Below are 229,781 nucleotides of genomic sequence, written 5' to 3' on the forward strand. Positions count from 1 at the left end.
GGCGAGGCCGGCGCCGCCGATGACAGGAAAAACCCCTTCGGCCTCGTCTACCGGGGCGCGATCACCGCGAACGACCCCGGCAAGGTCAATATCCATCCGGTCACTTACAAGCTCGGTGGGCTGGACATCGTCGCCAATGTCTACACCCCGGCTGGCTACAGCGCCGACAAGACCTATCCTGCCATCGTCGTCGCCCATCCGAACGGTGGCGTGAAGGAGCAGGTCGCAGGGCTCTACGCCCAGCGGCTGGCGGGCGAGGGCTACATCGCGATCACGGCGGACGCGGCCTATCAGGGCGGCAGTAATGGTCAGCCTCGCAGCGTGGACAAGCCCCAGAACCGCGTCGAGGACATCCACGGCATGGCGGATTTCATCACCCGCTATCCGGGTGTCGATGCCGCGCGCGTCGGGCTGCTCGGCATCTGCGGCGGAGGCGGTTATTCGCTTTCGGCGGCAAAGGTCGACAAGCGGTTCAAGTCGATCGCCACGTTGAGCATGTTCAACTCCGGGCGCGTCCGCCGCAACGGCTTCGCGGATTCTCAAGTCAACACCATCCAGGACCGCCTGCGGCAGGTCTCCCAGGCCCGTGCGCAGGAGGCTGCAGGTGGTGAGATCCTCTATTCGGGTGACGCCAACCTGAGCGACGAGCAGATCGCCAAGCTCCCCTTCGAGATGTACCGGCAGGGTTACGAGTACTACTGGAAGACCCACGCTCACCCGAACTCGACGTTCAAGTACACGACCAGCAGCCTGTTAGACCTGATGCGCTGGGATGCGACCGACCAGATCGAGCTGATCGACCAGCCATTGCTGATGATCGCCGGCAGCAAGGCCGACAGCCTCTACATGACCAAGGAGGCCTTCCCGAAGGCGACCGGCGCCAAGGACAAGGAGAAGTTCGAGATCGAGGGCGCGACGCATATCGAGACCTACTGGGTGCCGAAATACGTCGATGCCGCCATGGCCAAGCTGACCCCGTTCTTCGCCCGGACGCTTCCGTCCGGCCGAACCTGAGCCATCTCCCAACCCGAACGAGGTCTGCCATGCGAACGATCCGCAACGCGTCGGTTGCTGCCCTGCTGCTCAGCGCAGCGCCATTCGAGGGCTCCACCCAAGCGCAAACCGCAAACCAGCCGGCGACGGCAAAGCCGCCGTCCCGCGCCCAGCAGCTCATGGGGGACATCGCCCCGAAAATGGCCGAGCTGACCGACAATGTGCTGTTCGGCGACATCTGGGAACGGCCGGGACTGGCCAAGCGCGACCGCAGTCTGATCACGGTCGCGGCCCTGATCGCGCTGAACCGGCCCGAGCAGCTCCGCTCGCACATGGCGCTGGCCCGCACGAACGGCGTCAAGGAAGAGGAGATCGTCGAGGCGATCACGCAGCTCGCCTTCTACGCCGGCTGGCCGAACGCGATCGCGGCCATCAACGTCGCCCGCGAAGTCTTCAAGCAGAAGTGAGCCATCGCATGCTCGCTCCCGCTCTGATCTTCGCGGCGATGGCGCTGCCCTTCGGCGCGGCGCTCGCCCAAACCGACCGGGCCGTCGTCGTTCAACGCTCCGGCGCGCAGAAGCCTGCCGCCGGCCCGGCCCAGAACTTCACGGGAAAGGTCGAGGTATCTGGCCGGTTCCAAGGTACGGCACCCGCCCGCATCGGCGGGGGCACGGTCACATTCGAGGCGGGCGCCCGCACCGCCTGGCACACGCACCCGCTCGGCCAGACGCTGATCGTCACCGAGGGTGTCGGCCGAGTGCAGCACTGGGGCGGTGAGATCCAGGAGATCCGGCCCGGCGACATCGTCTGGATTCCGCCGGGCGTGAAGCACTGGCATGGCGCCTCCCCGGCTTCCGTGATGACCCATATCGCCATCTCGGAATCCCTCGATGGCAAGACCGTCGACTGGATGGAGCATGTCTCCGACCAGCAATATGGCCGCTGAGGATCCCAGATGAAGCTTGCTACTCAAGCGGCCCTCACGGCCGTAGCGATGACCGTTGTTCTCAGCGTCGGCTGGCAGGTCCATGCCGAAGCCACGCGCGCGACGCTGCCCGACCTCGACAAGCTGGTCCACTACACGACCGTGCGCCGCGGCAACGTCACCGAACACATCATGACGACGCCGCAGGCGCTGGACGCCGTCAGGAACAAGCAACCGATCCCCAGCGGCACGCACTTCGTGCTGGTCGACTACCGGGACGGCAAGCTGTTCCGCTACTTCGTGATGGAGAAGGGCAAGGGTTGGGGCGCCGACTATGACGAGCGCCGCCGGACCGGTGACTGGCAGTATCAGTGGTTCTGGCCGGATGGAAAGATCAACACGGCCGAGAACACGGCACGCTGCGCGAGCTGCCACGGCAGCCAGGCGAGCAGCGACTATCTCTACACCGCCTACCGGATTCCCCGCTTCAACGGCACGGCGGTCGAGTAGGCCAGACGATGAGCCGGGTCTTCGCCCTTCGCCTCTGGCTGGACGGTTTCGCCGCCGTCCTGCTCGTATTCGGCCTCTCCTACTGGTGGCTGGGCAATGTCGCGCATGAGATCGCCGGGACGCTGATGTTCGTCCTGCTGATCGCGCATAACCTGTTCAATCGCCGCTGGTATGGAAACCTCCCGAGAACCCGGCGCGAACCCCGCAGCCTCTTCAACGTCCTCGTCACGGCCGGTCTCTTGTCAGCCATGCTGGTGCTGCTCGTGACCAGCGTCCTGATCTCGAACGCACTCGCATCCGTCCTGCCGCCTTGGGGTGGGTTCACCGTGCGGCAGATCCATACCGTCGCCGCCTACTGGGTCCTCGTGATCGTAGCGGTGCATCTCGGCCTGCGCTGGCCGATGCTGATGGGTCTCGCCAGGATTGGCTTCGGCATCCGCGGGGCGAGCGTCGTCAGGACCTGGATTCTGCGTGCGACCACTGGCGTGGTGGCCGCCTTCGGCGTGTGGAGCTGCCTGGTTCTGGGGCTCGGCATGAAGCTGACAATGCAGATGAGCCTGGACTGGTGGAACTTCGAAGAGTCAGTCGCAGGCTTCTTCATCCACATCGGCGCCGTAACCGGGCTCGCCATCTCGGGAACATACTACGCGATGAAACTGATTGAGGTTGCCCGCCGCGATCGTCGCCAAGGCCGCGTCGCTGCTCGGCCGATCCCGGAGAGCGTCTCGCCATGAGCGCGCGTCTGTCACGGCGTGAATGGCTCGCCGCGGCGGTGTTATGCTCCGCCCCGGGTCGTGGAACGGCAGGAACGCCGTCGAAGGGAACAACCTCCGTCACCTACGCTGCGCTGACGCCTGAAAGCACATTGGGCGAACTACTGAGCCATCCGGCCTTCAAAGGGTTCGGGCGACGCCTGTTGCCCTGGGATGATCGCGACGTCGACGAGCAAGCCCGGCTGTCCGATATCGGCGCCTTGCTGCCCTACCACACCAACATCGACCTCCCCTCGACCGTCGCTGCCCTGAACCGACTCGTTGCGGACGCGGCTGCGGGCCATCAGGTTTTCTACGAACTCTACGATGATGCAGAGCGGAAGGCGGAACCCGACAAGGCGCATGCCGGTCTTTTCTTCTTCCGCGGAACCCCCGGTGCACCATTCGCGATCGTCGCCCCGGGCGGCGGCTTCGCCTATGTCGGATCGGTCCATGAGGGCTTCCCCTACGCAGCCGAGATCAGTCGCGCCGGATTGAATGCCTTCGTCCTGAAATACCGGGCCGGGCGGGGTGGGCAGATCGCTACCCAGGACCTGGCCGCTGCGATCGGCTTTGTGTTCCGTAACGCCGGCAACCTGGCGGTCGACACGAAAGGCTATTCGCTGTGGGGCAGCTCTGCGGGCGCGCGGATGGCGGCCTTCATCGGCAGCCATGGTGCGGCCCGCTTCGGCGGGCCCGACTTGCCCCGGCCGGCGGTCGTCGTGACGGCGTATACGGCGCATTCCGACGTCGGCGAAAGCGAACCCCCGACATTCGCAGTCGTGGGCTCCCGGGATGGCATCGCGCCACCGGCATCGATGGAGCGAAGGGTCGATGCCTTGCGGCGCCTAGGCACGGAGGTGGACTATCGTGTGTATCCCGGCGTCGGCCACGGTTTCGGTCTGGGCATCGGAACCAGTGCAGAGGGCTGGATCAGGGAGGCTATCCAGTTCTGGCGGCGTCAACCACGGTAGCGCAGGACATCGATCAGCAGGGAGAGAGCCGACGAGGAATGCCGCCGGCTCGGATAGTAGAGGTGGTAGCCGGGAAACGGCGGGCACCAATCGTCGAGGACGCGTATGAGTTTTCCCGTGCGGATATGCGGGATCGCCTGGTCCTCGGGCAGATACGCAAGGCCCAGCCCGTCGAGGGCCGAACTCAGGCGAAGCGCGAGGCTATTGAATACGAGCTGGCCCTCGCCACGCACCTTGACCTCGCGCCCGTCCTTTTCGAGTCCCCAAGGAAACAGCCCACCATAGGTGGGAAGACGAGACGCGATGCAGTTGTGAGAGGTCAGATCTTGTGGTGTTCCCGGAACACCGTAGCGCTTGAAATAGGCTGGTGATCCGACCACCGCCATGCGCATCTCAGGCCCGATCCGGACGGCGATCATGTCCTTTGCTACCTGTTCGCCGAGCCGCACGCCCGCGTCATAGCCCGCCGCCACGATATCGACGAGGGCATAGTCGACGATGATCTCGACCTTGATATCGGGATGATCCGGCAGCAAGCGGCGTAGCGCTGGTTGCAAAGCCGCGATCGCGGCATGTTCGCCAGCGGTGATGCGGATCGTCCCTGCTGGCTTGCCCCGCAATTCGCCAAGCGCTGCGATCTCCGCCTCGATCTCGTCGAAACGCGGCGCGACGGCTTCGAGCAGCCTTAGACCAGCTTCGGTGGGAGCGACGCTTCTGGTCGTACGCGTCAGAAGTCTTAGCTTGAGGCGTTCCTCGAGGGCCTTGATGGTCTGGCTGAGTGCGGACTGCGATACTCCCAGCTTGGCACCAGCCTTGGTGAAACTGCGTTCCTTTGCGACCATGGCAAAAGCGGCGAGGTCGTTGAAGTCTGGCTGCGCCATTAATTAGACTGCCTTATGAGACCCGCCGAATTATAAATCCTTATCCTCGTAACCCACTCGCTGGCTACACCTCCCTGATAGCGAGATCGCGGCTTACCTGATCGGCTTCTTCGGCACCGGGATAGTCGGCGCCTATATCGCGGCACTGGGGTCTCGATGGGGGCTTGAGGAAACTCCCCTGCAAGCTCCTCAACGCCGTCGCCATACGCGGTGAAGTGGTCCTCGGCCATGCCTTTGCGTCCGAACGCGACCGGCACGAGGTCAGGCCATTGCGCCCGCTCCTCTGGCGTCTGCAACTGCCGCCAACCATCCCATCCACGCGCTCCAAGGCGTCCCGCACCAAGAGGTCCGCCAGCGTATCCGCCTCAAGCTCAGCAAGGACGCTGGCGTCAAGGATCAGGGCCATGGCGCTTAGAATCGGCTCCCCGCGCTTCGCTCGCTCCGCAACCTAAAAGTCAGCCGTGCATGGCGCCAACGCCTTCGGCGCCTGAACCTTGGCGTCTGCTGGCAGCTTGGTCTTCAGCGAGCGCTTCCAGTTCGTCTTGCCCTGCCAGGGCGGCGGCATAAACGGCCGCAATTCGGCGGCACGACACGCCGGAAGTAATAGGTGCCATGCCGATCTTTGAGGAGATACGTCATCAACGCCATGGAGAGTTTGCACCACTCGCTCGTACGAGGGCGGCTTCCAAGGCGCTGATTTTCCGGATTATTCTGACGGCATCCACGCTTAGAGTAGCGTGGCGCTCCCTAGGGGACTCGAACCCCTGTTTTCGCCGTGAGAGGGCGACGTCCTAGACCGCTAGACGAAGGGAGCAGCGCTGGCCGAGGGCTGCTCTTTAGTCGGGCTTCCGCCGGACCGCAACCCCCTTTTCTCAGCCGGACCACGAATTTGCCCCCCGCCGCACCCGAGGCGGAGGCGGGAGCCCATCCGCTGCCGCGGCGTGCGAGCGATCGGCTCGAACAGCTCCAAGCCTGAGCCGGAAGGCCGGCAGGGTCGACCAGCTCGGAAAAAGTTGAATCCGTCCCGCCGATATCCGGTTCAGCCGCGCGGCTGGTGGCCGCCTCAGGCCGCTTTCCCGGCCAGGAAGGGGTAGTCGGTATAGCCCTTCGCATCGCCGCCATAGAAGGTCGCGACATCCGGCTCGTTGAGCGGCGCATCGGCCTCCAGACGTTCGACAAGGTCGGGGTTGGCGATGAACAGCCGGCCGAAGGCCACCGCATCGGCGTCCCCGCTCTCGACGGCCTCGATCGCCAGGTCGCGATTGAAGCTGTTGTTGGCGATATAGGCACCCTTGAAGGCCTGCCGCAGCGCCTTGTAGTCGAACGGCAGATAGTCACGCGCATCGCGCGTCGCGCCCTCGACGACATGGATGAAGGCGATGCCGGTGTCGTTGAGCCGCGTCACCAGATGAGTGAACAGCGCCTGCGGATCGGAATCGCGCGCGTCGTTGGCCGGGCTCACCGGCGAGATGCGGATGCCGACGCGGCCCTTGCCGAAGACCTTGGCGACGGCCTCGACCACCTCGAGCGCGAAGCGCACGCGGTTCTCGATCGAGCCGCCATAGGAATCCGTGCGCTTGTTGGAATCGTCGCGCAGGAACTGGTCGATCAGGTAGCCATGGGCGCCGTGGATTTCGACGCCGTCGAAGCCCGCCGCCTTGGCGTTCTCGGCCGCCTTGACGAAATCGCCGATGATGGCGGGGATCTCGGACAGGGCGAGCTCGCGCGGCTGCGAGACTTCCGCAAAGCCGCTCTCGATATAGGTCTTGGTCTTGGCGAGCAGCGGCGAGGGCGCGACCGGCGCCTGCTGGCCGGGCTGCAGCGAGACATGGCTGACGCGGCCGACATGCCAGAGCTGGGCGATGATCTTGCCGCCCTTGGCGTGGACGGCGTCGGTGATCTGGCGCCAGCCCGCGATCTGCGCGTCGCTGTACATGCCCGGCGTCCAGACATAGCCCTGGCCCTGCTGCGAGACCTGCGTGCCCTCGGTCACGATCAGTCCGGCGCCGGCGCGCTGGCGGTAATATTCGACATTGAGATCGTTGGGCGCATCGGTGCCGCGCGAGGCACGGTTGCGCGTCAGCGGCGCCATGACGACGCGGTTCTTCAGCTCGATGTCCCCGATGCGGATCGGGGTGAACAGCTTGGGCGTGGCTTGGCTCATCGGAAGGTCCTTGGCTCGCGGCGGCTGCCGCGCAAATGCTCGCGTCGCGGTGGGCGGCAGGCTGCCGCCGGCCAATCGACAGGCTGAACTTAAGCGTGACAGAGTGTTCTGGAAGGGGTGCGAAAAATCGCCTCGCCCCGCCGGGATAAATCTTCTGCCGGGAGGCGCATCTGGAGATCGATGATCCAGCGATTTCGGGGCCTGACGCGCGGAAAACCCTGCCGCACCGCGCCCTGGCCGCAGGCCGGCATGCGCTGCGCGCAGGGCTTTCGGGCGCGCTCGCGATCGTCTATCCGCCGAGTTGCATCGCCTGCCAGGGCGCGGTCGGGCAGGCGCAGGCCCTCTGCCCGTCCTGCTGGAGTTCGATCGGCTTCATCGAGCGGCCCTATTGCGAGCGGCTCGGCACGCCGTTTGCGGTCGATCTCGGCCCCGGCCTGCTCTCCCCTGCGGCGATCACCGATCCGCCGGTCTATGCCCGGGCGCGCGCCGTCTGCCGCTTCGACGGGGTGGCCCGCGAGCTGGTCCACCGCCTGAAATACGGAGACAGAACCGAACTCGCACTGACGCTCGGCCGCATGATGGCGCAGGCCGGCCGCGAGCTGCTCGTCGATGCCGATCTTGTCGTGCCCGTGCCGCTGCACCGGACGCGTCTCTGGAGCCGGCGCTTCAACCAGGCGGCGGCGCTAGCCGGTGTCGTCGCCCGCCACGCCGGGTTGCCGGTGGCTCGGGCGGCGCTGGCCCGCGTCAAGCGGACGCGCCAGCAGGTCGGCCTCACACGTCCGCAGCGCGCCGAGAACCTGCAAGGGGCCTTTCGCGTGCCGGATACGATGCGCCCGCAGGTCGAGGGGCGGCGCATCCTGCTGGTCGACGACGTGCTGACGACCGGCTCGACCGCCAATGCCGCCGCCCGCGCCCTGCTGCGGGCGGGCGCCCGCGACGTTGATGTCCTGACCTTCGCACGGGTCGTGACGGATGGCCGGGAAGACACTACATGACGAAACAGAGACCTGATTGAACGAACCCGAGAGGCCTTCGCCCATGCCGCCGGTCACGATTTACACCACCTCCTGGTGCCCCTATTGCCGGGCCGCCAAGAGCTTGCTGACGCAGAAGAGCGTCGCCTTCACGGAGATCGACGTGGACGGCAGGCCGGAGCTCCGCCAGGAAATGACGGCGCGAGCCAATGGGCGCACCTCGGTGCCACAGATCTTCATCGGTGAGACGCATGTCGGCGGCTCCGACGACATCCACGCCCTCGATGCAGCCGGCAAGCTCGACAAGCTGCTGGCGGCCTGAGCGCCGGCCTGGCCTTGCCAAAGACGCACGCAGGCTTAAGTCCCTAGGCGACATGATCCGCTACAGCCTCATCTGCGACAACGCCCACGAATTCGAAAGCTGGTTCTCGACCTCCGCCAGCTTCGAGGAGCAGGCTGGGCGCGGCCTGGTGACCTGCCCGCTCTGCGGCAGCCCGAAGGTGGAGCGCGCGATCATGTCGCCCAATGTGGCGCGCACCGATCTCGGCGCCCGTCAATCGGAACCTGCGACGATGGAGCCGGCGCCGAGCACTCCTGCGCCGGTCCCGGCTTCTCCCGCTCCGATGGCTCTGATGGGCGAGAAGGAAGCCGCCTTCCGCGAGATGCTGGCCTCGCTGCACGCCCATGTCCGCGAGAACGCCGAGGATGTCGGAAAGGGCTTCGCCGACGAGGCCCTGAAGATCCACCATGGCGAGACGGAAGCGCGCCCCATCTACGGCGAGGCGACGACCGAGGACGCTCGCATGCTGCATGAGGAAGGCGTCGACTTCCTGCCGCTTCCGCGCCTGCCGAGCTCCGGAAACTGACGCCTTCCTGTCGGAACCGTAATATCTCCTCCGCAGTTCTTGATATCGGGCCGCGAAAAAACGCGATCACGGGCGCGGAATTTTTCTATATATTTCAATAATTTATCGACATGTCACCGAGCGGCAGCATCGGCTGGAGGCTCCTCAGCGGCCTTCCCCCCTTCCTTTGCGGATTAAACTTCTGTTAAGGATTCGGGAGTTCCTTCCGGTGATCCGGTTGCGCCTTTCGGCAACCAGAGCTTTCGAATCCAAGAGGTTGTCGCATGAAGCGGACCACGATCGCTGCGCTTGGTCTCCGTTCCGACGGAGCTTTCCGGTCCAGCGGACGCAGGTCCATTCCGCTTCTGATTGCGCTGGCCGCGCCCGTCCTGGGCGCCTGCAGCCTGTCTCCCGTCGAGACAGCCGCGGTCACCGCGCCGGCGACGAAGCATCCGGCAGCCGCCCGCAAGCATGCCGTCGCCCTGGCCAAGGCCGATCCGCGCGAGAAGGATTGCCTCGTCCGCGCGATGTATTTCGAATCGAATCGGTCCAGCGAATCCGGCCTGCTCGGTGTCGGCACAGTCGTGATGAACCGGGTCGAGTCGGCGCGCTATCCCGAGACGATCTGCGGCGTGGTCGGCGCGCCGCGCCAGTTCGCCGCCGGTGTCCTGAGCCGCCCGATGACAGATGGCGTCCTGCCGAAGGTCGAGGCCATCGCCGAGGATATCCTCAACGGCCGCCGCAGCGATGCGGTCGGCGCGGCCAAGCACTTCCACATGGCCGGCCTGCGCTTCGGCTATAAGAACATGCATTATGTGACCGTGGCCGGCGGCAACGCCTTCTACGTGAAGGGCGAGCGTCCGGAGCGCCGGCGCATCGAGGAGCCGACGATGCAGCTCGCATCTGCTTCCTCCACGCCGCTCGTCACGGCCTCCTCCTCGGCGACCGCCGCCGCTTCTTTCGCCTCGGCGCCGCTCGCCTTCGCTCCGGAGACCACCGCTCCGAAGCTCCCCACGATCGAGACGCCGGCCGCCATGCTCGTCAGGAACGCGCCGCTGCCCCCGGGCCGCCCGCTCGATCTGGATCCGCCGAAGGCACCGCTGCGCGCCTTCGTTGCGCCGCAAAAGGCCGACAACCGCGTGGCGACGCTGCTGCCTTCCGACATCCGGGGCAGCCTTCCCTCGCGATAGGCGCGCGGGACAGGCATAGCCCGGCGCGAACCGGCACCGACGCGGCAATCGCGTCCGCCTAACGTCGAAGGGGACATCGCCGAAGCTCTGGCGTTATCTTCGCCGCAGTGCAACATTCAGATTGCTCTGCAAGACGGGGAGACGCCATGACCGCGACGACACCCGGCGGCGATAAGGCGGCGCAGCGCGACAAGCCCTGGATCTTCCGCACCTATGCGGGCCATTCAGACGCGGCTGAATCCAACCGGCTCTACCGCACCAACCTCGCCAAGGGACAGACGGGCCTCTCCGTCGCCTTCGATCTGCCGACACAGACGGGCTACGACCCGGACCATGTGCTGGCGCGTGGCGAGGTCGGCAAGGTCGGCGTGCCGATCTCCCATCTCGGCGACATGCGCGCGCTGTTCGCCGAGATCCCGCTCGCGCAGATGAACACCTCGATGACGATTAACGCGACGGCGGCCTGGCTGCTTTCGCTCTACATCGCCGTTGCCGACGAGCAGGGCGCGGACCGCAGGCTCCTGCAGGGCACGACGCAGAACGACCTGGTCAAGGAGTATCTCTCGCGCGGCACCTATGTCTTCCCGCCGCGCCCCTCCATGCAGCTCACCACCGACATCGTCGTCTTCACGGCGAGCGAGCTGCCGAAATGGAACCCGACCAACGTCTGCTCCTACCACCTGCAGGAGGCCGGCGCCTCGCCGGTGCAGGAGCTCTCCTTCGCGCTGGCGACCGCCATCGCCCTGCTCGATTCGATCCGCTCCCGGCCAGAAGTCTCCGCGGAGGATTTCCCCGGCACAGTCGGGCGTATCTCCTTCTTCGTGAATGCCGGGATGCGCTTCGTCACCGAGCTCTGCAAGATGCGGGCGTTTGTCGAGCTCTGGGACGAGATCACATTGGGCAGGTATGGCGTCACCGAGGAGCAGCACCGCCGCTTCCGCTATGGCGTGCAGGTCAATTCGCTCGGGCTGACCGAGCCGCAGCCCGAGAACAACGTCTACCGCATCCTGATCGAGATGCTGGCAGTGACGCTCTCGAAGAAGGCCCGTGCACGGGCCGTGCAGCTCCCCGCCTGGAATGAGGCGCTCGGCCTGCCGCGGCCCTTCGACCAGCAATGGTCGCTGCGCATGCAGCAGGTTCTGGCCTATGAGACCGACCTGCTCGAATTCGGCGACATCTTCGACGGCTCGGCCGCCATCGACGCCAAGGTCCGCGAGCTCAAGGAAGCGGCGCTGGAGGAACTCGCCCGCATCGACGACATGGGCGGCGCGCTCGCCGCCGTCGAGAGCGGCTACATGAAGCAGGCGCTGGTCGAGAACGGCGCGCGCCGCATCGAGGCGATCGAGCGCGGCGAGCAGGTCGTCGTCGGCGTCAACAAATTCACCAACAGCGAGCCCTCCCCGCTCTCGGCCGGGGACGGCAACGTGGTCACCGTGCCGGATTCGGTCGAGACCGAGGCCATCGCCCGGCTCAAGGCCTGGCGCGAGGCGCGCGGCGGGAAGGCCGCCGAGGCAGCGCTCTCGGAGCTGGCGGCCAGCGCGCGAGAGGGCCGCAACGTCATGCCCGCCTCGATCGCCTGCGCCAAGGCCGGTGTCACCACGGGCGAGTGGGCGCAGACCCTGCGCGAGATCTTCGGCGAATACCGCGCCCCCACCGGCGTCGACACGACGAAGCTGGGCGACGCGGCCGGCCTCGCCACGGCGAAGGCCGCCGTCGAAAAGGCGACGGAGCGGCTCGGCCGCCCGCCCCGCTTCCTCGTCGGCAAGCCGGGGCTCGACGGCCACTCGAACGGCGCCGAGCAGATCGCGGTCAGGGCGCGGGACGCCGGCATGGCTGTCAGCTATGGCGGCATCCGCCAGACGCCGGAGGAGATCGTCAGCGACGCGAAGGAGCAGGCGGCCGACATCATCGGGCTCTCCATCCTGTCCGGCTCGCATCTGCCGCTGGTGCGGGACGTCACAGCCCGCCTGCGCGTCGCCGGCATGAACGTGCCCGTCGTGGTCGGCGGCATCATCCCGCCCGACGACGAGAACGCGCTCCGCAACATGGGCGTGGCGGCGGTCTACACGCCGAAGGATTTCGCGCTGGATGGCATCATCGCCGATGTCGCGGGGCTGGCTGCGAAGAAGGGATGACCACTGTCATCCCGTGCGCGCTGCCGCGTGTAGCGCCGCTGCGCAGACACGGGACCGTCTGCAGGAAAAGGCGCCTGCTCGTCATGCGATCCCGCATCTGCGCAGCAGCACTGCGTGCCGCAGCGCGTGCGGGATGACATGCCGGATCACACCATCCCCACGCTCTTCAGCTGCTGATACGCCTTCAGGATCTCCTGCAGCGTGCCTTCGCGCGAGCGGTCGCCGCCATTGGCGTCCGGGTGAAAGCGCTTCACGAGTTCCTTGTAGCGCGCCTTGATCGCGGCGGCGTCGGCCGTGTCGTCGAGGCCGAGCGTGTCCAGCGCCTTGCGCGCCACGACGCCGACGCGCGACTCCGGCTGCGCCGCCTGCTGCTTGTTGCGTGCGCCGAACAGGTTGAAGGCGTCGTGCAGATCCTCTCCGCTCTCGCCCTTCGCCGCGCGGCGCCCGCGCTGCGACGTCCGCCCGGCCTGGGAATTGACGCCGAGCTTCCAGGTCGGCCGATGGCCGATCTCCTCCTGCTTCGCGTAGGCGGCGAGCGCCTCGTCATCCATGCCGGCGAAATAGTTGTAGGTCGCGTTATAGGCCTTCACATGCTCCATGCAGAACAGGAAGAACTGCCCCTCGCGCCCGCGCCCCATGGGCGCGCGGAATTCGCCGGTGCGGGTGCAGCCGGCATGGTTGCAACGCGGCGCGTCGCCGTCCACGACCGCTTCCGCCTCGGAAGGGCCGATCCTGATGCGATCGAAAAGGCGCGAGTTGATGTTCATCGTCGAAGGGTTATGAGACGCAAAGGGTTCGGCCGGCAAGTGCGTGCACTGCAGCAGGCACTTGCCGAACCGGCAGGACAATCATCGCAATGGTGACGCGATCATGACCTCAATCGCTGAAAGAATCACGCGAAAGCTGACGGATGCCTTCGCGCCGCAGCAACTCGAGGTGATCGACGAATCGCACCAGCATCACGGGCATGGCGGCTGGCGCGAGGGCGGAGAGACTCATTTCAGGGTCCATATCGTGTCGGATGCCTTTGCCGGCAAGACCCGGCTGGAGCGCCACCGGCTGGTCAACGCCGCCCTGACGCAGGAACTGGCCGACCGCGTCCATGCGCTTGCTATAGCGGCGAAGGCGCCCGGCGAGGCCTGAACCCTTAGGGCTTCTTCGGCCGCGCCGGCGCCAGCGCATAGACGGCGGCCGAAATCAGCAGCGCCGCCGCAAAGGCCCAATGCAGCCGGGCGAAGGTCTCGGCCGGCTCGAGCCCGGCGGCACGCTGCGTCGCGATGAACCAGCCGGAGAGGGACTGCGCCGCCGCGGCCCCTGCGATGAAGAGGAAATTCGCGCAGGTCATGCCGCGCCCGATCAGGTGTTCGGGGAAGAACCGGCGCGCATGCGCCATCAGGATCGCATAGGTGAAGCCGGCCGCGCCGATCAGCGAGAACAGCGCGACCGCCAGGAACGGCGCGCCCTGCCCGGTGAGCGCCAGCAGCGCGAAGCTCGCGACTGTCGCCAGCGTGCCCCAGAACACGATCGACTTGGCGCGGCCTGTACGATTCTCGATCCAGCCATATACGAAGGCTCCGACGATCATCGCGACCGCCATGATCGTAGCGGCATGGCCGGCCCCGATCGCGTCATAGCCGTGGACCTGCATCATGAACGGCGCGATCCACAGGCCCCGCGCGGTCGCGATGATCCCATATCCACAGAGGATCAGCGGCGCGAGCAGCCAGAAGGGCCTCAGGGTCAGGATGCTGGCGAGGCCCTGCAGCAGCCCCTCCTCCGGCCCCGGATGGGCGGCGCGCGGTGGATCGCGCACCAACGCCACCGCCAGCACCGTCGCGGCGAGGAAGCAGACGGCCATCGCCATCATCGCGCCACGCCAGCCGTAATGCTGGGCGGCGATGGCGAGCGGGGCCGCGCCCGCGACGTTGCCGAGCGAGCCCAGCCCGATGAAGAGCGAGGTCAGGAAGCCGAAGCGCCCCGGCGCGGCGCACCGGGCAAAAAGGAACAGCGCGGACATGAAGACCGGCGAGCAGCCGAAGCCGATCAGCGCCATGCCGATGCCGGCCGAGATCGGCCCGCCGGCCTGCGCGAACAGGAAGGCTCCGACGGAGCCCACCACCATCGCGACCGCCACCGTGCGGCGCGGCCCGATCCGGTCGAGCGCCCAGCCGATCGGGAACTGCGCCAGCGCGAAGGCGATGAACCAGGCCGCGCCGAGCAGGCCGAAGGTGGCCGGACCGATGCCGAGATCGGCCATCACCGGCCCGGCGATCACGCTCAGGAAGGAGCGGTAGAAGATCGACAGGACATAGGCCGGCAGAAGCGCGATGAAGACGATCACGTCGGGAATTCCGCTGAATGACGAAGCGCCGAGAACGAAAGACGCGTCATTCTCGGGCTCAGCCCGAGAACCGCAGGACCAGGGGGCTATGATTCAGAGATGCCCGGGTCAAGCCCGGGCATGAAGGGTACGCGCCGCTGCTAAGGGATCACTTGATCCGTTCGAGCACCGAGACGTAGTTGGCGACCGCCGCCCCGCCCATGTTGAAGATGCCCCCGAGCCGCGGCTCCTTGAGCTGCATGCCTTCGGGCGCTTCGCCAGTGAGCTGCATGGCGCTGAGCACATGCATCGACACGCCGGTCGCGCCGATCGGATGGCCCTTGGACTTCAGGCCGCCGGAGACGTTGACCGGCAGCTTGCCGTCCTTCTGCGTCCAGCCTTCCTTGATGGCCCGGGCGCCATCGCCTTCCTTGGTCAGGCCCATCGCCTCGTATTCGATCAGCTCGGCGATGGTGAAGCAGTCATGCGTCTCGACGAAGGAGAGGTCGTCCAGCGACACGCCGGCATCCGCGAGCGCCTTCTGCCAAGCGAGCGCGCCCCCCTCGAACTTCAGGATGTCGCGCTTCGACATCGGCAGGAAGTCCTGGACATGGGACATGCCGCGGAAGCCGACGGCACGGCGCATGGTCAGCGCCGTCGCCTCGTCGGCCAGCACGAGCGCCGCCGCGCCGTCCGAGACCAGCGAGCAGTCGGTCCGCTTCAGCGGGCCGGCGACATAGGGGTTCTTCTCGCTCTCCTCGCGACAGAAGGCATAGCCGAGATCCTTGCGCATCTGCGCATAGGGGTTCTCGACGCCGTTCTTGTGGTTCTTGGCCGCGATCATCGCCAGCGCGTCGGACTGGTCGCCATGGCGCTGGAAATAGCCGGCAGCGATCTTGCCGAACACACCGGCGAAGCCGCCTTGGACATCGCTGTCCTCCGGCAGGTAGGAGGCCTTGAGCAGGTTCTTGCCGATCTCGGGGCCCGGCGTCTTGGTCATCTGCTCGACGCCGACGACGAGCACCACCTTGGCATCGCCGGCCCTGATCGCCCGGACACCCTGCTGCACGGCGGCCGAGCCGGTCGCGCAGGCGTTCTCGACCCGCGTCGCCGGCTTGAAGCGCAGCGCCGGATCGGCCTGGAGAACGAGGGAGGCGGTGAAGTCCTGCGCCGAGAAGCCGGCATTGAAATGCCCGAGCACGATCTCGTCGACCTGGTCGGCGGTGATGCCGGCATCGACCAGCGCGTCGATCGCCACCCGCACGATCAGGCTCTCGACGGTCTCGGCATCCTGCTTGCCAAACGGCGTATGGGCCCAGCCCACGATCGCAGCGCTCATGACGGATTCTCCCTATGATGTGCAGTTACACGTTATCTTGGCACCCTGAGCCGGCCGGGCAAGCCCGTATCCATGCATGATGGCCGTGCGTGGATCGGCGGGTGGGGCTTTTCGTATGGACTAGAGCATTTCTGACCGGCTTCAAACGTCCTTGCGGCCCTCGCTCCTATTGCAATGCCAGAGACAGCAGCAGCCCGACCCCGCCAACGATCATCGCCATGCCGAGCATCTCGCGGCGGCTCGTTCCTTCGGCGAAGAGCTTGCGGGAAGCGATCTGCGCCAGCGGCACCTCGATCAGCGCCAATGTGCGGACATTGGCCGCCGTCGTCAGCGAGAAGCCGATGAACCAGCATTGCGAAGCGGCGGCGCCCAGGAAGCCGGCCGACAGCGAGCGGCGCCAGCTCTTCAGGCTCAGCAGCAGCGCCGGCCTGTTCGCGATGAGCATATAGGCCACGAGGATCGCCGTCTGCATCGCGAGCCCCAGAACCAGGGTAGTGGAGGCGCGGATCAGGAAGGAGCCCTCCGGCAGCGCCTGGATGCCGCCGCGGAAACCGATGGCCGAGAGCGCGAAGAAGGCGCCGGAGACGATACCGAGCACTGCCGGGCGCAGGCCCGCGCGCGTGATCTTCTCCCCCGGCTTCCACGACACCACGATCACGCCGGCCGTGGCGATGGCGATCGCCAGGAATTTGAGCGGGGTCAGCGCATCGCCGAGCAGCACCGCGCCGAACAGCGCCACCTGCACCGGCTCCGTCTTCGTATAGGCGGTCGTCACGGCGAAGGAGCGCTCGCGCATCGCGGCCAGCATCAGCGCCGTCGCGACGATCTGGGCCAGCGCGCCGCAGAGCGTATAGACGAGCGAAGCTGCGCCGATGGCGGGCGGCAAGGTCTGGAGACCGAGACAGGCGAGAGCGAGGAACAGCACCGCGAAGGGCAGGCCGAAAAGGAAGCGCACCTGGGTGGCACCGACCACGCCGATGATGTCGGTGAGCGAGCGCTGCGCCAGATTGCGCGCAGTCTGCAGGAGCGACGCGCAGATCGTCGCCGGGATCCAGAGCAGGCCGAAAGCCACGGGGATAAAGCCTCGGAAGGAAGACACGGAAAGCAGGAACACCGTGCTTTTGGACCGGCGCAGGCTACTAGGCAAATCGCTCGGCTGGGGGTAGGTATGCATTCATGGGCGGTCCTATTGGGCCTGCCGTCTCGAAAATGCCGCACGAATGCCGCACGCGTCGCCTTGAAATCCCGCGCCGTCGTCACCCGTCAAGACAGGTTCCAGACCGCTCCATGATCGTTTCCCGCCTCGCCACAGCCCTCGCTTTCGGCGTTGTTCTCTCCGGCTCCGCTCTCGCCGGCACGAGCCTCGTCGTCGATGCCTCCAGCGGCGAGGTCATCTCCAGCGAAAACCCGACGCAGGCCTGGCGCCCGGCCTCGACGACGAAGATGATGACGATCTACGTCGCGCTGAAGGCCGTGCAGCAGGGCCGCCTCGGGCTCGAGACCGCGATCCCCGTCTCGAAGCTGGCTGCCAGCCAGCCGCGTGTGAAGGTCTATGCCCGCCCCGGGCAGGAGATCACGCTCGACAACGCTCTGCGCATCATGATGGTGAAATCGGCCAACGACATTTCCTATGTCGTGGCCGAGGGAGTCGGCGGCAATGTCGAGGCCTTCGTCGGCATGATGAATGCCGAGGCACAACGCCTCGGCATGCAGGACACCCGCTTCGTCAACCCGAATGGCTGGGACCATCCCGACCAGCAGACCAGCGCGCGGGACCTCGCCGTCCTCGCCATGGCCCTGATGCACGAATTTGGCCGCTATTCGGATTATTGGAACACCTCCGCCGTCCAGCTCGGCAAGCAGACCATTCACAACACCAATGGACTTGTGGGCCGCTATCCCGGCATCGGCGGGATGAAGACCGGCTTCACCTGCGCCTCCGGCTTCAACGTCGTCGCGACGGCGAATCGCGGCGGTCGCACTCTGATTGCCGTGGTTCTCGGCTCCGTCTCCGGGACCGAGCGCACCGTCAAGGCCGCGCAGCTCCTCGATGACGGCTTTGGCCGCTGGGGCGGCTTCGGCGGCGGCAACGTCGCCTCGATGGGCCCGAGCGGCACCCGCGCCCCCAATGTCTGCGACGATGTCCGTAATCGCGGCGGCGGAGCGCCCCTGGCCGACGACGCCGATGTTTCGGGGCCGATCGCATCGGCCGCTGCCGACGCAGGCAATGCCCCCGACGGCGGCCGTTTCCCCACCTTCACGACCCAGTCGGCCTCGCCGGTCGCCAGCCGCTCTGCGCGCGGGCGCGTCGTGCTCGGCCCCCGCGCCGAGACCATGCCTGTGCCCGTCGCCTTCGGGCGCACGGCCGGCTCGGCCTCCGCACCGATCGCCGCCAATGCGACGACGCGGCCGGACAGCCAGGTCGCGCGCGGCGGCGCTCCTCTGATCGACCCGGGCAAGCCCGTGACGGCCGGCCTGTTCGGCGCCGGAACGCAAGGCCTGTTCGGCGACCGGGCGGCCAACACAGGTGGCATCCCGCAGGGCACCACCGCCTTCGCTCCGTCGAATGGTTCGGGCCAGCAGCCCGCGCAGAACCTCGGTGGCGGCCCGCTGCCCCTGCAAGGCGCCGTCAAGCCGGGCGCGGCGAATGCGGCAAGCCTGCGGTCCACGACCAAGCCCCAGGCCGCAAAAGCCGTCCCCGCCAAGGCCAGACCGGCCAAAGCGAAACCTGCGGCCAAGCCCAAAGCGCCGGCACAGGCACGCAGCACCCCGCTGCCCACCCCCCGGCCGGCCGCCACCGCCAAGGCGAAGTCCGGCAACGACGCCTGAGAGCGGGATCGGGCGGTAAGCGCGTGAACGAACGCCACGGGTTGCTGCTGGCCCTCGCTTCGGCCGCCGCTTTCGGCACCAACATCGTCAGCGCCCAGATCGCCGCGCAGGTCGGGCTCAACGGCCCGCTGCTCGTCTTCTACCGTGTGCTGCTGATGCTCGCGCTGGTCGGCGGCGCTGCGCTCGTCTGGCGTAGCGCACTATGGCTCAGGCCGGGCGAATGGCCGCCGGTGCTGCGGTTCGGCATCGCGACGGCGCTGGTCGGCATCGCCTATCTCTCCTCGGTCGCCTTCATCCCGATCTCGGTCGCAGCCGTGGTGTTCTACACCTTTCCGGTCCTGATCGTGCTGTCCGAGCCGCTCGTCACCGGCACGCCGCTGCGGCCCGACAGGCTCGGCGTGGCGGTTCTCGCCTTCGCCGGCGTTGCGATGGTGGTGGGGCCCGATCTGCACGGGCTCGATCCGCGTGGTCTCGTCCTGGCGATCGTCGCGAGCCTCTGCGCCGTCGTGCAGTTCTTCGCGGCCGCGCATTGCGCCCGCATCCCGACCCTGCCGAAGCTGTTCTGGTCGCATGTCGTCATCCTGCCGGTGGCGCTCGCGATCATGCTGGCAACCGGCGGCTTCCAGTCCCCGCAAACCTTCCTGCTGGCGCCCATCGCGGTCGCCATCACCTATGGCGGCTATATCGTCGGCTTCCTGTTCCAGCTCCTGGCGCTGGCACGCATCGCGCCCGGCCCGGCCGGCCTCGCCTTCTGCGCCGAGCCCGTCTTCGCCGTGGCGCTGGCCGCCATCGTGCTCGGCGAGCGGCTGGGCACGCTGCAATATGCCGGCGGCGCACTTGTCATTGCCGCCCTCATCGCCAATGTAATACTAGAACAATCGAGGCGGCGCGCCGTGCCGGCCTAAGGCTCGCAGTATCATGACCGGCTCCTCCCCTGCCCGCCCCGCACCCGTCCCCCTGACACTGCTCACCGGCTTCCTCGGCGCCGGCAAGACTACCCTGCTCAACCGGCTGCTGAAGGACCCGGCGCTCGCCGAAACGGTGGTGCTCGTCAACGAGTTCGGCGATGTCGGGCTCGACCACCTGATGGTCGAGGGCGTCGAGGAGAACATGATCCTCCTCGAATCCGGCTGTCTCTGCTGCACCATCCGCGACGACCTCATCGTCACGCTCGAGGACCTGCTGCGCCGCCGCGACAATGGCCGCCTCAAAGCCTTCTCCCGCCTCGTCATCGAGACCACCGGCCTCGCCGACCCGGCCCCGATCCTCAACGTTCTGATCAACCACCCCTATCTCGCAATGCGCTTCCGGCTCGACGGTGTGGTCACGCTGGTCGATGCGGTCAACGGCATGGCGACGCTCGACGCCCATGAGGAAGCCCGCCGTCAGGTCGTCGCCGCCGACCGCCTCGTCCTGACCAAGACCGACCTCGCCACGCCCGAAGCTGCCAAGGCGCTGCGCGAGCGCATCGCCGCGCTGAACCCCGGCACCAAGATCCTCGCGCCCGACGCGACCGCCGACGAACTTGTCGGGGCCGGGCTCTACGATCTGGCGAAGCGGCCGGAAGCCCTGCGGCACTGGCTCGGCGAGACGAGCCCGCACAGCCATCACCATGACCACGGCCATGACCATGGCCACGATCACCATCATCACGACGGGCACGGCCATCATCACCATGGCCACGCTCACGGGCAGGATGCGCACGACGTCAATCGCCACGACGAGTCGATCCGGGCCTTCGCCCTGACGGCCGACCGCCCGGTGGCGCAGGCGACCTTTGACCTGTTCTGGACGATGCTACGCTCGATCCACGGCCCGCGGCTGCTGCGTCTCAAGGGCCTCGTCGATCTTGCCGAGGAGCCGGGCCGGCCGCTGCTCGTCCACGCCGTCCAGCAGATCCTGCACCCGCCCATCCTGCTCGATGGCTGGCCGGATGCGGACCGCCGCTCCCGCCTCGTCCTGATCGTCAAGGATGTCGAGGAGGCGACGGTGCAGCGGCTCTGGTCGGCCTTCCTCGGGCAGCAGCCTGCTCAGGCCGCAACCCAAGGGCGTCATGCTCGGGCCTGACCCGAGCATCTCAGGCTGAAAGAGGCGCCGTAGACTCCCGATCACGAGATTCTCGGGTCAAGCCCGAGAATGACGACAGGCTCATCCCTCCGCCCGCAGCAGGCGGCGGATGATCTTGCCGGTCGTGGTCATCGGGAGCTCATCGAGGAAAGCGATCTCGCGCGGATATTCATGGGCCGAGAGCCGCGCCTGCACGAAGCCTTGCAGCTCGGAGACAAGCGCGGGCGATCCCTGACAGCCCGGCTTCAGCACGACGAAGGCCTTGACGATCTCGGTGCGCAGCGCATCGGGCTTGCCGACCACGGCCGCCAGCGCCACGGCCGGATGCTTCAGCAGGCAATCCTCGATCTCGCCCGGCCCGATGCGATAGCCCGAGGAGGTGATGACGTCGTCGTCGCGGCCGATGAAGCGGACATAGCCGTCATCGTCCTGCACGCCCTCGTCCCCGGTCGTCATCCAGTCGCCGATGAACTTCGCCGCGGTCGCCGCCGGGTTGCGCCAATATTCCAGGAACATCACCGGGTCCGGCCGGCGTACCGCGATCTGCCCCTCCTCGCGCGGCTCGCAGACCGTGCCGTCGGGGCGGATGATCGCGACCTCATGGCCCGGCACCGCCTTGCCGATGGCACCCGGCCGGCTGACGCCGAGCGCGGCGCTCGAGGCGAGCACGAGGTTGCATTCGGTCTGGCCATAGGCCTCGTTGATCGTCAGCCCCAGCGCCTCCCGCCCCCAGGCCAGCGTCTCAGCGCCAAGCGCCTCGCCAGCCGCCGCGACGGTCCTGAGATCGAGGTCGTAGCGCCCGCGCGGACTACCGGCGCCGCGCAGCATCCTGAGCGCCGTCGGCGGCACGAAGGCGTTGCGGATACGCAGATCCTGCATCAGCCGATAGGCTTCGTCCGGCTCGAAGCGCGTCACCGGCCGCGCCACCACCGCCACGCCGAAATGCAGCGCCGGCAGCAGCATGTTGAGCAGCCCCCCGGCCCAGGCCCAGTCGGCCGGCGTCCAGGCGAGATCGCCCGGCTGCCGCATGAACTCATGCGGCATCTGCACGCCCGGCAGATGGCCGGGCAGGACGCGGTGGCCGTGCAGCGCGCCCTTCGGATTGCCCGTCGTGCCGGAGGTGTAGATCATCAGCGCCGGATCGTCCGGCCCGGTATCGACCAGCGTGAAATCCGGGCTGCCTGCCGCCAGCACGTCGTCCCAGCCCTCGGCGCTGCCGTCAGGGCCGTCGGTCGAGATCGCGAGAGCCAGTTCCGGCAGCGGCTCGGCGATCTGCCGCAGCTTGGCGAGCCCCGCCGCATTGGTGACGACGACCTTCGCGCCGGAATCGCCGAGCCGATAGGCCAGCGCATCGACGCCGAACAGCGCCGCCAGCGGCACCGCGATGGCACCGAGCTTATACGCAGCAAGATGCGCCGCCAGCACCGCCCGCCCTTGCGGCAGCAGGATCGCGACCCGGTCGCCGCGCTTCACGCCGCGGCGCCTGAGCGCATCGGCGAGGCGGTTCGAATGTTCCCGGAACCAGCCGAAGCTCACCGGCGTCACGCGCCAGTCGCTGGAGACCTCGATGATGGCGGGCCGGTCAGGCTCGACCGCCGCCCAGCGGTCGCAGACATCCACGGCGATGTTGTAACGGTCGGGAATGCGCCAGCGAAAGGCCTCGCGCAGGCCGTCGTAATCGGTAAGGGCTGGCAGTTCCAAGATCGGGGTCCGGTGGAGGGCGCCGCAACATAGGCAGGCCTCCACCGGCTGTCATCCGCACTGGGCGCCGGTTCTCCCAGCGTCAGGATGCGCTCAGAACATGCGTTCGTCGGCCGGCGGCAGGAAGGCGTCGGTGAAGGCGTCGCCGGCGCGGGCCTTGTCGCGCAGCGGGCCGGCGAGCCCGATCTGGTCGAGCGCCAGCGCCCAGCGTGCCGGATCGATGCCGCCGAAGCCATGCGCCTTCACGAACGGCGTCAGCATGTTCTGCTCGATGGTCATGCTCAGCCGCTCGCGCACGGTCTCCGGCTGCGCCGCATCGTTGCGCTTGGCGACAAGTTGCGCCGCGAAGGTCGGGTTCGTCACCGCATCCCGGACGCCGCGCAGCACTGCCCGCAGGAAGCCGCGCACGGCGTCGGGCCGCTCGGCGATCAGCTTCGGCGGCATGATCACCGCATTGCCGTAGAGCGCCAGCCCATGATCGGCCATCCACATCAGCACGATGTCCTCGACGGGAACACCACGCGCTTTGAGACTGACATAGGAGGAGGCGCCGGGGCCGAAGGCAGCGTCGATCTCGCCGGAAGCCAGCATCGGCTCGCGGACGGCCAGGCCGATCGTCTCGAAGCGGATCTTGCTCTCGTCGATCTTGTTGACGCTCCGGAAGATCGGCCATTGAGCGAAGCTGGCGTCGCCCGTCGGCGCGCCGAGCTTCTTGCCTTCCAGGCTCGCCGGCTCGTCCGTAATGCCGCGGCTCTTGCGGCCGACGAGGGCGAAGCTCGGCCGGTCATGCACGATCATCACCGCCTTGAGATCGGCGCCGGGGTTCTCGTCGCGGAAACGGATCAGCGTGTTGACGTCGCCGAAGCCGGCATCCTGCTGGCCTGCGGCGAGGCGCTGGATGATGCTGCGCGGGCCGGTCCCGGCCTCGATCGTGACGTCGAGCCCCTCGGCGCCGAAATAGCCCTTCTCCTGCGCGATCAGGAAGGGCGCGGAAGGCCCCTCGAAGCGCCCGTCCAGCGAGAAGCGGATCGCCGTGTTGCCCTGCGCCCGCGCGACGCCTGCCATCGCGCAGAACGCGGCTGCCCTTGCCGCAAGCCGCCCGAGCGCGCGCCTCGACGGGATCGTCGCGAAAAGGGGCGAAGCGAGGGGCATGGCTGTCCTCCGGAGCCGTTCTGGCCGCGATGCGCTTGGGTCGGAGCCCTAACGCATCGTCCGTGCCTCACAACATGATAATATGTCGAACGCTGCGCCAGCATGACGCTACGGCGTCGTCATCAAGGCGTTAAAGCGGCAGCGCTCCGTCCGTCTTTACTTCCTCCATCACCGCATAGGTGCGCGTCTCCCGCACCGCCGGCAACGCCAGCAGCACCTCGCCAAGGAAATGGCGATAGGCATGCATGTCCGCAACGCGCGTCTTGACCAGATAGTCGAAGCCTCCGGCAACCATATGGCATTCTAGCACCTCCGGCGCCCGCTTCACTGCCGCGGCGAAGCGCTCGAAGGCGTCGGGCGTGGTCTTGTCGAGATAGACCTCGACGAAGACCAGCAGGCTCAGGCCCAGCTTCACCGGATCGAGCGTCGCACGATAGCCGGTGATGTATCCATCCCGCGTGAGCCGCTTCAGCCGCTCGCCCGTCGCGGTCGGCGAAAGCCCGACCTTCTCGGCGAGTTCAACGCCCGCGATACGGCCATCGCCCTGCAGCAGGGAGAGGATGCGGCGGTCGGTCCGATCCAGCATGATAAATCTCTGCCTAAAGTCATTTCTACAGAGATTATTACTGCTTTGTGATGACAAATGCCAATTGATATGCGGCGTAGGAGGCGGCATCCTTCAGATCATCCCGCCAGTCGACCGGAGCCCTTCATGGCCGCCCCCGCCCTGCCGCCTTTCCGCGCCCCCTTCGCCGAGGACGACGGCGCCATTGCCGGCCGCCTGCTCGCGGCTGGCCGGCGCGACCCGGCTGCCAAGGCGCGGATCGATGCGCGCGCCACCGGGCTGATCGAGGCGATCCGCACCCGCAAGGTCGGCCTGGGCGGCATCGAGGAGCTGCTGCGCGAATATGCGCTCTCGACCAAGGAAGGCCTCGCTCTGATGGTGCTGGCCGAAGCGCTGCTGCGCGTCCCCGATGCGGCCACCTCCGACCGGCTGATCGAGGACAAGCTCGGCCAGGGCGACTTCGCCCATCATGAATCGAAGTCGGATGCCTTCCTCGTCTCGGCCTCGGCCTGGGCGCTCGGCATCACGGCGCGCGTCATCCAGCCGGGCGAGACGCCGACCGGCATCGTCAGCAGCCTCGCCAAGCGCCTCGGCGTGCCGACCGTCCGCACCGCGACGCGACAGGCGATGCGCGTCATGGGCAACCATTTCGTGCTCGGCCAGACGATTCAGGAAGCGCTGAAGCGTGCCGCCAGCGGCACCGGCAAGCTCTATCGCTACTCCTTCGACATGCTGGGCGAGGGCGCGCGCACGCAGGCGGATGCCGACCGCTATTTCAAATCCTACGCCGATGCGATCGACGCCATCGGCCGCTCCGCCGGCAACGACAAACTGCCGAACCGCCCCGGCATCTCGGTAAAGCTTTCGGCGCTGCATCCGCGCTATGAGGCGACCAGCCATGAGCGCGTCATCTCCGAGCTCGTGCCCAAGGTCATCACCCTCGCCCGTCAGGCCAAGGGCTACGATCTCAACTTCACCATCGACGCCGAGGAGGCCGACCGGCTCGAGCTCTCGCTCGACGTCATCGACGCCGTCTTCGCCGATGCTTCCCTCGACGGCTGGGACGGTTTCGGCCTCGCGATCCAGGCCTATCAGAAGCGCGCCTCGGCGGTGATCGACCATATCGGCCGGCTGGCCGAAATCCAGGGCCGGCGCATGATGGTGCGCCTCGTCAAGGGCGCCTATTGGGACACCGAATTGAAGCGCACCCAGGAGCGCGGCCTGCCCGACTATCCGGTCTTCACCCGCAAGGCGATGACGGACCTGAACTACGAGGCCTGCGCGGCGCAACTCCTGAAGCTGCGCCCGCGCATCATCCCGCAATTCGCCACGCACAACGCGCTCACCGTCGCGACCGTCGCCGAGATGGCCGGAAATGCCGAAGGTTTCGAGTTCCAGCGCCTGCACGGCATGGGCGAGGCGCTCTACGAGAAGCTGCTGCGCGAGAACGAAGGCTATGCCTGCCGCACCTATGCGCCAGTCGGCGGCCATCAGGACCTGCTCGCCTATCTCGTGCGCCGCCTGCTGGAGAACGGCGCCAACTCCTCCTTCGTCAGCGTCTCCGGTGACCCCGACATTCCCGTCGCGGAGCTGCTGGTGCCGCCGGCCGACATCATCGGCAATCCGGGCGCGGCGCGGCATCGTCGCATCCCGCTGCCGGCCGAGCTCTACGGCCCCTCGCGCCGCAACTCCGCCGGCACCGAGCTCGGCCATGAGGCGAGCCTGCAAGCCCTGCAGAAGCAGGTCGCGGCCGCAGGCTCCTTCCCGGAGGCCGCCCCGATCATCGACGGCAAGCCTCAGCCCGGCGCCGCGCGCGACGTCCGCTCCCCGATCGACAACAAGCCGATCGGCAAGGTCATCGAGGCCGACGCCGCCACGGCCGAGCGCGCGCTCCTTGCGGCCAAGGCTGGCTTCCCGGCCTGGAGCGCGACGCCGGCCCGCATCCGGGCCGCCGCTCTGCGCAAGGCCGCCGACCTGCTGGAGGCACGCTCCGGCCTGCTGATCGCGCTGCTGCAGGCCGAGGCCGGCAAGACCATCGACGACGCCATCTCCGAGGTGCGCGAGACCGTCGATTTCTGCCGCTACTACGCGGCTCAGGCCGAGGAGCATTTCGCCACGCCGATCGCCCTGCCCGGCCCGACCGGCGAGGACAACCGCCTGGTCCTGCGCGGCCGCGGCGCCTTTATCTGCATCGCGCCCTGGAACTTCCCGCTCGCGATCTTCACCGGCCAGGTCGCTGCCGCCCTCGTCGCCGGCAACAGCGTCGTCGCCAAGCCGGCGCCGCAGACCCCGCTGATCGCAGCCGTGGCCATCCGCATCCTGCACGAGGCCGGCGTTCCCGTGACCGCGCTGCATCTGGTCCCCGGCGGCACGGAGCCAGGCTCCGCCCTCGTCGCCCACGAGGATGTCGCCGGCGTCGCCTTCACCGGCTCGACCGCAACCGCGCGTGGCATCAACCGGGCGCTCGCCGCCAAGGACGGACCGATCGTGCCGCTGATCGCCGAGACGGGCGGGCTCAACGCCATGATCGTCGACGCGACGGCGCTGCCCGAGCAGGTCGCGGACGATGTCGTGATGTCGGCCTTCCGCTCGGCCGGCCAGCGCTGTTCGGCGCTGCGCCTGCTGGTGGTGCAGGACGACGTCGCGGACAAGATGATCGAGATGATCGAGGGCGCTACCAAGGAGCTGAAGCTTGGCGATCCGCGCCAGATCGACACACATATCGGCCCGGTGATCGACGCCGCCGCCAAGCAGCGCCTCGACACCCATGTCGCCGCCATGCGCCAGCAGGGCCGCGTCGCCTGGGCCGGCGCGGCGCCGGATCTCGGCGGCACCTTCTTCGCGCCGCATATCGTCCGGCTCGACCGGGTGAGCGACCTTACCGCCGAGCATTTCGGCCCGATCCTGCATGTCGTGCGCTGGAAGGCGGGTGAGCTCGACAAGGTCATCGCCGAGATTGACGCCACCGGCTACGGGCTGACGCTCGGCGTCCATTCGCGCATCGAGACGACGGTGGAGCGCGTCACCTCGCTGCTTTCGACCGGCAATATCTACGTCAACCGCAACATCATCGGCGCGGTGGTCGGCGTGCAGCCCTTCGGCGGCCACGGCCTCTCCGGCACCGGCCCCAAGGCCGGCGGCCCGCACTACCTGATGCGCTTCGCCACCGAACAGACCGTGACGGTCAACACTGCCGCAGCTGGCGGCAACGCCAGCCTGATCGCGATGGGGGAGTGAGCGGCGCGCCCACCGCCGTCACGCCCGGGCTTGACCCGGGCATCTCCTGACCGGAAGACACTGGTTTCCGAGATGGCCGGGTCGAGCCCGGCCATGACGATCCGGGCCGAGCGACGCGATGACCCTCCCCTACCGCCCCAATGTCGGCATCGCCCTGTTCAATGGCGCGGGCCTCGTCTTCTCCGGCCGTTCGCATAGCGCCGGACCCGAGATCGTCCTGCCCGGTTTCGACTGGCAGATGCCGCAGGGCGGCATCGATGCGGACGAGGACATCGTCGCCGCCGCGCGCCGGGAGTTGGAAGAAGAGACCGGCGTCACCGGCGCCGAGCTGCTCGCCGCCACGGAGCAATGGTGGAGCTACGACTTCCCGCCCTATGCCGGCCCGCCGCACCGGCTCACCGCCTTCCGCGGCCAGCGCCAGCGCTGGGTCGCCTTCCGCCTCACCGGCACGGAGAGCGAAATCGACATCGGCAAGCCGAATGGCGACGAGCCGCCCGAGTTCAGCGAATGGCGCTGGCGGCCTTTGGCCGAGATGCCGGGGGTTGTCGTGCCGTTCAAGCGGCCAGTCTACGAGAAGGTCGTCGAAGCCTTCGCTCGCTTCGCTCTTTGAGGGCTGCCGTCATTTTCGGGCGAAGCGCAGACCCGAATATCTCGCTCAGGAAAGGGCGCCTTCTCGTCCGCAGATGCTCGGGTCAAGCCCGGGCATGACGGCGACGACAACCCGACACAAAAAAGGGCCGCTTGCGCGGCCCCTTCGGATTCTTGGCTACGAAGCGCCTCAGGCGGCCTTACGCTGCTCGAACACGTGCTTGAATTCCTCGAGCTGCACCAGCATCTCGCGCAGGCGACGCTCCTCGACCTCGCTCGGCGCTGCAGCGAGACGGGTCTCGACCGAGAGAATCGCCGCGTCGAGGACATCGCTATTCACGTCCTCGATGAAATTGGCGCGCTCGGCCAGGATCGTGACGGAGGTCTGATTGACCTCGACGAGGCCGCCACCGACGAAGAATTCCTTGCCATTCTCGGCGCTGGTCTGGACCAGCACGACGCCCGGCTTCAGCGCCGCAACGATCGGAACATGGCCCGGGAGAACGGTCATCTCGCCCTCGACGGAGGGAACGATGACGCTGATGATCTCGCCCGAGAACAGGATACGCTCCGGCGAGACGAGTTCGAACTTGAAGGTGGCCATCGTATCATTCTCCCCGGCTCGTCATGACCGGGCTTGACCCGGCCATCTCGGAAACCAGTGCTTTCTGGTCACGAGATTCTCGGGCAAGCCCGAGAATGACGTGTTCGGTCAACCTTACGCGGCCTCGGCGGCCAGGCGCTGCGCCTTCTCGACGGCTTCCTCGATGGAGCCGACCATGTAGAAGGCCGCTTCCGGCAGGTGGTCGTACTTGCCCTCGACCAGGCCCTTGAAGCCCTTGATCGTGTCCTCGAGCGAGACGAGCTTGCCCGGCGAGCCGGTGAACACCTCGGCGACGTGGAACGGCTGCGACAGGAAGCGCTCGATCTTGCGGGCGCGTGCCACCGTCATCTTGTCGTCTTCCGAGAGCTCGTCCATGCCCAGGATCGCGATGATGTCCTGCAGCGCCTTGTAGCGCTGGAGCACCTGCTGCACCTGGCGGGCCACGGCGTAGTGCTCTTCGCCGACGATGTCGGCCGAGAGCATGCGCGAGGTCGAGTCGAGCGGGTCGACCGCCGGGTAGATGCCCTTTTCCGCGATCGAGCGCGAAAGCACGGTCGTGGCGTCGAGGTGGGCGAAGGAGGTCGCGGGCGCCGGGTCGGTCAGGTCGTCGGCCGGCACGTAGATCGCCTGCACCGAGGTGATCGAGCCCTTGTTGGTGGTGGTGATGCGCTCCTGCAGGTTGCCCATGTCGGTGGCGAGCGTCGGCTGATAGCCCACCGCCGAAGGAATGCGGCCGAGCAGAGCCGACACTTCCGAGCCCGCCTGCGTGAAGCGGAAGATGTTGTCGACGAAGAAGAGCACGTCCTGGCCCTTGTCGCGGAAATCTTCCGCGACGGTCAGGCCGGCCAGCGCGACGCGCATGCGGGCGCCCGGCGGCTCGTTCATCTGGCCGTAGACCAGCGCGCACTTGGAACCGGCGGTCGAACCGTTGTTCTCCTTCGGGTCCTTGTTCACGTTGGACTCGATCATCTCGTGATAGAGATCGTTGCCCTCGCGGGTGCGCTCGCCGACGCCGGCGAACACCGAGTAGCCGCCATGAGCCTTCGCGACGTTGTTGATCAGCTCCATGATCAGCACGGTCTTGCCGACGCCGGCGCCGCCGAACAGACCGATCTTGCCGCCCTTCGCGTAGGGAGCCAGCAGGTCGACGACCTTGATGCCGGTCACGAGGATCTGGGCCTCGGTCGCCTGCTCGGCATAGGACGGAGCCGGCTGGTGGATGCCGCGCCGGCTGGTGGTCAGGATCGGGCCGGCCTCGTCGACCGGCTCGCCGATGACGTTCATGATGCGGCCGAGGCACTCGTCGCCGACCGGAACCGCGATCGGGGCGCCGGTATCGGTCACGGACTGGCCGCGAACCAGACCCTCGGTCGAGTCCATCGCGATGGTACGGACCGTGTTCTCGCCGAGATGCTGGGCGACCTCGAGAACGAGGCGGTTGCCGAGATTGTCGGTCTCGAGCGCGTTCAGGATCTCCGGCAGGGCGCCATCGAACTGCACGTCGACGACGGCGCCGATGACCTGGGCAACGCGGCCGGTGCCGGTGTTGGCGGGCTTCTCGGCAGTCTTCGTCTTGGTGGTCTTGGTAGCGGCTTTGGCCATGGTGGAACCTCGGGACTAGCGCATTCGGATGTTTCGGCAGCCGGCGGCTCGCGCCACCGGCAGAATTAGGCGGTTAGAGCGCTTCCGCGCCGGAGATGATCTCGATCAGTTCCTTCGTGATCATCGCCTGGCGCGAGCGGTTGTAGAGCTGCGTCTGCTTCTTGATCATCTCGCCGGCGTTGCGCGTGGCGGAATCCATCGCGGACATGCGCGCGCCCTGTTCGGAGGCGGCGTTCTCGAGCAGCCCCCGCAGCACCTGGACAGTCAGGTTGCGCGGCAGCAGCGCCTCGAGGATCTCGCCCTCTTCCGGCTCGTAGTCGTAGACCGCGTCGGTCTGCTGCGTGCCTTCGGGAATCTCGGCCGGGATGATGCGCTGCGCCGTCGGGATCTGGGCGATCACCGAGCGGAACCTGGAGAAGAACAGCGTCGCGACGTCGAACTCGCCATTGTTGAAGCGCGCCAGCACGTTCTGCGCGATCGCCTCGGCATTGACGAAGCCGACCTGCTTGAACTCGCGCAGGTCGATGAACTCGATGATGTCGTTGGCAAACTGACGACGCAGGATGTCGTAGCCCTTCTTGCCGACGCAGATGATCTTGACCGTCTTGCCCTCGGCCTTGAGCGCCAGCGCCTTGTCGCGGGCGAGGCGCGAGATCGACGAGTTGAAGGCGCCGCACAGGCCGCGCTCGGCGGTCAGCACCAGCAGCAGATGCACCTTGTCGGAGCCCGTGCCTGCGATCAGCCGGGGCGCGCTCGAACCGGAGATGCCGGAAGCGAGGCTGGCCAGCACCGTCTCCATGCGCTCGGCGTAGGGGCGCGCGGCCTCGGCGGCCGTCTGCGCGCGGCGCAGCTTCGCAGCCGCGACCATCTGCATGGCCTTGGTGATCTTCTGCGTCGCCTTCACGGAGGCGATGCGGTTACGTAGGTCCTTCAATGAAGGCATATGGCGCTCTCACCCCGTCATGGTCGACCTTGTGTCGACCATCCACGTCTTGAACCTCTGTCTTAACCTGCCACGTCTACCGTGTTTCCGCGGAAGCGTGGATGGTCGGGGCAAGCCCGACCATGATGATCGACCGGATCAGGCGAAGGACTTCGCGAAGCCCTCGACGATCTCCTTGAGCTTGGCGGCGTTGGCATCCGAGAGGTCCTTCGAAGAGCCGACCTCTTCGAGGAATTTCGCATGCTTGCCGCGCACCAGAGCCAGCAGCCCGTCCTCGAAGGCGCGAACCTTGGAGACCGGCAGCGCATCGAGATAGCCGTTCACGCCGGCATAGATCACGACGACCTGCTCTTCCATCTTGAGCGGCGAGAACTGCGGCTGCTTCAGCAGCTCGGTCAGGCGGGCGCCGCGGTTGAGCAGGCGCTGCGTGACCGCGTCGAGGTCCGAGCCGAACTGGGCGAAGGCGGCCATCTCGCGATACTGGGCGAGCTCGCCCTTGATCTTGCCGGCGACCTTCTTCGTCGCCTTGGTCTGCGCCGAGGAGCCGACGCGCGACACCGAGAGGCCGACGTTCACCGCCGGGCGGATGCCCTGATAGAACAGGTCCGTCTCCAGGAAGATCTGGCCGTCGGTGATCGAGATCACGTTGGTCGGGATGTAGGCCGAGACGTCGTTCGCCTGCGTCTCGATGACCGGCAGCGCCGTCAGCGAGCCGAGGCCGGCGGCCTCGCCCATCTTCGCCGCGCGCTCGAGCAGGCGGGAGTGGAGATAGAACACGTCGCCCGGATAGGCCTCGCGGCCCGGCGGGCGGCGCAGCAGCAGCGACATCTGGCGGTAGGCGACGGCCTGCTTGGAGAGGTCGTCATAGATGATGACGGCGTGCATGCCGTTATCGCGGAAGAACTCGCCCATGGCGCAGCCGGCGAAGGGCGCCAGGAACTGCATCGGGGCGGCGTCCGAGGCGGTGGCCGCCACGACGATCGAGTACTCCATCGCGCCGCGCTCTTCGAGCACCTTCACGAACTGGGCGACGGTCGAGCGCTTCTGGCCGACGGCGACGTAGACGCAGTAGAGCTTCTGGCTCTCGGGAGCGCCTTCGCCGTTCAGCGACTTCTGGTTCAGGATGGTGTCGAGCGCCACGGCGGTCTTGCCGGTCTGGCGGTCGCCGATGATCAGCTCGCGCTGGCCGCGGCCGATCGGGATCAGCGCGTCGATGGCCTTGAGGCCGGTCGCCATCGGCTCGTGCACCGACTTGCGCGGGATGATGCCGGGCGCCTTGACGTCGACGCGGGCGCGGGTCTTGGACTTGATCGGGCCCTTGCCGTCGATCGGGTTGCCGAGCGCGTCGACGACGCGGCCGAGCAGCTCCTTACCGACCGGAACGTCGACGATAGCGCCGGTGCGCTTGACCGTCTGGCCTTCCTTGATCTCGCGGTCGGAACCGAAGATCACGACGCCGACATTGTCGCTCTCGAGGTTGAGCGCCATGCCGCGGACGCCGGATTCGAACTCGACCATCTCACCGGCCTGGACCTTGTCGAGGCCGTAGACGCGGGCGATGCCGTCGCCGACGGAGAGAACCTGACCGACTTCGGTGACGGAGGCTTCGGAGCCGAAATTCGAAATCTGAGCCTTCAGGATGGCGGAGATTTCAGCGGGGCGGATGTCCATCAGCCGACCTCTTTCATGGCAAGACGAATTGAATTGAGCTTGGTTTTCAGCGAGGCGTCGACCATGCGGGAGCCCATCTTGACGACGAGCCCGCCGATCAGCGCCGGATCGACCTTGATCGAAACGTCGACATCCTTGCCGGCGACGCTCTTCAGCGCCGCGCGGATTTCGTCGACGCGCTTTGCGGTGGGCTGCTCGGCCAGCGTCACCTCGGCGGAGACGATGCCCTTGGCCTCGGCGACGAGCTTCTTGTAGCCGACGATCATGCCGGGCAGAGCGAAGAGGCGGCGCTTGCTGGCGACGAGCCCGATGAAATTGGCGGCGATGCCGGAGATACCGGCCTTCGCGAGCACGGCCTTGATCGCGCCGACCTGCTCCTCGGCCGTGAAGGCCGGGCTGCCGACCAGGCGGGCGAGGTCCGGGCTTTCCTTGATGAGACCGTCGAAGGAGTCGAGCGCGGCGGCGACGGCATCGACGGCGCCGCTCTCCTCAGCCAGCTCGAACAGAGCGGTGGCATAGCGCTGAGCTACGCCCGACACCAATGTCCCCTGCGATCCGCCTTCAGCCACGCGTCACGTCTCTCGTTTCAAGGGTCCGCACCGGCGACCTTCTTCAGCAGAAGGTGGAGTGCAGGGTCCCGGCGTTGCGAGTGTCAAAGTCCGAAGTCGGAAAGACGACTTCACGACCGAAATGTGGCGGTGCACTAGCATGTGGTTCCGGGCCACGCAATCGCTAGTTCACCATCGCAAGGAGCGATTTCACCGCTCCTTTCAGCGCTTCAAAGGAAGCTTTGCGGATCGACATCGACCGCGACCCTCACCGATCCCTTGGGCCGGGGCGCCCGTTTCAGCCAGCCGCGCAGGTAATCCTGCAGGTTGATCTCGCGCCCCGTCCGGACAATCAGTCGCATGCGATGGCGCCCGCGCAGCACCGCAAGCGGCGCTTCTGCCGGCCCCAGCACCATGATTGCGTCTCCGGCCTCGGAGCAGCGCGCCAGAGCGCGGGCATGGCTTTCGGCCTCGGCCTGGCTGTTCGCCGAGACGATCAGCGCCGCGAGCCGGCCGAATGGCGGCAGCCCCGCCGCCTCCCGCGAGGCCTCCTCTGCGGCATAAAACCGCTCCGGGTCTCCGGAGATCAGCGCCTTGAGCACCGGATGCTCCGGGTCATGCGTCTGAAGCAGGGCGCGGCCGGGCTTTTCCCCTCGCCCTGCGCGGCCCGTGACCTGCCGCAGCACCTGGAAGGTGCGTTCGGCGGCGCGCGGATCGCCCGAGGTCAGGCCGAGATCGGCATCGATCACCCCGACCAGCGTCATGCCGGGAAAGTTGTGCCCCTTGGCGACGAGCTGCGTGCCGATGACGATGTCGAACTCGCCCTCGGCCACCGCCATGAGTTCCTGCTTCAGCCGCTCGGTCCCGCCGGGAAAATCGCTGGAGAGCACGATGCCGCGTGCCTGTGGAAAAAGCGTCGCGACCTCCTCGGCAAGCCGCTCGACGCCCGGTCCGCAGGCCATCAGGCTCTCTTGCTGGTGGCATTGCGGGCATTCATGCGGCCGGCGCTCGACATGGCCGCAATGATGGCAGACCAGCGCCCGGCGGAAGCGATGGTCCACCAGCCAGGCCGAGCAGTTCGGGCACTGGAAGCGGTGGCCGCAATCCCGGCACAGCGTCAGCGGCGCATAGCCGCGCCGGTTCAGGAAGAGCAGCGACTGCTCCTTCGCCTCCAGATTGGCCTCGACGGCCTTGATCAGCGCGCCGGAGAGCCAGCGCCCGCGCTCCGGCTTGTCGCGGCGCAAATCGACGAGGCCGAGCTTAGGCAACTCCCGCCCGCCGAAGCGCTCCGGCAGCTTGAGATGGGCGTAGCGGCCACGCTCGGCATTGACGCGCGTCTCCAGCGAAGGCGTCGCGGATGCCAGCACCACCGGCGCGTCCTCGATGCGCCCGCGCACCACCGCCATGTCGCGGGCATGGTAGGTGACGCCGTCATCCTGCTTGTAGGCAGCCTCGTGCTCCTCATCGACGACGATCAGGCCGAGGTCCTTATAGGGCAGGAACAGCGCCGAGCGCGCCCCGGCCACCACCCTCGCCTCGCCTGAGGCGATGGCGGCCTGCAGCCGCTCGCGCCGTCGCCCGCTCACCGCCGAATGCCACAGGCCGGGCCTCACCCCGAAGCGCGCCTCGAAGCGGTCGATGAACTGCGCCGTCAGCGCGATCTCCGGCATCAGGATCAGGCTCTGGCGGCCCCGCCGGATCGCCTCCGCCACCGCCTCGAAATAGACCTCCGTCTTGCCCGAGCCGGTGACGCCTTCGAGCAGCGAGACGCTGAACTTGCGCGCCGCCACGCTTTCGACAAGCGCTCGCGCGACCTCGGCCTGCCCTTCGGACAGCTCCGGCACGGCATGCGCGGGATCGGGCAACGCGGCGATGGCCTCGCGCGGCATGGCTTCCACGGTGAAGGTGCCGGCGTCGACGAGGGAATCGATCACTGCCGCGCTCACCGACGCCGTTTCCGCCAGCGCCGATTTCGCGATCAGCAGCCCGCCCTCTGCCGCCGCGATGGCCCGTGCGCGCGCCGGTGTCATCCGCGCCGGCGGTGCTCCCGCCAGCCTGACGCCGAGCTTGGGCCGCTCCGGCGTATCGTCCGGCGGGCGTTTCAGCGCGAGCGCCAGCACCGAGCCCTTCGGCGCCAGCGTATACCAGGCCACCCAATCGACGAGCTTCATCAGCGCCGGGTCGAGCGGCGGCATGTCGACCTTGGCCGTAACCGCCTTGAGGTTGCCGCCGCGCCCGCTGCCCGTCTCCCAGACGACGCCGACCGTCTCGCGCGGCCCGAGCGGCACCTGCACGACATCGCCGGGCGAAAGCGTCAGCCCCGCCGGCACGGCGTAGCTATAGGCCTGGTCGAGCCCGAGCGGGATCAGCACCTCGACCGTGCCGCCCGCAAGCATGTCCGCCGTCTCGTCCATCGTGCCTGTCTCTAGCACCGATTCGCGACCTGTTAAGGCGGGAGCGTCATGGTCGGGGCGACAACCCGCCGTCATGCTCGCCCTCGTGGCGAGCATCCACGTCTTGAACACCGCGATCGGCGGCGGAAGACGTAGATGGTCGGGACAAGCCCGACCATGACGGAGAGCGCCGCCATGACTGATGCCGCCATCACTGATCTCGACGCCTTCCGGCGCGACTGGCTTTCGCACCTTGCCAGCGAGCGGCGTCTCTCCGCGAAGACGCTGGAAGCCTATGGCCGCGACCTCGGCCAGTTCACCGCCTTCCTCACCGACCATCTCGGCGGCGCCCCCTCGCTGGCCGACATCGCGGGGCTGAAGCCCGTCGACCTGCGCGCCTTCCTGGGTCAGCGCAGGCGTGATGGCGTCGGCAATCGCACGCTGATGCGCCAGCTGGCGGCGCTTCGCTCCTTCGCCCGCTTCGGCGAGCGCGGCGGCAAGCTCACCGCCGCCGCCTTCGCCGCGACGCGTGGCCCCCGTCTCGGCAAGTCGCTGCCCCGCCCGCTCGAACCGCGTGCCGCCCGCGCCGTCGCCGATGCCGACACCCGCGCCGGCGAGGAGCGCGAGCAGTGGATTCTCGCCCGCGACGCCGCGGTTCTCTCCCTGCTCTACGGCAGCGGCCTGCGCATATCGGAGGCGCTCTCGCTGACCCGCGCCGAAGCGCCGACAAGCGCGGGCGACAGCCTCACCGTGACCGGAAAGGGCAACAAGGCCCGCATGGTGCCGGTGCTGCCGGCCGTGGTTCAGGCCATCGACGAATACCTCAAGCTCTGCCCCTGGCGGTTGCCGCCGGAAGGGCCGCTCTTCGTGGGAGCCAAGGGCGGCCCGCTTTCGCCCCGGATCATCCAGCTCGCGGTCGAGGGGCTGCGCGGCGCGCTCGGCCTGCCCTCCTCGGCCACGCCGCACTCGCTCCGCCATTCCTTCGCGACGCATCTGCTCGGCCGCGGCGGCGATCTTCGCGCCATCCAGGAACTGCTCGGCCACGCCTCGCTCTCGACGACGCAGATCTACACCCGCATCGATTCCACCCGCCTGATGGCCGCCTACGACGCCGCCCACCCCCGCGCGGGGCGCTAGCATCGGACCGAAAAGTGGAACCCACTTTTCGAGAACGATCCGATGCTCAAACGAAAGAAGATCGGTATTTTGCGCCCCTAAGGGCGTACGGCGATCTGCCCCCTTGCTGCCCCTACGGAAAGCCTTAAACAGCCGCGCGAACTGTCCCGCGAGGTGATTCGTGTCCGGCCACCAAGAGACGCCCGAGGGCGGCAACAAGCGCATCGCGCTCCTGATCGCGCTGCTCGCCCTAATGCTCGCCTTCTCCGAGATCGGAGGCGGCAATGCCGAGCAGGAGGCCGTCGCCAAGAACATCGAGGCCTCGAACCTCTGGGCCTTCTTCCAGGCCAAGACGATCCGCGGCACGACCGTTCGCACCGCCGTCGAGGCGATGGAGGTCGAGCTCGCGGGCGTGACCGACGAGGCCGCCCGCGACCGGATGAGCAAGCGCATCGAGAGCTGGAAGCAGACCGCTGCGCGCTATGATTCCGAGCCAGAGACCAATGAGGGCCGCAGGGAGCTCGCCGCCCGCGCCAAGGAGGCCGAGGCCCGGCGCGACATCGCCGCCGCCCGCGACGACAAGTTCGACATCGCCTCCGGCCTGCTGCAGATCGCGATCGTCATTTCCTCAGCCGCCATCATCACCGGAGTCGGGCTGCTGGCCTGGACCGGCGCCGGCCTCGGTCTGTTCGGCATCGCCCTGATGGTCCTCGCCCAGTTCGCGCCGACAGCGCTGTTCTAGGATCGGCGTCGCCAGCCGTCATTGCGAGCGGAGCGCTGACGCTCCTCGCAATGACGGCCACGTTTCTCAATAATGGATCGCGCCCTTGGCTCCGCCGCCGCAGGCGATGGCATCGCCGTTGATCGCGACGCTGCGCGGCGAGGCGAGGAAGGTGACGATGTCGGCGACCTCGGCAGCGTCGACGAGCCGACCGATGACGATGTTGGCGGCCATGCCGCGCTCGACCTCCTCCGGGCTCTTGCCGGTCGACGCTGCGCGCGCGGCCACCACCGCAGGCGTCTTCTCGGTTCGGATTAAGCCGGGGTGGACGACGGTGACGTTGATGCCCTTCGGCCCGAGTTCGTCGGCGAGGTTCTTGGTCAGCGCCGCGACGGCGACATTACGGATCGAGCCGATGGTCGAGCCCGTCGAGCGCGCGGCGAGCCCGCTGATATTGACGATCCGGCCCCAGCCGTTCGCCGCCATGTGGGGCGCAGCTTCCCGCGCCATGCGTAGATAGCCCATCACCTTCACGTTCACATCGTCGAAGAACAGCGCGTCGGTGATCTCGGCGAGCTTCGGCGGCGCCGACTGCCCGCCGGGCTTGGCCGCCGCATTGACCAGGATGTCGATCCCGCCGAGCGCCGCGACCGCGCCGGCCACGGCGGCCTTCACCGAGGCATCGTCGCCCGTGTCCACGGTGATTCCCACCACCTTGCGCCCGCTCTCCCTGGCCAGCGCCGCGGCCGCCTCCGCCAGCTCGGCCTCATTGCGCGCGGCGATGACGACATCGACGCCCTCGAGCGCGAGCTGCCGGGCGACCGCCCGCCCGATGCCCTTGCTGCCGCCGGTCACCAGCGCGCGCTTCCCCGTCAGCTTCAGATCCATGGCGTTTCCTCTGATTTTTATCGTGATTGCGGCAGCGACGGCCAGGTGACCGGCCCGCGCATCGCTTCCCAGGCGCGCGCCATCCGCAACACGCCGAGATCGTCGAAGCGCTTGCCGGTGATCTGCAGCCCGATCGGCAGCCCGCCCGTCGTCAGCCCGGCATGGACGGAAATCGACGGCTGGTCGGACATGTTCGCCGCGACCGTGAAGGAGATGTGCTCCAGCGGCTTGGCCGGATCGTTGGTCGGCGAGGCCCATTCGGCAGCGAAGCTCGCCACTGGCGAGACCGGGGAGAGGATGAAATCGTAAGGTTGGATCGCCTTCAGCGAGGCATCGCGCATCGCCAGCATCTGGCTCATCCCCCGATAGACCTGGCCGCCCGACAACCCCTCGCCGCCCCGCGCCCAGGCGAAGATATAAGGCAGCACCTTGGCCTGCCGTTCCGCCGGCAGGGCAGCGATGTCGCTCCAGGAACGGTGGCGCCAGAATGCGTCGAGCCCGTCCAGCATCGCCCGCGTGATATGGGGCGCGACCGGCTCGACGATGGCGCCCGCGTCGGCGAAGGCTTTCGCAGCCGCCTCGATCGCAGCCTTCGTCTCCGGTTCGACAGCGAGCCCGAAACCTGCATCGAGCTGGAGACCGAGACGCAGGCCCTTCACATCGCCATCGAGCGAGAGCCAGTCGATCTCCTGCGGCGGCAGGCTCATGCCGTCGCGCGCATCGGGCTTGGAAAGCTCGCGCATCATCAGCGCCGTATCCATGACGGTGCGCGTCATCGGCCCGGCGACGCGGCCGTAATAGCTCGGATCGATCGGCACGCGCCCGAAGCTGGGCTTCAAACCCACCAGCCCGCACCAGCCGGCCGGCAGGCGGATCGAGCCGCCGATATCGGTGCCGACATGCAGCGGCCCGTAGCCCGCCGCGGCAGCTGAGCCCGCGCCGGCAGAGGAGCCGCCCGGATTCTTGCTGAGATCCCAGGGGTTGCGCGCAAGCCTGTGGAAGCTGGAGAGGCCCGAGGACAGCATGCCGTAATCCGGCATGGTGGTCTTGCCGAGGATGACCGTGCCGGCCTCGCGCAGCCGCGCCGCCGGCGGGGCGTCGTTGGCAGCAGGCGACAGCTCGTTCGCGGCCGTGCCCATCGGCACCGGCACGCCCTTCGTCCGGATGTTCTCCTTGATCGTGCCCGGCACCCCGTCGAGCGGCAGCGCCTCGCCCTTCAGCCAGCGTGCCTCGGAGGCCTTGGCCTGCGCCAGCGCGCCGTCGGGGTCATAGGCATAGAGCGCATCGAGCTTCGGCTCCCAGGCGGCGATGCGCGCGATCACCGCCTCCGTCACCTCCACCGGGGATAATGAGCGCGCCTTGTAGGCGGCAAGCAGTTCGGCAGCACTCAGATCGGCAAGATCAGTCATCGCAATAGCCCCGGCGAAACACGAGCGAGAGAGTGGCGCGGGAGCCCGAGCGGGCGCAAGTCCGGAAGCCGCATTGCCGACAGCGTAGCCCTGCATCTGGCGCACTAGTATACCACCCGATTGACCCTCGCCGCGCGCGGTTCTAGAGCATGATGCAATCAGGTCGGCCCATCCGACCGGAGGCGTCATTGCGAGGAGCAACGCGACGAAGCAATCCAGGGAGACCGGGCTGAACCGTTCGACCAAGTCTCCCTGGATTGCTTCGCTCCGCTCGCAATGACGTTTGGCCTGATCGGAAAACGGTCCGGAACGTGACCGATGGAGATGCTCAATGCTGCTGCACGACGATCGCCTCTTCCCCGCCGATCCGGTGACGCGCGGCATTGCGCGACGGCTCTTCGCCACAGTGCGCGACCTGCCGATCATCTCGCCGCACGGCCACACCGACCCGCGCTGGTATGCCGAGGACAACGCCTTCCCCGATCCGGCGACGCTCTTCGTCAAGCCGGATCACTACATCTTCCGCATGCTCTATTCGCAGGGCGTGCAGCTGGAGCAGCTCGGCATCGCCCGCAAGGATGGCGGGCCGGTCGAGACCGACCCACGCAAGATCTGGCGCCTCTTCGCCGACAACTGGCATCTCTTCCGCGGCACCCCCACGCGGCTCTGGTTCGAGCACGCCGTCTCGACCGTGTTCGGCGTCACCGAGCGCCTGACGCCGGAGAATGCCGACAAGATCTATGACCGCATCGCCGCGAAGTTGGAGGAGCCTGAGCTGCGCCCCCGCGCACTGTTCGAGCGCTTCAAGATCGAGGCGATCTCGACGACGGAAGGCGCGCTCGACGACCTCAAATGGCACGACATGATCGCCAGCTCGGGCTGGGGCGGCAAGGTCGTCACCGCCTATCGACCCGACAGCGTCGTCGATCCGGAATTCGAGGGCTTCGCCGATAACCTGCAGCAGTTCGGCGAGCTGACCGGCGAGGATATCGGCAGCTGGACCGGCTATCTCGCCGCCCACCGCGCGCGGCGCACCTATTTCAAGAACCGCGGGGCGACCTCCTCCGACCACGGCCATGCGACGGCCCGCACCGCGAACCTCTCGGCCGCCGATTGCGAGAAGCTCTACGCCAAGATCCTCAAGGGCAAGGTCTCTGCCGCCGACGCCGATCTCTTCCGCGGCCAGATGCTGACCGAGATGGCGAAGATGAGCCTCGACGACGGGCTGGTGCTGCAGATCCATCCGGGCTCCTGGCGCAACCACAACCCGGCTCTGTTCCAGCACTTCGGCCGTGACATGGGCTGCGACATCCCGACCTCGACCGACTATGTCGGCGCGCTGAAGCCGCTGCTCGACGCCGTCGGCAACGAGCCGAACCTCACTGTCATCGCCTTCACCCTGGACGAGACGGTCTATTCGCGCGAGCTCGCCCCGCTGGCCGGTCATTACCCGGCGCTCCGGCTCGGGCCGGGCTGGTGGTTCCTCGACGCGCCGGAGGCGATGCTGCGCTTCCGCGAGCTGACGACCGAGACGGCCGGCTTCTACAACACGGTCGGTTTCAACGACGACACCCGCGCCTATCTCTCGATCCCGGCGCGCCACGACGTCGCCCGGCGCATCGACTGCACCTATCTCGCCAGGCTGGTCGCCGAGCATCGGCTGGAGGAGGACGAGGCGGCCGAGGTCGCCTACGATCTCGCCTACCGCCTCGCCAAGGAGGCGTACAAGCTGTGACCCGCCTCTCCCCCGCCAGCCTCGCCGGCCTGCCCGCGAGCATCCGCCGCCCGGCCTATGATCGCGCGGCCTTGAGCCCCGGCATCGTCCATCTCGGCTTGGGCGCCTTCGCCCGCGGCCATCTCGCCGAATATACCGAGGACGCGCTCGAGAAGCGCTTCGGTGCCTGGGGCATCGTCGGCGCGAGCCTGCAGCGCCCGGACCAGCGCGACCGGCTGCAGCCGCAGGGCGGGCTCTACACCCTGCTGAAGCTCGCTCCCACCGGCCCGGAGCTGCGCATCATCGGCTCGGTTCTGGACGTGCTCGTCGCGCCCGAAAGCCCGGCCGCGCTGGTCGCGCGGCTGGCCGCGCCCGAGACCCGCATCGTCTCGCTCACCGTCACCGAGAAGGGCTATTGCCACGATCCGGCGACCGGCCGCCTCAAGGCGGACCATCCCGACATCGTCCATGATCTCGCCAACCCGGCCGCGCCGCGCTCGGCTGTCGGCATGCTGGTCGCCGGCTTGAAGGCACGCCGCGATGCGGGCCTCGGCCCCTTCACGGCGCTCTGCTGCGACAACCTGCCCTCGAACGGCCGTGTCCTGCGCGGCCTCGTGCGCGATTTCGCTGCGCTCGTCGACGACAAGCTGGCGGCCTGGATCGAGGCCAACGGCGCCTTCCCGGCGACCATGGTCGACCGTATCGTGCCGGCGACGACCGATGCCGACATCGCCGAAGTGGCGCGGCTGATCGGCGTGGAGGACGCCGCCCCGGTCATCGGCGAGCCTTTCCGGCAATGGGCGATCGAGGATGTTTTTGCCGATGGCAGGCCGGATTGGCACGAAGTTGGGGCGCAGATGGTCTCCGAGGTCGGCCCCTTCGAATTCATGAAGCTCCGGATGCTGAACGGCGCCCATTCCTCGCTCGCCTATCTCGGCTATCTCGCCGGCCATGAGACGGTGGCCGAGGCGAGCGGAGACCCGGTCCTCGCCCGCTTCCTCGCAGGGCTCTGGGCCGAGATCATGCCCACCGTGCCGGCGCCGCAGGGCGTCGTGCTCGACGATTACGCCAAGGCGCTGCTCGTCCGCTTCCAGAACCCGGCGATCCGCCACCGCACCTGGCAGATCGCCATGGACGGCTCGCAGAAGCTGCCGCAGCGCCTGCTCGGCACGATCCGCGAGCGGCTGAAGGCCGGCGCCCCGATCGACCATCTCGCGCTCGGCGTCGCGGCCTGGATGCGATACGTCACCGGCACCGACGAGAAGGGCGGAGCCATCGACGTGCGCGATCCGCTCGCAGCCGAGCTGAAGCGCCGCACCGAATCCGCCGGGCGTAATGCTCCGGCTCTGGTCGCGAGCCTGACCGGCATCGAGGCGATCTTCGGCACCGATCTGCCGGGCGAGACCCGCTTCACTAAGGCTGTGCAGGCTCATCTCGCCGCGCTGTTCGACAAGGGCGCGAAGGCGACGGCGGCGAGCCTGGGCTGAAATCGGACACGTCATTCTCGGGCGAAGCACAGCTTCGACCCGAGAATCTCAGGACGAGAAGGCGCTGGTTTCCGAGATGCTCGGATCAAGCCCCAGCATGACGCCTGAATCGGCGCTTGATCCTTCGCCCGTTCCCGCGCCAAATCCCGCCATGCTCCGCGCGCTGATAGCCCCCCTCCTAGCAGTCCTGCTCGCCGCCACCGCCACGGCACAGGAGCAGACGCGCATCCAGGTGCCCGATCTCTGGGACCCGCGCATCCGTCTCGACCGGCCGGAGCCCGGGCCGCCGCGCGTCGTGCGCTTCCTGACCGACGATGATTATCCGCCCTTCCATTTCGCAGCACCGGACGGAACGCTGACCGGCTTCTCGGTCGAGCTCGCCCGCGCCGCCTGCGAAAAGCTGGGCTGGACCTGCACCATCCAGCCGCGCCGCTTCGACACGCTGCTGGACTCCCTCGCCGAAGGGCGCGGCGACGTGCTGGCCGCTGCGATGAACCTGACGCCGGCCCTGCGCGAGCGCTTTGCCCGCAGCCATCTCTATTTCCGCGCGCCCGCCCGCTTCGCCACCACCCGCGGCAATGCCCGGCCCGCACTCGACGGCGCAGCCCTCCAGGGCCGCCGCGTCGCAGTCGTCTCCGGCACGGCCCATCAGGCCTTCCTCGAAACCCTGATGCCCTTCGTCCAGCGCCGCGAGAGCGCCGACCTCAATGCGGCCGTGGCAGCGCTGCGCAGCGGCGAAGCCGAGTACATCTTCGCGGACGGGGTCGCGCTATCGTTAGCGCTGGCTGTCAGCGGCGGCGAATTCGCCTTCTCCGGCGGGCCTTATCTCGAAAGCCGCTATTTCGGCGAGGGCGTCGCATTCCTGCTGCGCAAGGACGACCCGGCCCTGAAGCGCGCCATCGACTACGCGCTGCAGAGCCTGTGGGACGACGGCACCTATGCCCGCCTCTATCTGCGGTTCTTCCCGATCAATCCGTATTGAAAGGACGCGCCCGTCATTGCGAGGAGCGGAGCGACGAAGCAATCCAGGGGCGGCAGACCCGAACCGCCCCGCCCGGTCAGCTGGATTGCTTCGCTGCGCTCGCAATGACGGCGTGGCGCCTTCAGGGCGCGTTGCTGGTCAGCGCCTGTTTCGCCACGGCCGCGAGCCAACCGGAGGTCGCGGGCAGGATCGCGTCGTTGAAATCGTAGCGGTCATTGTGCAGTTCGCCGCCATTCACCGCCGGCCCGTTGCCGACCCAGACATAGGCGCCCGGCCGATGCTGGAGGAAATTGCAGAAATCCTCCGAGGTGGTGTTCGCCGGCAGGTCGCGGCGCAGCGTCAGCCCGGCCGCCTTGGCCGCGCTCGCCGCCATCTCCTCCTCCAGCGGGGTGTTGATGGTCGCCAGGCCTCCCATCGTGAAATCGACATCGGCCTGCATCTCGAAAGTCGCGGCGATGTTCTGCGCGATGGCGCGGATGCGCTCCACCACACGCTCCTTCACCGGGACGGTGAAGACCCGGTAGGTGCCCTCGATCCAGACGCTGGTGGGGATCTGGTTGGAGGCGAGCCCGCCATGGATCTGGCCGATCGAGACGACCGCGCTGTCCATCGGGCCGATGTTGCGCGAGACGATGGTCTGCAGCGCGACGAGCAGATGCCCCATCGCCGTGATCGGATCATGCGTGAGTTCCGGCTTGGCGGCATGGCCGGCCGTGCCGTTGAGCGTGATCTTGAACTTGCCAGGCTCGGCCATCACCGGGCCGTGATGCACGGCGACGGTGCCCGCCTCCAGCCCCGGCCAGTTGTGCAGGCCGAAGACACGCTCCATCGGGAAGCGCTCGAACACGCCGTCCTCGATCATCGCCTTCGCCCCGCCATAGCCCTCCTCCGCCGGCTGGAACAGGAACTGCACCGTGCCGCTCCAGCTCTCGTCGCGGGCGAGCAGCGCCGCGGCGCCGAGCAGCGAGACGGTGTGCCCGTCATGGCCGCAGGCATGCATGACGTTGGTCGTGCCGGATTTGTAGGGCAGGTCATTCGCCTCCGCGATCGGTAGAGCGTCCATGTCGGCGCGAAGCCCCACCGAGCGGCCGGATGCGCCGCGCTGCAACGTCGCCACCACACCATGCCCGCCGACATTCGCCTCGAAGGGGATGCCGAGTTCCTTCAGCTTCTCCCGCACGAAGGCGCTGGTCTTGGCCTCCTGCAGCGACAGTTCCGGGTTGGCGTGGAGATGGCGGCGCCAGGCGGTGAGCTTGTCGTGAAGGTCGCGGTCCAAGGTGGTATCGCTTGCAATTGGCTATCCAAAAAGTAAGTCCGCTCCTATCATGCCCATGGCCTATAGAGAAACCATAAAGGTCTATTTTTTTGCGGCTGGGATTGGAGCGGCGCCGCCCAAGCTCTGAGACTGCGGCGGTGCCACGGGCGCGAAAGGGGCCTTCTCTTCCAAAAAAAGAGCCCTCGCCTGCTGGACACTAGCCTCAAACTGAGCGGTAGCCGGCCCGGGCGACAGACTATCAACGAGTTTTTTCGCGGCGTCCAAATGCTGAATCGCCGCTACCTTGTCGCCTATATTTGCCTCAGCGTAAGACCAGTTAATTTCAGTCCAAATATCAAAGCTCTTCCTGATAAAATCGTTATACATAGCATCGTTTTTTGGAAACAAATTCAGCGCCGTTTGATAATCAACCCTCCCAGATTGCGCGTCTCCAGTATTAAAGTAATTATTTGCGCGACCCCTTAAGGCAGTTATTTTGTCAGTTATATCAGATTTTGAGTTAATAGCTTTAGTATAAAAATCCCTGGATCCTTTTAGATTGAAAGCATTCTCGAGAGCGATAGCTATTGCATAATACTCTGTAGCCGAGACATGACTATCGGAAAGTTTACTAGCAATTTCTGAGGCCTGCCTTGACAACAGAGTGTTTTCTTGAGCAATAAATCCAGATATAACAGATATATTTTGTACATTATTAGAATGCTTAAGTTTTATTTCTATATCTTCTTTTGGAAGAGCCGCGAGTCTCTGCAGAAGAGACCGAAGCTCCAGTCGGTCCGCGTGAACTGATTGCTGTTTCGTTCTGAAATAGGATTCGGCAGTAGTTCCAAACGAAAAAAGAAGCGCTGTTATTGATATAATTGTTGGAATACTCTTATACCAAGGTTGTCTTGAGGCCATTACGGCGATCTGTAGGGCATCAACCTCTTGTTTCAATAAATCATATTCTCGTTTAATTGCGGAAACATCTTCGTTCGACATCGAACCCTCCTATCCCTGAAAAGGCGATCGACGGTATTCTGTATCAACGACCGATCGCGAGAACGGCCGCCTCTAAGAAGTCACTCGAATTAGAGTAGGCTTGAAGATCGCTCTAGAGGCAAGTCGACAAACCGTAGGGATTTGGTTCTGCCCCCCCGAGCCAGTCATCGACATGCATGACGGCTGGTCTCAGAAGCATTGACGCGGCCCTTTCTGATCTGCCAAAGCCGATGATCCGGCTTCTCGCCGAAAAGAGAGGATTCCCGACCACATGCCCGCCTTCGACGCCGCCCTCGTTGACGCCGCCCAGCGTTCGGCCGCCTGGCCGTTCGAGGAAGCGCGCAAACTCGTGGCTCGCATCGAGAAGTCGGGCAAGAAATCGGTGATCTTCGAAACCGGCTACGGCCCCTCGGGCCTGCCGCATATCGGCACCTTCGGCGAGGTCGCACGCACCTCCATGGTGCGCCACGCCTTCCGCGTGCTCACCGGCGACACCATCCCGACCCGGCTGATCGCCTTCTCGGACGACATGGACGGCCTGCGCAAGGTGCCGGACAACGTGCCGAACAAGGATCTGCTCGCCGCCAATCTCGGCAAGCCGCTGACCGAGGTGCCGGATCCGTTCGGCACGCACGACAGCTTCGGCCGCCACAACAACGCCCGCCTGCGCGCCTTCCTCGACGGCTTCGGCTTCGACTACGAGTTCAAGTCCTCGACGGACAGCTACCGTGCCGGCGAGTTCGACGCGACGCTGCTCAAGATGCTCGCCCGCTACGATGCGGTGATGAAGATCATGCTGCCCACGCTGCGCGAGGAGCGGGCGGCGACCTACTCGCCCTTCCTCCCGATCCACCCGAAGACGCGCGTCGTCATGCAGGTGCCGATCGACGAGGTCGATGTCGAGGCCGGCACCATCGCCTGGGCCGATCCGGAAACCAAAGAGCGCTTCGTCACCCCCGTCACCGGCGGCCATGTGAAGCTGCAATGGAAGCCGGACTGGGCGATGCGCTGGGTTGCGCTCGGCGTCGACTACGAGATGGCGGGCAAGGACCTGATCGACTCGGTCAAGGTCTCCTCGCAGATCGCCCGCGCCCTCGACGCCCCGCCGCCGGAGGGCTTCAACTACGAGCTCTTCCTCGACGAGCAGGGCCAGAAGATCTCGAAGTCCAAGGGCAACGGCCTGACCATCGAGGAATGGCTGACCTACGGCCCGCCGGAAAGCCTGGCGCTCTACATGTTCCAGCGCCCGCGCGAGGCCAAGAAGCTCCACTTCGACGTCATCCCGCGCGCCATCGACGAATATCTCCAGTTCCTCAACGGCTATGAGAAGCAGGATTGGAAGAACCGCCTCGGCAACCCGGTCTGGCATCTCCATGACGGCGAGCCGCCGGCCCCGGAGGTCGTCTCCACCGGCGAGGGCGAGAACGCGGTCAGGACGCAGGTCACCTTCGGCCTGCTGATGAACCTCGTCGCCGTGGCGAACTCCGAGGACAAGGCCGTGCTCTGGGGCTTCCTCCAGCGCTACGCCCCGGGCATCTCGTCGCAGACGCATCCGCGCCTCGACGCGCTGGTCGGCTACGCCATCGCCTATTTCCGCGACTTCGTGAAACCGGCAAAGAACTACCGCCCGGCCGACGAGGTCGAGCGCGAAGCTTTCACGAAGCTCGACGCCGCCATCGCCGCGCTGCCGGCAGATGCGACGCCCGAGATGGTGCAGGACACCGCGCTCGACGTCGCGCGCGCCATCCCGCGCTACCAGAACCTCGCCGCCAAGAACGCCACGCCGGAGCGGCCGGGCGTCTCCGGCGATTGGTGGAAAGCGATCTATCAGGTGATGTTCGGCGAGGATCAGGGGCCGCGCTTCGGCTCCTTCGCGGCCATCTACGGCCTGCCCAACACGCGCACCCTGATCGCCAAGGCGCTGGCCGGCGATCTCGTGAAAGAGCATGCCGCCTTCCTCGACGCGCGCAAAGCTGGCTGAAGCATTTTCAAGCGAAGTGGACCCCGGTTCGCGTGAAGAAAATGCGGTAAGAAAACCGACCAGCCGCACATCGCCTCCCGCTACCCCTAGGAGCCTGACATGACCATTCCCGACGATGCGCTGACAGCGCTGGCGGAGGCGGTCGGGCCGGGCAGCCTGCGAACGGGCGAGGCGATCCCCGCCCGCAACCGCAAGGACGCCTCCAAGGCGGCGGAAGGCCTGCCGGCCGCCCTCGTCACGCCGCGCTCGACAGATGAGGTCGCGGCGGTGCTGGCGATCTGCTCGCGCTTCTCGCTGCCCGTCGTCGTCCAGGGCGGCATGACCGGCCTCGCCGGCGGCGCCTCACCCCAGGCGGGCGAGGTCGCGCTGTCGCTGGAGCGGATGAGCGGCGTCGAGGAGATCGACCCGGTCTCCCGGACCATGACGGTGCTCGCCGGCACGCCCCTCTCCGTCGTGCAGGAGAAGGCGGCGGAGGCGGGCTTCCTCTACGGCGTCGATCTCGGCGCGCGCGGCAGCTGCACCATCGGCGGCAATGTCGCGACCAATGCCGGCGGCGTGCAGGTGCTGCGCTACGGCATGACCCGGCGCAACGTACTCGGCCTCGAGGTCGTCACCGCCGATGGGCGCATCGTCAGCCACCTGAAGAAGGTGGTGAAGAACAATGCCGGCTATGACTGGACGCAGCTCTTCATCGGCAGCGAGGGCACGCTCGGCGTCGTAACCCGCGTGCTGCTCGCCCTGCAGCCGGCAGTGACCGGCGTGCAGACCGCGCTCTGCGCGGCACAGGATGTCGGCAAGGCGCTCGCGGCGCTGAACCGCCTCGAAGCCCGCCTCGGCGGCAGCCTGCTCGCCTTCGAGGCGATGTGGCCGGAATACATGAAGGCCGCCGTCGATCATGGCGGCCTGCCCTGGCCTTTCCCCGCCGCGCGCCCCGAGCTTACGCTCGTCATCGAGGCCGCGATGGGCTCCGCAGCCGGTGAAGAGGCCTTTGCTGAAGCTCTCGCCGAACTGGCGGAAGAGGGCCTGCTGGACGATGCCCTGATCGCGCAGTCCGGCCGCGACCGCACCCGCTTCTGGGCCTATCGCGAGGCAAACTACGAGTTCTACCGCGACCTGCCGCCCGGCGTGCATTTCGACGTCAGCATTCCGCTGGGCTCGATGGAAAAGGCGGTCGCGCTGCTGCGCGAGCGCGTCGTGGCGCGAAGCCCCGAGGCGTTCGCCATCGTCTTCGGCCATCTCGCCGACAGCAACCTGCACATCTCGATCCATTCGGCGGTCATGGAACTCTCGGGCTTCGCCGACATCCTCTATGAGTTGGTCCGCGAGATGGAAGGCAGCGTCTCCGCCGAGCATGGCGTCGGCATCCTCAAGCGCCCCTATCTCGGCATGAGCCGCTCGCCCGAGGAAATCGCCCTGATGGGCTCGTTGAAGCGGACGCTCGACCCCGGCAACATCCTCAATCGCGGGCGAATCCTGCCCGCTTGAATAGCACCGCCGCCGGCGAACGCAGAAGGATCGACGCGATGATGCCTGCCGAAGCCGTCGAACACGCCATCCGCTCGCGCCGTGCCGTGCGCGGCTTCCTGCCCGATCCGGTCGATCCCGCGCTGATGCGCCACCTGATCGATCTCGCCGCGCAGTCCCCCTCCGGCACCAACATGCAGCCCTGGAAGCTCCGGGTGATCGGGCCGCAAACGCGGGCGCGGCTGGAGGCGGCGCTGCTGGCGGCCCTGGAAGCCGGCGAGCGGCCGGGCGTCGAGGAATACCGCTACTATCCCGAGCACTTCCGCGAACCCTACCTCGCCCGCCGCCGCAAGGTCGGCTGGGACCTCTATGGCCTGCTCGGCGTGGTGAAGGGCGACACCGAGGGCATGAAGCGCCAGACGGCCGCCAATCTGCGCTTCTTCGATGCGCCCGTCGCGCTGATGCTGACCATTGATCGCGATCTCGAGATCGGGTCCTGGCTCGATCTCGGCATGTTCATCCAGACTCTGCTGGTCGCGACGCAGGGCCACGGCCTCGATTCCTGCCCACAGGCGATTTTCGCACAGTTCCATACAATCGTTCGGCGCGAGCTCGTCATCCCCGAGAACGAGATCGTCGTCTGCGGCATCGCCATCGGCAAGGCTGATCCCGAAGCCCCGGCCAACCGCCTCGTGCCCGAACGCGAGCCGGTCGAGAGCTTCACCACCTGGCTGGATTGAGCGAAGCCCCAGAACGGCGGCGTGGTTCCTTCAGTGTCCCGGCCCGCCTTCCGATAATGGCTTGGCCGTATCTTTCCTGAAGAGCTTGAGCACAGGCCCTACCAGCCAGTGCATCGCTAGGACGACGATGCTGCCGACGATCAGCCCGAAGATCGCCGCCAGCGCAGCGCCCACCAGCCATTCGCCGACACCACCGACCGCTGCCGGAAGAGCCCGGCCGGCCGCGGCCGCGAGATCATGGACGCCATGTCCGAGACCGGCGAGGCCATAGCCTTCCAGCCCATGGATGATGATGCCGCCCCCGACCCAGAGCATCGCCGCGGTTCCGACCGTGCCCAGCAGGCTCAGGAAATGCGGCATGCCCACAACCAGCGCCCGGCCGAGCGGTTGCGTCAGCCGGGCGAGCGCCCGGTCGAACCCGTTCGCCCCTTCCGGATTCCGCCGCAGCAATCCCAGCAGGCTCGACGCCGGGCGCGGGTTGGCGGCGAGCGCCACGCCGAAATCGTCCGCCTTCACGATCAGTGCCACCACGCCATAGACCGCGGCGGTGATGCCGATGCCGACGACGGCAAGGACCGCCGCCTTCATCCAGAAGGACTGGTCGGAGACGCCAGCCAGCGTGATCGCCATGATCTCCGCCGAGAGAATGAAATCGGTCTTGATCGCGCCGGCGATCTTCTGCTGCTCGAGCGCGGCGGAATCGCCGACCGGCTCCCCTGCCTTGCCATCGCCATGCGAACCGTGCGGCAGCACCAGCTCCAGCACCTTCTCCGCCCCCTCGAAGCAGAGATAGGCGCCGCCGGCCATCAGCAATGGCGTGATCGCCCAGGGCGCGACGAGCGCGAGGATCAGCGCGCCCGGCAGCAGGAAGAGAAGCTTGTTGCGCAGCGAGCCCATCGCGATGCGCCAGATGATCGGCAGTTCGCGGGTGGCCGCGAAACCCACCGCATAGCGCGGCGTCACCGCCGCATCATCGATGACGACGCCGGCCGCCTTGGCGCCGGCCTTGCCGGCCTGCGCCGCCACATCGTCGAGCGAGGAGGTCGCGACCTTCGCCATGCCGGCGAGATCGTCGACCGACGAAGCCGCGACCTTGGCGATGCCCGCGACATCGTCGAGCAATGCGAACAGACCCGAAGCCAAACGCCCCTCCCGGATGAACTCACGCGGGAGAGACTAGCTTGGGCGGCATGACGATGGAAACACGGGTCGGATGCGCCGATCCGACGAGCTGCGTCATTCTCGGGCTTGACCCGAGAATCTCCTGCCGGAAGAGACTCAGACGCCTCCGTGTCCTGAGATGCTCGGGTCAAGCCCGAGCATGACGCGCAAGTGTCAGCAAGAAGGGCCCGCTCAGCCCTTCAAACTGCCAAAGCCCTTGCGCTCGGCCGCCAGCCGCTGCAGCAACGGCGCGGGCTCCAGCGCCTTGTCGCCGGTCTCGGCCGCCAGTGCCTCCAGGCGCTTTGCGATGACATCGAGCCCGACGCTGTCGGCCCAGAACATCGGCCCGCCGCGCCAGGCCGGCCAGTTGTAGCCGTTGATCCAGACGATATCGATGTCGCCCGGCCGCGCCGCGATGCCGGCTTCCAGGATGCGCGCGCCCTCGTTCACCATCGGGTCGAGCAGTCGCGCCAGGATCTCTTCGGACGTGAACGAGCGGCGCGTCACGCCCTTCTCGGCCGAGATGCGCGCGATCAGCGCCTCGACCTCGGGGTCGCGCTGTCCGGCGCGGGCACCCTGCGGATAGAGGTAATAGCCGCGCCCGGTCTTCTGGCCGAACCAGCCGGCCTCGCAGATCGCATCCGCCACGGAAGCCTTCAGGCCCCGCGCCTTGCGCGAGCGCCAGCCGATGTCGTTGCCGGCGAGATCGGCCATGGCGCAGGGGCCCATCTTGAAGCCGAAGCCGGTCAGCGCCGCGTCGATCTCGTGCGGCAGCGCGCCCGCCACCAGCAGGCGCTCGGTCGCGCGGGTGCGCTGCTCCAGCATGCGGTTGCCGACGAAGCCGAAGCCATTGCCGACCACGACCGGCACCTTGCCGAGCCGGCGCCCGAGCGCGACGGCGGTCACGACGACATCGTCCGCAACCTCCTTCGTCCGCACCACCTCCAGCAGCTTCATGACGTTGGCCGGGCTGAAGAAATGCATGCCGAGCACATCCTGCGGACGCCCCGTTGCCGCGGCGATGGTCGGGATGTCGAGATAGGAGGTGTTGCTCGCCAGGATCGCGCCGGGCTTGGCCACCTTGTCGAGCCCGGTGAAGATGCTCTGCTTCACGCCCATCTCCTCGAAGGCGGCCTCGATGACGATGTCGGCCTTGGCCGCCGCGGTGAGGCCGACCGCAGGCGTGATCCGCTTGAGGCGCTGCGCCCGCGCCTCCGGCGTCAGCGAGCCGCGCTGCACCGAGATGTCGTAGATCGCGGCGATGCGGTTCATGCCGTTGTCGAGCGGCGCCTGCGCGGTCTCGATCAGCGTCACCGGGATGCCGGCATTGGCGAAGCACATCGCGATGCCCCCGCCCATGGTGCCAGCGCCGATCACGGCGGCGCTCAGGATCTCGCGCGGCTTCACCTCGGGCCCGATGCCGGGGAGTTTCGCCACCTCGCGCTCGGCAAAGAAGACATGGCGCAGCGCCTTCGAGCGTTCATCCGCGACGAGTTCGAGGAAGAGCCGGCGCTCGACCGCGAGCCCTTCCGCGAAGGGCAGGCTGAAGACGCTGCGCACCGCCTCGACCAGCGCCGGGACATTGGGCGCGCCCTCGGCCTTCTTCAGCGCCTCGGCGGCAAGCGCCTCGAAGGCCTCGCGGTCCGCCTCCGTCAGCCGGTCGGCGGCAGTTCGCCCGGCCCCTGTGGCGGCAAGCGTTTCGGCAAGCTGCGAGGCGACCGCGACGACGTTCTCCGAGACGACCTCGTCCAGAAGCCCGTATTCGAGCGCCTGCCCAGCCGAGACGGGCTCGCCCGAGAGCATCATCGGGAACGCTTTCGCCGCGCCGATCAGCCGCGGCAGGCGCTGCGTGCCGCCGGCGCCGGGAATAAGGCCGAGCTTGATCTCGGGCAGGCCGAGCTTCGCCCCGGTCAGGGCCACGCGGCCGTGGCAGGCGAGCGCTACCTCCAGCCCACCGCCGAGCGCCACGCCCTGGATGGCCGCGACGACCGGCTTTGACGAGCCGGCAATGGCGTCGAGCAGGTCGGGCAGACTCGGCGCGACCGGCGGCTTGCCGAACTCGCTGATGTCGGCCCCGGCGATGAAGGCCTTGCCCTCGGCTGCGACCACCAGAGCCGTGACGCCGGCGTCCTTATTCGCCCGCTCGACTGCGTCCGCGAGCCCGGCGCGCACCTCCGCCCCGAGCGCATTCACCGGCGGGCCGTCGATGGTGGCGAGCGCGACACGCCCACGAACCTCGTATCGGACCTTCGTCATCGACGGCATCTCCAGCCTCTGAGTCGCGCCGTTGTTTAAAGCCTGCCGTCTCATGGTGGCAACGGCACGGCCACAGGCCGGGGGGCGCTGCCTCGCTTGACCCTGCGCGAGAGCCCATGCCATCCCGGCAGCAGCGGAGGAGCGAAACAATGAGCGAAAGCGTGCTGAGCCAGGTCGCCGCGGACGGCGTCGTGCAGATCACCATGAACCGGCCAGACCGCAAGAACGCGCTCGACCGCGCCAGCTACGCCGGCCTCATCGACGCCATCGCCGCGGCCGAGGCCGATGCCTCGATCCGCGCCATGCTGCTGACCGGTGCGGGCGGCTGCTTCACCAGCGGCAACGACATCAAGGATTTCGCCATGGCCGCCGCGGCCGGCGAGGGCCCGCGCGTCGCCATCGACTTCCTGAATGCGATCTCGACAGCGAAGAAGCCGATCGTCGCCGCCGTCGAGGGCTTCGCCGTCGGCATCGGCACGACGATGCTGCTGCATTGCGACCTCGCCTTCGCCGGCCGCTCGGCGACCTTCCGCCTGCCCTTCACCGCGCTCGGCCTCTCGCCGGAAGGCGGATCGAGCTATCTGCTGCCGGTCGTCGCCGGATCCAAGAAGGCGGCCGAACTGCTGATGCTGGGCGCGCCCTTCGATGCCGCCACGGCCGCCGAGGCCGGGCTCGTCAACGCCGTGGTCGAGGAAGGCACGGCGCTGGAGGCAGGGTTCGCCCGCGCCAAGGCGCTCGCCGCGCTGCCGCCTGAATCCCTGGCCCTGACCAAGATGCTGCTGAAGCGCGGCTCGGCCGCGGCAGTGGCCGAGACCATCGCGACCGAGGCCCGCCATTTCGGCGAAAGGCTGCGCTCGCCCGAGGCGATCGCAGCCTTTGCAGCCTTCCTGAAGAAGTGAATGAGTGGCGGCCCTCAGGCCGCCACCGCCCTGCGGTTCCGGACCCAGTCGCGCGTCCAGGAGAAGACGGGCCAGAGCAGCGCCGCGAAGGTCAGCGACGCCAGCACCGACGACACCGGCCGGTCGAAGAAGGGCAGCACCGAGCCGTCCGACTTGATCAGCGAGGTGACGAAGCTCTGCTCCACCATCGTGCCCATGACGATGCCGAGCACCATCGCCGCGACCGGATAGCCGTTCTTCTCCATCACGAAGCCGAACAGGCCGAAGAAGGCGACGCACCAGACCGCGAAGAGGTTGTTGCCCGCCGTGGCAAAGGCACCGACCGCACAGAAGATCATGATCACCGGCATCACTGCCGAGCGCGGCGCCCCGACGACGCGGCTCGCCAGCCGGATCATGACGATGCCCAAGGGGATCATGATGATATTGCCGAGGATGAAGATGATGTAGAGCGCATACATGCTCTCGGCCTGGGTGGTGAACAGCGTCGGCCCGGGGTTCAGCCCCTTCATGTAGAGCACGCCGATGGCGATCGCGGTGATCGTGTCACCGGGAATGCCGAAGAGTAGCGCCGGCACCCAGCCCGAAGCGAGCGAGGCGTTGTTGGAGGCGCCGGCCTCGATCAACCCTTCCGGATGGCCCGTGCCGAATTTCTCCGGCGTCTTCGAGAAGCGCTTGGCCATCGCATAGCTGACCCAGGCTGCCATGTCGGCGCCGGCACCCGGCAACACGCCGATGATGATGCCGACGATGTTTCCGCGCGTCTGCTGCTTGGGATATTCCTTGGTGAGCTTCCACTGGCCCTTGAGGATGCTCCCCAGCCGTCGGTTCTCGATCTTCGGCGGCGCGCGCTCGGTGAGCGCCCGCATCACCTCGGCCAGCGCGAAGACGCCGACCAGCGCCGGGATCGGCTCGATGCCGCCCAGCAGATCCGTCGAACCGAAGGTGAAGCGCGCCACGCCGCCCGGATTGTCGATGCCGACGCAGGTGATCAGCAAGCCGAGCAGCATCGCGGCAATCGCCTTGATCGGCGAGGAACGGGCCACCAGCGTCGAGCACATCAGACCCAGCATGGCGAGCCAGAAGTTCTCATAGGTCGAGAACGAGAGCGCCATCTCCGCGAGCAGCGGCGCGATCAGCATCAGCGAGAGCGTGCCGGCGATGCCGCCAAGCGCCGAGAACCACAGGCAGATGCCGAGCGCGGTCTCCGCCTGGCCCTTGCGGGTCATCGCATAGGCCTCGTCGGTATAGGCGGCCGAGGCCGGCGTGCCGGGGATGCGCAGCAGGCAGCCCGGAATGTCGCCGGAGAAGATCGCCATCGCCGAGGCGGTGATGATCGTCGCGATCGCCGCGATCGGCGACAGGTAGAAGGTGACCGGCACGAGCAGCGCCGTCGCCATGGTGGCCGAAAGACCGGGCAGCGCTCCGACCGTCAGCCCGTAAATGGCCGAGGCGAAGATCGCGATCATGACATCGAATTGGAAGACGAGGCCGAAGGCCTTGATGACGGTATCCATCGTCAGGTCCTTCTCACCAGGGGAACGGCAGGATGCCGCTGGGCAGCGGCACGCGCAGGAGCTTCAGGAAGATCATGTTGATCACGAACGGCGCGACGATCGCCAGCGGCACGGCAAGCTTCGGCTTCGCCCCGAAAGCGAAGCTCGCCACCAGAACCATGATCGCCGCGGTCGGCAGGAAGCCGAGCGTCTCGGAGGCGAGCGCATAGAAGACCAGCAGCGCCGGCGGCAGCAGCGCCAGCCAATTGTGCCAGGCCGGCAGCGGCTTCAGCTCTTCCGCCGTCGCATGGGCGACGACATCGGCCTCGGCAACCTCCTCGAAGTGGCGGCCGATCCCGAAGACGATCAGCCCGCCGCAGAGCACGAGCCCCGCGCCGACGACCATCGGAAAGGCTGAGGGACCGACTTGTTGTCCCGGAACGGGCGGCAGCTTCGAGCCGTAGAAGAATGCGGCGGCGCCCAACGCGGCAAGCGTGGAGCCTGTGATGCGATCTGATAGTAACAAGACGTCAAGCTCCTCGCGAAGAGCGCCACCCCAAAATCAAACGAAGACGCCGGGAGCGTCGGTCCGCTCCCGGCGCCGTTTTTTTTCTTGTCTCAGCCCTTGGCGAGGCCGGCCGCCTTCATGGCGGTTTCCATGGACTTGTCGCTCGCAGCCATGAAGGCGGCGAAGCCCGGTCCATCCGCGAACTTCATGCCGAAGCCGCGGGAGTTCATGAAGTCCTGATAATCCTTCGAATCGAAGGCCTTCTTGAGCGCCGCCGTCAGCTTGGCGGCGATCTCCGGCGGCAGGCCCTTCGGCGCGCCGATGCCGCGCCAGGCGCCGATCGAGTAGTTGATCCCGAGCGTCTCGTTCAGCGTCGGCACATCCTTGAACTGCGGGTTGCGCGCGTTGGCCATGATCGCCAGCGACTTGGCCTTGCCGGCGTCGATCATCGCCCGGCCCTCGGGCACCGAGCAGGTCACCATGTCGAGGCCGCCGGCCGCCAGATCCTGCATGGCCGGGGCCGCGCCGTTCGACGGCACCCAGGCGACATGATCGGGCTTGAGGCCCATGGCGACGAGCCAGCCGATGAGCGCGAGATGCCAAATGCCGCCCTGGCCGGTGCCCGACGCCTTGAGCTTGCCGGCAGGAGACGCCTTGATGGCGTCAGCCAGCGCCTTGATGTCCTTGTAGGGGCCTGTGGCCGAGACCTGCACGCCCGGCGGGTCCTCGTTCATCAGCGCGAGCGAGGTGTAGCTCGTCGATTTCAGGTCGGTCAGGCCCTGATGATGCATCATGGCGATCTCGACCGTCAGCATGCCGATGTTGTAGCCGTCCGCCGCCGCCGTCGCGATGGCCGAATGGCCGACCACGCCGGAGCCGCCGGTGCGGTTGACCACGTTGACCGGCTGGCCGAGGTCCTTTTCCAGAAGCTGCGCCACGATGCGCGCCGTGGCGTCCGTGCCGCCACCCGCCCCCCAGGGGCAGACCATGGTGATCGGGCGGCTCGGCCACGCCGCTTGAGCGATGGCCGGCGCCGCAATGAGCGTTGCTGCACCCGCGGCTGCGCCTTTGAGCACACCACGCCTGTCGATTGTGTTCATTCCCCAGTCTCCTCCGCTAAATCGATTTAGCTGCGGGCGCTTCTCGATCCGAAGACGGACGCCCTTGATGCGCGCTCATCTGAGCCGATTGCGCGCCGGGTGACAACTCTCATTTTGGAGGGGGTAAAAGCTATGCACGGTTGGCCGGCAGGGCACAGGACCCCGCCGGCTTCCGGTATTTGCGCGGTCAGCCCTTGGCGAGACCGCCGGCCTTCATGAAGGCGCCCATGGCCTTGTCGCTCTCGCCCATGAACTTGGAGGCGGCTTCGGCATCGGCATAGCGCATCGTCAAGCCGCGTGCGGCCATGAAGTCCTTGTACTCCTTGGAGTCGTAGATCTTCTTGAGCTCGGCCGAGAGCAGCTTGGCGACCTCCGGCGGCAGGTTCTTAGGACCGCCGATGCCGCGCCAGGAACCGATGCTGAAGTCGATGCCCAGTGCCTCCTTCAGGGTGGGAACGTCCTTGAAGAGCGGGTTGCGCTCGGGCGCCATGATGACGAGCGACTTCGCCTTGCCGGCATCGATCATCGCCTTGCCTTCCGGCACCGAGCAGGTCACCAGATCGAGGCCGCCGGCCGCGAGGTCCTGCATCGCCGGAGCTGCGCCGTTCGACGGCACCCAGGCGACGTGATCCGGCTTGAGGCCCATGCCCTGCAGCCAGCCGATCAGCGCCAGGTGCCAGATGCCGCCCTGGCCCGTGCCGGAGGCCTTGAACTTGCCGGCAGGCGCCGCCTTGATGGCGTCGGCCAGCGCCTTGATGTCCTTGTAGGGGGAGTTGACGTTGACCTGCACGCCCGGCGGGTCGTCGTTCATCAGCGCCAGCGTCGTGTAGTCCGCATAGGTGAGCTGGGTCAGCCCCTGATGATGCATCATCGCGATCTCGGAGGTGATGATGCCGAGATTGTATCCGTCCGGCGCAGCCATCGCGATCGCCGAATGGCCGACGACGCCCGAGCCGCCGGTGCGGTTCACCACGTTGACCGGCTGGCCGAGGCTTTTCTCGAGCTGAGCGGCGATGATGCGCACGACGGCGTCCGTACCGCCGCCCGCGCCCCAGGGGCAGATCATGGTGATCGGCCGGGTGGGATATTTAGCCTGCGCGATCGCCGGAGCGGCGATTAGCCCGGCGCCAGCCGCCGCGGCTCCGAGGCCAGCGCCGACGGCGCCCTTGAGCACACTGCGCCTGTCGATAGTCGTGGTCATAATCCAAGTCTCCTCGCTAAATCGATTAAATTATGGGCGCTTCTCAACCCGCAGGCGGGCACCCTTCGATGAAGGCGCGCATCTGAGCCGATCGCGCGCCGCCAGACAACCGCTCATTTTTGCGGGGGCTATAGACCGCAGACGAGGGGCAGGACCGCGCCCGAAACACGCTCCACCACCGCCCCGGTGGAGAGCTCCGCAGCGGCGGAGGTCGCGGGCATCGTCAGGCCCGCCCGGCCGAGCACGGCCTGGATCACGACCGCATCGGCCAGCATGTGGCTGCGCTGCGGCGCGACGCCGGCGACCAGCAGCTTGTCGGACGGGTTCGCGGTCACGATCCCGGCGAGACGCCCCTGCCGGTCGAAGGCCGGCGCGCCGGCCTGCCCGGGCTGGAGCGGCGCCCTCACCGCGGGCTTGCCCCCGGCCTGGACGCTCTGGCCGGGCAGCGCGACCGCCACTCGTTTGCCGGCTTCATCGCCGAAGGCGACCAGCACCAGCGCCTCCGCAGCCCCCGGCGCCTCGGCGCGCAGGCCTGGCGTGCTGACGGCGGCTTTCCCTTCCAGATCGAGCAGCACGAGGCCGCTCGCCTCATCCTTCGCCCTCAGCTTCGCCGGCCGCGTGCCGACGCGCAGGCTCCGGCAGCCATCGAGAGCGGCCGCGGCTCCGAGCGCCACGGTCTCCGATACGGCGAGCGCGACGCCGTAGCGCTCGTTGGCCCGCACGGCCGGCTGGATCAGCGCCGGCTGCCCGTCGAGCGGCACGCGCACGGTTGCGACCATTCTGGCCGGCGGCTGCATCGGCTCTGTCGGGAAGGGGTCGAAACTCCCCGCGATGGCAATGACGAGCTTGTCGACGGTCGGGGCCAGCGCCTTGTCATAGCCGATCGAGAAGCCGCGCAGCCCCTGCGGCCCGGCCGCAAGGCGCCGGTAGAAGCGGCCTGTCGGCGTCTCCCCCGTCACCACGAAGAAGTCCGGCCGCAGCAGCTTGTAGGTGATCTTGCGGGGGCTGTTCGGATTGACCGCGACGGCTTTCTCGAAGATCGCCTCCAGAGTCTCGCCCGGCGGCGTCGCCGAGGTATCGAGCGTGACCTTGTCGTCCGCGCTCTGCCAGCGGCTGCCCGACGAAGCCGCGCCCGCCTTCGGCAGGAACTTGGTCGGGACGCCGATACGCACCCCGGTCTTCTCGTCGGCGATCAGCCGGAAGCCCGCGGCATCGCGCGCCGCCTGGGCTGCCTTGGCGAGAGCCGCGCGCTCCGCCGGCGGGAGCACGCCATCGGCCGGGCCACGCCCGCCCTTGAACGCGTTGATCGCCCGGAAGGTCAGGGGGCCGAAGGAGCCGCTGACCGCGCCGCTGAAGCCGCCGGCCCAGATCAGGTCGCTCTGGATCGCCTTGCGCTCCTCGTCCGTCATCGCCTCGAAGCTCGCCTGCGCCGCCGCCATCTGCGGGTTGGGAGCCTGAGCCTGCGCAAGCGGCGCGCCGAGAACGGCCACGGCCAGGGCAACGAGGCCCGCCCGCAGCACACGCGCTTGAAGGTGACGGACGCGCAGCATCATCTCGTCCTCGAATAGGGCGGCCAACGGTCGCTAGACGGCCGGCATTGAGCGACAGATCGCGCCGCTCCGCAACCATGGGAGGCCAAGTTCTGACGCATGGTCAGACTCCGCCGCTACCTGCATTCGCATGACTTGAACCGTCACGACAGGGTGATAGCTTTCCGTCCCGCCGTCCGGGCATGAACCTGTGGCCGGCGCCTGAGAGGTAACGACGATGAACGTGCTGTCCCGCCTCGTGCTCGTCCTGGGTCTCAGCCTCTCCGCCCTGCCCGCCTTCGCTCAGAAGGCCTATGTCCGCAACGACCTGCTCGCCGATGGACAACGGCTCGAGGAGCGGCTGAAGCGCGAGGTATCGGCCGGCAGCCGCTCATCCGCAGATGCCGTCCGGGCCGGCGAGGCCGCGCTTGCCCGCGGCGACGCCCGCGCTGCCCTGCCACAGGCCAATGCGGCGATCGTCGCCGATTCCGCCAACGCCGCCGGCTGGCGCCTGATGGCGCGGGCCGCCAACGCCATCGAGCCGCGCGACTATCGCGAGCGCTGGGAACTGCGCGAGCGCGCCATCGCCGCCGCCTATCTCGCCTATAGCCGCGCCACCAACCGCAATGACGAAGCCGCCTCGCTCGGCGTGCTGGCCGGCACCTTCCAGCGCAACGAACTCTGGCGCCCGGCGCTGACCACCTATCGCCTGAGCCTCGACCTCGCCGCCAACGCCGCGCTGCAGAGCGCCTATGAGAGCCTGCGCGCCGAGCGCGGCTTCCGCCTGCTCTCCAACAAGGTCGATTCCGACGCCGCCACCCCGCGCGCCTGCTTCGAGTTCTCGGAGCCGCTGGCACGAGGCCGCGTCGACTTCGCGCCCTATGTCGCCATTTCAGGTGGCAGGGGTGATTTCGCGGTCAGCGCCGAGGATCGCCAGATCTGCGTCGACGGGCTCAAGGCCGGCGAGCGCTACGCCATCGTGATCCGCCAGGGCGTTCCCTCCGCCATCCCCGGCGAAGCGCTGCTGAAATCCGCCGATTACGAGATTTATGTCCGCGACCGCACGCCGTCGGTGCGCTTCACCGGCAAGAACTACGTGCTGCCGCGCACCGGCCAGCAGGGCATTCCGGTCGTATCGGTCAATTCGGGCAGGCTCGATCTGGAAGTGATGCGGATCGGCGACCGCAACCTGATCAACTCCGTCCACTCCGAGGATTTCCTCAGCCAGATCGGCTCCTGGTCCGCCCGCAAGATCGCCGATGACAAGGGCCAGTCGGTCTGGACCGGCACGATGGAGGTGAAGTCCGAGCTCAATCAGGACGTCGTCACCGCTTTCCCGGTGGCCGAAGCCGTCGGCGCCCTGAAGCCCGGCGTCTATGTGATGTTCGCCAAGCCTTCCGGCGCGCCGGCCACTGCCCTCTCGGACAGCGATGGCGATTATGACGACGGCTCGACCCGCGCGACGCAGTGGTTCGTCGTCTCCGATCTCGGCCTCACCTCCTTCACCGGCCCCGACGGCGTGCATGTGCTCGCCCGCTCGCTCGCCGATGCGCGGCCCGTCGCCAATGCGGAGCTTCGCCTGATCGCCCGCAACAACGAGGTGCTCGGCACCGCTCGGACCGATGCCAACGGCTATGCCCGCTTCGATGCCGGTCTGGCGAAGGGCCAGGGCGGCAATTCACCGGGCCTCGTCACCGCCTCGTTCGCCGAGGATTACGGCTTCCTCGACCTGAAGCAGACCGCCTTCGACCTCTCCGATCGCGGCGTGAAGGGCCGTGTCGCCCCCGCCGGGCTCGACGCCTATCTCTATGCCGAGCGCGGCGTCTATCGCTCGGGCGAGACGGTCTATCTCACGACCCTGCTGCGCGACGCCAAGGGCGCGGCCGTCTCCGGCCTGCCGCTGACCCTCGTCGTCAAGCGGCCGGACGGCGTCGAATATCGCCGCCGGCAGGTCGAGGACCAGGGCGCCGGTGGGCGCGCCCATTCGATCCCGCTGCTGTCGGGCGCCGCGACAGGCACCTGGCGCGTCCTCGCCTATGCCGACCCGAAGGGCTCCGCGATCGGCGAGACGTCCTTCCTCGTTGAGGACTATGTGCCCGAGCGGCTGGAGCTGACGCTCTCGCCCAAGGCCCCGATGCTGCAGGCCGGCGAGCCGGCCGAGCTCGACGTCTCGGCCCGCTATCTCTACGGCGCTCCGGGCTCCGCGCTCGAGGTCACCGGCTCGATGACGATCCGCGCTGCCGATGCCAGCGCCATCCCCGGCTTCAAGGATTATCAGGTCGGCCTCACCGACGAGGCGTTCGAGCCCGTCCAGCAGCAGTTCGAGGAGAGCGCCACCACCGACGCCGCCGGCAAGGCCAGCATCACCAACCCCATCCAGCAGCCCGACACCAACCGCCCGCTCGAAGTCGAGATGACCGTGCGCGTCGGCGAGCCCGGCGGGCGCGCCATCGCCCGCTCGCTGACACTGCCGATCGTGCCCAAGGGCGCCGCCATCGGCGTCAAGAAGCTGTTCAGGGAGGGCGACCTCGGCAACGGCCAGACCGCCACCTTCGAAGTCATCATGGCCAATGGCGACGGCAAGCGTCTCAGCCGGCCGGGCGTGAAATGGGTTCTCTCCAAGGTCCGCCGCAATTACCAGTGGTTCTTCCAGGACGGCCGCTGGAACTATGAAGGCGTCAAGACCACCCGCCGCGTCGCCGATGGCGAGATCGCGGTGGCCGAAGCCGCTGGCGCACGCATCGCCGCCCCGGTCGAATGGGGCAATTACCGGCTCGACGTCACCGCTGATGGCGGCGACGCGACCGAGACCTCCGTCTCCTTCAGCGTCGGCTATGAGAGCGACAAGACGGCCGACACGCCCGACGTGCTCGACGTCGCGCTCGACAAGCAATCCTACGCCGACGGCGAGACGGCGCAGATCCGCCTCTCGCCCCGCTTCGCCGGCAAGGGGACGCTCGCCGTCATCACCGACAAGGTGGCCGAGCTGCGCACCATCGACATCACGGATGGCGGCACCAGCGCCTCCATCCCGGTCAAGGCGGAATGGGGCGCCAGCGCCTATCTCGTCGTGCTGGCCCACAGGCCCATGGACACGGCGGCCAAGCGTCTGCCCGGCCGCGCCATCGGTCTGTCATGGTTCCAGATCGGCAAGGAGCAGCGCTCGCTCGCGCTCGATCTCGGCGCGCCGCAGCTCGTGCGTCCGCTGACGACGCTCTCGCTGCCGGTCAAGGTCACCGGGATGCGGCCGGGCGAGGATGCCTTCGTGACGCTCGCCGCTGTCGATATCGGCATCTTGAACCTGACCCGCTACGAGAGCCCGGACCCGAGCAGGTTCTTCTTCGGCCAGCGCCAGCTCGGCCATGACCTGCGCGATCTCTACGGCTACCTGATCGACGGCATGCAGGGCACGCGCGGCGCCATCCGCAGCGGCGGTGACGGTGCTCCCCAAATGGAGGGCGAGAAGCCGACGCAGGAACCGCTCGCCCGCTATTCCGGCGTCGTGAAGGTCGGGCCGGACGGCACCGCGAAGATCGATTTCGAGCTGCCGGCCTTCAACGGCTCGGTGCGCGTCATGGGCGTCGCCTGGTCCGCCGGGCGCACCGGCCAGGCCAGCGCGGACGTGATCGTGCGGGACCCCGTCGTCGCGCAGGCGACGCTGCCGCGCTTCCTCGCCATTGGCGACCAGTCGCGCTTCCATCTGCAGGTCGATAATGTCGAGGGGCCGGCCGGCGCCTATACCGTCGATCTCGACGTGAAGGGTCCGGTTCTGGTCGGAGCCGATGCGACACGCCGCACCGTCCAGCTCGCGGCGAACGCCAAGGCGCAGATGACGATCCCCGTCACCGCCGCCGGCCTCGGCCGCGCCGAATTCGACGTGCGCGTGACCGGGCCGACCGGCGTCGGCACGGTGCAGAACCTCGCCGTGCGCGTGCAGCCCTCGGCTGCGACCATCGCGCGCCGCATCGTGCGGGCGCTGCCCGGCAATGGCGGCGCGATCACCGTCTCCTCCGATCTGCTGGCCGATCTCGTTCCGGGCTCGGGGCAGGTCTCGGTCACCGTCTCGCCCTTCGCCTCGCTCGACGTGCCGGCGCTGCTCAAGGCGCTCGACCGCTACCCCTATGGCTGCACGGAGCAGACGGTCAGCCGCGCGTTGCCGCTGCTCGCGGTCAACCAGCTCGCCTCGCTGGAGCAGCTCGCGCTCGACGACAAGGCCGACGAGCGCGTGCAGAACGCGATCGAGCGCGTGCTCGCCCGCCAGGGCGGCAACGGCTCCTTCGGGCTCTGGGGCGTCGGCGGCGACGATCTCTGGCTCGACGCCTTCGTTGCCGACTTCCTGACCCGCGCCCGCGAGCGGCAGTTCGCGGTGCCGGGCGTCGCCTTCAACCTCGCGCTCGACCGCCTGCGCAACCAGGTCGTCAACACCAGCGAGATCAATAAGGAAGAAGCTGCCGGCATCGCCTACGCGCTCTATGTGCTCGCCCGCAACGGCCGGCCGGTGATGGGCGATCTGCGCTATCTCGCCGACAACAAGCTCGGTGATTTCGCGACCCCGCTCGCCCGCGCCCAGATCGGCGCGGCGCTCTCGGCGCTGGGCGACCGCGGCCGCGGCCGCGCCGCCTTCGGCAGCGCGCTGGGCCTGCTGCAGCAGAGCAGCGACGACGGCTTCTCGCGGCCCGATTACGGCTCGCGCCTGCGTGACAGCGCCGGCGTGCTCGCGCTCATCGCCGAGTCGAGCGGCGAGCGCGCCGACATCACCCGCGCCGCCTCGATCGTCGACGCCACCCGCAACACCGCCCGCTACGGCTACACCTCGACGCAGGAGCAGATGTGGATGGTGCTGGCGGCGCAGGCCATGGCCAAGGACGCCGAAGGCATGACGCTGACCGTCGATGGCGCCGCCCGCAAGGGCGCGCTCTACCGCACGCTCTCCGCCGAGGCGCTGGAGGCCAAGCCGCTGACCATCGCCAATCCGGGCTCCGCCAGCGCACAGGCCGTCATAACCGTAGCCGGCATCCCGACCGCGCCCGAACCTGCGCTGAACCAGGGCTTCGGGCTGGAGCGGGTCATCTACACGATGAAGGGCGAGCGCACCGACCCGGCGCGCCTGCGCCAGAACGAGCGCTATGTCGTGGCGCTGACCGTGACCGAGAACACGCCGCGCTATGGCCGGCTGCTGCTGGTCGACCCGGTCCCGGCCGGGCTTGAGATCGAGAACGCCAACCTGACCGAAGGCGCCTCCGTCGCCGGGCTCGACTGGCTGAAGCAGGAGGTTTCGCCGGTTCACACCGAGTCGCGCGACGATCGATATGTCGCGGCCTTCGAGCGCTTTGGCTCCAAGAACGACAAGCTCTCCTACACCGTCGCCTATATCGCGCGCGCCGTCTCGCCGGGCCGCTACGTCTCCCCCGCCGCCGTGATCGAAGACATGTACCGGCCGGACCGCTTCGGCCGGACGGGCTTCGGCGCGGTGGAGATCACCTCGGCGCGGTGATGAGCGAGAGCGAGCAAACAGGACCGTCATTCTCGGGCGAAGCCCAGCGCAGACCCGAGAATCTCGATCAGGAGATGCTCGGGTCGAGCCCGAGCATGACGCCGCGCCCCGGCCGCTTTCGCAAACTGAAGATCGCGGCCGGCGTTCTGGGCATCTCTGCGATTGCCGGGGTCACAGCCCTCACCCTCTACGCCCGCTCGCTCCCCCCGCTCGACCTCTCCGCCGCCACCGACCGTTCGACCGTGGTGCTCGACCGCGAGGGCAAGCTGCTGCGCCCCTTCCTCACCGCCGACGGGCGCTGGAAGCTTCCCGTCACCAGCGACGATGTCGACCCACGCTACCTCGCCATGCTCAAGGCCTATGAGGACAAGCGCTTCGACCGGCATGCCGGCATCGACCCGCTCGGCCTCGCCCGCGCCGCCAGCCAGATGCTCGCGAACGGCCGCGTCGTCTCCGGCGGCTCGACGCTGACCATGCAGGTCGCCCGCCTGCTCGAGCCCCGCGAGGAACGATCGCTTGCCGCCAAGCTCCGGCAGGCCGTCCGCGCCGTCGAGCTGGAATGGCGCTTCGACAAGAAACGCATCCTCGACCTTTACCTGACGCTCGCCCCCTTCGGCGGGAATCTCGAAGGCGTCCGCGCCGCGAGCTTCGCCTATTTCGGCAAGGAGCCGAAGCGGCTCTCGACCGCCGAGGCCGCGCTCCTCGTGGCGCTGCCCCAATCGCCGGAGACGCGCCGGCCGGACCGTTTCGCGGAGGCCGCCCGCAAGGCACGCGAGCGCGTGCTGGAGCGCGCAGGCCGGGCTGGGCTCGCCACGCCCGACGAGATCGCCTCGGCCCGGGCCGAGCCTGTCCCCGTCGCCCGCCGGCCATTCCCGAATCTGGGCCCCCATGTCGCCGAGCAAGCCGTGGCGGAGGCGCCGGCCCGGCGTAGCCACAGGCTGACGCTCGACGCGAGGCTTCAGGCCTCGCTCGAAGACCTCGCCCGCGAACGCAGCCTCGGCCTGCCGCCTCAGGTCTCGATCGCGATCATGGCCGTCGACAACGAGACGGGCGAAATCCGCGCCTCCGTCGGCGGCGTCGACTACTTCGCCGCCGAGCGGGCGGGCTCCCTGGATCTGACGCGGGCGCTGCGCTCGCCGGGCTCGGCACTGAAGCCCTTCATCTATGCGCTCGCCTTCGACAACGGCATCGCCCACCCCGAAACGATGCTGGAGGACCGCCCGGCCCGCTACGGCCTCTATGTGCCCGAGAATTTCGATATGACCTTCCAGGGCATGGTCAGCGCCCGCAAGGCCCTGCAGCTCTCCCTCAACGTCCCGGCGGTCGAGCTTTTGTCGGCGCTGGGGCCGCAGCGCTTCGTCTCGCGGCTGCGCGACGCCGGCATCGCTCTCGCCATGCCGAAGGAGGGCGGCGCGCCCGGTCTCGCCGTCGGCCTCGGCGGGCTCGGCATCACCTTGCAGGACCTGACGCGTGCCTATGTCGGGCTCGCGCGGGGGGGCGAGTTGGCCCCGCTCCATTTCCGACAGCAGGCGCCCGCGGAGCAGGCTGGGCAGGGCCAGCCTGCTCCGCGCCTCATCGATCCCGTCGCGGCCTGGTATGTCGCCGATACGCTGCTCGGCGCGCCGCCGCCGCTGAACGCCGTACCGGGGCGCATCGCCTACAAGACCGGCACGTCCTATGGCTATCGCGACGCCTGGGCCGTCGGCTTCGACCGCAAGCACACCATCGGCGTCTGGGTCGGCCGCGCCGACAACGGCGCCGTGCCAGGCCTCGTCGGCCGCACGACCGCGGCACCGATCCTGTTCGATGCCTTCGCCCGGCTCGGCATCGATCCGCGTGCCTTCCCGCAGCCGCCGGACGCCATCGCCGCCAGCACCAGCCACCTGCCGCCGCCGCTCCGGCACCTGCGACAGGATGTGCCCAAGACGATGGCGGCCATCGCGACGCCTGCTCTCCGGCTCGCCTTCCCACCCGATGGCGCCCGCATCGATCTCGCGGCGTCGAGCCTCGACGGGAAGGGACAGCTCAACCTCAAGGCCGCCGGCGGTTCACCACCCTATGTCTGGATGGTGGACGGAGCCCCCGTCACCGGGCCGGAGCGCCGGCGCGAGACTGCGTGGCAGCCGCCGGGCAAGGGCTTCATGCGGATTTCTGTGATCGACGGCACCGGCGCCAGCGAGAGCGTCTCGGTGCGGGTTCAATAGCGGCCGCACCAAAAACCCCGTCAGGCTTGCCTGCGGGGTTTTCGGGCCTGGGCGTATCCGAGGGGATGCGCGGAGTCTCGCGGCCTGGGCAGCCGCCGATATTGGGTTGGTGTGGAAGGTATCGAAAGGCGGCGCGCTCGCGCCGCTCGGCTCCGCGCACGGGTCTCTGTGATTCCGCTTCGTTCTCGCCCGGAGCAGGACCGCTTCGCCTGCTCCTGCCTCGATGAAGACGGCACCTCCGCACCCGGCGGACACCGCATGGTCCTCCAGACGCGAAACCCGCAATCCCATCCGGCCGCACGAAACCTCGCGACAGCCCCCTCGGTCGGATGGGACGGCACAGGATAGGCACGTGCTGAGAGGACGGGGATAAGTTTGGTGGGGGAACCGCGGAGGCCTTCCTTCTCCCGGATGGGAGAAGGTGGCGCGGAGCGCCGGATGAGGGCCTGCCTTATCCGCAACAGGCGCAACGGCTCCGTGGCACCTCAATGACGACCGGCAGTCCCTCACCCCTGCCCCTCTCCCACTCGGGAGAGGGGTTCCCGCGCCTTAATCTCTTCGCTACGAGCCCTTTTACTCCGCCGGAGCCGGATGAGCCCCGTGCGCCTCGCCATGGTGATCGCTTGTTCCGCGCGAGCCGTGGACTTTGCGGGCGAGATAGCTGTAGGCGACCGGCACCACATAGAGCGTCAGCAGCGTGCCGAAGGTCATGCCGCCGACGATGACCCAGCCGATCTGCGAGCGGCTCTCCGCGCCAGCGCCAGCCGCCAGGGCGAGAGGCACCGCGCCGAGCACCATCGCGCCCGTGGTCATCAGGATCGGGCGCAGGCGCAGCTCCGCCGCCTCGACGAGGGCGTCGATCATCTCCTTGCCCTCCTCGCGGAGCTGGTTGGTGAACTCCAGGATCAGGATGCCGTGCTTGGTGATCAGGCCGACCAGCGTGATCAGGCCGATCTGGCTGTACACGTTCATCGTCCCGCCCGTGTAGTAGAGCGCCGCGAGCGCGCCGGTGAGCGAGAGCGGCACCGAGACCATGATGACGACCGGATCGACGAAGCTTTCGAACTGTGCCGCCAGAACCAGATAGATGAAGCCCAGAGCCAGCAGGAAGACGATGAAGATGCTGGCGCCCGACTGCTTGAACTCGCGGCTCTGGCCGGAATAGTCGATCTGTACCGAGGAGGGCAGAACGCGCGCCGCGCTCTCCTCCAGCACCTTGAGCGCGTCGCCGAGCGAGTAACCCGGCGCAGGGATCGCGGTGATCGTGGCAGCGCGCAGCTGGTTGAAGCGCGTCAGTTCCTTGGGCGCCACGGTCTCGTCGATCTTGACCAGGCTGGAGAGCTGCACCACGGCACCGCCACGCCCCATCAGGTAGATCGACTGCAGCGCCTGCGGCGTGTTGCGCTCCGACCCCTCGACCTGCAGCATGACGTCGTACTGCTTGCTGTTCATGTTGAAGCGCGTCACCTGCCGGCCACCGAGCAGGGTCTCCATCGTGCGCCCGACGATATCGACGCCGACGCCGAGATCGGCTGCGCGCTGTCGGTCGATCGAGACCTTGATCTGCGGCTTGTCGAGGATCAGGTTGGTTTCGACATTGGTCAGGACCGGCGAATTGGCGACGTCGGCCATCAGCTGGTCGACATAGCCCTTGATCTCCGTATAGGGCTCCGACGAGCGCAGCACGAACTCGACCGGCTTGCTGTTCGCCTGGCCCTGCCCCAGCGAGGCGGGATTGGTGGCAAACAGGCGGATGCCCGGGATCTGCGACAGGCCCTTGTTGATCTCGGTGACGAGGTCCTGCTGCTTGCGTTGACGCTCTTCCCAGGGCTTCAGGCGGGCGAAACCGATCGCGCGCGTCACGTCAGGAAAGCCGACGATGACGAGGTAGGTTTCGACCTCCTGGATGTTCTTGAAATAGTTCTCGACCTGGCGGGCATACTCGGCCGTGAACGAGAGCGTGGCGCCTTCGGGAGCGACGCCGATGGCGTTGATGGTGCCGCGATCCTCGACGGGCGCCAGCTCCGAGCGCAGATGCGTGAAGAAGAAATAACCGCTGCCGGCGACGCCGACCGCGAGCAGCACGACGAGCGGACGCACCGACAGGGCCCCGCGCAGCGAGGCCTTGTAGCCGCGGGACAGCGCGTTGAAGCCGCCCTCCAGCAGGTTGTAGAGCCAGCTGTGCTTCTCGTGATGGCGCAGCAGCTTGGCGCACATCATCGGCGTCAGCGTCAGCGCGACGAAGCCCGAGACCAGCACCGCGCCGGCCAGCGTCAGGGCGAACTCGATGAAGAGCTTGCCCGTTCGGCCGGTCGAGAACGCCATCGGCGCATAGACCGCGACCAGGGTCAGCGTCATCGCCACGACCGCGAAGGCGATCTCGTTGATGCCACGGATTGCAGCCGGTGTCGGCTGCATGCCGTCCTCGATATGGCGGTGGACGTTCTCCAGCACCACGATGGCGTCGTCGACGACGAGGCCGATGGCGAGCACCATCGAAAGCAGCGTCAGCGTGTTCACGGTGAAGCCGAACGCATACATCAGCGCGAACGAGCCGATCAGCGAGACGGGAATCGTGACCAGCGGGATCAGCGTCGCCCGGACCGAGCGCAGGAAGATGAAGATGATCAGCACGACCAGCACGATCGCTTCGATGATCGTGTGGTAGACCGCCTTGATCGAGCGGTCGATGAAGACCGAGGTGTCGTAGGACTTGGCGATCGACATGCCCTGCGGCAGGTCCTCGATGATGCCGGGCAGCGCCTCCTCGATGCCTGCCGAGACGTCGAGCGGGTTTGCCGTCGCCTGCTTGACGATGCCGATCGTGACCGAGGGCGTGCCCTTGAACCAGGCGGCGTTGCGCTCCTCGCGGGCGCCGAGCTCGACCTTGGCGATGTCCTTGATCTTGACGGGGAAGCCGTTGGCGTCCTTGACGACGATCTCGCGGAACTCCGCCGGCGTGGTCATGCTGGTCTGCGAGAGCACCGTGAATTCGCGGTCGCTGCTCTCGATCCGGCCCGACGGAATCTCGATGTTTTGCGCCCGGACGGCCGCCTCGATCTGCTGGACGGTGATGTCATAGGCCGAGAGGCGGGCGCGATCGAGCCAGATGCGCATCGCATATTGCCGCTGGCCCAGGATGCGGACCTCTGCCACGCCGGTCACGTTCTGGACGCGGTCGGCGATGAAGCGGTCGGCGAAATCGGTGAGCTCGAGCGGCCCGTGCTGCGAGCTTGTCAGCGAGAGATAAAGGATCGGCTGCGAGTCGGCCTCGACCTTGGCGATGACCGGCTCGTCGATCTCGTCCGGCAGGCGGCTGCGCACGCGGCTGACGCGGTCGCGCACGTCGGAGGCGGCGACGTCCGGATTGATGCTGGGACGGAAGCGCACCTGGATGAAACTGCGCTCCTGGCGGCTGGCCGAAGACAGGATCTCGATGCCCTCGATCCCGGCGATCGAGTTCTCCAGGATCTGCGTGACCTGCGTCTCGATGATCTCGGCGGAGGCACCGCGATAGTCGGTGCGGACCGAGACGATCGGCTCGTCGATGTTGGGATATTCCCGGACCGTGAGGCGGCCATAGGACACGATGCCGATCAGCATCACGAGCAGGCTGAGAACCGTCGAGAGGACGGGCCGGCGGACGAAGAGTTCGAAGAGGCTCATGAGGACAGATCCTTAGAGCTTGCTCGTCTGAACAGGCCTGTCCTTGATCGCGATCGGGCTGCCGTCGCGCAGGCGCATCTGGCCGGCCGTGATGATCTGCATCTTGGGCGTCAGCCCGCTGACGACCTCGACCTTGCCGGGCAGGCGCTTGCCGAGCTCGACGGGGACGCGCTTGGCCTTCCCGCCATCCACGACATAGACCATCTTGCCGATGCCGTCCGGGACCACCGCCATCTCGGGGATGACGATGGCGTTCTCGCGCTGGTCGATCGTGATGAAAAGGCGTGCGAACAGGCCCGGCTTCAGGACCAGATCGGGATTGGGGATGCTGGCACGCAGGCGGATCGCCCGACCATTGACGTCGAGAACCGGGTCGATCGCGTAGGTCTTGCCGGTGAAGGACCGATCCGGAACCGCATCGACGCGCATGGAGACCGCCTGCCCCACCCTGAGGCGGCTCAGGAAGGTTTCGGGCACGCGGAAATCGATCTTGATCGGGTCGATATTGGTCAGGGTGATGAGCGGCTTGCCGACCGAAACATAGTCGCCAACGCCCACCGAGCGCAGACCGACGACGCCGTTGAACGGCGCCAGGATGTTCGACTGGGCAAGCTTGGCTTTGCCGAGCTCGACCCGCGCCTCGGCCGAGGCGAGCTTCGCACCGGATTCGTCCACGGCTACCTGCGTGCCGGTGCCGCGGGCGATCAGAGCGCGCATCCGCTCATGCGTGTCACGGGCAAGGCCGAGATCGGCCTGCGCTTGCTTGAGTTCAGCATCCAGGATGGCGGTGTCGAGCTTGACCAGGGCCTGGCCGGCCTTGACCGGCTCGCCCTCCTTGAAGCCGAGCGAGACGACGCGGCCGGCGATCTCCGGCGCAATCACCACGGCTTCGTCCGCCGCCAGCGTACCGAGCGCCTCGACCTCTTCCTTGACGGTCATCTGCTCGACATTCGCGACTTCGACCGGCACGGCAGCGCGCGGAGCAACCGCGCTGGCGCGAGCTTCCTGGCCGCCGGAATTCTTCAGGCGGTATGCGTAATATCCGCCGCCGCCAATGGCCGCGAGCAGGACGAGAATGACAAACCGCTTCATACGACTAGACGCTCCGATGCCGCAGGCTTAATCTTAGACTAGACGGTCCAGTTTGATAAGAGGCCGGAAAGGCGGAAACATCGTCGATACCCTCGTGGCACCCGGCGCTTCCGTTCACCGACCCGGTCAACCCGAAGGCAAGACGCGTGCCGAGATCGCCTGGCTCCACCGCTCCACGTTCCGCTGAGCATGCGCGCCCCGACAAGCATCACGCGATCACGCGCGCCGCCGCCGAAACCTTCCTCGCAGAGGGCTTCGAGCGCGCGAGCCTGGACCAGATCGCGCAACGAGCCGGCGTCTCCAAGCAGACGATCTACAGCCATTTCAACGATAAGGAAGACCTGTTCAAGGCCATTTGCGCAGACCTCACGGAAACGTTGGTGTTTCCCTTGCGGCAAAACGCGACATCGATGGATCTGCGCCACACCCTGATCCAACTCGGGGAGGACACGCTGGCCCTGATGCTGCGCCCCGAGGCGCTCGATCTCCACCGCCTCGTCGTCAGCGCAGCCCCTCGCTTCCCTGAGCTCGGCCGCGTCACCTGGGAGGGCGGCGCCAGGCGCATGCTCGACGACGTCGCGACCCTGCTGTTAGAACGCTCCCGCATCGGCGACGGGCTTCCTCGCCCGATCGACGTCGCCCAGGCGGAGCTTCTCGCCGAGCAATTCGTGGGCATGCTGCGCGGATTTCATCAGGCCCGCGGCCTGCTCGGCGTCGCCGCCGTCCCGGCCGCCAGACGCAAGGACTATGTCGCTGCCTGCGTCGAAATGGTACTGCGCGCCGCCTGAAGCCGTGGACAGCCCAGGGCCCGCGCGACGCCCTGTCATCTGCTGTCACGCCGCTGTCATCCGCGCCCGATAGCTCTCGCCCTCATGAACAAGCCTGACCTCTCCCGGCTCCTGGGCCGGGCGGTTCCATGCTTGTGCCCGCACCGTGCCAGAGAAAGCTCATGCTGCGCATCGAAGGCCTGACCAAGCGCTTCGGCGACAAGAACGCTGTCGACAGCGTGACGCTGACGGTCCCGAAAGGCGAGATGGTCGGCGTCATCGGCCGCTCCGGCGCCGGCAAGTCGACGCTGCTGCGCATGTTGAACCGTCTCGCGGAGCCCAGCTCCGGTCGCATTCTCAGCGAGGAGCAGGACGTCACGGCGTTCAAGGGAGCCGCGCTGCGCCGCTGGCGCCGCGATACGGCGATGATCTTCCAGCAGTTCAACCTCGTCGGCCGGCTCGACGTCCTCACCAACGTGCTGCTTGGCCGGCTCAATCACCGCTCGGCGGCCCTGACCCTGGTCAAGAGCTTCTCCGAGGACGACAAGATCCAGGCGATTGCGGCGCTGGAGCGCCTCGACATGGGCCACCTGCTTGCCCAGCGCGCCGAGACGCTGTCCGGCGGCCAGCAGCAGCGCGTCGCCATCGCCCGCGCGCTGGTGCAGGAACCCAGGATCATCCTCGCCGACGAGCCGATCGCCTCGCTCGATCCGCGCAACACGCAGGTCGTGATGGATGCACTGTTCCGCATCAACCGCGAGAGCGGCATCACCGTGATCTGCAACCTGCATGATCTCGACATCGCGGCGAAGTATTGCGACCGGCTGATCGGCATGTCGGGCGGCAAGGTCGTGTTCGACGACGTGCCCCAGGCGCTGACCCGCGAGGTCGCGGCCGAACTCTACGGCATCGAGGCCAAGGACGCCGGCGCCGAGGCGCTGGACGCGCTCGACGCCATCGCCGCCTCCGAAGCCAAGCGCGCCAGGCAGAAGACCACCTGACCAATCCGAGATCGCTGGCGCGGCCCCGTGATGGCCGTCGCTTCGAAAAGAGCATCCCGACAGCCAAAGGAGCAGACCAGATGCTGACCCGTCGCCATACCCTCAAGCTCGCCGCCGCCGGCCTCGCCGCCTCGGCGCTCCCGGCCTTCGCCCAGGACTGGAAGGCCAAGTATCCGGAGCTCGTCTTCGCGATCATCCCGGCCGAGAACGCCTCCGGCGTCACCGAGCGCTACACCCCCTTCGTGAACTACCTCTCGAAGGAGCTCGGCACCAAGGTGACCCTGCGCATCGCCAATGACTACGCGGCGATCATCGAGGGCCAGCGCGCCGGCAATATCCACATCGCCTCCTACGGCCCGTCCTCCTTCGCCCGCGCCCGCATGACCGGCGCCAAGGTCGACGCCTTCGCGATCGAGACCAACCTCGACGGCACCAAGGGCTATCACTCCGTCTTCTACGTGAAGAAGGATTCGCCCTTCCAGAAGGTCGAGGACCTGAAGGGCAAGAACCTCGGCCTCGTCGACCCGAACTCGACCTCCGGCAACAACGTGCCGCGCTTCGCGCTGAACGGCATGAAGATCGAGCCCGAGACCTTCTTCTCGAAGGTCGTCTACACCGGCAGCCACGAGAACGCGATCATCGCCCTGCAGCAGGGCACGGTCGACGTCGCCGCCAACTGGTGGAACGACGAGCAGGAGTCCAACCTGCAGCGCATGGTCCGCAAGAACATGGCCAAGGCCGAGGACTTCCGCATCATCTACAAGTCCGAGCAGATCGTGAACTCGCCGCTGGCTTATCTCACCGACCTGCCGGAAGAGCTGAAGGCGAAGATCCGCGACGCCGTCCTCAACATCACCACCAAGGACAAGGCCGCCTTCGACAAGATCTATGAAGGCAAGCAGGGCCCGCTCGTCGCCGTCGACAACAAGGCTTACGACCCGATCATCGAGCTGAACAAGTTCGTCGACGATCTGCGTAAGAAGAAGTCCTCGTAAAACCTCGCGACGTCATGCTCGGGCCTGACCCGAGCATCTCCCGAAAGAGCTTCCCGGGTCAGCGCTGCGGCGCGGCCCGGGAATGACGCCTTCCAACCGACGGACCGCGTCCATGACCCTCGCGATCGACCGCGCCAATCCCGCGATCCTGAAGCATGCCGACGACTACCGCGGCGCCATGGCCAGCAAGCGCCGGCAGACGCTGCTGGGAGCGTTCGTGCTCGCCGTCTGCGTCTGGCTCGCCGCGGTCGGCTCCGAGGTCGATCTCGCCAAATTCGCCGCCAATGCCTGGCGCTTCCCGAAATACATTCTCGAGACGATGCCAACGCTGCGTCTGGCGACGTTCGGATCCGATTTCGCCGAATGGTTCTGGGGCTGGAAGGGCTGGCTCAAGCTGCTCTGGCAGACCGTCCTGATCGCCTATGCCGGAACGATACTGGGCGTCATCGGCGGCTTCCTGCTCTGCTTCGTCGCTGCAGCCAACCTCGGCAAAGCCAGCTGGGCGCGCTTCGCCGCCCGCCGCTTCCTCGAATTCTGCCGCACGGTCCCCGAGATCGTCTTCGCGCTGATCTTCGTCATCGCCTTCGGGCTCGGCCCGCTGCCCGGCGTGCTCGCCATCGCCATCCACACCATGGGCGCGATGGGCAAGCTGTTCTCCGAGGTGGTCGAGAACATCGACATGAAACCGATCGACGGCCTCACCGCCACGGGCGCCAGCTGGTGGCAGGTCGTGCGCTTCGGCGTCGTGCCGCAGGTGCTTTCCAATTTCGCCAGCTACTCGCTCCTGCGCTTCGAGATCAATGTCCGCGGCGCATCGATCATGGGCTTCGTCGGCGCCGGCGGCATCGGCCAGGATCTGATCGAGGCGATCCGTAAATTCTACTTCACCGACGTCAGCGCCATCCTGCTGCTGATCATCGTCGCCGTCATGCTGATCGACTACGGCACCGAGCGCCTGCGCCATGCCCTGCTCAGCCTGGAGACCAAGTCGTGAGCCTCGCCCTCTCCGCCGGCGAACGCGCCGACATCGTCTCCCGCCACAAGACGGCGATCGAGGGCTCGCGCAAGGCGCGCCTGATCACCATCCTCGTGGTCGCCTTCATGGTCGGGCTGTTCCTCTACGCGGTGAGCACCTTCGAGGTCACGATCTGGCGCATCCTCTCCGGGTTCGGGAATCTCGGCACCTTCGTCGTGCTGATGCTGCCACCCGACCCCGGCTCACTGGCGCGTGCCATGATCTTCGTGAAGGCGTTGTTCGAGACCATCGCCATCGCCTTTCTGGGCACGATCCTGGCGGCGATCCTCGCTTTCCCGCTCGGCTTCATCGCCGCACGCAACGTCGTCGCCAACAAGATCGTGCATTTCCTCGCCCGGCGCTCGCTCGACACGGTTCGCGGCGTCGACGCGCTGATCTGGGCGCTGATCTGGGTGAATGTCGTGGGCCTCGGACCCTTCGCCGGCATGCTCGCGATCATGACCGCCGATCTCGGCGCCTTCGGCAAGCTCTTCTCCGAGGCGATCGAGGCTTCCGACAACAAGGCCAGCGAAGGCGTCGTCTCGACCGGCGGCGGCAAGCTGCACGCGATCCGCTTCGGCCTGATCCCGCAGGTGCTGCCCGTCATCGCCAGCCAGGTGCTCTACTTCATCGAGTCGAACACCCGTTCCTCGACCATCATCGGCATCGTCGGCGCCGGCGGCATCGGCCTCTATCTGGCGGAGACGATCCGCACGCTGGAGTGGCAGCAGACCTCCTTCCTGATCCTGCTGATCCTGGCCGCAGTTTCCGCCATCGACTTCCTGTCGGGCAAGCTGCGCTTCGCGATCATCGGCAAGCGGGCGGTCTGATCCGGAGTGGAATGACACAGCCCTCATCCTGAGGAGCCGCGCCAGCGGCGTCTCGAAGGATGGTCCCGGAGGCTCCGAGGCATCTGGAGCATCCTTCGAGACGCAAGCTGCGCTTGCTCCTCAGGATGAGGGCTGAGGAATGCTCTCGGCTGCCGGGTAGGCTCTCAATCCTTGAACGGCTCGACCACCATCTCCATCCGCTCGCCGGCGAAGACGCTGCTGACCAGATGGATCGGCGTCAGGTCCGGCAGCGCATCGACGGCGGTCGAGACCATCACCGCGGCCTCGGGCGCGATCTTCAGCAGCTCCGCCTCGCGCTCGTCCGCCAGCCGCGCGGCCAGCCGCGTCGAAAGCCGGATGTAATCCGTGATCCCATAGGCCTTGAAGGCGGCGGTGATCGAGGCGCCGGCCTCGCGGAAGACCCTGTCGAAATCCGGGAAGCGCTCGACCGATAGCCAATGCGTTCCGGTGCCCATCGGCACGCCGTCAGCCAGGCTCAGGCCCTCGACGCGCCAGAGCCGCGTGCCGGCTGGCACACCAAGCGCGTTGCAGGTATCCGCATCGCCCTCAATGGCCATCTCCGACAGCGCGCGGCTCGATGCCGTGATGCCGAGCTTGCCGAAATTCGCCCGCATGCTGACGCGCCGGCCGATCGGATAGGGCACGCGCGGCGCCGTGACTTGCGTCCCGCGTCCGCGCGAAACGGTCACGAGCCCCTGCTCCGCGAGATGCCGGAAGGCCTGCCGCACCGTATGGCGATGCACGCCATGGCGCTCGGCCAGCGCGACCGAGGCCGGTAGCGTGTCGCCGGGGCGGTATTCGCCGCGCGCGATCGCATCGGCCAGCGCATCGGCGATGCGCCGCCAGGCTGTGCCGCCATCGCGATCACCTGCCGCTTCCGCAGACAGCTCCGTCACATCCGTCATCAAAGTTTCATCCGAAATGTATAGACCTTTTCTAGCCATTGACCTATCATAGTCTAGACATTCCGGACTGACCAGCGAGCGCCGAGCCGATGAGCCAGAAAACCCCGAGACAGCGCTGGATGGCGACGTTGGCCCGCGCCTCCCGTGCCGAGATCGAAGCCCTGCTCGGCGCACCGCCCGAACATGAACTGCTCAAGGCACCCGAGACCGGAACCGTGATGCTGGAGGGCCGCGCCGGCGGCGCCGGGCAGCGCTTCAACCTCGGCGAAGCCACCGTGACGCGCTGCGTCGTGCGGCTTTCGGGCGGTCGAATGGGCTTCTCCTATGCGCTCGGCCGCGACGGCAGGAAGGCGCGCCTCGCCGCCCTGCTCGACGCAAGACTCCAGGACGAAGCCGAAGGCAGCGCGCTGCATCGCGGCGTCGCCGCACTTGCGCAGAGCCAGGCAGCGGCCCGCGAACTCGCCTCACGCAAGGCAGCCGCCACCAAGGTCGATTTCTTCACGATGGTCAGGGGCGCGTGATGTCGGTGCAGGACATGATTGCCCCCGGCTTCTCCGATCCGGTCTTCCAGTCGCAGGCCGCCTTCCGCGCCCTGCTCGCAGCGCTCTCCGAGCCCGGCACGCTGCAGCGCGTGACAGTCGCGATCGCCCCGCCCGAGGGCCTCGCGACCGCAACGGCAACCGCCCTGCTGACGCTCGCCGATTACGAGACGCCGGTCTGGCTGCCGGAGGCCCTGCGCAACGGCCCTGCCGGCGCCTGGTTGCGGTTCCATTGCGGCGCCGCGCTCGTCGACGAGCCGGCGAGCGCCGCCTTCGCCGTGATCGACGGCGCCGCCGGCACGCCCGCGCTCTCGGCCTTCAACCCGGGCAACGACCAGTTCCCGGACCGGTCCACGACCGTGTTCGTGCAATGCGCGGCACTGGAGGGCGGCGCCGAGACGACACTGTCCGGCCCCGGCATTCCCGGCACACGCAAGGTCGCACCGCAGGGTCTGCGCGCCGGCTTCTGGGCGGAGGTCCGGGAGAACGGCGCGCTCTACCCGCTCGGCGTCGATCTCGTGCTTTGCCATGGCGACGGCATGCTCGGCCTGCCCCGCACCACCCGGATCGAGGAGGCCCGCTGAATGTACGTCGCAGTCAAAGGCGGCGAGGCCGCCATCAACGCCACGCATGACCTCGTCGCCGAGGCGCGCCGGGGCGACACCGCGGTGCCGGAGATCAGCGTCGCCCAGATCCGCGAGCAGCAGGCGTTGGCCTGCGCCCGCGTGATGAACGAGGGCTCGCTCTACGACCGGGACCTCGCGGCGCTGGCGCTGAAGCAGTCGCAGGGGGACGTGATCGAGGCCGCTTTTCTGATGCGCGCCTATCGCACGACGCTGCCGCGCTTCGGCTCCTCCGAGCCGGTCGACACCGCCGCGATGGCTATCCGCCGCCGCGTCTCGGCCACCTACAAGGATTTGCCGGGCGGGCAGGTGCTCGGCCCGACCTATGACTACACGCATCGGCTGTTCGATTTCGCGCTGATGGATACGGATGCAGCCGTCAAGCCCGCGCATGACGGCCTGAAAGCCCCGCTCGACGCCACCATGCCCCGCGTGCCCGACATCCTCGGCGCCGAGGGACTGATGGAGGCGGAGCTTCCGCCCGAGGGCGATCCGCGCCCCTTCGACCTGACGCGCGACCCCGTCTCCTTCCCCGCCGGCCGCGACGTGCGGCTGCAGTCGATGGCGCGCGGCGACGAGGGCTTCCTGCTCGGCCTCGGCTATTCGGTCCAGCGCGGCTTCGGCGGATCGCACCCCTTCGTCGGCGAGGTCCGCGTCGGCGAGGTTTCGGTCGAGTTCGTGCCGGAAGAACTCGGTTTCGCCGTCGATCTCGGCGACGTCACCCTGACCGAATGCCAGATGGTCAACCAGTTCCAGGGCTCGAAGGAAGTCCCCCCGCAGTTCACCCGTGGCTACGGCCTCGTCTTCGGCCACGCCGAGCGTAAGGCGATGTCGATGTCGCTGGTCGACCGGGCGCTGAAGGCGCGCGAATTCGGCGAGGCCGCCAACTACCCGGCGCAGCAGGACGAGTTCGTGCTCTACCACGCCGACAACGTCGAGGCGGCCGGCTTCGTCGAGCATCTGAAGCTGCCGCACTATGTCGATTTCCAGGGTGAGCTCGAACTGATCCGGCGCATCCGAAAGGAGCGCGAGGAACGCCTCGCCCGTCAGAACGAAGAGCTACCGGAGGCTGCGGAATGACCATCCATAAGGCTCCGGCAGAGGATACAAAGCCGGCTTACAACTACGCCTATCTCGACGAGCAGACCAAGCGGATGATCCGCCGCGCGCTGCTCAAGGCCGTCGCGGTGCCGGGCTATCAGGTGCCCTTCGGCTCGCGCGAGATGCCGCTGGCGCGTGGCTGGGGCACGGGCGGAATCCAGGTCACCGCCGCGATCATCGGCCCGGCCGACACGCTGAAGGTGATCGACCAGGGCGCCGACGACACCACCAACGCCGTCTCGATCCGCAAATTCTTCGAGCGCACCGCTGACGCTCGCACCAGCGAGGTGACGGACGAAGCCACGATCATCCAGACCCGCCACCGCATCCCGGAGGCGCCGCTGAAGAGCGGGCAGATCATGGTCTATCAGGTGCCGACGCCCGAGCCCTTGCGCCGCCTGGAGCCCAGAGAGGCCGAGACGCGCAAGATGCACGCCTGGGCCGAATACGGGCTGATGCAGGTGAAGCTCTACGAGGACATCGCCCGCTATGGCGAGATCACCAAGACCTATGACTACCCGGTCATGGTCAACGGTCGCTACGTGATGGCGCCCTCGCCCATCCCGAAATTCGACAATCCGAAGATGCACATGTCTCCCGCGCTCCAGTTGTTCGGGGCCGGCCGCGAGAAGCGCATCTATGCGCTGCCGCCTTACACGAGCGTGCGCAGCCTCGATTTCGAGGATCATCCCTTCCGCATCCAGAGCTGGACCGAACCCTGCGGGCTGTGCGGCGCGGCCGACAGCTATCTCGACGAGGTCGTCATCGATGATCGCGGCGGGCGCATGTTCGTCTGCTCGGACAGCCATTACTGCGAAACCCGCCGGGCCGAGGGGCACCGCGGCACGATGCTGGGCGACGCAGCGCTGAGCGGCCTGGTCGAGGAGACGACGCCATGACCCTCCACGCCGCCTTCCCCGAGGCCGCGCTCGAGCCCGAGCCGCTTCTCACCGTCTCCGGCGTCAGCCGCTTCTATGGAGAGCGCATCGGCTGTGCCGATGTCTCCTTCGATCTCTGGCCTGGCGAGGTGCTCGGCATCGTCGGCGAATCCGGCTCCGGCAAGTCGACCCTGCTGCGCTGCCTCGCCGGCATCGACAAGCCGGACGAGGGCGAAGTGCTGTTCCGCGCCGGCCCCGAGCCGCTCGACATCTACTCGGTCTCCGAGCAGGAGCGCCGCCGCCTGATGCGCACCGCCTGGGGCATCGTCCACCAGAACCCGCGCGACGGCCTGCGCATGGATGTCACCGCCGGCGGCAATGTCGGCGAGCGGCTGATGGATCGCGGCGACCGGCATTACGGCAAGATCCGCGAGCGCGCGCTCGACTGGCTGCAGCGCGTCGAGATCGCCGGTGCCCGCATCGACGACCGGCCGCGCCAGTTCTCCGGCGGGATGCAGCAGCGCCTGCAGATCGCCCGCGTGCTGGTCTCCGAGCCGCGCCTCGTCTTCATGGACGAGCCCACCGGCGGCCTCGACGTCTCGGTGCAGGCCCGCCTGCTCGATCTGCTGCGCGTGCTGGTGCGCGATCTTGGCCTCGCCGCGATCATCGTCACCCACGACCTCGCCGTGGCGCGCCTCCTGACCGACCGGCTGATGGTGATGAAGGATGGCCACGTCGTCGAGCAGGGCCTGACCGACCAGGTTCTGGACGATCCGCACCACGCCTACACGCAGCTTCTCACCTCGGCGGTGCTGAGTGTGTGAGCAAAATCCAGTTCACGCGTCACACCCTCGTCACCGCGAATCGGCAAGGCACTGACCCCATGACCACGATGATTCAGGTCGAGAACGTCGCCAAGGCCTTCACCCTGCACAATCAGGGCGGGGCGCGTCTGCCCGTCTTCGACGACGTCAACTTCAGCGTCGAGGCCGGCGAAGCGCTGGTGCTGGCGGGCGCGTCCGGAGCAGGCAAGTCGAGCCTGCTGCGCATCCTCTACGGCAACTACAGGCCCACCAGCGGCGCGATCCGCATCACCCATGCCGGCCGCCCGGTCGACATCGTCCAGGCCGTCCCGCGCACCGTGCTCGATGTCCGCCGCCGCACGCTCGGCTTCGTCTCGCAGTTCCTGCGCGTGATCCCGCGCGTCTCGGCGCTCGACATCGTGCGCGATCCGCTGCTCGCCCGCGGCGCCTCCCCCGACGAGGCGAGCGCACGGGCCAGGGCGATGCTCGCCCGGCTCAACCTGCCCGAGCGGCTCTGGACCCTCGCCCCGGCGACCTTCTCCGGAGGCGAGCAGCAGCGCGTCAACATCGCCCGCTCCTTCGTCGACCCCTCCCCGATCATGCTGATCGACGAGCCCACCGCCTCGCTCGACGCCGCCAACCGCGACGTCGTCGTCGAGTTGATCGCAGAGGCGCGCGCCGCCGGCTCCGCCATCGTCGGCATTTTCCATGACGAGGCAGTTCGCGAACGCGTCGCGACGCGCTATCTCGACATCACCTCTTTCCGGAAAGCCGCCTGATGCAGACCGTTCTCACCAACGCCAAGCTGATCCTCGAGGACGAGGTCGTCACCGGCACCATCGCCTTCGACGAGACCGGCATCACGGCCGTCGACCAGGGCAGGTCGTCCCTGCCGGGCGCAATCGACGCGGGCGGCGACTATGTCGCGCCGGGCCTCGTCGAGATGCACACCGACAACATGGAAAAGCACTTCATGCCGCGCCCGAAGGTCTTCTGGCCGAACGGGCTCGCGGCTGCGCTGGTCCATGACGCGCAGATGGCCGCGGCCGGCGTCACCACCGTTTACGACGCCATCTGCGCCGGCACGCCCTTTTCCGCCAAGGACTACCGCAAGGACATCTTCGCCGACGTGATGAAGGCGCTCGCCGAGGGCCGGCGCGAGGGCGTCTTCCGCATCGATCACCGCATCCATATGCGCTGCGAGCTGACGAGCCCGGACCTGCTCGCGGACATCGAGCCCTATCAGGACGACGAGCTCGTACAGCTCGTCTCGCTGATGGACCACACGCCGGGCCAGCGCCAGTGGCGCAACATCGAGCACCTCAAGACCTACTCGCTCGGCAACGGCAAGACGATCGAGGAGTTCGAGGAGGATGTGGTGACGCGCCAGCAGGAAGGCGCCGCCAATGTCGCGAAGAACTGGGCGGCGGTCGTCGACGTCTTCCGCTCGCGCGGCATCCCGCTCGCCACACATGACGACACCACGCCGGAACATGTCGAGGAGGGTATCGCGTCGGGCGCCGTGATCTCCGAATTTCCGACCACGGTCGAGGCGGCAGCGGCGGCCAAGAGGGCCGGTCTCGCCACCGTCGCCGGCGCGCCGAACGTCGTGCGCGGCGGCTCGCATTCCGGCGGCGTCTCGGTCGCGGAGCTGGCCGAGAAGGGCCTGCTCGACGGGCTCTCCTCCGACTATGTGCCCGCAAGCCTGCTGCAGGCCGTGCTCAAGCTCCATGCCGGCCATGGCATCGCACTGCCCGAGGCGATGGGCATGGTGACCTGGAAGGTCGCCGACATCCTCGGCCTGAAGGATCGCGGCCATCTCAAGGCCGGCCTGCGCGCCGACCTCGTCCGCTTCAAGGCTCTGGGTGCGACGCCGGTCCTCGCCACCGTCTGGTCCGGGGGCGAGCGCGCATTTTGAACAAGCCGCGTTACGCCCTCTACTACGCACCGGCTGCGGACAGCGCGCTCTGGCGCTTCGGCAGCGCGACGCTGGGCTATGACGCCTTGACGGCGCAGGACATCCCCTTCGCCGTGCCGGCCGGCTGCGACGCGGCCGAATGGCCGGAGCTGACCGCCGAGCCACGCCGCTACGGCTTCCACGCCACGCTGAAGGCGCCCTTCGAGCTGGCGGACGGCCGCAATGAGGAAGGCTTGCGCGCCTTCGCCCGCAACTATGCGGCCGGGCTGGAGAGCGTGACCTTGGCGGGGCTCAGCGTCGCGGCGCTCGGCTCCTTCGTCGCGTTGATCCCCTCGCAGCCGAGCGAGGAGCTGCAGCGCTTCGCTTTCGCCCTCGTGCAGGCCTTCGAGCCCTTCCGCGCGCCGCTTTCCGAGGCGGACCTCGCGCGGCGCCTCAAGAGCCCTCTGACGCCGGCGCAGCACGCCTATCTCCTGGCCTTTGGCTACCCTTATGTCGGTGACGCCTTCCGCTTCCACATGACCCTGACCGGCTCTCTGCCGCAGGAGAAGGTCACGCCCGTCCGACAGGCTCTGGAAGCGGCCCAGGCCGCGATGATCCCGCCCGGTCCGGTCAAGCTCGATCGCTTCGCGCTGTTCCGGCAGGACAACCGCGACGCCCGCTTCCGCCTGGTCGATTTCTATCGGCTGGGCTAGGCGCGATGCCCGCCCAGCCCGCGCAGCACCGACAGCAGGTCGCCGGCCGCCTCTGCAACGCTCCGATCGTTCATGATCGTCACGATCTGCGCGCGATCCGCCGTCAGCGGCGCCTCGCGGGAGAGGCGGGCCGCGATGTCTGCCTCGCTCTCGCGCCCGCGTGCCGCGAGCCGACGCGCCAGCACGGCGGCGGGAGCGGTGATGTTGATCACGATGACGCGGTCCGCCAGCGGCTCGGCCGCGGCGATGGCGCCACGCGAGATGTTTACGATCGCGACCCCGCCCTCGGTAATGCAGGCGAGTTCCGCTGCCGGGATGCCGTAGCTCAGCCCGTGTGCGCGCCAGCTCAAGGCCAGCTCGCCCTTCGCCTCGGCCGCCTGGAAGGCCGCCTCGTCGCAGCTGTCATGATCTTCCGCCCCCGCCATCGCCGGCCGTGTGACCAGGCGGCGCGCGAAACGGAAAAGCGGATCGCTCGCGAGCGCCGCGCGCGCGGCGTCCATCAGCGTGTCCTTTCCGGCGCCGGAAGGGCCGACCACCAGGACGAGCGCCCCCGCATCGGGGCCGGGCACAGCAGGATCAGGAGAGGATAAGGACATGGCCGCGAAGAAACTTGGACTGGAGCCTGTGATCGACCCGACCGCCCAGGTCAGGCAGGCGACGCTCGGCCGCTACACCGAGATCGGAGCGCGCACCGTCTTCATCGAGTCGACGATGGGTGACTACTCCTATGTCGTGAACGACGCGAATGTCATTTACACGACGATCGGAAAATTCTGCTCGATCGCCGCGATGACGCGCATCAACCCGGGCAACCACCCGATGCATCGCGCGAGCCAGTCGCACTTCACCTATCGGGCCTCCGCCTATTTCGACGACGCCGAGGACGACGCGGCCTTCTTCGACTGGCGCCGGGCCCATGCGGTGACGATCGGCCACGACGTCTGGATCGGCCATGGCGCCATCGTGCTCGCGGGGCGCAACATCGGCACCGGGGCCGTGGTTGCGGGCGGCGCTGTCGTCACCAAGGATGTCGCGCCTTATACCATCGTCGCAGGCAACCCGGCCCGTCCCGTCCGGCAGCGCTTTCCGGACGACATCGCCGAACGCCTGCAAGCATTGGCGTGGTGGGATTGGGAACACGCCCGCCTGCGCGCGGCGCTCGACGATTTCCGCCATCTTCCGGTTGCGGACTTCCTCGCCCGATACGAGCAAGCGACCTGACGCGGCAAAAACACGCAACCGAAGATTGCATGCTCGCCATGCGCGAAATTCGGAACGATCGGCTTTCGCGGGCAAGAGAGCGTTAACCTTTATCAAAGCAAACTGCTTCGCATCGGAGAGCAGTTTCGCGGCGCGACAAAAAGACGAATTAAAAATCAACCGCCCGTTTCTGACGCTCTATACTTATCGGTCCATCCTGAGTTCAGGTATTCCGACAAGTATGAACATGCCTTCTGACCGATCTACATTTCCCGCAACAGCATAACGAATTTCAACGGATGGGCGAAGCGCTGATCGTCGGAATCTCCGGCGGCGGAATCGGCGTGCTGTCCCCAGCCGGGCCGGATTCTCGCAAAGGGGCTGCGAAACCTTCATGTCCGAGATGGATCATCTCAACCGGCGGCTTGCCTTCATGCAGCTCGGCCCGGACGCGCAGGCTCGTTTGCGCTCCTCCCGGGAAACCGTCAATGCGGCCCTGCCGGGTGCGATGGATGCCTTCTACGCGCAGCTTCGCAGCTTCCCCGAGACCAATCGCTTCTTCAGCGGCGAGCAGCACGTCGCGGCCGCCAAGCAGCGCCAGCTCCAGCACTGGGACGGCATCGCTTCTGCCAAGTTCGACGCCAACTACATCAACGCCGTCTCGCAGGTCGGCAAGGTCCATGCCCGGATCGGGCTGGAACCGCGCTGGTATATCGGCGGCTACGCCCTGATCCTTGAGAAGCTGATCGCAGGCGTGGTGCAGTCGCACTGGCCCAAGAGCGCGCTCGGAGCCCGCAAGCCCGGCGCCGAGGATTGCGCCGCCACCCTTGCCGCCGTGGGCAAGGCGACGATGCTCGACATGGACTACGCGATCACCGTCTACCTCGAAGCCTCCGAGGAGGCGCGGCTGAAGGCCGAGGCCGAGGCCAAGGCGGTCGAGCAGGCCAAGGCGGCCGAGCGCGACCTCGCCATCTCCTGCGTCAGCGAGAGCATGGCCGCACTCGCCGATGGCGACCTGACCTATCGCATGAGCGCCGACATCCCGGACGAATACGCGCAGATCCGCGATCACTTCAACGCCGCGATGGCGCGCCTCCAGGAGATGGTCGGCACCATCAAGGTGACCTCCACGATGATCTCCTCCTCCTCGCAGGAGATCAGCAGCGGCTCGCAGGACCTCTCGACGCGCACCGAGCAGCAGGCCTCGGCACTGGAGGAGAGCGCGGCGACGACCGAGCAGCTCGCGGCCTCCGTCAAGACCTCGTCCCAGGCCTCGCGCCGATCCGTGCAGCTCGCCGACGAGGCGACCAACGTCGCCCGCACCGGCGGCAACATCGTCCGCGACGCCGTCGACGCCATGGCGCGGATCGAGGGGGCCTCGAAGCGCATCTCGGAGATCACCGACGTAATTGACGGCATCGCCTTCCAGACCAACCTGCTCGCCCTGAACGCCGCCGTCGAGGCGGCGCGAGCCGGCGATGCCGGGCGCGGCTTCGCCGTTGTCGCGGCAGAGGTCCGGGCGCTCGCCCAGCGCTCGGCCGACGCCGCCAAGGACATCACCGGCCTGATCTCCTCCTCGGACGCCGAGGTGGCGGAGGGCGTCAAGCTCGTCCGCCAGGCCGGCCAGACGCTTGACCAGATCGTCGCGGCCTCAGCCGCGGTCTCGAGCACGGTCGAGGAGATCGCTTCCGCCACCACCGAGCAGGCCAGCGGCATCGACGAGATGAGCCAGACCGTCAGCCACATGGATGAGATCACCCAGCAGAACGCCGCGCTGGCCGAAGAGAGTGCCGCTTCGGCCAGAGTCCTTCTGGATCAGATCGGCCAGCTCACCAGCCTCGTCGCCGCTTTCCGCACGGAGAACGAAGGTCAGAGACGCCGCCGCGCTGCCTGAAGCGCGAGGCCAGCCGCACCGTCTGCAACCGCAGGCGGAGCAGGGCGATCCAGGGGCTCAACTCCCCCCAGCGCTCCTGGATCGCTTCCCTGCCTGTCAAGCCGCGGGCGCGATGAGTCGCCAGACGCTGCTGCGCTTGATCTCGGCATCCTCGAGCGCGCGCGTCACCGGCACTTCATAGGTCGCGATGGCTTCGAGCCCCGCCTTCGGCAGATAGCTGCGGCCGGGGTCTCCGATCAGCACCGTGGCGCCCCGCGCCGACAGGGCCGTCAGCCAGGCGATGACCCGCTCGGCCATGTCCCGCTCATAGCAGACATCGCCGGCGCAGATGACGTCCCAGCCTTCGTCGTGGCCGATCAGGTCGTCGCAGCGTGCCGCCACCGTGACGCCGTTGGCCGCCGCATTGATCCCGATCGCCGCCACGGCGAAGGCATCGATGTCGCAGGCCTGGACCTGCGCCGCGCCGGCCTTTGCGGCGGTGATGGCGACGAGGCCGGAGCCCGAGGCGAAATCCAGCACGCGACGGCCCGCGACGGTTCCGGGGCTGTCGAGGAGATGGCGCGCCAGCGCCTGCCCGCCGGCCCAGGCGAAGGCCCAGAACGGCGGCGGCAAACCGATGACGGCCAGCTCCTCCTCGGTCTTCTGCCAGAGCTCTGTCGCCTCCTCGGCGACATGCAACGAAATCTCGGGCGCGTGCGGCACAGGCAAGAGCCGCGTATGCGCCCGGATGAAAGCGTCCCGATCCAGCGCGGGCGCGGCGTCGCTCATGCGGCGATGTCCGTGGTCGGCGCCGCCAGCAGGCTGAGGTAGAGCGCCTTGACCGCGTTCATCACGTCCCGCTCGGTGTGGCCGTCGAGCAGGCGGTTGCGCGCGTTGGTCCCCATCCGCTCGGCCAGCGCGGGCGCCCGCGCGAAGACCAGCATGGCCCTGGCGAGAGCCACCGCATCGTCGACCGGGACGACCATGCCGTCCTTTCCTTCGCGCACGAAGCTGCGGCAACCCGGCACGTCGGTGGTCAGGATCGGCCGCCCGCAGGCAGCCGCTTCCAGGATGGTCCGCGGCAGCCCCTCGCCGCCGCGCGACGGCAGGATGCAAAGATGGTGCGCCTTCCAGACGCCGTCGATGTCCCGCGTCGGCCCCGCCCAGTTGATGCCCGGCCGGGCCGCCCATTGCTTCAGGGTCGCCTCGGGAATCGCCTTGGGATTGGACGGGTCCGGCGCACCATGGATGGTGAGCTCGACCCTGGCGCCATCGGCGCGCGCGAGGCGGACGGCCTCGACCGCAAGATCGACGCCCTTCGACCAGAGCATGCGGGCCACCAGCGCGACCTTGAGCGGCGGCGCCGGAGGCATCTGCGAGGGCAGCAGCATCAACGGGTCGACACCGGCCCCGCCGACCAGCGCGACCTTGCCTGCATCCTGCGGATCGAGCCCGAGCGTCACCGGATCGTCTGGATTCTCAAAGAGGAAACGGACCTTCGGTCCGTCGATCGCCTTGAGCCACGTCACGGCGGCGAAGCGCGCGGCCGCCGCGAGCCGGTCCTGCCTGGCGCCAAGGAAGCCCAGCCCCGTCAGCGCGTACACACGCCGCTCGACGCCCGCGAGCCTGCCCGCAAAGCCAGCGAGTGCGATGGGCTTCAATGCGATGCAATGCAGGATGTCCGGCTTCTCTCTCGCGATCAGGCGCTTCAGCGCCATGATCTGCCGGAAGAGCGCGCGCGGATCGAGGCTGCGCCGCTCGGCCTCCAGCGCGATCAGCCTCGCGCCGGTCGCCTCGATCGCGCGGCGGTGATGGCGCTCGCGCGCGATGACCGCAACGTCGAGGCCCAGCTCGCGCGCCGCCCGCGCCATCGGCAGGAAGTGCGAGGCGAAGAACCAGTCCTCGGTGGCAACGAAGAGCAATTTCGGGCGAGGCATGGCGCCATCAGGACGATCGGCCGGCGAAAATCAAGCCCGGCCTGGGACCGGCCCGTCATTCTCGGGCGAAGCGAAGCGCAGACCCGAGAATCTCTGGCAAGAAAGGGGACTGGTTTCCGAGACGCTTGGGTCGAGCCCGCGCATGACGGAGCAGCCTCAGGGGCGCGCCGTCGCGACCGGCAGGACACGCGCCAGAGCCGTCGTCGGCTCGATCCGCCCGGCGCCATAGGTCGGGTCCCGCCCCTTCGAGCCGAGATCGATCGCGCTTTCGACAAGAATGCGGCGGGCACTGTCCAGATCGAGCTCCGGCTGCTTTTCGACCAGAAGGGCGACCAGCCCCGAGACATGCGCCGCGGCGATCGAAGTCCCGGAGGTGAAGGCGTAGCGCCCGGCAGGCTCGGCCGACAAAACGTCGACGCCCGGAGCCGCGACGACGATATAGCTGCCGCGATTGGCATCGACGAAGACCCGGTCTTCCGCGTCGGTCGCCGTCACCGCGATGACGCTGGGGTCGGCACCGGGATAGAGCGGCGCCGAGCGGGGACCCGCATTGCCGGCGGCAGCGACCGCGATGACACCGCGCTCCTTCGCGCCGGCAAGCGCTCGCGACAGCAGGCGGTCCTGCGGCCCGGCGAAGCTCAGATTGACGATCTTGGCCCGCTGCTGGACCAGCCACTCCAGCGAGGTCAGGATCTGGAACGACTTGCCGTTGGCCGAATTCGCCTGCGGGCCGCCGAAGGCGCGCGCGACCAGAAGGCGAGCGGCAGGCGCGATGCCCTGCAGCTCGCCATGAGCGATGATGGCGGTCGCCATCGAGGTGCCGTGGGCATGCGGCGTCGCCTGTCCGTCGACGGCATCGAGATAGGCCTGCACCGAGCCGCTGATCTCGGGATGCTCCATGTCGACACCGGAATCGATCATCCCGACCCGGACGCCGCGCCCGAGCGCGAGCTTGCGCGCCTCGGCGAGCTTGAGCTTGTCGACCACATATTGCGGCGGCAGCACCCGGCGCACCATGCCGGTGCTGCGCGCGGCGGTGGTGGAATCGCCGAGCTTGAGGCTCGGCATCGGCGGCTGGTCGGTCGCGTCGGAGGAGGCGGTCGTCGGCCCGGTCGTGCTGTCGGGAGCGACGGAAGAGCCCTGCTGCAGGTTGAACAGGAAATTCGGCTGCGCCCCGGCGATGCTGGTGTCGTCCGCCATCTGGGTGAGCACGGCCCTGAGGTCTCGCCCGGCCTCGAGCTTGGCGCGGATGATCGTCACTCCGGCGAGCTCGAAGCGCTGGCGCGCGATCAGCGTCGCGCCGTAGCGGCGCAGAACCGCCTCCGCCTCGGCATTGGGCGCAAGCTCGAACAGCACCTCGTCCGGCACGAAGCGGTTCTCGTCCATGGCCGGGATGATGCTGCGCTGCTGGCGCGGCTGCTGCCAGATCGCCGGCGGAACGCTCATCGAGCGATTGGCGGACGGGCCGGCGGCGGGTTGCGCCTGCTCCACGGCCGGCGCCTGCGCCAGCAACTGTCCTTGCGCCTGCGCGAAACCCGGTATCGAGAAGAGCCCGAACGCCAGAAGGCCGGCGCCGGCCAGGCGCCGCGCCAGCGATGTCCCCAGCCCCAACCGGGACGACAGCATGACCTTCCCCTCCTGCGATGCCGACATCATGCCATGACGCCCCGATACCGCGCCAGTGATGAAGATCACGGAGCCGGCGCGACGAAGGAGATAATGGTGCTCTCGCTCTTCATCCGGGCCGCGATCGCATCGACCTGGGCGGCGGAGAGCGAAGCGTCGCCGACGCGCACCTTGAAGAAGCCGTTGGCGCGCGGCCCGTCGACGACAGAAGCGCCGAAGCGCTTGAAGAAGGAGGCGATGTCTCCGGCCCTCGCCTCGGGCGAGAAGCTCAGCAGAACATAACGCTCCGAGGCATGAGTGCCCGGCGCCGAGGCGGTCTGGAAGCTGGACCCGTCGCGCAGCGCCAGCCCCGTGATCGCAACGCCCTGCAGCGCGATCAGCGCAACCGCGGCGGCGCTGGCATAGGCGAGGCGGCGCGGCGGCTGCGAAGCCAGCAGCCCGCCCAACCAGGAGAGGAAGCCGCCGGCCACGCTGCCCTTGGCGCGGCTCAGCAGCGGCACCGGCTTGGGCGCGGCCTCGATGCCGGCCATCAGCTGTTCGAGCGCCCGGTGCGAGGGGGCTCCGAGGCTCTCGTTGAGCAGCACGGTCTCAGCCATGTCGTCGCGGATGATCTCGAGCCGGGCGGCGAGATCGGCGTCGCCGGCGAGAGCCGTCTCGACGCGCTGCTTGTCCGACGCCGAGATGCGGCCATTGGCGTAGAAGGGCAGCAGCTCTTCGAGCTCGCGGCGCTTCGGATCGCTTGCGATGCTGTCGGTCATCACGCCACTCCTCCGGCGGCCCTGCCGCGCTTCACCAAAGTCTTCGCCTCAAGGCCAGCCACGGTCGATGCCGGCAGCCTTGAGCATTTCGCCCAGCTTCTTGCGGGCGTGGAAAAGCCGTGTCTTGACGGTATTTTCCGGAATTCCGACGATCCGCGCGACCTCCTCGACGGATGTCTCGTGGTAGTAGACGAGGTCGATGACCTCGCGATGCTCCGCCGAAAGCCGTGCGAGGCAGGCGCGTATGGCGAGACCCTTGTCCTGCTTCTGCAGAACGACCTCGGGGCCATCGGACTCGTCCTCGATGCTGTCGGCGTAGTCCTCGTCCAGCTCGGCGTCGCGGCGCTTCCGCAGGAGCGACCACGCCTTGTTCCTGGCGATGGCGAGCAGCCAGGTCGCGACCGAGGCTCTTGCCTCGAAGCGATCGGCCTGTCGCCACAGATCCATGAACACGTCACTGATCACATCCTCGGCAAGCGTCTCGTCGCGGACGAGCCGCAGCACGAAACGGTAGACCCGCACCTGGTGCCGCGAAAACAGCACCTTCATCGCGAGCCGGTCGCCCGAGGCGATCCGTTTGACGAGTTCCTCGTCCGATTCCGTATGCATCGCCCCTCGAAGGCAAAGAGCATCCCGGCTCGCACAAGGTTGGTCGCTGCGAGACGGGAAAAGGTTCAATCGGGGCGCGACATTAGTCCGGCCAGCTCGATTTGCCGATAGGTAAGAGCAAATTCCCGCCATGCCAGGCGAGCAGCAAGGCGTCGCCGATCCGCGCGCAGCCGTAAGCTACTGCATCATATGGCGGATTTCGAAGCGCCTTCGGAATGAAACACGGTGCAGGACACGGCACCCGACGGCCCGCGCATACGAAAAGGGGCGCCCGAGGCGCCCCAATTCGAATCCAGCGATCTTTCACGCCCATTCCCTCGGCCGATTCCGGCCTGCGGGAAATGGCGTCAGCGGCGCTTGCCGGCAGTGCGCAGCTGCATGTACTGCACGGCTTCCAGCAGCACCTTGCGCGGGCGCTCGGCATCGCGCTTGGCCTGCTCCGCCTTGCGGGCGACCTCGCGGGCGATTTCTTCCTGGCGCTTCAGCTCGGCGATGCGCTCACGCTCGAGCGCTTCCAGGCGCTCGTTCTCGGCTCGGATCTTTGCCTTCTCGTTCTCTCGCTCGGCGCGGGCCTGAGCAATGGCTTCCCGCTCCGCGCGTCGCGCCGCCATGGCCGGATCGTCTGCCTTCGGTCTGGCCTGGAAGCGCTCGAGAAGCGCCTGCTTGGCTTTAGCGGAATTGGCCTGGCGGTCGGTGAAGCTACGGTCGTTCGGGTTCTTCAAGTGGTGATCTCTCGGGTTGTCACGGGCGATCTGTCGGCCCGCGTGGGCGCAATAAGCCAGATCGAGGAGGATTGGTATCGAAATCGACGCGCGGCAGCCCCGCTTCCAGCGCAAAACGCCGAGTTTCGAGGCGGTGGGCGACGAATTCATGACATGGTGATCCGGCACGGCTTTTTCAACGGTTCCCGCCGGATGCGCGGGCCACGCGCCGGCCCGGACGCAGGGCCGCTTTACAAGCGCCCGGTTTTCGCCAACAGGCAAAGGCCCTGCAACAGAACGCTCCAAGCCGTGCACACGCCCTCGCTTTCCGAATTCCGCCGCATCGTCGTCAAGGTCGGCTCCAGCCTGCTGGTCGACCGGGCTCGCGGCCGGCTGCGCCATGCCTGGCTCGCGGCGCTGGCAGAGGACCTCGCCGAGCTTCACCAACGCGGCGCCGATGTGCTCGTCGTCTCGTCCGGCGCGATCGCGCTCGGGCGCACCGTGCTCAACCTGCCATCGGGCCCGCTCAGGCTGGAGGAGAGCCAGGCGGCCGCCGCCGTCGGCCAGATCGCGCTCGCCCGCACCTGGGCGGAGGCGCTCGGAGCCCATGGCCTCACCGCCGGCCAGATCCTGCTGACGCTCGCCGACACCGAAGAGCGCCGGCGCTATCTTAACGCGCGCGCCACGCTCGGCCGCCTGCTCGACCTGCGCGCGATCCCCGTCATCAACGAGAACGACACCGTCGCCACCACCGAAATCCGCTACGGCGACAACGACCGGCTCGCCGCCCGCGTCGCCACCATGGCGGGCGCCGATCTGCTCGTGCTGTTCTCCGACATCGACGGACTCTATACCGCCCCGCCCGCGAAGGACCCGGCGGCCCGGCACATCCCGGTCGTGGAACGCATCACGCCGGAGATCGACGCCATGGCCGGCGGCGCCGCATCCGAGCTGTCGCGCGGCGGCATGCGCACCAAGATCGAGGCCGGCAAGATCGCGATCGCCGGCGGCACGCACATGCTGATCGCCGACGGGCGCGGCAAGAACCCGCTCGCCGCTGTCGCTTCCGGCGGGCGCTGCACTTGGTTCCTCACCGCCTCGACTCCGGCCACGGCCCGCAAGACCTGGATCGCCGGCACGCTGGAGCCGCGCGGCACGCTCCATGTCGATGCCGGCGCGGCCAGGGCGCTGCGCGGCGGCGCGAGCCTCTTGCCGGTGGGCGTCAGCCGCATCGAGGGCGAGTTCGCGCGCGGCGACGCCGTGCTGATCCGCGATCCGAAGGGCCAGCTGCTCGGCCGCGGCCTCGTCGCCTATGATGCGGGCGAAGCCGCGCTGGTGCTCGGCAAGGCCTCGCGCGACATCGAGGCGGTGCTCGGTTATCCCGGCCGCGCCGAGATGATCCACCGGGACGACATGGCGCTCGGGCTGGGCTAAGCTCGATCGTCTAGGGTTGGATTTGAACAAGAGATGACAGGCGACAGCGCATTGCGCATCATCGCGACGAGCGCATCCGAGCAGGATGTCGGGCTCGTCATGCAGGAGATCGGCCAGCGCGCGCGCTCCGCCGCGCGCAAGGTCGCGCTGAGCCCTGCCGACCAGCGCAACACCGCCCTGGTCGCGATGGCCAAAGCCTTGCGCAGCCACAGTGCCCGCATCCTCGCCGCCAATACTCAGGACCTCGCGGACGGCCTGAAGGCGGGCTTGAGCGCCGCCTTCATGGACCGCCTCGCCCTCGACGAGAAACGCCTCGCAGCCATGGCCGATGCCGTCGCGGACGTCGCGGCCCTGCCCGACCCGCTGGGGCGGGTGCTGGCGGAATGGACGCAGCCGAACGGCCTGCGCTTCGAGCGCGTCGCCACGCCGCTGGGCGTCATCGCGGTGATCTTCGAGAGCCGGCCCAACGTGACGGCTGATGCCGGGTCGCTCTGCCTGAAGAGCGGCAATGCCGCGATCCTGCGCGCGGGCTCGGATTCCTTCCGCACCTCCACCGAGATCGCCGCCGCCATGCGCGAGGGGTTGGAGGCGGCCGGCCTGCCGGGCGACGCCATCCAGCTCGTCCCGACGCGGGACCGCGCGGCGGTGGGCGAAATCCTCACCGGGCTCGGCGGCAATGTCGACGTGGTGGTGCCGCGCGGGGGCAAAAGCCTCGTCGCCCGCGTCCAGAGCGAGGCGCGCGTGCCGGTCTTCGCCCATCTCGACGGCAACTGCCATGTCTACGTCCATGGCAAGGCCAACCTTGCGATGGCCCGCGACATCCTTCTCAACGCCAAGCTGCGCCGCACCGGCGTCTGCGGCGCAGCAGAGACGCTGCTCGTCGACAAGGCCTGCGCCGTGACCCATCTCGCCCCGCTCGTCACGGCGCTTCTGGAGGCCGGCTGCGCCGTGCGCGGCGACCGCGCCACGCAAGCCGTCGATGCGCGCGTCACGCCCGCGAGCGAGGAAGACTGGTCGACCGAGTATCTCGACCGGATCATCGCCGTAAAGGTGGTGGCCGGCCTCGACGCGGCCATCGACCATATCGAGCGCTACGGCTCGCACCACACCGACGCCATCGTCACGGCGAGCAACGCCGCCGCCGCGCGCTTCCTGGCGGAAATCGACTCGGCCATCGTCGTCCACAACGCCTCGACCCAGTTCGCGGATGGCGGCGAGTTCGGCTTCGGCGCCGAGATCGGCATCGCGACGGGGCGGATGCATGCGCGCGGACCGGTCGGCGTCGAGCAGCTCTGCTCGTTCAAGTACCGCGTCCACGGCGCCGGCCAGACCCGGCCCTGACGGCGAAGCCCGGCGATGACGATGGACCATCTGCGGCTGCCGCCCCATGCGCCCGGTCTGCGCATCGGCCTGTTTGGCGGCAGCTTCAACCCCGCCCATGACGGCCACAGGCTCGCCAGTCTCACCGCGTTGCGCCGGCTGCAGCTCGACCGGGTCTGGTGGCTGGTGACGCCCGGCAACCCGCTGAAGGACAATGCGAGCCTGCCGCCGCTTCCCGCCCGCATCAGGCAGGCGCGAGAGGCCGCCGGCCATGCCCGCATCCATGTCACCGGCATCGAGGCGACGCTGCGCACCCGCTACACCGCCGACACGCTGCGCGCGCTGAAGCGCCGCTGTCCGGGCGTGAACTTCGTCTGGCTGATGGGCTCGGACAATCTCGCCAGCTTTCATCGCTGGAACGAGTGGCGGACCATCGCCCGGATGATGCCGGTCGCGATCATAGACCGGCCGGGTTCGACCCACAGCGCCATGGCGTCGCCCGCCGCCAACTGGCTCTCGCGCTGGCGCGTTCCCGAGAGCGCGGCCGCGAGCCTGCCGCTCAGCTCGCCGCCCGCCTGGGTCTTCCTGCACGGCAAGCGCTCGGCCCTGTCCTCGACATTGCTGCGCCGGCAAGCCGAAAATGGCGGATCTTGATTGAATTTTAGTCGCTCTCGGCTTATTTTGTCCGTGTCGCGCCTGGAGCGCATCGAGATCGAGAGGATACGTCACTGAACCGTCAAACCCTTGGCGAAGCCGAGCCGAAGCCGCTTCCCCAGGCCGCTATCGCGGATAATCCCTCCGCCGATAGCATCGCCATCGCCCAGCGTGTCCTGGAAGACATGAAGGCCGAGGACATCATGGTGATCGACCTCGTCGGCAAGACGTCGCTGGCTGACGCGATGATCATCGCCTCGGGCAACGTCAACCGCCACGTCGCCGCCATCAGCGATGCACTGGTCGAAGCCCTCAAGAGCGCCGGGAAGCCCACGCCGCAGGTGGAGGGAATGCCGGCTTGCGACTGGGTGCTGATCGACACCGGCGACATCATCGTCCACGTTTTCCGGCCCGAAGTGCGCCAGTTCTACAATCTCGAGAAGATGTGGGGCACGGACCGGCCGAACGAACGCCTCGTCAGCTGACGTCCCCGTTCGGTGCGTCTCGCGGTCATCGCCGTCGGCCGGCTCAAGGACGGGCCGGAGCGGGAGCTCTGCGAACGCTATCGTGAGCGCGGCTCGCAGCTTGGCCGCGGCATGGGCCTGAGCGGCCCGGAGATCGTCGAGATTCCCGAGAGCCGCGGCCGCCGCCCCGAGGAGCGCAAGCGCGAGGAGGCGCAAGCCATCCTCGCAAAGGCACAGCCCGGCCTGCTGATCGCACTCGACGAGCGCGGACGCCAGCTCGGCAGCGACGCTTTCGCCAGCCGCATTGCCGCCGCCCGCGACGCCGGCACGGGCCATGCGAGCCTCGTGATCGGCGGCGCCGACGGCCTCAGCGATGAGATCCGCGAGCGCGCCGAGCTGACGCTGGCCTTCGGAGCGCTGACGATCCCGCACCAGATCGTCCGCGCACTTGTGCTGGAACAGCTCTATCGGGCGATGACGATCATCGCAGGACACCCCTATCATCGCGCATGAGTTCCGCCGCGCCGCTGATTCGCTCCCGGCTGCGCCGCCTGAGCCTCGTTGCTCTGCTGGCGGCAGCTTTCTGCACGCCTGCCTCCGCCCAGACCGCGGCGCCCGACCCTGACGCCCTCGCCCGTGAGACGATGCAGAAGCTCGTCGAGAAGCAGGCGCGCGAGGCCGAGCTCAAGGCGATCGAGGAGCGCCTCGCGGGCAATGTGGATGCGCGCGCCGCGCTGGAAAAGGAGATCGCCGGCATCCGCGCCGACCGCGCCGGGCTCAACCGGGCGCTGCTCGATGCCACCACGAAGACGCAAGGGGCCGAGCAGAAGCTGGGCGAGCTGGAGAAGCGGCTTGCCCTGATGCAGTCCAGCGAGACGGCCATCCGCCGCTCGCTCGAAAGCCGTCGCGGCCTGATCGCCGAGGTGCTCGCGGCCTTGCAGCGCATAGGGCGGCGCCCGCCGCCGGCGGTGCTGGTGCGGCCGGAGGACATCCTGGAAGCCGTACGCGCCTCGATGCTGCTCGGCGCCGTCGTTCCCGACCTGCGCATGGAGATCGAGATTCTTGGCACCGACCTCGCCGAGCTGGTCCGGCTGCGCGACAATATCGCCGCCGATAAGGGCCGGATCGGCGAGGAGATGGAGCGGCTCGCCGGTGAGCGGCAGCGCCTCGCCTCACTGATCGAGGCACGGCGCGAGCGCGAGGCTACTGCGGCGAAGGATGTCGAGGCCCAGCGCGCGCTCGGCAACGAGCTCGCCGGCCAGGCCCGCTCGATGCGGGACTTCGTCGAGAAGATCGAGAAGGAGATCTCCGTCGCGAACCGGGCCGCGGACGCCGCGCGCCAGGCGATCGAACAGGAGACGCGCGACCAGCGCGAGCGCATGACGGCGCTCGCCTTCCGCGATCCGGCCCGCCTTGCCCCCAAGATCGCCTTCGCCGACGCCAAGGGCCTGCTCTCCCTGCCTGTGGCGGGATCACGATTGCGTGGCTTTGGCGATGCCGACGGCGCCGGCGGCTCGACGCGCGGAATTTCTCTGGAGACGCGGCCGGGCGCCCTAGTTTCGGCGCCTTCTGACGGTTGGGTGGTTTATGCGGGTCCCTTCCGTTCCTTCGGACAACTCTTGATCCTGAACGCGGGCAGTGGATACTACATCTTGCTGGCCGGCATGCAGCGGATCGACGTCGCGCTCAATCAGTTCGTCCTGGCCGGGGAACCGGTTGCGACGATGGGCGAAACATCGGAAGCTGCAGCGACGACGGTAGGAGTGGGAACCGGCCAGCCGGTCCTCTATATTGAGTTCAGGAAAGACGGCGTCTCGGTCGACCCGGCGCCGTGGTGGATGAAATCGCAAGGCGAAAAGGTTCGCGGATGATGCGCAAGGTTTCCCTCGTTCTCGCCGGCGCCATCATGGGCGCGGGCCTGACCGGACTGGCTACTCAGACCCGGCTGCTGAGCTCCACCAGCGCCGTGGCCGCCTCGGCGGAAGTCTACCGCAGCCTCAATCTTTTCGGGGATATCTTCGAGAAGATCCGCACCGACTATGTCGACAAGCCGGATGAGCAGAAGCTGATCGAGGCCGCGATCAACGGCATGGTCTCGTCGCTGGACCCGCATTCCAGCTATCTCGACTCGAAGTCCTTCCGCGACATGGACACCGACATGCGTGGCCAGTTCGGTGGCCTCGGCATCGAGGTGACGATGGAGGACGGCATCCTCAAGGTCGCCAAGCCGATCCGCGATACGCCCGCCTCAAAGGCCGGTATCCTGGCCAACGACATCATCCGCCAGATCGACGGCACCGAGGTGAAGGGTCTTTCGTTGACCCAGGCCGTCGAGAAGATGCGCGGGCTGATCAACACCCAGGTCACGCTCAAGATCGACCGTCCGGGCAAGACCGAGCCGCTCGAGTTCACCCTCACCCGCTCGACCATCGTCGTGCCGGCGGTCGAGGAGCGGGTCGAGAACGATATCGGCTACATCCGCATCGGCACCTTCTCCGAGCAGACCTATGACGGGCTGCGCAAGGCGATCGACAAGCTGACCAGCGACATCGGCGCCGACAAGCTCAAGGGCTTCGTCATCGACCTTCGCAACAACCGTGGCGGGCGCCTCGACCAGTCCGTGCTCGTCTCCGACGCCTTCCTCGATCGCGGCAAGATCGTCTCCACCCGCGGCCGCAACGCCGAGGAGACCCAGGTCTTCAACGCCAAGTCGGGCGACCTGACCAAGGGCAAGCCGGTCGTCGTGCTGATCAACGGCTCCTCCGCCTCGGCGGCCGAGATCGTCGCCGGCGCGCTGCAGGACCACAAGCGCGCGGTCGTGATGGGCACCCGCTCCTTCGGCAAGGGCTCCGTCCAGACCGTGATCCCGCTCGGCTCCAATGGCGGCCTGCGCCTGACCACGGCGCGCTACTACACGCCGTCGGGCAATTCGATCCAGGCCAAGGGCATCACGCCGGACATCGAGATCCAGCAGGACATCCCGCAGGAGATCAAGGACAAGCTCGGCGAGAACAAGGGCGAGGCCGCTCTCAAGGGCCATCTCAAGGCCGCGGGCGAGGGCGAGGAGCAGTCCGGCTCCGCTTCCTATGTCCCCAACGATCCGACCAAGGACACCCAGCTCATCGCGGCGATGAACCAGCTCCGCGGCGTCAAGAAGGACGCCGCCGCGCCGGCCGAAAAGCCGGCGACGCCGGAAGCCCCCAAGCCGTAACGCCGGCAACAGCCTCGTCATGCTCGGGCTTGGCCCGAGCATCTCATGACGGGGAGGTGACCGGTTTTATCGGAGATTCTCGGGCCGAGCCCGAGAATGACGCTCTTCCGTCTCGACGCGGCGCGCCATCGGCGACAAGACTAGCGGGTGCGGCCTCGACTGATTCGGGGTCCGCTTCGCAACCTTGAGGGCGGCCAACCGGCCGCAACGCCGCTGACGGAGCTTAACCGGGCACTCGGCCAGGACCGGGCCGCGCCTACCGGAAAGCCGTGGGGCCGTTGGCTCGGCACGGGCGCTTTCGCTTGCGTCGGCGCCGTCCTCCTCGGCCTGCTGCTCGTCGTCGCGCTCCGCCGCGACCCTGATGGCGGCCAGCCCATCGCCATCGCATCCATCGAGAAGCGCGCGCCGGCTTCCGCCACGGAGCCGACCGGCGCTTCGCCCACCCCCGCTCCGGCATCGGGGCCGGCAAGTGCCTCCCAGCTCGAGAACAATGCAGGCGTGACCGTCGTCCGCGCGGGCGAGGAAGCCCCCGGCGCCATCATCATCACCGTTCCGGAGGAAGGCGGCCCGATCAAGCTCGCGACCGCCCCCGACAGCCGGCTCACCGAGCGCACACGCTACGGCCTCCTGCCGAAGACGGGCCCCGAAGGCGCGACCCCGGCCAAGATCTACGCCCGCCCCCTCGGCCCGGAGCCTTCCGCGAAGCCCGTCGGCCGGGTCGCGATCCTCGTCGGCGGCCTCGGCATCAGCCAGAACGGCACGGCTGAGGCCATCGCCCGGCTGCCCGGCCAAATCTCCCTTGCCTTCGCCCCCTATGGCACGGAGCTCGAACGCGTCGTGCAACGGGCCCGCGGCGATGGCCACGAGGTCTTCCTGCAGCTGCCCATGGAGCCCTTCGACTATCCCGACAACGACCCGGGTCCGCACACCCTGCTCACCGGCCCCAAGGCACAGGATAATATCGACAAGCTGCACTGGTCTCTCGGCCGCTTCACCGGCTATGTCGGCATCGTCAATTTCCTGGGCGGGCGCCTCACCGCCGATCAGGATGCCCTCTCCCCGATCCTGCGCGAATTCGCCGGCCGCGGCCTGATGGTCGTTGATGACGGCTCCTCGCCGCGCAGCCTGCTGGCGAGCGCCGCCAGTCGCGCCCAGATCCCGGCCTTGAAGATCGACCGCGTGATCGATGGCGTCACCCGCGCCGATGCGATCGACAAGGAGCTGGCCGCCCTTGAGCTGATGGCGCGCGAACAGGGCATCGCTGTCGCCTCCGCCAGCGCCCTGCCGATCTCGATCGACCGGATCGCCCGCTGGGCGCAGACGCTGGAGGCCAGGAAGATCGCGCTCGTGCCGGTCAGCGCGGCCCGCGGCTTCCGCAACCCCGGCTCGACCGGCTCCCTCAGGACGACCGGAGCGCTACGATGACCGACGCCGCTCCCGAAGGTTATCGCCCCTGCGTCGGGCTCGCCCTGTTCAACCCACAAGGCCTCGTCTTCGTCGGCCAGCGTGCCGACAAGACGAAGCGCGAGCATGTCGCGCCGGGCCATGCCTGGCAGATGCCGCAGGGCGGCATCGACGAGGGCGAGACACCGCTGCAGGCCGCCCGCCGCGAACTCCAGGAAGAGACCAACGTCACCTCCGTCGAGCTGCTCGGCGAGGCGCCGGGCTGGCTGAGCTACGACCTGCCGGTCGACATCGGCAAGGAAGCCTGGAAGGGTCGCTGGCGCGGGCAGGCGCAGAAATGGTTCGCCTTCCGCTTCACCGGCGCCGAGGAGGAGATCAACATCCTGACCCCGGCCGGCGGCCACAAGGCCGAGTTCGACGCCTGGCGCTGGGCGCGGCTCGCCGAGACGCCGGACCTGATCATTCCCTTCAAGCAGGGCGTCTACAGGCAGGTCGTGCAGCACTTCGCACCGTTTGCCGCAGGCTGAGCCGGGCGGCACGGCAGCCCGGCGGCCGATCGCGCTCAGACAATGTAGACGACGACGCCGATCCAGTAGACCTGATAGGCGATGTTCGTGGCGACCAGCGCGAGCTGCACCGAACGCTGCGCGAACAGGCTGCCGATCAGGCACAGCGCGAGCCCGATCGGCACCTGCACAAGATAATCGCCGCTGAGCTGGGTCCAGTGCTCCTTGCCCTTGATCAGCGTATCGACGATGTCGAGCAGGAAAGTCGCCGCCAGCAGGCCGAAGAACCAGCGCCGGCGCTTGATGAAGAAATCCTCGTAGCCGGCATATTCGGAGATGCTGTCGGGAAACAGCAGCGCCGCCAGCAGGTAGAGCACCACGGCATAGCCGATCACGAAGACGAAGAAGCCGAAGCTCCAGAGCGTCAAACGCGACAGCCCGAATTCCCACCACCAGAACAGGACGAGCTCGAGCAGGATCGAGCCGACCCAGAGCATGTGCAGCAGCGACACGCGCTGGCGGCCGGGATGCTGGATGAAGCCGGCCACGCCAGCGAGGATGCGCGTGATGGCGAGGCCGACCACCATGCCCATGACGATGCGGACATGCGTGAAGATTTCATGCGGCGGAAGGTTATCCATGTCTCGTGACTAGTGCATCGCAGACATGGAGCGCCAGTTTCGGCAGAAGACACCAAAGGACATCGCGCTGCTCAGGCCTCGAGATGGGATAATGGCGTCCCGGAAGGGACTGTGAACAGCGTTTAAAATCAAAGGTTTAGAGAAAGGTTCGCCATTCGATGTTCGCCGCCCGTTCCCGTGGTTTGCCGTTGGTGATGGAAATTCGCACTCCCTGCGTTCAGCGAGGTGGCGGCAACAGGGACACGTCCCATGGTCGGGCCGTCCGTCACGACGTTTGAGAGCCGGCATCCGAAGAGGGGACGATGTTGCCGTCGTCATCCACTTCGAGGGGTTCAAAGTGAAAGCAGGCGTCGACAAACCGCAGCTTCTGCCAGACCTCATTGCAGCGCTGGGTCAGGCCGTCGAGGCGTTTGGCGCTATAGTCCGAATAGCGACCCTTGCCTTTCAGCTGATAATCCCCGTCAAAGGGGTTCTGATCGAAGTGCCCATGGGCCACGACGTTCCGCTCGCCGGCGAGCTTGCGCATCTCCTCGATGGGCGCCTCGCCCAACTGGCCGGAATGCTTCGCGAGCGTCAGCAGATCCAGAACCTGGAGCTTGCGCGCGAAATCCGTTCGGATGGTCATGGGCTCGATGAGGTCCACACGTTCGGACAGGTGCAGCACCGTTGAGATGAGCTGTGAGACCTCGTTGTCGATCCGATTGAACGCGACCAGGAACCGACCCAGCGCGGCCTCATAGTCGCTCTGGATCTGAGGATCTGCCCATGGGACGTCGTCGTCCCAGCCATCATCCTCGGGCTCATCGGGAACGTCGTGTTTCTGCTGCCCCATGATCAGATTCTCGCCGCGATGATCGCAAGCAGCGCGACGATCGCCGGCAGCCCCCAGGTCAGCAGCTGACGGACCTTGCCGTCTCCCGGCGGTGTGAGGGGAGCGGTTGCTTCGTCCGGAACGGCCACCATCTCGGTTCCCCAGGTGATGGAGGTCGTCTTCGCGATCGCATGACCTGCACCACCTCCTTTTGGGGGCAGCATCAAATGTGGCCTCGGGTCATGGAAGAACGGCGTCGGCTTGCTCCACATCCCACCGTCCACGTCCATGTTCAGCCGCTGCACGCGTCCAGCGTCGAACTCGGCGATCAGCATTGCCCAGACCTCCGGCGGCAGGCGTGCCTGCACTGCCCAAGGCGTATCATCAGGGAATTCGTCGTCCGCCGAGTAGCCGACGTAGGTGTGCCAATCCAGCCGCTCCTCGCCGGTAGGAGCCGACTGCACGACGACCGCAACGGCCTTCACCTTGTGGGACGATCCGACGATGCCGAGAGTGCCGTCCAGGATGCCCATCCCATGAATTCGCGTGTCGTCGAGCCGGCGGCCATCGAGCATTTGGACCGTGCGGGCCTTACGCAGGCCCGTTACAGTCATCCGCAGGCCTTGATGGTGGGCGACCTCTAGGCCCTGGTCCGCGCCGTTGATCAGAATCCTGCCATCCTTTACCTCGACGGCGGCGTCTTCGGTGCTCATGCGTCTCTCCCCAGCAGTACCAGGCTAGCGGCGCGGCCCTGGTGTTGCCAACTCGCATCTTGACTCGATGAGAGGCTATGTTCCTATTTTGTTCTTTCAATAGGAGCCCTTTCCGATGCACATGTCGCCCGCCGTCCTTGGACCGCCGATCTTCCTGCCGGTCTACCTGAAGGCGGTGCGAGCGGGCTTCCCAAGCCCTGCGGACGACTACCTGGACGCGCCCATCGACCTATCACGTACTCTGATCCAAAACGCCCCGGCGACCTTCGTCATGAAGGTTGCCGGCGACAGCGCAATCGACGTCGGGATCTTCGACGGTAGCTTGATTACGGTCGACCGCAGCCTGTTGCCGCGGGACGGCGACGCCGTCGTGGTCGACGTCAACGGCGAGCGCTCGATCAAGATTTTCAGGCTCGCCGGCGGTCGATCAAGTCTCGCGTTCGGCAACCGGCGATATCCGGACTATGACCCCGGGAGGGATGCCCAGATCGAGATCTTCGGCGTCGTCACCAACACGGTGCGGCGCTTCCGGCGATGACGCGCTCTTTTGCCCTGATCGACGGCAACAGCTTCTACTGCTCCTGCGAGCGGGTCTTCGATCCGAAGCTGAAGGGCAGGCCAGTCATCGTTCTGTCCAACAACGACGGCTGCGCGGTCGCCAGGACGGCCGAGGCGAAGGCCCTCGGGATCAAAATGGGAGCGCCGATGTTCTCGATCCGCGACCTCTGCAAGCGCGAGGGCGTGGTCGTCTTCTCGTCCAACTACACGCTGTACGGCGACATGAGCCACAGGATGAACACCGTCTACCAGCGCTTCGCCCCGGACATCGAGATCTACTCCATCGACGAGAGCTTCCTCGACTTCACCCCGGTCGCCCCCGAGCAGCGCGAGGAGCTCGGCCGGGACCTGCGGTCGACGGTATCAACCTGGACGGGCGTTCCCACCTGCGTCGGCATCGGCCCCACCAAGACGCTGGCGAAGCTCGCCAACAAGATCGCCAAGAGCACGCCTCAACTCCTTGGCGTCTGCGACCTGACCAGCGAGGAAGCCCGGCGCGAGTGGCTGCCGCTGGTCGATCTGGCGGACGTTTGGGGCATCGGCAGAGCCAGCCAGGCCAAGCTGCGCGCCTTCGGCTGCAAGACGGCAGCCGACGTCACCGCGCTGGATCCCAAGCTCGCTAGGACGACCCTGACAGTCGTCGGCGAGCGCATCATCCATGAGCTTCGAGGTCAGCCCTGCATCGACTTGGAGACCGTCGCGCCGACCCGGAAGGGCTGCGCTGTGACCAGGTCGTTCGCTGGCCGCGTCGACGACCCGGACATGATGCAGGAAGCCATCGCGGCGCATGCGACGCGGCTGGGCGAGAAGCTTCGCCACCACGGCCTGGCGACGGACCATGTCACGGTGTTCTTCCATACCTCGCCTTACGATCGCGGCCCTGCCCGCAGCGTCTCGACCACGGTGGATTTCCCCGAGGCGAGCAACGACACGCTCGTCCTCGTGCGCGCGGCCAAGTGGGGCGCCCGCCGGATCTGGAAGTCCGGCTACCGCTACGCGAAGGCCGGGCTGATGACGGTCGACATCGTGCCGCTGGAAGCCTCGCAGCGCGCCCTCATCGGCTCGCTCGACCGCGAGAGGAGCGGCCGCCTCATGGAGGCGCTGGACGCCTGCAACCGGAAACTGGGACGCGGCGTTGTCTTCCCCGCGGCGGCGGGCATCGCTCGGCAGAACAAGGCATGGATTACGAAGTTCGACATGCGGTCGCCACGTTACACCACGCGGATCGATGAGGTCCCCGTCGTAGGAAGGGCGTGATGCCAGGGTTCATCCACCATGTAGAAATGAAGGTCGACGCCGCGGCGGCGCCGGAGCGCTTGCGCCGGATCGACAGCTGGTGCGGCGACTGGCAAATCGGCTTTCGCGTGCTCGATCCGGCTCCCGGTTCGGAGAACATTCGCATTGCGTTTGAGGACCCCCGACTGGCTAGGGCCTTTGTCGGCCATTTCGGGGGCGTATTGGTTGACGGTCGTTCCGTCTCCAACGAGGCCGTAGTCGAGGACGTCTATGACCGCCTCGCTCGCTGGTAATGTGTTTGTAGAAGCCCACCGAGTGTCGGCGCTCCGCGATGCCCTTGAGGCATCCTCGTCTCGTATCTGGTCCAACGCATGTGCTAGCAGGGTGATTAGAGCGCCTCTCCGAAGTGTGGTCCGCGATCGGCGCCACGGACGGCGCTCGAGTGCTTTGGCCAGGGCGCGCTTCAGGGAGCGGCGCTGTTTCCCCGTTGGCGCGGGTGACGGACAGATCTTTTCATGTTGCCAGCGTATCAGTGATCGCACCGCACATGACGAGAGCGAGGTCATGCCGGATTGGCGGTGAACAGGTGAATTCGACACGGGAATAAGCGCCGCTGTGGCGGTTTCCAGCCACGCCGGGACGCTTCCAAGCAGGACGACGGCCCCGAGGGAGGCCGCACGCAGTGATGGCGATACCATGACCACCTCTGCAGGCCGATCATGCGTGGTTTTGTCCCCCTGGATCACTGGTGGCACTGGGTAGACCGACGATGTCGTGGCCGTTGAGCGCCGCTTCACGAACTTGCAGGACCCAGCAGACGCCGGGGGTGCAGCACCGAGGGTCTGTGTTGGTGTGGTCGCGACCACCTGGGCCTTATTTGTCGCCGCCGCCGGTGGAGCCGGCGTGGTCATCCTGGACAGGCGATCGCGACGCCTCCGGGGCCCATACGCCGGTCCCAGAACCAGCTGGGGCCTTCCTCGCTTGCCACCCGACTTCCGTGGCCTCCGGGACGTCTTAGGCGGTGTCCGGCTTGACTTAGCATGATACGTAGTCGTCCCTTGGATTCCGCTTGCCGATTTACCTGCGCTGTTCGCTTGCTGAGTCAGTGACTTAGCGGCAATTTTGTAGCAGGGGTTGCTACCGCTCCGGCGCATCTGCTTGATCCCGCAACCACGGGACATCCCGAGCGCGCGGAGCGCAGCGCGCGTCCATTCCGGGTTCTCCCTGAACCGGTCGAACTCGACCGTGTAGTTGACACTGCGACGAAGGTCTTTGAGCGAATTGCCCTGAGGGCTGGCGTCGCAGGACGATCGGCCACTCCGTCCCGAGCCCTTCCACCCGGAGGCGTGTATGTGCTTCCAGGCACGCTCGAAGTCGCCAACCTGGTCATCTTTGACCACGACAGTCAGGTCCCAATGGAGGTAGCTGGCTTGATCGACATGGAGGCATGCCGTCCAAGAGACGCAGACGCCCTTGATCTCGTTCTCGAGGGCGCGGATCAGCCTCTGTAGCTTCCGAGCGTGGCCAACATGGCAGGGGAACACGGTGTGGCTGACCGTGAGGACCAGGCGAAAAACGCTGCAGGCCTTGAGGCGTGGGCCGGATACGTCGACGTGCTTTAGAAGCCTGTCGTAGGCCACGTCGGCAACGCGGCACAGACAATAGCGGTAAAACTCCAGATCGTCTGAAAACGTTTGCGTAGGCGTCGCGCGCGAGGGTCTTGCGTTGAAACCTCTCCGGTCGATCCCGACGTTGGACCACGCCGTCGCCACAGCGGCCGCGCGATGGACCGCCCGGCAGTGGCTTGGCAGTGGCGTATAAGGAATCTTCCTAGAGATCATCGCACGGGTATGAGGAGCCAGCGGGGCATCCCGCGCTGGAACGCAAGACGCTCAATAAGGCTCTCAACCTCGGCTGGTCGGATAAGGCAGCCCCTGCTGCTACGCGCGGCTCTGACGCGCTCCGACGTACGCCATATAACCCAGGCGTCGTGATTCGCGGAGTCCTACTGCGGCGATTGAACGCCAAGGAAGAGGGGCGTGATGTGAGGCCTGCTTGGGGGCATTCGCCTCCCTCGCGCCCCTCTGTGCATGGCCGTCGCACTTTGTTGTAGAGCGGCGCAAAGCCGACAAGAGCTCCGTGTGCTGTTGCCTTGGCGAATGACCGGTTGAGGCGCCATCGCCGATGCCGTCAGTGGTATCCTACTTGCACACCTGACCCGCGATGAGCTCCATCCTAGCAGGGAGGCGCGAGGGAGGAGACGGGTGGAAGTCGCCTGGGATACCGAATTGACGGTCGTTCCCCGACAGCACAGACTGCAAAGAAAACAATACGATCGGGGAGGCCATAGTGTCCGTCGGTCAGCACCGACCACGAAGTCGAGTACTGTGGCCGCCCACGCGTAGGGCGGTGCTCGGGGCGTTGACAGGTGCCCTGGCGGTCTCCAGCCCGCCTATGGTGCGCGCTGCGCAGCCGTTCCGCTTCGGACTGACGCCCGTCTTCCTGAGCTCCGATCTGGAGCTGCTCGAGGCGCTCCAGAGGTACCTGAGCGCTGCGATGGGGGCTGACGTGCAACTCGTCCTCAAGCGGACCTACCAAGAGATCACCTCTCAGCTCGTCTCGGGGCTTCTCGATGCGGCCTGGATCTGCGGCTTTCCCTTCATCGCCTACCGCCGCGAGCTCGAACTCGTCGCCGTGCCGATCTGGCGGGGACGGATGACCTACCAGAGCTACCTCATCGTCTCAGCGGGGCGGGAAGCGTCGGCCATCGACGATCTGCGTGGCGACATCCACGCTTTCTCCGATCCGGATTCGAACTCGGGATACCTCGTCACCCGGGCGCTGTTGGCGGAGAGGGGAATCAAGGCGCCGGACTTCTTCAAACGCACATTCTTCACCTATGGCCATCGCAACGTCGTGCGAGCCGTCGCAGCGGGCCTCGCCCAGTCCGGTAGCGTCGACGGTTACGTCTGGGAGGTCATGACCGAGACGGAGGCCGAGCTCACGCGCCAGACCGTCCCGGCGTGGCGGTCGGACTGGATGGGGTTCCCGCCGATCGCGACCGCGGCCAACAACGCCGCGACCGAAGGGATCGCGAAGCTTCGCAAGGCCCTGTTCGCGATGCCGGGCGATCCTGTCGGTCGCGACGTCCTTGGCCTGCTCCGCCTGGATGGCTTCGCGAAGGGCGAGCCCTCGCTTTTCGACAGTATCGCCCGGCGGGTCGATCTCGTGAGGGCCTTGGGATGACGCTGTCGTCATTCGATCCGCGGCAATGGCCGCTTGCTTTCAAGGCTCCCCTCCTCGTGGCGGCCTTCATGCTCGTCGTCAGCGGCGTCATGACGAACGCGGTTCTTTCCCGCCTGCGCGAAACGCAGGAACGCCACGTGGCCGCGATGTCGACGATCTATCTGAACGGCCTCGCCGCCGCGCTAGTCCCTCATGTCTTGAGGGACGACATCTGGGAGGTCTTCGACACCATCGACCGTGGCGCCAGCCTCGAAGGCGGCTTCGGCCGCGCGACGATCGTCGTCGTAGACACGAATGGGCAGACCATCGCCGCCAGCGATCCGAAGCAGACTCCTGTACTCAGCCGGCAGGCCGACAGGGAGAAGGCCTTCCAGGGCGAGAGCGCGTTGATCGTGGATGCCGCGAGCGCGAGGGCCTACTCTCGTCGAGACCTTGTCTACCAGGATCGGCGCATCGGCGCGATCTATGTCGACTACGACGTCCGCCACCTACTGCGGGAGCGCGAGGACGTCCTGCGAACGCTGGTCTGGACGAATGCGGCGATTGCCGTCCTTCTGGCTGCCGTCGGCTACTGGATCATCCGGCGGATGCTCGGGCCCTTGCGTACGCTCTCTCGCCATCTCGACCTTGGTGTCGCAGGCGCAGTCCAGCCTATTCGCGCAGTCGAGGTTCAGGGGGCGACTTACGAATTCCGTCGTCTCTTTCGGCGGTTCAACATCATGGCAGACGCCGTCAACGACCGAGAGGCGATCGCGAAGGAGCTGGCGAACGAGGAGCGCCTGGCGAGCCTCGGACGTCTGGCGTCCGGCATGGCCCACGAGATCAATAACCCCCTCGGGGGGCTCTTCAACGCCATCGACACGATCAAGCGGCACGGCGAAAAGCCTGCCGTGCGCAACGCCTCGCTCGACCTGATCGAGAGGGGCCTGAGGGGCATCCGCGATGTCGTCCGCGCCACGCTCGCCACCTACCGCGCCGACCGCGACCCGCGAAACCTCGGCGCTGCCGACCTGGACGACCTGAAGCTGCTGCTCGGGCCGGAGATGGCGCGTCGCGCGTTGATCCTCGACTGGAGCAACGCGATCGAGCGGGAGCTGCCCGTGCCCGCCTCGGGTGTGCGCCAGATCGCCCTGAACCTTCTCCTGAATGCCTTACAAGCCTCGCCAACGGGCGCGCGGGTCCATTTCGGGGCCTCGGTATCCGGCGACCAGCTTGACTTGTCCGTACACGATCAAGGGCCTGGCCTTAGCCAGGACGCCCGGGCGGTGCTCGACGGTGTCGGCAAGCCCGTTTCCTCGGGTGACGGCAGTGGCCTGGGGCTCTGGATGACACGGCGCCTCGTGCACGATCTCGGCGGCCGCATCGCCGTCGAGACGTCTCCCATCGGTGGCGCCCTCGTGCGCGTTATCATTCCGCTAGTGGCTGTGGAGGAGATGCGCGATGTCGCTTGAACGCCGGGCCATTGGGGTCATCGAAGACGATCCCATCATGGGAGAGTCGCTGGTCCAGCGCCTGACGCTCGAAGGCGCCCAGGTCAGCTGGTGGCGCACGAAGTCCGACGCCGTGACGGGACTTGCTCGCAGCCGGCACCATGCCGTGGTCTGCGACCTGAAGCTGCCGGACGGGTCCGGCGAGGACATTTTCGCCGAAGCCGTCAAGTCCGAAGGCGCGCCGCCTTTCCTGTTCATGACCGCCTATGGCGAGATCGACCAGGCCGTACGCCTGATGCGCTGCGGAGCGGGCGACTACGTCACGAAGCCATTCGACATGGCAGCCTTCCTCGAGCGCCTGGAGGCGCTCGCCGACCCGCTCGAGGGCGATGATCACGGCATTCTAGGCGTCTCGGCTGCCATACGCGCGGTAGAACGAACCCTGGTCCGTCTGGCCAAGGTCAGCGCACCGGTCCTGCTGACCGGCGAGACGGGAAGCGGCAAGGAAGTCTGCGCCCGCCTCCTCCACGCCTCGCGTGGACGCGATGCCGGTCCCTTCATGGCAGTCAACTGTGCGGCCATCCCTGCCGAGCTCATGGAAAGCGAACTCTTCGGCCACGAGAAGGGCGCCTTCACCGGAGCGCAAGGACGCCACTTGGGGTACGCCGAGCGCGCCGGCACGGGCACACTCTTCCTCGACGAGATTGGCGATCTCGCCCCTCGGCTGCAGGCCAAGCTCCTCCGTCTCCTGGAGGACCGGACGTTCACCCGCGTCGGCGGCGAGCAACCCCAGGCCTTCAAGGCCCGCATCGTCTGCGCGACAAATGCTGACCTCCCCGCGAAGGTGAGGGCGGGCACCTTCCGAGAGGATCTCCTCTACCGCATCAACGTCGTGAATGTGCCATTGCCGCCGCTTCGCGACCGTGGCGAGGACATCGTCTGGCTCATTGACCGGTTCGTCTTGGAGCGTGAGGAACAAGCTGGGGACCGCATCCACGGCCTCAGCGCTTTAGCGCTTGAGGCCGCGCTCGCGCATAGCTGGCCGGGGAATGTGCGTGAACTGAGAAACCGCGTGGAGCGGGGGATCGCTCTCGGCGACGGGCCTCTGTTGATGCCCGGCGATCTCTTCCCCGACATGGCGCCGACATTGCCGTCAGGAATGCGCGAGGGACTGGATGGCGTACGCGACGAGGCAGAGCGCCGGCACATCATCCGGGTGCTGGCGGAGAACGGCGGAGCCATGCAGGCGACGGCCAAGGCCCTGGGAATCTCCCGTACGACATTGTGGGAGAAGATGAAGCGCCACGGGATTCCGACACCCTCGGCATGACCGGAAAGCCGGACGTTCGCGCTCGCAGCATGTTCGGAATCCCGAACATCCGAGAGACGCGCGAAAAGCCCATGTAATTGAAATTAAAACATTTCTAAAGCAGAGCTCGATCGGCACGCGATCTGCAGTCCTCCAGCGCCGGCTCAGAAGAAGCAGGTCTGGAGGGTTCCCAATGAAGAAGTGCGATCTGATGGTCGACATCGGCCGACGCCGGTTCCTGTCGGGAGCCGGCATCGCCGCAGCAGGTGCCGCGGCGACCACGATGGTCCCGGGAACGGCTCAGGCCAAGCCTGCATCCGCCCGCGTCGATTATCCGGTCAACCGCCTTGGGACCGTTTCGGAGCTGAAGGTCAACGAACCCAAGGACGTCTCCTATCCCGACGCAGACGCGCCTGGTGTCCTCATCAAGCTCGGCAAGCGCGTCCCCGGGGGCGTCGGCCCCGATGGCGACATCGTGGGCTTCGCGACGCTCTGCCCCCACAAGGGCTACCCGCTCGCCTTCAACGCGACCGACAAGACCCTGAACTGCCCTGGCCACTACTCACGCTTCGACTGTGAAGCCGGTGGGCAGCAGATCTGGGGCCAGGCGACGCAGAACCTCCCGCAATACGCGCTTCGCGTCGAAGCCAACGGCGACATCGTGGCGGAGGGGCTCGACGAGCTCCTCTACGGCCGCCTGTCCAACGTGCTCTGAGGGGAGGATCGACCATGACCTACAAGCGCCAGATCGACCGCCTCCCAATCGTCCCAGCGGACGCCAAGGAGCACAACGTCACCTGCCACTTCTGCATCGTCGGCTGCGGCTACAAGGCCTACACCTGGGACATCAACAAGCAGGGCGGTACTGACCCGAGCCAGAACAAGTTCAAGGCCGACCTGTCAAAGCAGGAGGGCGCCAACAGCGACGCCTGGTACTCGCCCTCGATGTACAACATCGTTAAACAGGGCGGTAAGGACGTCCACCTCGTGATCATGCCGGACAAGGGCTGCTCCGTGAATTCCGGCCTGGGCTCGGTTCGCGGCGCCCGGATGGCCGAGACCTCCTTCTCCGAGGCACGCTCGACTCAGGCACAGCGCCTGACCGACCCCATGGTCTGGCGCTATGGCGCGATGTCGCCGACCTCATGGGATGACGCTCTCGACCTCGTCGCCCGCGTCACCTGCCAGGTCGTCAGGGACCAGGGCGAGGACGGTCTCTTCGTGTCAGCCTTCGACCATGGCGGAGCCGGCGGTGGCTACGAGAACACCTGGGGCACCGGGAAGCTCTACTTCGGCGCCATGAAGGTGAAAAACATCCGGATCCACAACCGGCCAGCCTACAACTCCGAGGTCCACGCCACCCGAGACATGGGCGTCGGCGAGCTCAACAACTGCTACGAGGACGCCCAGCTCGCGGACACGATCGTGATGGTCGGCGCCAACTCGCTGGAGACCCAGACAAACTACTTCCTCAATCACTGGGTGCCCAATCTGCGCGGCACCTCCATCGACAAGAAGAAGGCCGAACTTCCGAACGAGCCCCACGCTGCCGGCCGGATCATCATCGTCGACCCGCGCCGCACCGTCACGGTCAATGCCTGCGAGACCGAGGCGGGCAAGGACAACGTGATGCACCTCGCCATCAACTCGGGCACGGACCTCGCCCTCTTCAACGCCTGGATGACCTATATCGCGGAGAAGGGGTGGACGGACAAAGCGCTGATCGCGGCTTCCACGAACGGCTTCGACAAGATGGTCGCCGCCAACAAGACCACGCTCCAACAGGCGGCAACCCTGACCGGGCTGACGGTCGACCAGATCCGACAGTCCGCCGAATGGATCGCGATGCCGAAGGAGGGGAATGCCCGCCGCCGTACCATGTTCGCCTATGAGAAGGGCCTGATCTGGGGCAACGACAACTACCGCACCAACGGCGCTCTCGTGAACGTCGCGCTCGCCACCGGCAACATCGGCCGGCCGGGCGGGGGCTGCGTGCGCCTCGGTGGCCATCAGGAAGGCTACTCGCGGCCCTCCGACGCGCATGTAGGTCGTCCGGCCGCCTATGTCGACAAGCTCCTGCTCGAGGGCAAGGGCGGCGTCCACCACGTCTGGGCCTGCGACCACTACAAGACCACCCTCAACGCCCATCAGTTCAAGCGCAACTACAAGAAGCGCACCGACATGGTGAAGGAAGCCATGGACTCGGTGCCCTTCGGCGACCGCGCCGCGCTCGTCACGGCGATCGTCGACGCCATCAAGAAGGGCGGGTTGTTCTCGGTCGACGTCGACATCGTGCCGACCCAGATCGGGCAGGCCGCCCATGTCTGGTTGCCCGCCGCCACTTCGGGTGAAATGAACCTGACCTCGATGAACGGGGAGCGGCGCATGCGCCTCGTCGAGCGTTACATGGACCCGCCCGGCCGCGCGATGCCGGACTGCCTGATCGCGGCTCGCATCGCCAACAACATGGAACGCGTCTACCGCGAGATGGGGATGGCGCAGGTCGCCGACAACTTTGAAGGCTTCGACTGGAAGACCGAGGAAGACGCCTTCATGGACGGGTACGCCAAGCACGAGAAGGGTGGGGAGCACGTCACCTATGCGAGGCTGAAGGCGATGGGCACCAACGGCTTCCAGGAGCCTGCCACAGGCTTCGCCGACGGCAAGATCGTCGGCACCAAGCGCCTCTTTGCCGATGGCAAGTTCGGCGGCAAGGACGGCAAGGCGACCTTCATGGAGACGCAGTGGCGTGGGCTCCAGGCCGCCGGGAAGCAGGCCGAGAAGGACAAGTTCGCGTTCCTGATCAATAATGGGCGCGCCAACCTCGTCTGGCAGAGTGCCTATCTCGACCAGCAGGACGACTTTGTCATGGCCCGCCAACCCTACCCCTTCATCGAACTGAACCCCGCCGACATGACGGAGCTCGGCTTGAAGGACGGCGATCTGGTCGAGGTCTTCAACGACAATGGCTCGACGCAGGCGATGGCCTATCCCACCCCCTCGGCGAAGCGGAAGCAGGCCTTCATGCTCTTCGCGTTTCCGACCGGCGTCCAAGGGAACGTCGTCTCGGCCGGCGTCAACGAGTTCGTCATCCCGAACTACAAGCAGACCTGGGGCAACATCCGGAAGATCGCCAACGCCCCGGAGGGAACCAGGCACTTGTCCTTCAAGAGCCAAGAGTACGCGGTCTGATCGACGCGCCTATATGGCCGCTCCTTCGCGAGCGGCCATATCCCTTATGCTCCAGTGCTCCAGCCCTCGCCTGTCGGGTCCCATTCATGACGATCGCGATCACCCCACAGGCCCTCGGCGCTCTGCGGGAGCCTCGGAAAGACCTCCTGTCGGTTCCGGAAGCCTGCGCTTGCGCGGCGCGATACGCCGCGCGCTTGCGAGAAACAGAGACGGTGCCGATCTTCGGTTCCATGGGACGCACCCTCGCGGCGGCCGTCGCGGCCAGGGTGGCCATGCCACCCTTCACTCAGTCCGCCATGGACGGGTACGCCCTCGCCGCCGGCGATGGCCTACCCCCCGGTTCGCGCATCGATGTCATCGACCGGATCGCCGCAGGCTCGGTCGGGAAGAGGGTCTTAGAGGGCAAGGCATCTCGCCTCTTCACGGGCGCTCCGCTGCCCGACGGGGCCGACGCCGTCGTCATGCAAGAACACGTGGAGCGCGAGGGAAACGTCATCATACTTGGCCGGCCGATCAGAGCGGGCGACAACGTGCGATATCGCGGCGAGGACATCGAGCCGCTCGAGCCGCTCCTCGGCGCGGGTGAACGGCTCGACGCCCGTCACGTAGCGCTGCTGGCGGCGCAGGGGATCGACCGCATCGACGTGCGCATCCGTGCGCGCATCGCGGTGATCTCCACAGGCGATGAACTGCGACAACCCGGCACCGGCCTGGAGGCCGCCGCGATCTACGATTCCAACAGGCCGATGTTGCTCGCCCTCATTGCGCAGGCTGGCCTGATCGCGATCGACGGCGGCTGGGTGCCGGACGATGCGGGCCGCCTTTCCGCCCGCATGCGCGAACTCGCCGAGTGTGCGGACCTCGTCATTACCAGCGGCGGCGCATCGGTGGGCGAAGAGGATCATGCCCTGACCGCCCTCCAGAGGGCAGGAGGGCAAGGAGAAGCGCTGAGAATCGCGCTGAAGCCAGGGAAACCGGCCGTCGTCGGCTCGATCGGTGCAGCGGCCTATCTGGGTCTTCCAGGAAACCCGGTGTCGAGCTTGGTCTCCTGGCTCATCCTTGGCCACGCCATGGTGAGCACGCTCGAGGGCCGGCCTCCGCGGCGTCGCCTCGGCTGCCCGATAACCAGTCGCTCTCGCTTCGACAGGCGTCCCGGGCGCGCCGAGTTCGTGCCGGCCCGCCTGTTGGAAGATGGGGGCGTCGAGATTCTCGGGCGAGGAGGGTCGGCTCGCTTGAGACCGCTCGTCCAAGCCGATGGCCTGGCCGAGATCGCTGCCGAGAACGCTGGCGTCCTGCCAGGAGACACGGTGCTTTTTCACCCCTTCCGCGACGGCTTCGTCGTCTGATCCAGAACCCCATCAGGAGCATCGAGGACATGAAATCCGTCTGGCCTATGCTTGCCTTCGTCGCCCTATCGGCAACCGGCGCCATTGCGCAGGACATCGCGGCCGGCGAGAAATCCTGGAACAAGTGCCGAGCGTGCCATCAGGTCGGCGAGACCGCCAGGAACGGCGTCGGGCCGCAGCTCAACGGTTTGTTCGGACGGCACTCCGGCGCGGTGGAGGGGTACAGCTACTCGGTGGCCAACAAGAACTCCGGCATCACCTGGGATGAGGCCGTCTTCGGGGAATACATCAAGGATCCCAAGGCCAAGATCCCGGGTACCAAAATGGTCTTCGCGGGGATCAAGAACGAGCAGGAGATCAAAGACCTGATCGCGTTCTTAAAGCGGTTTTCGAAGGATGGAAAACCAACCGAATAAGCGGCGCCTGGCACCAATCGGTTCAAAGGGGCGAATTAGCAATCCTTCCTTCAATCGCATTCTGCCGTTCGCAACGGCGTATCCAGCAACGATCGAACCTGCGCCGTCCAAGCTCAGGCAGAGAAGGCAGAGCCGAGATTGCGATAGTCAACTACTCGATCCACTAGGTGCGTCATTCTCGCGGTAAATTGCATCGGCACTAGAGAGTCCGTAACGAGCGCCGAATGGATCTTCATCGTGTGCACAGGCATGCCTGTGACCCGGCTGAGACCAGCGGGGGCGGCGCGCACGTAGTCTATGCGGTCCAGGTGCTTCTGGATCGGAGTGCGCTTGCCACCACGTTCGCCGCGGCTTGTATAGTCCGCCAGCCGCTCGCCAATCTCAGCCACCGTCCGATCAAGCTGGAGGCGCTTACACTCGACAAGCCAAACCTCTCCCGTTTCGCGCCGCCAGGCCAGCACATCAACGTCCCCAAGTTCCTTGCCGCCGCCCAGCTCGCTTAGTTGAACGTCGGGCCGTGTCTCGAAGCCGTTGTCGCGAAGTGCCGCGGCCACGTCATGATTGAACGCATGTCCGCGTTCGTCGACGACGGTACCAATCCACTTATGCATCGCGCGGCTGTCGAACATTTCCGATGGAAGCCGACCGTCTCCCGCATCGAAGATGCGGCGCACACCTCGCGCCAGCAGGCCGGGCGTCACGAGGACCGCCGGATTGGCCGCGTTGTCGAGCTGAAGCAGCGGTCGCCGGATCAGCGAGAGCTTGCGGTCCATGCGCCAGGGCTGCCAGTCACGCGCCCGGGCGCCTTCGGGCCGTGGCTCATCCCACTTCGCCCGCGGCTTCAAAGTCAAGGCGTCGAACGCCTTCTCGGCGTCGACCGGGCCGTCGCGGTCGCTGCCGGAAAGCCGCTCGAGCACCTCGCTTCGCGACATCCACAACACGGGCGATCCCGCTTCCATCGCCGCCTGCGCCATCTCGAAGCTGAGCCCGACGAGATCCTCGAGGCCCATGCCGTACTCTGCCAGCACGGCCGCGTGAAAGGTTTTAGAAATCAGCGGTTCGGGAGCGTTTTCACCATGGCCCAGGCGCTTAAAGGCGTCACCGTAATTGCCAGCCTCGTCGCGAAACGCGCGCTCCTGATGTGCATTGATGTACGGAAGATGAAGTCCGTGCAGGAAGCCTTGATCGAAGAGAAACGACAGGTTTTGGGTGATCCGCAATGGCGCGGCGGCGAGGCCATAGTGATAGGCGTCACACTGCCCGGCGCAATCCAGCATTACGACGAGATCAGCTAAGAGGGCGTCGAGGTCGGCTGCGGAGCAAGGCAGCCCTCCCTCGACAGGCGACGTGCAGAGGGCCATTTCGGCAACAGCTCGGCTCGCGCTACCGGCGCCCGCCCTCTTGCTCTCGCGCTCGTTGTTGGCGCGGACCACGTCGGCTTGGTCCCCATGTAACGCCAGCAGCGCGGCAGCGGTCTGCCGCCATTCCGCACGTTCCTTGTCGATCGCCTCGTGATTCAGGATCGCGTGCTCCATGACGCTACGCCGGTCAAGCGCCTGCAACCGTGCGCGAACCCGTTCCCATAGCCTCAGAACCGATGTTTGGAGGAGTGCACCTACTTCTCCGTCTGGGATGACGCCGGGCAGGGATCGGCCGACGTCGCCGGCCAGGCCGAGACGCGCCCAAGCGAGGTCCTCTTCGGTCACGAGTCTCGGCGCCGGCAAGCGCAATGTAGCCTGCAGCATCTCCAAGGGGCCCGTCGCCGGTATTGCGTGGACGAAGCGCGCTGCGTCGGAGCCGGTGATCTCTTCGGCGAGCGCATCCGCCCACGCCTGGTCCTTGGGAGTTCCATCCCGTTGAGCGGCCCCGAGCGCCATCGCCGCGATAAGGTAGCGTTCCGCGACGTTGGTCGCATCGCTGTAGGCGCGCATAGCCGCGGCGTCGGTGCGGATGACAATAACGTCGTCGTTCAGATGGACCGAGGGGCGTCCCTGGGGAGTGTCCGCCAATGCCTGCTGGTCGTTCCAGTTGGCTATGTCGGGAAACTCCAAGCGGATTGACATCGGCCCATCGGAAAGGCTCGGCAAGACGCGTTCGAGGCGCGGCGCGAGCCGGAGCAGCCAGCCCAGCGCCGCGTCCCATATCCGAAAGATAAAGGAATGCGCCCTGCCGACGCCACGCGGCCCGCCAACCTCTATCCACCACGGGCGCGCCTCGGTTTCAGTGCAACCCAGCAGGACACCATTCACGATGTCCAGATGCGATACATAAAGCGGTGCGGCCCGTAGTTCTTCGAAGAAGACGTCAGTCGCGCGGCGCTGGACCTCGACCCAGCGGGTGCGATCGGGACTCTGGACAAGATGTTCGTCGAGGGCGCGGCGGACGCGAGTGCGCAACGGCGCTACGTAGTCGGTAGCGAGAGCGACCATGCCAGGCCGGCCCATCTCGGCCGGAACAAGGTTGAAGTCGGTCTGCTCAAGGTAGCCGTAGAGGTTGAGAAAACCATTGAAGTTGGCTAGCTGGTAGTCTCGCTCATTCAGTCGATCCTCCTGATCAAGGATCTTCCAGATGCGCAAGGCCGTGAAATCGTGATCCCGCGAGAGCCGCAGCATGTCGCCGATTGGCATGTGCGCGCGCCGCCAGCCAGACGGCGGCTCTCCAAAGTCGGCGACGAAGCCGCGGCCCAACCCGCCGTGCCCCAGGACGGTCAGTCCTCTCCGGAAATCTTTGCGTGCGGCGAGGTCGCGCTCAAGTGCGTCGACAGGCCCCTGCAGTCGCTCGGTCAAGGTGGCGATGCTTTGAAGTCCGTCACTGAGCACTGAGGACATGTCATCGGCCATAAAGAGGCCGATGACATATGCGCCGTCATCGAAGACACCCACGACCGCAGTAACGCCTGGAGCGAGCGGGCGCGGCTCCTTTTCGAGATCCACGCCGGAATTGCGCAACGCCAGCATAAAATCCTGAAGCTGAACGGCCTCCAGAGCCTTTCCGAGTTCAGCCAGATCTCCCGCCGCCTCGGCGGCTTCTAAGATGTGCCGACGCGCGGCGGCGCTAATTGCTGTAGGCAGCGCCACGATGAGCCGGTGGCCTTGGCGCACGAGCGGGCGACGCTCGAGGGCAGTGTGACCGAGTGTCTCCTCGATCAGCCCCTCTGCGATTTCGGGCTGGAACTCAAAGGGGCGCAGGTCACGTGCTATGAGCCTCTGCGTGAGGAGTTCCGATATTGTGAACTCCACAGCGGCTCGCCCGGCCTCAACCGTCCGGCCAGCGACCGCGACGGGGCGATGAGGTAGAACCTCGCCCGTGGCGTACCGCTCCACCCGGGCCTTCTCGGCGACTGCTTCCGACAACCCTTGCAGCGCGATGACCTCTTCGAGTGTTCGCTCTACCCAATCGCGTTCGCGCAACCGCAGCAGGGCGGCAACGGCGTCGGTGAGGTAGTGGGCCGAATCCTGCCAAGCACCTTCGAAGACGCGGATGTTCCCGCGGAAGGAGGGGGCATGGGTGAGGAAGACGTCCTCGACCGGGTCCTCATTTTGGCCGATCGCGTCCTTCGCGAGGATCTCATTCAGCCATTCTCGTACCTGAGCAAGTGAGGGTTTTTGGCGACCATGGGAATGGATCGCGGCCAAGTGGATCAGGGCCTCGATACGGAGCGTAGCTGAATGGTTCTCGGGGCGAGTAAGGAGGCCGGAAGCGATCTCCAGCACGCCAATGAAGTCGAATTTCTGAAGCCGAGCGCAGAGGCGATTTTGACGCCGGCAGAGCGAACGTAGGTTCATATTCTCGTTGGCTTGGAGCCCCGCCATCAGGGCGCCGAGAGGTCCCATCATCAACCTGGGATCGGAAGGGAAGTCGAACGGCACCGTGGCTTTTCGGATGTGGGTTGCAGATTGACCGTGTGCGACGCCCACGCCCTTGAAAGACCATGGCGCCATAGTCCCCCTTAGGCAACCTGTGCGGGCATGCGAGGCGCGGACTGTCTCCAGGCTTCGGGACGGCTGCTTCCGGAACCGCCATCTGCAAACACGCATTTAAGCCCGAATTGGATCGCCAGCCCCGAGCCGGCAAGAATCAGGTGCGACCCCTCTGCGCTACGTACGAACCGATGTTGCGCTTCGTTGTCCTGGCAGGGCCGTTGTCGCCATGAAGCACGCAATTAGCATCAGACCGGACCCTATAAGGCACCCATGTAACCCAGCCGCCTGATAGAGCAGCCCCGAGAGCAGCGTGCCAGTGAAGCGGCCGAGCGCATTGGCGGCGTAGTAGAAGCCGACGTCCTCGGCCGACTTTTCCGAGCCGGCATAGGCGAGGATCAGGTAGGAGTGGACGGAGGAGTTCACCGCGAAGGCGAACCCGAACAGGCTCAGGCCCGCGACAAGGATGAGGTCGGGCCGCAGACCGGCCCCACTCGCGAGCAGCGCGGCGATGGCAAAGGGGATGAACGCCAGCCCAAGCGACCAGATTCGCGCCGCCGGGACCTCACTTGATAGCCCGTCGTTGCTGCGGCGGATGAAGGCTGGCGCCGCTGCCTGAACCAGCCCATAGCCGATGGTCCAGAGCGCCAGGAACGTGCCGACCATCGTGAAGGTCCAGCCCGAGGCGTAGAGGAAGACGGGGACGCCGACGACGAACCAGACGTCCCGCGCCCCGAACAGGGCGACGCGCGCGATGGCCAGCAGGTTGACAGCGCGGTTCTTGGCGAAGAGTTCGCGGGCGCTCGTGCTGGCCCTGGCCTTGCCCATCATCGCTGGCAGCGCGGTGACGACCCCGAGCAGGACGAGCGCAAGCATCGCGGCCATCCCCCACAATGCACCCCTGAATCCGAGAGCCTCCAGCAGCACCCCGCCGAGGAAGAAGCCGATGCCCTTCATCGCGTTCTTCGAGCCGGTGAACCAGGCGACCCAGCGGAACAGCCGGCCTTCAGCGTCTTCGGCCTTCGCGGCCGCCTCCGCGACCTTGATCGCCGATTTCGAGGCTGTCTTCGTCAGGTCCTTGGCGACGCCGCAGATGCCTTGCGCCATGACGACCCAGGCGACCGAAGCTGCCGCCGTCCAGTCGGGAGACAGGCCCGAGAGCAGGAGGAAGCCGAGGATCTGCGTGGAGAGCCCCACCACCAGCATCCGCGTGATGCCATATCGCGCCGCGAGCCAGCCGCCGATCAGGTTGGCGGCGATGCCGGCAGCCTCGTAGAGCAGGAACAGGAAGGCGAGCGTGAAGGGCGAATAGCCGAGACGGAAGAAGTGCAGCAGCACGAGCATGCGCAACGCGCCGTCGGTCAGGGTGAAGCCCCAATAGGCCGCGGTGACGATGGCGTAGTTGCGCGAGCCTTCGGTCACAGGATCAAATCCCGGCCAGCTCAAGATGGCAGGCGAGGTCGACCATGCGGCAGGCATAGCCCATCTCGTTGTCGTACCAGGCGTAGACCTTCAGCATCGTCCCGTCGGTCACCAGCGTCGATAGACCGTCGACGATCGCGGAACGCGTGTCGCGCTGGTAGTCGATCGAGACCAGCGGCCGGGCCTCGAAGCCCAGAATGCCGGCGAGCGGCCCCTTGGCCGCGACCTCGAACAGCGCGTTGACCTCTGCAGCGGTCGTCGGTCGCTCCAGCTCGAAGACGCAGTCGGTCAGCGAGGCGTTGAGCACCGGCGCGCGCACGGCGTGGCCGTCGAGCTTGCCCTTCAACTCCGGGTAGATCAGCGCGATCGCGGTGGCGCTGCCTGTGGTCGTCGGCTGCAGCGACAGCATCGCCGAACGCGCTCGCCGCAGATCCTTGTGAGGAGCGTCAACGACCACATTGGTGTTGGTCGGATCATGGATCGTGGTGATCTGGCCGTGCCGAATCCGCAGGTTCTCGTGCACGACCTTCACCACCGGGGCCAGGCAGTTGGTCGTGCAGGAGGCGGCAGTCACGATTGGATGCGAGGCCGGGTCGTAAAGGTGCTCGTTGATGCCCACGACCACGTTGAGCACCGACGCGTCCTTCACCGGCGCGGCCACGATGACGCGCTTGGCGCCGCGCTTCAGATGGCCCTCGATCATCGCTGGCGTGAGGAACTTGCCGGTGCATTCCAGGACGATATCGACGCCGAGATCCCCCCATGGAATGTCGCCTGGCGCCGCCTCCGCGGAGAAGCCCATCCGTCGATCGCCGATCCGGATCGCGTCGTCGCCTTCAGGTCCGATATCGGCACGCCAGCGCCCCTGCATGCTGTCGAATTCGAGCAGGTGGGCGGTAGCCGTCGCCCCGCCCTTGATCTCGTTGAGATGCACGACATCGAGCCGGTTGCCGGAGCGCGGATCATCGCCCTGCCGATCGGCCGCGCCGAGCGCCGCCCTCAGCGCCAGGCGGCCGATCCGCCCCATGCCGTTGATTCCGACCCGCATGATCCCTGCTCCGTCCGATGATCCCGAACGCTCCTTCACCCGGATGACGGCAATATGTCAATATGTCGGTTGACTCCGACATATTGCTCATGCAGCAATTATGTCGACATCAACCGACATAACGAGATACGATCATGGAAACGGCTCCCCTCAAGGTGCTCTTCGTCTGCAAGGGCAACCACGCGCGCTCGATCATGGCGGAATCCATCATGCGCCGGCTCGCTGGCGACAAGTTCACGGTCTTCAGTGCCGGCTCGCAGCCACGGCCTGAAATCAGCCCCTTCGTCGTTCGACTGCTTCAGTCGTTGAACCACGACATGACGGGGCTGCAGCCGAAGAGCTGGAACGAATTCGCAGGGCCGGATTCGCCGGAGCTGGACTTCGTTTTCACGCTGTCGGAGACCGCCGCCAACGCGGTGCCGCCAGCCTGGCCCGGCAACCCGATGACGGCGCTATGGACACTACCCGATCCCGCCGCCTTTGAGGGCGAGGACGTCCAGAAGGCGCTCGCCTTCGCGGATGCCTACCGCATGCTGAACAATCGCATCTCGATCTTCTCGAGCTTGCCGTTGGCGACGCTGCAAGGCATGGCCCTACAGCACCGGCTCGACGCGATCGGGAAGGACATGGGGCGCAGTGATCTCGGGCCAAAGGAAGACGCGGCGTGACGCAAAAGCCGGAAGCATCGAAGCTGGAATCCTCCGACGCGGTCGCCTTGCTTGGTGCCCTCGCGCAGCCGACGAGGCTGGAGATCTTTCGACTTCTGATGCGCTATCGGCCCCACGGCCTCGCAGCCGGCGATATCGGCCGGCTGCTTGCCGTCGCGCACAACACGCTGTCATCGCATCTCAGCGCGCTGGAGCAGGTCGGGCTTCTGGCGTCGCGGCGCGAGGGGCGCCACATCATCTTCGCCGCCCAGTCCCCTCGTGCTGACGCCCTGCTGGCCTTCCTGTCCGACGCCTGCTGCACCGAGGGCGTTGCACCCTGCACGAGCGAAACGACCGCGATTCCGGCGCGCCGCGAATACGTCGACAGCGATCGTCCTCTGCGGGTGCTCGTCGTCTGCACCGGCAATTCGGCACGCTCGATCATGGCCGAGGCCGTCCTCAACAAGGAAGGCCTCGGGAGGATCCAAGCCTTCTCGGCTGGGAGCCGCCCGCAGGAGGCGCCGCATCCGCTCGCGCTCGGTCTTCTCGACGATCTCGGCTATGACGTCTCTGGCATGCGCTCGAAGTCGTGGGACGAGTTTCTGGGCCCAGATGCGCCAGAGCTCGATCTCGTCATCACGGTTTGCGACGACGCGGCCGAAGCCTCGTGTCCAGCCTTTCCCGGTGTGCCCATGCGAGTCCACTGGGGGCTTGACGATCCGGCAGGGGCGACTGGACCGGCAGCGGCCAAGCGTGCCGCATTCCTTCAGAGCTACCGCGACCTGACGGCGCGGGTTACTGCCTTCGTCAACCTCCCCTTCGAGCAAATGTCGCTAGCCGAGCTGCAGCCCGTGCTGGCGGCGATCGGCCGAATGGACGGCGCGACGGAGAAGTCGCTCGCTCAGGCAGCCTGACCCTTCCCGAACGCCAGGGCACCCTTCTGCTTGACGACAGTGGCGCTGACGCTTCTCTAAAAAACGCAGCCCAACACTTGCATCCTACAAGGATAGTTGCAATATTGATTTCATGAACGATGAACAGGCTGTCGCCTCCCTCTCCGCTCTTGCGCATGTCGACCGGCTGGCCGCCTTCCGAATGCTGGTGAAAGCAGGGCCTGACGGGATGCCGTCAGGCGAGCTAGCGGAGCGTCTTGAGATCCCGCCGACGCGGATGAGCTTCCACCTGTCGACGCTGGAGCGATCGGGCCTCGTCGCATCGCGGCGTGATGGACGGCGCATCATCTACGCCGCGAGCTACGATGACATGCGGGGGCTCCTTGGTTTCATCACCGAGGACTGCTGCGGCGGCAATGTTGCCATCTGTGGTGACCTCATGACGCTGGCCGACACATCATGCGTTTCGAAGACGTGCTGATGCGCCTCCTGCGCGCGCCCTGACGCCTACGGGACAAATACCGACCGCGGTCTAACCATCTCCGATGTGCCTTGAGCGCGTCCCGATCCATTGGCGTGGGTGCGACCAACCTGTCGCGCGCATCCGCCGTCAACACTGGGAAGGTCCACGATGACCGTCACGATCTACCACAACCCCGCCTGTGGCACGTCACGCAACGCGTTGGCGATGATCCGCCAATCTGGCGAAGAGCCGGTTGTCGTCGAGTATCTCAAGACGCCGCCGAAGCGGGAGACGCTCGTTGACCTCATCGCCGCGATGAAGCTCACACCCCGCGATGTCCTGCGCCAGAAGGGGACGCCCTATGCCGACCTTGGCCTCGACGACACGAACCTCTCGGACGAGGCGCTTCTGGATGCGATGATGGCGCATCCCATCCTGATCAACCGCCCGATTGTCATCACGGACAAGGGCGTCAGGCTATGCCGCCCATCCGAAGCGGTGCTCGATTTGCTCGACCGTCCGGTGGCGAGCTTCACCAAGGAAGACGGCGAGGTCGTGGGCGACCTAGGAGCAAGGTCATGAAGGCGACGGCTACAAGCTTGATCGATCTTCCGAACGTCGCAATCGACCAGTTGGAGGCGATCGACGTACCGGCCCTTGCCGAGGGTGCCGCGCCGCGGCATCCACCGCGCATCCTCGTGCTGTATGGGTCGATCCGGGAGCGATCTTACTCGCGACTCGCGGCGGAGGAGGCTGGTCGCCTGCTGCGCTGGTTCGGCTGCGAGGTGAGGACCTTCGATCCACACGGCCTGCCGCTGCCTGACGGCGCCGAGCCCGATCATCTTAAGGTGAAGGAGTTGCGTGACCTCGCCGACTGGGCCGAGGGCATGGTCTGGGTCAGCCCCGAGCGCCATGGCGCCATGACCGCAATCATGAAGGCGCAGATCGACTGGATACCGCTCAGCCTCGGCGCCAAGCGCCCGACGCAGGGCAAGACGCTGGCACTGATCCAGGTCAGCGGCGGGTCGCAGAGCTTCAACGCGGTGAACCAGATGCGCATCCTCGGCCGCTGGATGCGAATGATCACGATCCCGAACCAATCCTCGGTTCCGAAGGCGTTCCTCGAGTTCGACGAGGCCGGCCGCATGAAGCCTTCGCCCCTATATGACCGCATCGTCGATGTCTGCGAGGAGCTGGTGAAGTTCACCCATCTGACGCGGGGGCGCTCATCCTACCTCACCGACCGCTACTCCGAGCGGGTCGAAAGCGCGGAGGAACTCATGAAGCGGGTCAACCAGAGCGCGATCTGACGCACACGATCGGCACCTGCCCGGTGAACCTCCTCACCGCGTCGGCTTCGCACGCATTTTCAATCGGACATCTTCATGCTCGCTCTCGCCATCTTCATGGCCACGCTCGTCCTCGTCATCTGGCAGCCGAAGGGGCTCGGCATCGGCTGGTCGGCCCTAGGCGGGGCTGCGGTCGCGATGCTCGCCGGCGTCGTTGGCTGGGCCGACCTCGGAACGGTCTGGGGAATCGTGTGGGACGCCACCTTCACGTTCGTCGGCCTGATCATCATCTCGCTCATTCTCGACGAGGCCGGATTCTTCGCGTGGGCGGCGCTACATGTCGCGCGCTGGGGCGGCGGTGACGGGCGCCGGCTCTTCCCGCTCGTCATACTGCTCGGCGCCGTCATCGCAGCCTTCTTCGCCAATGACGGAGCGGCACTGCTGCTGACGCCGATCGTGCTGGCGATCTTGATTCGGCTGAACTTCCCGCCGGCAGGCGCGATGGCCTTCATTGTCGCGTGCGGCTTCGTCGCCGACACGACCTCGCTGCCGCTGGTGATCTCCAACCTCGTCAACATCGTCACGGCGAACTATTTCCAGATCTCGTTCGACCGCTATGCGGCTGTGATGGTGCCGGTCAATCTGGTCTCGCTGGCGGCCACGCTCCTCGTGCTGTGGCTCTACTTCAGTCGAGACGTCCCGGCGTCGTATGCGGTCGGCGATCTGGAAAAGCCCAGCTTCGCGATCAAGGACAAGGCCGTCTTCCGTGCTGCCTTCCCGCTCCTTGGCGTGCTGCTGGTGGCGTATTTCGCGACCGCGCCGCTCGGCATCCCAATCGCCTTCGTGACAGGAGCCGCTGCCCTCGTTCTCATCGCCATCGCTGGCCGCTGGACCGCCGGCGGACAGGGCGCCATCGTCTCGGTGCCGAAGGTCCTGCGTGAGGCTCCGTGGCAGATCGTTCTGTTCTCGATCGGCATGTACCTCGTCGTCTATGGCCTCGGGAACGCAGGCCTGACCGACGTAGCGGCTGGTGTGCTGGTCTGGCTTGCCGACAAGGGGACCTTCGTCGCGACGGTCGGGACCGGGTTCGTCGTCGCCCTTCTGGCTTCAGTGATGAACAACATGCCTGCCACCCTCGTCGGCGCGCTTGCCATCGACAGAGCTGACGTCGCTCCGCTCACTCGAGAACTGATGGTCTACGCCAACGTGATCGGGAACGACCTCGGACCGAAATTTACGCCGATCGGTTCGCTCGCGACGTTGCTCTGGCTGCACGTTCTCGCCGGCAAGGGCCAGACCATAACCTGGGGCCAGTACATGAAGGTCGGGCTCGTCATCACGCCGCCCGTGCTGCTCGTGACGCTCGTCGCGCTCTGGCTCTGGCTGCCAGTGATCTCATAGCGCCCCGGCAGCGTCGCGTCCGCTCAGTGGTTCAGGGACTGGGCTCGGTTCTGCCCGAGTTGACAAGCAGTAGCGCGATCAGGGCCGCGATCCCAAGCCCGCTAGTCAGCCAGATCGCGTTAACCCCGTAACGGTCCAGCGCGAAGCCGAAAATCAACGGAGCGGCCGCTTGAAGTGCCCGTCCCGGGCCACCGATGAGGCCCTGGGTCAGGCCGTAGCCCACCGGTCCGAACAAGGCGAGCGGCAGCGTACCTTTGGCGATGGTCAGCACGCCGTTTCCGGCCCCGTGCAGGAAGGCGAAGGCGTAGGCTCCCGGTGCGCCCAGCCAGAGCAGGACGCCCGCACCGATCGGGTGGGTCAGGGTCGCGAGCCGTGTTGAGACCAACGGGTGGAAACGCCGGAGCAGAGTGAACTCCAGAATGCGGGCGGCGACCTGGGCGGGGCCGATGAGCGCGCCGGCGCCTACCGCGACGGCCGTCGTCGCTCCCGCCGCTTCGAGCAGCCTGGGAAGATGCGCCGCCATCGCCGTGCTGGTGAACCAGGTCACTGCGAAGACGAAGGCGAGAAGCACCATCGTGAGCCGTGCGCGGGAGGGCACGGCTCCGCCTCCATCCGCCTTCGTTGCCGAGGCCGACGGCACGGCCAGGTTCCCCGCCGGCAGCCAGGCGTTGAGGGGCAAGGCCAGAAGGAGATGCAGGCCCGCCCATCCGAAACAGGCGATGCGCCAGCCGTAGCGGGCCTCCATCAAGGCCGAGAGCGGCCAGCCGACGGTGCTGGCGAAGCCGGCGATCAGCGTGATTCCGGTGATCGGGGAGCGCGCCTCCCGTCCATAGATGCAGGCCAAGGTCGCGAAGGCGGCCTCGTAGAGGCCGATGCCCATGCCGAGCCCGACGATGAGCCAACCAAGCCAGATCAGGAGCGGCCCCTGCGCCAAGCCCATGCAGGCCAATCCGGTGGCGAAGATCAGGTTGGAGGCGATCAGGATGCCTCGGCCGCCGTGACGGTCGATCATCATGCCGGCCCAGGGGCCGACAATCGCCGAGACGACCATCGCCGCCGAGAACGCGGCGAAGATCATGACAGGGCTGATGCCGAGGTCGGCCGCCATCGGCGTCGCCAGCACGGCGGGCAGGTAGTAGGTCGAAGCCCAGGACACGGTCTGCGCCGTGCCGAGGGCCATCACGATCGCGGTCGTCGGCCGGCCAGGCAAGCTCATGCGCAGCAGCGCGCCTGTGCAGGTTCCCGTGCTTCGGCTTTGGTGTCGCAGCCGCAGCCCGACGCCCCGGCGTCCTTGGCCTTGGCGTCGTCGGCGCAGCAGGCATCCGTAGCGGCGGGAGCCGGGCCGCCGCAGCAGCTCGATGCCGCCGCCTTCGCACCGCCTGGCGTCGCGCTGCAGACGCCAGTCTCGGGCAGGACAAGCTCGACGCGCCTTGCCGCTTCATGATCTCCGGCGATTTCCGCGACAATTGAGCGAACCTGTTCGTGGCCGGTCGCGAGCAGGAAGGTCGGGGCTCGCCCATAGGACTTCATCCCGGCGATATAGAAGCCGGGCTCGGGATGGGCGAGTTCGGCCGCGCCATGCGGGCGCACGGTGCCGCAGGAATGCTCGTTAGGGTCGATCAGCGGGGCCAGCGCCGGGGTGCATTCGAGTGCCGGATCGAGCTGGATGCGCAGCTCGCGCAGCAGGTCGAGCTCAGGCCGGAAGCCAGTGGCGACGACGAGCTCATCCACCGCGATGGAGCGGCCGTCATCCGCGATGAAGCGCAGGCCTGTCTCGCGCGTCTCGATCCGATCGAGCCTGAACTGGGTCTCGACGGTGATCCGCCCATCTTGGACGAGGCGCGCGATCCTCATCCCAAGTTCGCCCCGCGCCGACAACTGGTCGGCAGCTCCCCCGCCGAACGCCTTGGCGACAGCCGCTCCGCGATACAGCCATGTGATCGTCGTGCTGGGTGCTTCGTCCTGCAGTTCGGTCAGAGCGGTGAGCGTGCCGATCGCGGAGTGCCCGCCACCCAGGACGGCGACGTGGCGGCCGGCATAGCGCATGCGGGCCTGGCCAAGGACATCCGGCATGCCGTAGCTGAGCCACTCGGCCGCTTCCGGCTCGCCGATGGCCGGCAGCCCGCCCGCGCCAGCCGGGTTGGGAGAGAACCAGGTCCCTGAGGTGTCGATGACGGCATCGGTCAAGACCGTCCGGTCACCAGCGCCGTTGCGGTACCGCACCGCAAACGGCGCCTGTTCGCGGCCGGCCGACTTCACCTTGTCGAAGCCCAGGCGCGAAACAGCTACTACACTCGCGTTCAGGTTGAGGGCGTCACGCAGGGGCGTCCGCTCGGAGAGCGGAACGAGATACTGCTCGATGAGGTCGCCGCCTGTCGGATAGGCGTCCGGCGATGGACGATTCCAGCCCGTGGCCATGAGCAGACGCTCTGCCGCAGAATCGATGTTGAAGGCCCAAGGCGAGAACATCGGCACATGCGACCATTGCTTCACGGCATGAGCGACCGTGGGGCCTCGTTCTAGAATGACGGGGATCATTCTCCGTTCGACTGCATGGGCCGCGGCCGCGAGGCCAACAGGGCCGGCTCCAATGATCGCGATCGTCCTTGTCATGCTTCCCTCCCGTAAATCCGGAATTATCGAAATATAGGACAAAATTAGGCCGCATCCGAGGTCTGGGTCTGGCATCCCTCGTCGGCGCAGCACTCGTCGACGAGGAAGCCGACGAGCGCATGCATGACGTCGTAATTCGCCCGGCAGATCAGCGTGCGGCTCTGCCGCTCCTGCGTGACCAAGCCCGCATGGATCAGCGCCTTCAGGTGAAATGAAAGGGTCGAGGCGGCAATCTGGAGGCGCTGCTGGCACTCGCCGACCGAAAGGCCGCCATGCCCGGCCTTGACTAGGGCGCGATAGAGCGAGAGCCGGGTGGAATTGCCCAGAGCCTCGAGTCTGGTGGCGGCATCGTTTGTATCCATGAAATCATATCGGGCCACGTGAGTGCAACTTGCAATCGATATTTCCGGGATTATCGAATTGACTCACTCTCCCCACATACTGCGGCTTTAGTGCGGCGAAGCGTATGCTCAGGCTGTGGTCATCCGGGTCTGCAGGTTGTCTTAGCGCCCCGCCGAGTTCTGGTCGGTTGCGGCTTGGTGTTTGGACAACCAGGTGTCGAAGGTGGGGTCGCCACTAAATACCTTGCGCATCAGGGCCAACGACGCGAGAGCGGCCTTGGTGGGCGAAAGTCCCCTGATCGACATGAGCTGGCTTGCATGGCCAAATAGCATCTCGTCGTAGTCGCGAGCAGATTCATCCAGATCCAGGTCCATTATCGGCCTCCATTATCAAGGTACTGCAGAATCCGGTTGATTTCGCCGGAAGACATTTCCGTTGCCCTCAGAGCGAGGCGGCGGACGTTCGGATCTGGGTTCCGCATCACCCGCCAGAGAACATGGAGATCCCCACGAGGGGCGGTTACGAGCGCGGACAACAGAGCTCTCACATCCTCGTCGCCGCCCTTCCCGACCACGGCCAAGACGGTCGCCTTCGCGTTCGTGGCCGCGGTCTCTGCACGAACAGCGCGGGCGTTTGCCTCTGTGATCGACGAAGCGGCGAGTTCGGCGGCCCGCTTCTCCGCTCTGGCCAGAAAGCTCCGCGAGCGTTCATCATCCAGGGCGTCCGCCTTGGCGATCGCCCTCGTGTCTGCAGCGCGGATGATCGAGCCCACGACGGCAATTCCAACACCGGTCGCTCCAATCGCAGAAAGGATGCTCAGAACGAGAAATCCACGAAGGAGACTGCGCCGCAGATGCGGAACGACAACTTCCTGGGCCGCCACGCTCGTCATCCCGCGGAGGTCGGAAAGCACGGAGCTGAGACGATGGTGCATCCGGTCCACGGCGTCGAAGAGCGGTGCGGCGGGGTCGCCATCTTCGATTTTGGCCTGCTTGCGCTCCCGATCGGTTGGGCGCGCCATCACCAAATCCTAAAGTCCGGAAAGGGCTGATAGAATTCTTCGACCTGGCGAAGAATGTTCGTTCCACCCTGCTTGTCGAACATTCCGCGGGTCAGCATCTCATCAGGACGAAGGTTTAAGTCGTCCATACGGATCAGCGAGTGGCCCAGGAGGGGAAGAAGCGCCTCCTGCGCCCCTTCCTCTAAGAGCTGCTGATAGAGGTCTGTCGCCCTTGCATTTTCAGCGTAGCGCTCGCCACCGAGGTTGAGGACAAGCAGCTTCTTGATGCCTTCCGTGTTGGCATAAATTCGGTTCACAGCGGACACGCCATCCTTCTTTTTGACTGGACAGATAATCCGAATGTCGTTCGCCACGGGACCTCCGCGGTCGGCGAGCCAGTAAAGCAGGCCATCCTCCAGGTTCGCTCCGAAGTCGATGATGGCGTTGCCATCATGACTGAAGACCCGTTCCTCGAGGAACTCCGGGACGATCAGCGGGTCGCGGGATTCGCGATCGACCATGTTTTCAACCGGCATCAGCTGCTTATCGAAGTAGCGTTCCATGCTCTGATTCGCGCGGTCCATGTCGTAGACCTGTACGTCGATTCCGCGAGCGATCGCTGCACTCGCGGTCAACATGGCTAGGGTGGTCTTCCCCCCCCCGCCGCCGCCCATGAAGATGAGCTTTTTGGCTCGACCGTAAGGGGGGACAGGACTCTGATTGCGCTTGGTCATCTCAGCCTCACTTAGCGAACTGTAGAACTGGGCTTGAGGCGGCCCGCCGCAACTCGGACGCGAGATGCTGATCCGGTGCTCGAGTTCCCTGCTACGCCGTGCCTGTGCGCGGCGTCATCGACGTGAGGCTGCGTGTTCTCCGCATTGCGACGGATCGTCCACTTCAAAGTGCCATTCCGCTTGCGATATTGGCTCGCGTAGTTCGAGGCGACCTCCGGTTCGATGCGCAGCCCCGCGCTTTCGAGTTCAGCGAGGATCGACGCCCAGGGCACCTTGCGGTCCAGAGCGAGTTCGATGTCTGGCATGGCCTCGAAGAAGCGCTGCTTGATGGAAGGCGAACTCGCCTTCGCTGGCAGTGCAGCAAGCTTGTCGCGAATGGTGTTGGTCATGGGCTCAATCCTCTCCGCTAAATGAAAGCAAATTTTATCGGTGAGGTCACGATAGTTAAGTCGCCTAAGTCGCCTAACTCGTCGTTATCGTCAAAGTCGTTATATTAGCTGAGTATTGAAGATATATAATCGCAGACTTAATGTGATTTAATCTCATATAGTATATGAATATTCGCGGTTAAGTTCGCAGCTAAACTTAAGTTCATTCCAAAGTTATGAGATATAGCTACAGTATGCCAGTGACGACATGTTTACGGCGCGAGCGCCTGACATGTCTGCTGGCCAAGGGGCGCCGCCCCCGTGGACCCCGCCCGCTAACGCGGGTTGTCCTCGCTACGCAAGGAAGGCCTGTCGATGACAGACCGAGAGAAGCAGAAAAAAGACGTGAGAAGCCGCCCGTTCGTCTTTCGCATCGCGAACGAGGAAGCGGACAAGCTGGTGGCTGTCGCCGCCGCGCTGGGGCTGACCCCCGGCCAGATGGCTCGTGGCATCATTGAGCGCGAAATCGGGCTCGTCGCTCGGATCGCTCGTGTCAAGCGCCGGGTCGCCAATGCCGAGCTGCTGCGCCAAGCGCTGGGCGAAATGGGCCGGATCGGCAACAACATCAACCAGGTTGCCGCACACCTGAACGCCAAAAATCCAGCGCCTTGGCGGCGAGACGAGCTGGAGAGAATGCAACTCGAACTGCAGGCTGCCTTAGCAGAAGTGATGGCCGCCCTCGGACGAGGTCGGCCATGATTGCTCGCTCCCGCTACGTAAAGGACGATCCGGGTCGAGTAGGGCATCTACTCAGCACCTCGAACAACAGGCGCGTCGTCGAGCACCGCGATCTCGATCGTGGCTGCCCCGGTGACCTCGGCCAATTCCTTGCACTCTCCTCGGCGCTTACGGCGGCCCATCCACGGGCGAAGATCACTCTCGCACACTTTAAGATCTCGCCTTCGCTCCTGCTGACCCGGAGGCAGCTTCTGCGCGTCATTGCACGGATCAAGCGGGAAAATGGCATCTCGCGCGGCCATCCAATGAGGCTCATCGAACATGATAAAGGCGACAGACCGCCGCATTTCCATCTGCTCTTCAGCGCGGTCGATCCGGAGACGGGGCGTGTCCTGAGCTCGAAGGACAACTACGCGCGCGACGAACTCGTCAGTCGTCGCCTTGAGATCGACTTCGGCGAAAAAATCATTCCTGGGCCGCGTGTAAAGCGCAACGCCGCGGACCTCAGAGCGCGCGGCCAGATCAGGGAGGCCGCGATCCTCGACCGCTACGATCCTGTTCGAAGAGTGGGAAAGTCCAACGAGGCCGACCGGCAGCAGGCTGCGCGAACAAAGCTCCCTGTCGCGGATTTCCGGCAAAGACTCGTCGCGGCGGTCGAAAAGGGCGTCCGTTCAGAATCGCTTTCTCGCGCCCTTGTCGGTCAAGGCTTCTCCGTCGCGATTGGAAACCGGAACGAGACGCTGATGGCGGTCCACGACGAGACAGGCATGGCTCTGCCGTTCCTCGGGTCGATTGCCATCGCGTCGGACGGACGACTGAAACTTGACCCAGTGGCGATCGACGAACTACGTCGTGATGCGCCTCCCCTCGCCCAGGCCCGCCGCGAAGGCGCCGCCAGGACGCTGAAGCGGGCCAATCGCGATCTCGGCCGCGAGATTGATCGCGGCCGTTTTGAGGCTGCAGTCGACGGAGACATCGACAACGTCTTTTCCCGGATGCAGCGGGTGCAGAAGAAGGCCGACGCCGACAACCAAAGTACCGAAAGGCTTCGATCCCAGGCCGCGCTGCGGCGGGCGACGTTGGCTGCGCGCCGCGAGGCCACCCGCGTGCGGCAGATCAGGATCAACCGCGCCTTTCGGACTGCACGCATCGTGCAGTCCCGCCGAGCGCGCAGAACCGCCTTCGTTTTAGCCGCCGGCGGGATGCTGCTCACCGGGGCAGGGCTATCGATTGCGCTCGGCGTCGGAGTAGTCGCCACGGCGGCCCTGGCGGGCTATGGCGGAGCCCTACGTATCGAGGCGAAGGCACTCATCGCCGCAGGGCGCCTGCCCGTTGCCGTGACCCGTGATCAGGTCCGTCAATCGATCGACGCAGCAACGGTCTTGGGAGCGGGCAAGGCGCTGACGGAAAATCCGCCGTCCGCGCCTCATGATCAGCCCAAGTCCGGGGACTTCGACTTCGCCTCAATCCGAAAATCGCAACGGGTCCTCGCCGCCTTGGCGATGGATGCCCTCTTGGGCAAATCCGTCGCAATTGCGTCGGATGCCCTTGAACGAGCGCTCGGAGCCGACGCCATGACCGGACTGGCTGCACTGGTGAAGGATGGCAGTGCCCGGCAGCGCCGAATCGTTCAGTCGTGGAACGGCAGCCGCTCGTCGGATGCCTTCGCAGCGGAAACGGCTTTGCGTCGCGCCGGCGAGAGAGAGGCAGCCAAGATCATGGCCGGGATCGGCCGCCACCGTGTGGTTGCGGAGCGCAGCCAGTCGACCGGACGGGGATGACCGTCGGATCGGCCTCGCGAGGCCGGGCCATCACTCCCTGAGCCAAGCGATGACCTCGTCGCGATCGTAGCGGGGGCGACATCCCTGCAGCATGATGGCCGGGACCCCGGTTCGGCGGCGGCGCTGGGAACTCAGCGCGGCTTCTGAAATACAGAGGATCTCGGCGAGTTCTTTCGCCTGCATTCTCTGTCGCGGAAATCGACGAAGGGACTCGATTTGATTTTCGATTAAGGACATGGCTATGCGACCGCTTGGAGCGAGGACGCTTCATGGCTTCGTGAAGCTTCGGAGCCCTCAAACGCGGGATTGGCTATGTGCCCCGCGAGTCGCCCGTGCGCATGGCTTGAGACACTTCAGCCGCTACGCCGGAGCCGCCCCGCTACGATCTCGCCAGTCGGCAGCCGAGGTTGCAGGCTGTCACTCTGCAAATCCGCAGCTAATCGCACGGTTCCATGATCGACAAGCTAAGTCGTGGAATTCAAATGTCAATTGGCGCTTCACCACAGTCCTCATTCACAGTACTTAACCTTTCTCGCCAATTGGAGAGCCGATGTTGCTCGTGGTTCCTCGTCTCGATTGCGTCCTGAGATCGCGATGCCGAGTGCGCGTTGAACCGGTCGCGTCAGTGTGAGGCCGACTCTTCCCCTCCGCGCAGCTTCATGCAGTATGGTCGTCAGGCGTAGGGGCTCTCATGAACGACTTGAGCACGCCGCCGCCGGGGGGCGCGGTGATCCATCGGTTGCTGGTGCGCCGGTTCCGAGGGCTTAAGAGCCTTGTGTGGCTCCCGAAGCCCGGCTTGAACGTTATCCTGGGCGCCGGCGACAGCGGCAAGACCACGATCCTCGACGCGATTGCCCTTCTCCTCAATCCGACCAACACAACCCTGTTGTCGGACGCCGATTATTGGGGAGGGCGGGAGCTCTCGTCGGAGTTCCTGATCGGCGCTGTCGTCAGCCTGCCCCCCAACTGCGGCGTAGACAGCCAGCGCGCAATGGTCTGGCCTTGGGCGTGGGATGGGGAAGATGCGCGCGCGCCGAAGGTCAGCGAGGACGGTGCCGACCCGGGGCTTCAAGGCCCGGCCGTCTATAAGATCTGCGTATCGGGCAATGTCGATCTCGACCTGACTTACGAGTTGCGCTGCCCCAACGGCGACATCGAACGATTTTCTCCGAACCTGCGCCGGGAGATCGGACTGGTGCGGCTGAGCGGCGACGACCGTAGCGATCGCGACCTTCGGCTGGTTCAGGGTTCGGCGCTTGATCGGCTACTATCAGATCCTGGGCTGCGGGCGCGGCTCGGGGGCCATTTTTCGGGTGCCGATCTCAGCGAGAGGCTATCCGACGACGGGCGCCAGGCGCTCGACGACCTCGATACGCGATTCAAGGGGCGGGCTCTGCCCAATGATCTCAGCTTGGGGCTCAACGGTGCGCAGGGGCAGTCGATCAGCGCTTTCGTTGGTCTAACGGCAGCGGCAGGAGCAGGGCGGCTTCCCTTATCGAGCTGGGGCGCTGGCACGCGCCGACTAGCCTCCCTAGCCATCGCCCAGGCTTACCGCACCGGTTGCCCGATCACCCTAGTCGACGAGGCCGAGCGCGGTTTGGAGCCCTACCGCCAGCGCAAGCTTGTCGCCGACCTGGCGACGAGCTCCTCGCAGGTTTTCATGACCACCCACAGCGCCGCAGCCCTGTCGGCCGCGGAGGGAGCATCACTCTGGCACTTGGTAGCCGGCCGGATCACGGCCCTCGAGACCCCTAAGGTAACGCGCCACCAACGGGATGATCCTGAGACCTTCCTATCCCGGCTTGCTATCGTCGGTGAAGGCGCCACCGAGGTAGGCTTCCTCAGGGCGATCCTCTCTCGCGAGCTTGCAGTGGACCTGCTCGACCACGGCGTTCGACTATGCGACGGACGCGGCAATAGCTTCGCCTTGGACTTACTAACGGAAATGTCGAGCGCGGGTTTCAATGTCGCCGGTCTGGTCGACGACGAGGGGGAAAAGACCGGCCTCTGGTTGGCCCTTAAGAGCGTTATGGGCGATCGGCTGCTGCAGTGGGTCGGCGGGTGCACGGAGTCGGCGGTAATAGGCGCGCTAAGCGACGACCAGCTGGAGGCTCTCATCACCGATCCCGAAGGTGTCCACACTCAGGCGCGGCTGAACACCTTGATCGAGCGCATCACTCATGAGAACGCCTCGACGGCGTTTGAACGGCGCGACTTTACGACAGTTCGAGAAGCGGCAGGTGATCAACTTCGCAGGCTTGTTATCGAGGCCGCCTCGGCTAGTCCGAAAGACACGTCCGGGGAGAAAGCCAAGACATGGAAGCGACATGGCAAGGTCTGGTTCAAAACACTGGCCGGCGGCGAAGAGCTGGGCCAGAAAGCTCTCCGGCTCGGGGCGATGCCGCGCCTTGAAGCTCGCCTGCGACCGTTGATCAAAGCGATCGAGGCGGCCTGCGGGCCAGCGGCGCCAACCGACCAGGCCCCGTTCGAAGAACGAGCATGACCGATGCTTCTGTCGCCGCCGCTCTGAGGTCGCCCCACCCACTGGTGGTGGTTGAGGCACCCGGCGGTTGTGGCAAGACTTTCCAGGGCGCTGCCTACGCGCGCGAAGTGTGTGCCGCGATCTCGCCCGGACGCCTACTCATCCTGGCCCATACCCACGCTGCTTGCGATGTCTTCACCGAACGGACCGCCGGTTTCGCCGCTCGGGCAGACGTTCGCACAATCGACAGCCTCGCCAACGACATCGCGACTGCGTATCCGCCGCCTGCCGGCGCGGCCAATCTCGACTTCGCCGCCACGGCCCGGCAAGCCGCGCTGGTTCTACGCCAGGCCCCCTTCGTCGCCGCCGCACTGGCCCGCCGATATCCGGTGGTGATCTGTGATGAGCACCAGGACGCCAGTGCAGACCAACACGCCTTGGTGATGGCCCTGCACGATGCTGGATCGAAGCTGCGGATCTTCGGGGATCCCATGCAACTCATCTATGCGTCCGGACAGAACGGGGACCTGGCAAGGGCATTGGAGCGCTGGTCCGGTTTGGTCAACGCCGCCGATCGCGTCGAGGCGCTCGACACACCACACCGCTGGCGCGATGGCCACGAGGCCCTCGGCCAGTGGGTGCTTGCAGCGCGTCAGGACCTTCAAGCTGGGCGGCCTGTGGACCTGACACGGGATCGGCCACCCGCAGTACGGGTCGTTACGGCCGACAACGTCTCCCCGATCAATCTTGGCTTTCAACTAGACGCACCTTCACGCCGGCTCGTCGCCCCGATAATGCGCAGATCCGGGGCGCTTCTCGTGCTTTCGCCACACCGCCGAACCGGTCAAGCGGTGCGCGCAGCATTCGGTCGGACCATTCCGATATGGGAAGGCCATACCCGCTCGGCGCTGGAGGAATTGGTTGCCGCAATCGAGGTCGCCGACGGACCAACCTCGCTTGGCGAGGCGATGATCGGGTTTTGCCAGGCCATTTGCACGGGGTTCAGCGACAGCGCCTTTGCGGACATATTGCGCGCCGAAATCCGCGGCGGTGCCGCCGTCAAGGCTCGTGGCAAGCCGGGCTTGATCCAGGACCTTGCGCGCCAAATTGTCGACCAGCCCGATCATCGGGGCGTGGGCCGGGCCATTTGCGCCCTCGTCACCTTGATCAAGGCCGAGCCCGCTTTCCAGCGTGTGCATATCGACTACCCGCATGAGTTCTGGGAGGCCTCCCGGCTCTCCGAGTACGCGGATCTCGTGGCCGGCCGCGCGCATCTGGCTCTGCGACGTCGTCATATCCGGCGAGGGCCGCCTCCAAGGGCCATCAGCACTGTGCACAAGGCCAAGGGCCTGGAATTCGAGAACGTCCTGATCCTGCCTTGCGATGCCAAGACCTTTCGGGAGAAGGACCGGCGGCTGCTCTATGTCGCTCTGAGCAGGGCCACGCGCGCTCTGACCCTAGTGGTCTCGCACACGTCGCCGAGCCCTTTGATCATGGCCTGACACAATTCAGGATCGGGCGGTGCCCCCTCTTCTGATTCAGCTCTGGGCAATGCGTACCTCGGCTTCAGCTATTCGGTGAAGCAACCCGGCGCGGAGCAACCCACAGAGAGCTAGCTGTTCGAGTGCCGCCGAGCCGGTCCGATGCGCTCCACACAACTTGGCGGCGTGAACCCGGCTTGGATAAGGTGGACCGTACAAATCCACGCGATCGTCACCCCGAGCCTTCATGCACCCCAAAAGACGAGCAGCCATCATCGACACCTTGGCCAAAGGTGTTGAGCACGTTGGCTCAGACTTCGAGCGGTTCTGCGGAATCGTGATGGGCGCCCTCTCCGGCGTGCAAATGACCCATGCGGGGGTGAACTTGCGCGGTTACGCCGTAGCTGGGGTAGTCGACAGCGTGAGCAACGACGGCAAGCAGGCCGTCGAGTATTCGGACCGGACCGGCTATTTCAAGGGGGCTATGACGAAGGCCGAGGCCGACCTGAGGAAAGTTGTCGCCGACCAGCCGTGCGCGACGGAGATCTATCTCGTTACGGGTGATCGCTCGCGTCCCCAGAAGGCCGCCAGCTTCCGGACGCGCGTGCTCGCGTGGCCGGAGATGACCGACAAGGTGTTGCATATTTGGGGCAGCGAGGAGATCGCCACCCAGATCGTCGAGCACTTGTTGCTCGACGATCGCATCATCGGGCGCCTGTCGCCCTACTTGGCGGATCTACAGCGCATCGCCGACGAGGAGGCTGCGACGGCGCTCGTGCCCGCGCTCCCGTCGGACAGGCTACCGCGAACTGATGTCGATGCCGCGATCGCCCGGCGGCTCACGACGGCGACTGTCCTGGTAGTCGCGGGAATGGCTGGTGTGGGAAAATCGCTTGCGGCGGCCGCGTACGCGACCGATCACCGCGACGCCTACGACTTGGTGATCTGGCTCGATGGCGATGAGGTCAAGCGCGTCGAGAGCCTCCGCGCCCTTCCCCTGGTGCGCGCTGGAGAGCCGCGCAACATCGCGGGCCTTCTTGAGACCCGCGCCTGCCTAATGGTCATCGACGACGCCGGGTTGGATTTGTCTACAGAGGCGCTGAGCAAGCTCTGTGGTCCGGGGTCGCACGTCATTTTGACCCGCCGCATGGTGACGCCCGACGCCTATCAGCCGCCTCTTCTCAGCCAGACAGAGGCGAGATCAATCCTGGCTTCGGCCGGTACACCGTGTCCGGACGAAGTCTTTCAGACCATTTGGGCGAGCGTCAACGGTCATCCGCTCTGCCTGAGCCTCCTGAGGTCGGCCGCTGCCCAGCCGAACACGACCTGGGCCGATCTGGCCGAGGACTGTCGGGTGATCGGCAAAGTCCTTGATGACAGAGGCGAGCGTCTGGCCGATCGCCTGCTCGAACGCTTGAAGGGCCAGCTGCAAGCGGAGCTCTCGGTGTTCGCATGGGCAGGGCTGGCCGCTGTCGATAAGGCCTTCCTTACCCATGAGGTCAAGCCGGTCGGCGTCCGTAACCTCCATGCGGCGGGCTTGACGAGCGTCGACCGCGCGGGCCTGGTGCGTCTCCACGATGTCGTATTTGCCGCACTTAAGAGCCTCGAATGGTGCGATGGGGAGCGAAGAGCACATCTCGATAGGGTGCTTGAGGAGTATTTGACGACTGTCGCCGACGAACCCGGCCTCCGCTTGTGGGCTGTCGCCCGCAGCCTCCTTCCTAAGCTAGAAGCCATGGTCGAATTGGGCTCCGACCGGGGCGCATGCGTGTACGCGCTGTTGACGGTCTGGGAGCCCGGCGAAGTCCGCCGCGATTTGGTCGGAGATCCGATGGCCTTGGCCAAGCGTCTCGGCGAAGGGCGGCGTGGTCCCTTGTCGATCATCACCGTCATCGAGGCTGTGGAGCAGCTGTTCCTGCTCGATAAGCACGATGGCGAGGCCGTTGCCAGACAACGGCTGGAAGCGCGAATGCCGGTGTTCCACACCTTGGCTGACCTGCCAGAGCTCAGCGCGCGCGAGCGTGCCCAGATCCAACACCATGAGGGCAAAGCTCTCAATCGGCTGAACCGGCCGACAGAGGCGGCCGAACGGTTCGAGGCAGTCCTTGCCGGTCCCTTTCCAATGGACGCGGCGCGGCTTCAACTCGTCACCATCTATCGATCAAAACCCGAGAAGTCCGACGAGACGATCGCACTGGTCGACACCGTATTCGCACGCTGGGAAGCGGGAGAGGACGTGGCCTATTCCGTCATACTCGGTCTGATCGAGCGCCTGCCGGCTGGTGAGGGACGCTGGCGAAATGACGTCATCGCCCGCCACGCCGATGCGATCAAGAAGACGATTGTCGAGGCATCTAACGTCGGCGTGGGACATGGGCCGCGTGCCTTCGCCCCGCTGGGCCGCTTCATATCCACAGAGATGCCCGTGCTCTTCGAGGAGATCTTCCGGCACATTCCTACACCGGTCCTCCACAGTGTCGGCGCAGACGGCGATCGGTTCGCATGGGCAGAGATCTATGCCGAGGCCGCGAGGGTTCCGGGTCTCGATGCAAAGCGCCTTCGGGCTACGGCCTTGGACTTCTATGAGGCCATCGCCAAGCCGGCGGGCTTCCACATCCAACGTAAGGCTGAGTTGCTGATCGACATGGGTTTGGCGAGTGCGGGCGAGGTCCTGCTTGGCCCCCTCATCGTAAAGGGACCGTCGGAGTGGGTCGATCGGCTGCTCGCCCGATCGCGTCTCGCCCAAGGCGATGCTGCCGGTGCCCTCGACAGGATCGACAGCGCTATTGATCGCCTTAAGGCAAAGCACTTCCACAGCGAGTTCTTGGAATTGCGCCACGACATTCGTGCGGCACTCGGCGATCCCGCTGCGGGCGACGATCTTTTGATGGCGTTTTCCATGAGCCAGAAAGCGGCCGAGACAAAGAGGCTAGCGGAGCGGCTGCGCGAGGCTGGGGTGGAAGTCTGAGCAATCGCGGACTGAAGGAAGGGGAAAAGGCAGAGTAGAGCCGAATGGTGTCGGGCGGATGCCGATGACCGGCACGGGAACTTGTAATTGGACATCCGTGGAGACAGCGGCGAGCCAGAGGCAGGTCTTGGCACTCGAGACGGAACCTACATAGGGTTACCCCCGAGAAGAGATCCCTGGAGCGGGCCCTCGGGCTCCAGCTCCTTGGTACAAAAAAATGACGAATGAGACTTCTTCCGGCGAGCCCGAACAGACTCTCGGCGACGGCGAGCTTCGCTTCTATGCTCGCTCTTACATGGCCCAGAAGACGGCTGACGAGAATTTCCTCAGGTGGGAGAGCTGCCACACTGCCGCGATCCTGCTCGATCGCGAGCCGGATCGCCCCTATCCCGACTACGGCCTCAACGGCCGGCAGCTGGCCGAGGGCGCGCGCATCGCCGCCCGCCGGATGGCGCTGTTGCTGGCGGAGGCGCCGACTGGACTGCGCGAGGTCCTCGCGCGAAAGATTCACACCTTCGAGGCGATGGCGCCGCTTCAGGATGAAGGCACCCGTTCCAACGCGATCTTCATGATCGAGGGCGCGATGAAGAGAGACGCCGAGCAACTCGGCATCGTGCTGCTGCCGCTGTCGAATCGCCCCGGCAGGGCCCAGTGAGGCCGTGATGAGCAACTACCTCTTTTACGACCTTGAGACGAGCGGCTTGCAAACCTGCTTCGACGTGCCATTGCAAGCGGCCTTCTTGCAAGCTGGCCCCGATCTCTCAATCGAGCGCGAGCTGACGCTGCGCTGCCGCCTGCCGGCCCACATCGTGCCGTCGCCGGACGCGCTCAGGATCACCGGCGTCACGCCGGCGATGCTGGAGGAGCAGCCGCTGTCCCATCTCGAGATGATGGCGCAGATCGCCCGGATCGTCGCCGATTCCAAGCCCAGCCTGATCCTCGGCTTCAACAACCTCCGCTTCGACGATGAGTGCCTGCGGCAGTCATGGTACCAGTCTCTGCTGCCGCCGTACGCCGCCTCGATGACCGGCGACGGCAGGGGCGATGTGCTTTCCATGCTTCGGGCCGTCGCCCTGGTCGAGCCTCAGGCCATCACCATCCCGCGGGACGACGCCGGCAAGCCGGTGATGAGGCTCGGCGACGTCTGCCGCGCCAATCGGATCGGGTTGAGCGAAGCCGACGCGCATGATGCGCTCGCCGACGTTCGCGCAACCCGCGAGCTGTTCATGCTCCTGCGCGAGCGCGCTCCGTCAACGATGGCGACGATGCTCCTGCACGCAAAAAAGTCCGGGCCAATCGGACTGATGGAAGCGGGCGAGCCAGTGATCCTGGGCGGGACCTCCCGCCTTACTCTGGTGCTGCCAATGATCGCGTCGCCAACCAACCCGGCGGCGCGGGTCTGCCTCGATCTCAGCCAGGATCCGGCCGGGTTTATCGACCTTCCTGCGATTGATCTGCTGGCTCGGATCCGGTCGAGCCAGTCGCCGGTGCGGCAAGTCAGGACGAACGCCATGCCGATCCTGTTCTCCTGGGAACAGGCCGCGCATGCGCTGATCGAGCCGGAGCCGGACGCGGTGTACCGCGATCGGGCGCGGGCGCTGTGGGCGCACCCGACCTTCACCCGGCAGCTCGTCCTCGCGCTCGAGGGACAGTATATGGATCGGGAGTCGTCGCCGTATCCGGATCAGCAGCTGTACGCTGGCGGCTTCGTCTCCGACGCCGATGCCGTGGCCTGCCGGCGCTGGCACGAGATCGAGTGGAAGTACCGGGAGAATCATGCTGCTTGGCACATCCGCGACCCGAGGCTGCGCAGCCTGGCCGTCCGCCAGATCTTCCTAAATGCGCCCGAGGCGCTCTCGCCGGAAGCCCAGCGCCGCGGCCGGAACTGGCTGCGCCATCGCTTGATGACCGAGGACGACGTGCCGTGGCTGACGCTGCCACGCGCCCTGGCGCGATGTGATGAGCTCGCGGCCACGACGGACGAGCCCGACGCGAGAGCGGCTCTCGATCAGATCCGGGCCTGGCTGATTCAGCGCCGCGATTCGCTGGGGCCAGGGGTGGAAACGGATGGCCGAGCGCCCGCCGCGGCTTAGGCGAAGTCGCTTTCGAAGACCCTGACGACGACACAAGGGCGCGACCGCGAGGCGGCGCCCTTTTTCACATCACCGGCCGGGAATGGAACTGCAGGAGCAGGACCCCAACGAACCCGAGCCGGACTCTACATGACCTCGAACACCCGTTCCCCGCGCCGCAGGCGCTCATCGCCGCCGGCGCCTCGCCCCGAGCCCGCCGGCCTCCATCTGTTCGACTACTTCGATGTCGACCGCCGCCTCCACGGCGATCAGGTCTCTTCCTCGAACGATGAGGACGGCAACGCCCATGGCCGGCAGCGCGCGCTCTGGCAGCGGCTCTATGACGACGAGCGCGGCTCGTGGCGCAGCCTGCTCGTGCCGGATGCCGAGATGATCGCCCGCATCGCCGCGCTCGACTTGATCTGCCCACAGTTCGCGGCGGTCACCGCCTGGATCCTGCGGGCCGCGACGCTGGCGATCGCAAGCGGCCAGCCATTGCGCCTCGACCCCTGCGTCCTGCTCGGCGCGCCCGGCGTTGGCAAGAGCTTCTACGCCCACCGCCTGGCGCAGGCGTTTGGCGTCGCGACGCTGACGATCCCGATGAACACCGTCACCGATCGGGGCACCTGGTTTTCGGGATTGGCGCCGGTCTGGCGCGCCAGTGCCCCCGGAAAGATCGCCCAGCTTCTGCTCGACTGCAGTTGCGCCAGCCCGGTCATCTTCATCGACGAGCTTGAGAAGTCGAGTCCGATCAACCCGTCGGAAACGCCCGTCAATGTGCTGCATAGCCTCTTGGAGAAGGAGAATGCCGCGCGCTTCACCGACGAGTTCCTCGAGGTTCCGATCCGCGCCGACCACATCATCTGGATCGCCACCGCCAATGATCTGGCGCCGCTGCCGGCTTCGATTGTCGATCGGTTGATCGCCTTCGAGATCGCGCTGAAGCCGGGGCAAATGTTGGCGATTCAGCGCTCTTTGTTCGATGAGGCGAATGACGCCACCGGCGGCCTGTTTGCAACGCCGACCGATGCCCTGCTCGAACAGCTGATGGCGCAGACGCCGCGAGCAATGTCACGGCTGTGGCCGATCGCCTTCGGCTTCGCCTGCGTTGATGGTCGCCGGCACGTGACGCGGACCGATTTGGCCCAAGCCGAGGACATCCTGCGGCTCGGTCGCGAGGCGAAGGGCCAGATCGGCTTTCTGTCAGGCATCGTGCCGCCAGCGCCGCCGCCTGCGGGTGCGGAACCGCGAAAGACGAGATCCAGGGACTGAAAGGGGAAGCGAGGACGGGGACTCTAGAACCCCAGAGAACCTCCGACGCCTGTGCAAGAGAAAGGAATCAACATGACGAACTCCAACCCGCGCGAGCCCGCGCCCCCCGCGAGCCTGCGCGGCCTGCTGCTCGACCCGACAGTGCGTGCCGTCATCGACGAGCTCGCGGCCCTCCGCCTGCACCAGCCCGGCATCGCCGACTATGCGCACTTCGCCCGCAACCCGCCCTCGGTCGTCGCTATGGTCGACCGGGCCCGCCACCATGCCGCGGAGGTCGCGCGCCTGATCGCGCTCGTCCAGAACACCGACCGCGCTGCCGTCCACCTACAGCTTTCCGGTCTCTATGCGCTGGCTCTCCTCAACGCGACTGCGACGGCTGCCGTCGCGCTGATGCCCGCGCGCACCGGCGCCGATCGCCATGCCCGACGCCAGCATGGCGCCGCCTTCCTGGCGGCGCTGGACAATCCCGAGGAGAACGAGCTGCGCCACGCCGGTGCAATTGCCTTTGGCCGCAACGGGGTCGATGCGGCCGTCATCGCCCAGGACGCCATCGCCTTCGCAGGTCGGGGACGTGGCGCGCCGCCCCAGCCCAGCCGGGCGACGCTGCATGTCATCGAGGAGCAAGCGACGCTGCACCACTGGCTCAAGCAGACGGTCGACCTGACCACACTTCTCGACGAAGCCAGGCGCCATGCCAAGATGGCGAGCCGCTTGGCGATGTCCCTCGACCAGGACGAGCTCAGCTCGCGCGACCGCGATGCGATCGCGGCGGCATTTGAGGGTGCCCTCCTGCAGCATGCCATCGTGCTGGCACAGATCGCCCTGTCCCAGGCGGAGGTCGACACCGACCTCGTGCTCGACGCCGCCCACACCACGGTGACGAACCGCCCGCAGTTGCAGGCGGGGCTGCTGATCGCGATCGCAATGGGCCAGAACCTGCGCACGATGATCGCCGCCAACCCGGTCTGAAAGTGCCCGGCCATGTCCTTCCAGACAGGGCGGCGCTCCCACGCCTCTCCCTGCGAAGAATGAGCTCAGGTACCCGGGGGAGGACCGTGGTGGAGGCGTGGCATCCGGACGGGGAGCGCGTCCCCCGGCGCTCTGACGGAAAAATGCCACAAAAGCCCGTGGGAGAGCGGTGGCGTCGGATCGGCGCCCAGCGACGACGAAGAAAGACAGGCGCCCGGCGGGGCGCCTGTCTCGATTCCGGGAACGGAGTGGGGATGAAGCCACATGGCTTTAACCCCCACTGAGAGACAATTACGATGACTGACAAGAACCTGGACCACGCCGGTCCCAACCAGGGCGGCGCTGTCGACCGCCCGGAGATCCGCACCGACCTCGATCCGATCGCGATCGTCACCGAGCTCGTCAGCGACGATCCCTCCGTTGCCGAGCTCGTCGCCTTCCGCTCTGCGATCCCCGACTTGAAGTTCGCGGCCAGGCAAGCCAAGCGCCTGGCCGACGAGGCCATGCGGGTCCGGTTCGCTGCCGGCTTCAACGACGTTCCCGGCATCGCGGTCGGCCTGACTTTGATCGGCCTCAGCTTCACTGCGCTCGTCGCGATCTGGCCCTCGGACAATCTCGATTGCGTCGAGGCCAAGCTCGCGCTGGCTGAGTCCATCGGACCCTACGGCGACGATCAGGACGGCAGCCACGTTCCCGCCCTCGAGCCGGCGACAGCGACCCGCATCCGCGTCAAGCGCGCGGCCTTCAATGTCGGTGAGCTGATGGTCCCCGCCCGGCCGGCCGTCCCCTCCGCGCAGGACCGTGGTCTCGCCGACTGGCCGCTGCGGCACTACGATCTCAGCACCGTCCTCCCGCCTCAAGGCGGCCCGCCCGTGTTCGTGGATCCCAACGCTCAGCGCTGGGCCGAGATTCTGTCGCAGGCGCCTGATCTCGAACGGCTAGCCTCGCGCGTCGAGCGCTTGATCAAGACGGCCGATCGGCTGTTCGCGCTGTCGCGAACGCCGGGCGAGACTGCCACGGAGCTGCGTCGAGCGGCGGAAGGCGCCCAGCTCATGGCCTATCTGGCGGCGGCCCAGATCGCAATCTGGCCCGTCGTCAAGGGATCCGAGGGGGTGAAGGCCAAGAAGCGGGTCGTCAAAGCGATCGATGACCGGGCCTGCCGCGGCGATCCGCTCCACATGCAGGCGGCCGTCAGGATGATCTTCGAGGACGGTAGCTGGCTCGGCAAGCTCGTCAACTCGGACCGCATGGCCATCGGCATCCCGACCTGGATCGAGATCGTCTGAACATCGTTCGGTGTCGCAAAAGCGCTTTCGAACGGCGTTCGGCTATCGCTGAACGTCGTTCGGGACAGCGTACAGCGCTTTGCGAGCGACAAACTCAAAGTGAACATCGTTCGCCGTCCATCCAAGGAGAGCGAACGACGTTCGACGTGAGGTGAACATCGTTCGGCGCAGATGACGTGGCGGGTTGAACGACGTTCGAAAAAACGTGCAGGCGGTGCCTCCAAGGCGCCGCCTGCACGCATGTCAGGAAGGAGGGATGTGGGAGCCTTGGGCAAGAACCCCCAGGGACCAGAAACCGAAAGACCCTCTCATGACGACCGACATCATCACCGACGGCACCACGCCGATCGCCTTCCCCGTTCTCCCGAAGCTCAAGCCCGGCACCCAGCTGTTGCCGGATGGAAGCGCCGGGGCCGTCACCCACTGGTGGTCCGTGCGCTGGCCCCGGATCGGTGGCGAAGCGCTCCTCCCGCTCCCGCTCGACGCCTTCACCTCCGACGCTTTCAAGCGGACTTACGCTCCCGGCACGCTGGCCTACATCTACTGCGCGGGCTGCGGAGAAGATCATCGCCAACCGACCGTGAAGACGGGCCTGCTAGGCGTCGCCCGGAGGCTCTTCGCCGCGATCCACAAAGTCTCCGTCACGACCCAGGTCAAGCTGACCGACCGGCTCCGGGAACTGAACAAGGATCACTATGGCTGTGTCACCGTCAGCGCCGACGGCTATCCCTGTTCCGATCGAGGCTTCGACAACTGGATGTTCCAGCACATCCTGCCCGTGGGAGCGCCCCTCGAAGGTTCGCCGGTCAAGGTCGCCAACAAGTGCCTTCCGGTTCGACTGCCCCGCGGGCTCTCGAAGGACGAATTCGAGGAGCGCCTTCACATGTACATGGAGGACGCCTCGCTGAACGCCTGGCTCAAGACCCCCGAAGCGCAGGCGCACTGCAAGCAGATTGACCGAACGCCCGAGGAGTTCACGCGCGGCACGGCCTATGGCTTCGGCGACAGTGCCCGCTGGAGCGAGGCCAAGGAGTTCTACTTCATGCGGCCGAAATCCGATGATGCCGATCGGCTAATCCGGATCGCCGAGGTAATCATCCACGACTGGGTCATGAACCCGGCGTCCCGGGACAAGCTCATCAGCTACAAGTCGCTAGGCCAGGGCTATGTGCGAGAGCTTCCATGATCCTGTCGCCGGCCGCCAACGTCAGAACCGACCTAAAAGCTGGATCTCATTAACCAAAGCTACCGAGCGAGCCGATGAAGACCTTGGCTGTCTTTGAGGAAAACGGCGGTTCTGGTAGGCTCTGCCTGTCCCGCAAGCCGATTCGGCCAGATGGGGCGGCAGGTTCTGGCACCTTCAACACAACGGGCCAGAAGCGTCGTCCTTCCGAAAGAGGCCAGCAAAACGAGTGGCAGCCGCGGGATGTGGCCACTTTGCTCTCAGAACAGCGAGAGCAAATAAAAAGGTTCTGGTTCGGGTCGCTTGTTCGATCCGGGCGCGTGGGATTGTGCACGGACTGGGGTCGACATTATCGTATCCTGACAGGGGCGCGGGAACTTCGCTACCTGTCAAATCGCCGGGCGCATCCTCTGTGCCGTGTCCGGGATCGTCCGAGTGGATGGCACGGGTGGTCACTCGCGGAAACGCGAGCCGATATCCGTGAGTCTGTTCGATGAAAAAGTACTCCGCTTCCCCTAGAGAGCACGATTCAAGCGCTCCTCTTCCTCCGCGCCGCGTCGATTCAATCGCCTGGATTCCGCGAGGGCTGCGCCGTGAAGAGGCCGCCTACTACATCGGCGTAGGCACCACGAAGTTCGACCAGTTGGTAGCGGACCGTAGGATGCCCAAGGGGAGGCGCTTGGATGGTCGCGTGGTTTGGGATCGAATTGAACTCGACATGGCGTTCTCTGATTTAGCAAGCGCCGATGAGAATGCGATCGACGGCGCCTTTCGAAAGAGCGCGAGCTTCCGCTAGCGTCTGGACATGACCCAAACCTATCCCAATGCAGGTCGATACAAAGATCGCCACGGCCGTGAACGCTGGCGCTTTCGACGTTCAGGTAAGACAATCCCGCTACCGGGTCTGCCAGGCGATCCAGAATTCGAGGAAGCCTATCAGGCCGCCGTTGAAGGCCGCACGCCGCGCAAGGCTGAGGTGGTCAGGCATCCCCTCGCAGCGCTGCCGCGATCGATGCGGGCTGCATGGCGCGTCGTTACCACCAAGACGACCGAGTGGAAGCAACTCGACGCAGTCACCCAGCAGAAGCAGTCGGCGATCGCCGAAGCCTTCCTCGAGTCCCCGATCGCCGAGGGCGTCAAGACGCTTTGGGGCGAGGCGCCGATGGCCGATCTGCGGCGCCGACACCTTAAGGGCCTGCTGGCCGATCGCAGCGACAGGCCACACGCCGCGCGGCATCTGCTCGTCACCATCCGCAAGATGATCCTGGTCGCGCTCGACGAGGAATGGATCGAGACCGATCCGAGCTATCGGCTCAACTATAGGCCGAAGCTCAAAGGCTGGCGCGCCTGGACCGACGACGAGCGCAAGCAGTTCGAGACCAAGTGGCCGATCGGCACGACGCCGCGCCTCGTCTATACGCTTGCGCTCTGGCTCGGGAACCGCCGAAGCGACGTCGCGGCCCTACCCGTCACGGCGATCCGAGGCGACACGATCGCCCTGACTCAAATTAAGACTAGGCGGGAGATGCGGCTGCCGATCTCGCCGATGCTGCGTGAGGCCCTCGACGCGACCGACCTGAAAGGTCCGACGATCCTGCTCACTGCCTATGGCGAGCCGTTCTCTGCGAAGTCGCTCACAGGCCGCATGGCGGACTGGACCAAGTCGGCAGGCCTGCCCAAGGGCTGCACCCTGCATGGCCTGCGCAAGACGCTCGGCGGCATGCTCGCCGATGGCGGCGCCACGACCCGCGAGATCATGGACACGCTCGGTCACACTGACATTAAGCACGCCGAGCTTTACACGAAGTCGGCGAACCAGGAGCGCCTTGCCCGTGCAGGGCTGCAGAAGGTCACGGACCTTCACGAAGAGCATAAAAAGCGGGGCGGCTAACCGATTGGCGAACCACCTTGGCGAACCGCCTGGTAACCCATTGATATAGGCTATTTTTGGCGTCCCGGAAGGGATTCGAACCCCTGACCTACGGTTTAGGAAACCGTTGCTCTATCCTGCTGAGCTACCGGGACGCACGAGACTCCGTGTAGCATAATCACGATGCGGGTGAAGTCCCTTCTTGTCGCTGTCACGATCGAGGCGCTGGCGGTCGTTCCGGCAGTCTTCGCGGCCGGGTGCCCTGCGCCGGAGGGCGAGGTCGCAACCGTCCGGCTGGCCGGCACCGATACCGCAGGCGACCCGCTTCTGAGCGACGGCCGCAGCCTGCGCCTCATCGGCCTCGCGCCGCGACAGGACGCTGCCGAGGCCGCGCGCTTCAGCGCCGGCCTGACCCTGTATCGCGACCGCACGCTCGAACTCGCCATCGCCGGCGAGCGCGACCGCTGGGGGCGGTGGCCGGCCCGGCTCTATATCCCGGCCGAGGCGCCCGGCGGCCCGCGCCAGGATCTCGCGCTCCTGCTGCAGCATGGCGGCGCGGCCCTGCCTCTGGCGGAGCCGGCGCCCGCCGCCTGCGCGGGCAAGGCCGCTCCCATCCGGCAGGCTGCGACATCGAAGCCGCTTCAACCCGCCTCGACCGCCATCGACGGCCATGATCTCGCCGCTGTAAAGGCGCAGGAAGGGCGATACGTCAGGCTGGAAGGCCGAATCGCCTCGGTGGGCGAACGTTCCCAGCGGACCTATCTGAACTTCTCGCGCCGCCCCGGGGAGGCTGCTTCGATCGTGGTGACGCGCAGCCTCTGGCGAGAATTGAAGGAAAGCGGCTGGACCGTAGCCGGCCTGGGCGGTAAACGCCTGCGCGCCTATGGTGTTCTCTCCGGACGCGACGGCCTCCTGCTGGAGGCGACGTCCCGGGCAGCGCTGGAACTGATCGACTGAGGATATGCTGGAATTCTGCCGAGCATCGCGTTCATGGCGACTGGCGGCGGTCGCGCTGCCGGCCCTGCTGCTCGCAGGCTGCTTCGGCGATCAGAACGCGCTGCTGCCGTCGACCACGGGCAGCACCAGCGACGAGATCGCCCCGCGCCTCAGCCCGGCCCAGCGCGCCTCCGACCAGGAGCACCAGCGGCTGCTGGCGGCGTTTGGTGGCGAATACCGCGCGCCGCGCGCCCGCGCCGCGATCGAGGAGGTCGTCCAGAAGCTTGCCAGGGCCGGCGAGGGCCAGATCGGCCAATACGAGATCACCATCCTGAATTCCCCGGTCGTCAACGCCTTCGCGCTGCCAAACGGCCGGCTGTACGTCACGCGCGGGCTGCTCGTCCTGGCCAACGATACGGCCGAGATCGCTTCGGTGCTCGCGCATGAGATCGCCCATGTCACCGCGCGCCATGCCGTCGAGCGCGCCGAGAAGGAAGCGGAATCGGCGCTGGTCAGCGAGGTCGTCTCGCAGGTGCTGAAGGATCCCTCGCGCGGCGCGGCCGTGCAGGCGGGCTCGAAGCTCTCGCTCGCCAAATTCTCGCGCCAGCAGGAGCTCACCGCCGACCAGATCAGCGTGCGCAACATCTCGCGGGCCGGCTACGACCCGTATGGCGCCAGCCGTTTCCTCGCCACGCTCGGCCGCAACACCGCCTATCGCGCGGGCGGCCAGAGCCAGAGCGCCGACGACAAGCGGCTCGACATCCTCTCCAGCCACCCGCAGACGCCCGAGCGCATCGCCGCCGTCACCGCCGCCGCCCGCCAGATCGGCGCGCCCGGCATCGGAGAGCGCGATTCCGGGCGCTGGCTCGCCGCCATCGAGGGGCTCGCCTATGGCGACGATCCGCGCGACGGCGTCGTGCGCGGCCGGCGCTACCTCAACAGCACGCTGCGCATCGCCTTCGCGGCGCCGGAGGGCTTCAGCCTCGAAGCCGCACAGGACATGGTCATCGGCGTCAGCGCCAGCGGCGCCCAGGCGCTGCGCTTCGACTCGGTGACGCTGAAGAGCGGCCAGACGCTGGAATCCTATGTCGCCGCCGGCTGGATCGAGGGCGTCGAGACCAACGGCATCGAACAGATCCAGATCGGCGGCCAGCCCGCCGTCATCGCCCATGGCAAGGGCACGGACTGGATGTTCCGCCTCGCGGCCGTACAGGTGGGGGAGCGCGTCTACCGCTTCATCCTGGCCGCACGCGGCGCGAGCGACCCCGAGCGGGCGATGCGCAGCCTGATCGACAGCTTCCGCACGCTCAGCCCGGCGGAGGCTCAGGCTGTGAAGCCCATGCAGATCCGGATCGTGCCGGCCGAGGCGGGCGACACCGTCGCCAGCATGGCCGAGCGCATGCCGGGACAGGATCGGCCGGCCGAGCTCTTCCGCCTGCTCAATGGCCTTGACCGGGACGCGCCCCTCGACCCGAGCCGGCGCTACAAGATCGTCGCGGAATAAAGCATAGACGGGCCGGTCTTTCGGTATTTCGTTTCGATTGAATTTACGGGTTTATGTTTCAATTGCCCCGGTTGCTGCCGACTTCATGATTCGGCATGGCGAACGCTATCTGCCGTGGGGGCTGAGAACATGAAGACGTTTGTTTCATTTGCGGCAGCAGCCGGCTTCCTCTACGGATCGGCTGCCTTGGCTGCTGATCTGCCCTCGCGTCAATACGTTGCGCCGGTTGCGGTTCCACCCGCCTTCACCTGGACCGGCTTCTATGTCGGCGCGAATGCGGGCTATGTCTGGAGCGAGAACCGTTCCCGCTACAGCTATGCTTTGACCAATCCTGCCGATTTTGCCGATTTCAACGCCCTCGCCCTCGTCCCGCAGAGCCTCGGCCGCAACGGCAATGGCTTCGTCGGCGGCGGCCAGATCGGCTACAATTATCAGATCGACCGCTTCGTGCTCGGCGCCGAGGCCGACATTCAGTATCTCGACGGGCGCCAGCAATCCTCCTGGTCGAGGACGCTGAGCGACGCCGTCGGCACCGCCACCGTCACCACCACCGCCCGCTCCAGCATCGACTGGCTCGGCACGGTCCGCGCCCGGGCCGGCTACGCCTTCGATCGCACCCTGGTCTATGCGACGGGCGGCCTCGCCTATGGCCGGACAAAGGACGCCTCCAGCATCATTCCCACCGGCTCGGACGATGACGGCCCGTTCCAGGGTCTCTGGACGGGCAGGAAGGCCGGCACCCGCGCCGGCTGGACGCTTGGCGGCGGCGTCGAATACGCCATCACCGACAACCTGACGCTCAAGGGCGAGTATCTCTATTACGATCTCGGCAGGACGAAATATGTCCTCTCCGGCTTCTCGACCGACCCCGATGACGAGTTCCTCGGAGCAACGGTGCGCCGGAAAACAAGTGGCAGCATCGTCCGCGCCGGCCTGAACTGGAAGTTCTCGACCTTCTGAAGCCCTCGCTGGTCTAACGCCACGCGGCCCCAACAGGATTGTGGTCGCACCGGCACGGCGTGCTTTCACAAGACTGCGAGACGCAGCCCTCCCTCTCCCACTTCGTCTTTTCCCGTCGTTATGATCGGGAAAGGCAACGTCAGGGAGATGAGAATGGCGCTCGACCGCAGGATCGTCGAACTCTACGACGAATACACGCACAAGCCGCTCGACCGGCGCGTCTTCATGAACCGGCTGCTGGCCGTCGCCGGCTCCGCCGCAGCGGCCGAAGCGGCGCTCGCCCTGCTGGAGCCGAACTACGCGCACGCCCAGCAGATCGCGCCCGACGACGCCCGCATCGCCGCCACGCGCCTCGACGCCACGGTCGATGGCGTCGCGCTGAAGGGCTATCTCGTCACGCCCAAGGCAGAAGCCCGGCGCGGCGGCGTCCTCGTCATCCATGAGAACCGCGGGCTCAACCCGCATATCGAGGACATCACCCGGCGCGTCGTGCTCGAGGGCTTCACCGCGCTCGGCCTCGATTTCCTGACGCCGCTCGGCGGCACGCCGACCGATGCGGACGCCGCCCGCGCGCTCTTCCCGCAGCTTTCGCCGGAGAACGTCGTGGCGCAGGGCCGCGCCGCGTTCAAATACCTGGCAGCACGCCCTGATGCGAACGGCAAGCTCGGCGCGGTCGGCTTCTGCTGGGGCGGCGGCGCGGTCAACGATCTCGCCGTCTCTGCGCCGGAGCTCAATGCCGGCGTCATCTTCTATGGCCGCCCGCCCGATCTCGCCAAGGTGCCGCAGATCAAGGCGCGGCTCCTGATCCAGCAGGCCTCTCGCGACACGCGCCTCGTCGGCATGCTGCCGGACCACGAGAAGGCACTGAAGGCTGCCGGCATCCGCTACGAGGCGATCGTCTATCCGGATGTCGACCACGCCTTCATGAACGACACCAGCGCCGAGCGCTACAACGCCGCCGCGGCTAAGCAGGCCTGGGCCCGCAGCATCGCCTTCCTCAAGGCGGAGACGGGCACCGCCTGAGCGGGTGTAGCCGTCGTTCCCGGCGCTTTCCGTGCCAATTGCGGCAGCCAGAGCGTTCGACAACCGCCCAACAAAAAACCCGGCGGTTGCCCGCCGGGTTCTTCAAATCCTTTCGGAGGAAACCGCTCAGGCGGCCTCTTCCTGGATGTCGTCGTTGTCGCCTTCCAGCTCGGCATCGGCAGCCTCGGCTTCGGCCTTGCTGGCGCGACGCGGCGACTTGGCAAGCTGCGCCTCGATCTTCTTGAGCGCCTCGGTCTCGGTGACGTCGTCGACAACCGCGATCTCGCGCGTCATGCGGTCGAGGGCAGCCTCATAGAGCTGGCGCTCGGAGTAGGACTGCTCGGGCTGAGCCTCGGAGCGATAGAGATCGCGCACGACCTCAGCGATGGCGACCAGATCGCCCGAATTGATCTTCGCCTCGTATTCCTGCGCGCGGCGCGACCACATGGTGCGCTTGACGCGCGCGCGGCCGGTGAGCGTGGTCAGCGCCTTGGCGACGGCCTCGGCATCGGCGAGCTTGCGCAGGCCGACGCTGGCGGCCTTGGCGGTGGGGACGCGCAGCGTCATCTTGTCCTTCTGGAAGCTGACCACGAAGAGCTCGAGCTTGAAGCCGGCAACTTCCTGTTCCTCGATCGCCGTGATCTGACCGACGCCATGGGACGGGTAGACGACGTATTCGCCCGTCTTGAAACCCAAGCGCACAACAGCTTTCTTCACAGTGGACATGCCGTTACGACTCCTGACCGGCCCGCTCGACGCGAGCACGCGATGATCTGTCCCCGTCCGGTTGGCCGGGGACCTTCCGCCTGACGCGACGCAAAATGGGCACCGCTTCACGCTCCCTCAGTCGACTGTTTCTTTCGCCCCATGGATGAACGCTATGAAGGCCGGCGGGAACCGGTCTTTCTCACGTTCTGGCGTTGGGGGTGCCCCGTATTGCAGGACCTCGCAGGGGCGTGCGGAACGAATTCGACTAGGGCTGGCTTGTAACACAAAAAACACGCCGAATCAAAGGTAAACGCGCAGCGGCGTCCCCCCGCACGGGCATGGCCAAGTCGTGGTTAATGCATCAGGCCGAAAAAATAAGCCGACTTTCGGGGCCGCCGATGCAATGTCGAAGATGCGCTGCGAGAGATGACCAAAGGTCATTTTTCCGTGGGCAGGATCAGTCTCCCTCGCCGGGATTCGGAGACAGCATCTCGAGCTTGCCCGGCACGCCGTCGAACGCCTTGGCGTCCGCGGGAGGCTCCTTCTTCTGCGTAATGTTGGGCCAGCTCGCCGCGAATTTCCCGTTGAGCTGCAGCCAGCTTTCGAGGCCGGGCTCGGTGTCGGGCTTGATCGCCTCGGCCGGGCATTCCGGCTCGCACACGCCGCAATCGATGCACTCGTCCGGATGGATGACGAGGAAGTTCTCGCCTTCATAGAAGCAGTCGACCGGGCAGACCTCGACGCAGTCCATATACTTGCACTTGATGCAGTTCTCGGTGACCACATAGGTCATGGGCCGGCCCTTCCAACACTTCTAAACAACCCCATAAACCCCTGCCGGGCGGCGGTTTCAAGGTTGTTCTCTCATTGTCCGGCAGAACGATCCTTCGTCCGGTCACATACCGGAGAACGATCTGCGCCGCGGGCAGCGCATGGCCCGCCGACGATCGCGGGCGGATTTAATCGCCGTCCCCGCTCTCCGCAAGCGGCGCATCGTCGCTGCCGCCGGCCAGGCGCTCATAGAGCAGCCGCGCCGTCTCGAACGGCCCCCGCCGCTCGGCGAAGGCGCGCACCCGCACCACCATCGTCGCGTGCGGCAGCGCCAGCGTCAGCACGTCGCCGAGCTTCACGCCCTGCGCGGCGTTGACGACCCGCCGCCCCTCGATGCGGACATGGCCGTCCTCCACCAGGCGCACAGCGGCCGGGCGGGTCCGCGCGAAGCGCGCGAACCAGAGCCATTTGTCGAGGCGTTGACGATGCTCCTGCAAGCGGTCCGCGCCTCCCAGGCCGGGTCAGTTCTTGCTGCCCTCGAGCTGCGCCTTGAGCGCCGCGAGCTTGGCGAAGGGCGAATCCGGGTCCGGCTCGCGATTGGCCGGGCGCGGACGCGGCGCCTGCTGGAAGCGCTCCCGCTCGCCACCACCCCGATCCTCCCGCCGAGGACCGCCCGGGCGACCCTCACGCTTGAAATCGGGGTTGAACTCCCGCCGGGGACCGCGCCCACCCTCGGGACGTCCCTGCCGGGGCTGCTCGTCGCGCCGCGGGCGCTCCTGCTGTGGGCGCTCCTGGCGCGGGGCGGCTTCGCCCTCGGCCCGCGCCGCAGCCGGCTGCTGCTGGCCGGGACGGCCGCTGTCGCGGCGCTGCCCACCCGGCCTGCCGTCCCGCTGCGGACGCTCGCCGCGGCCCTGCTCGCCATCGCGCCGGCCCCGCTGGCCATGCTCCGGCCGGCGTCCACCCTGATGGCGATGCGGGCGCCAGATCTCGATCTGCTCCGGCTCGGCCGGCGCATCCGTAGCCTCCGCCGCTTCCGCAGCGACCGGCTCCCCAGCCTCGACCGCGGCCTCAGCCGTGACCGGCAGGGCCGACATCGCATCGGCCGGAACCGGCTCCGGTTGGGTTTCGGCTTCCGTCAGGACCGGCACATCGGCAGTCTCCTCCGCCGGCGCCTCCTCAGTCGCGACCGCGGTCTCGGTCAGCACCTCGACGGGATCGGCATCCGCTGCCGCCTCGGCCGGAGCCGCATCCTCGGCGCTCGCCTGCTCGGGAGCCATGTCGGGCTGCGCCTCGACGACGACAGCCGGCTCGGTCGAGGCCGGCGGAGCCGCCAGGGCCACCGTGATGGCCGGGCCAGAGCGCTTGGTCGAGACATAGCCGAGCGAGCGCAGGATCGAGGCGAAATCCTCGCCGGCGCAGCCGACGAGCGAAGTCATCGCGCCGGTGACGACGAAGCCGTCCTGATCGGCTGTGCCAGCCGGCGGCTGACCTGGCGTGACGCCGGGGCGATAAGCGATCGCCGGGCGGATGAGATCGGCGAGGCGCTCCAGGATGTCGACGCGCACCGCGCGCTCACCGCAGACGCGATAGCCGGCCGCGCGATAGAGCCCCTTCGGCACGGCCTTGTCGACCGGGAAGGAGGTGCGGCCGGACGCTGCCAGATGCGCGATATCGTCGAGCCCGGCCGTCTCCGGCCCGCCATGCTTCAGCGCCCAGAGCTGTGCGGCGAGCGCCCGCGGCGCCGGCTTGAGCAGCGCCGGCAGGTAGAGGTGGAACGCGCCGAAGCGGATGCCGAGCTGGCGCAGCGCAGCGCGCCCGTCCTGCTCCAGCGCCTTCATCTCCTCGCCGACCTTGGAACGCTCCAGCACACCAAGCGCCTCGGCCGCCTGATAGGCGATGCCGCGCGCGATGCCCGTGACGTTCTCGGCCGCCTCCAGGATCTGGAGAGCGCCGAGCAGGCGGGTGATGTGATTCTTCAGCCAGAGCGCGAGCCGGGCCTCGACCTGCTCGCGCGCAGCGCCGGTGAGGTGCTCTTCCACGAGAAGCCGCAGCCGCGGCTCCAGCACCTTCTCGCCGGCGACGAGCCGGGCGACCGGCTCGCCGGTCCAGCGCAGCAGCCCGTCATGAGCGAGGATGAAAGCATCGTCCCCCGCCAGCACGACGCGCGCCGCCCGCGATTCGATCTCGGCGCCGAGCGCCTTCATCGCCGCCAGGTTCAAGGCCTTGACCTCGGCCCCGCCTGCCTTCGGGTCCGCCGTGAAGCGGAAGCCCTGCAGCATCCCCACATGCTGGCCCTCGACGAGCACGTCGCCCGTCGCGGTGACCTCAGCCTCCAACATCGCATTCTCCCGCAAGCGGCGCATCAGTACGCTGGTGCGCCGATCGACAAATCGGCTGGCGAGACGCTCGTGCAGAGCATCCGACAGCTTGTCCTCTACAAGACGCGCCATGCCCTGCCAATGCTCAGGATCGGGCAACCAGTCGGGTCTGTTCGCGACGAAGGTCCATGTCCGGACCTGCGCGATGCGCGCCGAGAGCGTGTCGATCTCGCCATCGGTGCGGTCTAGCGAGGCGAGTTGGGCCGAATACCAGTCGATATCGAGCCGGCCATGGCGCATCAGACGCAGGTAAAGCGTGGTCGCCAGGTCCGAATGCTGCATCGGCGAGATCTTGCGATAATCCGGCAGCGCGCAGACCTCCCAGAGCCGCTCGACCCCCGCGCGCCCCTGCGCCAGCCTCGCGACATCCGGATCTCGCGAGAGGATTTCGAGCGTCGACATGTCCTCGGCGATCAGCGCCCGCGTCAGCCCCTGCTCGGAGGGCTGGATATTGAGCGTATCGAGGAGCCCCGCAACCGAGCGCAGGTCGAGATCGGAATTGCGCCACTGCATCTGCCGAATCGGCTCGAAGCGATGATTCTCGATCGCCTCAACCAGCTCGACGCCGAACGGCGCGCTGCGGCCGGTCGTGCCGAAGGTGCCGTCACGCAGGTGCCGCCCGGCGCGGCCGGCGATCTGGCCGAACTCGGCCGGGTGCAGCTGCCGGTAATGATGCCCGTCGAATTTTCGCTCGGCGGCGAAGGCGATGTGGTTGACGTCGAGATTGAGCCCCATGCCGATGGCATCGGTCGCGACCAGATAGTCGACATCGCCGGATTGGTAGATCTCGACCTGGGCGTTGCGCGTGCGTGGCGAAAGCGCGCCGAGCACCACCGCCGCCCCGCCCTTCTGCCGGCGGATCAGCTCGGCGATGGCGTAAACCTCCTCGACCGAGAATGCGACGATGGCAGAGCGCGGCGGCAGCCGCGTGATCTTGCGGTCACCGGCGAACACCAGTTCGGAAAGGCGCGGGCGCGAGACGACGTTCACGCCCGGTATCAGCTGCTCGATCAGCGGGCGCATCGTGGCGGCCCCGATCAGCATGGTCTCGGCCCGGCCGCGCCGGTTCAGCAGCCGATCGGTGAAGACATGGCCGCGGTCGAGATCGGCAGCGAGCTGGATTTCGTCGATGGCGACGAAATCGACCGCGAGGTCGCGCGGCATCGCCTCGACGGTGCAGACCCAGAAGCGCGGCCGGTCGGGCTTGATCTTCTCCTCGCCGGTCACGAGGGCGACGGCCTCGGGGCCGACCTTTTCGACCACCCGCTGGTAGACTTCGCGCGCCAGCAGCCTGAGCGGCAGGCCGATCATCCCCGTGGGATGGGCGACCATGCGCTCGATGGCGAGATGGGTCTTGCCGGTGTTGGTCGGGCCCAGCACCGCCGTGACGCCATGGGCGCGGGCGGCGGGCGGCAGCGAACGAAAAGGAAGCAAGGCGACGGAGCCGATCGTTTCGTCCGGCCCTCGCGGGCCGGATCATGAACTGGAATCAGGAACGAGTCTGGAACGAAGCGAGGCCGAATCGCTGACTCGGGCAGAATCGGGGTTTGTTCCCCTTTTGGGGACTCACCCCCGTCAAGCGCAGTAGCGGCATCGCGCGACCCTCTCGCGACATCCTCTCAGGGGCAGCGCGAAGGCTGCCTAGCACGGCCCCTATTTAAGCCTTTCGGCGCGGGAAACGAGAGGCAATCCGCCTCCTGCTCCAAAACCCCGCATCAATGATGGGCATGGTTGCACTGGCCATGGTCGGCCAACGCCTCGATGATCGCGCAATCGCAGGCCGCGACGCCGCCGTGGCAGGTCGTGGCGATGCGCTCCAGCTCCTTTTCCAGCGAGCGCAGCCGCGCGATCTTGTCCCGCACCTCCTCCAGATGCGCCACCGAGATCGCATGGGCCTCGTCGCAGGCGATGCCGGACGTGTCCGAGAGCCTGAGCAGCGTGCGGATATTGTCGACAGCGAAGCCGAGATCGCGCGCATGCTTGATGAAGGCGAGGCGCTCGGCGTGGCGGCGACTGTAGCGGCGTTGGTTACCCTCGGAGCGCTCCGGCGGCGGCAGCAGCCCGACCTGCTCGTAGTAGCGGATCGTCTCGACCTTGACGCCGGTGCGCTCAGCGAGCGCCCCGATCGGCATCACGCGTTCGAGCCCGTTCATGGCAGCCTCCGAAAGCTGTAGTGTCTAGAGCTTTAGATAAGCAGGCACATTGGAGCCGCAAGAGTCCCGGCGCTCGTCAGTCTCGGACGAAGCGAAGCGCAGACCCGAGAATCTTCGGCAGAAAAAAGCTCGGGAGCGTCCGTGTCACGAGATGCTCGGGTCAAGCCCGAGCATGACGCTGAAACTACGCCACGCCCATCGCCAGCAGGTCATGCACATGGACGATGCCGACCGGCTTCTCCTGCGCGTCGACCACGATCAGCGCGGTGATCCGCAGCCGGTTGACCAGCTCGAGCGCCTCGACAGCGAGCGTGTCGAGCCCGATGCGGCGGGGATTGGCGGTCATGATGTCGCGCGCCCTCAGCGAATCGCCGCCGCCCATCGTCGCCTTGCGGCGCAGATCGCCATCGGTGACGACGCCGGCGAGCTTGCCCTCGCCATCCATGACGATGGCGCAGCCGAAGCCTTTGGCCGAGATCATCGCGATGATGTCGGGCAGAGCCGTGTCGAGCCCGATCAGCGGCAACTCCCCACCACGATGCATGATGCTGTCGACGGTCTTGAGCTGGGCGCCGAGCTTGCCGCCCGGGTGATAGACGAAAAAGTCCTGACGAGAGAAGCCCCGCGCCTCCAGCAGCGCCACCGCCAGCGCATCGCCGAGCGCGATCTGCATCGTCGTCGAGGTGGTGGGCGCGAGCCCGTTCGGGCAGGCCTCGGTCGCCTTGGGCAGGATCAGCGCGACATCGGCCTCCTTGCCGAGCGTGCTCTCGGGGTTGGAGGTGAAGGCGATGAGCCCGACGCGGAAGCGCCGCGTATAGCCGACGATCGCCGCGAGTTCCGCCGTCTCGCCCGACCAGGATAGCGCGATCACCACATCTTCGGGCTGCACCATGCCGAGATCGCCATGGCTGGCCTCGGCGGGATGGACGAAGTGGGCGGGCGTCCCGGTCGAGGCCAGCGTCGCCGCGAGCTTGCGCCCGACATGGCCGGACTTGCCCATCCCTGAGACGACGACCCGCCCCGTCGCGGCGCGGATCATTGCCACCGCCTCGGCGAAGGGCCCGCCCAGCCCGTTGGCGAGCGCCGCATGGAGCGTGTCGAGCCCATCGCGCTCGGTGGCGACGGTGCGGAGGGCGGAGGCGCGGATATCGGCTGTCATGGCGTCGCGCTCTAGCACGGCCACCGCCGGCATTTCTACCGCGGCGGATGCCGCGGCCTCGCGTTGACGGCTCCTTAACCCCGTTCGTTCTAACTCCGTTAACCATGCGCGCCTTGCGGCGCGTGCTGTTGCTTTCGCCTTGGAGCCCCGCGAACCCCGTGTCCGGTCGCGCGAAAATCCTGCTTCTGTCCGGCGCTGCGCTGTCCGGACTAGCGTTCGCCTGCACGGCAGCGAGCGCCCAGCAGACGCGCGGGCTCAGGACGGGCACCCCGAGCTACATCGCCCAGCAGCCGGCCCCACCCGAGCGCTCCACCGTATCCGCCGAGCCGATGCCGCAAGCCATCCGCGATCCGGCCGCCCTGGTCCAGGGCCAGGGCTCGGCGGTCTCGAACCGCCAGCCGCCACGCGCCAGTGCGCCGGTGCAAGGCTCGGCCGTGCGCGGCGTCACGCAGCGCCAGTTCCGCGCCCCGCAACCGGCGGTCGCGACATTGCCGCCTCCAGCCCCTCCCCCGCCGCCGCCACCGCGCAGGCGGCAGCCGGAGGAGGATCCCTATGCCGCGCTCGGCGTGAGGGTCGGTTCGGTCATCCTCAGGCCATCCGTCACCAATTCGATCGGCTACGACACCAACCCGCAGCGCAGCACGGGTGCGGAAGCCAAAGGCTCCGCCTTCGGCCGCTACGAGGGCGAGCTGGGGGTCCAGTCCGACTGGCGCATCCATGAGCTCAAGGGCCAGCTTCGCGGCGCCTATCTGGACTACTTCCGCAACCCCGAGGCTTCGAGACCCGAGGGCGAGGGCAATCTCGACCTGCGCCTGGATATGACGCGCGACACGCGCGTCCTGCTGGAATCGCGCATCCGGCTCGACACGCAGCGCCCCGGCTCGCCGGACCTGTCCGCCAACGTCGTCGGCCGCCCGCTGACCTGGCAATATGGCGGCTCGGCCGGGGTGAGCCATGATTTCAACCGGCTCCAGCTGACCCTGCGCGGCTCCGTCGACCGCTACGACTACGAGGACGCCAAGCTGTCGAGCGGCGCCATCCTCTCGCAGAAGGACCGCAACATGACGCAGTACGGTCTGCGGCTGCGTGCGGGCTACGAGGTCTCGCCGGGCTTCAGACCCTTCATCCAGGGCGAGATCGACCAACGCGCATTCGACGAGAAGGTGGATTCGAGCGGCTACGAGCGCTCGTCTAGCGGCGTTTCGGCCAGGATCGGCTCAAGCTTCGAGATCAGCCGCCAGCTCACCGGCGAGGTCTCGGGCGGCTATCAGGACCGCAAATACGAAGATCCGCGCCTCAAGAACCTGCGCGGCTTCGTCGGCGACGCGGCCGTCATCTGGGCGCCCACTCCGCTGACCACGGTGACGCTGCGCGGCACGGCAGAATTGGGCGACACCACCATCGCCGGCTCCTCCGGCACGACCAACCGCCGCCTGAGCCTCGAGATCGCCCATGCGCTGCGCCGCAACCTCACCGTCACCGGCTTCACCGGCTTCGGCCGCACCGATTACGAGGGGCAGAACATCCGCGAGGACTACATGAATGTCGGCGCGCGGGTCGAATACAAGCTGACCCGCACCTTCGCCATCCGCGCGAGCTTCACTCATGAGCGGCTGAACTCGACGTCGCAGGGTGCGGACTACACGGCGAATGTCTCGCTGGTGGGCCTGAGGGTGCAGTTCTAGGGACTAACCTCGACGCAGAACCCCTCTCCTGTAAGGAGAGGGGCAGGGGTGAGGTGCAGGCCCCTGGACCAGCAAGGCGTGGCATCGCCACAAAGCAGCGACCATCTCACGGAAAAGCGGTGAGCGGCCTACCCCTCACCCTGCCCTCTCCCTCCGGGAGAAGGTTCCCCGCGCTACTCCATCCCTTCGAGCTCGATGATCATCCCCTCGATCATCTTCAGCCCGATCTGCCAGAAGCCCGGGTCCTTCGCATCGAGGCCAAAGGGCGCCAGCAATTCGCCATAGGGCTTGCTGCCGCCTGCGGCGAGGAGCGCGAAGTAGCGATCCTGGAAACCATCCGCAGCGCTCTGGTAGACGCCGTAGAGCGAGTTCACCAGGCAGTCCCCGAAGGCATAGGCGTAGACGTAGAAGGGCGAATGGATGAAGTGCGGGATATAGCACCAATAGGGCTCGTAGCCGGCCGAGAGCCGGATCGCCGGCCCGAGGCTTTCCGCCTGCACCCCCATCCAGAGCTCGCAAAGCGCCTCCGGCGTCAGCTCGCCCTGCCGGCGCGCCTCATGGACCCTGCGCTCGAAGGTGTAGAAGGCGATCTGGCGCACGACCGTGTTGATCATGTCCTCGACCTTGGCGGCCAGCATCGACTTGCGCTGCTTCGGATCGGACGTGCCGTCGAGCAGGCGGCGGAAGGTCAGCATCTCGCCGAAGACGCTCGCCGTCTCGGCCAGCGTCAGCGGCGTGGGCGCCATCAGCGCCCCGTTCGGCGCCGCCAGCACCTGATGCACGCCATGGCCGAGCTCATGCGCCAACGTCATCACGTCGCGCGGCTTGCCCTGGTAGTTCAGCAGCACATAGGGGTGCGCGGACGGCACGGTCGGGTGCGCAAAGGCGCCGGGAGCCTTGCCGGGACGCGGCGGGGCGTCGATCCAGCGCTCGTCGAAGAAGCGCTGCGCGATCGCCGCCATCTTCGGCGAGAAGGCGCCATAGGCGGAGAGCACCGTCTCGCGTGCCTCGGTCCAGGGGATGGTGCGCTGCTCGACCTGCGGCAGCGGCGCGTTGCGATCCCAGAAATCCAGCGCCTCGCGGCCGAACCACTTCGCCTTCAGGCGATAATAGCGGTGCGACAGGCGCGGATAGGCCTCGCGCACCGCGGAAACGAGCGCATCCACCACTTCACGTTCGACTCGATTCGCCAGATGCCGCGAATCCGCGACATCCTCGAAGCTGCGCCAGCGGTCGGAGATTTCCTTGTCCTTGGCCAGCGTGTTGGTGATCAGCGCGAAGGTGCGCAGCTCCTTGCGGAACACCGTGCTGAGCGCCTCCGCCGCCGCACGGCGCACCTCGCCATCGCTGTCCTGCAGCTTGTTGAGCGTCAGCTCCAGCGTCAGCTCCTCGCCGTTGAACGGGAAGCGCAGCGAGGCGATGGTCTCGTCGAAGAGCCTGTTCCAGGCGGCCGCGCCCGTCATCGACTTCTCGTGGAAGAGCGCCTCGATCCGGTCCTCGAGCTGGTGCGGCTTGTCCTTGGCGAGATCGTCGAGCCAGGGCTTCCAGTGCGAGAGCGGCCCCTCGCCCGCGACCTTCGCCATCACATCTGGTTCGATGCGGTTGAGCTCCAGCTCGAAGAACAGCAGCTCCGTGATCGCGGCGTTGAGCTTGTCCTGCGTGTCGCCGTAGAACTTGGCGCGCTGCGGATCGGTGGTGTCGCCGGAATAGACCAACCCTGCATAGGCGCCGATCCGCCCAAGCAGATCGCTCAGCGCCTCGTAGCTCTTCACCGCCTCGGCCAGCAGAACACTGCCCTCGGGGCTGCCGGCGATTTCCGCGAGCTTGCCGCGGTAGCGACCGGCCAGCGCCTGCGCCTCCGTCAGCCCCCGTGCCAGATCGCCCTTGAACTCCGCTGAATCGGTGCCCGGGTAGAGATGGCTCAGATCCCATTCCGGCAGCTTGCCGAGCGTCTGCTCGGCCTTTCCGGCTGCGTTCGCGGCGGCGCCGGAACGCCGGATCGTCTCGTGGAAATTCATTCGCTCGACACCTCGCCAGGACCGGGTTGATCCAACCCGCTCGCATCCGACACCCACAGGCTCTCCATAGGCCGGCACATGACCGGGGAGCAACGTCGCCCGCGCCGCCGCTCCTTAAACCAAGCTTAACCCTTCTGGCCGACCATGCCCCAGAACGGAACAGATGATTCCGCCGGCAGCGCGCCTTTCTCGATATTGCGCTATCTTCGAGGTGTCATGACAGCCACCGTCCTCGTCGTCGACGACGATCCCGTCCAGCGTCGCCTGCTCGATGCGATGCTGAAGCGCTTCGGCTACGACGTGACCGTCACCGAGGACGGCAGGGCTGCGCTCGACCTGCTGGGCTCCCCCGAGGGTGAGCAGATCGACGCCATCGTCCTCGATCTCAACATGCCGGGCCTCGACGGCATGGGCGTGCTGGCCGCGCTGCGCGAGCGCGGCAGCGAGACCCCGGTCATCGTCCAGACGGCCAACGGCTCGATCGAGACCGTCGTCTCGGCCATGCGTGCCGGCGCGTCCGATTTCGTGGTCAAGCCCGTCGGGGCCGAGCGCCTGCAGGTCTCGCTCAAGAACGCGCTCAAGCTCGGTGCGCTCGAGCACGAGCTGCGCCACATCAAGCATCGCGCCTCGAACACGCTGGGCTTCCGCGACCTGGCGACCAAGAGCCCGGACATGGCCCGCGTCGTGCGCCTCGCCGAGCGCGCCGCGAAATCGAACATCCCGATCCTGATCGAAGGCGAATCCGGCGTCGGCAAGGAAGTGCTGGCCCGCGCCATCCAGGGCTCCAGCGACCGCAAGGGCAAGCCCTTCATCACCGTCAATTGCGGCGCGATCCCGCACAACCTCGTCGAATCCATCCTCTTCGGCCATGAGAAGGGCGCCTTCACCGGCGCGACCGAGCGCCATCTCGGCAAGTTCGTCGAGGCCAATGGCGGTACGCTCTTCCTCGACGAGGTCGGCGAATTGCCGCTCGACGCGCAGGTCAAGCTGCTGCGCGCCATCCAGGAGAGCGAAGTCGATCCCGTCGGCGGCAAGAAGTCGGTCCGTGTCGACATCCGCGTCATCTCGGCCACCAACAAGAGCCTGCTCGATCAGGTGAAGCGCGGCGAGTTCCGCGAGGACCTCTACTATCGCCTCAACGTGTTCCCGATCACGCTGCCGCCCCTGCGCCAGCGCCGGGAGGACATCGGCGACCTCGCCCGCGGCTTCCTCGCCCGCTTCGCCGCCGAGGAGGGGCGCAAGCTCGGCGGCATCTCGGCCGAGGCGATCTCCCTGATCTCGGGCTATGACTGGCCGGGCAATGTCCGCCAGCTCGAGAACGCGGTCTTCCGTGCCGTCGTGCTGGCCGACGGGCCGGAGCTCGGCGTCACCGAATTCCCGCAGATCGCCGCGCAGATGGAAGGCTACGAGGTCCGTATCCCGCCGGCGCCCGCTCCGTTCGCCCGTCCGGATGGAGAAGCGGAACCGGCGCCGCGCATCATCCACATGCCGGTGCGGGACCCCAACGCGCTCGATCTCCTCGCCGGCTCAGACATGCGCAAGCTCGACGAGCTGGAGCGCGAGATCATCACCTTCGCACTGCAGCACTATCGCGGTCACATGTCCGAGGTCTCGCGCAAGCTCGGCATCGGCCGCTCCACGCTCTACCGGAAGCTCAAGGATTACGGGCTGATCGAGAGCGAACCGCACTCCGACGAAACCGACGCGGCGTGAACCGCGACCAATGAACCGAATGCAGCGGCCTGTTGCGCCGCCGCATCTTGTCTCAACCACCCGATTCACGCAGGAATTACGTGATTCGGCAGCTATCGGGATTGCGACTATGCGTCGTCGCCACTGGGCGAACCTGACCACGGCATCTGCCCTGGCCATCATTCTGGGAAGCGCCACGCTCCACGCCGAAACGCCCGTCCGGATCGATCCGACGCTTGGCATCCCGCTGCCGGAGCTGCCCGAGCTCAACCTCGCCGGCGAGGAGCCTGAGATCGTCACCGGCACGCTCGGCATCGGCGCAAAGCCGCAGGACCCCGTCAAGCAGGACGCCACCGCCCCGCTGGAGACACCTGACGAGCCGGTCACACTTGCCATTCCGGCCATCGAGATGCCGCCTGCCGATCCGGCGCTCGTCCCGGCTGCGAAGAGCGCCGAGACCGCACCGCCAGCCGCCGATTCCGGCCCGCTCAAGGCCGTCGAGCCGCTGGTGCCGGCGCCCGAGATGCCGAAGCTGGTCATCACCGTGCCGCCCGGCTTCGAGTTCGCTGCGGCCGTCGCGGCGCAGATGCAGGACGGGCTCGCGCTGCGCCGCCTCAGCGAGCGCGAGCGCAACGAGATCGCCGCCGCCTATCAGGCCCATGAGAACCGGCCCTTGTGGATCGACGGCAAGGGCTGGACCGAGGCCGGCAAGCGCATCGTCGCGCAGCTCGGCCGCGCCGGCGAAGATGGCTTGAGCCCGAACGACTATCCCCTGCCCGCCTTCGAGGCGAGCGACAAGGACAAGCTCGCCGAGGCCGATATCCGCCTCTCGGCGCTCGCCGTGCTCTATGCCCGCGACGCGCGCGGCGGCCGTCTGGAGCCGCGCCGCCTGTCGAAGCTGATCACACCGACGCTCTACCTGCCCTCCGCGACTGAGGTGCTCTCGGAACTCGCGGGCTCCGCCGATGCCGGCGCTGTTCTCGCAGCCTACAACCCGCCCCATGAGGGCTATCGGCGCCTCAAGGCGAAGCTCGCGGAGCTGCGTGAGCATCTCGACGACACCCCGCTGGTCCGCATTCCCGCCGGCCCGCCGCTCAAGCTCGGCATGCGCGACGAGCGCGTCGCGCTGGTGCGCGCCCGCCTTGGTCTCGGCGTCAGCGAGGAGCCTGTCTTCGACCGCTCGACCGCGCTCGCGCTCGCCGATTTCCAGAAGAAGGCCGGGCTGCCCGCCAACGGCATTCTGAGCGCGAGGACGCTTGCCGCGCTCGGCAAGCCGGCGAGCGCCCAGGGCGAGGACGACATCGTCGCCCAGATGGAGCGCTGGCGCTGGCTGCCGCCCGATCTCGGCGTCGACCACATCATGGTCAATGTGCCGGAGATGCGCGTGCGCGTCCTGCGCCACGACAAGGTCGTGCACGAGACCCGCGCCATCATCGGCAAGCCGGAGACGGCGACCCCCATCTTCTCGCACAAGATGGACCACGTCATCGTCAACCCGTCCTGGTACGTGCCGCCCTCGATCCTGAGGAAGGAATTCATCCCGGGCCTCGCCGCCGATCCGGACTATGCCGTCAAGCGCGGTTACGTCGTGACACGCACCAAGGGCGGCGGCATCTCGGTGCGCCAGCCCCCGGGCGAGCGCAACGCACTCGGCTGGATCAAGTTCATGTTCCCGAACGAGCATGCGGTCTATCTGCACGACACCCCGAACCGGCGCCTTTTCGCGGCCGAGAAGCGCGCCTTCAGCCATGGCTGCGTGCGCGTCGACGACCCCTTCGCGCTGGCCGACCAGGTGCTCGGCCCGGAATGGACGCGCGAGCGGCTGAAGAATCTGATCGGAAAGGGCGAGCGCCGGATCAATCTGCCCCAGCCGCTGCCGATCCACCTCGTCTACAACACCATCGTCGTCGGCGCCGACGGGAGGGTCACCCGCTTCGACGACATCTACGGCTTCCACCGCCTGGTGCGGCAGGCGCTGGCAGAACGCAGCTGAGGAGCGGGGCGGCGTAGCGGGCACCTTTTCGCCACGATCCGCCTTTAGCCACTTTGCTGACAAGTTTAACGATGCGTCGGAAATATCTGGTGCGGCGATTGCCGGCTCGCTTACGGGCCGTTAACTCTTCTCGGCAACTGTTCGTTCACGTTCCCGCGCCATTGCGGCGGGTCTCCGAAACGGGTCAGGCATATTGGGCAGGACAAAAGCCACGCAAGCGGGACAGGTGCAGTCTGGCTCGAAGCCGTCTGTACGACGCGTCCTGACCGTTGGACTTGCCCTGGCGGCCACCTTCTTCGGCATCCGCGGCACGCAGGACGCCGCCGCCAATGGCGACACCCGCACCATCACCATCCGGCACATGCACACCAAGGAAGAGACGACCGTCACCTTCAAGCGTGACGGCCGTTACGATTCCGCTGCGCTGGACAAGCTGAACTGGGCACTGCGCGACTGGCGCAACGATGATCCGATCCGCATGGACCCGCGCCTCTTCGACGTGGTCTGGGAGGTCCAGCGCTATCTCGGCTCGGACCAGCCCTTCCATGTCGTGTCCGCCTATCGCTCGCCCGGGACGAACGCGATGCTGCGTCGCCGGTCGCGCGCGGTCGCCAAGCACAGCCAGCACATGCTCGGCAAGGCGATGGACTTCTACCTGCCCGACGTGCCGACCAGCCGCATCCGCGAGATCGGCATGCGCCTCCAGCGCGGCGGCGTCGGCTTCTACCCCAACGCTCACAATCCATTCGTGCATCTCGACGTCGGCTCCGTGCGCTCCTGGCCGCGCATGACGCGCGACCAGCTCGTGCGGCTTTTCCCCGACGAGAAGACCGTGCATCTGCCGGCCGATGGCCAGCCGCTTGCCGGCTACGAGCTCGCCAAGGCGGAGATTCTGTCCGGCGGCGGCGCCGTCGCCGGCTATGCCACGGCCGATCTCGACGAGGGCGCGGTGATCGCCACCGGCCGCAAGAGCCTCTGGGCCTCGCTCTTCGGCGGTGACGACGAGGAAGCCGACGCCAGGCCGAGCGCCCGGCGCGGCGCGCCCAGGCAACAACCGACCGTCATGGCCTATGCCGGCGGTGGCTTTGGCAACGATGGCAACTCTCCTGACGGGGGCCGCTTCGCCGTGGCGATGGCTCCATCCCCGGCCACCAACGCCCTCGCCCGCGAGCGCTCCGAGCGGCTCGCGCCACGGCAGGCGCCCGAGCCCACGGCCCCGCAACCCGCAGCCGTGGCTGCCGCCCCCGCGCCGCAGCAGTCCGCTCCGGAAACCCGGCCGCAGATCATGGACGCGCCGATTCCGCTGGCGCGCCCACGCGGCCTCGCCCTGCCCGCGGAGGACGGCACGACGGTGCAGCTCGCCGCGTTGCCGGGCACAGCCGGCGCGCTCGCCTTCGCCCAGGCCCCGGCCGGCGCCGGGCAGCAGCTCGTGCTCGCCTCCCTGCCACCGCGCCGCCCCGGCGAAATGGCGACCGCCTCCATTGCCGTGGCCGGCAGCCCGGTCAATGCGCCGCTGCCGCCGATCCGGCCTACCGCCATGGCGGACGCTGCCATCGCCTCGCTGCGCGGCACGGATACCCTCGCAGGCTCGGCGCCCACCCTGGAAGGGCGGCTCGTCACGGCCGCGCTGCCGCCGGTGCGCCCGCGCGAGGAAGGTGTCAGCTTTGCCGTTGCCAGCCACCGCTCGGTGCCCGTGACGCCCGAGCCGGAGGAGGAAGCGGTGCCGATGGATCGGTCGGGCCTGAACTCGCTCTTCGCCGCTGTGACACGCCCGAGCGTCGCCTCCGGCCGCCCGGTCCATGTCGCGACGGCGAGGACGCGCAGCACCGCCCATGCGGCCATTTCGATCACCGCGCCCGGCCCTGCAGCAGCGCTCGGCTTCAGCCATGCCGACCCCGTCGACGCCAAGCCCGGCGCCTTCACCGGCCCGGCCGTGCGCCCGCTGCCGACGAACTTCGTCCAGAACTGAGCTATTCCCGGTCGATCGGCCAGGCCTTGAAGACGTCGAGCGCCTCACAGGCCTCGGCTTGCGTCTTCAAAGCCGGCCAGCGTTCCGCCGGCACGTATTCAGGGATCACGAAACGGCAGAAGCCCCAGGCGATGGCGGCCGCGATATCGCTCGGCAACAACTCCGGGCCGGCCGAGATCTCGCCCGCCTTCGCCGCCTTATCGAGCAGGTCAAGCGCCGTGTGGAGCTGGGCGGAAATCCGCTCCATCCAGGGTGCGTAACGCTGCGCCTGCGGCCGCTTGCGCTCATACTCGATGGAAACCGCCTTGTCGGCGGCGACGATGCCGATGCCAGTCAGCGAAAGGTCGCGCTGGCGCGCCGCGCCGTCCAGCGGGCGCAGCGAGCGGCCGGCGACATCCTCGAAATGCTGGATGATCAGCAGCGACTCGCTGATCGCGACACCTTCGTCCGTGACGAGCGTTGGCGCCTTGATCAGCGGGTTGATCGCCCGGAATTCGTCCATGTGCCGGAAGACCGAGACCGAACGATGCTCGAAGGGCACTTCCAGCAGGGTTCCGGTGATCGCCGCGCGGCGCACATAGGGACTGTCGAGCATTCCGACGAGCAGCATCGTTCTCTCCTGTCTGGACCGAAAGGACACTGCCGAAAGCCCGGCCCGAAACCACGCGAATTCGCGTGATGCGCCGGATCACGCAGGTTGATGGGCGAACTCCTCGCCGGCTTCGGCGTCCTCGCCCGGTAGATCCTTCGGGGAAGCCCTTCCATGGCCGGCCATCTGGCAAGGGTCCCAGTAAGGAATGCCGCCGAAGCGGGCGACGAGCAGGTCGATCAGCACCCGGACCTTGCCGGGTACATAGGCCCCCGGCGGCCGCACCACATGGAGCGCATGCGTCGGGAGCGGATAATCCAGCAGGATCGGCTCGACCGCGCCGGAGCCGATCGCATCCGAGGCGATGAAGGTCGGCAGCAGCGCGAGCCCGAGGCCCGACGCAGCCCATGTCAGCAGCGTGTCGCCGCTGTCGGAGCGCAGCCGCCCCTGCGGACGCACGGAGACCGAGCGCTTCCCGGCGCGGAAGACCCAGTCCTGCTCCTGCGTGCCGGTGTAGAGCAGGCAGTCATGGCCCGCGATCTCGGCTGGCGTCTGCGGCCGCCCGCGGCGGGCGAGATAGTCCGGGGACCCGACCACGACGGCATGAACCGCCGCGATCCGCCGCGCGATCAGGCTCGAATCCTTCAGCGAGCCGATGCGGATGGCGGCATCGAAATGCTCACCGATCAGGTCGACATAGCGGTCGCTGGCCTGCGCATCGATCTCCAGCCGTGGATAAAGCTGTGCCAGCTCGCCGAGCACCGGCGCGACATGGCGATAGCCGAAGGTCAGTGGCATCGCAAGCCGCAGCCTGCCGGCCACCCCGCCCGCCTGCTGCGCCACGGCCTCGCGCGCCTCCTCCAGCTCCGCCAGGATGCGCTCGCTGCGCGCCTTGAATTCAAGCCCGGCCTCGGTCGCGCTCACACCACGCGTCGTGCGGCTCAGCAGGCGCGTGCCGAGCTCCGCCTCCAGGCGACTGATACGACGGCTGACGATCGACTTGGCGAGGCCGAGGCTCTGCGCCGCCCGGCCGAAGCCTCCGGCCTCGACCACGGCGATGAAGCTGCGGATGTCATCGAGCTCGGACATGGGCGTTCCTCAGGCAGCAACAGTCTGATGCTCATTATGGGTGTTCTGGTGCGGCAAGTGAACCGCTACCTCTCGTCCATCAAATATGAAGTCCCGCTTTCGCAGGAAGAGCTGAGGCCGGTCCAAAACGACCCCGCCCCTTCAACCCGACAGCGCGACAGGGTTTCGAACACGAGGAAGCCATGCTCGACAAACTTAAGAAGCGCCGCACGCAATACGCCCTCGGCAAGAATCTGCCGATCTCCGAAAAGCAGGTGGATGGCCTGATCCGCGAGGCGGTCCGCCTGTCGCCCTCCAGCTTCAACTCGCAGAGCTCTCGCGCCGTCATCCTTTTCGGCAAGGAGAGCGACAAGTTCTGGAATATCACCCGGGAAGCGCTTCGTGCGGTCGTCCCGGCCGCCGATTTCGAACCGACGAGCAAGAAGATCGACAGCTTCGCAAGCGGCGCCGGCACCGTGCTGTTTTACGAGGATCAGGAGCCGGTTCAGGCGCTTCAGACCAATTTCCCGCTCTATGCGCACAACTTCCCGATCTGGTCCGAACATTCGACCGGCATGGCGCAGTTGGCGGTGTGGGCAGCGCTGGCCGATGTCGGCATCGGCGCAAGTCTTCAGCACTACCATCCGCTCGTCGATGGGGAAGCCGCCAAGGCCTGGAACATTCCCGCGTCCTGGAAGCTCACGGCTCAGATGCCCTTCGGCTCCAATGAAGCCGGCTTTGCAGAGAAGAGCTTCATCGACGACGCGTCCCGGTTCCGCACCCACCATTGACCAGGGCTCGGGACCAGGCGCCGCCGGGCGGGCCGAGTTCAAGCTCGCCGCCTGGGCATCCGCCCGATCCGAAAAGAAAAGCCCCGCATCGGCGAACCGATGCGGGGCATTTCGTATCTGGACCACTCGCCGCTGAGACTGCTTGGCACCTCGCTGCGGCGAGGCGAATGGCGGTGTTTTCGAGAACCGGAGCGGAACGTACATCAGTACGTGAGCACCGGAAGCGCAGAAAACGCCGTCAGTCGACCGCCGCAGTAGAGGTGCGAAGCGGTCTCAGGCCGTCTCGCCGACCGCCTGCAGATAGAGGTCGAGGATGGCCTCTTCCTCCTTGCGCTCGTCGAGGTCGCGCTTGCGCAGCGCCACGACCTTGCGCAGCACCTTGACGTCGTAGCCGGTGCCCTTGGCCTCGGCATAGACCTCTTTGATATCGTCGGCGATCGTCTTCTTCTCTTCCTCGAGCCGCTCGATGCGCTCGACGATGCTCTTGAGCTGGTCGCCCTGAACCGGATCGTCCATCTGTCGTCCTTCTCGGATACTGAAAATTCGGCCGGCAGTTCGCGCAGATCGAGGCCGGGCGTCAAGCCGCAACCGCACGCCCGACCCGCGCCCTCAACAGCCCCGTTGCCGCAGCGCATGGTTCCGTCTTGAGTCGGCAGGCTCTACAAGAATGCGGCGATTTGCGGCGGAGACGAGACGGCGTGCAGCATTCCACCACAGAAGCGACCATGCTCGCCACCGCGCGAGCGATCTTCGACGCCGCCGTAGCCCGCGCCCATCCCGCCGGCTGCCTGCCTGAGCATCTGCCGCCCGCGCCCGAGACCGGCCGCCTGATCCTGCTCGCCGCAGGCAAGGCCGCAGGCAGCATGACCGCGTTGGCCGAAGCGCATTACCTCGATGCCGGGTTCCCGCCGGAGCGCCTTCTCGGCCATGCCGTCGCCCGCCACGGCTACACGGCGCCCACCCGTCACATCCCCATGGTCGCGGCGGGGCATCCGGTGCCCGACCAAGGCAGCATCGACAGCGCCGAACGGGCACTCGCACTGGCAGCCTCCGCGACCGCCCAGGATCTCGTGCTCGTCCTTCTATCGGGCGGCGGCTCGGCCAACTGGGTGGCGCCGGCCGGCGGTCTTGCGCTGGCCGAGAAGCAGGCCGTCAACAAGGCGCTGCTGCGCTCCGGTGCGCCGATCGGCGAGATGAACATCGTCCGCAAGCGGCTTTCGCGCATCAAGGGTGGCAGGCTCGCCCTCGCCGCCGCCCCAGCGAGGCTGCTGACGCTGGCGATCTCGGATGTCCCCGGCGACGAGCCGACCGCCATCGCCTCGGGCCCGACCGTCGCCGACCCGTCCACCACGGAGCAGGCCCGGGCCATCGTCGCCCGCTATGGCCTCGACCTGCCGCCCGCCGCCCGCGCCCTGCTCGACGATCCCGGAAACGAGACGCCGAAACCCGGCCACCCTGCCTTTGCCAGGAGCGAATTCCGCATCATCGCCCGCCCGGCCGATGCGATGGCCGCCGCGCGCGCCGCCGCAGAGGCCGCTGGCTACGCCGTCCACGACCTCGGCCCCGATCTTGAAGGCGAGGCGCGCGAGGTCGCGGCCGCCCATGCCGATCTCGCGCGGCGGCTGAAGCGCGAGGGCAGGCGCGCCGCCGTCCTCTCCGGAGGAGAGCTGACCGTCACCCTGCGCGGCTCGGGCCGCGGCGGCCCCAATCAGGAATACGCCCTGGCGCTGGCGATCGCGCTTGCCGGCGAGCCGGGCATCGTCGCGCTCGCCGGCGATACCGACGGCACCGATGGCGGCGGCGGCGAGGCGACCGACCCGGCCGGCGCCTTGGTCGATCCCCAGACTTTGGCGCGGGCCGCTGCGATCGGCCTTGATCCCGCCCGATCCCTCGCCGACAACGATTCCACCGGCTTCTTCGAAGCGCTCGGCGATTTGCTGCAGCCGGGGCCGACCCTGACCAATGTCAACGATTGCCGCGTCATCCTGATTGAGCCGTGAGAATGCCGGGACATCCCCGAACGGGCCTTCTGGCCATATGCGCCGCCACCGCCCTCCTCTGGAGCGCGTTGCCGGCCAAGGCCGATCTGCGCATGTGCAACACCACCTCGAGCCGGATCGGCGTCGCCATCGGCTACCGCAACGCCCAGGGCTGGACGACCGAGGGCTGGTGGAACATCAGCCCGCGCGGCTGCGAGACCCTGCTGCGCGGGACGCTTGCCGCGCGCTTCTACTACGTCCACGCCATCGACTACGACAAGGGTGGCGAATGGACCGGAAAATCCGTCATGTGTGTCCGCAACAAGGAATTCACCATTCGCGGGATAGAAGACTGTTTGGCGCGCGGTTACGACCGGGCCGGCTTCTTCGAGGTCGACACCGGCGAGCAGAAGAGCTGGACCATCCAGCTCACCGACTCGGGCAACACCGCGCCGCCGCGGCCCTGACCGGATGAACCGGGCGGAGCAGCCGGCCTGGAACGGGATGTGAGAACATGAAGCGCGAACGCCGGATCAAGATCATCGCCACGCTCGGCCCCGCCTCCGCGACCGAGGAGATGTGCGGCAAGCTCTTCGAGGCCGGCGTCGACGTCTTCCGCATCAATATGAGCCACACCCAGCGCGAGACGCTGTCGGAAAAGGTGGCGATGCTGCGAGGCCTGGAGACGAAGTTCCGCCGCCCCGTCGGCATCCTCGCCGACCTGCAGGGCCCGAAGCTGCGCGTCGGCCAGTTCGGCGGCGACGGCGCGGTGGTGCTGGAGAACGGCGCCCGCTTCACACTTGACGCCGACCCGGCGCCCGGCACCGCCAAGCGCGTCCACCTGCCCCATCCCGAGATCCTGAGCGCGCTGGAGCCCGGCCACCACCTGATCCTCGACGACGGCAAGCTGCGCCTCGTCGTCGAGAAGGCCACGCCCAAGCAGGCGATCACCAAGGTCCTCGTCGGCGGCAAGCTCTCCTCGCGCAAGGGCGTGAGCCTGCCCGACACCACCATCGCCGTCTCGGCCATGACCGATAAGGACCGCGCCGACGCAGAGGTCGCGGCCGAGGTCGGGGTCGACTGGATCGCGCTTTCCTTCGTGCAGCGCCCCGAGGACATGGCGGACCTGCGCAAGATCGTGCGCGGCCGGGCCCTGGCGATGGCCAAGATCGAGAAGCCGCAGGCCGTGGCGCGCCTGGAGGAGATCATCGACGCCTCTGACGCCATCATGGTCGCCCGCGGCGATCTCGGCGTCGAGATGCCGATCGAGAAGGTGCCCGGCACCCAGAAGCGCATGACCCGGATGGCAAGGCGCAAAGGCAAACCCGTCGTCGTCGCCACCCAGATGCTGGAGAGCATGATCACGAGCCCGGTGCCGACCCGCGCCGAGGTCTCGGACGTCGCCACCGCCGTCTTTGAAGGCGCCGACGCGGTGATGCTCTCGGCCGAGAGCGCCGCCGGCCAGTTCCCGATCGAAGCGGTCTCGATGATGAACCGCATCGCCGAGGAGGTGGAGAGCGAGTCTGTCTACCGCTCGATCCTGGAGGCGCAGCGCGCCGAGCCAGAGCCCACCGGCGCCGATGCCATCGCCAAGGCCGCCCACGAGATCGCCGAAGCGCTGCATCTCAAGGCGATCTGCGCCTGGACTTCATCGGGCTCCACGGCCTTCCGCATCGCCCGCGAGCGTCCAAACGGCACCGTGATCGCGCTGACCCCGAACCGCTCGACAGCGCGCCGGCTGACCCTGGTCTGGGGCGTTCACGCCATCGTCACCAAGGACGCCAGCGACGCCGACGACATGGCCTTCCGTGCCTGCAAGTTCGCGGTGCGCGAGAATTACGCCAAGCTCGGCGACCGTGTCATCGTCGTGGCGGGCGTGCCCTTCGGGACGCCGGGCGCGACCAACATGGTCCGCATCGCCTTCGTCGCGCAGGAGCATGTCGAGAAGGCGTAGGCAGCCGAACCGTCAGCCCGGGCTTGACCCGGGCATCTCGGAAACCAGCGCCTTCTTGTCCTGCGATTCTCGGGTCTGCGCTCCGCTGCGCCCGAGAATGACGCTTGTCACGCGTCGCGGCCGTCGACCTCGGTCGCCAGCGAATCGACAGCCTTCTTCACCGCGTCGAACTGCGGATAGACTTCGAGCGCCTTGCGGAAGGCGATCATGGCGGACTTGTCGTTGCCCTGCTGACGCAGGATCATCCCGAGCCCCATCATCGCGCCGTAATGCCGCGGCTCGCGCTTCAGTGCCTCACCGATATCGAGCATCGAGCGAATGGGATCGCCGGCGATATAGAGCGCGTTGGCGCGCTGGTTCCAGGCTTCGGCCCAGTCCGGCTGCAGGCTGATGATGCGGTCGAGCAGCTCGACCGCGAGCTCGGTCTGCTTGCCTTTCAGCGCCTCCTGGGCTCGGGTCATCAGCAAATCCGCCGTGTCGGAGCCCGAGCGCGCCCAGCGCCGCTGGATCAGCCGCGCAACGCCCTCCGCTTCCTCCTGCGACTTGGCATCATGCAGGCGCTGGAACAGCCGCTCGAGCGTCGCCGCCGGCCCGCGCTGCACACCGGTCGGGGCTGACGGATTGTCCATCGTATCCGAGGGAGGAACCGCACCGGGCCGGGGCGGCTCCGGGGTCTGAGCGAACGCCACCCCGGCGCTGCCGACAGCAGCCAGCATCAGGGCGAGAGCGGCAGGCGCGATGCGATGACGGATCATGCCCGCAACTTTAGCCCGCCGGGCCTCAAGGTCAAATCACGCAGAGGCGAGCGCACAACGCAAAAAAGCGGGCACGCCATTCGGCGCCCCGCTTCCTCATCAGTCCCGGCAGAAACGCCGCGCGGCTTCGCAGCCGCGCGAGCAGATCAGCCCTGACGCGCCTTGAAGCGCTTCTGGACCTTGTTGATGATGTAGATGCGGCCCTTGCGGCGCACCAGCTGGTTGTCGCGATGGCGCGCACGCAGCGACTTCAGCGAATTGCGGATCTTCATCGTCTCAACTCCATCGGCCCATCTTGCGGATGCGCCGGTCAAAAACCTTCAGCCTGCGACGCGAGCCCGAAAGCCCTCACCGCCCATGACAATGGTGCGACTGATGCGATGGCGGCTGTATACGGATTTTTGCGCGGATCGCAAGTGCGATCGCCGCTGCTACCACATAAAAGCCGCGCTGCGCTGCTCGGGAACCTCGCGCCCCCGGCACGCGTTCTGGCCTGGCTCACAAGGAACAGCATCATGAAGTTCACGACAATGGCTCTCGTCGCTGCCGCGGCGCTCACTCTGGCCGCCTGCGGCAACACCGTCGAGCAACGCATCGGCGGCGCGGCGGTGGGAGCCGGCACGGGCGCAGTCGTAGCCGGCCCGGTCGGCGCGGTCGTCGGCGGCGCGGCCGGCGCGGTCACGGGCCCCTCGGTGACGCGTGCGGTCCGCCGCGCCAGCCGCTGACCCGTCGCGGCACTGTCATCAAACTCTCATCCGGCGGGCCAATCCTCGCCGGATGTCCGATTCGCTCAACAGGCTCCAGGCTGCCGTGCTGGCGGCGCGCATGCGGGACCCTTCCGCCTCGCGCACCGCCAGGCTCCTTGCCGAAGGCCTGCCCAAGATGGCGAAGAAGGTGGCCGAGGAAGCGGTCGAGCTCGGCATCGAGGCCCTGCAGGGCCACCGCGACGCCACGGTCCTCGAAAGCGCCGATCTGATCTACAATCTCGTGGTGCTCTGGACGGAGATGGGCATCGAGCCGGACGAGGTCTGGCGCGAACTCGATCGCCGCGAACAGCTTTACGGAATCGCGGAGAAGTTGCGGAAGAGCCGCACGCCTCCGCGCGCCGGACAGGCGCGCCGCCGGCAGCCGGCGGTGACCGCGCTGCCCCGCTGACCGCCTGCGCAGCCTCGGCGCCAACTTGACCCGACACTCCACCGATTTCTGGCGCCCGACGGATTTTTGCCGGCTGACGTGATTTTGAGGGGTTGCCAAGTGAAAGCGGAGCGGCTATTCCCCGCCTCCATCAGGCCGGGCGCGCAGCGTCATGACGCCTTGATATGCGCCCGTAGCTCAGCTGGATAGAGCATCAGACTACGAATCTGAGGGTCAGAGGTTCGAATCCTTTCGGGCGCGCCATTTCCTCGCAGACGAGATCGAGAACCGCGGACGGAACGACCTGAAGGTCGTCCGCGGCGATTCTCGCCTTGACGTTCCAGGCCGCTCGCCGGGGCGTTCACGGGCCAGCCAGGTATCCGTCTTACTGCCGGCGCAGCCCTCGTCTGCGCATATTGGACTAGCCAAGATCGCTCGAATCGCCGCGTGCTGCACGAGCCATCGCGTGGGACCCCAGGGTTTTTCGGAATGCATTTCGCTCATCGGGCAGCCGGGCAGGACTGTCCGGTCTTTCCGTCAGCAGCCTCGGAGCCGGATTTCGTCAGCCGGGATGCCAGCGCGACCGCATCCCGCCTGACCGAGCTCCTCGGGCGCCCCCTGCATGTCTCGCCGCTCGACACCGGAGGCTTCGAAGCCCGGTTGACCGGCCGCAGCCTCGTCGACGCCCAGATCGTCTGGGTCGATTTCCCGAATGGGCTGAAGATCTCGCGCGCACAGCCCAAGGACAATTTGACGGTGCTGTTCCTCGAGCAGGGAAGCTGTTCCTTCTCGTTCGATTCTCGGACTCTCGTCTGCCCGCAGGGCGGAGCCGTGGCGCTCAATACGGCGGTCTACGAGCGTGTCGTTTACACGGCGGGCGCGCGCGGGCTTCTCCTGACCCTGCCCATGGCGACGGTCGCCGGGCTGATCGGATCGCTCTTCGATCGTCCTGCAACGCGGAAGCTGGAGATCGCGGCCGCCTTCGATGCGTCCTCACCGATCGGCGCGACGCTCATGGGTCTGATAACCATCGCCGCGGCCGGATTGCGCGAGGGCGCGCCATTCCGGTCATCGGTGCATGCTGCGCGCCTCCTGCGCGACTCCGTCGTCATGACCCTGCTGGAAAATCTTCCGCACAACTATTCCGGCTGGTTCGGACGCCAGGCGGAGTCCCTGCCCTGGCAGATCAGGCAGGCCGTGGACTACATCGCCGCCAATATCGACGGCGAACTCACCGTCCAGCAGGTCGCGGAAGCGGTGGGCAGCAGCGTGCGCTCGCTCCAGCAAGGCTTCCAGCGCCATCGCAAGACCTCGCCGCATGCCCATCTCAAGGCCGTTCGTCTCGCCCGCGTCAGGGCCGAATTGCTGGACAATACATCGCGCCGCTCCGTCGAGGACATCGCGCGGCATTGGGGCTTCATCAACCGTGGGCATTTCGCGGTCGAATATCGCCGCAGCTTTGGCGAGTTGCCGTCCGAAACCCGCCGGTCTCGCTGACGAACGGCGCTCTGCCGCACTGCACGGCGGCCCTCCCCTTATGGTTAATCGACTGTAAACGGCATCGGAGAATCCGGGCGCTCGGGCGCAGCCGCGACTCCAACAGCGCGAGTCAGTAAAGAAACATAAAAATCGAATTTATTGCAGCTTAATCAACTATAAAGGCTATCATCGTTAAATTAAAACCAAAGCAGATCACCTGACTGAGGTTATTACATGGCGAACGACGTTACCCACTCTGTCGCCACCTCGGCATCGATCGCGCTTCCTACCGATTGTACGATCCGCGGGATCGCGGAGATCGTCACCAGCAGCCGCAATACCCTCGCGAGCGGCCAAGGCCTCACCTTCGACTGCAGCGCAGTCGAGACCGCGGACATCACCTTCGTCCAGTTCGCCGTCAGCGCCAGCCGCAGCGCGGCGGCATCGGGCCTGCCCATCGCCTTCGAATCCGTTCCAGAACCCGTGCTTGCGGCCTTCGCGCGGGCTGGCGTCACCGTGCCGGACGCATTGCCCGGCACGACTTTCAGGAGCTGACCAGCCATGGCGACGATTCTCACCGTCGACGATTCCCCGAGCATCCGCCAGATGATCAAGCTGGTGCTCGGCCCTGCGGGACATGCCGTGGTCGAGGCCGGCGACGGCTCCGAGGGGCTCTCCAAGGCCAAGGCCCAGAATTTCGACCTCGTCATCACCGACCTCAACATGCCGGTGATGAACGGCATGCAGATGATCAAGGCGCTGCGCGCGCTGCCGAGCTTCGTCGGCATCCCGATCGTCTTCCTGACCACCGAATCCGACGACGCCGTCAAGCAGGAGGCCAAGGCCGCCGGCGCAACGGGCTGGATCACCAAGCCCTTCAAGCCTGAGCAGCTTCTTGCCGTCGTAGCCAAGCTGGTGCGCGCGTGATGGAACTCGATCCGACCGAAATCTTCCGGCAGGAAGCCGCCGAGCTTCTCGACAGCCTCGAGACGGTGCTGCTCGACCTCGGCCAGACCCCGCAGGACCGGGACCTCATCGATGCTGCCTTCCGCGCCCTGCACACGATCAAGGGCTCCGGAGCGATGTTCGGCTTCGACCGGGTCGCCGCCTTCACCCATGACTTCGAGACCGCCTTCGACCTGATCCGCAAGGGACGGATCGATGCCAACCGCGACATCGTCACGGTCTCACTCTCGGCCAAGGACTATATCCGCACGCTGATCGAAGACCCCGATTCGACGGATCCGATCATCGGCGAGGCGATCGTCGAGGAGCTGCACCGCCTGATCGGCGTCAGCGACGGCGCTGTCGGCAAGGCGACGGCCATCGAAGCCGCGCCGGAAACCGCCGCGGCCGCTTCCGGCTGGCGCATCGAGATCGCCTTCGAGCCGGGCATCCTGCGCAACGGCACCAACCCGCTGGCCCTGCTCGACGATCTGCGCGCGCTCGGCACCTGCCGGGTCGAGGCGGTGCTCGACGACGTGCCCGAGCTCGACGCGCTCGATCCTGCATCCTGCCTGATCACCTGGACGGTCGCGCTGGAAGCGCCCTGCACCGTCGACGAGATCGAGGACGTCTTCATGTTCGTCCGCGACGAGATGAAGCTCGTCATCGCCCCGCTGGGCGCGGACGAGCCGGTCGCGGAGCTGATCCCGGAGCCGGTCGCCGAACAATCCGCCCCGCCCGCCCGGGTCGTCACGGCCCCGACGGAAGCGGCGGCCCCGGCCGAGAAGCCGGTTGCGGAGAAGGTCGAAATCGCCCGCCGCTCTGACGACAAGACCTCGTCCGTGCGCGTCCAGGCCGAGCGCCTTGATGAGCTGATGGACCGCGTCGGCGAGCTCGTCATCGCCCAGGCGCGGCTTTCGCAGATCGCCAATTCCAGCCACGACCTCGCCATCAAGGCCATCGCCGAGGAGATCGAGCGCCTCGCTTCGGGCCTGCGGGACACCACCATGGGCGTGCGCATGGTGCCGATGGGCTCGCTCTTCAGCCGCTTCCGCCGCCTCGTACACGACCTTTCGCGCGATCTCGGCAAGCCGGTCGACTTCGTCACCGTCGGCGAGGACACCGAGATGGACAAGACCATGATCGAGCGCCTCGCCGATCCGTTGGTCCACCTGATCCGCAACGCCATCGACCACGGCATCGAGAGCGCCGACCGGCGCGGCCAGACCGCCAAGTCGGCGACGGGCCGCATCGAGCTGGCCGCCCGCTATGTCGGCGCGCAGGTGCTGGTCACGGTCCAGGACGACGGCGCCGGCCTCGACACCGCCCGCATCCGCGCCAAGGCCGAGGAGAACGGCCTGATCCAGCCCGGCGCGAATCTGAGCGAGCACGAGATCCACCAATTCCTGTTCCACCCCGGCTTCTCGACGGCGAAGACGATTTCGGCGCTGTCGGGACGCGGCGTCGGCATGGACGTGGTCAAGCGCACCATCGAGGCGATGCGCGGCACGATCGATCTCACCACGATTCCGGGACATGGCTCCTCGGTGACGCTGCGCCTGCCGCTGACGCTCGCCATCATCGACGGTTTGCTGATCCGCGTCGGCGAGGGCCGCTACATCATCCCGCTCTCCGCCGTCGAGGAGTGCATCGAGCTGACCGCCGCCGACGAGGCCCGCGCCAAGGGCCGCAGCTTCCTGAACGTCCGCGGTGAGCTGGTGCCCTTCCTGCGCCTGCGCGAGTTGTTCGACGCAGATGGCGAGGCCGACCCGCACCAGAAGGTCATCGTGACGTCGATCGGCGACACCCGCGTCGGCCTCGTCGTCGACCAGATCATCGGCAGCCACCAGACGGTGATCAAGTCGCTGTCCAAGCTCCATTCCGACGTCACCATGTTCTCCGGCGCGACCATCCTCGGCGATGGCTCCGCGGCGCTCATCATGGACGTCGCCCAGCTCGTGACGCTCGGCCAGACCCGCGCCGAAAGCGACAGAGCGCCGGAGGCCGCGTGATGAACCAGACTCAGATGCAAGCGACCCCCGCCGCCGCGGGGCTGCCCGCGACCGAAACGCGGCTGCAGGTGCTGATGGTCGGGCTCGGCAACGAGATCTTCGCGATCGAGACCGACATGGTCCGCGAGATCATCGACCCCGTACCGGTGACGCGTGTCGCCGGAGCCCGGGCTTTCCTGCCCGCGCTGATCAATGTCCGCGGCAACGTCGTCCCGCTCGCAGACCTGCGTATCCGCTTCGGCATGCAGAAGACGCGGCAGACCGAGGACACCCGCATCGTCGTGGTCGAGGTCGAGATCGACGGCGATCCCGTCACGCTCGGGCTGCTGGCCGACAAGGTCTACGAGGTGACCGAGGTTTCGTCCCGGCACATCCAGCAGACGCCCCGGCTCGGCAGCCATTGGCGGCCGGAATTCATCCGCTTCATCACCAAATGGAACGAGGAATTCGTCATCGTTCCCGACATGGCTCGCATTCTCGACTGATACGTATATCGCTGGGGGGGTTCTGACATGAGGTTCACGATCAAGGCCAAGTTGGCCTCGACTTTCGGTGTGGTCATCGCCCTCTCGATGATGGCAGGCGGCATCGCCTACTACGAGCTCGAACAGATGGCCGAGGCCGAGCAGTCGATCATCGACCAGGGCAAGCGCATCAGCAAGGTCGCGGCGCTGCAGCACGAGCTGCAGGGCCAGATCCGCGCCGAAAAGACGCTGCTCCTCTCCAGCACCGACAAGGAGATCGAGACCGCCGCCGCCGAGGTGGCGACGATGCGCCAGCACGTCACCAAGCTGGCAAGCGAGATCCAGGGCGCCGCGAGCGCGCAGGGCCGGGTCCTGATCGACGAGGCCATCGCCCGCGCCAGGACGCTCAACGAGCTTCAGGACGAGACCATCCGCAACGCCAAGCTCAACTCCGGCGATCACGCGATGGCCGTCTGGCGCGGGGAAGGCAGCGCAATCATCGCAGCCCAGTCAGCAGCATTCGATGCGGTGCTGAGCGAACTCGACAAGACCCCTTCGCTCGAGCGCATGGCGGCCGCTCGCCTCGTGCTGACCGCGCGCTTCGAAGCCGCCCGCACGCTGCGCATGATCGTGGAGACCTTCAGCGCCGATTCGATGACCGAGCTCGACGAGCGCCGCCGTACCGCGACCGCTGAAATCGCGGCCGGAAAGCATGCGCTGGATGCGGCCGTGTCGTCGCTCAAATCCCTCGGCGTGCCCGCGCAGGGCCTGGAAGCCGCGACCGAGAAGCTGTTCACGCTGAGCAGCCGCGTCCTCGACATCGCCAAGGAGGGCGGCAGCGTCAGGGCAATCGAGATCAGCAGGGGCGAGGGCCAGAAGGCGCTGGCCGCCACGATCGCCGCTTTCGACGCCTACGCCGCACTGGCCGAGAAGCAGATGAGCGAGATCGGCGCCAAAGCCATGGAGGCCGCTGCCTTCGCCAAGATCCTCCTGCTCTCGATCGTCGTCGCCTCGCTGCTGATCGCGGTGGTCGCGGCGGTCTGGATCGCGCTGAGCATCAGCCGCGGCTTGGCTTCCGCCGTCGATCTCGCCGATGCGCTCGCTGGCGGCGACCTGACCCGCACGGTCACCGCCCGCACCAATGACGAGGTGGGCGACCTGCTCAACGCGCTGAACGGCACCGTCGAGAAGCTACGCCAGGTCGTCACCGACGCGCTTCAGGCAGCTGAGAACGTGTCGTCTGGTTCGCAGGAGCTTTCGGCGAGCGCCGAGCAGCTCTCGCAGGGCTCGACCGAGCAGGCCGCGTCCACCGAGGAGGCCTCCTCCTCGATGGAAGAGATGGCGGCGAACGTGAAGCAGAACGCCGAGAACGCGGCAACGACCGAAAGAATGGCAGGTCAGTCGGCCAAGGACGCCGAGGCCTCGGGCGCGGCCGTCGGCAAGGCGGTCGATGCGATGCAGACCATCGCCGCCAAGATCACCATCGTCCAGGAGATCGCTCGCCAGACCGACCTGCTCGCGCTGAACGCCGCGGTCGAGGCCGCGCGTGCCGGTGAGCACGGCAAGGGCTTCGCCGTCGTCGCCTCGGAGGTGCGCAAGCTCGCCGAGCGCAGCCAGGCGGCCGCCGCCGAGATCGGCACGCTGTCGACCGACACCGTCAAGGTCGCCCAGGAGGCCGGCAACATGCTCGCCAAGCTGGTTCCCGACATCAAGAAGACCGCCGAGCTGGTCGAGGAGATCACCGCCGCCTGCCGCGAGCAGGATGTCGGCTCCAGCCAGATCAACCAGGCGATCCAGCAGCTCGACAAGGTCACGCAGCAGAACGCGGCCGCTTCCGAAGAGGTCTCCGCCACCTCCGAGGAACTCGCCGCCCAGGCCGAGCAGCTCCAGACCACCATCTCCTTCTTCAGGATCGACGATGCCCCTGCCGGCGTCGACCAGGCTGTCGCCCAGCTGAAGACCAAGGCTGCACAGATGAAGAAGGCCGCGACGCCCAGGAAAGCGAGCCCTGCGCCGAAGTCCACACGCGCCGCGACCTCGAAGGGCGGCTTCACCTTCGATCTCGCCGAAGCCGGCGACGAGAAGGATGCGGAATTCCGCCGCGCCTCCTGATGAAGACGGTCGGTGCTTCGCGGCAACCGCGAGGCACCGGGACGATCTCAGCTACGCCTATGCCTACGCCTAAGCCTGCCGACGCCTCCGTCCCCGGCCCCTCAGTTCCAAGAGACGTATCATGCGTTTGACCATCAAGACCAAGCTAGCAGGCGCCTTCGGCGTCGTGATCGTCCTGTCGACGATCGCAGGCGCTCTGTCCTACCAGCAGCTCTCGAACATGACCGAGACGCAGAACGACCTGGTCCGCTGGACGAACCGTCTCGACCTGATCGGCGACATCCGCACCTTCTACAACCGCTCCATCCGCTCCGAGAAGAACGCGGTGATGGCGTCGAGCGACAAGGACATCGCCAACTATGCCGATGTCGCGGTCAATTCGCGCGCGGAGGCCCTGAAGATTCGCGACCGCCTGCAGGCCAACGCCGATGAGGGTGGCAAGCGCCGCTGGGAAGCGATGGCCCCGAAGCTGAACCAGTTCGCCACGACGCAGGAGCAGACCCTGCGCTTCGCGAAGCTGAACTCGAGCAACCGCGCCTTCGAGCTATGGACGACCGAGACCAATAAGCTCATCTCGGTCATCACCCCGACCACGAACGAGATGCTCGCCGATTTCGTCAAGCCCGACGCCTCCCCGGCGGTGCTGAAGGCCGCCTACGACTTCCAGAACACCCGCCTCGAATGGGTGCGTCTGACCCGTACCGCGACGCAGCTCATGGGCGCCACGACCATTTCCGATATCGAGCAGCTCACCAAGGCCACGCTCGACCAGGCGCAGACCGTGCGCGCCGCGCTCTCCCGCGCGCTGGTTCCGATCGCCCAGGCCGGCACGGCCACCGAAAAGACGGCGGCAGCCTTCACGGCCGGCATCGATTCCGTGGTGAAGGTGGCGCAGGTCGCCGCCGAGGCCGGCAACGTCCGCGCCGCCACGCTCTCCATGGGCGAAGGCGCCACCGCCACGACCGAGATGATGGCGCTGCTCGACGAGTACACCGACTACATCAAGGGGGCTGCCGCAGAAGCCGCCAAGCTCGCGGCCGAAAACGCCGCCTTCGCCCGCAACATGCTGATCGCCATCGTGCTCAGCACGCTCGTCATCGCCATCGCCGCCGCCTTCTGGATCGCGCTCAACATCAGCCGCGGTGTCGCCAGCGCCGTCGGGCTCGCCAATGCGGTCGCCCTCGGTGACCTGAGCCAGACCGTCAAGGCCAAGAACGACGACGAAGTCGGCGATCTCATCGCCTCCCTGAACACCATGACCATGAACCTCAACGCCACGGCCGCCATCGCCGTCGCCGTCTCCAACGGCGACCTCACGGTCGAGCCGAAGCGCCTGTCCGACAAGGACACGCTCGGCATCGCGCTCGAGACCATGGTCGAGAAGCTGCGCACCGTCGTCGCCCAGGCGCTGCAGGCTGCGGACAACGTGTCGTCGGGCTCGCAGGAGCTTTCGGCGAGCGCCGAGCAGCTCTCGCAGGGCTCGACCGAGCAGGCCGCGTCCACCGAGGAGGCCTCCTCCTCGATGGAGGAGATGGCGGCGAACGTGAAGCAGAACGCCGAGAACGCCAGCCAGACCGAGAAGATCGCGGGCCAGTCGGCCAAGGACGCCGAGGCCTCGGGCGCGGCCGTCGGCAAGGCCGTCGACGCGATGCAGACCATCGCCGAGAAGATCACCATCGTCCAGGAGATCGCCCGCCAGACCGACCTGCTCGCGCTGAACGCCGCGGTCGAGGCCGCGCGTGCCGGCGAGCACGGCAAGGGCTTCGCCGTCGTCGCCTCGGAGGTGCGCAAGCTCGCCGAGCGCAGCCAGGCGGCCGCCGCCGAGATCGGCACGCTGTCGACCGACACCGTCAAGGTCGCCCAGGAGGCCGGCAACATGCTCGCCAAGCTGGTTCCGGACATCAAGAAGACCGCCGAGCTGGTCGAGGAGATCACCGCCGCCTGCCGCGAGCAGGATGTCGGCTCAAGCCAGATCAACCAGGCGATCCAGCAGCTCGACAAGGTCACGCAGCAGAACGCGGCCGCTTCCGAGGAGGTCTCCGCCACCTCCGAGGAACTCGCCGCCCAGGCCGAGCAGCTCCAGGCGACCATCTCCTTCTTCAGGCTCGACACCCACGCGTCTGCCGCTCCCGTCGCCTCCACGCAGGTCGACAAGGCCGTGCGTCAGCTCAAGGCCAAGGCCAAGGCCATGGGCTCCGCGGACCGGCCGAAGGCCGCTGCCCAGCCCGCCAGGAAGGTCGGCAATGGCGGCTTCGCCTTCGATCTCGATGGCGGCGAGGACCAGCGCGACGCTGAGTTCCTCCGCGGCTGAACGGATCGACAGCGCGAGCCGGACTCCGGCTCGCGCGCCCCGCATTTTCCGCACTCTCCATGAGGCCATCATGGCTGACACCGCCCAGTATCTGACGCTCGGCATCGACGAGGAGATCTTCGGCATCGACATCCGCAATGTCCGGGAGATCCTCGACATGCGGCCGATCTCGAAGCTGCCGCATGCCCCCGACTTCCTGCTCGGCATGATCGATGTCCGCGGCGCCGGCTTCCCCATCGTCGACCTGCGCACCAAGCTCGGCCTGCCGCGCATCGAGCAGACCGACGCCACCCGCATCATCATTCTCGACGTGCCGGTGAAGGGGCGGACCCTCGGCGTCGGTTTCGTCGCCGATCGCGTCTTCGAGGTCACCGGCCTCGACCACGACGAGACGTCGGACGCGCCCGATGTCGGCGGCCGCTGGAAGTCGAACTACATCGCCGGCATCGGCCGCAAGGGCGAGGCCTTCATCGTGGTCTTCGATCTCGAGCGGCTGATGGCGAACGATGATCTCCTGGCGCTGCCGGGAGCCTCCGGTGCACAGGCCGCCTGAACCGATGTCGTCACAGTCGGAAACGCACGACCACCTGAGCGACAAGCATTTCGCCGCCATTGCCGGGGTCATCGAGGGTTGCGTCGGCATCAAACTGCCGCTGACCAAGCGCACTATGGTCGAAGGCCGGCTGCGCAAGCGCGTTCGCGCGCTGCGTCTGCGCGACCTGACGGCCTATTGCAACATGCTCTTCAAGGAGGACGGCCTCGAAGCCGAGCTCGTCCACCTGATCGACTGCGTCACCACCAACAAGACCGACTTCTTCCGCGAGCCGAGCCATTTCGAGTTCCTGCGCGACGTCGCCGTGCCGGAGCTCGCCCAGATCCAGGGCGCGAAGCAGCTTTCGCTCAAGGTCTGGAGTTCCGCCTGCTCGACAGGGGCGGAAGCCTATACCATCGCCATGGTGCTGCAGGATCTCGTCAACAGCGGGCAGAAGCTGCGCTTCTCGATCCTCGGCACCGACATCTCGACCGAGGTGCTGCGCGATGCCCGCGCCGCGATTTATCCGCGCGACTTCGTCGCTCCCGTGCCGGCCTCGATGCAGCAGCGCTACCTGATGCGCTCCCGCAACCCGCGCGAGGATGTCGTCCGCGTCGCGCCGGAGCTGCGCCGCATGGTGCATTTCGAGCGTCTCAACCTGATGGACGAAAGCTACCCGTTCGATCGCGACGTCGACGTCATCTTCTGCCGCAACGTGCTGATCTATTTCGACCGGCCGACACAGCAGGCCGTCATCGACCGTCTGCTCTCGCATCTGCGGCCGGGCGGCTATCTGATGCTGGGGCATTCGGAATCGATGGCCGGCAGCGGCGTGACCGGCCTGACCTCGATCGCCCCCACCATCTACCAGGCCACACCGGTTCCGAGACGGAGGGCTGCCGCATGACCCGCAAGCCGATCCGCGTCCTGATCGTCGACGATTCCGCCTCGGTCCGCCAGGTGCTGAGCTCGATCCTCGGCGACGATCCGGGCATTGAGGTCATGGGCACGGCAGCCGATGCCTTCGCCGCCGCCCGCCGCCTGCAGAACGAACTGCCCGACGTCATGATCCTCGACATCGAGATGCCGGGCATGGACGGGCTGACGTTCCTGCGCAAGATCATGGCGCAGCGGCCGATTCCCGTGATCATCTGCTCCACGCTGACGGAAGCGGGCTCGCGCGCCCTGTTCGACGCGCTGGAGGCCGGCGCTGTCGATGTCCTGCCGAAGCCGCGCATCGACACGCGCAATGCCCTGATCGAGACCGCCGACCGGCTGCGCCACGCCGTCCGTGCGGCCGCCCAGGCCAAGCTGCGGCCGCGCGAGCCGCGGATGCAGGTCGAGAAGAAGCTGACGGCGGACGTCATCATGCCGCCGCCGGTTCTGCGCCGCGTGCGCACCGACACGGAACGCATCGTCTGCATCGGCATCTCGACGGGCGGCACCGAGACCCTGCGCGACATTCTGGAGCGGCTCCCGGCCAACTGCCCCGGCATGGCCGTCGTCCAGCACATGCCGGAGAAGTTCACCCTGGCCTTCGCCAAGCGGCTGAACAGCATCTGCGCCATGGAGATCAAGGAAGCCGAGGATGGCGACGAGGTCACCACCGGCCGCGTCCTGATCGCCCCCGGCAACCGCCACATGCTGCTCCAGCGCGCTGGCACGCAGTATCGCGTGGCGATCAAGGACGGCCCGCCGGTCTCGCGCCATCGCCCCTCCGTCGACGTGCTGTTCCGCTCCGCCGCGCAATATGCCGGCGCCAATGCGCTGGGCATCATCATGACAGGCATGGGCGACGACGGTGCCCGCGGCCTGCTGGAGATGCGCAAGGCCGGCGCCAGCACCATCGCGCAGGATGAGGATAGCTGCGTCGTCTTCGGCATGCCCAAGGAAGCGATCGACTGCGGCGCCGCCCAGAAGATCGTCAGCCTGGCGCGGATGCCGCAGGAAATCCTCGCCTGGCCCCATTCCCCCGAGACAGCCCGCAGCGCGTGAAAGGCTGGATGATGAGCACGTCCGACGAGATGTTGGAGCGGCTGGATGGATCGCTGACCGAGAGCGCCCGGCAGATCGACCGAACCTTTGCGGAGGTCGGCGACCGACTGGGCCGCGGACTCGCGATCTTCGATTCGCTCAACCAGAGCCTGACCGCGCTCTCCGGCGAGCTCGCCGGCGGCGACATGGAGGAGACTCGCGGCGCCCTGCTCGGCCTGGCCGGCGATCTGCGCGCGCTGAGCGAGGGATTGCCGCGCGAGACGCGCACGCTGCAGGACATCGCCTCACACAGCGAGATCGCCTCGCATGCGCTCGAACGCCTGCTCGAGCATATGCGGCTGATCGCCGTCCTCGCCCGCAGCGCCCGCATCGAGGCCGTGGCGGTCCAGTCCAGCCAGCGCGACTTCGGCGATTTCACCAACGAGATCGTCGCCTTGACCGACAAGGCCAAGCGCATGGTCGAGGACTGCGCTCGCGACCACCAGCATCTGAGCGACCTGCTGCGGTCGGCACTCGGCCGCCAGAGCAGCTTCGAAGCCCAGTATACCGGCGTGCTGCAGGCGCTCGCCGACAAGCTCGAAGGCTCGCTGGACCATCTGGCGCAGCGCAGCCACCGCAGCGCCGCCCTGACCAAGGACGCCGCCGCCCATTCCGGCAAGATCTCCATGGCCGTCGGCAGCGCGATCATCGCCCTGCAATCGGGGGACGGCATCAGGCAGCGGCTCGAGCATTCGCTCGCGGCGCTGCGCCTGGCAGGCGACCCGCGCGACGCAGACAATGGGCTGTCCGAGGAGGATAAGGCCGCGCTCACCGCCGTGCTGAAGCATCTCCAGGCGGCGCAGCTTCGCGAGACGGCCTCCGTCCTGAAGACCGACATCAGGCCGATCGACGCCACCCTTCGCGTACTGGCCGACGACACCGCCAAGATGCTCGATCTCGGCCGGGCGCTCTATGGCGGCGAGGACAGGTCCTCCTCCTCCTTCCTCGGCGACCTGGAGACCGAGCTCACCGAGGCGACCGAACTGATCCACAAATGTGACGCGGCCCGTGGCGTGGTGGAGCAGGTCACGACGGCGCTCGCCGGGCTGCTCGACCAGTTCGAGCGGGCGGTCGACGCCCTCGCCGACATCGTCCGCGACATCGTGCTGATCGGCATGAACGCCGGCCTGCGCGCCGCCCGCGTCGGCTCGGCCGGACGCGGCCTCGTCGTCATCGCACAGGAGCTTAAGGCGGCCGCCGACGCGATCGCCCGCGACGCCGACAAGCTGACTCCCGCCTTCACGGCGATGCAGCAATCCTCGGCCACGCTGAAGCAGCGCGACGGGCGCGGCTCGGCCGAGCTGACGGCGTTCTCGCAGACCATGCGCCAATCGCTGGAGCAGATGGGCGAGAGCGGCATGCGGCTCGGCAGGACGCTGGACCAGCTCGCCAGCGACGGCGCCGAGTTCGGCTCGATCATCGACGCGGCGCAGCTGATGTTCTCCAACGCCGCCACGACCGGCGAGGTCATCGCGGGTGCTGCCGAGATGCTGGACCGGGCGGAGCCGGCGCGCCCGCTATTGGCCAGGGCCGATGGCGGAAAGGTCGCGGCGCTGCTGCAGGGCCGGATCTGGCCGAGCTACACCATGGCAGCCGAGCGCACGATCCACACCGCCGTGCTGAGCGATTGCGGGATCGCGGCTGAGGCCCCCGCGCCGGCCGCCGTTGCCGTCGTCGAGGCGGACGCACTGGACGACATCCTGTTCTGAGCAGGCAGGCGGCGGGTCGAACCTCCGCCTGTTCCAGGCAAAGGCGGCTCATCCCGGCCGCAGCGAAGCGAAGAGCCGGGATCCATGCCTGAACGGGGGCCGCAGGAACTCCGGTCTTCTTCGCCCGTATCCGGCCCCCGCTGCCGCGCTCCTGGCGCGCCTGCGGCTGCCAAAGGCCCGCGTGAGCTGATATGATCGGTCTGTGACACCGCGCACAGCGTTCGGGATCGATCATGGCTTCCACACGGCCGGACATGATCGGGATTTTCGCATACATCTGGAAACGGAGCAGGCGCGAGCAGATCGCCATCCTCGCGATCGTCTGCCTGTCTTTCCCCTTCTATTACGCGTCCCTCGAGCTTCCCAAATACATCATCTCCGATGCGCTGCAGGGCCGCGCCTTCCCGGACGGGCAGGAGACCGCCCGGCTTTTCCGCGTCGCGCTGAACCTTCCGGAAGCGCTCGGCGGGCCGCGGATTCTCTTCGATGGCGTGTGGCTCGGTCGGCTCCCCTACCTCTTCGCCCTGTCGGGGCTCTTCCTGCTGCTCGTTCTCGTCAACGGCCTGTTCAAATACCTGGTCAACATGCGCAAGGGCGCGCTCGGCGAGCGGCTGCTGCAGCGCCTGCGCTTCGACCTGTTCTCGGCGCTTCTCGCCTCCGGCCCCGAGACGCTCCAGAGGATCAAGCCCTCCGAAGCCGCCACCGTCATCAAGGACGAGGTCGAGCCCATCGGCGGCTTCGTCGGGGATGCCTTCGTCCAGCCCGTCTTCCTGGGTGGGCAGGCGCTGACCGCGCTCACATTCATCCTGGTGCAGAATGTCGCGCTCGGCATGATCGCGCTCGGCATGATCCTGCTCCAGGCCGTGGTGATCCCGCGGCTGCGGCGCGAGCAAATTCGCCTCGGGCGGCAGCGCCAGATCGCTTCCCGCGCCTTGGCCGGCAAGATCGGCGAGATCGTCGAGAGCGTCGGCGAGATCGCCAATCACGGCACCTCCGCCGTCGAGAAGAGCCAGGTGGCGGAGCGGCTGGAGCAGCTCTTCGGCATCCGCTACCGCCTCTACCGACGCAAATTCGCGATCAAGGCGCTCAACAACCTGCTGGCGCAGTTCACGCCCTTCCTGTTCTACGCGGCCGGAGGCTATCTCGCCCTCACCGGCCGGCTCGACATCGGCCAGCTCGTCGCAGTCATCGCCGCCTATCGCGACCTGCCCCCGCCGATCAAGGAGCTGATCGACTGGGACCAGCAGCGCCTCGATGTCGAGGTCAAGTTCCAGCAGGTGGTCGAGCATTTCGGGCTGGAGGGTGCCCCCGCCGACGGCGCTGCTTCCGGCGATGACGACAAGCCCATCTGCGATGCGGCGGGCATCGTCGGCCAGACGCTCACGGTGGTGAACGCGGCCGGCGACCGCGTGCTCGACCGGGTCAGCCTCTCCCTGCCTCTGCAGCGGCACACGGCGCTTTCCGGCGGGCCGAGCGAAGGCGCAAGCGTCCTCGCCAGGCTGCTGGGCGGCAGGCTCAGCCCCAGCGAAGGGACGCTGACAGTCGGCGGGCTGCCGCTCGCCGCGCTCGCGCCCGGGATGCGCGGGCGCCTGATCGCCTATGCCGGGCCGGAGCCGGTCATCCTCGACGGCAGCCTACGCGACAACATCCTCTACAGCCTGCGCCGGCCGGATGCGGCGAGCCCATCCGGCTGGAGGATCGACTACGCCCGGGCGCAGGTCACGGACGAGGCCGGGCTCGACCGCAGGCTCATCGAGATGCTGAAGATCGTGGGGCTTGCCGATGCCGTCTTCCGCTTCGGCCTGACCGGAAGGCCACCCGGTGACACCGGAGCGCCCCTCGCGCTGATGACGCAGATTTCCGAACTGCGCGTCCGCATCCGCAAGAGGTTGGCCGCCCGCGGCGGCGAAGCCGCGCTCGAGCCTTACGATCCGGACCGCTACGCCAGCAACGCCACGATCGGCGAGAACATCCTCTTCGGCGTGCCGAGCGATCCTGCCCTGGTCGGCGCGCGGCTCGCCGGCCATTGGCCCACACGGCGCATCCTGTCCGAATTCGACCTCAACGAAGCGCTGACCGGTCTCGGGCGGCGCATGGCCGCGACCATGCTCGAGATCTTCCGCGACCTCGCGCCGGGCCACGCGCTGTTCGAGCGCTTCTCCTTCGTCGCCGCCGAGGAGTTCGGGGATTATCGCGAAGCGCTCGGCCGGCTCGATGCCGGCACGGGCAACGAGGACGATCGCACACGGCTGATCGGGCTCGCGCTGCTCTATGTCGAGCCGCGCCATCGCCTCGGCCTGCTGGATGCGGCGCTGGAGGCGCGCCTTCTGGAGGCGCGAGGCGCCTTTCGCCAATGGGCGGCGTCGAGCGTCGCGCAACCCGTCGCTTTCTACGACCCGCAGCTTTATTGCCCGGCGGCTCCGCTGCGGGACAACCTCCTCTTCGGGCTGGTCGCGCACGACGCCACGGACGAGGCCATCCGCGACACGCTCGCCGAAGCCGATCTCGACCGCGATATCTACCACTGGGGCCTCGAACAGCCGGCCGGCCATGCGGGGCGCCGGCTCTTTCCGGCCGTGAAGGCTCAGCTCGCCCTCGCCCGCTGCCTTATCAAGCAGCCCCGCATGCTGATCCTCGACAATGCGCTCGGCGCCTTCGGCCGCGCCGAGGCGCGCCAGATCCTCGACCGCATTCGTGCGTTCATGGCAGGCAGGACGTTGATCGTCGCGGGAAGCGACGTCGGCCCCGACGGCTACGACCTCCATATCGCCTTCGACGGAGCGAAGCTGGCTGCGGTACAGGATGCGTCGAGCATGGCGCTGGTCCGGGACGACACCGCCCGCGAGGAGGCGGCGCCGGATCGTGAGGAGCTGCGCGCCTTGCGGGCGGTCCCCATCTTCGGCGACCTCGACACAGCTCATCTCAAGCTCATCGCCTTCACCAGCGAGCGCGTCGCCTTCGCCGCGGGCGATGCGCTGTTCCGACAGGGCGACGAGCCGGATGCCGCTTATGTGCTGCTGTCGGGAACCGCCGACGTCACCGTCGAGACCGACGGGGAGCCGGCGCTGCGCATGTCAGGCGTCGGCCGCAACGCCATCGTCGGCGAGATGGGGATCGTCACGGGCGATCCCCGCTCGGCGACCATCGTCGCAACCTCGCCCATCGTGGCGCTGAAGCTGCGCAAGGAGATTTTCCTGGCGCTGCTCGCCGAAGTCCCGCCCCTGGCGCTCTCGGTCATGCGGCTGATGGCCAGGCGCCTGCAGGGCAATCTGGCGATGATCAGCCAGCGCGACCGCGACGAAACCGGCGGGCTGCAATAGAGCATTTTCGAGCGAAGTAGGCCCCGGTTTGCGTGAAGAAAATGCGGTAAACGAGCTGACTTCTTCTCAAACCTCGATGGTGTCGCCGGGCCGAAGATCGGTGACGAGGTTCGGGATGTCGTTTGCCAGGCTCCGCAAGGTCACCGCATCGCAGGAATGGGCGAGCACGCGGCCGGCCCCGCTGGCGGCGGCGATGGCGGCGTTCTCCGGCAGTGTCGGGTGGGTGGGGAAGCGCAGCCAATCGGCCTTGCCCGCTGCGTGCAGGGCGTGGGCCGGGCTGCCCTTGGGAACATGGCCGGTGAGCAGGACCGGATGACCCTCGCGCCCGGCCTGGGCGAGCGTGGCTTTCGAGGGGCCGGCAAGGCCCATGCCGTCGTCGCAGATCAGAGCGGCCGGCGGCAGCTTCTGCCTCTCCTCCCAGAGCGTCGCGTCGGCGAGGCGCGCCGACAGCATCCCGGCCATGCCGGGCTTCAGCCAGTCGCGAGCTGCGATCTGCCTGGCGAGAGCCTCCCGCATCGAGGGATGGATCGCGACGGGTCCGTCGATCAAGCCAAGCAGCTCGATCGAGCGGCCTGAGAGCGGAGCGGGCAGCACCGCGCCCTGTGGATGCCGGCCGAGCCAGTCCATGATGGCGGCGCTGCGCGCGGCGGCCGGAACCTCGTCCGCACCATAGGAAGCGTCGACCAGCAGCAGGTCGCAAGGCGGCATCGGGTCCATTGCGAAGGCGGTGCTTTCCGGCACGACGTCCCCGCAATAGCCGAGGCTGCGGCCGCCCGCCGTGAGATGACACCAGACCCCGCCCACGACATGGCCGCTGCGCCCGGTGCGGATGGCGAGCGGGCCGACGGCGAAATCCCGGCCGGGCACGATAATCTCGACGGGGGCCGCCTGCGCCAGCGCGCGCTCCGGTGGCGTCGCATAGGCCGCGAGCGTCGCATCGGCGTCGGCCGCGGTCTCCGCCGTCATCAGGATGCGGCCGGCAAAGCCGTTGGCGAAGCACCAGCCGAGCGCCGCGACATGGTCCTCATGGGCGTGGGTCACGATGATCGCATCGACCAGCGCAAGTTCCGCCGGCGTGATCGCGGGATAGTAGCAGGGCCCTAGCGGCGCGCTGGTATCGACGCCGACATCGAGCAGAAGCCGCGTCCCTTCTTCCGAGACCGCGAGGCAGGTGCGGCCCTTCTCGCCGACGCCGCCATGGATGGTCAGTTTCATGCGACCCGTCTCATGCCGGCGGCAGTCATCGTCCGAGCTCTTCCGTTACCTGACTGGCGAAGAGAACATGGCTCGCCTTCTGTCAAGCGCACGGGCAGGCAGGTCGGTTGCTCCGGGAGTAAGGAGCCGGCGATCTCAGGGGGCCTCGATCCGCGCCAGCCGCCGGATATCGTCGAGATCGTGGATGCGCAGGCGGCCGCGGCCGAGCGTCAGGATGCCGTCGCGCTTCCACAATTGGAGCTGGCGGTTCACCGTCTCGCGCGTGACCCCGGTGAGCGAAGCGAGCTCCTCCTGGGAGGCATGTACCTCCGTGCCGTAATCGGTCGCGAGCGTCAGGATGCGCCGCGCAAGCCGCGTCTCGGCCGGTAGGAACGTCGTCTCCTCCATGCGCTCGATGACGTCCCGCAGCCGCGCGCAGAGCAGCTCGATCACCTGAAGCGCGATCGAAGGTTCGCGGGCGAGCAGGCCGAGGAAAGCGCGCCGCGGGAGGAACAGCAGGTCGACGCCCTCCATCGCCACGGCGTCGGCGGTCCGCGAGCGGCCGTCGAGCAGCGCGATCTCGCCGAAGACGTCCCCGGCGCCCAGCACGTTCATCGTCATCGCCTGCCCGAGATCGTCGGTCGTCCCGATGCGGATCAGCCCCCGCCGGATGGCGTAGAGCCCGTCGCTCGGATCCCCCTTGAAGAACAGGGGCTCGCGCGGCGACAGGTGCCGCTCCCGGCAGATGCCGGCGATCATCGTCAGCGTCTCCGGGGCGAGACCCGCGAAAAACGGGTTCGCGGACAAAAGGCGGGCAGTGTGGCGCAGGCCTTCATTCATTCGCGACCTCGGCTTCAGGGTCTTGGGCAGCCTTCGTCTTCGCAAGTCTTCGCGGCAAGTCTTCGCGGCGCGGCCGCGAGCGAGTGACCCAACGCACAGAACACAACTGCGGAAGGGCAGAGAAAGCGATCCTCCGAACCGCAGGGCTTCCTCTCCGTCAGAAGGGAAGCCGATCAGAACAGGGAAGCCTTACCGTGGGCAACACTCTGGATCATCGTCGCATCGCTTCGAACCTAGCAGTTACGGCATCGCTGCGCGAGACGGGCGCGCGCCCCTTCGTCGGCCGCGCGTCGCATGCAATGGGGGGCCTGCGCGGCTGGTTGACCCAGCGCTTCCGGAGCCGGCGGGCGGGCTTCCGCTCCGCCTGCCCCGACGACCACACGCTCAACGACATCGGGCTGACGCGCATCGACATGCGCGACTGGGGTCCCTGAGCGCGAGAGCGGCGCCAGCAGCGCGCCCCTCGGATTTCAACCGGCTTCGGGCCGTCAGGATTCGAGGGGCGAGATGCAAAATCCTGAAAACTGGAGCAAACTATGAAGACCTTCGTGATCGAACGCGACATCCCCGGCGCCAGCCAGCTCACCGCCGCGGATCTGAAAGGCATCGCGACGAAATCCTGCGATGTCGTCGCGGGGCTGCGCGTGCCCTACAACTGGGTCGCCAGCTATGTCGCCGGCGACAAGATCTACTGCATCCACGAGGCGAACAGCGCCGAGGACATCTACCGCCATGCCCGCGAGGGCGGCTTCCCTGCCAATCGGGTGACGGAAGTCTCCGCCATCATCGGCCCGCAGACCGCCGCGACCTGACGGAACGCGCAAACGCCGCCGCCGGGATGCCATCCGTCCCGGCGGCGAAGGCGAAATGCGCGTCTCCGAACGACGCCCACCATGGACATTCGCTGGCGATCGTATTTTGATCGCGCCAAGACGTTGCCGGAGCGCCGCGACCATGGCACCGGGAAGCGAATGTTGCGGCGCCGGAACGGCGCCCATGGAGGAGCGATGACGCGCAAGATCTATGACGGCCCCGCAGCGGCGCTGGAGGGCCTGCTTTTCGACGGCATGACGATCATGTCCGGCGGCTTCGGCCTCTCGGGCAATCCCGAAAGCCTGATCCCCCAGATCCGCGACTCGGGCGTGAAGGACCTGACGGTCATCTCCAACAATGCCGGGGCCGACGGCTTTGGCCTGTGGATGCTGCTGCAGACGCGGCAGGTGAAGAAGATGATCGCGTCCTATGTCGGCGAGAACAAGCTGTTCGAGCAGCAGTATCTCGCCGGCGAGCTGGAGCTCGAACTCAACCCGCAGGGCACGCTGGCCGAGCGCATCCGCGCCGGCGGCGCCGGCATCCCGGCCTTCTACACCAAGACCGGCGTCGGCACCGTGGTCGCCGAGGGCAAGCCGGTCGAGGAGTTCGAGGGGCAGCTCTATGTCCGTGAGACCTGGCTCCGGGCCGATCTCGCCATCGTCAAGGCCTGGAAGGCCGACACCGCAGGCAACCTCGTCTATCGGCGCACGGCGCGCAACTTCAACCCGAACATGGCGACGGCCGGCAAGGTGACCGTCGCCGAGGTCGAGGAGATCGTGCCGGTCGGATCCTTCGATCCGGACATGATCCACACGCCCGGCATCTATGTCGATCGGATCATCAAGAGCACGATCAACGAGAAGCGCATCGAGAAGCTGACCGAGCGCAAGAGGGAGGCAGCCTGATGGCCTGGACTCGCGAAGAGGTCGCCGCGCGCGCGGCCAAGGAGCTGCAGGACGGCTTCTACGTCAATCTCGGCATCGGCATCCCGACGCTGGTGGCGAACTACATTCCCGACGGCGTCGACGTGACGCTGCAATCCGAGAACGGCCTGCTCGGCATCGGCCCCTTCCCCTATGAGGGCGAGGCCGATCCCGACCTGATCAATGCCGGCAAGCAGACCATCACGATCCTGCCGAGCTCGAGCGTCTTCTCATCGGCCGACTCCTTCGCGATGATCCGCGGCGGCCATATCGACCTGACCATCCTCGGCGCGATGGAGGTTTCGGCCAATGGCGACATCGCCAACTGGACGATCCCCGGCAAGATGGTGAAGGGCATGGGCGGCGCCATGGACCTCGTCGCCGGCGTCAAGAAGGTCATCGTCGTGATGGATCACGCCAACAAGGCGGGCGAATCCAAGGTGCTGGAGCGCTGCGCCCTGCCGCTCACCGGCGCGGGCGTCGTCGACCTGATCATCACCGATCTCTGCGTCTTCGACTGCGACAAGGTGAAGCGCGGGCTCACCCTGATCGAGCTCGCCCCCGGCGTCGATCTCGCGGAGGTCAAGGCCAAGACGGCCGCCGCCTTCGCCGTCGCGCCGAGCCTCGCCAAGGCCGCGTGAGCCAGCTCCTTCGTAGCCGGCCAGCAACGACCGATGCGATGCTGGCCGTCTTCGCGGACGAGGCCACGCTGCGGCACGCGCTCGCCTTCGAAGCCGGGCTCGCTCGCGCTCAAGCCGCGGAGGGCCTGATCGGAGCGCCGGAAGCAGAGATGATCGCGGCGCTTTGCGCCACGATCGGCATCGACCCGGCCGAGCTCGCAGATGAAGCCGCGCTCGCCGGCACGCTGGCGATCCCGCTGGTGGCGCGGCTGCGCGCCGCCCTGCCGGACGCGCCCGCGAAAGCTCTCCACAAGGGCGCGACCAGCCAGGACGTCGCCGACACGGTGCTCGCCTGCCAGATTCGAGCCGCCTTGCGCCTGCTCGACGCAGATCTCGAGCGCATCGCGACGGCGCTCGCCACACTCGCGCGACGCTATGCCACCACCCCTGCGACCGGGCGCACCCTGCTGCAGGACGCGCTGCCGATCGGCTTCGGCCTGCGTATCGCGCAATGGCATGCCGGCATCGCCGAGTCCGCGGCGCGGCTCGGCCGCGAAGTCGAAACCAGCGCGACGCTGCAATTCGGCGGCGCAGCCGGAACCCGCAGCGGACTGAACGGCAAGGCAACCGCCATCGCCTCCCGCCTCGCGGCCCTGCTCGGCCTCCCCGATGCCGCGCCCTGGCAGGGGCGTCGCGGCGGCATCGCCGGCATCGCGACGGCGCTCGCCATCCTGATCGGCTCGCTCGGCAAGATGGCGCGGGATGTCTCCCTGCTCGCCCAGAACGGCGTCGGTGAGGCCCGCGAACCCGCCATTCCCGGCCGAGGCGGCTCCTCCGCCATGGCTCATAAGCGCAACCCCACCGGCTGCCAGATCACCCTTTCGGCGGCTTTGCGCGCGCCCGGCCTCGTCGCCGGCATCCTCGCGGGGCTGCCTGCCGAGCAGGAGCGCGGCCTGGGTGGCTGGCAGGCCGAAGGCCCGGCGCTCGCCGATCTCTTCCTGCTCGCCGCCGGTGCGGCCGAGGCAATGGCGACGGTGGCGGAAGGGCTGGACATCGACGAGGCCGCGATAGCGCGCAACCTCGCGGCAGCCGACATCGGCACGGATATCGGCGAGAGCGCGGCCCTGGTCGCCGATCTTCTCGTCTTGAACGATTGAGGACAAGCCATGCCTTTTGCAGCAAGCAGTGGCGCCCGCATCTACTGGAAGCTGGACGGCGCCGAGGACAAGCCCGCCCTCGTCCTGCTGAATTCGATCGGCACGGACATGTCGCTCTGGGATGCGGCGATGCCCGGCCTCCTCGCCTCCTTCCGCACGCTACGCATCGACACGCGCGGCCACGGCGCCTCCGACGCGCCCGAGAGCGAATACACCCTGCCGATGCTCGCCGATGACGTCACCGCCGTCATGGACGCGGCCGGGATCGAGCGCGCGGCGATAGCCGGCGTCTCGCTCGGCGGCATGATCGCCATGGAGCTGGCGCTCGCGCGGCCGGAGCGTGTTTCGGCGATAGCCCTGATCTGCACCTCCGCGACCATGGACAAGACCGTCTGGCGCGACCGCATCGTGCAGGTCCTCTCCGGCGGCACCGCTTCCATTGCCGATGCCGCCCTGCAGCGTTTCCTGTCCCCGGCCTTCGCCGCCGGCCAGCCGGCCGTCGCAGCGAGCCTCAAGCGCAACCTGGTCGCACAATCGGCGCAGGGCTATGCGGGAGCCGGCGCCGCCATCCGCGACATGGACGTGATCGGCCGGCTTCCCGGCATCGCCTGCCCGGTGCTGGTCGTCACCGGCGAGCGCGACGTCTCGACGCCCCTTGCCGGCCATGGCGAGAAGCTGCTGGCCGCCATTCCCGGCGCGAGCCATGCCCATCTCGACAGCTCCCATCTTCCTCCCATCGAGGCTCCCGCCGCACTGGTCGGCGCGCTGCGCGGCTTCCTGTCGCCCGACCCGGACGCCAGCGATGCCGCGGAAGCCCTGTTCGAGGCCGGTCTGAAGAACCGCCGCCGCGTCCTGGGGGACGCCTGGGTCGATCGCTCTCTCGCCAACCGGACTCCGTTCAACGCCGAGTTCCAGGCGATGATCACGCGCATCGCCTGGCAGGAGATCTGGAGCCGGCCGGGCCTTGACGACCGGACGCGCCGCCTGCTGGTGCTCGCCATCACCGCGAGCCTCGGCCGCTGGGAGGAATTCCGCCTGCATGTCCGCGCCGGCTTGAGCCGCGGGGGCTTCACGCAGGACGACCTCAAGGAAGTGCTGATGCAGACGGCGATCTATGCCGGCGTACCGGCCGGCAATACCGCCTTCGCCGAGGCCGCGGCCGTTATGAAGGAGATCGAGGCCGCAGGCTGAGCGATCTCACGCCTTCGCCCGGTAGTCCGAGGGCGAGACGCCGGCCCGCTTCGCGAAGAAGCGCGAGAAATAGGCCGGATCCGTGAAGCCCAGCCGGAACGAGATCTGCGAGATCGACATCGCCGTATAGACCAGGTCTCGCCGCGCCTCGATCATCAGTCGATCCTGGATGACATGCGCGGCCGAGCGGCCGAGCAGCTCCCGGCAACTGCGCGACAGATGCGGCACGGAGACCCCGAGCGCCCGCGCATGCTCCGAGAGCGCCTCATGGCTCTGGAAGCGCGCCTCGACCCGCTCGATGAAACGTCGCACCAGCCCGGCGCGCGCATCCCGCAGCGGTTCGCTGCCCGCCCGAACCCCGCGCATCGCCCGCGCAAACCATGACGTGATGAGGTCGGCATAGGCACCGAGCGGAAATTCCCGCCCCGGCAGGTTCGCCGAGAATTCGCGCATCGCCAGATGCATCGTCGCCTCCAGCGCGGCGAGATCGTCACTGCCCGGCATCATGTGCAGCACGGCCGGCACGCCCAGCAGCGAGCGCGTCTCGGGCTCGCTGTCGAAAAGACGCTTCAGGGAAGTGGCTGCCGCGCTCGCGACGAAGCCGTCCGTGCCTTCGAGGAACGCGAATTCGTGGATTGTCGCGGGCGGCAGCAGCAGCAGGGAACCCGGCCTGAGAACATGGTCGCGTCCGTCCACGCGCGTCCGCCCGCCACCCCTCGTCACCAGAAAGAACTGGAACAGATCGTGATGCAGATGCGGCTGGATCGTCCAGCCATGCAGGGAGCTGCGGGCCACGATCGGCTCGATATGCAGCGCATCGGGAAAGCGCTCGCTCAGGCGCTCGCCATACAGCCAATAGGCAGGAACGCTCCGGGGCATGCTTCCCTCATGATCGATATGTCCAAGAGTCGGAGCGAAGATTCCATTCCGTCAATCCCACTGAAAGGCTTAGAGTCACGCTGCGGATCGAACGATGCAAGTCGAGGATTCGCGGGAGGCAGAAAAACAAGTGCGAACTCAGGTCGCCATCATCGGCGCCGGTCCGGCCGGCCTGCTGCTCGGGCAGCTTCTGTCGCGCGCCGGCATCGACAACGTCATCCTGGAGCGGCGAGACCGCGACTACGTGCTCTCGCGCATCCGCGCCGGCGTGCTCGAGCAGGGCATGGTCGATCTCCTGCAAGAGGCCGGCGTTTCGGAGCGGCTCGGTCGCGAAGGCCTCGTCCATGACGGCTTCTCGCTGGCTTTCCACGGTGTCCTCCACCGCATCGACCTCGAGGAACTGACCGGAGGCAGGACCGTCACCGTCTACGGCCAGACTGAGGTGACGCGCGATCTGGTCGAGGCCCGCCAGGCGCTCGGCCGCCCGACGATCTACGAAGCCCAGGATGTCGCGCTGCACGACATCGACAGCGCCTCGCCGCGCGTGACCTTCCGCAAGGACGGGCAGCTCTACGAACTGGCCTGCGATTTCATCGCCGGCTGCGACGGCTATCACGGCGTCTCGCGCGCTTCCGTTCCGGCAGCCGCCCTGCACAGCTTCGAGCGCGTCTATCCCTTCGGCTGGCTGGGCGTTCTGGTCGATCGCCCGCCCGCTTCGCACGAACTGGTCTATGCCGGCCATGAGCGCGGCTTCGCTCTCTGCTCGATGCGTTCGGCGGAGCGCAGCCGCTACTATATCCAGGTGCCCCAGGACGAACGCGTCGAGGATTGGTCGGACGAGGCCTTCTTCGACGAACTTCGCGCGCGCCTGCCGTCAGAAACGGCCGCTGCAGTGACCCCCGGCCCCTCGATTGAGAAGAGCATCGCGCCCTTGCGCAGCTTCGTCGCCGAGCCGATGCGCTTTGGCCGGCTCTTCCTCGCCGGCGATGCCGCCCATATCGTGCCGCCGACCGGCGCGAAGGGGCTCAACCTCGCAGCCAGCGACATCCGCTACCTCTTCGACGCCCTGCACCAGCACTATAACGAAGGCTCCGATGCAGGGCTCGATGGCTATTCGGCCCGGGCGCTGGCGCGGGTCTGGAAGGCGGAGCGCTTCTCCTGGTGGATGACGAACCTGCTCCACCATTTTCCCGAGCGGGACGGTTTCGACGGCCGGATCCAGCAGGCGGAGTTCGACTATCTGAAGCAATCGCGCGCGGCCTGCACCGCGCTCGCCGAGAACTATGTCGGGCTGCCTTACTGACAGCAGCCTGAAGCGGGGGCGGATTCCGGAAAACTCATACGGAACCAAAACCGATTGCCTGCCGACACGAAAACGCGTTGGTGAACAGCAAGAGTCCGGCGCTTGCCGAAGCGAACGGGCCCGATGAAACGGCAAGAAGCGGCCTCGCGCCGCGACGGACCAGGAATAGGGAGGTCAAGACAATGAACGGAACATCCTTCGGCCGGCTGCTCAGGAGCGGTGCTCTCGCTCTCGCCGGCACGCTCGCAACCTTGAGCGGGGCGGCTTTCGCCGACACCATCAAGGTCGGCATCATCGGGCCGTTCTCGGGCCCCTTCGCCCTGCAGGGCAAGAACTTCCAGGCCGGCGCCGAGGCCTGGCTGGCGCAGAACGGCAAGACGGTCGCCGGCCACGACATCGAGTTGGTCTATCGCGACCTGCCGACCGCCAATCCGCAGCAGGCCCGTGCGTTGGCGCAGGAACTGATCGTGAAGGACAAGGTCCAGTATCTCGGCGGCGTCTATTTCACGCCCGATGCGATGGCGATCACCCCTCTGCTCAAGCAGGGCAACGTGCCGCTGGTGATCTTCAACGCCGCAACCTCGGCGATCATGAACTCCTCGCCGCTGGTGGTGCGCACCTCCTTCACCTTGCCGCAGACCACGACACCGCTCGGAAAGGCCGCGGTCGAACGCGGCGCCAAGAAGTTCGTCTCGATCGTGAGCGATTACGGCCCGGGCGTCGATGCCGAGGGCGCCTTCAAGAAGGCGATCACGGCGGCGGGCGGCGAGGTCGTGGAATCGATCCGCATTCCGCTCAACACCACCGAGTTTAGCCCGATCATGCAACGCATCCGCGATTCCGGAGCCGAGGGCGCCTTCGCCTTCCTGCCCTCGGGCCCGCCGACGCTCGGCTTCGTCAAGGCCTTCAGCGATACCGGCCTGAAGAAAGCAGGCGTCAAGCTCTTCGCGCCGGGCGACCTGACCCAGGAATCGGACCTGCCGGCACTGGGCGAGGCGGCCGATGGCCTGATCACCTCGTTCCACTATGCGGTCTCGCATGATTCCGAGGTCAACAAGCGCTTCGTCGCCGCCGCCGAAAAGGCGATCGGCGCGCCGGACCTGCTCTCCTTTCCTGCCGTCGGCGCCTATGACGGCATGTTCGTGATCTCCAAGATGATCGCGGCCACCGCCGGCAAGCAGGACGCCGAGAAGGCCGTCGAGGCCGTCAAGGGCCTCGGCTGGGAAAGCCCGCGCGGCCCGGTCAAGATCGATCCCGAGACCCGCCACATCACGCAGACCATCTATCTGCGCGAGGTCGCCAAGGACGCGCAGGGCCGCTGGATCAACAAGGAGATCGCGAGCTTCCCCGAGCAGGGCGATCCGGGCCTCGCAAAGTAAGCCGGCCGATCCGAATCCCGGCGAGGGTGCAGAGTGCACCCTCGCTCTTATATCCACGTTCGACGAGGCCCGCCTCAAATGCAGACCGCGCTGAGCATCGCCATGGATGCCTTCGCCTATGGCATGGCGCTGTTCATCATCTGCATCGGCCTGTCGCTGACCATGGGGCTGATGCGGGTGGTGAATCTCGCCCATGGCGCCTTCGCCATGATCGGCGGCTACATCGCCTCCTGGGCAGGGCGCGATCTCGGCCTCGGCTACGGCTTCGGCATCGCGCTCGCCGTGATCGGCACGGTGCTGATCGCCATTCCGCTGGAGCGCCTGCTCTATCGCAGAATCTATGACCGCAGCGAGCTCTCGCAGGTGCTGATGACGATCGGCATCACCTTCTGCATCATCGGCATCACCAACTACATCTTCGGGCCGACGCTGAAGACGATTCCCTTGCCGGCGGAACTGGCGCAGCCCGTCGATCTCGGCTTCCGCAGCATCGCCGGCCACCGCCTCTTCGTCATCGCGAGCGGCCTCGTCGTGGCGGGCGGCCTCTGGTTCCTGATCGAGCGCACCGGCTTCGGCATCCATCTGCGCGCAGCGGTCGAAAACGCCGGCATGGCCCGCACGCTCGGCATCCGCACGGAAATCATCTACGCCCTGAGCTTCGCGCTCGCGATTGCGCTCTCGGCCTTCGGCGGCGTCGTGGGAGCGGAGTTCCTGCCGATCGAGCCCTATTACGCGCTGCGTTACATGGTGACCTTCCTCGTGGTCGTCTCGGTCGGCGGGGCAGGCTCGATTCCCGGCGCGCTCGCGGCCTGCCTGCTGCTCGGTGCCATCGACGTGACCGGCCGCTATCTCGTGCCGGACTTCGGTAATTTCTTCTTCTATCTCGCGGTGATCCTCGTGGTCTGCGCCTTCCCCCGCGGCCTCATGGGGCGAGCGCACTGACATGGCGAACGCAACGCTCCAGAGTGCGGCTGCGCCCCGGCTGCGCCCTCTCGGCCGAGACCTGATCGGGCTGGCCCTGATCGCGCTCGCGGGTTTGAGCGGCTATTGGCTCTTCCCGGACAACCTCGCCTTCCTGACCCGTGTGATCTCGGTCGCGCTGCTCGTGCTCTCGCTCGATCTCGTCGTCGGCTATTGCGGCATCGCCTCGCTCGGCCAGGCCGCACTCTATGGCGCCGGTGCGTATGCTGCCGGCATCGCCTGCATCAACGGCATCACCGACCCCATCCTGCTGATCCTGATCGGCGCCGTGGCGGGCGCCGTGACCGGGCTCTTCACCGGCGCGGTGATGCTGCGCGCCCATGGCCTGCCGCAGCTCGTGCTCTCCATTGCCCTCGTCCAGCTGCTGCACGAGGCCGCCAACAAGGCCTCCTGGCTCACCGGCGGCAGCGACGGATTGTCCGGCATGGCCCCTGCGCCGCTCTTCGGCGTCTTCGAGTTCGATCTCTGGGGCCGCAGCGCCTATCTCTTCGGGCTTTGCCTGCTGCTCGTCGTCTTCGCGGTGCTGAGCCTCATCGTGCGCTCGCCCTTCGGCATGGTCTGCCGCGGCCTCAAGGAGGATCCGCTGCGCATCAGCGCTCTCGGAATCTACGCCTTCCCGGTCCTGCTCAAGATGTTCGTCATCTCGGGCGCCGTCGCCGGCACGGGCGGGGCACTCGCCGCCATCGCGACTCAGGTCGTCGGGCTCGACAGCGTGAGCTTTGAGCTTTCTGCGAACGCCCTCGTCATGCTGGTGCTGGGCGGCATCGGCCATCTCTACGGCGCCCTGATCGGCACCGTGATCTTCATGGCGCTCGAGCATACCGTCGCCGCGATCAACCCCTTCCACTGGATGACGCTGGTCGGCGCGGTGCTGATCGCCATCGTGCTCTTCGCCCCGCGCGGGCTCTCCGGCACGCTCGACCAGATTGCCGCGCTGCTGACGCGTCGGGGCGGGAGGGCCGGCCGATGACAACCCTCTTCGAAGTCTCCCGCCTCTCGAAGGAATTCGGCGGCCTCAAGGTCAGCCGCGACATCTCGCTTTCCATGGCCGAGGGCGAGCGGCTGGCACTGATCGGCCCAAACGGCGCCGGCAAGACCACCTTCGTCAACCTCGTCACCGGCCGCCTCCGGCCGGATGCCGGCCAGGTTCGCCTCGCCGGCGAGGACGTCACCGCGCTCGGCGCCGTGCAGCGGGTCCGGCGCGGGCTCGTCCGCACCTTTCAGGTCACGCGCCTCTTCCCGGATATGACGCCGGAGGAGCATGTGATCATGACCGTGCTGCAGCGGCACGGAAAGGCGACGCGCATCCTCGCCCGCTTCCATGGCGATTCCGCCGCGTCCGACGAAGCCGCCGAAATCCTCGCCACACTCGGCCTCACCGAGGTCGCCCGCCGGAAGGTCGCGACGATCGCCTATGGCCAGCAGCGCCTGCTGGAGATCGCCATCGCGCTTGCCCAGCGGCCGAAGGTGCTGCTGCTCGACGAGCCCGCGGCCGGCGTGCCCTCCGCCGACACGCCGCGCATCGAGGAGGCGCTGGCCCGCCTGCCGGCCTCGCTCGCCGTGCTGATGATCGAGCACGACATGGACCTCGTCTTCCGCTTCGCGAAGCGGGTGGTCGTACTGGCGGCCGGCGAACTCATATTCGAGGGCCCGCCCGCCGATGTCGCCCGTGATCCTCTCGTCCGCGAAGCCTATCTCGGGAGCTATGCGCATGCCGGCAGCCAGGCTTGAGGTCGCCGGCCTGAGCGCCGGCTATGGCCAGACCCATGTGCTGGAGGATGTCTCCTTCGCTGTTCCGGCCGGCGGGCGGCTCTCCATCCTCGGCCGCAACGGCATGGGCAAGACCACGCTGATGGCGAGCCTGATGGGGCTGACCCGCCGCTATGCCGGGTCCGTGAGCCTGGACGGCAGCGACGTCACGGCGCTCGGCACCGCGGCTCGCGCCCGCGCAGGGCTCGGCCTCGTCCCGCAGACCCGCGAGATCTTCAAGGGGCTGACCGTCGAGGAGAACCTCTTCGCGGGCTTGAAGGGCCGTCCACGGCAGGCGATCGCCGAGGCTTATGAGCTGTTCCCGCGCCTTGCCGAGCGGCGGCGCAATCTCGGCTCGCAGCTCTCCGGCGGCGAGCAGCAGATGCTAGCCACCGCGCGCACCATCCTCGGCCAGCCCTCGGTGCTGCTGCTCGACGAGCCGCTGGAGGGCCTCGCGCCTGTCATCTGCGACATGCTGATGGAGGCCTTCACCCGGCTCGCCGGCAGCGGCGCGATGACGATCCTCTTCGTCGAGCAGCGCCTGGAAAGCGCACTCGGTTTCGCCGAGGACGTGATCATCCTCGAGCGCGGCCGCATCGTCTGGTCAGGCAAGCCGGAAGCGCTCCGGGCAGAGGCCGCCGTGCTCGAACGCTATGTCGGCGTCGGTGGGCTTCACTGAGCCGACACCAGTTCGAGCTCTTTAGATGGTGAACCGCGCCCCGGCGCGGGCGAGCCCGCCCGAGATCGCGACGGGCGTGCCATCCGCGCGCCAGCAGGCGGCGCCAGTCAGCGTGCCGTCCTCATTGAAGGCGATGGCGTTCATGCCGCCGGCGATGCGCGGCGAGCGCACCACCCTGTGTCCCCGCGCGACCAGCGCCTCGGCCACCGGCTCGGGGATCGCCTCCTCCAGCTCCAGCACGCCGCCCTCCGTCCAGACGCGCGGAGCCTCGACCGCCTCCTGCAGGCTCATGCCGTGGTCGATCAGGTTGACGATCGCCTGCAGCGCCGAGGGGAAGATGCGCAGCGCTCCGGGCAGGCCGAGCGCGAAGGCGAGTTTGCCTTCCTTCAGCGCCATCATCGGCGCCATCGAGGTGAAGACCCGCTTGCCCGGTGCAATCGATAGCGCCCGGCCGGCATGCGGATCGAAATTGAACATGTAGTTGTTGGCGATCATCCCCGTGCCGGGGATCTGGACGCAGGCGCCGAAGAGCCCGTTGATCGTCTGCGTCGCGCTGACGACATTGCCGTCGGCATCGGCCACGGTGACATGGGTGGTATCGGCGGATTCCCCGCCCGAAAGCCCGGCCGTCCAGCTCTGGGTCCGCTCCATCTCGATCAGCGCACGCCGCTCGGCCGCATAGTCCTTCGAGATCAGCCGCGCGACCGGAACCTTGACGAAGGCGGGGTCGGCCGTCGCCACGGCCCGGTCAGCGAAGGCGATCTTCAGCGCCTCGGCCAGCAGATGCACCGCATCGGGCGAGCCGAAGCCGAGCGCGCCGATATCGTAACCCTCGAGGATATTGAGCATCTGCGTGATGTGCACGCCGGACGAGGAAGGCGGCGGTGGGCCGACGATCTCATAGCCGCGATAGCTGCCGCGGATCGGCTCGCGCGTCTCGGTTCGATAGGCGGCGAGATCGGCCTCTCCGATCAGCCCGCCATTCGCCGCCATATAATCGGCCAGCGCCTTGCCGAGCCGCCCGCCATAGAGCGCCTGCGGCCCCTCGGCGGCGATCAGCTTCAGGCTCTCCGCATAGTCCGGCTGGACGAGCCGCGCGCCGGGCTGCAGCGGCTTGCCACCGGGCAGCAGCATGGCCGCGAGGCCTGGATCGCGCGCAAGGTCGCCAGCATTGTCGGTGATGCAGTTGCAGAGATAGGGCGTCACGATGAAGCCACGCGCCGCAAGCCCGATCGCCGGCTGCAGCACATCCGCCAGCGGCAGCGTGCCGAAGCGTTCCAGCGCCTCGCACCAGCCCTTCAGCGCGCCCGGCACCGCCACGGCCTTGGCGCCAACGACATTCTCGCGGTCACGCACGTCGCGCTGCTTGCCGATCTCGTCGGAAAGACAATCGTACATCTCCGCCGTCGCCTTGCCCGGCGCGGTCGAGAGATTGTCGATCACGACATGGTGCCCATCCGCGAGGCGGATATGGCTCAAGCCGCCGCCGAGGACACCGACCATCATCGGCTCGACCACGGTCAGCGCGAAGAGCGAGGCCACCGCCGCATCGATGGCGTTGCCGCCAGCCAGCAGCATCTGCGCACCGGCCGCCGAGGCGAGCGGATGGTTGGTGACGACCATGCCGCGAGAGCCGGTCGCGGGCTTCTTGTCGCAGAGGAAGGAGGCGATGCGTGGGGCAGGGACAGAGACGTTCATGCCGGCACATCAGCGCTTTTGCGAGCCCGCGTCGAGCCCCGTCTTCGTCATGCCTGCAATGCCGGATCTGCTCCCGCCGCGTTGCTTGGCCCGCTTGACTTTCATGGGCGCCGGGCCTCACCTAGCCCCGTTCCCAGGGGGGCCTCGCTAAGAGGCTGAGATTCCGCCGGCCGAGCGCTTGCCCGGCAACGCGGTGACCCTACGAACCTGATCCGGATCATGCCGGCGTAGGGATGCGGGACAGGCGGCCTCCTCAGGCCCCGATTCCATCTGCGCACATGGTCCTTTCGTGGGGTCCGTCCGGCTTGGCCGGCGGCAAGATGGGCCGGGTGACGCAGTGACCGTGGTGACGCAAGCCGAGATCGTCGAGGCGCTGCTGGCTTTCATCGCGCTTCCCGATGCGATGGAAGCCGAGTTCGAGGCGATGGCGCTCAAGGTCTTCGCCTGGCAGTTCCGGCACAACGAGCCCTATAAGCGGTTCGCCCTGCAGCGCGGCCGCACGCCGCTGACGGTGAAGCGCTGGCGCGACATCCCGGCCGTGCCGATCACCGCCTTCAAGGATCTGACGCTGAGCTGCACGCCGCCGGAGCAGGCCACGCACGTCTTCATGACGAGCGGCACCACGCAAGGCGTCCGGGGCCGCAGCTACCACCCGACGCTCGACGTCTGGAAGCGCTCGATGCTGGTCAATTTCCGCAAGCGCTTCATGCGCGGGCGCGAGCGCATCCACATGGGCATCCTCTTCCCGGACGAGACGGCGCTGCCCAACTCGTCCCTCGCCCATTACCTCGGTCTGGCGCGTCGCGAATGCGGCACGCCGGACTCCGAGGTCTTCATCGGCGCCAACGGCCTCGAACTGGACAAGCTCTTCGCCGTACTGGCCGAAGCGGAGGCGAGCGGCGAGCCCTACGCCCTGCTCGGCGCGAGCTATTCCTTCGTGCCGGTTCTGGATGCGCTCGCGGCGAGCGGCCGGCGCTTCGCCCTGCCCGAGGGCAGCCTTATCCTCGACACCGGCGGCTTCAAGGGCCAGTCGCGCGAGCTGACGCCGGACGAATTCTATGACGGGCTCGAAGCCGCCTTCGGCGTGCCCCGCGCCTCCTGCATCAACATGTACGGCATGACCGAGCTCAGCTCCCAGCTCTACGACGACGGCAACGCAGTCTCGCATCCGGTGAAATCCGGCCCGCACTGGATCCGCAGCCGCGTCGTCGATCCGCTGACCGGCATCGATTTGCCTGAAGGCCAGCGCGGCGTGATCGTCCACCACGACCTCGCCCATTTCAACAGCGTCTCGGCGATCCTGACCGAGGACGCCGGCGAGATCGTCCCGGGCGGCTTCAAGCTCTTCGGCCGTGTCGATGGCGAGGCGTCGAAGGGCTGCTCCGTCGCGGTGGCCGAATTCCTCGCGGCGGCGCGAGGCTGAGGCGGTGCAGGGCTTTATGAGATGATCGAGCATGCCGGCCATCTGCCGGGTCTGGACGCGCAGGCGCTGCGCTGGCGCCACACCAGCCATGCGGCCTGGGGCGAAAGCGTCACGCTCGCGCTGCCGGAGCTGGACGAGGCGCAGGCGACGGCGCTTTGCGAGAGCGTGCGCAACAATGCCCGCGCCCGCCTGAAGCGGATGGAGACGGCGCGCATCGTCGACGCCATCGATGCCGCCAACGCGCGCCTGCTCGACCGCAAGCACCCTTTGCGTCGCAAGGCCGAGCATCTCCTGCCGATCGTCACCGGCTATGATCGCGAGACGGTGCGCCTCGGCCTGACGAGCTATCTGAAGACCTTCCGTCGCCCGCAGCTCCTGCGCTTCCTCGCCGAGGACTTTGCCAACCCGGCCGTGCTCGACGGCTTCCAGCCCACGGCCAAGGGCGGGTTTCTACGTGCCCACGGGCCGGAGCTTTTGCTGCATGTCTGGGCCGGCAACGTGCCGGCGCTCTCGCTCTGGAGCCTGGTCTGCGGATTGCTGGTCAAGGCCGGCAGCATCGGCAAGCTCGCCTCGGCCGAACCGCTGACCGCCGGCTGGTTCGCGAACCTCATCGCCGAGATCGACCCCGAGATCGGCCAATGCCTCGCCATCGTCTGGTGGAAGGGCGGAGAGGAGGCGGGCGAGGCCCCGTTCCTGAAGGCTGCCGACACGGTCATGGCCTATGGCAGCAACACGACGCTGACCGCGCTGCGCGCCAAGCTGCCGATCACGACGCGCTTCCTGCCCCACGGCCACAAGATCGGCTTCGGCATGGTCGGACACGAGGCTCTCGACAGCCGTAAGGCGACCGCGCTCGCCCGCCTCGCGGCCCATGACGTCGCCCGCTACGAGCAGCAGGGCTGCTATTCGCCGCAGATGCTCTTCGTCGAACGCGGCGGCCGGGTTTCACCCGCCGAATTCGCACGATACGTCGCGCAGGAATTGACGGCCATCGCTCACCGCCACCCGCGCCGCGAACTCGCAGCCGCCGAATCCGCCGCCATCGCCGGCTGGCGCAGCACACAGGCGACGCGGGCCATGGGCGGCGCGGCCGAATTGATCGGCGAGCCATCCGATCCCTGGAGCGTCGTCCATGTCGAGACGCCAGAGGATCTGAGCCCGACGGGCCTCAACCGCACGCTCAAGCTCGTCGCGGTCGAAAGCCTCGACGAAGTGCCCGCCCTCGTCGCGCCCTATCGCAATTTCCTGCAGACCGCCGGCATCGCAGCGTCGCCCAAGCGCCTGTTTCAGCTCGGCGAAGAGCTGGCCGAAATCGGCGTCACCCGCATCGCCCCGCTCGGCCGCATGACCGCTCCGGAAGCCGGCTGGCACCATGACGGCCGTTTCAGCCTGCTCGACCTCGTGACCGTTACCGAAATCGAGCAAAGCACCGAGGCCGCGTCGGAAGGGTTCGCGCCCTATGTCGACTGAACCCGAATCCGGTTTCGTCACCATAGCGCAGGCGCGCTATCGCTATGGCGCGGCCGGCCCCACCATCGTCGATGGCGTGAACTGGCAGATCCCGCGCGGCGAGATCCATTGCCTGATCGGCCGCAGCGGCTGCGGCAAGACCACCCTGCTCAAGCTCGCAGCCGGCCTCCTCCTGCCAACCGAAGGTACGATCCGCATCGGCGGCGAAACGCTGTCGGGCCCGAGCCCGCGCGCCGGCTTCGTCTTCCAGGCACCGACCCTGCTCGACTGGCTGAGCGCCCTCGACAACGTCCTGCTGCCGGTCTCGCTGAAGCGCCGCCCGACAGCCGCCGACCGCGAGGCCGCGCTCGATTTGCTCGCCCGCGTCGGCCTCACTGATTTCGCGGCGCGCCGACCGGGCGAACTCTCCGGCGGCCAGCAGAGCCGCGTCGCCGTGGCACGCGCCCTGATCGGCGAGCCCGACCTGCTGCTGCTCGACGAACCCTTTGCGGCCCTCGACGCCTTGACGCGCGAGGAGCTGCAGGACGACCTGCTGCGCCTCTGCGCGCTCAACGGCACCACCGCCCTCTTCGTCACCCATGACATCGCGGAGGCCGTCTACCTCGCCGACAAGGTCGCGGTGATGTCGGCCGGACGCCTCGCCCATGCGCGCCGGATCGAGCTGCTACGCCCGCGCCACCGCGACATGCGCTACGCGCCGTCCTTCGCCGCCGCCTGCCGCGAGCTACGCGATGCCATGGACGGCGAGCCCGCCGCAGCCAGCGAGAGGCCTGCGGCATGAGCAAGCGCCTGCCTTCGCTGCTGCTGCTCCTTACCTTGTTAGCCGGCTGGGAAGCCTGGTGCCGGGTCGGCGGTCTCTCGCCACTCGTTCTGCCCCCGCCCTCCGCCGTACTTGCGACGCTCTGGAGCGAGATCGCGACAGGCCGGCTCTGGCCGCATCTGGCGACGACCGCAGCCGAAATGGCGCTCGGCCTTGGCATCGGCACTGCCGTCGGGCTCGGTGTCGGCATCCTGCTGGCGGAGGTGCCGGCGCTCGGCCGGCTGCTGCATCCCTATGTACTGGCGAGCCAGCTCGTGCCGAAGCTCGCCCTCGGTCCGCTCTTCATCATCTGGTTCGGCTTCGGCATGACGCCGACGATCGTCATCACCGCGCTGATCTGCTTCTTCCCGCTGATGGAGAACACGCTGACGGGCCTGACCGAGATCGACCCCGCCCGCCGCGAACTGTTCCGCATGCTGGGTGCCAGCCGCCTCCAGACCCTGCTGCGGTTGAAGCTCCCGGCGGCGCTGCCCGTCATCATGGCCGGCCTGCGCGTCGCCGTCGTGCTCGCGCTCGTCGGCGCCGTGGTCGGCGAATTCATCGGCGGGCGCATTGGGCTCGGCGCCTCGATCATCGCCGCCCAAAGCGTGATGGATTCGAGCCTGATCTTCGCGCTCTTCGTGGTGATCACCGCGCTCGGAATGCTGCTCTACGAGGCCGTGCGCGCGCTGGAGCGCCGCGTCCTTCACCGTTTCTCGAAAGGCTAGACCCCATGTCGCTCCAATCCGGCCTGCGCCTTGCGCTCCTGCTCGCCCTGCCCTGGCTCGCAACCCTTCCTGCGAGGGCGCAGCCGCTCGACAAATTCACCGTCGCCGGCTGGAGCCAGCCGATCAGCGAGATCACCAACCTCCTGGCCGAGCCTGACAAGGGCTTCTTCAAGGCCAGGGGCATCGCGCTCGACTATGTCCCCGGCAATGGCGGCGGGGCGGCGATCCAGAACATGCTCGCAGGCCAGGCCGACATTGCCTTCACCGACCCGGCCTCGCTCTATCTCGCGCTCGACAAGGGCGAGAAGCTGGTCGCGATCTACAACATCTATCCGCAGAACGTCTTCAACGTCGTCGCGCCCAAGGCGAGCGGCATCCGCTCCGCCGCCGACCTCAAGCGCAAGCGCATCGGCGTCTATAGCCTCGCCAGCGGCACCTACCAGAACCTGCTCGTGCTGCTGCATCAGGTCGGTCTCGGCGAGAAGGACGTCTCGATCGAGGTCGCGGGCCTGCTCAACTTCGCCCCGCTGATGCAGGGCCAGCTCGACGCCACGGCGGCGACAGACACCGGCCTGCTTGTCGCCCGCGCCAAGGGACTGGGCGACGTCAACGTCATCGAGGTGCGCGACCAGCTCAACCTGCCGAGCGACCTCTTCGTCGTGACGCAGGCGACCTACGAGGCGAAGAAGCCGCTGCTGAAACGTTTCCTCGCCGCCTATCGCGATTCCGCGGCCTGGATGATCGCCAAGCCCGAGGAGGCGGCGCGCATCGCCGTCACCCGCGCCATCAACGGCCGCGACGAGGCGGTCAATCTCGACATCATCAAGCTTCGCAACGCGTCGAGCGTCTCAGCCACGACCGATCGCGAAGGCCTCGGCCGCTTCGACCTCGACGCGCTGCAGACGGGCGCCGACACCTTCCGCAGCCTCGGCCTGATCGCGAAGCCAATCGACATGAAGCAGATCGTGAAGAGCGACCTCATCCCGCCGAAGGATGGCGCGCCGTGAAGTTCCGTGACCGCGCCATCCTCGTCACCGGCGCCAGCCGCGGCATCGGCGCCGCCATCGCCAAGGCCTTCGCGGCCGAGGGCGGGCTCGTCGTCGTCAACTACCGCACCAATGCCGAAGCTGCCGAGGCGGTTGCCACCGAGTGCCGCGCGCTCGGCGGCGAAGCGCTGCCCATCGCGGCCGACGTCACATCGGCGGAAGCCGTCGCAGCGATGGCCGAGCAGATCGGGCAGGAGATCGGCCGGCTCGACGTCGTCGTCAACAACGCCTTCGCGCCCTACCGCTTCGACCCGGACAACCGCGCCCGTTTCTGGGAGATACCCTGGGAATCATACAGCCAGCAGTTCGAAGGCGCGGTGAAAGCCGCCTACACCGTCAGCCGGGCGATGCTGCCGCTGCTCCAGCGCCGCAGCGGCGCGAGCATCGTCAATGTCGCGAGCGATCTCGTGACGCGCCCGAGCATTCCCTATCACGACTACACCACGGCGAAGGCCGCACTGGTCGGCTTCAGCCGCAATCTCGCAGCCGAACTCGGCCCGCTCGGCATCCGCGTGAACTGCGTCGCGCCGGGGCTGGTCTACCCGACCGACGCCAGCGCGGCGACGAAGGAAGAGGTGCGCGAGATGCTGATCGCGCAGACGCCGCTGCGCCGCCTCGCGACGCCGGCGGATGTGGCGGGGCCCGTGCTCTTCCTCGCCAGCGACTGGGCCGGCTTCGTCACCGGCCAGACTCTGCATGTCGATGGCGGGCTGGTGATGGCCTGACCGCCGGAGCAACCAATCGTTTCACGACGCACGCCTGATGTTTCCACGCGCAGCGAACGCCTTAGCGTTCCATGCGTTCAGCTCTCTGGCTGAATTCGGGAGGGCATCGTGGACATCGTGATCTGGAAGGAACTGGACCTGCTGCTGCGTCTCTTCGCGGGCATGGCGGCAGGAATCGTCGTCGGCTGGGAGCGGACGAACAAGCAGCGGGCCGCCGGCATCAGGACCTTCGGGCTCGTCGGTCTCGGCACCGCCGCGGCGGCGACCATCTTCAGCGCGCCGGACGAGACCGATGCCGCCAGCCGCGTCGTGCAGGGGCTTCTGACCGGCATCGGCTTTCTCGGAGCGGGCATGATCGTCCTGCGACGGGGCGACACGACCCCGCAGGGCCTGACGACGGCAGCCGCCATCTGGGTGACGGCCGCACTCGGCTGCGCAGCCGGCCTGGGCGATCACGCCATCGTCCTTACGGCGACGCTTCTCGCCTTGGTGCTGCTGCTCATCAATCACTCGGCGGAACGCCTGGCCGGGCGCGACGCCGAGCGATAGCTTACTCCCCGAAAGAGTTGGGATCTCTGCGCTGACCGAGGAGACGATCCCTCGGCGAGGGAGCGTGACCCACATCACAGTCCGGCGCTGCCCCGCGAAGCAATCTGCGGGCAGAACGCATTTCGTCCTCCGGGCAGCAACGATCGCAGGTTTACGCATGAACAGGCGAGCTTTCCAGGCCGCGCGCGCAAGCGCCGTATCGGTCTGCATACTGATAACGTCCTGCGCCACCGCGATGGCCGCAGACGCCACGCGATCCCAGACGTTCCAATCAAAGGCCTGTCCCCCCTGGGACAAGGCGCTTCACCGCATGCTGGATCAGAGTGAAGAGCTCCATATCCACACGCCGGAATTGCGCGCGGTGGTGCGAGCGGAAGCTCTCAGCCTGAAGGAAAGATGCCTGCGCGATATCAGCTCCGCATCGCTCAATCGCTACGTGCTGCTGATGAAGATGCTCCACGACGATGAAGCCGACGAGGTCGAAAGCTTCGAGTAGGCCGCCAGGATGAGGGCAGGCCAACCGAGAAGGACGAAGGGAGCGAAGCCGGGAACGGCATTCTGCCCGGGAATCGTCGGTCGCCTCGTTCCACGAAGCTGAGTCCCACCGTCCCGGCCGGCTTGCGCGCGCCGTTGCGGCAACGCGCCGCCCGGCCCGCTATCCGCAACAATATCAACAATCTATCGGAAAACCCTGGTGGAGCTGAGGGGATTCGAACCCCTGACCTCTGCAGTGCGATTGCAGCGCTCTCCCATCTGAGCTACAGCCCCAGGGCGCTGGCCTTCTAGGCTGTGCGTCGCGTGGATGTCAATCACTTCCGCCATCTGTTTTTGGCGAGTGCTGGGATATTCCGCGTCCTCCTTCCGGACAGGGGCAAAAGGAAGTTCTATGCGTGCCGTTCTCGACGTGATTCTGCTCGCCCTGCAGATGTATGTATGGATCCTGATCGCCTCCGCCGTGTTCAGCTGGCTGATCGCCTTCAACGTCATCAACACGCGCAACCAGTTCGTCGCGACCGTCTGGGACCTGCTCTACCGCGTCACCGAGCCGGTGCTACGTCCCATCCGCGAACGCCTGCCCAGTCTCGGCGGCATCGACATCTCGCCGATCATCCTGCTGCTGATCATCTACTTCATCCAGAGCGTGATCGTCCGCTACATCTACCCCAACGTCTTCTGACGACGCTCGCGCCTTGCATCGGGCGCGCTTCGCGCGCTCGCACGACGCATTCGACGCCGGCGCGGGCGATATGCAACATGACGGCCTCGATCCAACCGCCTGAGGTCGCCGCATGGCCGAAACCGTCCGCCCCTATCGCAGCCAGAACTGGGTGCTGAGCAAGCCCGCCGCGCGGGGCAAGCGCGGCATCGTCGTGTCGCAGAGCCGCGAAGCCGCCGAAGCGGGCGCCGCGATCCTCGAACAAGGCGGCAACGCTGCGGACGCTGCCGTCGCCGCCTGCTTCGCGCTCGCCACGGTCGAGCCCTGGAACAGCGGGCTCGGCGGCATCGGCTTCGCAGTGGTGCTGAAGGCGGGCGAGAGCCAGGCGAAAGTCGTCGATTTCGGCCCCGTCGCGCCGCACCGCGCCGACCCGGCCGATTATCCCCTCACCGGAGAGATGAAGAAGGATCTCTTCACCTGGCCGGAGGTGGTCGGCGACGTCAACATCCACGGCCCGCTCTCCTTCGTCACGCCCTCCTCCGTCGCCGGCTACGCCAAGATCAAGGAAGCCTTCGGCACGGCGCTTCCGCTCTCCGACATTCTCGCCCCCGCCATCGCACTGGCGAAGCGCGGCCTGCCGGCCGACTGGTACACCACGCTGAAGATCGCCTCTTCAGCCTCGGTGCTGCGGCTCTACGAGGAGAGCGCGCGCATCTATCTGCCGAACGGCCTGCCTCCCGTGCCGCCCTATCAGGGCTCGCCGGGCTTCATGCGCCTCGGCCAATTGTCCGAGACGCTGGAGCGGCTGGCGAAAGCCGGGCTCGACGATTTCTATCGCGGCGACATCGCCCACGGGTTGGTCAAGGACATCGCCGCAGCCGGCGGCGTGGTGGATGCGGAGGACCTGGCCGGCTGCAAGGCCGTGCTGCGCGCTTCGCCCACCATCGACTGGCGCGGCACCCATCTGATCCACACGGCAGGCGGGCTGACCGCCGCGCCGACGCTGGAGCGTGTCGTCGCCGGCATGGACGACGCGCCGATCGAGGGCGACGGCCCCTCCGCCGCCTGGTTCGCGCAGCTCTCGCGCGTGATGCGCGACGCCTACCGCGAGCGCCTTGACGGCCTCGGCGCGGCCACGGCCCGCGAGGGCGCCAAGGAGCCGGCCGAGACCTGCACGACCCATCTCACCGTCGTCGACGGCGAGGGCACGCTGATCTCCGTCACCACCACCCTGCTTTCCTCGATGGGCAGCCGCGTCGTTCTGCCCTCGACCGGCGTACTGATGAACAACGGCATGATGTGGTTCGATCCGCGCCCGGGCAGCGCCAACGCCATCGCTCCCGGCGCCCGGCCGCTCTGCAACATGTGCCCTGTCGTGGTGACGCCGAAGGATGGCGGCTGGCCGCGCCTCGCGGCCGGATCCTCCGGCGGGCGGCGCATTCTCGCGAGCGTCTACCAGACGCTGGCCTGGCAGCTCGATTTCGGCATGAGCACGGAGGAAACGGCGCATCAGCCGCGCATCGACGTCTCCGGCCCGGATTCCACCAGCGCCGACGCCAATCTCCCGGCCGAGACGCTCGCGGCGCTGGAGAAGGCCGGCCCGACCACGCCGGTCGAGCATGCCGTGCTGCCGATCAACTTCGCCTGCCCGAACTTCATCCGCGTCGACCGCGACGGCGCCGAAGCTTCGAGCGACGCCGCCTCCCCCTGGTCGGCGGCCGTGGCGGCCAAGCACTAACGCAACAAGCACTGAAAACAATCCGGGGCGGGCAAGGCCCGCCCCGGATCTCGTCGCGTCAGACCCGCTTCAGGCCCCACGGATAGGGCGCGGAACCCGACAGCATGCCGGTGAGGTTCTTGCGGTAGGCCGTGCGGATGACGAACTGGCCGAGCGGGATCGTCGCCACCTCTTCCAGCGCCAGCCGGCCGAGCGTCACCGCGGCCTTGCGCTGAGCGGCGGGATCTTCCGCGAACAGCCATTCCTGCGCCAGCTCCTCGGCCTTCGGGCTGTTCCACCAGCCGAACCAGCCCTTCTCGCCCTGGCCACGCACCAGGCTCGACAACGCAGGGCTGCCCCAGCCGGGCGTCGGGCCGGTCGTATGGAAGATGCTCCACCCGCCCTTCTCCACCGGCTCGCGGCTGTTGCGGCGCTGGATCACCGTGCCCCAGTCGCTCGCCGCGAATTCGACGTTCATGCCCATCTGCTTGAGGAGCTCGTAGGTCACGTCGCCCAGCGGGCCGATGTCGGGGAAGTCGGTCGGGTTGATGATGACCACCTTCTCGCCATTGTAGCCGGACTCCTTCAGCGCGGCCTTGGCCTTGTCGAGGCTCGCCGGCATCAGGTCGGTCTGCTCGCCGTCGTAATAGGGCGTGCCGTGCCACCACAGGCTGCGGCAGACCTTCCAGGTCGACGTATCGTCGCCCTGGGTCGCCCGCATGTAGTCTTCCTGGTTGACCGCCATGCGGACGGCGGCCCTGACCTTCGGATTGTTGAAGGGCGGCTGCAGATGGTTGAGGCGCATGATCGAGCCACGCCCGGCCTTGTCGATGACCTCGCGCGTGATGTCCGCGTTCGCCGCGAGCATCGGCTGCAGGTCCGACAGCGGGCGCTCCCACCAGTCGACCTCGCCCTTGATCAGCGCGCTGGCCGCGGTCGACGGGTCGGGCATGACCTGCCATTCGATCGTCTTGAAATGCGCGACCTTGCCGCCCGCATTGCGGCTCGGCGGCTCGCTGCGGGGCTTGTAGCCGTCGAATTTCTCGTAGGTGACCTTGCTGCCCGAGACATAGCCCGAGGCGATGAACTTGTAGGGGCCGGACCCGATCATCTCGGTGACCTGCTTGGTCGCGTCGGTCAGCGCCAGCCGCTCGGGCATGATGAAGGGCGGCTGGTCGGCCTTGGAGAGGCAGTCGAGCATCAGCGGGAAGGGCCGCTTCAGCTTGATCTCGATGGTGCGGTCGTCCGGCGCGCCATAGCTCTCGACCACCCCGCCGAGCAGCTGGCCGTAGGGGTCCCGCTGCGTCCAGCGCTTGATGCTCTGCACGCAGTCCTTGGCCAGAACGGGCGAGCCGTCATGGAACTGCAGCCCGTCGCGCAGCTTGATGCGCCAGGTCTTGTTGTCGGCCGAGACCTCATGGCCTTCCGCCATCTGCGGCTGCGGCTTGGAATCGAGATCCTGCCCGTACAGCGTGTCGAAGACGAAGTAGCCGTGATTGTTGGTCACGGTCGCCGTCGTCCAGATCGGATCGAGCGAGGTCAGGTTGGCCTGAGGCACGAATTTCAGCAGATCCGGGCTGGCGCTCTGCGCGAGTGCGCTGCCGGTTGCGAAGCGGCCGAGTGCGGCGGCTGCGACCGTGCCTTTCAGGAATGTACGGCGTTTCATCAAGTCTTTCCCCTCAGTCTAGTCATTGCTGGATGTGAATCCGGCAGCGTCGAGCGCATCCGGCAGGATGCCTCGACGCCAATCATAGGGCATTGAGCTTACGCAAAGCCTATGAAGTTCGGGCTTTCGCTGATCGGGCGCGCCTTGGCGAGCTTGGCGAGGTCCGGCACTGGCCGTGCCGTCAGCGGGTCGCCCGCGAGCGCCGCTTCCAGAGCGGCCGCCACCGCCAGCACCTTGGCGTCGCCGCCGCGGGGACCGACGATCTGCAGGCCGAAGGGCATGCCGTTCCGGTCAAGCCCAACCGGCAGCGAGATCGCCGGATGCCCGACGGTCGTGACGGCATAGGCCAGCGCCAGCCAGTGGAAATAGGTCCGCGTCGGCTTGCCGTCGATCTCGGCCGGGAAGAGCTCGGTCCAGGGCCGCGGGCTCAGCGTCACGGCTGGCGAGAGGATGACGTCGTAGTGCTCGAAGAAGCTCTGCCAGCGCAGATAGGCCTGCGTCTGGAGCTGCAGCGCCCGCGTGACGTCGAGGGCGGAATAGCGCAGCCCCTCCTCGACATTGGCCCGAACGTTCGGCCCGACCATGTCCGGCGTATCACGCACCTTGTCGCGGTGGCTGGCGAGGAAGGCCACCGCGCGCAGCACTTCGAAAGCCTCGTCCGTGCCCGAGCAATCCGGCGTCGCCGCCTCGGCGGAGCCGAAGAGATGGCTGAAGGCGCCGGTCTTCTCGGCGAAGACCTCGCGGATGTGCTTCTCCGTCGGCGCGAAGCCGAAATCCGGGGTCAGCGCCACCTTGAGCGAAGCGAGGTCGATCGAGGCCGGCCGGGCGAAATCCTCCGGCCGGCGCACCGTCTGGCCGTGGATCGTCGTGGCGAGCGGGTCGCGGGCGTCATCGGAGACCATGGTCGAGAGCAGCAGGCAGAGATCCGGCACATTGCGCGCCATCGGCCCCAGCACCGGCAGCGGGCTCCAGCCGACCGCACGCTTCTCGCTCGGCACGAGGCCGGGCGTCGGGCGGAAGCCGACGATGCCGTTGAAGGCGGCCGGGTTGCGCAGCGAGCCGCCGGTGTCCGAGCCGGTGGCGATCGGCACCATATTCGTCGCCAGCACGACGCCCGATCCGCCGGAGGAGCCGGCCGCGCTCTTCGTGGGGTCGAAGGGATTGCCGGTCACGCCGTAGACGGCGTTGCGGGTGTTCGCGCCCGCGCCCCATTCCGGCGTGTTGGTCTTGCCGGCGATGATCGCCCCGGCCTTGCGCACCGAGGAGACGATCAGCTGGTCTTCCTTCGGCACGAAATCGCGATAGAGCGGGCTGCCATAGGTCGTGCGCAGGCCAGCGACGTTCTCCAGATCCTTGATGCCCACGGGCAGGCCGTGCAGCGCGCCGAGCGCATCGCCGCGCATCGTGGCCTCATCGGCGGCCGACGCTGCCTTGCGGGCCTGTTCGTCATCGCGCGCCACCATCGCGTTCACGGCCGGATCGACGGCATCCATGCGGCGGATGCAGCTTTCGAGCAGTTCTCGCGCCGAGAGCTTCTTGGCTCCGATCAGCGCGCGCGCCTCGACGGCGTTGAGATCACAGGGTTCGGTCAAGTCAGGCTCTCCATTGCGCGCGCCCCCTCGCAAACGTTATGCCGCGGAAGCCGCGGGCGCAGACTAGGGAGCGGGAGCGCCGGATGTCCATGTCCTGGTGGCGCATGGCCGCCCCCACCTGAAGAGAGGGCTCATGTACGATCCGACCGGCCGGCCCTGGCGGGAAACGAAGGAGGGCCTCGCCCTCAGCGTCAGGCTCACCCCGCGCGGCGGGCGCGATGCGCTCGAGGGCATCGAGACGCTGGCCGACGGCAGGAGCGTGCTGAAGGCGCGCGTGCGCGCTGCTCCCACCGAAGGCGAGGCGAATGCGGCCCTCATCCAGCTCCTGGCAAAGGAGCTGGGGCTTTCCCGCTCGCAGATATCGATCGCGGCCGGCGCCAGCGCGCGGCTGAAGACCGTTGCACTCAGGGGGCATGCCCAGCCCCTGATCGCTACGCTGGAAGCCCGCCTCCCCAGCTCGTGACGCCGCCCCGGCTTGACGGAAGCCGCCGTTTCCTGTTCGAGAAGGCGCATGGAAAAGCCTGCAGAGCCGTTCCCGCAGCGCCTGACGGAAGGCTATCGCACCTTCCTCGACGATCGTTTCATCCGCGAGCAGAGCCGATATGAAGAGCTCGGCGAGCACGGGCAGACGCCGAAGATCATGCTGATCGGCTGCTGCGATTCGCGTGTCTCGCCGGAGGTGATCTTCGATGCCCGGCCGGGTGAGATGTTCGTCGCGCGCAACATCGCCAATCTCGTGCCGCCCTTCCAGCCGGACGACCAGCTCCACGGCACCTCGGCGGCACTCGAATACGCAATCCAGGCTCTCAAGGTCCAGCACATCGTCGTGCTCGGCCATGGCCGCTGCGGCGGCATCCGCGCCTTCGCCGACGACAGCCAGCAGGCGCTCTCGCCGGGTGACTTCATCGGCAAGTGGATCACGCTGATCGGCCCGGCCGCGGAGCGCACCGGCGGGCGCGGCCGCAACGAGAACTTCGACGATTATCTGCAGCGTCTGGAGCTCGCCTCGATCCAGCAATCGATCGCCAATCTGCGCACCTTCCCCTGTGTCCAGATTCTCGAGAGCAAGGGCAGGCTGCATCTGCACGGCGCCTATTTCGCCGTCGCCACCGGTGTGCTGATGATCCTCGATCCGGCCACCGGCCAGTTCATCCCCGCCGTCGGCGAGATGCCCAAGCGCGTCCAGCAGATCCGCTGCTCCGAAGCGTGAGTTCCGCGCGTCATCCCGTGTCTGCGCAGCAGCATTGCGTGCGCAGCGCGTGCGGGATGACATGCCACATTCAGTCCCCGTCCGAGAGCGGATGGAGATCGCGCACCATGCTCTTCAGCCGCTCGTCGAGGACATGGGTGTAGATTTGCGTCGTCGCGATATCGGCATGGCCGAGCAGTTCCTGCACCACGCGCAAATCGGCGCCGTTCTGCAGCAGATGGCTGGCGAAGGCATGGCGCAGCACATGCGGGCTCAGCGCCGGGCCCCGTAATCCGGCCGCCCCCGCCAGGGCCTTGAGATCGCGCGCGACGGCCTGCCGCGTCAGATGCCCGCTCTCGCCATCCGAGGGAAAGAGCCAGCGGCCCAGCACGTCGCCGACCTCCTTCAGCGCCGCGAGCCAGTCCCGCGCCGCCTGCCGCGCCGCCTCGTTCAGCGGCACGAGCCGTTCCTTGTCGCCCTTGCCGCGCACGATCAGGAAGCGCTCGCGTGTCGTCGCAGCCGAGAGCGGCAGCGCGATCAGCTCCGAGACGCGCAGGCCCGTGGCATAGAGCATCTCGACGAGGCAGCGCATCCTGAGCGCCTTGAGTTGGCCGGCCTTGCTCAGCCCTTCGCGCGTGCAGGCGGCCCGCGCCTCCTCCAGCAGCCGGTCGACATCGCCGACCGAAACCACCTTGGGCAGCGGCCGGCCCTGGCGCGGGCCGGAGATCGCGGCGGAGGGATCGCTGCCGGCCAGCCCCTCCGTATAGAGGAAGCGGTGAAACTGCCGCACGGCCGAAAGCCGGCGCGCCGCCGAAGAGGCCTTCAGGCCCCGCGCCGAAAGATCGGAGAGCCAGCCGCGGATATCTTCCGCCGCCGCCGCATCCGGCGCCTTGCCGCCCAGGAATTCGAGATAGTCTGAGACATCCCGTTCATAGGCTTCGAGCGTGTTGCGCGCGGCGCCGCGCTCGGCGGCCAGCATGTCGAGGAAGGAATTCAGCCGCTGGCGCGACAGCCGGCTCATTTCGGGTGGAGCTTCTCGGGCGGCACGATCTCGATCATCTCTCGCGGCACCGGCTTGACGAAGGTGACGAGCGCGACCATCCCTCCGAAGACCAGCCCCGCGACAACGGCGACGAAAACGAGGAAACGGAACAGCGTCGGCACGTCGAATCGGTTCTCGTCAATCGCTGGGCAGGGGCGCGGCGCACCCGGTTATCCCCGATGCATGTGGGGCAGCGCAAGAGCCGGAGGCGCGGGCGCGCCAAAAGTCATGACGAAGGCATGACGCCGCCTGCGGCCGCATGCTACAGGCGTGCCGAGGAAACAACGTCATGACCGCCGCCGCCACCATCGCTTCCCCGGATATGGCCGATCTGCGCGCCGCCCTCGGCGGGCGCGCCATCGTGCTCGTCGGCATGATGGGCTCGGGCAAGAGTTCGGTCGGCCGCAGGCTCGCGAGCCGCCTCGGCCTGCCCTTCGTCGATGCCGACGCCGAGATCGAGACCGCGGCGGGCATGACCATCCCCGAGATTTTCGCGCAACGCGGCGAGGCCGAGTTCCGTGACGGCGAGCGCCGCGTCATCAGCCGCATTCTGGCCACGCGTGCGCCTCTCGTGCTGGCGACGGGCGGCGGTGCCTTCATGAACGCCGAAACGCGTCAGCGCGTGCAGGAACTCGGCATCTCGGTCTGGCTCAAGGCCGAGCCCGAGGTGCTGATGCGCCGCGTCCGCAAGCGCTCCAACCGCCCGCTGCTCCAGACGGCAGACCCGGAGGCGACGCTGCGGCGCATGCTGGGGGACAGGGAGCCCGTCTACGCGCTCGCGGACCTGACCATCCAGTCGAGCGACGAGCCTCACGAACTCGTGGTCGGTGACACCATCGCCGCATTGGCGGCTTATCTGGGCTCCCCGGTCGGAGCGAACGTGCCATGACTGTGATCCTGGACAAGAAGGCCGGCGCGCGCATCGTCGTCCCCGTCGCGCTCGA

Annotated in this window: 202 protein-coding genes, 4 tRNA genes and 1 riboswitch (2 of these 207 running past the window's edge); of the genes, 134 read left to right on the top strand and 72 right to left on the bottom strand. The window is 67.1% G+C overall.

What is annotated here, in order from left to right:
• The 6 genes in view from BoBH3_RS02980 to BoBH3_RS03005 are tightly spaced (at most 48 nt apart) and all read left to right on the top strand, a layout consistent with a single transcriptional unit that may run on beyond the window.
• Positions 1-1,014: the 3' portion of an alpha/beta hydrolase gene (locus BoBH3_RS02980; protein WP_262329257.1), read on the top strand. It extends 57 nt beyond the left edge of the window; 1,014 of the gene's 1,071 nt are visible here — the last part of the coding sequence; the start codon falls outside the window, past its left edge; it ends in the stop codon at positions 1,012-1,014.
• A gap of 29 nt (positions 1,015-1,043) precedes the next feature.
• Positions 1,044-1,460, top strand: a complete 417-nt coding sequence (locus tag BoBH3_RS02985; protein ID WP_262329258.1) for a carboxymuconolactone decarboxylase family protein — start codon at positions 1,044-1,046, stop codon at positions 1,458-1,460.
• Positions 1,461-1,468: 8 nt separating this feature from the next.
• Complete coding sequence (locus BoBH3_RS02990; protein ID WP_262329259.1) at positions 1,469-1,939, top strand: (R)-mandelonitrile lyase; 471 nt, start codon at positions 1,469-1,471, stop codon at positions 1,937-1,939.
• A 48-nt stretch (positions 1,940-1,987) separates the two neighbouring features.
• Positions 1,988-2,428, top strand: coding sequence for a cytochrome P460 family protein (locus BoBH3_RS02995; protein WP_262329260.1), 441 nt, complete (start codon positions 1,988-1,990; stop codon positions 2,426-2,428).
• 8 nt (positions 2,429-2,436) lie between these two features.
• Positions 2,437-3,162, top strand: coding sequence for a DUF4405 domain-containing protein (locus BoBH3_RS03000; RefSeq protein WP_262329261.1), 726 nt, complete (start codon positions 2,437-2,439; stop codon positions 3,160-3,162).
• Positions 3,159-4,154, top strand: a complete 996-nt coding sequence (locus BoBH3_RS03005; RefSeq protein ID WP_262329262.1) for an alpha/beta hydrolase — start codon at positions 3,159-3,161, stop codon at positions 4,152-4,154. The genes BoBH3_RS03000 and BoBH3_RS03005 overlap by 4 nt, the downstream gene beginning before the upstream one ends.
• Here the strand turns inward: BoBH3_RS03005 and BoBH3_RS03010 are convergent.
• The 3 genes from BoBH3_RS03010 to BoBH3_RS03020 all read right to left on the bottom strand — a co-directional run bounded on the left by BoBH3_RS03010 (position 4,142) and on the right by BoBH3_RS03020 (position 7,199).
• Positions 4,142-5,035: a LysR family transcriptional regulator gene (locus BoBH3_RS03010; protein ID WP_262329263.1), complete on the bottom strand. Its 894-nt coding sequence runs from the start codon at positions 5,033-5,035 to the stop codon at positions 4,142-4,144. The genes BoBH3_RS03005 and BoBH3_RS03010 overlap by 13 nt on opposite strands.
• A gap of 738 nt (positions 5,036-5,773) precedes the next feature.
• Positions 5,774-5,849, bottom strand: a tRNA-Glu gene (locus BoBH3_RS03015).
• Between the two features lie 249 nt (positions 5,850-6,098).
• Positions 6,099-7,199, bottom strand: a complete 1,101-nt coding sequence (locus BoBH3_RS03020; protein WP_262329264.1) for an alkene reductase — start codon at positions 7,197-7,199, stop codon at positions 6,099-6,101.
• A gap of 233 nt (positions 7,200-7,432) precedes the next feature.
• Here BoBH3_RS03020 and BoBH3_RS03025 point away from each other — a divergent pair, with 233 nt between their 5' ends.
• The 5 genes from BoBH3_RS03025 to BoBH3_RS03045 all read left to right on the top strand — a co-directional run bounded on the left by BoBH3_RS03025 (position 7,433) and on the right by BoBH3_RS03045 (position 12,343).
• Positions 7,433-8,194 (top strand): ComF family protein, encoded by a 762-nt coding sequence (locus BoBH3_RS03025; RefSeq protein ID WP_262329668.1) that lies wholly within the window; start codon positions 7,433-7,435, stop codon positions 8,192-8,194.
• A 43-nt stretch (positions 8,195-8,237) separates the two neighbouring features.
• Entirely contained in the window at positions 8,238-8,495 is a 258-nt protein-coding gene (grxC, locus tag BoBH3_RS03030) for a glutaredoxin 3 (RefSeq protein WP_262329669.1), read from the top strand.
• Positions 8,496-8,547: 52 nt separating this feature from the next.
• A complete protein-coding gene (locus BoBH3_RS03035) occupies positions 8,548-9,039 on the top strand; it encodes a DUF1178 family protein (RefSeq protein WP_262329265.1) in 492 nt (163 codons plus the stop codon).
• Between the two features lie 263 nt (positions 9,040-9,302).
• On the top strand, positions 9,303-10,208 hold the full coding sequence (locus BoBH3_RS03040) for a cell wall hydrolase (RefSeq protein ID WP_262329266.1): 906 nt from the start codon (positions 9,303-9,305) through the stop codon (positions 10,206-10,208).
• A 146-nt stretch (positions 10,209-10,354) separates the two neighbouring features.
• On the top strand, positions 10,355-12,343 hold the full coding sequence (locus tag BoBH3_RS03045) for a protein meaA (protein ID WP_262329267.1): 1,989 nt from the start codon (positions 10,355-10,357) through the stop codon (positions 12,341-12,343).
• A gap of 146 nt (positions 12,344-12,489) precedes the next feature.
• Here BoBH3_RS03045 and BoBH3_RS03050 read toward each other — a convergent pair whose 3' ends face one another.
• Positions 12,490-13,110 carry a J domain-containing protein gene (locus BoBH3_RS03050; RefSeq protein ID WP_262329268.1) on the bottom strand — a complete coding sequence of 207 codons (621 nt, stop codon included), beginning with the start codon at positions 13,108-13,110 and terminating at the stop codon, positions 12,490-12,492.
• Between the two features lie 103 nt (positions 13,111-13,213).
• Between BoBH3_RS03050 and BoBH3_RS03055 the strand changes: the two genes are divergently transcribed.
• Entirely contained in the window at positions 13,214-13,486 is a 273-nt protein-coding gene (locus tag BoBH3_RS03055; protein WP_262329269.1) for a BolA family protein, read from the top strand.
• A 4-nt stretch (positions 13,487-13,490) separates the two neighbouring features.
• Here BoBH3_RS03055 and BoBH3_RS03060 read toward each other — a convergent pair whose 3' ends face one another.
• The 3 genes from BoBH3_RS03060 to BoBH3_RS03070 form a co-directional block, all read right to left on the bottom strand.
• Positions 13,491-14,684 (bottom strand): MFS transporter, encoded by a 1,194-nt coding sequence (locus tag BoBH3_RS03060; protein ID WP_262329270.1) that lies wholly within the window; start codon positions 14,682-14,684, stop codon positions 13,491-13,493.
• 148 nt (positions 14,685-14,832) lie between these two features.
• Positions 14,833-16,002 carry an acetyl-CoA acetyltransferase gene (locus BoBH3_RS03065; RefSeq protein ID WP_262329271.1) on the bottom strand — a complete coding sequence of 390 codons (1,170 nt, stop codon included), beginning with the start codon at positions 16,000-16,002 and terminating at the stop codon, positions 14,833-14,835.
• A gap of 166 nt (positions 16,003-16,168) precedes the next feature.
• Positions 16,169-17,176, bottom strand: a complete 1,008-nt coding sequence (locus BoBH3_RS03070; protein WP_262329272.1) for a DMT family transporter — start codon at positions 17,174-17,176, stop codon at positions 16,169-16,171.
• Positions 17,177-17,289: 113 nt separating this feature from the next.
• Between BoBH3_RS03070 and BoBH3_RS03075 the strand changes: the two genes are divergently transcribed.
• Genes BoBH3_RS03075 through BoBH3_RS03085 form a run of 3 tightly spaced genes read left to right on the top strand, consistent with a single transcriptional unit; the run spans position 17,290 to position 20,898 of the window.
• Positions 17,290-18,831 carry a serine hydrolase gene (locus BoBH3_RS03075; protein ID WP_262329273.1) on the top strand — a complete coding sequence of 514 codons (1,542 nt, stop codon included), beginning with the start codon at positions 17,290-17,292 and terminating at the stop codon, positions 18,829-18,831.
• 23 nt (positions 18,832-18,854) lie between these two features.
• Entirely contained in the window at positions 18,855-19,736 is an 882-nt protein-coding gene (locus tag BoBH3_RS03080; RefSeq protein WP_262329274.1) for an EamA family transporter, read from the top strand.
• Between the two features lie 13 nt (positions 19,737-19,749).
• Positions 19,750-20,898, top strand: a complete 1,149-nt coding sequence (locus tag BoBH3_RS03085; RefSeq protein WP_262329275.1) for a CobW family GTP-binding protein — start codon at positions 19,750-19,752, stop codon at positions 20,896-20,898.
• A gap of 81 nt (positions 20,899-20,979) precedes the next feature.
• Here BoBH3_RS03085 and BoBH3_RS03090 read toward each other — a convergent pair whose 3' ends face one another.
• The 3 genes from BoBH3_RS03090 to BoBH3_RS03100 form a co-directional block, all read right to left on the bottom strand.
• A complete protein-coding gene (locus BoBH3_RS03090) occupies positions 20,980-22,593 on the bottom strand; it encodes an AMP-binding protein (protein WP_410050555.1) in 1,614 nt (537 codons plus the stop codon).
• A 99-nt stretch (positions 22,594-22,692) separates the two neighbouring features.
• Complete coding sequence (locus BoBH3_RS03095) at positions 22,693-23,751, bottom strand: ABC transporter substrate-binding protein (protein ID WP_262329276.1); 1,059 nt, start codon at positions 23,749-23,751, stop codon at positions 22,693-22,695.
• A 130-nt stretch (positions 23,752-23,881) separates the two neighbouring features.
• Complete coding sequence (locus tag BoBH3_RS03100; protein WP_112577440.1) at positions 23,882-24,340, bottom strand: Lrp/AsnC ligand binding domain-containing protein; 459 nt, start codon at positions 24,338-24,340, stop codon at positions 23,882-23,884.
• A 123-nt stretch (positions 24,341-24,463) separates the two neighbouring features.
• On the opposite strand from BoBH3_RS03100, the gene putA reads away from it, so the two are divergent.
• Positions 24,464-27,553, top strand: a complete 3,090-nt coding sequence (gene putA, locus BoBH3_RS03105) for a bifunctional proline dehydrogenase/L-glutamate gamma-semialdehyde dehydrogenase PutA (protein WP_262329278.1) — start codon at positions 24,464-24,466, stop codon at positions 27,551-27,553.
• Between the two features lie 118 nt (positions 27,554-27,671).
• On the top strand, positions 27,672-28,163 hold the full coding sequence (locus BoBH3_RS03110) for an RNA pyrophosphohydrolase (RefSeq protein ID WP_262329279.1): 492 nt from the start codon (positions 27,672-27,674) through the stop codon (positions 28,161-28,163).
• Between the two features lie 168 nt (positions 28,164-28,331).
• On the opposite strand, the gene atpC is transcribed toward BoBH3_RS03110, so the two are convergent.
• From atpC to BoBH3_RS03140, 6 genes are all read right to left on the bottom strand, one after another.
• The gene (atpC, locus tag BoBH3_RS03115; RefSeq protein WP_262329280.1) at positions 28,332-28,745 is read right to left on the bottom strand and encodes an ATP synthase F1 subunit epsilon; all 414 of its coding nucleotides are present in this window, start codon (positions 28,743-28,745) and stop codon (positions 28,332-28,334) included.
• A 114-nt stretch (positions 28,746-28,859) separates the two neighbouring features.
• On the bottom strand, positions 28,860-30,347 hold the full coding sequence (gene atpD, locus BoBH3_RS03120; RefSeq protein WP_262329281.1) for a F0F1 ATP synthase subunit beta: 1,488 nt from the start codon (positions 30,345-30,347) through the stop codon (positions 28,860-28,862).
• Positions 30,348-30,420: 73 nt separating this feature from the next.
• Positions 30,421-31,290 (bottom strand): F0F1 ATP synthase subunit gamma, encoded by an 870-nt coding sequence (locus BoBH3_RS03125; protein ID WP_262329282.1) that lies wholly within the window; start codon positions 31,288-31,290, stop codon positions 30,421-30,423.
• Positions 31,291-31,428: 138 nt separating this feature from the next.
• Positions 31,429-32,961, bottom strand: a complete 1,533-nt coding sequence (gene atpA, locus BoBH3_RS03130; RefSeq protein ID WP_262329283.1) for a F0F1 ATP synthase subunit alpha — start codon at positions 32,959-32,961, stop codon at positions 31,429-31,431.
• Positions 32,961-33,530: a F0F1 ATP synthase subunit delta gene (locus BoBH3_RS03135; RefSeq protein WP_262329284.1), complete on the bottom strand. Its 570-nt coding sequence runs from the start codon at positions 33,528-33,530 to the stop codon at positions 32,961-32,963. The genes atpA and BoBH3_RS03135 overlap by 1 nt, the downstream gene beginning before the upstream one ends.
• A 209-nt stretch (positions 33,531-33,739) precedes the next feature.
• Entirely contained in the window at positions 33,740-35,923 is a 2,184-nt protein-coding gene (locus BoBH3_RS03140) for a primosomal protein N' (protein ID WP_262329285.1), read from the bottom strand.
• Positions 35,924-36,097: 174 nt separating this feature from the next.
• Between BoBH3_RS03140 and BoBH3_RS03145 the strand changes: the two genes are divergently transcribed.
• The gene (locus BoBH3_RS03145; protein ID WP_262329286.1) at positions 36,098-37,039 is read left to right on the top strand and encodes a tyrosine recombinase XerC; all 942 of its coding nucleotides are present in this window, start codon (positions 36,098-36,100) and stop codon (positions 37,037-37,039) included.
• A 160-nt stretch (positions 37,040-37,199) separates the two neighbouring features.
• Complete coding sequence (locus BoBH3_RS03150; RefSeq protein ID WP_262329287.1) at positions 37,200-37,760, top strand: DUF4337 domain-containing protein; 561 nt, start codon at positions 37,200-37,202, stop codon at positions 37,758-37,760.
• Between the two features lie 66 nt (positions 37,761-37,826).
• On the opposite strand, the gene BoBH3_RS03155 is transcribed toward BoBH3_RS03150, so the two are convergent.
• Positions 37,827-38,627: an SDR family oxidoreductase gene (locus BoBH3_RS03155; protein WP_262329288.1), complete on the bottom strand. Its 801-nt coding sequence runs from the start codon at positions 38,625-38,627 to the stop codon at positions 37,827-37,829.
• A gap of 17 nt (positions 38,628-38,644) precedes the next feature.
• Positions 38,645-40,036: an amidase gene (locus BoBH3_RS03160; RefSeq protein ID WP_262329289.1), complete on the bottom strand. Its 1,392-nt coding sequence runs from the start codon at positions 40,034-40,036 to the stop codon at positions 38,645-38,647.
• A 331-nt stretch (positions 40,037-40,367) separates the two neighbouring features.
• Here BoBH3_RS03160 and uxaC point away from each other — a divergent pair, with 331 nt between their 5' ends.
• From uxaC to BoBH3_RS03175, 3 genes are all read left to right on the top strand, one after another.
• Complete coding sequence (gene uxaC / locus BoBH3_RS03165; RefSeq protein WP_262329290.1) at positions 40,368-41,771, top strand: glucuronate isomerase; 1,404 nt, start codon at positions 40,368-40,370, stop codon at positions 41,769-41,771.
• Entirely contained in the window at positions 41,768-43,237 is a 1,470-nt protein-coding gene (locus tag BoBH3_RS03170; protein WP_262329291.1) for a mannitol dehydrogenase family protein, read from the top strand. The genes uxaC and BoBH3_RS03170 overlap by 4 nt, the downstream gene beginning before the upstream one ends.
• A 151-nt stretch (positions 43,238-43,388) precedes the next feature.
• Positions 43,389-44,219: a transporter substrate-binding domain-containing protein gene (locus tag BoBH3_RS03175; protein ID WP_262329292.1), complete on the top strand. Its 831-nt coding sequence runs from the start codon at positions 43,389-43,391 to the stop codon at positions 44,217-44,219.
• A gap of 121 nt (positions 44,220-44,340) precedes the next feature.
• Here the strand turns inward: BoBH3_RS03175 and BoBH3_RS03180 are convergent, their stop codons facing one another.
• Both BoBH3_RS03180 and BoBH3_RS03185 read right to left on the bottom strand, forming a co-directional pair.
• Positions 44,341-45,495, bottom strand: a complete 1,155-nt coding sequence (locus BoBH3_RS03180; protein ID WP_262329293.1) for an amidohydrolase — start codon at positions 45,493-45,495, stop codon at positions 44,341-44,343.
• 81 nt (positions 45,496-45,576) lie between these two features.
• Positions 45,577-46,476, bottom strand: coding sequence for a hypothetical protein (locus tag BoBH3_RS03185; protein ID WP_262329294.1), 900 nt, complete (start codon positions 46,474-46,476; stop codon positions 45,577-45,579).
• A gap of 271 nt (positions 46,477-46,747) precedes the next feature.
• Between BoBH3_RS03185 and BoBH3_RS03190 the strand changes: the two genes are divergently transcribed.
• The 3 genes from BoBH3_RS03190 to BoBH3_RS03200 all read left to right on the top strand — a co-directional run bounded on the left by BoBH3_RS03190 (position 46,748) and on the right by BoBH3_RS03200 (position 50,661).
• Positions 46,748-48,457: a lysine--tRNA ligase gene (locus BoBH3_RS03190; protein WP_262329295.1), complete on the top strand. Its 1,710-nt coding sequence runs from the start codon at positions 46,748-46,750 to the stop codon at positions 48,455-48,457.
• Positions 48,458-48,556: 99 nt separating this feature from the next.
• Positions 48,557-49,942, top strand: coding sequence for an FAD-binding oxidoreductase (locus tag BoBH3_RS03195; protein ID WP_262329296.1), 1,386 nt, complete (start codon positions 48,557-48,559; stop codon positions 49,940-49,942).
• Between the two features lie 38 nt (positions 49,943-49,980).
• A complete protein-coding gene (locus tag BoBH3_RS03200) occupies positions 49,981-50,661 on the top strand; it encodes a nitroreductase (protein WP_262329297.1) in 681 nt (226 codons plus the stop codon).
• A gap of 30 nt (positions 50,662-50,691) precedes the next feature.
• Here BoBH3_RS03200 and BoBH3_RS03205 read toward each other — a convergent pair whose 3' ends face one another.
• Together BoBH3_RS03205 and BoBH3_RS03210 are read right to left on the bottom strand one after the other, a co-directional pair.
• The gene (locus tag BoBH3_RS03205) at positions 50,692-51,804 is read right to left on the bottom strand and encodes a DUF808 domain-containing protein (protein ID WP_262329298.1); all 1,113 of its coding nucleotides are present in this window, start codon (positions 51,802-51,804) and stop codon (positions 50,692-50,694) included.
• Positions 51,805-52,014: 210 nt separating this feature from the next.
• Entirely contained in the window at positions 52,015-54,087 is a 2,073-nt protein-coding gene (locus tag BoBH3_RS03210) for a 3-hydroxyacyl-CoA dehydrogenase NAD-binding domain-containing protein (protein ID WP_410050544.1), read from the bottom strand.
• A 140-nt stretch (positions 54,088-54,227) separates the two neighbouring features.
• Here BoBH3_RS03210 and BoBH3_RS03215 point away from each other — a divergent pair, with 140 nt between their 5' ends.
• Entirely contained in the window at positions 54,228-54,977 is a 750-nt protein-coding gene (locus BoBH3_RS03215; RefSeq protein ID WP_262329300.1) for an enoyl-CoA hydratase-related protein, read from the top strand.
• A gap of 14 nt (positions 54,978-54,991) precedes the next feature.
• On the opposite strand, the gene BoBH3_RS03220 is transcribed toward BoBH3_RS03215, so the two are convergent.
• The 5 genes from BoBH3_RS03220 to BoBH3_RS03240 form a co-directional block, all read right to left on the bottom strand.
• Positions 54,992-56,494 carry a tripartite tricarboxylate transporter permease gene (locus BoBH3_RS03220; protein ID WP_262329301.1) on the bottom strand — a complete coding sequence of 501 codons (1,503 nt, stop codon included), beginning with the start codon at positions 56,492-56,494 and terminating at the stop codon, positions 54,992-54,994.
• Between the two features lie 13 nt (positions 56,495-56,507).
• Positions 56,508-56,999: a tripartite tricarboxylate transporter TctB family protein gene (locus BoBH3_RS03225; protein ID WP_262329302.1), complete on the bottom strand. Its 492-nt coding sequence runs from the start codon at positions 56,997-56,999 to the stop codon at positions 56,508-56,510.
• Between the two features lie 92 nt (positions 57,000-57,091).
• The gene (locus tag BoBH3_RS03230) at positions 57,092-58,081 is read right to left on the bottom strand and encodes a tripartite tricarboxylate transporter substrate binding protein (RefSeq protein ID WP_262329303.1); all 990 of its coding nucleotides are present in this window, start codon (positions 58,079-58,081) and stop codon (positions 57,092-57,094) included.
• A 187-nt stretch (positions 58,082-58,268) separates the two neighbouring features.
• Positions 58,269-59,282: a tripartite tricarboxylate transporter substrate binding protein gene (locus BoBH3_RS03235; protein WP_262329304.1), complete on the bottom strand. Its 1,014-nt coding sequence runs from the start codon at positions 59,280-59,282 to the stop codon at positions 58,269-58,271.
• A gap of 128 nt (positions 59,283-59,410) precedes the next feature.
• Positions 59,411-60,832, bottom strand: a complete 1,422-nt coding sequence (locus BoBH3_RS03240; protein ID WP_262329305.1) for a serine protease — start codon at positions 60,830-60,832, stop codon at positions 59,411-59,413.
• 217 nt (positions 60,833-61,049) lie between these two features.
• Between BoBH3_RS03240 and BoBH3_RS03245 the strand changes: the two genes are divergently transcribed.
• Together BoBH3_RS03245 and pbpC are read left to right on the top strand one after the other, a co-directional pair.
• A complete protein-coding gene (locus BoBH3_RS03245) occupies positions 61,050-66,305 on the top strand; it encodes an alpha-2-macroglobulin family protein (RefSeq protein ID WP_262329306.1) in 5,256 nt (1,751 codons plus the stop codon).
• Positions 66,306-66,400: 95 nt separating this feature from the next.
• On the top strand, positions 66,401-68,509 hold the full coding sequence (gene pbpC, locus BoBH3_RS03250; RefSeq protein ID WP_262329307.1) for a penicillin-binding protein 1C: 2,109 nt from the start codon (positions 66,401-66,403) through the stop codon (positions 68,507-68,509).
• 573 nt (positions 68,510-69,082) lie between these two features.
• Here the strand turns inward: pbpC and BoBH3_RS03255 are convergent.
• Together BoBH3_RS03255 and BoBH3_RS03260 are read right to left on the bottom strand one after the other, a co-directional pair.
• On the bottom strand, positions 69,083-72,175 hold the full coding sequence (locus tag BoBH3_RS03255) for an efflux RND transporter permease subunit (protein WP_262329308.1): 3,093 nt from the start codon (positions 72,173-72,175) through the stop codon (positions 69,083-69,085).
• Positions 72,176-72,187: 12 nt separating this feature from the next.
• On the bottom strand, positions 72,188-73,267 hold the full coding sequence (locus BoBH3_RS03260; protein WP_262329309.1) for an efflux RND transporter periplasmic adaptor subunit: 1,080 nt from the start codon (positions 73,265-73,267) through the stop codon (positions 72,188-72,190).
• Between the two features lie 146 nt (positions 73,268-73,413).
• On the opposite strand from BoBH3_RS03260, the gene BoBH3_RS03265 reads away from it, so the two are divergent.
• The 5 genes from BoBH3_RS03265 (at position 73,414) to phnE (BoBH3_RS03285) (ending at position 77,875) form a co-directional block, all read left to right on the top strand.
• Positions 73,414-74,055 carry a TetR/AcrR family transcriptional regulator gene (locus BoBH3_RS03265; RefSeq protein ID WP_262329310.1) on the top strand — a complete coding sequence of 214 codons (642 nt, stop codon included), beginning with the start codon at positions 73,414-73,416 and terminating at the stop codon, positions 74,053-74,055.
• Positions 74,056-74,216: 161 nt separating this feature from the next.
• A complete protein-coding gene (gene phnC, locus BoBH3_RS03270) occupies positions 74,217-75,035 on the top strand; it encodes a phosphonate ABC transporter ATP-binding protein (RefSeq protein ID WP_262329311.1) in 819 nt (272 codons plus the stop codon).
• 80 nt (positions 75,036-75,115) lie between these two features.
• Complete coding sequence (gene phnD / locus BoBH3_RS03275) at positions 75,116-76,030, top strand: phosphonate ABC transporter substrate-binding protein (RefSeq protein WP_262329312.1); 915 nt, start codon at positions 75,116-75,118, stop codon at positions 76,028-76,030.
• A 112-nt stretch (positions 76,031-76,142) separates the two neighbouring features.
• Positions 76,143-77,024, top strand: a complete 882-nt coding sequence (gene phnE, locus BoBH3_RS03280; protein WP_262329313.1) for a phosphonate ABC transporter, permease protein PhnE — start codon at positions 76,143-76,145, stop codon at positions 77,022-77,024.
• Positions 77,021-77,875 carry a phosphonate ABC transporter, permease protein PhnE gene (phnE, locus tag BoBH3_RS03285; RefSeq protein WP_262329314.1) on the top strand — a complete coding sequence of 285 codons (855 nt, stop codon included), beginning with the start codon at positions 77,021-77,023 and terminating at the stop codon, positions 77,873-77,875. The genes phnE (BoBH3_RS03280) and phnE (BoBH3_RS03285) overlap by 4 nt, the downstream gene beginning before the upstream one ends.
• Before the next feature lie 164 nt (positions 77,876-78,039).
• On the opposite strand, the gene phnF is transcribed toward phnE (BoBH3_RS03285), so the two are convergent.
• Positions 78,040-78,801: a phosphonate metabolism transcriptional regulator PhnF gene (gene phnF / locus BoBH3_RS03290; protein ID WP_262329315.1), complete on the bottom strand. Its 762-nt coding sequence runs from the start codon at positions 78,799-78,801 to the stop codon at positions 78,040-78,042.
• Between the two features lie 89 nt (positions 78,802-78,890).
• Here phnF and phnG point away from each other — a divergent pair, with 89 nt between their 5' ends.
• Genes phnG through BoBH3_RS03330 form a run of 8 tightly spaced genes read left to right on the top strand, consistent with a single transcriptional unit; the run spans position 78,891 to position 85,355 of the window.
• Entirely contained in the window at positions 78,891-79,322 is a 432-nt protein-coding gene (gene phnG / locus BoBH3_RS03295) for a phosphonate C-P lyase system protein PhnG (protein ID WP_262329316.1), read from the top strand.
• Entirely contained in the window at positions 79,322-79,924 is a 603-nt protein-coding gene (gene phnH / locus BoBH3_RS03300) for a phosphonate C-P lyase system protein PhnH (protein WP_262329317.1), read from the top strand. Before phnG ends, phnH begins: the two co-directional genes overlap by 1 nt.
• On the top strand, positions 79,925-81,043 hold the full coding sequence (locus BoBH3_RS03305; RefSeq protein WP_262329318.1) for a carbon-phosphorus lyase complex subunit: 1,119 nt from the start codon (positions 79,925-79,927) through the stop codon (positions 81,041-81,043).
• Complete coding sequence (locus tag BoBH3_RS03310; protein ID WP_262329319.1) at positions 81,040-81,963, top strand: alpha-D-ribose 1-methylphosphonate 5-phosphate C-P-lyase PhnJ; 924 nt, start codon at positions 81,040-81,042, stop codon at positions 81,961-81,963. Before BoBH3_RS03305 ends, BoBH3_RS03310 begins: the two co-directional genes overlap by 4 nt.
• On the top strand, positions 81,960-82,766 hold the full coding sequence (phnK, locus tag BoBH3_RS03315) for a phosphonate C-P lyase system protein PhnK (RefSeq protein WP_262329320.1): 807 nt from the start codon (positions 81,960-81,962) through the stop codon (positions 82,764-82,766). The genes BoBH3_RS03310 and phnK overlap by 4 nt, the downstream gene beginning before the upstream one ends.
• Before the next feature lie 59 nt (positions 82,767-82,825).
• Complete coding sequence (gene phnL, locus BoBH3_RS03320; RefSeq protein WP_262329321.1) at positions 82,826-83,524, top strand: phosphonate C-P lyase system protein PhnL; 699 nt, start codon at positions 82,826-82,828, stop codon at positions 83,522-83,524.
• On the top strand, positions 83,524-84,663 hold the full coding sequence (locus BoBH3_RS03325) for an alpha-D-ribose 1-methylphosphonate 5-triphosphate diphosphatase (protein WP_262329322.1): 1,140 nt from the start codon (positions 83,524-83,526) through the stop codon (positions 84,661-84,663). The genes phnL and BoBH3_RS03325 overlap by 1 nt, the downstream gene beginning before the upstream one ends.
• Positions 84,660-85,355, top strand: coding sequence for a DUF1045 domain-containing protein (locus tag BoBH3_RS03330; RefSeq protein ID WP_262329323.1), 696 nt, complete (start codon positions 84,660-84,662; stop codon positions 85,353-85,355). The genes BoBH3_RS03325 and BoBH3_RS03330 overlap by 4 nt, the downstream gene beginning before the upstream one ends.
• Here the strand turns inward: BoBH3_RS03330 and phnN are convergent.
• A complete protein-coding gene (phnN, locus tag BoBH3_RS03335; protein WP_262329324.1) occupies positions 85,352-85,924 on the bottom strand; it encodes a phosphonate metabolism protein/1,5-bisphosphokinase (PRPP-forming) PhnN in 573 nt (190 codons plus the stop codon). The two genes, BoBH3_RS03330 and phnN, sit on opposite strands and share 4 nt — an antisense overlap.
• 25 nt (positions 85,925-85,949) lie before the next feature.
• Here phnN and BoBH3_RS03340 point away from each other — a divergent pair, with 25 nt between their 5' ends.
• Positions 85,950-86,576: an LbetaH domain-containing protein gene (locus BoBH3_RS03340; protein WP_262329325.1), complete on the top strand. Its 627-nt coding sequence runs from the start codon at positions 85,950-85,952 to the stop codon at positions 86,574-86,576.
• A 373-nt stretch (positions 86,577-86,949) separates the two neighbouring features.
• Positions 86,950-88,449, top strand: a complete 1,500-nt coding sequence (locus BoBH3_RS03345) for a globin-coupled sensor protein (protein ID WP_262329326.1) — start codon at positions 86,950-86,952, stop codon at positions 88,447-88,449.
• A 96-nt stretch (positions 88,450-88,545) separates the two neighbouring features.
• Here the strand turns inward: BoBH3_RS03345 and BoBH3_RS03350 are convergent, their stop codons facing one another.
• The 6 genes from BoBH3_RS03350 to BoBH3_RS03375 form a co-directional block, all read right to left on the bottom strand.
• Entirely contained in the window at positions 88,546-89,217 is a 672-nt protein-coding gene (locus tag BoBH3_RS03350; protein ID WP_262329327.1) for a class I SAM-dependent methyltransferase, read from the bottom strand.
• Positions 89,214-90,365, bottom strand: coding sequence for a glycosyltransferase family 4 protein (locus BoBH3_RS03355; RefSeq protein WP_262329328.1), 1,152 nt, complete (start codon positions 90,363-90,365; stop codon positions 89,214-89,216). Before BoBH3_RS03355 ends, BoBH3_RS03350 begins: the two co-directional genes overlap by 4 nt.
• 156 nt (positions 90,366-90,521) lie before the next feature.
• The gene (locus BoBH3_RS03360) at positions 90,522-91,991 is read right to left on the bottom strand and encodes a S8 family serine peptidase (RefSeq protein ID WP_262329329.1); all 1,470 of its coding nucleotides are present in this window, start codon (positions 91,989-91,991) and stop codon (positions 90,522-90,524) included.
• Between the two features lie 65 nt (positions 91,992-92,056).
• Complete coding sequence (locus BoBH3_RS03365; RefSeq protein WP_262329330.1) at positions 92,057-92,749, bottom strand: hypothetical protein; 693 nt, start codon at positions 92,747-92,749, stop codon at positions 92,057-92,059.
• A 48-nt stretch (positions 92,750-92,797) separates the two neighbouring features.
• A complete protein-coding gene (locus BoBH3_RS03370) occupies positions 92,798-93,358 on the bottom strand; it encodes a sigma-70 family RNA polymerase sigma factor (protein ID WP_262329331.1) in 561 nt (186 codons plus the stop codon).
• A gap of 347 nt (positions 93,359-93,705) precedes the next feature.
• On the bottom strand, positions 93,706-94,230 hold the full coding sequence (locus tag BoBH3_RS03375; RefSeq protein WP_262329332.1) for a DUF6481 family protein: 525 nt from the start codon (positions 94,228-94,230) through the stop codon (positions 93,706-93,708).
• 138 nt (positions 94,231-94,368) lie between these two features.
• Here BoBH3_RS03375 and proB point away from each other — a divergent pair, with 138 nt between their 5' ends.
• The 9 genes from proB to BoBH3_RS03420 all read left to right on the top strand — a co-directional run bounded on the left by proB (position 94,369) and on the right by BoBH3_RS03420 (position 103,073).
• Positions 94,369-95,493 carry a glutamate 5-kinase gene (gene proB, locus BoBH3_RS03380; protein ID WP_262329333.1) on the top strand — a complete coding sequence of 375 codons (1,125 nt, stop codon included), beginning with the start codon at positions 94,369-94,371 and terminating at the stop codon, positions 95,491-95,493.
• 33 nt (positions 95,494-95,526) lie between these two features.
• Positions 95,527-96,834, top strand: coding sequence for a glutamate-5-semialdehyde dehydrogenase (locus BoBH3_RS03385; protein ID WP_262329334.1), 1,308 nt, complete (start codon positions 95,527-95,529; stop codon positions 96,832-96,834).
• Between the two features lie 15 nt (positions 96,835-96,849).
• Positions 96,850-97,467, top strand: coding sequence for a nicotinate-nucleotide adenylyltransferase (locus BoBH3_RS03390; RefSeq protein WP_262329335.1), 618 nt, complete (start codon positions 96,850-96,852; stop codon positions 97,465-97,467).
• A 128-nt stretch (positions 97,468-97,595) separates the two neighbouring features.
• Positions 97,596-97,952 (top strand): ribosome silencing factor, encoded by a 357-nt coding sequence (rsfS, locus tag BoBH3_RS03395; RefSeq protein WP_262329671.1) that lies wholly within the window; start codon positions 97,596-97,598, stop codon positions 97,950-97,952.
• 12 nt (positions 97,953-97,964) lie between these two features.
• Positions 97,965-98,444 carry a 23S rRNA (pseudouridine(1915)-N(3))-methyltransferase RlmH gene (rlmH, locus tag BoBH3_RS03400; protein ID WP_262329336.1) on the top strand — a complete coding sequence of 160 codons (480 nt, stop codon included), beginning with the start codon at positions 97,965-97,967 and terminating at the stop codon, positions 98,442-98,444.
• Positions 98,441-99,802, top strand: coding sequence for a murein hydrolase activator EnvC family protein (locus BoBH3_RS03405; RefSeq protein WP_262329337.1), 1,362 nt, complete (start codon positions 98,441-98,443; stop codon positions 99,800-99,802). Before rlmH ends, BoBH3_RS03405 begins: the two co-directional genes overlap by 4 nt.
• The gene (locus tag BoBH3_RS03410; RefSeq protein ID WP_262329338.1) at positions 99,802-101,142 is read left to right on the top strand and encodes a S41 family peptidase; all 1,341 of its coding nucleotides are present in this window, start codon (positions 99,802-99,804) and stop codon (positions 101,140-101,142) included. The genes BoBH3_RS03405 and BoBH3_RS03410 overlap by 1 nt, the downstream gene beginning before the upstream one ends.
• Positions 101,143-101,289: 147 nt before the next feature.
• A complete protein-coding gene (locus tag BoBH3_RS03415; RefSeq protein ID WP_262329339.1) occupies positions 101,290-102,567 on the top strand; it encodes a divergent polysaccharide deacetylase family protein in 1,278 nt (425 codons plus the stop codon).
• The gene (locus BoBH3_RS03420) at positions 102,564-103,073 is read left to right on the top strand and encodes an RNA pyrophosphohydrolase (RefSeq protein WP_262329340.1); all 510 of its coding nucleotides are present in this window, start codon (positions 102,564-102,566) and stop codon (positions 103,071-103,073) included. Before BoBH3_RS03415 ends, BoBH3_RS03420 begins: the two co-directional genes overlap by 4 nt.
• Positions 103,074-103,108: 35 nt before the next feature.
• Here the strand turns inward: BoBH3_RS03420 and BoBH3_RS03425 are convergent, their stop codons facing one another.
• The 3 genes from BoBH3_RS03425 to BoBH3_RS03435 form a co-directional block, all read right to left on the bottom strand.
• Complete coding sequence (locus BoBH3_RS03425; RefSeq protein WP_262329341.1) at positions 103,109-103,693, bottom strand: hypothetical protein; 585 nt, start codon at positions 103,691-103,693, stop codon at positions 103,109-103,111.
• A 265-nt stretch (positions 103,694-103,958) separates the two neighbouring features.
• Complete coding sequence (locus BoBH3_RS03430; protein ID WP_262329342.1) at positions 103,959-104,525, bottom strand: hypothetical protein; 567 nt, start codon at positions 104,523-104,525, stop codon at positions 103,959-103,961.
• Between the two features lie 2 nt (positions 104,526-104,527).
• A complete protein-coding gene (locus BoBH3_RS03435) occupies positions 104,528-105,217 on the bottom strand; it encodes a hypothetical protein (RefSeq protein ID WP_262329343.1) in 690 nt (229 codons plus the stop codon).
• 115 nt (positions 105,218-105,332) lie between these two features.
• Here BoBH3_RS03435 and BoBH3_RS03440 point away from each other — a divergent pair, with 115 nt between their 5' ends.
• The 10 genes from BoBH3_RS03440 (at position 105,333) to BoBH3_RS03485 (ending at position 117,950) form a co-directional block, all read left to right on the top strand.
• Entirely contained in the window at positions 105,333-105,755 is a 423-nt protein-coding gene (locus tag BoBH3_RS03440; RefSeq protein ID WP_262329344.1) for a LexA family protein, read from the top strand.
• Complete coding sequence (locus BoBH3_RS03445) at positions 105,752-107,032, top strand: Y-family DNA polymerase (RefSeq protein WP_262329345.1); 1,281 nt, start codon at positions 105,752-105,754, stop codon at positions 107,030-107,032. The genes BoBH3_RS03440 and BoBH3_RS03445 overlap by 4 nt, the downstream gene beginning before the upstream one ends.
• Positions 107,032-107,304, top strand: a complete 273-nt coding sequence (locus BoBH3_RS03450; RefSeq protein ID WP_262329346.1) for a hypothetical protein — start codon at positions 107,032-107,034, stop codon at positions 107,302-107,304. Before BoBH3_RS03445 ends, BoBH3_RS03450 begins: the two co-directional genes overlap by 1 nt.
• A gap of 2,056 nt (positions 107,305-109,360) precedes the next feature.
• A complete protein-coding gene (locus BoBH3_RS03455; RefSeq protein WP_316045078.1) occupies positions 109,361-110,257 on the top strand; it encodes a substrate-binding domain-containing protein in 897 nt (298 codons plus the stop codon).
• Entirely contained in the window at positions 110,254-111,708 is a 1,455-nt protein-coding gene (locus BoBH3_RS03460) for a sensor histidine kinase (RefSeq protein ID WP_262329347.1), read from the top strand. Before BoBH3_RS03455 ends, BoBH3_RS03460 begins: the two co-directional genes overlap by 4 nt.
• Positions 111,698-113,017 (top strand): sigma-54-dependent transcriptional regulator, encoded by a 1,320-nt coding sequence (locus BoBH3_RS03465; RefSeq protein ID WP_262329348.1) that lies wholly within the window; start codon positions 111,698-111,700, stop codon positions 113,015-113,017. The genes BoBH3_RS03460 and BoBH3_RS03465 overlap by 11 nt, the downstream gene beginning before the upstream one ends.
• 172 nt (positions 113,018-113,189) lie before the next feature.
• A complete protein-coding gene (locus BoBH3_RS03470) occupies positions 113,190-113,711 on the top strand; it encodes an arsenate reductase (azurin) small subunit (RefSeq protein ID WP_262329349.1) in 522 nt (173 codons plus the stop codon).
• Between the two features lie 14 nt (positions 113,712-113,725).
• Positions 113,726-116,188: an arsenate reductase (azurin) large subunit gene (locus BoBH3_RS03475; RefSeq protein WP_262329350.1), complete on the top strand. Its 2,463-nt coding sequence runs from the start codon at positions 113,726-113,728 to the stop codon at positions 116,186-116,188.
• An 86-nt stretch (positions 116,189-116,274) separates the two neighbouring features.
• Entirely contained in the window at positions 116,275-117,534 is a 1,260-nt protein-coding gene (locus tag BoBH3_RS03480) for a molybdopterin molybdotransferase MoeA (protein ID WP_262329351.1), read from the top strand.
• A 29-nt stretch (positions 117,535-117,563) separates the two neighbouring features.
• Positions 117,564-117,950 (top strand): c-type cytochrome, encoded by a 387-nt coding sequence (locus BoBH3_RS03485; RefSeq protein WP_262329352.1) that lies wholly within the window; start codon positions 117,564-117,566, stop codon positions 117,948-117,950.
• A gap of 113 nt (positions 117,951-118,063) precedes the next feature.
• Here the strand turns inward: BoBH3_RS03485 and BoBH3_RS03490 are convergent, their stop codons facing one another.
• The 3 genes from BoBH3_RS03490 to BoBH3_RS03500 form a co-directional block, all read right to left on the bottom strand.
• Positions 118,064-121,819, bottom strand: a complete 3,756-nt coding sequence (locus BoBH3_RS03490; RefSeq protein WP_262329353.1) for a hypothetical protein — start codon at positions 121,817-121,819, stop codon at positions 118,064-118,066.
• 228 nt (positions 121,820-122,047) lie between these two features.
• Entirely contained in the window at positions 122,048-123,292 is a 1,245-nt protein-coding gene (arsJ, locus tag BoBH3_RS03495) for an organoarsenical effux MFS transporter ArsJ (protein WP_262329354.1), read from the bottom strand.
• 4 nt (positions 123,293-123,296) lie between these two features.
• Complete coding sequence (locus tag BoBH3_RS03500; RefSeq protein WP_262329355.1) at positions 123,297-124,340, bottom strand: ArsJ-associated glyceraldehyde-3-phosphate dehydrogenase; 1,044 nt, start codon at positions 124,338-124,340, stop codon at positions 123,297-123,299.
• A gap of 134 nt (positions 124,341-124,474) precedes the next feature.
• On the opposite strand from BoBH3_RS03500, the gene BoBH3_RS03505 reads away from it, so the two are divergent.
• The 6 genes from BoBH3_RS03505 (at position 124,475) to BoBH3_RS03530 (ending at position 129,033) form a co-directional block, all read left to right on the top strand.
• Positions 124,475-125,008 carry an arsenate reductase ArsC gene (locus BoBH3_RS03505; protein WP_262329356.1) on the top strand — a complete coding sequence of 178 codons (534 nt, stop codon included), beginning with the start codon at positions 124,475-124,477 and terminating at the stop codon, positions 125,006-125,008.
• A complete protein-coding gene (locus BoBH3_RS03510) occupies positions 125,005-125,901 on the top strand; it encodes a metalloregulator ArsR/SmtB family transcription factor (RefSeq protein ID WP_262329357.1) in 897 nt (298 codons plus the stop codon). Before BoBH3_RS03505 ends, BoBH3_RS03510 begins: the two co-directional genes overlap by 4 nt.
• 112 nt (positions 125,902-126,013) lie before the next feature.
• A complete protein-coding gene (locus BoBH3_RS03515; RefSeq protein WP_262329358.1) occupies positions 126,014-126,361 on the top strand; it encodes an ArsR/SmtB family transcription factor in 348 nt (115 codons plus the stop codon).
• Between the two features lie 150 nt (positions 126,362-126,511).
• Positions 126,512-126,925 carry an arsenate reductase (glutaredoxin) gene (gene arsC / locus BoBH3_RS03520; RefSeq protein ID WP_262329359.1) on the top strand — a complete coding sequence of 138 codons (414 nt, stop codon included), beginning with the start codon at positions 126,512-126,514 and terminating at the stop codon, positions 126,923-126,925.
• On the top strand, positions 126,922-127,653 hold the full coding sequence (gene arsH, locus BoBH3_RS03525; RefSeq protein WP_262329360.1) for an arsenical resistance protein ArsH: 732 nt from the start codon (positions 126,922-126,924) through the stop codon (positions 127,651-127,653). The genes arsC and arsH overlap by 4 nt, the downstream gene beginning before the upstream one ends.
• Positions 127,654-127,728: 75 nt before the next feature.
• On the top strand, positions 127,729-129,033 hold the full coding sequence (locus BoBH3_RS03530) for an arsenic transporter (RefSeq protein WP_262329361.1): 1,305 nt from the start codon (positions 127,729-127,731) through the stop codon (positions 129,031-129,033).
• Between the two features lie 31 nt (positions 129,034-129,064).
• On the opposite strand, the gene BoBH3_RS03535 is transcribed toward BoBH3_RS03530, so the two are convergent.
• The 7 genes from BoBH3_RS03535 to BoBH3_RS03565 form a co-directional block, all read right to left on the bottom strand.
• Positions 129,065-130,249 carry an MFS transporter gene (locus tag BoBH3_RS03535; protein ID WP_262329362.1) on the bottom strand — a complete coding sequence of 395 codons (1,185 nt, stop codon included), beginning with the start codon at positions 130,247-130,249 and terminating at the stop codon, positions 129,065-129,067.
• Positions 130,246-131,646: an NAD(P)/FAD-dependent oxidoreductase gene (locus tag BoBH3_RS03540; protein WP_262329363.1), complete on the bottom strand. Its 1,401-nt coding sequence runs from the start codon at positions 131,644-131,646 to the stop codon at positions 130,246-130,248. The genes BoBH3_RS03535 and BoBH3_RS03540 overlap by 4 nt, the downstream gene beginning before the upstream one ends.
• Before the next feature lie 44 nt (positions 131,647-131,690).
• Positions 131,691-132,008: an ArsR/SmtB family transcription factor gene (locus tag BoBH3_RS03545; protein ID WP_262329364.1), complete on the bottom strand. Its 318-nt coding sequence runs from the start codon at positions 132,006-132,008 to the stop codon at positions 131,691-131,693.
• Positions 132,009-132,149: 141 nt separating this feature from the next.
• The gene (locus tag BoBH3_RS03550; protein ID WP_262329365.1) at positions 132,150-132,362 is read right to left on the bottom strand and encodes a hypothetical protein; all 213 of its coding nucleotides are present in this window, start codon (positions 132,360-132,362) and stop codon (positions 132,150-132,152) included.
• Positions 132,362-133,009: a hypothetical protein gene (locus BoBH3_RS03555; RefSeq protein WP_262329366.1), complete on the bottom strand. Its 648-nt coding sequence runs from the start codon at positions 133,007-133,009 to the stop codon at positions 132,362-132,364. Before BoBH3_RS03555 ends, BoBH3_RS03550 begins: the two co-directional genes overlap by 1 nt.
• A complete protein-coding gene (locus BoBH3_RS03560; protein WP_262329367.1) occupies positions 133,009-133,722 on the bottom strand; it encodes a division plane positioning ATPase MipZ in 714 nt (237 codons plus the stop codon). The genes BoBH3_RS03555 and BoBH3_RS03560 overlap by 1 nt, the downstream gene beginning before the upstream one ends.
• An 11-nt stretch (positions 133,723-133,733) precedes the next feature.
• Positions 133,734-134,111 (bottom strand): hypothetical protein, encoded by a 378-nt coding sequence (locus tag BoBH3_RS03565; protein WP_262329368.1) that lies wholly within the window; start codon positions 134,109-134,111, stop codon positions 133,734-133,736.
• A gap of 354 nt (positions 134,112-134,465) precedes the next feature.
• On the opposite strand from BoBH3_RS03565, the gene BoBH3_RS03570 reads away from it, so the two are divergent.
• From BoBH3_RS03570 to BoBH3_RS03630, 13 genes are all read left to right on the top strand, one after another.
• Positions 134,466-134,849 carry a plasmid mobilization relaxosome protein MobC gene (locus tag BoBH3_RS03570; protein ID WP_262329369.1) on the top strand — a complete coding sequence of 128 codons (384 nt, stop codon included), beginning with the start codon at positions 134,466-134,468 and terminating at the stop codon, positions 134,847-134,849.
• Positions 134,846-136,609 carry a relaxase/mobilization nuclease domain-containing protein gene (locus BoBH3_RS03575; protein ID WP_262329370.1) on the top strand — a complete coding sequence of 588 codons (1,764 nt, stop codon included), beginning with the start codon at positions 134,846-134,848 and terminating at the stop codon, positions 136,607-136,609. The genes BoBH3_RS03570 and BoBH3_RS03575 overlap by 4 nt, the downstream gene beginning before the upstream one ends.
• A 691-nt stretch (positions 136,610-137,300) precedes the next feature.
• The gene (locus BoBH3_RS03580; RefSeq protein ID WP_262329371.1) at positions 137,301-139,112 is read left to right on the top strand and encodes an ATP-dependent nuclease; all 1,812 of its coding nucleotides are present in this window, start codon (positions 137,301-137,303) and stop codon (positions 139,110-139,112) included.
• Positions 139,109-140,593 carry an ATP-binding domain-containing protein gene (locus BoBH3_RS03585; RefSeq protein ID WP_262329372.1) on the top strand — a complete coding sequence of 495 codons (1,485 nt, stop codon included), beginning with the start codon at positions 139,109-139,111 and terminating at the stop codon, positions 140,591-140,593. Before BoBH3_RS03580 ends, BoBH3_RS03585 begins: the two co-directional genes overlap by 4 nt.
• Before the next feature lie 226 nt (positions 140,594-140,819).
• A complete protein-coding gene (locus BoBH3_RS03590; protein ID WP_262329373.1) occupies positions 140,820-143,540 on the top strand; it encodes a hypothetical protein in 2,721 nt (906 codons plus the stop codon).
• A 217-nt stretch (positions 143,541-143,757) separates the two neighbouring features.
• Positions 143,758-144,195, top strand: a complete 438-nt coding sequence (locus BoBH3_RS03595) for a hypothetical protein (RefSeq protein ID WP_262329374.1) — start codon at positions 143,758-143,760, stop codon at positions 144,193-144,195.
• 7 nt (positions 144,196-144,202) lie between these two features.
• Positions 144,203-145,633, top strand: a complete 1,431-nt coding sequence (locus BoBH3_RS03600) for a hypothetical protein (RefSeq protein ID WP_262329375.1) — start codon at positions 144,203-144,205, stop codon at positions 145,631-145,633.
• 369 nt (positions 145,634-146,002) lie between these two features.
• Positions 146,003-146,884, top strand: a complete 882-nt coding sequence (locus BoBH3_RS03605) for an AAA family ATPase (RefSeq protein WP_262329376.1) — start codon at positions 146,003-146,005, stop codon at positions 146,882-146,884.
• A 72-nt stretch (positions 146,885-146,956) separates the two neighbouring features.
• A complete protein-coding gene (locus tag BoBH3_RS03610; RefSeq protein WP_262329377.1) occupies positions 146,957-147,853 on the top strand; it encodes a hypothetical protein in 897 nt (298 codons plus the stop codon).
• A 296-nt stretch (positions 147,854-148,149) separates the two neighbouring features.
• Positions 148,150-149,139, top strand: a complete 990-nt coding sequence (locus tag BoBH3_RS03615; protein WP_262329378.1) for a hypothetical protein — start codon at positions 148,150-148,152, stop codon at positions 149,137-149,139.
• A gap of 310 nt (positions 149,140-149,449) precedes the next feature.
• Entirely contained in the window at positions 149,450-150,325 is an 876-nt protein-coding gene (locus BoBH3_RS03620; RefSeq protein ID WP_262329379.1) for a hypothetical protein, read from the top strand.
• A 490-nt stretch (positions 150,326-150,815) separates the two neighbouring features.
• Positions 150,816-151,118 (top strand): hypothetical protein, encoded by a 303-nt coding sequence (locus BoBH3_RS03625; RefSeq protein WP_262329380.1) that lies wholly within the window; start codon positions 150,816-150,818, stop codon positions 151,116-151,118.
• A 216-nt stretch (positions 151,119-151,334) separates the two neighbouring features.
• Positions 151,335-152,213, top strand: coding sequence for a tyrosine-type recombinase/integrase (locus tag BoBH3_RS03630; RefSeq protein WP_262329381.1), 879 nt, complete (start codon positions 151,335-151,337; stop codon positions 152,211-152,213).
• 57 nt (positions 152,214-152,270) lie between these two features.
• Here the strand turns inward: BoBH3_RS03630 and BoBH3_RS03635 are convergent.
• Positions 152,271-152,347 (bottom strand) — tRNA-Arg (locus BoBH3_RS03635).
• 34 nt (positions 152,348-152,381) lie between these two features.
• Here BoBH3_RS03635 and BoBH3_RS03640 point away from each other — a divergent pair.
• From BoBH3_RS03640 to BoBH3_RS03655, 4 genes are all read left to right on the top strand, one after another.
• The gene (locus tag BoBH3_RS03640) at positions 152,382-153,149 is read left to right on the top strand and encodes a hypothetical protein (RefSeq protein WP_262329382.1); all 768 of its coding nucleotides are present in this window, start codon (positions 152,382-152,384) and stop codon (positions 153,147-153,149) included.
• A gap of 4 nt (positions 153,150-153,153) precedes the next feature.
• Complete coding sequence (locus BoBH3_RS03645; protein ID WP_262329383.1) at positions 153,154-154,632, top strand: M48 family metalloprotease; 1,479 nt, start codon at positions 153,154-153,156, stop codon at positions 154,630-154,632.
• A gap of 186 nt (positions 154,633-154,818) precedes the next feature.
• A complete protein-coding gene (locus BoBH3_RS03650) occupies positions 154,819-155,592 on the top strand; it encodes an outer membrane protein (protein WP_262329384.1) in 774 nt (257 codons plus the stop codon).
• A 153-nt stretch (positions 155,593-155,745) separates the two neighbouring features.
• Positions 155,746-156,615 carry a dienelactone hydrolase family protein gene (locus BoBH3_RS03655; RefSeq protein ID WP_262329385.1) on the top strand — a complete coding sequence of 290 codons (870 nt, stop codon included), beginning with the start codon at positions 155,746-155,748 and terminating at the stop codon, positions 156,613-156,615.
• Positions 156,616-156,741: 126 nt separating this feature from the next.
• Here the strand turns inward: BoBH3_RS03655 and BoBH3_RS03660 are convergent, their stop codons facing one another.
• The 6 genes from BoBH3_RS03660 to BoBH3_RS03685 form a co-directional block, all read right to left on the bottom strand.
• Positions 156,742-157,341, bottom strand: coding sequence for a CarD family transcriptional regulator (locus BoBH3_RS03660; RefSeq protein WP_262329386.1), 600 nt, complete (start codon positions 157,339-157,341; stop codon positions 156,742-156,744).
• A gap of 439 nt (positions 157,342-157,780) precedes the next feature.
• Positions 157,781-158,116, bottom strand: coding sequence for a ferredoxin FdxA (gene fdxA, locus BoBH3_RS03665; RefSeq protein WP_262329387.1), 336 nt, complete (start codon positions 158,114-158,116; stop codon positions 157,781-157,783).
• Between the two features lie 166 nt (positions 158,117-158,282).
• Positions 158,283-158,591 (bottom strand): RNA-binding S4 domain-containing protein, encoded by a 309-nt coding sequence (locus BoBH3_RS03670; protein WP_262329388.1) that lies wholly within the window; start codon positions 158,589-158,591, stop codon positions 158,283-158,285.
• Between the two features lie 24 nt (positions 158,592-158,615).
• On the bottom strand, positions 158,616-161,906 hold the full coding sequence (locus BoBH3_RS03675; RefSeq protein WP_262329389.1) for a helicase-related protein: 3,291 nt from the start codon (positions 161,904-161,906) through the stop codon (positions 158,616-158,618).
• A 281-nt stretch (positions 161,907-162,187) separates the two neighbouring features.
• Positions 162,188-162,607 (bottom strand): MerR family transcriptional regulator, encoded by a 420-nt coding sequence (locus BoBH3_RS03680; protein WP_262329672.1) that lies wholly within the window; start codon positions 162,605-162,607, stop codon positions 162,188-162,190.
• Positions 162,608-162,809: 202 nt separating this feature from the next.
• Positions 162,810-163,784 (bottom strand): KpsF/GutQ family sugar-phosphate isomerase, encoded by a 975-nt coding sequence (locus tag BoBH3_RS03685; protein ID WP_262329390.1) that lies wholly within the window; start codon positions 163,782-163,784, stop codon positions 162,810-162,812.
• A 158-nt stretch (positions 163,785-163,942) separates the two neighbouring features.
• On the opposite strand from BoBH3_RS03685, the gene BoBH3_RS03690 reads away from it, so the two are divergent.
• Positions 163,943-165,469 (top strand): outer membrane beta-barrel protein, encoded by a 1,527-nt coding sequence (locus BoBH3_RS03690; RefSeq protein WP_262329391.1) that lies wholly within the window; start codon positions 163,943-163,945, stop codon positions 165,467-165,469.
• A gap of 173 nt (positions 165,470-165,642) precedes the next feature.
• Here BoBH3_RS03690 and BoBH3_RS03695 read toward each other — a convergent pair whose 3' ends face one another.
• Positions 165,643-167,487 carry a M3 family oligoendopeptidase gene (locus tag BoBH3_RS03695; protein ID WP_262329392.1) on the bottom strand — a complete coding sequence of 615 codons (1,845 nt, stop codon included), beginning with the start codon at positions 167,485-167,487 and terminating at the stop codon, positions 165,643-165,645.
• A gap of 216 nt (positions 167,488-167,703) precedes the next feature.
• On the opposite strand from BoBH3_RS03695, the gene BoBH3_RS03700 reads away from it, so the two are divergent.
• The 3 genes from BoBH3_RS03700 to BoBH3_RS03710 all read left to right on the top strand — a co-directional run bounded on the left by BoBH3_RS03700 (position 167,704) and on the right by BoBH3_RS03710 (position 173,141).
• A complete protein-coding gene (locus BoBH3_RS03700; RefSeq protein WP_262329393.1) occupies positions 167,704-169,200 on the top strand; it encodes a sigma-54-dependent transcriptional regulator in 1,497 nt (498 codons plus the stop codon).
• Between the two features lie 109 nt (positions 169,201-169,309).
• Positions 169,310-171,172: a L,D-transpeptidase family protein gene (locus tag BoBH3_RS03705; protein ID WP_262329394.1), complete on the top strand. Its 1,863-nt coding sequence runs from the start codon at positions 169,310-169,312 to the stop codon at positions 171,170-171,172.
• A gap of 226 nt (positions 171,173-171,398) precedes the next feature.
• Positions 171,399-173,141: a peptidoglycan L,D-endopeptidase MepK gene (locus BoBH3_RS03710; RefSeq protein ID WP_262329395.1), complete on the top strand. Its 1,743-nt coding sequence runs from the start codon at positions 171,399-171,401 to the stop codon at positions 173,139-173,141.
• Between the two features lies 1 nt (position 173,142).
• Here the strand turns inward: BoBH3_RS03710 and BoBH3_RS03715 are convergent, their stop codons facing one another.
• Both BoBH3_RS03715 and BoBH3_RS03720 read right to left on the bottom strand, forming a co-directional pair.
• Complete coding sequence (locus tag BoBH3_RS03715; protein ID WP_262329396.1) at positions 173,143-173,751, bottom strand: glutathione S-transferase family protein; 609 nt, start codon at positions 173,749-173,751, stop codon at positions 173,143-173,145.
• A 78-nt stretch (positions 173,752-173,829) separates the two neighbouring features.
• Positions 173,830-174,819, bottom strand: coding sequence for a LysR family transcriptional regulator (locus BoBH3_RS03720; RefSeq protein WP_262329397.1), 990 nt, complete (start codon positions 174,817-174,819; stop codon positions 173,830-173,832).
• A gap of 182 nt (positions 174,820-175,001) precedes the next feature.
• Here BoBH3_RS03720 and BoBH3_RS03725 point away from each other — a divergent pair, with 182 nt between their 5' ends.
• Complete coding sequence (locus tag BoBH3_RS03725) at positions 175,002-175,589, top strand: nitroreductase family protein (RefSeq protein WP_262329398.1); 588 nt, start codon at positions 175,002-175,004, stop codon at positions 175,587-175,589.
• A gap of 273 nt (positions 175,590-175,862) precedes the next feature.
• Here the strand turns inward: BoBH3_RS03725 and BoBH3_RS03730 are convergent, their stop codons facing one another.
• The gene (locus tag BoBH3_RS03730; RefSeq protein WP_076440465.1) at positions 175,863-176,105 is read right to left on the bottom strand and encodes a DUF2312 domain-containing protein; all 243 of its coding nucleotides are present in this window, start codon (positions 176,103-176,105) and stop codon (positions 175,863-175,865) included.
• A gap of 209 nt (positions 176,106-176,314) precedes the next feature.
• Between BoBH3_RS03730 and BoBH3_RS03735 the strand changes: the two genes are divergently transcribed.
• Genes BoBH3_RS03735 through pyk form a run of 3 tightly spaced genes read left to right on the top strand, consistent with a single transcriptional unit; the run spans position 176,315 to position 179,522 of the window.
• Complete coding sequence (locus BoBH3_RS03735) at positions 176,315-177,589, top strand: glycerate kinase type-2 family protein (protein ID WP_262329673.1); 1,275 nt, start codon at positions 176,315-176,317, stop codon at positions 177,587-177,589.
• 2 nt (positions 177,590-177,591) lie between these two features.
• On the top strand, positions 177,592-178,035 hold the full coding sequence (locus tag BoBH3_RS03740; RefSeq protein WP_262329399.1) for a DUF1036 domain-containing protein: 444 nt from the start codon (positions 177,592-177,594) through the stop codon (positions 178,033-178,035).
• A gap of 47 nt (positions 178,036-178,082) precedes the next feature.
• A complete protein-coding gene (gene pyk / locus BoBH3_RS03745; protein ID WP_262329400.1) occupies positions 178,083-179,522 on the top strand; it encodes a pyruvate kinase in 1,440 nt (479 codons plus the stop codon).
• A gap of 107 nt (positions 179,523-179,629) precedes the next feature.
• Here the strand turns inward: pyk and BoBH3_RS03750 are convergent, their stop codons facing one another.
• Both BoBH3_RS03750 and ykgO read right to left on the bottom strand, forming a co-directional pair.
• Positions 179,630-180,277 carry a tetratricopeptide repeat protein gene (locus tag BoBH3_RS03750; protein WP_262329401.1) on the bottom strand — a complete coding sequence of 216 codons (648 nt, stop codon included), beginning with the start codon at positions 180,275-180,277 and terminating at the stop codon, positions 179,630-179,632.
• A gap of 146 nt (positions 180,278-180,423) precedes the next feature.
• Positions 180,424-180,549: a type B 50S ribosomal protein L36 gene (gene ykgO / locus BoBH3_RS03755; protein ID WP_055726794.1), complete on the bottom strand. Its 126-nt coding sequence runs from the start codon at positions 180,547-180,549 to the stop codon at positions 180,424-180,426.
• Between the two features lie 243 nt (positions 180,550-180,792).
• Between ykgO and BoBH3_RS03760 the strand changes: the two genes are divergently transcribed.
• The 15 genes from BoBH3_RS03760 (at position 180,793) to BoBH3_RS03830 (ending at position 198,329) form a co-directional block, all read left to right on the top strand.
• Positions 180,793-181,002 carry a hypothetical protein gene (locus tag BoBH3_RS03760; RefSeq protein ID WP_262329402.1) on the top strand — a complete coding sequence of 70 codons (210 nt, stop codon included), beginning with the start codon at positions 180,793-180,795 and terminating at the stop codon, positions 181,000-181,002.
• Positions 181,003-181,054: 52 nt separating this feature from the next.
• Positions 181,055-181,432, top strand: a complete 378-nt coding sequence (gene hisE / locus BoBH3_RS03765; protein ID WP_262329403.1) for a phosphoribosyl-ATP diphosphatase — start codon at positions 181,055-181,057, stop codon at positions 181,430-181,432.
• A gap of 166 nt (positions 181,433-181,598) precedes the next feature.
• A tRNA-Arg gene (locus tag BoBH3_RS03770) sits at positions 181,599-181,675 on the top strand.
• Between the two features lie 225 nt (positions 181,676-181,900).
• Positions 181,901-182,908, top strand: coding sequence for an AraC family transcriptional regulator (locus BoBH3_RS03775; protein ID WP_262329404.1), 1,008 nt, complete (start codon positions 181,901-181,903; stop codon positions 182,906-182,908).
• 216 nt (positions 182,909-183,124) lie between these two features.
• Positions 183,125-183,445, top strand: coding sequence for an STAS domain-containing protein (locus BoBH3_RS24510; RefSeq protein WP_410050545.1), 321 nt, complete (start codon positions 183,125-183,127; stop codon positions 183,443-183,445).
• A 6-nt stretch (positions 183,446-183,451) separates the two neighbouring features.
• The gene (locus tag BoBH3_RS03785; RefSeq protein WP_262329406.1) at positions 183,452-183,817 is read left to right on the top strand and encodes a response regulator; all 366 of its coding nucleotides are present in this window, start codon (positions 183,452-183,454) and stop codon (positions 183,815-183,817) included.
• Positions 183,814-185,847, top strand: coding sequence for a chemotaxis protein CheA (locus BoBH3_RS03790; protein WP_262329407.1), 2,034 nt, complete (start codon positions 183,814-183,816; stop codon positions 185,845-185,847). Before BoBH3_RS03785 ends, BoBH3_RS03790 begins: the two co-directional genes overlap by 4 nt.
• Positions 185,848-185,861: 14 nt before the next feature.
• Positions 185,862-186,332: a chemotaxis protein CheW gene (locus tag BoBH3_RS03795; RefSeq protein WP_262329674.1), complete on the top strand. Its 471-nt coding sequence runs from the start codon at positions 185,862-185,864 to the stop codon at positions 186,330-186,332.
• A gap of 27 nt (positions 186,333-186,359) precedes the next feature.
• Positions 186,360-188,423 (top strand): HAMP domain-containing methyl-accepting chemotaxis protein, encoded by a 2,064-nt coding sequence (locus BoBH3_RS03800; RefSeq protein WP_262329408.1) that lies wholly within the window; start codon positions 186,360-186,362, stop codon positions 188,421-188,423.
• Between the two features lie 121 nt (positions 188,424-188,544).
• Positions 188,545-190,734: a HAMP domain-containing methyl-accepting chemotaxis protein gene (locus BoBH3_RS03805; RefSeq protein ID WP_262329409.1), complete on the top strand. Its 2,190-nt coding sequence runs from the start codon at positions 188,545-188,547 to the stop codon at positions 190,732-190,734.
• Between the two features lie 70 nt (positions 190,735-190,804).
• Entirely contained in the window at positions 190,805-191,287 is a 483-nt protein-coding gene (locus BoBH3_RS03810; protein WP_262329410.1) for a chemotaxis protein CheW, read from the top strand.
• 4 nt (positions 191,288-191,291) lie between these two features.
• Positions 191,292-192,173, top strand: coding sequence for a CheR family methyltransferase (locus BoBH3_RS03815; protein WP_262329675.1), 882 nt, complete (start codon positions 191,292-191,294; stop codon positions 192,171-192,173).
• The gene (locus BoBH3_RS03820) at positions 192,170-193,261 is read left to right on the top strand and encodes a protein-glutamate methylesterase/protein-glutamine glutaminase (RefSeq protein ID WP_262329411.1); all 1,092 of its coding nucleotides are present in this window, start codon (positions 192,170-192,172) and stop codon (positions 193,259-193,261) included. The genes BoBH3_RS03815 and BoBH3_RS03820 overlap by 4 nt, the downstream gene beginning before the upstream one ends.
• Positions 193,262-193,269: 8 nt before the next feature.
• The gene (locus tag BoBH3_RS03825) at positions 193,270-195,009 is read left to right on the top strand and encodes a methyl-accepting chemotaxis domain-containing protein (RefSeq protein ID WP_262329412.1); all 1,740 of its coding nucleotides are present in this window, start codon (positions 193,270-193,272) and stop codon (positions 195,007-195,009) included.
• Positions 195,010-195,242: 233 nt separating this feature from the next.
• On the top strand, positions 195,243-198,329 hold the full coding sequence (locus tag BoBH3_RS03830; RefSeq protein ID WP_262329413.1) for a cyclic nucleotide-binding domain-containing protein: 3,087 nt from the start codon (positions 195,243-195,245) through the stop codon (positions 198,327-198,329).
• Positions 198,330-198,395: 66 nt separating this feature from the next.
• Here BoBH3_RS03830 and BoBH3_RS03835 read toward each other — a convergent pair whose 3' ends face one another.
• Together BoBH3_RS03835 and BoBH3_RS03840 are read right to left on the bottom strand one after the other, a co-directional pair.
• Positions 198,396-199,544 carry an MBL fold metallo-hydrolase gene (locus BoBH3_RS03835; RefSeq protein ID WP_262329414.1) on the bottom strand — a complete coding sequence of 383 codons (1,149 nt, stop codon included), beginning with the start codon at positions 199,542-199,544 and terminating at the stop codon, positions 198,396-198,398.
• 135 nt (positions 199,545-199,679) lie between these two features.
• The gene (locus BoBH3_RS03840) at positions 199,680-200,363 is read right to left on the bottom strand and encodes a Crp/Fnr family transcriptional regulator (RefSeq protein ID WP_262329415.1); all 684 of its coding nucleotides are present in this window, start codon (positions 200,361-200,363) and stop codon (positions 199,680-199,682) included.
• Between the two features lie 194 nt (positions 200,364-200,557).
• Here BoBH3_RS03840 and BoBH3_RS03845 point away from each other — a divergent pair, with 194 nt between their 5' ends.
• The 6 genes from BoBH3_RS03845 (at position 200,558) to pcaDC (ending at position 205,067) form a co-directional block, all read left to right on the top strand.
• On the top strand, positions 200,558-200,797 hold the full coding sequence (locus BoBH3_RS03845; RefSeq protein ID WP_262329416.1) for a hypothetical protein: 240 nt from the start codon (positions 200,558-200,560) through the stop codon (positions 200,795-200,797).
• Between the two features lie 102 nt (positions 200,798-200,899).
• Complete coding sequence (locus BoBH3_RS03850) at positions 200,900-201,175, top strand: DUF4242 domain-containing protein (RefSeq protein ID WP_262329417.1); 276 nt, start codon at positions 200,900-200,902, stop codon at positions 201,173-201,175.
• 195 nt (positions 201,176-201,370) lie between these two features.
• Positions 201,371-202,081: a CoA transferase subunit A gene (locus BoBH3_RS03855; protein WP_262329418.1), complete on the top strand. Its 711-nt coding sequence runs from the start codon at positions 201,371-201,373 to the stop codon at positions 202,079-202,081.
• Positions 202,081-202,740, top strand: coding sequence for a 3-oxoacid CoA-transferase subunit B (locus BoBH3_RS03860; RefSeq protein WP_262329419.1), 660 nt, complete (start codon positions 202,081-202,083; stop codon positions 202,738-202,740). Before BoBH3_RS03855 ends, BoBH3_RS03860 begins: the two co-directional genes overlap by 1 nt.
• Positions 202,741-202,778: 38 nt before the next feature.
• The gene (locus tag BoBH3_RS03865; RefSeq protein ID WP_262329420.1) at positions 202,779-203,876 is read left to right on the top strand and encodes a lyase family protein; all 1,098 of its coding nucleotides are present in this window, start codon (positions 202,779-202,781) and stop codon (positions 203,874-203,876) included.
• 9 nt (positions 203,877-203,885) lie between these two features.
• The gene (gene pcaDC / locus BoBH3_RS24475; protein WP_316045079.1) at positions 203,886-205,067 is read left to right on the top strand and encodes a bifunctional 3-oxoadipate enol-lactonase/4-carboxymuconolactone decarboxylase PcaDC; all 1,182 of its coding nucleotides are present in this window, start codon (positions 203,886-203,888) and stop codon (positions 205,065-205,067) included.
• 6 nt (positions 205,068-205,073) lie between these two features.
• Here the strand turns inward: pcaDC and BoBH3_RS03880 are convergent, their stop codons facing one another.
• Positions 205,074-205,946, bottom strand: coding sequence for a helix-turn-helix domain-containing protein (locus BoBH3_RS03880; protein ID WP_262329421.1), 873 nt, complete (start codon positions 205,944-205,946; stop codon positions 205,074-205,076).
• A gap of 130 nt (positions 205,947-206,076) precedes the next feature.
• On the opposite strand from BoBH3_RS03880, the gene pobA reads away from it, so the two are divergent.
• The 6 genes from pobA to BoBH3_RS03910 all read left to right on the top strand — a co-directional run bounded on the left by pobA (position 206,077) and on the right by BoBH3_RS03910 (position 212,037).
• On the top strand, positions 206,077-207,249 hold the full coding sequence (gene pobA / locus BoBH3_RS03885; RefSeq protein ID WP_262329422.1) for a 4-hydroxybenzoate 3-monooxygenase: 1,173 nt from the start codon (positions 206,077-206,079) through the stop codon (positions 207,247-207,249).
• Positions 207,250-207,431: 182 nt separating this feature from the next.
• Entirely contained in the window at positions 207,432-208,628 is a 1,197-nt protein-coding gene (locus tag BoBH3_RS03890; protein WP_262329423.1) for an ABC transporter substrate-binding protein, read from the top strand.
• Positions 208,629-208,706: 78 nt separating this feature from the next.
• Positions 208,707-209,570 (top strand): branched-chain amino acid ABC transporter permease, encoded by an 864-nt coding sequence (locus tag BoBH3_RS03895; RefSeq protein ID WP_262329424.1) that lies wholly within the window; start codon positions 208,707-208,709, stop codon positions 209,568-209,570.
• Between the two features lies 1 nt (position 209,571).
• Positions 209,572-210,579 carry a branched-chain amino acid ABC transporter permease gene (locus tag BoBH3_RS03900; protein ID WP_262329425.1) on the top strand — a complete coding sequence of 336 codons (1,008 nt, stop codon included), beginning with the start codon at positions 209,572-209,574 and terminating at the stop codon, positions 210,577-210,579.
• Positions 210,576-211,340 (top strand): ABC transporter ATP-binding protein, encoded by a 765-nt coding sequence (locus BoBH3_RS03905; RefSeq protein WP_262329426.1) that lies wholly within the window; start codon positions 210,576-210,578, stop codon positions 211,338-211,340. The genes BoBH3_RS03900 and BoBH3_RS03905 overlap by 4 nt, the downstream gene beginning before the upstream one ends.
• The gene (locus tag BoBH3_RS03910) at positions 211,321-212,037 is read left to right on the top strand and encodes an ABC transporter ATP-binding protein (RefSeq protein ID WP_262329427.1); all 717 of its coding nucleotides are present in this window, start codon (positions 211,321-211,323) and stop codon (positions 212,035-212,037) included. The genes BoBH3_RS03905 and BoBH3_RS03910 overlap by 20 nt, the downstream gene beginning before the upstream one ends.
• A gap of 21 nt (positions 212,038-212,058) precedes the next feature.
• Here BoBH3_RS03910 and ggt read toward each other — a convergent pair whose 3' ends face one another.
• Positions 212,059-213,735, bottom strand: coding sequence for a gamma-glutamyltransferase (gene ggt, locus BoBH3_RS03915; protein ID WP_262329428.1), 1,677 nt, complete (start codon positions 213,733-213,735; stop codon positions 212,059-212,061).
• Positions 213,736-213,860: 125 nt separating this feature from the next.
• Positions 213,861-213,986: riboswitch (TPP riboswitch) on the top strand.
• A gap of 92 nt (positions 213,987-214,078) precedes the next feature.
• On the opposite strand from ggt, the gene BoBH3_RS03920 reads away from it, so the two are divergent.
• From BoBH3_RS03920 to BoBH3_RS03955, 8 genes are all read left to right on the top strand, one after another.
• Positions 214,079-215,158, top strand: coding sequence for a LuxE/PaaK family acyltransferase (locus BoBH3_RS03920; protein ID WP_262329429.1), 1,080 nt, complete (start codon positions 214,079-214,081; stop codon positions 215,156-215,158).
• A gap of 21 nt (positions 215,159-215,179) precedes the next feature.
• Positions 215,180-216,628 (top strand): acyl-CoA reductase, encoded by a 1,449-nt coding sequence (locus tag BoBH3_RS03925; RefSeq protein WP_262329430.1) that lies wholly within the window; start codon positions 215,180-215,182, stop codon positions 216,626-216,628.
• On the top strand, positions 216,618-217,409 hold the full coding sequence (locus tag BoBH3_RS03930) for an ABC transporter ATP-binding protein (protein ID WP_262329431.1): 792 nt from the start codon (positions 216,618-216,620) through the stop codon (positions 217,407-217,409). The genes BoBH3_RS03925 and BoBH3_RS03930 overlap by 11 nt, the downstream gene beginning before the upstream one ends.
• On the top strand, positions 217,406-218,155 hold the full coding sequence (locus BoBH3_RS03935) for an ABC transporter permease (protein WP_262329432.1): 750 nt from the start codon (positions 217,406-217,408) through the stop codon (positions 218,153-218,155). Before BoBH3_RS03930 ends, BoBH3_RS03935 begins: the two co-directional genes overlap by 4 nt.
• Before the next feature lie 5 nt (positions 218,156-218,160).
• The gene (locus BoBH3_RS03940) at positions 218,161-219,162 is read left to right on the top strand and encodes an ABC transporter substrate-binding protein (protein ID WP_262329433.1); all 1,002 of its coding nucleotides are present in this window, start codon (positions 218,161-218,163) and stop codon (positions 219,160-219,162) included.
• On the top strand, positions 219,159-219,926 hold the full coding sequence (locus tag BoBH3_RS03945) for a 3-oxoacyl-ACP reductase (RefSeq protein ID WP_262329434.1): 768 nt from the start codon (positions 219,159-219,161) through the stop codon (positions 219,924-219,926). The genes BoBH3_RS03940 and BoBH3_RS03945 overlap by 4 nt, the downstream gene beginning before the upstream one ends.
• A gap of 108 nt (positions 219,927-220,034) precedes the next feature.
• The gene (locus BoBH3_RS03950) at positions 220,035-220,475 is read left to right on the top strand and encodes an MgtC/SapB family protein (protein ID WP_262329435.1); all 441 of its coding nucleotides are present in this window, start codon (positions 220,035-220,037) and stop codon (positions 220,473-220,475) included.
• Positions 220,476-220,539: 64 nt separating this feature from the next.
• Positions 220,540-220,971 carry a hypothetical protein gene (locus BoBH3_RS03955; RefSeq protein ID WP_262329436.1) on the top strand — a complete coding sequence of 144 codons (432 nt, stop codon included), beginning with the start codon at positions 220,540-220,542 and terminating at the stop codon, positions 220,969-220,971.
• 196 nt (positions 220,972-221,167) lie between these two features.
• On the opposite strand, the gene BoBH3_RS03960 is transcribed toward BoBH3_RS03955, so the two are convergent.
• Positions 221,168-221,243: transfer RNA gene (locus tag BoBH3_RS03960), tRNA-Ala, on the bottom strand.
• Between the two features lie 118 nt (positions 221,244-221,361).
• Between BoBH3_RS03960 and BoBH3_RS03965 the strand changes: the two genes are divergently transcribed.
• Together BoBH3_RS03965 and BoBH3_RS03970 are read left to right on the top strand one after the other, a co-directional pair.
• Positions 221,362-221,652, top strand: a complete 291-nt coding sequence (locus BoBH3_RS03965) for a YggT family protein (protein WP_262329437.1) — start codon at positions 221,362-221,364, stop codon at positions 221,650-221,652.
• Positions 221,653-221,764: 112 nt separating this feature from the next.
• Positions 221,765-223,369, top strand: coding sequence for a gamma-glutamyltransferase (locus tag BoBH3_RS03970; RefSeq protein ID WP_262329438.1), 1,605 nt, complete (start codon positions 221,765-221,767; stop codon positions 223,367-223,369).
• 58 nt (positions 223,370-223,427) lie between these two features.
• Here BoBH3_RS03970 and BoBH3_RS03975 read toward each other — a convergent pair whose 3' ends face one another.
• Complete coding sequence (locus BoBH3_RS03975) at positions 223,428-225,014, bottom strand: ABC transporter substrate-binding protein (RefSeq protein WP_262329439.1); 1,587 nt, start codon at positions 225,012-225,014, stop codon at positions 223,428-223,430.
• 98 nt (positions 225,015-225,112) lie between these two features.
• Positions 225,113-226,606: an amidase gene (locus tag BoBH3_RS03980; RefSeq protein WP_262329440.1), complete on the bottom strand. Its 1,494-nt coding sequence runs from the start codon at positions 226,604-226,606 to the stop codon at positions 225,113-225,115.
• 133 nt (positions 226,607-226,739) lie between these two features.
• Between BoBH3_RS03980 and BoBH3_RS03985 the strand changes: the two genes are divergently transcribed.
• Together BoBH3_RS03985 and BoBH3_RS03990 are read left to right on the top strand one after the other, a co-directional pair.
• Positions 226,740-227,069, top strand: a complete 330-nt coding sequence (locus tag BoBH3_RS03985) for a DUF167 family protein (RefSeq protein WP_262329441.1) — start codon at positions 226,740-226,742, stop codon at positions 227,067-227,069.
• A 48-nt stretch (positions 227,070-227,117) separates the two neighbouring features.
• Entirely contained in the window at positions 227,118-227,816 is a 699-nt protein-coding gene (locus tag BoBH3_RS03990) for a carbonic anhydrase (RefSeq protein ID WP_262329442.1), read from the top strand.
• 70 nt (positions 227,817-227,886) lie between these two features.
• On the opposite strand, the gene BoBH3_RS03995 is transcribed toward BoBH3_RS03990, so the two are convergent.
• Both BoBH3_RS03995 and BoBH3_RS04000 read right to left on the bottom strand, forming a co-directional pair.
• Positions 227,887-228,816: a site-specific tyrosine recombinase XerD gene (locus BoBH3_RS03995; RefSeq protein WP_262329443.1), complete on the bottom strand. Its 930-nt coding sequence runs from the start codon at positions 228,814-228,816 to the stop codon at positions 227,887-227,889.
• The gene (locus BoBH3_RS04000; protein ID WP_262329444.1) at positions 228,813-228,959 is read right to left on the bottom strand and encodes a histidine kinase; all 147 of its coding nucleotides are present in this window, start codon (positions 228,957-228,959) and stop codon (positions 228,813-228,815) included. The genes BoBH3_RS03995 and BoBH3_RS04000 overlap by 4 nt, the downstream gene beginning before the upstream one ends.
• 167 nt (positions 228,960-229,126) lie before the next feature.
• Between BoBH3_RS04000 and BoBH3_RS04005 the strand changes: the two genes are divergently transcribed.
• Positions 229,127-229,726: a shikimate kinase gene (locus tag BoBH3_RS04005; protein ID WP_262329445.1), complete on the top strand. Its 600-nt coding sequence runs from the start codon at positions 229,127-229,129 to the stop codon at positions 229,724-229,726.
• On the top strand, positions 229,723-229,781 hold the beginning of the coding sequence (aroB, locus tag BoBH3_RS04010; RefSeq protein ID WP_262329446.1) for a 3-dehydroquinate synthase. It continues 1,090 nt past the right edge of the window; only the first 59 of its 1,149 coding nucleotides appear in the window; the start codon lies at positions 229,723-229,725; its stop codon lies off the right edge, out of view. Before BoBH3_RS04005 ends, aroB begins: the two co-directional genes overlap by 4 nt.

The sequence above is a fragment of the Allobosea sp. BH3 genome (assembly GCF_025499465.1).
Lineage (GTDB): Bacteria > Pseudomonadota > Alphaproteobacteria > Rhizobiales > Beijerinckiaceae > Allobosea.

Coding starts and splice junctions, on each gene's coding strand:
- BoBH3_RS03465 (WP_262329348.1), top strand. CDS start 111,698: ATGTCGCTTGAACGCCGGGCCATTGGGGTCATCGAAGACGATCCCATC.
- BoBH3_RS03615 (WP_262329378.1), top strand. CDS start 148,150: ATGACTGACAAGAACCTGGACCACGCCGGTCCCAACCAGGGCGGCGCT.
- BoBH3_RS02995 (WP_262329260.1), top strand. CDS start 1,988: ATGACCGTTGTTCTCAGCGTCGGCTGGCAGGTCCATGCCGAAGCCACG.
- phnD (WP_262329312.1), top strand. CDS start 75,116: ATGCTGACCCGTCGCCATACCCTCAAGCTCGCCGCCGCCGGCCTCGCC.
- BoBH3_RS03580 (WP_262329371.1), top strand. CDS start 137,301: ATGAACGACTTGAGCACGCCGCCGCCGGGGGGCGCGGTGATCCATCGG.
- BoBH3_RS03175 (WP_262329292.1), top strand. CDS start 43,389: ATGCTCCGCGCGCTGATAGCCCCCCTCCTAGCAGTCCTGCTCGCCGCC.
- BoBH3_RS03375 (WP_262329332.1), bottom strand. CDS start 94,230: ATGAATTCGTCGCCCACCGCCTCGAAACTCGGCGTTTTGCGCTGGAAG.
- BoBH3_RS03450 (WP_262329346.1), top strand. CDS start 107,032: ATGCCAGGGTTCATCCACCATGTAGAAATGAAGGTCGACGCCGCGGCG.
- BoBH3_RS03830 (WP_262329413.1), top strand. CDS start 195,243: ATGGCTTCCACACGGCCGGACATGATCGGGATTTTCGCATACATCTGG.
- BoBH3_RS03305 (WP_262329318.1), top strand. CDS start 79,925: ATGTACGTCGCAGTCAAAGGCGGCGAGGCCGCCATCAACGCCACGCAT.
- BoBH3_RS03865 (WP_262329420.1), top strand. CDS start 202,779: ATGCTGGCCGTCTTCGCGGACGAGGCCACGCTGCGGCACGCGCTCGCC.
- BoBH3_RS03825 (WP_262329412.1), top strand. CDS start 193,270: ATGATGAGCACGTCCGACGAGATGTTGGAGCGGCTGGATGGATCGCTG.
- BoBH3_RS03695 (WP_262329392.1), bottom strand. CDS start 167,487: ATGAATTTCCACGAGACGATCCGGCGTTCCGGCGCCGCCGCGAACGCA.
- BoBH3_RS03620 (WP_262329379.1), top strand. CDS start 149,450: ATGACGACCGACATCATCACCGACGGCACCACGCCGATCGCCTTCCCC.
- BoBH3_RS03750 (WP_262329401.1), bottom strand. CDS start 180,277: ATGATCCGTCATCGCATCGCGCCTGCCGCTCTCGCCCTGATGCTGGCT.
- BoBH3_RS03880 (WP_262329421.1), bottom strand. CDS start 205,946: ATGCCCCGGAGCGTTCCTGCCTATTGGCTGTATGGCGAGCGCCTGAGC.
- phnL (WP_262329321.1), top strand. CDS start 82,826: ATGACCACGATGATTCAGGTCGAGAACGTCGCCAAGGCCTTCACCCTG.
- BoBH3_RS03360 (WP_262329329.1), bottom strand. CDS start 91,991: ATGCTGTCGTCCCGGTTGGGGCTGGGGACATCGCTGGCGCGGCGCCTG.
- BoBH3_RS03625 (WP_262329380.1), top strand. CDS start 150,816: ATGAAAAAGTACTCCGCTTCCCCTAGAGAGCACGATTCAAGCGCTCCT.
- BoBH3_RS03890 (WP_262329423.1), top strand. CDS start 207,432: ATGAACGGAACATCCTTCGGCCGGCTGCTCAGGAGCGGTGCTCTCGCT.
- BoBH3_RS03605 (WP_262329376.1), top strand. CDS start 146,003: ATGATCGCCCGCATCGCCGCGCTCGACTTGATCTGCCCACAGTTCGCG.
- BoBH3_RS03940 (WP_262329433.1), top strand. CDS start 218,161: ATGTCGCTCCAATCCGGCCTGCGCCTTGCGCTCCTGCTCGCCCTGCCC.
- BoBH3_RS03815 (WP_262329675.1), top strand. CDS start 191,292: ATGTCGTCACAGTCGGAAACGCACGACCACCTGAGCGACAAGCATTTC.
- BoBH3_RS03325 (WP_262329322.1), top strand. CDS start 83,524: ATGCAGACCGTTCTCACCAACGCCAAGCTGATCCTCGAGGACGAGGTC.
- BoBH3_RS03900 (WP_262329425.1), top strand. CDS start 209,572: ATGGCGAACGCAACGCTCCAGAGTGCGGCTGCGCCCCGGCTGCGCCCT.
- BoBH3_RS03760 (WP_262329402.1), top strand. CDS start 180,793: ATGAAGTTCACGACAATGGCTCTCGTCGCTGCCGCGGCGCTCACTCTG.
- putA (WP_262329278.1), top strand. CDS start 24,464: ATGGCCGCCCCCGCCCTGCCGCCTTTCCGCGCCCCCTTCGCCGAGGAC.
- BoBH3_RS03715 (WP_262329396.1), bottom strand. CDS start 173,751: ATGCTGCTCGTCGGAATGCTCGACAGTCCCTATGTGCGCCGCGCGGCG.
- BoBH3_RS03370 (WP_262329331.1), bottom strand. CDS start 93,358: ATGCATACGGAATCGGACGAGGAACTCGTCAAACGGATCGCCTCGGGC.
- atpD (WP_262329281.1), bottom strand. CDS start 30,347: ATGGCCAAAGCCGCTACCAAGACCACCAAGACGAAGACTGCCGAGAAG.
- BoBH3_RS03930 (WP_262329431.1), top strand. CDS start 216,618: ATGTCGACTGAACCCGAATCCGGTTTCGTCACCATAGCGCAGGCGCGC.
- BoBH3_RS03500 (WP_262329355.1), bottom strand. CDS start 124,340: ATGCGGGTCGGAATCAACGGCATGGGGCGGATCGGCCGCCTGGCGCTG.
- BoBH3_RS03220 (WP_262329301.1), bottom strand. CDS start 56,494: ATGGATACCGTCATCAAGGCCTTCGGCCTCGTCTTCCAATTCGATGTC.
- BoBH3_RS03990 (WP_262329442.1), top strand. CDS start 227,118: ATGGAAAAGCCTGCAGAGCCGTTCCCGCAGCGCCTGACGGAAGGCTAT.
- phnF (WP_262329315.1), bottom strand. CDS start 78,801: ATGACGGATGTGACGGAGCTGTCTGCGGAAGCGGCAGGTGATCGCGAT.
- arsC (WP_262329359.1), top strand. CDS start 126,512: ATGACCGTCACGATCTACCACAACCCCGCCTGTGGCACGTCACGCAAC.
- BoBH3_RS03645 (WP_262329383.1), top strand. CDS start 153,154: ATGCTGGAATTCTGCCGAGCATCGCGTTCATGGCGACTGGCGGCGGTC.
- BoBH3_RS03935 (WP_262329432.1), top strand. CDS start 217,406: ATGAGCAAGCGCCTGCCTTCGCTGCTGCTGCTCCTTACCTTGTTAGCC.
- BoBH3_RS03425 (WP_262329341.1), bottom strand. CDS start 103,693: ATGGATAACCTTCCGCCGCATGAAATCTTCACGCATGTCCGCATCGTC.
- BoBH3_RS03050 (WP_262329268.1), bottom strand. CDS start 13,110: ATGAACATCAACTCGCGCCTTTTCGATCGCATCAGGATCGGCCCTTCC.
- BoBH3_RS04005 (WP_262329445.1), top strand. CDS start 229,127: ATGACCGCCGCCGCCACCATCGCTTCCCCGGATATGGCCGATCTGCGC.
- BoBH3_RS03655 (WP_262329385.1), top strand. CDS start 155,746: ATGGCGCTCGACCGCAGGATCGTCGAACTCTACGACGAATACACGCAC.
- BoBH3_RS03210 (WP_410050544.1), bottom strand. CDS start 54,087: ATGCCGTCGATGACGAAGGTCCGATACGAGGTTCGTGGGCGTGTCGCG.
- BoBH3_RS03560 (WP_262329367.1), bottom strand. CDS start 133,722: ATGACCAAGCGCAATCAGAGTCCTGTCCCCCCTTACGGTCGAGCCAAA.
- BoBH3_RS03420 (WP_262329340.1), top strand. CDS start 102,564: ATGACCGACGCCGCTCCCGAAGGTTATCGCCCCTGCGTCGGGCTCGCC.
- BoBH3_RS03340 (WP_262329325.1), top strand. CDS start 85,950: ATGGCCGCGAAGAAACTTGGACTGGAGCCTGTGATCGACCCGACCGCC.
- BoBH3_RS03005 (WP_262329262.1), top strand. CDS start 3,159: ATGAGCGCGCGTCTGTCACGGCGTGAATGGCTCGCCGCGGCGGTGTTA.
- BoBH3_RS03000 (WP_262329261.1), top strand. CDS start 2,437: ATGAGCCGGGTCTTCGCCCTTCGCCTCTGGCTGGACGGTTTCGCCGCC.
- BoBH3_RS03260 (WP_262329309.1), bottom strand. CDS start 73,267: ATGAAGCGGTTTGTCATTCTCGTCCTGCTCGCGGCCATTGGCGGCGGC.
- BoBH3_RS03705 (WP_262329394.1), top strand. CDS start 169,310: ATGCGTCGTCGCCACTGGGCGAACCTGACCACGGCATCTGCCCTGGCC.
- BoBH3_RS03700 (WP_262329393.1), top strand. CDS start 167,704: ATGACAGCCACCGTCCTCGTCGTCGACGACGATCCCGTCCAGCGTCGC.
- BoBH3_RS03190 (WP_262329295.1), top strand. CDS start 46,748: ATGCCCGCCTTCGACGCCGCCCTCGTTGACGCCGCCCAGCGTTCGGCC.
- BoBH3_RS03585 (WP_262329372.1), top strand. CDS start 139,109: ATGACCGATGCTTCTGTCGCCGCCGCTCTGAGGTCGCCCCACCCACTG.
- BoBH3_RS03435 (WP_262329343.1), bottom strand. CDS start 105,217: ATGAGCACCGAAGACGCCGCCGTCGAGGTAAAGGATGGCAGGATTCTG.
- BoBH3_RS03505 (WP_262329356.1), top strand. CDS start 124,475: ATGGAAACGGCTCCCCTCAAGGTGCTCTTCGTCTGCAAGGGCAACCAC.
- BoBH3_RS03410 (WP_262329338.1), top strand. CDS start 99,802: ATGCGCAAGGTTTCCCTCGTTCTCGCCGGCGCCATCATGGGCGCGGGC.
- BoBH3_RS03385 (WP_262329334.1), top strand. CDS start 95,527: ATGACAGGCGACAGCGCATTGCGCATCATCGCGACGAGCGCATCCGAG.
- uxaC (WP_262329290.1), top strand. CDS start 40,368: ATGCTGCTGCACGACGATCGCCTCTTCCCCGCCGATCCGGTGACGCGC.
- BoBH3_RS03405 (WP_262329337.1), top strand. CDS start 98,441: ATGAGTTCCGCCGCGCCGCTGATTCGCTCCCGGCTGCGCCGCCTGAGC.
- BoBH3_RS03735 (WP_262329673.1), top strand. CDS start 176,315: ATGCTCGCCACCGCGCGAGCGATCTTCGACGCCGCCGTAGCCCGCGCC.
- BoBH3_RS03910 (WP_262329427.1), top strand. CDS start 211,321: ATGCCGGCAGCCAGGCTTGAGGTCGCCGGCCTGAGCGCCGGCTATGGC.
- phnC (WP_262329311.1), top strand. CDS start 74,217: ATGCTGCGCATCGAAGGCCTGACCAAGCGCTTCGGCGACAAGAACGCT.
- BoBH3_RS03125 (WP_262329282.1), bottom strand. CDS start 31,290: ATGCCTTCATTGAAGGACCTACGTAACCGCATCGCCTCCGTGAAGGCG.
- pyk (WP_262329400.1), top strand. CDS start 178,083: ATGAAGCGCGAACGCCGGATCAAGATCATCGCCACGCTCGGCCCCGCC.
- phnH (WP_262329317.1), top strand. CDS start 79,322: ATGTCGGTGCAGGACATGATTGCCCCCGGCTTCTCCGATCCGGTCTTC.
- BoBH3_RS03725 (WP_262329398.1), top strand. CDS start 175,002: ATGCTCGACAAACTTAAGAAGCGCCGCACGCAATACGCCCTCGGCAAG.
- BoBH3_RS03145 (WP_262329286.1), top strand. CDS start 36,098: ATGACTGATGCCGCCATCACTGATCTCGACGCCTTCCGGCGCGACTGG.
- BoBH3_RS03570 (WP_262329369.1), top strand. CDS start 134,466: ATGACAGACCGAGAGAAGCAGAAAAAAGACGTGAGAAGCCGCCCGTTC.
- BoBH3_RS03975 (WP_262329439.1), bottom strand. CDS start 225,014: ATGAAACGCCGTACATTCCTGAAAGGCACGGTCGCAGCCGCCGCACTC.
- BoBH3_RS03245 (WP_262329306.1), top strand. CDS start 61,050: ATGAACGTGCTGTCCCGCCTCGTGCTCGTCCTGGGTCTCAGCCTCTCC.
- BoBH3_RS03195 (WP_262329296.1), top strand. CDS start 48,557: ATGACCATTCCCGACGATGCGCTGACAGCGCTGGCGGAGGCGGTCGGG.
- BoBH3_RS03995 (WP_262329443.1), bottom strand. CDS start 228,816: ATGAGCCGGCTGTCGCGCCAGCGGCTGAATTCCTTCCTCGACATGCTG.
- BoBH3_RS03820 (WP_262329411.1), top strand. CDS start 192,170: ATGACCCGCAAGCCGATCCGCGTCCTGATCGTCGACGATTCCGCCTCG.
- BoBH3_RS03515 (WP_262329358.1), top strand. CDS start 126,014: ATGAACGATGAACAGGCTGTCGCCTCCCTCTCCGCTCTTGCGCATGTC.
- BoBH3_RS03255 (WP_262329308.1), bottom strand. CDS start 72,175: ATGAGCCTCTTCGAACTCTTCGTCCGCCGGCCCGTCCTCTCGACGGTT.
- BoBH3_RS03235 (WP_262329304.1), bottom strand. CDS start 59,282: ATGACCACGACTATCGACAGGCGCAGTGTGCTCAAGGGCGCCGTCGGC.
- BoBH3_RS03535 (WP_262329362.1), bottom strand. CDS start 130,249: ATGAGCTTGCCTGGCCGGCCGACGACCGCGATCGTGATGGCCCTCGGC.
- BoBH3_RS03095 (WP_262329276.1), bottom strand. CDS start 23,751: ATGCCCCTCGCTTCGCCCCTTTTCGCGACGATCCCGTCGAGGCGCGCG.
- BoBH3_RS03020 (WP_262329264.1), bottom strand. CDS start 7,199: ATGAGCCAAGCCACGCCCAAGCTGTTCACCCCGATCCGCATCGGGGAC.
- BoBH3_RS03470 (WP_262329349.1), top strand. CDS start 113,190: ATGAAGAAGTGCGATCTGATGGTCGACATCGGCCGACGCCGGTTCCTG.
- ykgO (WP_055726794.1), bottom strand. CDS start 180,549: ATGAAGATCCGCAATTCGCTGAAGTCGCTGCGTGCGCGCCATCGCGAC.
- BoBH3_RS03925 (WP_262329430.1), top strand. CDS start 215,180: ATGATCGAGCATGCCGGCCATCTGCCGGGTCTGGACGCGCAGGCGCTG.
- grxC (WP_262329669.1), top strand. CDS start 8,238: ATGCCGCCGGTCACGATTTACACCACCTCCTGGTGCCCCTATTGCCGG.
- BoBH3_RS03740 (WP_262329399.1), top strand. CDS start 177,592: ATGCCGGGACATCCCCGAACGGGCCTTCTGGCCATATGCGCCGCCACC.
- BoBH3_RS03215 (WP_262329300.1), top strand. CDS start 54,228: ATGAGCGAAAGCGTGCTGAGCCAGGTCGCCGCGGACGGCGTCGTGCAG.
- BoBH3_RS03660 (WP_262329386.1), bottom strand. CDS start 157,341: ATGTCCACTGTGAAGAAAGCTGTTGTGCGCTTGGGTTTCAAGACGGGC.
- BoBH3_RS03475 (WP_262329350.1), top strand. CDS start 113,726: ATGACCTACAAGCGCCAGATCGACCGCCTCCCAATCGTCCCAGCGGAC.
- BoBH3_RS03630 (WP_262329381.1), top strand. CDS start 151,335: ATGCGGGCTGCATGGCGCGTCGTTACCACCAAGACGACCGAGTGGAAG.
- BoBH3_RS03035 (WP_262329265.1), top strand. CDS start 8,548: ATGATCCGCTACAGCCTCATCTGCGACAACGCCCACGAATTCGAAAGC.
- ggt (WP_262329428.1), bottom strand. CDS start 213,735: ATGAACGTCTCTGTCCCTGCCCCACGCATCGCCTCCTTCCTCTGCGAC.
- BoBH3_RS03595 (WP_262329374.1), top strand. CDS start 143,758: ATGACGAATGAGACTTCTTCCGGCGAGCCCGAACAGACTCTCGGCGAC.
- BoBH3_RS03985 (WP_262329441.1), top strand. CDS start 226,740: ATGTACGATCCGACCGGCCGGCCCTGGCGGGAAACGAAGGAGGGCCTC.
- BoBH3_RS03045 (WP_262329267.1), top strand. CDS start 10,355: ATGACCGCGACGACACCCGGCGGCGATAAGGCGGCGCAGCGCGACAAG.
- BoBH3_RS03555 (WP_262329366.1), bottom strand. CDS start 133,009: ATGGCGCGCCCAACCGATCGGGAGCGCAAGCAGGCCAAAATCGAAGAT.
- BoBH3_RS03530 (WP_262329361.1), top strand. CDS start 127,729: ATGCTCGCTCTCGCCATCTTCATGGCCACGCTCGTCCTCGTCATCTGG.
- BoBH3_RS03065 (WP_262329271.1), bottom strand. CDS start 16,002: ATGAGCGCTGCGATCGTGGGCTGGGCCCATACGCCGTTTGGCAAGCAG.
- BoBH3_RS03345 (WP_262329326.1), top strand. CDS start 86,950: ATGTCCGAGATGGATCATCTCAACCGGCGGCTTGCCTTCATGCAGCTC.
- BoBH3_RS03850 (WP_262329417.1), top strand. CDS start 200,900: ATGAAGACCTTCGTGATCGAACGCGACATCCCCGGCGCCAGCCAGCTC.
- BoBH3_RS03800 (WP_262329408.1), top strand. CDS start 186,360: ATGAGGTTCACGATCAAGGCCAAGTTGGCCTCGACTTTCGGTGTGGTC.
- BoBH3_RS03160 (WP_262329289.1), bottom strand. CDS start 40,036: ATGACTGATCTTGCCGATCTGAGTGCTGCCGAACTGCTTGCCGCCTAC.
- BoBH3_RS03805 (WP_262329409.1), top strand. CDS start 188,545: ATGCGTTTGACCATCAAGACCAAGCTAGCAGGCGCCTTCGGCGTCGTG.
- BoBH3_RS03600 (WP_262329375.1), top strand. CDS start 144,203: ATGAGCAACTACCTCTTTTACGACCTTGAGACGAGCGGCTTGCAAACC.
- BoBH3_RS03070 (WP_262329272.1), bottom strand. CDS start 17,176: ATGCATACCTACCCCCAGCCGAGCGATTTGCCTAGTAGCCTGCGCCGG.
- BoBH3_RS03390 (WP_262329335.1), top strand. CDS start 96,850: ATGACGATGGACCATCTGCGGCTGCCGCCCCATGCGCCCGGTCTGCGC.
- BoBH3_RS03835 (WP_262329414.1), bottom strand. CDS start 199,544: ATGAAACTGACCATCCATGGCGGCGTCGGCGAGAAGGGCCGCACCTGC.
- BoBH3_RS03185 (WP_262329294.1), bottom strand. CDS start 46,476: ATGTCGAACGAAGATGTTTCCGCAATTAAACGAGAATATGATTTATTG.
- hisE (WP_262329403.1), top strand. CDS start 181,055: ATGTCCGATTCGCTCAACAGGCTCCAGGCTGCCGTGCTGGCGGCGCGC.
- BoBH3_RS03550 (WP_262329365.1), bottom strand. CDS start 132,362: ATGGACCTGGATCTGGATGAATCTGCTCGCGACTACGACGAGATGCTA.
- BoBH3_RS03785 (WP_262329406.1), top strand. CDS start 183,452: ATGGCGACGATTCTCACCGTCGACGATTCCCCGAGCATCCGCCAGATG.
- atpC (WP_262329280.1), bottom strand. CDS start 28,745: ATGGCCACCTTCAAGTTCGAACTCGTCTCGCCGGAGCGTATCCTGTTC.
- BoBH3_RS03365 (WP_262329330.1), bottom strand. CDS start 92,749: ATGACCGACAGCATCGCAAGCGATCCGAAGCGCCGCGAGCTCGAAGAG.
- BoBH3_RS03240 (WP_262329305.1), bottom strand. CDS start 60,832: ATGCTGCGCGTCCGTCACCTTCAAGCGCGTGTGCTGCGGGCGGGCCTC.
- BoBH3_RS03460 (WP_262329347.1), top strand. CDS start 110,254: ATGACGCTGTCGTCATTCGATCCGCGGCAATGGCCGCTTGCTTTCAAG.
- BoBH3_RS03545 (WP_262329364.1), bottom strand. CDS start 132,008: ATGGATACAAACGATGCCGCCACCAGACTCGAGGCTCTGGGCAATTCC.
- BoBH3_RS02985 (WP_262329258.1), top strand. CDS start 1,044: ATGCGAACGATCCGCAACGCGTCGGTTGCTGCCCTGCTGCTCAGCGCA.
- phnG (WP_262329316.1), top strand. CDS start 78,891: ATGAGCCAGAAAACCCCGAGACAGCGCTGGATGGCGACGTTGGCCCGC.
- BoBH3_RS03440 (WP_262329344.1), top strand. CDS start 105,333: ATGCACATGTCGCCCGCCGTCCTTGGACCGCCGATCTTCCTGCCGGTC.
- arsH (WP_262329360.1), top strand. CDS start 126,922: ATGAAGGCGACGGCTACAAGCTTGATCGATCTTCCGAACGTCGCAATC.
- BoBH3_RS03720 (WP_262329397.1), bottom strand. CDS start 174,819: ATGTCCGAGCTCGATGACATCCGCAGCTTCATCGCCGTGGTCGAGGCC.
- BoBH3_RS03970 (WP_262329438.1), top strand. CDS start 221,765: ATGGCCGAAACCGTCCGCCCCTATCGCAGCCAGAACTGGGTGCTGAGC.
- BoBH3_RS03540 (WP_262329363.1), bottom strand. CDS start 131,646: ATGACAAGGACGATCGCGATCATTGGAGCCGGCCCTGTTGGCCTCGCG.
- BoBH3_RS03355 (WP_262329328.1), bottom strand. CDS start 90,365: ATGCCTCGCCCGAAATTGCTCTTCGTTGCCACCGAGGACTGGTTCTTC.
- BoBH3_RS03200 (WP_262329297.1), top strand. CDS start 49,981: ATGATGCCTGCCGAAGCCGTCGAACACGCCATCCGCTCGCGCCGTGCC.
- atpA (WP_262329283.1), bottom strand. CDS start 32,961: ATGGACATCCGCCCCGCTGAAATCTCCGCCATCCTGAAGGCTCAGATT.
- phnE (WP_262329313.1), top strand. CDS start 76,143: ATGACCCTCGCGATCGACCGCGCCAATCCCGCGATCCTGAAGCATGCC.
- BoBH3_RS03610 (WP_262329377.1), top strand. CDS start 146,957: ATGACGAACTCCAACCCGCGCGAGCCCGCGCCCCCCGCGAGCCTGCGC.
- BoBH3_RS03055 (WP_262329269.1), top strand. CDS start 13,214: ATGACCTCAATCGCTGAAAGAATCACGCGAAAGCTGACGGATGCCTTC.
- BoBH3_RS03860 (WP_262329419.1), top strand. CDS start 202,081: ATGGCCTGGACTCGCGAAGAGGTCGCCGCGCGCGCGGCCAAGGAGCTG.
- BoBH3_RS03155 (WP_262329288.1), bottom strand. CDS start 38,627: ATGGATCTGAAGCTGACGGGGAAGCGCGCGCTGGTGACCGGCGGCAGC.
- BoBH3_RS03445 (WP_262329345.1), top strand. CDS start 105,752: ATGACGCGCTCTTTTGCCCTGATCGACGGCAACAGCTTCTACTGCTCC.
- BoBH3_RS03040 (WP_262329266.1), top strand. CDS start 9,303: ATGAAGCGGACCACGATCGCTGCGCTTGGTCTCCGTTCCGACGGAGCT.
- BoBH3_RS03140 (WP_262329285.1), bottom strand. CDS start 35,923: ATGGACGAGACGGCGGACATGCTTGCGGGCGGCACGGTCGAGGTGCTG.
- phnK (WP_262329320.1), top strand. CDS start 81,960: ATGACCCTCCACGCCGCCTTCCCCGAGGCCGCGCTCGAGCCCGAGCCG.
- BoBH3_RS03730 (WP_076440465.1), bottom strand. CDS start 176,105: ATGGACGATCCGGTTCAGGGCGACCAGCTCAAGAGCATCGTCGAGCGC.
- BoBH3_RS03855 (WP_262329418.1), top strand. CDS start 201,371: ATGACGCGCAAGATCTATGACGGCCCCGCAGCGGCGCTGGAGGGCCTG.
- BoBH3_RS03310 (WP_262329319.1), top strand. CDS start 81,040: ATGACCATCCATAAGGCTCCGGCAGAGGATACAAAGCCGGCTTACAAC.
- BoBH3_RS03480 (WP_262329351.1), top strand. CDS start 116,275: ATGACGATCGCGATCACCCCACAGGCCCTCGGCGCTCTGCGGGAGCCT.
- BoBH3_RS03075 (WP_262329273.1), top strand. CDS start 17,290: ATGATCGTTTCCCGCCTCGCCACAGCCCTCGCTTTCGGCGTTGTTCTC.
- pbpC (WP_262329307.1), top strand. CDS start 66,401: ATGACGCCGCGCCCCGGCCGCTTTCGCAAACTGAAGATCGCGGCCGGC.
- BoBH3_RS03840 (WP_262329415.1), bottom strand. CDS start 200,363: ATGAATGAAGGCCTGCGCCACACTGCCCGCCTTTTGTCCGCGAACCCG.
- pcaDC (WP_316045079.1), top strand. CDS start 203,886: ATGCCTTTTGCAGCAAGCAGTGGCGCCCGCATCTACTGGAAGCTGGAC.
- BoBH3_RS03430 (WP_262329342.1), bottom strand. CDS start 104,525: ATGGGGCAGCAGAAACACGACGTTCCCGATGAGCCCGAGGATGATGGC.
- BoBH3_RS24510 (WP_410050545.1), top strand. CDS start 183,125: ATGGCGAACGACGTTACCCACTCTGTCGCCACCTCGGCATCGATCGCG.
- fdxA (WP_262329387.1), bottom strand. CDS start 158,116: ATGACCTATGTGGTCACCGAGAACTGCATCAAGTGCAAGTATATGGAC.
- BoBH3_RS03810 (WP_262329410.1), top strand. CDS start 190,805: ATGGCTGACACCGCCCAGTATCTGACGCTCGGCATCGACGAGGAGATC.
- BoBH3_RS03565 (WP_262329368.1), bottom strand. CDS start 134,111: ATGACCAACACCATTCGCGACAAGCTTGCTGCACTGCCAGCGAAGGCG.
- BoBH3_RS02990 (WP_262329259.1), top strand. CDS start 1,469: ATGCTCGCTCCCGCTCTGATCTTCGCGGCGATGGCGCTGCCCTTCGGC.
- BoBH3_RS03110 (WP_262329279.1), top strand. CDS start 27,672: ATGACCCTCCCCTACCGCCCCAATGTCGGCATCGCCCTGTTCAATGGC.
- BoBH3_RS03895 (WP_262329424.1), top strand. CDS start 208,707: ATGCAGACCGCGCTGAGCATCGCCATGGATGCCTTCGCCTATGGCATG.
- BoBH3_RS03590 (WP_262329373.1), top strand. CDS start 140,820: ATGCACCCCAAAAGACGAGCAGCCATCATCGACACCTTGGCCAAAGGT.
- BoBH3_RS03350 (WP_262329327.1), bottom strand. CDS start 89,217: ATGAGCGACGCCGCGCCCGCGCTGGATCGGGACGCTTTCATCCGGGCG.
- BoBH3_RS03685 (WP_262329390.1), bottom strand. CDS start 163,784: ATGACAGCCGATATCCGCGCCTCCGCCCTCCGCACCGTCGCCACCGAG.
- BoBH3_RS03905 (WP_262329426.1), top strand. CDS start 210,576: ATGACAACCCTCTTCGAAGTCTCCCGCCTCTCGAAGGAATTCGGCGGC.
- BoBH3_RS03795 (WP_262329674.1), top strand. CDS start 185,862: ATGCAAGCGACCCCCGCCGCCGCGGGGCTGCCCGCGACCGAAACGCGG.
- BoBH3_RS03775 (WP_262329404.1), top strand. CDS start 181,901: ATGCATTTCGCTCATCGGGCAGCCGGGCAGGACTGTCCGGTCTTTCCG.
- BoBH3_RS03230 (WP_262329303.1), bottom strand. CDS start 58,081: ATGAACACAATCGACAGGCGTGGTGTGCTCAAAGGCGCAGCCGCGGGT.
- BoBH3_RS03485 (WP_262329352.1), top strand. CDS start 117,564: ATGAAATCCGTCTGGCCTATGCTTGCCTTCGTCGCCCTATCGGCAACC.
- BoBH3_RS03965 (WP_262329437.1), top strand. CDS start 221,362: ATGCGTGCCGTTCTCGACGTGATTCTGCTCGCCCTGCAGATGTATGTA.
- BoBH3_RS03085 (WP_262329275.1), top strand. CDS start 19,750: ATGACCGGCTCCTCCCCTGCCCGCCCCGCACCCGTCCCCCTGACACTG.
- BoBH3_RS03575 (WP_262329370.1), top strand. CDS start 134,846: ATGATTGCTCGCTCCCGCTACGTAAAGGACGATCCGGGTCGAGTAGGG.
- BoBH3_RS03010 (WP_262329263.1), bottom strand. CDS start 5,035: ATGGCGCAGCCAGACTTCAACGACCTCGCCGCTTTTGCCATGGTCGCA.